We start from the raw sequence: 230,686 nt of genomic DNA, 5'->3' as shown, positions 1-230,686 counted from the left end.
GTTCCGGTGAGGTTCACAGACAGCATCAGGTACGAGTGCACGACCATCGACCCCCTCGAAGTCCTCATGTCTCAGGACCTCACTTCAGTCAGGGAAATGATGAGGACGGGATCGGGCAAGATTCTGGCCAACCTCAGGGAAGTACCGATGGCGGCCAAAGACGACGTCGACCGCACCATCAACCGCCTGCTGACCGCCGGATTCTACGGCATCCTCGAAGTCGGCGAGCCAAACTCCCCGGTGCTGGGCGCAGATGTCAGCAGAGACCACATGGGTATTATCATCACTGGCGGCACCAACCCGATGTGCGCCGCCCAGGAAGCGGGCATCCCCATTATCACAAAAGCCATCAAGGGCGTGCTGGACTTCCACGAGATGAAAAAACTGGCCTGAGAGGATAAACAGGCGACCTTATGCCGCAACAGGCGGCCATATGCCGCCTCAGCCTTCATCCCGAAAACTAATTTTCCGGGCGTAATTCCGCCTGTGAAGGCCTCTTCTGGAACATAACCAGAAAACAGGCGTACGTCGCCCATTAAAAAGTTTTATATTCTAAAACAAGTTTTCTATTTGAAAGAGGATAGCGAAGTGGCAAAGAGTAAATTCCTACAGAAAGAGACAGTTCCAGTCAAGGTCACAGAGAAGACCATCGCAGGCCTGACTGACGCTATGGCCATGACCGGCTTCCAGGGCAGGAAGCTGGGCGAGTCCGTCAACACCTGGGCAGACATGCTCAGGCAGAACAACCTGACCATCATGATGGGATACACGGGAGCCATGTCCCCCGCGGGCATGCGCAAGATCATCTCATACATGATCCAGAACCGCATGATCGACTGCCTGGTATCTACCGGCGCCAACATGTTCCACGACATCTTCGAGTCCATGGGCGGGCACCACTACGTGGGCAGCCATGTGGCCAACGACGAGGCGCTCTTCAAGGAAGGAGTAGACAGGATCTACGACGTCTTCGCAGTTGAGCAGGAGTTCAGAGGCGCAGACTACATGGTCATGGAGTTCGCCAAAGAACACCTCGAGGCGGGCAAATCGTACTCCTCCAGAGAGTTCCTCTATCTACTAGGCAAGCACATGACCGAGAAAGGCTGCGACCCGGACGGCATAGTCGCCAGCGCATACAGGTACAATGTGCCCATCTTCGTGCCCGCGCTCTGCGACAGCTCAATAGGCATCGCCCTCATGGTCGCCAGGCGGGAAGGCCACGCGATCAACATCGACCAGATGAAGGACGTCGATGAGATCACCCAGATCGTGGAGAACACAAAGAAGACTGGCGTCGTATACATCGGCGGAGGCGTGCCCAAGAACTTCATCCAGCAGACCGAAGTCATCATGTCCATGCTCGAGCTGCCCATCGAAGGCCACAGCTACGCCATCCAGTACACCGCAGACGCACCCCACTGGGGCGGCCTGTCCGGCTGCACCTTCGAAGAGGCTGTCAGCTGGGGCAAGATCGCCGCGGTAGCACCCAAGGTGCAGGTCTTCGTGGACGCCACCATCGCCTTACCCGTAGTGTCCCACGCCCTTGCTGAGAAGACGAAGGACTACATCGGAAAGAGAAAGGCTCCGCAGTACGACTGGTCCGGCAAGAAGCTGAAGGTCAGGTTCGAGGTGACGAAGGCTCCGGCCGTAAAGGCTCCTGCAGCAAAGGCACCAGCATCGAAGAAAGCGCCGGCTAACAAGACGGCGGCTAAGAAGCCGGTGGCTAAAAAGGCGACGGCAAAAAAACCTAAGAAGTAAGTGATCCCCTATGAGCCGGCCATCCAAAGACGAGTATTTCATGGAGATCGCGCAGGTAGTCTCGAAGAGGTCTACCTGCCTTCGCCTCCATGTAGGCGCAGTCATCGTGAAAAACGGCCAGATCATCTCTACGGGATATAACGGCGCACCCCACGGCTTCGATCACTGCCTGGACATCGGGTGCATCAGGGAAAACCAGAACATCGCCCACGGCACCAGGCACGAGCTGTGCCGGGCCGTGCACGCCGAGCAGAACGCCATCATTCAGGCGGCCATCCACGGCGCCTCCATCGAAGGCGCCGCAGTCTACTGCACCCATCAGCCCTGCATACTCTGCACCAAGATGATCATCAATGGCAAGATTAAGAGGGTCGTGTACCTGAACGAGTACCCGGACACGTCCTCGCTGGACTTCCTGAAACAGGCTGGCGTCGAGGTCGTACGTATGCCCGGCGGCAAAAACGAGCTGCAGCCCGAGCAGGTTCCCCTGGAGCAAAAGCAGTCCAGCGTCTAAAAACCATTTTTTTATTTTTCCCGGGGCTCAGGCGGAATGGCTTCGGGCGGCCGGGTCAGGAGATCGTAGAGATTTTTCCCCCAGCCGACAGCATCGTCCCGGTTGGTGAAATTGACCTCCTTCAGCCGATAGCCCTTCAGAAAATACCTGATGCGCAGCGAGATCCGGTCCAGCTCAGTCATTTCCTTCAGGTCGATCTTCCCCAGAAAAGCCCTGGAAGCGATGATTGTGCCTTTTACATGATCTACCAGCCGCTTCAGTTCCTTTTGCCCCGCATATCTTTTGGCCCGCTCCGGCGTCATATCGTAAGGCACACTCACGGTAAACAGAGCCACCTTCCGGTTCAGGAGCACATCCCGGTACTTATCCATAAAGTCCACAATTCTCGGCGAGGGCATATCATTGTAGATGGGCGTTCCGACGACGACCAGATCGTAGTCCAGACCCTCGACATCATCCACATGCCGGATGTCGGCGTCGTTGATCCCCTCCGCAATCCAGTTAGCTATCTGCTCCGTAGCACCATACTTCGTATCGTATACAACAAGCGCTCTCTTGCCAGCCATGGCTACTCCCTCGCATCAGTCCATTTACTATCGGACCTGCGGAATGATGTATTGTCTCGCCATTTTGGGCGGCATAAAGGCGGCAGTAATGCAAAAGCTTTATATTCAATAAATTGTAAATAAGTTATTTACACTGAAGTGTATATAACCTTTCGAGGCCTGTAAAATGCCCCTACACCCCATAACAAAAGACGACTTCGGCGTAGAAAACGCCGTCTATGGCATACTAATGATCGCTATCGTAGTCATGGTAGCGCTATTGATAGGATCGCTCGTGCTGTCCCAGGGCGGGCAGGTACAGGTGCTGGCAAGCTCACCTAAAGCCAGCCTCACCGGCGTCATGTACGGCGGTACTACCCCCACCATGATGATCAACCACGAGTCGGGAGACCCCCTGCAGGTGAGCCAGATCATGCTGAACGTCTACGACGATGATGGCGTGCTGATCGGATCCACACAGGTATCGAACATTTCGCCTGCCGTCACCCCGGAGCAGCTAAGCCCGGGCATGCAGACATCTGCGATACCGCTCTCCCTCAACACTGGTAAGACGATCGACACCGGATCGAGATACACAGTCAAAGTAGTGAGCAGCCAGTCCAAACAACAGATAGGCAGCGTCGTGCTGGTGGCACGGTAGCCGGTGGTCGGCGATGGACGACCGGGGTATATCCGACGCGTTCTTCACCGTGATGTCTATCGGCATCGTGGTGCTGGCAGGCATCCTGATCGCAAGCACAGTGCTCGCCTTTGCCAGCAGCCACGGAAAAACCGCCGCAGACCAGCTGAAAGAGCTGCAAGAACCAGGGCTGAAGAAAGGAGTCAGCGCCTTCTACTACACTATCGACCCGGCAACATCAGACCTGGCCTCTGCAGACCCGAACAAGATCCTGCCGGACAGCTATGCCACACGCCGGACGGAGAACGCCATTTCGGCAGACGCGTCGACGCTCCCCGAGGAGGCCCCGGATCAAAACGGGATGATCATCTGGACAGGATATGTCGCTATCCCTGCCGAAGGGACATACACATTCACCCTCGACAGCGCCGGCGGCTCATGGTTATGGATCGACGGCAGACAGATAGTCGCGAACCCAGGCAACCATCCCAGGGCATCGGTGAGCAGCCTGCCTGTGCAGCTTTCCGCAGGACTGCACAGGATCAAGGCAAGGTACTACTATACAAGCGAAGCTTTCTGCAAAGTCACGTGCAGCCACGAAGGCCATGCCCAGGAACTCCGGCATTACCATTAAATACTGGGGTGAGGGCTTCCGATGCATTTAAATGCTTTTAGCGGATGATATGATTAGAACTGGTGTTCGCATGAGTAATGTCCAACTGTCACCCCTGGCAGAGATATTCGGCAGCAACTCTTCCGCAGAGCTGATCGTATTTCTGGTGTACAACCACGGGAGCGACTTCACAATCAAGGATATGGCAGACCGGACTAAGATCACCAAAGCCAAAATTTCCCGGATGAAGGAAGGCCTGCTAAAGTACAGCGTGATCCAGGAGACCCGCAAGGTGGGCAAGAACAGCTACTACAAGTTCGACCGTAACAGCAAGTTCGGCAAACTCCTGTACGATTTCGTCTTCGCGGCCGGAGCACCGGAGAGGGCAGCGGCCCAGGCAGCCGCCTCCGCGACCCCGTTGCCCAGGAACAAGGGCAAGGACGATGGGATGGGCAAAATCATCATCGCATAACTATTTTTGTAAATGAGCCACTCCAGCCTATAGATAGAAAATATATATCCCACCATTCCCACTATCTATAAGCTATAAACTGGTGTCAGCATGGAAGGTAATAAGCCCAGGCTCTTTAACCCTGTCACAGGTGTCTTCATTTTACTGATCGTCGTCATGGGAATTGTCCTCACGGCGGAATCTATATTCATCATCGCTCAGGCGGGCATGTTTTCAGACATATTCTCGGACATAACCCCCGTCTCACCAAGTAAGGTAGCCGTTATCTACGTGGAGGGCGAGCTGATCACCGACAATATCCCGGACGGCCTGGGCTATGCGAGCTCTAACTCTATCGTCAAGCACCTCAGGAAGGCAGAGGAAGACAAGAGTATAAAGGCCATCGTGCTCAGGATCAACTCGCCTGGCGGCACGCCTGTCGCAGCCCAGGAGATTTACCGGCAGATCAACAAGACCAGCCAGGTAAAGCCGATCGTCGTCTCGATGGGAGACATCGCAACGTCAGCAGCATACTATATCTCTGCCCCATGCACGAAGATAGTTGCCAACCCCGACACATTTACGGGCAGCATCGGCGTGATCTGGACCTTCGAGAACAAGAGCGGCCTTTACGAAAAGGAAGGCATCCAGTACTACGTCGCCAAATCCGGCCCCTACAAGGACGTCGGCGCCGACTGGAGAGGCCTGAACGAAAACGAAAAGGCTTACGTCAACAACATCATCAACCAGTCATACAGCCGGTTCGTGGACGCCGTCGCCAGCGGCCGCCACATGGACAGGGAAGAAGTCCAGCGCCTCGCCGACGGCAGGGTCTACACAGGCTACGAAGCCCGGGACCTCGGCCTGGTAGACGACCTCGGCGGCATGTACGAGGCCATCGACATCGCCGCAGAACTCGGCAACATCTCCGGCAAGCCCGAAGTCACCTACGTCAACGATCCGTCGCTCTACGAACTACTGTTCGGCAGCGAGGCCATGAACAACGTGAGCATGAGAGAAGGGTACTACCAGCCCTACTACTCACCATACGGGCGTATCTATGCCTGATTTTTTACAAAAGTACTGGTGGCCCGCCTCGTTTCACTACAGAGAACGGTCACCACAGAGACACAGAGACACACAGAGAACGGCTCACCACAGAGATACACAGAGATTTTTCGGTAAATAACTGGATAGTAACCACTTAATTTATCAGCCTCTGTGCGTCTCTGTGCCTCTGTGGTAACCAGTTCTCTATGAACCTCTGTGCGTCTCTGTGCCTCCGTGGTAAAACAGTCGAGGTGAATCTCAGTGGTTAAAAGGCTGGCAACTGAAAAATTTATGCTCGTTTTGGCGACCACGAACCTGTCAGCCTGCCACCCAGAGCTAGTTTCCCGAGCAACCGGTCTATTTCTGGATCGACGGACGCCGGCGTAGTGCCTGCGAGCTCGGTGCCCGGCAGCGGTAAGAAGTAATGTGCCCGGATTTTGCCGCCTTCCCTGATGATGGCCCGGATGTTTTCGAGGGTCGCCGTCTGGTCTTCCTTGTTTTCCCCGGGGAGCCCGAAGATGAAGTCGACGACAGGTGTCAGGCCGGCGTCTTTGATGGTGCGGGCGGCTGTGACAACCTGTTCGGCGGTGTGGCCTCTGTGGATGGCTTTTAAGACTCGATCACTGCCGGACTGGCCGCCGAGGTGGAGCTCTTTGTTGGCGCAGTATGTGGTGACCAGGCTGACCATATCAGGGGTGACGAACTCCGGCCGGACTTCGGAGGGGAAGGTTCCGAAGTAGATGTTGCCGGAAAGATTTTTCAGCAGCTTTTCCACGGCCGCCGGGTTCGGCGTGATGCCGTCTGAGCCGTAGGCAAACGCGTTGGGGGACACCAGTCGCTTATCCTCGTAGTACTTGTCGTATTTGCAGATCGACTCTACGCTGCGGTGCCGCATGCGGTGGCCGAAAAGCCTGGGGGTCTGGCAGTAGGCGCAGTTCCACGGGCAGCCCCGGGAGATTTCGATCGGGCCGTACAGGGGCGGCTTGAACGGCGGATATGCGTCGAGGTCGACGTCTTCTCTTTTGCCGGTGTAGCAGTAGTGCCCGTCCTGCAGGTAAGCGATTCCCCGGACCTTCGAAACGTCACCGCCGGCGCGTATTGTGCTGAGCAGTTCGGGCAGCGTAGCCTCGCCTTCCCCGACCACCACGTAGTCGAAGTGCTCCAGCGCCTCTTCCGGGCAGCCGCTGGGGTGAGGCCCGCCCGCGATGAAAACAGAGTTAGTCGTGGCAGAGTCGACCTCGCGGTAGATCTCCGGAGCCTGCAGAGAAGCAAAGCTATAGAGCATGATACCGTCTTCAGGCCTTTTGACCAGGCGGTACTCCCCGATGACCGGGGCGAGCGCTGCTATGCTGTAGCGGTTCTTCGGGCTCCAGCGGAAGTTGATCTGCATCGCAGGCCTGTTCGTGCTGATATAATTAAACTTTATGGGAGGAGGAGAGCCGGAAGAGTGGCAACAGGGACAACGAAAGTATCATAAATGAAAACAATATATTACTCTTAGGTTAGGTTGTCGTTATGGATATAGCTGCGTTGCTGATCTACTTTGTGATACTTGTGCAAGTAGTACTCGTTGTCACAACTTTTTATCTATACATGGGCAACCGTCTTCGTTTGTTCCTGTACCTAGGCCTGGGCTTCCTCGCCTTGCTGATCATTAGTATACTGCAGGTCCTGCTTCCCGGCACCGACAGCGGACTCTACACGAACCTGCTCACTGCCGGCGCCGGGCTGTTCTTCCTGTCGGGCATCCTGTCAGCGGTCTGAGGGAGATAGCATGCTGGTACCGTTCGTGAAAGTGGTGTTCGAAGGCCCCTCGGGTGAATACTATGCCCGGCTGAAAAGCGTGGTCTCGTCCAGGATGACGGGCTGCGCCAGGCTGGTTTTCTCGGATTTCGAGGGCACGATCTTTTACCGTGAAGGAGTTGCAGTCACTGCGCTCCAGGAAAGCGGCATGTGGATGGCGCTGGGCCCCGAGATGATAGCCCCGCTGGAGAACAAGGCAATAGCCACCACCGGAACGATGGCGATCTACGAGCTGACTCCGGCGATGTTAAGCCTGTTCGAGGGCAGGAAGATTGGCACCACAATCGATACCGAACTGGGCGATCTGGTGAACCCGGGCATGCTCCTCGACAACCTGCGCAATGCGGCCAGCACCTGCATCCTGAAGTTCAGGGGCCAGGCATGGACCGGCTACGCCTTTCTCGCTTCAGGCAAGATCGCCGGAGCATCTTACATTTCGGAGAACGACCGCCATTACGGGGATAAGGCGATCGACTCAATAAAGAAGGCGACAGGAAAAGCATCCGCTGCGATATACTTCCTCGAAGGAGGGGCGCCGATCGCTGAAGCCCTGCCTCCGGAGCCAGCAAGGCCTGTAAAGGAAAAGCCCATAGAGGTACAGGCACCCGCGCCTGCACCCACACCAGTTCCTGCACCTGTGCCCGCAGCTCCGGCAGAAGCCCGGGAAGCTCCCCGCCAGACAGAACTGAAGGTGGCCACTGGCAGCACTGCGAATCTGCTGCACGAGTCCAGGATCGCCACCCTAGAAACGCTGGAGACCCGTAAGATCGCCTGGATGGACGCTGCAACACTCGCCGCGCTAAAGCTGAAAGAAGGTGGCTCTGCCACGCTGGTTCTGCCGGGAGGGGAGACGGAGAAAGTGACCGTCGGCCTGGCAGAGGTACTGCCCGGCACGCCTGCCGGCATACTCATTCTACCGAAAAAGCTCCGCAGGCGACTCTCGATCGAGCCGGGCAGCACCGTAGTAGTAAGGCCTTAACTACCGGCCGCTATCAGCTAAATCGCCAGTCGCATAAAGGTAAACGTTATAAACTAGCACTATTATTAGTAATACCAACCAAGCTACTAAAAAAGCAAGTACCACCGTTCAAACATGAGACGCTTACGCGGCTTATGCGGGCTTTTCCCGTCAGTATTTATTCCAGCCCGGATTTGCATGGTGGTCGATGGTCTGTATGTATCAATCCGTATAACACAGGAGGAAAAGCCTACATGGATTATTATACTCTACTGGCGCCAGTTGCCGGCATCATTGCGCTGGCATTCGCAGGCTACCTCACCTGGTCGGTACTCAAGGAAAGCCCCGGTACCGAGAAGATGAGGAAGATTTCCGGAGCCGTGCAGGAAGGCGCTATGGCGTACCTGAACAAGCAGTATACTGTGATCGCCATCTTCGCGGTTGTCATTGCTGTCATCCTTGCAGCCGTCATTGACCCGAAGCCATGGGTAGCAGTCGGGTTCCTCATCGGAGCCGTACTGTCTGCAGCTGCCGGCTACATCGGCATGAACATCTCGGTCAGAGCGAACGTCAGGACCGCGGAAGCGGCCAAGTCCGGCATGGCCAAAGCCTTATCCGTAGCCTTCAAGGGCGGCTCCGTCACCGGCTTCGCAGTAGTGGGCCTCGCCCTGCTGGGTATCAGCGGCCTCTACCTGGTCGCGATCAGCCTGAACTTACCCGCTGAGAAAGTCCTGATGCCGGTCGTCGGCCTGGGCTTCGGTGCCAGCCTTATCAGCCTGTTCGCCAGAGTTGGCGGCGGTATCTTCACCAAGGCAGCCGACGTAGGCGCAGACCTGGTGGGCAAAGTCGAGGCAGGCATCCCCGAGGACGACCCGAGGAACCCCGCCGTCATCGCCGACAACGTAGGCGACAACGTAGGCGACTGCGCCGGCATGGGTGCAGACCTGTTCGAGACCTACATCGTCACGGCGCTCGCAGCCATGCTGCTGGGCAACATCCCGTCGATCAGGGACCCCCTCATCGCCAGCCTCGGCCTCTCGGCCATCGCAGCCAGCAACCTGGTCATCTTCCCGCTCGTGCTGGGCGCAATGGCCATCTTCGCATCGATCATCGCCACATTCTTCGTCCGCCTGGGCAAAGACCAGACCAAGATCATGTGGGCCCTGTACAAGGGAGTCATTGCAGCCACTGTTGTATCAGCAGTGCTCTTCTACATCGCTAACTACCTCCTGATGGACGGTAACATCAAGATGTATCTCGCCTCGCTGATCGGCCTCGGCGTCATGAGCGCGATGGTCATCATCACCGAGTACTACACCGCGACCAACTACCGCCCGGTCAGGGAAGTCGCCAAGGCATCCCAGACTGGCGCAGGCACCAACATCATCCAGGGCCTCGCAATGGGCCTTGAGGCTACCGCACTGCCGGTCCTTGTGATCGTCATCGGCATCTTCCTCGCCTACCAGGTAGCCGGCGTATACGGCATCGCCATCGCAGCCGTCGCCATGCTGTCGGTCACCGGCATCATCGTAGCAGTAGACTCCTACGGCCCGATCACGGACAACGCAGGCGGCATTGCCGAAATGGCAGACCTGCCCGAAGAGGTCCGCAAGATCACCGACGCATTAGATGCAGTGGGCAACACCACCAAGGCGGTCACTAAAGGTTATGCCATAGGTTCAGCGGCCCTCGCTGCCCTGGCGCTGTTCGCGGCGTTCAAGGCAGAGATCCCCGGCGGCGAAGCCCTGAACCTCTCCATCGACCAGCCCATCGTCCTGATCGGCCTGTTCATCGGCGGCGCCCTGCCGTTCCTGTTCAGCGCCTTCTGCATGCTGGCCGTCGGCCGTGCTGCTTTCAGCATCGTCAACGAAGTCCGCAGGCAGTTCAAAGAGATCAAGGGCATCATGGAAGGCACCGGCAAGCCGGAGTACGGCAAGTGCGTAGCCATCGTCACTGAGGCCGCACTCAAGCAGATGGCCCTCCCGGCTATCCTCGCAGTCATAGCCCCACTCATCGTCGGCTTCCTGCTCGGCCCCGCCGCCCTCAGCGGCATGCTCCTCGGTGTTATCATCACCGGCCTGCTCCTGGCCATCCACATGACCTCGGGCGGCGCCGCATGGGACAACGCCAAGAAGTACATCGAGCTGGGCAACTACGGCGGCAAGAAGAGCGATGCTCACAAGGCCGCAGTAGTGGGCGACACCGTCGGCGACCCGTACAAGGACACCGCAGGCCCCGCCCTGAACGCGCTGATTAAGGTCATGAACACGATCTCCCTGATCTTCATTGGCCTCATTGGTACGTACTACCTGCTGAGATAAGCGTACAGGAACGTGAATGACCTGGCATTATGCCAGGTCTTCCATACTTTTTTAAACATAACAAATCATTGTAATAATTATAATGCAATCGCTAATGAAAAGCGTGTTTTCAAGTAGAGGAATTGAAAAATAGAAAAAGCTCGGCCCCGGGAGGCCTCGGTTTTAAATCGCAAAGACGCAAGGGCGCAAGGGCGCAAAGGTTTTTCAGAGATCCCTTTGCGTCGTTGCGCCCCTGCGTCGACGCGACCGAAGGGTCGAATCCTTGCATATTGCGAACTAAGTACAAGGCGGTCAGGCGCCGACAATATCCACATTTTTCACAGGACTATATTTCGACTAAAAAGTACGGGCGCTCATAAAATAAAATTCTTTGAAGAGCTATCAGGATCTAAAACCCGAAATACTCAGCGACTTCCTTCATCTTCTCAGGTACTGCTACTCCCTGCGGACACTTCTCCACACACTCCCCGCAGCCAGTGCACTTCGATGCGTACTCGGTATCCCCAAGGAAGAACTCATAGCTCTTCTTAGCCTTCCGAGGCTTATCGAACATGAAGGCACTGTTGTAGAACGAGAAGCACTCTGGTATAGCTACACCATTCGGGCACGGCATGCAGTACCGGCAGCCAGTGCAGTTGACCTTCATCTGCGCCTGCAGGAGATCTCTGACTTTCTCGATTGCCGACCGCTCTTTAGCTGTCAGCGACGACGGGAGACCTTTTCTTGCCGAGCGAAGGTTTTGCTTTAGCTGGCTCATCCGGCTCATGCCGCTGAGGACTACGGTGACTTCGGGGTGATCCCAGACCCAGCGCAGGCCCCATTCTGCCGGAGTGCCTTTGCCGGCTTCGGCCCACAGGGGTTCTGCCGCTGGTGTTTTTAACGCCATAGCCCCGCCGCGGAGGGGCTCCATGACTGCCACGCCCAGGTTCTTCTTCGCCGCATAGCGGAGGCCTTCGGTGCCGGCCTGTAGTTGCTCGTCCAGATAGTTATATTGAATGAGAGTCATCGTCCAGTCGTACCCGTCGACTACGGACTTGAAGGTGTCCAGCTCGCCGTGGAAGGAGAAGCCGGGATACGTAATTCTGCCGTCTTCGATAGCCGAGTCCAGGAACCGGTCGAAGCCCAGCTCCTGCATTTTCGCCCAGCTGTCCCGATCTAAAGTATGGATGAGGTAAAAGTCGATGTGGTCGGTCTGGAGCCTCTTCAGCTGCTCATCCAGGTAATAATCCATGTCCTCCCGGGACTTGATCAGCCAGGTGGGCAGCTTGGTGGCCAGGTTTACCTTTTCACGATAGCCGTCCTGCAATGCTTTCCCCAGCACGGTTTCGCTCTCGCCGTCATGGTATGGCCAGGCGGTGTCGAGGTAGTTGACGCCGTGGTCGATGGCGTAGCGCACCATCTCGATCGCTTTCGCTTCGTCGACGTGGCCTTCTTTTGTCATGGGGAAGCGCATGCAGCCGAACCCGAGGATAGAGAGGTCACGGTCGCACCTGGGCATTTTTCTATAGAGCATGATTAACTGTCCGGATATCTTATTGCCCGAACAGCTCTTTAACTTTTTTCAGGTTCTCCCGGATAGGCAGCGACTGGGGGCACTTCTCCTCGCAGCGCTTCATCTTTCGGTAGAGCACCGTATCACCGGCTGTAAAAGGCGTGGCCTTAATGCTGCATCTTAGACAGCTGGGCCCCGCCCACGCCGAAGTTGTCCGCGGGCGGCTCGTGGATGACGACGATGATCGTCGAGGCCGGGAGACCGGTCACTTCACTGGCAACTTTGGTAAAGCCTGTGATCAGCTGCTCTTTCTGCTCTCCGGTAAGCGGAGTTGTTTCGATAGTGATGACTGGCATACAGGTTAATCCTCCATAGTACATTCGTCATCCCCGTTTCATCAATGTTTTCCCGGCACTAAACGCTCTGGCGGCCTGTTGGCCGTCAGAGTATAGCAAATGAACTGTATGTATTCAGTGAAGACCTGTCTTCAACATGACAAAGGCTGCCAGAAAACCAATCACAGTAATCAGCCCTATGAAAGCGGAAGCCCGATGAAATGCTTCGGGTATCATCGTCTCTGTCAGCATCGCCAATAACCCGCCAGCGGCGAACGCGGACATCAATGCGATCGTATCTGCCGGAAATCCCCCTAAAACGCCATATCCTAATACTGCCGCGATGCCAGAGGCAAGCGCCAGCCCTCCCCAGACGCCGAGAACGTAGCGGGAAGATCGTCCGGCATCTTTCATGCCCGAGGAGCTGGAAAGTCCCTGGGGAACGTTTGCCAGGAAAAACCCTGCGATAGTAGTGAAGTGGATCACGCCGCCCCCGATCAGGCTCAACCCGATGACCAGCGACTCCGGGATGCCATCTACCAGGGCACCTAAAAACAACGATAGCCCGCTGCCGGGATGTTCCTCCTCGCCGGGCTGCTGCACACATTCTCCGCAGCGCTTGCGGTGTTGTGCCCCGATCTTTGCAAGCAGCCAGTTGGCCGTGCTAAAGACAATGCCACCGGCTAAAAACCCGATGGCAGCGATTTCAAATCCCGCCTGCACGTATGCCTTCTCCACAAGATCGAAAGACAGGATCGAGATCAGGACACCGCCACCGAAGCCCATGATCGTGGCAATCTCGCGGTGACGCAGCTTCATGTAATAGCCGGCCAGTGCACCCAGGAAAAGACCGAGACCAGCGACAAGGCCCCAGAATCCTGCATCTAAGATTGTTGTCAAGGTCAATCAAGCTCCTGCATGGTCATGTTTACAAGGGTTTAACAGGGCCGTCCCTCGTAACGATGATATCGCTGCTGGTTATAAGTCGACTCAGAGATCATCGTCTTCATCCCCATAGAGAACGTAAATATGATGTCTATTGTGCAATGGCATCTTAGTATCACGCCTTTTTAGCGGCGGATTAGAAAAACGGCTTATTCTACCAGGCTATAGTGCTCTATACGCTCGATCTGGAATAGAGAGCTGAAACAGTGCGATGGTAAAAGATAAGATTACAGCGACAGCATAAATACAGAAGAGTCTAAAATACAATTAAATGCACTTAAAAAGAATAATAGTTATCACGTTCTCTTTACTAGGTATAGCTGCTCTATTAAATAACGTAGCAGCGATGAACAATACTTTTTCAATATATGGGACGGTCACAGAGCAAAATGGCACGCCCATCCCGGGAACGAACATCCGGCTAATTGAATCGAGCGGCGGCCCGATATCCTTTGACGACCCGGGATTTCAATCAACTGTTACAGATGACCAGGGCAGATTTTCATTTGTGAACGTCTCGACAGAAGCAGACAGTTGCTGGATTACCATCCATTATCCAGATCATAAGCAATATTTTCCGCCCGGGAAATCTCTGATGTCGGTACCGGCATCAGGGGAGCAGTACGTAAACATCACAAGAATTGCGGTTGAAAGCGATGCGCCGCCAGGATATAATGCTGCACCCGGTTTTGAGGCAATGGTGGCAATGATATGCATGATATTTATTTGTATATTTAGGAATAAAAAGTAATATTTAATAACGGGTGTTAGGGGGACTTTTTACAAAAAGTCCCCCTCGTCACCCCCTCAAAAACATCGCTTTTAATGCGCCCTTACAGGGCATGATCGGGCGTCGAGAGTCAGGGGAGCCTTTTTGGAAAAGGCTCCCCGACAGCCCCTGCCAAAACTATGCGTGATAGTGCTCTCCGCCCATCCGCCTCTGTGCCGGCGAGATGGACTTCTCCTGTCCCGGAACACCGCACGCATCGGCCCGGCATTGCTTGCACAGCCGGAACTGTGGCAGGTACTTCTCTGCGACAGCCCTGGCCTGCTCAAGGTCCGAGCACTCCGGCGCTCTCAGGTTGGCGAACTTGTAGAGCGGGATCATCGGGATGATGTTCATGAGCACGGCGCCCTTTTCGGCGGCCATCTTCGCGATGGGCTCGATCTGGTCCGCGTTGATTTCAGGCACCAGGACGGTGTTCACCTTGACGATCAGGCCGGCCTTGGCCGCCATCTCTACGCCCTTGAACTGGTTCTCGACCAGGAGCTTTGCGCCTTCTTCGCCCCGGTAGGTCTTGTTATGGTAGCGGACCCAGGAGTAGATCTGGGCGCCTACTTTGGGGTCAAAGGCGTTGATGGTGACGGTGACGCTGTGCACGCCAGCATCAAGGATCTCGGGGAGCTTCTCCGGCAGCAATAAGCCGTTAGTGGCGATGCACTTGATGAGTTCGGGGTGCCTCTGGTGGACGAGCTTGAGCGCCTTTAAAGTCTCGTCGTTCGCCAGTGCCTCTCCCGGGCCTGCCACGCCGACGACCTTGAGGTTGTCGATCTCGGTCAGGACTTTGTCGACTTTGTCGGCGGCCTCCTCGGCGGTCATGACGCCCGACGAGACGCCCGGGCGGTGCTCGCACTTGTCGATCTTGCGGTTGCAGAAATTACACTGGATGTTACACTTGGGCGCTACCGGCAGGTGAATCCTCGCGGTGGAGAAATGCGCCTTCTCGTTGAAGCATGGGTGCGCCGAGGTCATGTGAGAGAACTTTGACCTGGTGCCTTCGTACATTTTCAGCTGATCCATAAGAATAACTCGCTCCGGGGCTGCCCGGGGCCGCATAGCTATACAACATGCGACCCGCGAACAAATATAATAATCACAAACTTCCCGTTCTTCGTTATATACTTTTTGAGAGGGGTTGCCGACCTATTAATATCGATTACTTCTAAGTACGGCCATCCCTTTTTATTTTTAGTAGTGAGATAGAGACCAGAACTAGAAAACCAGCCCATGCAGGAACAGCGCTGGCTTGCGCCGGAGATACCGGTTTTTCGGTATCACTTTCGGCCGGCAGGATTCTGGCTTCTACAACAGTGAAGTAGGCTAACGCATAGGGTCTTGTATCACCCTCACGGTTCAACTGGCAGTGAATATTGACCGGCGCCGTGCCGTTCACCCAGTTATCGTTGGCTGCCAGTACCCAGCTAAAATGGGCCGGGCCAGACTCGTTGCACCTTCTGGTGAGGGTATCCCACATGGGGTCGCCAGAGATGCTCCCGTATGCGTTAGTGTACCCGGGCTCCATCAGTGTGGCGTAGGCGAAGCTATCGCCGTCCGGGGTCATGTAGAGGTCAACGGTGAAAGGCTCCCCGACCTGCAGCGATACGTTTTCGACTGTGGCTTCCTGGCAGTTGAAATAAGCCTTGATGCTCCGGGCGTCCACATCGGAAGATGACAGCGAGATTACTGCCAGAAGCAGCAGAAAAGTGTAGAGCAGGCTTCTGATCATGGCCACGTAGGTGCCTCCTCGAAGCCCTCGCTCTTCTCGTCCCATTCTCCCGATTTATCTCCAACACCCTGCGGTCCAGGGGGAACAAGAATGAAGGTGGAAGTCTTGACGCAGAACCGTATGGGCTCGTTGCGGCCGAGCAGAGTCCCGTCCGGGCCTGTCACGGTCTGCCACCTGCGGGTATAGCAGGGCGCCTCATGCCCGAAAATGGGATTGGGGACCGCCTCGTTGTCTGCATCATACACGGTGAGGTAAGGGATGTCGCCCTGGACTTCGATGTACCATACGTTCATCGTGGCCCACCAGCCATAGGGTGGAAGCAGTGGTATTCCGCTCGGAATTTTAGACATCGCCTGCCCTATGGCTGCTTCGGTGCCCGCCTGGACTACCTTTTCGGCGGCGGCCTGGGTGAAGTCATTGATCACGCCTTTGACCTGGCCCTTGACGCTGTCTACGACAGCTCTGATGGCTTCCCGTTCGGCGTTCTGGACCTGTTCCCGGATCCTCCGGGAAACATAGTCGGTATACTCGTCCGCGTAGCCATCGGCCTTCTCCTGCGCTTTTTTCTTGACAACTTCCGCGCTGGCGTCGATCAGGTCGTCAGCCACTTCCCGGCCGATCTGCCCGTTCTTCAGGTCTTCAACAATAAGAGTAGTATTGTTTCCCCGGCGGGCGTAGGCGTCGTCTACTGCCCGATCTATGTCTGCCTGCGAGATACTGTCTCCGGCCTCCGGGTCTGCATTGATCTTTTGAGCTATCTGCTTTTTCAGCTCTACTTTGGTGCCGGCGGAGATCTGGTCTATGAGAGCGCCTGTTTCTGCTACGAGCGTCTCGTTACCGGTCTCTATGGCGGAGTTTGCCATGGCGTCCACGCAGTCCAGTAACGGGCCGGCCATCGCCTCGCTGAGCTCTTCTGTATCCAAGAAGCCGGCAGGCAGGGAGAAGAGGCAGATGTTGCGTAGCTTCAGAGGCCTGGTGGTATAGCCGGTTTCCGGGTCTGTGTACCGATCGGTATACAGGTAGTGGGGAGACTGGTCGATCGCAAGCGTCACTGATTCTTTCCAGGGGTAGCCCCCAGCTGCTTCGGGGCTGCTGTTGAGCGTCATGGGCAGGCCAAACTGTATGTAAAAGTTGTTGTCGAGGTAGTTTCTGGACTGTGCGGCACCCGTCGTTATATCCGAGGAGTTGAGGCCTGTGCCGCTGAGGCTGCTATCGAGGGTGCGGTTGATCTGATCGCCGGACAGCCCGGCTGCCCGGTCCAGCTGGGCCCGGACATCTTCCAGCAGCGCCCGGCGCACGTAAAAGATGGCTTTGCTTCCGCAGGACCGGTATAACAGCTGTTTACTACCGTTCATCCCGGCGATCTCCGTCGCGTAAGCAGGCTGGTCGAGATATGAAGGGTACTTCTCCTCGAACTGCCTGAGCATTTCTGCGTAAGCGGCGGAGGACATGGCCGCGGGGGAGCCGCCGTACTCTTCCGGGTCGAGAGTGACGTGTATGTCCTGGCGCAGGTTCTGGCACAGGTCCTTGAGTTCGTAGTCGGCCTCGATCTCCATCCACACCGGCCGGTTGTTGCCCGGGCCGCAGATGAAGGAGTACCCGGGGTTAGTGTACCCGTATGGCAGCAGGGTGTTGACGTCCCCTCTGCGCCTCATCGCTGCAAGGAGGTTTTCCTCAAATCTGCCCTCCGGGCCGTCGAAAGAGCCTTCATATTGCCGGATCAGGTCTTTCAGGTTGTTGTCCGTAAACGCCTTGCGCCCGAAGCTCAGGTCTTTCTGGTACTGGAGGGGAGTACAGGGGTCCTGTATATCGTTGAAGGCAGGCTGGAGCAGCGGATCGTCGAGGCGCTCTGCGGAGTCCATGTATTTGCCGGCGCCGTAGAACTCTATGGAGGAGTACCGGCTCAGGACGTAGTTTACCGTCACCCTGTCCGCATACGGTATGCTGTTTGCGTCATGGCCGTAGACCCGGAAGGTCCGGGTGAGCGGCACCTGGTAGCCCTTACAGAATGGCTCGACCTGGCGGATGATTGCAGGCTCTTCCACGATCCCGGTACGATTGCCTTCTGCAGTATAGTAGTCCCTCTCCCGGGTTGCGTCGAGGAACATGTATACCCGGTATGCGCCGGAATAGCAGGACTCTGCATATCCGCCGAAGGTGACATTGTGGTAAGCCCGATCGACGATGTCGTCGATGGTAAAGTTGTACTGGCGGGGCGGGGCGGATGAAGCATTCCCGGGTAAGTCCTTTTTACTGGTATTGAGGACACTGTAGTTGGTGACTGACGAGGGATGTGCTTCCGCACCTGAGCAGTAATACACCAGGCTTGCGAGGCTCAGCGGGTCCACGGAGTTGAAGGTGTAGCCCTGCTCCAGCAGGTTTGCCCCGTTGGCCATCAGTGCCATGTCGCCGTTGTCCACGATGTTCAGGGGCATGCCCAGAAAGTACTGAGAGTATCCCCTCGCCCAGGTGTAGGCGTAGGATGCGGCGGTCAGGTCGGCAAACATAGCCGTGTCGTTCAGGCGTTCTGCGTATTCCTCCGTCATGCCCTGCAGCAGCGGGTACCGGGAGGTGATAAGCGCTCTGACTATTTTTGTCTCTGTATACGTGAAGTCGCTGTCTTTCTTACTTACGGTGAGGCGTACGGGCACCGTGAGGATGTAGTAGGCGGTATAGTCCCGTTGACATGGAAGGACGGGGTGGTCAAGATTCCTTGTCAGCGTCATGTTACAGGGAATAATTTGTATTGAACTCTGGTCTCCGTCGATCCGGGCGGTGACACTGTAGTCCCCGTACTGGAAGTTGCCACGGTAGTTGGACTCAAGGTATGCGGCGAGTTGCCGGTAGGTGAGGCTGCGTATCCTGTCCTCGTTGATCTTTTCGGGGCTCTCCCCCGGCCGGCTGCCCGGGCTGGCGTTGATCACCGGAGTCATGCCCACTTCTGATTCTGCGTACATGCCGGCATAGTTGAGGGCGCTGCCGATGTCCGAAAGGGCGAGCGTCAGGGCAGGGCTGAGGTCCCGCTCCGCATCCTCGGCGGTGCCCGCCGAAGCGATCCTGGCTTCGGTGCTCAGCAAGAATACTGTTACTACAGAAGATATCAGCAACATGAGCACCCCGATGGCTACGAAAGGCACTCTGGCCCGGTCATCGTCGATCCACTGCTTCATCCGCCCACCCACACTGACATTGTTACCCTAGCCCGGGAAGGCTCATACCGGGTGAGCAGCCAGGAGAGGATTTTTTGCTCGATGGCCGGATAATCCGACCCATTCTGCACAATTTCAGCCGCGCAGCTTGCGGCCAGGGCATTGAGGGAGTCCCGGTTCTGGAAGACGACTGCCTGTACAATCGCATCTTCTCCCATGCTCCTGACATCGAGCGCATGTGTGTCTGCCGAAGTCGGGTTTGTGGAGAAGGCTTCGAGTGCGCTCGCCGGATCGATGCGGCGGTCTTCAGCCCGGGGAGAGCCAAGGGTGTTGCCCCAGATTTCCTGCACCTCGGCCCGAGTAGAGTTGGCGAGGCACCGCTGAAGCGATTCATGGATGCCTGCCTGTAATTTCGCTGAGTCGTTATCTGATCTGTACGCTACGATGCTCTCGTTTATGGATGCGAGGTCAGGCTCGTTCAGGTTCCGCAGGCCGGCCATCGTGATCTTTGTCGTATAGGGCATGGTCACGAAGGTCTGTATAGACATGGCTCCCGGGGGATGAGGCCGGCCTGCGGTGACGCTGCCCTCGAGAGGCACTCCGGCGAAGGGCATCCAGCGTAGCGTGAACTCGTAGCCGAAGCGTTGATCTACCCTCGATCGGACGGCTTTATCAACAAGCAGCCTGATCTGCTGATCATACTCGGTGGTCAGCGGGTTGAGACGGAGGGTGTCATTGCCATAGCGCATTACAAACTGGCATGCGGCATCTTCGGCTGCCAGGTCCATGACTGTGCGGTGCCGGCTGCCCCTCCCGAGGACTGACCTGGTAATTTCTTTGTACAGGAAGTCGTTAGTGGCATTGATGCCGCCGTATGTCGCGATCTGATCGGCCACGTCGCCCAGGATGCGGTATTCGAAGTAGTCCACCTTTTCCGTCTCCATGGTAACTATAGCGGCCGTTGCCAGTTCCCGAAGGTTCCTGTCGGTCGATGCGCGCTCCATGCTATGACCCATGATAACAGGGCTGAGGATGACAGCGCAGGCGGATACCATGACCAGGAATAGCAGCGCATCCACGGTGGTGGAATATGCTCGATCGTCTTTCATGAGCCCTCCCGGCATACGACTGTGAGGAATCCGGAGACAGTGCTGGCATCGTTCAGGATGACGCAGATGGGGATACGATACCGTGCTGAAGGGCCGGAGCCTGTATCTTCAGTGCTCCAGCTATGTCCTCCCGCGGCGATCTCGACGGATACGGCAGTTCCCGGATGTCCGTACCGCCGGGCCATTTCGGCCATCGCCCGGGCATTGTCCAGCTTTCTCGCGTCCAGGAGGCCCTGATAACCGTCGGCTGCTATGGCGGGGTCGCCCGCCATGGAAAGGGCAATAGTGCGCAGATCATCCATTTCCTGAGCGTAGTATGCGGACGATGCGTATGACTGGTATGCGGAGGTCATCAGGTAGCCGAAGAGCAGGATTCCTATGGAGACCAGCCCGATCGCAGATAAGTCTGTGTAAGGCTCGGTCACGCCCCGATCATCGCTGGTAAACAAATACACAGGGAATACACTCCGTTCCCGGGCTGGAGTTAGCCCGGACATAGATCAGCTCTTTCTCGACGATCAGCGGCCTCGCAGGATCCACAGGAACTGGATTGACAGCCATGTCGGTACAGGCGGCAGTCAGCAGATCGGTGATCGTAGACGCATTGCAGGCGTTGACGGGCGACTGTTCAGTACCGTATGCTCCGCAGGTGAGGTTCAGACATTCCCGGAACCCCCCGGTGCCGTTCCACGAGATGCTGCCGCACGAGTACCTGCCGGGGCATACCCGGACAGGAAGGGGCCTTGCAAATGTCCCTCCGGACCGGTCTTCTGCAATGACATAATCCGTAGAAATCGAGATGTTAATTCCATCATACCTGTACTGCCTGGCGTGGATGTACGGGACCGAGGAAGTCGCTACGGTGGCAATGTCTCCGCTGACTTCGGAGGCGCAGTATTGCAGGACTACCGACCGATCTGCGGGCAGGGTGGTCCTGAAGAGCGAGAAGACGATCAGCAGCAGGACTGCAGATGCCAGCAGGGCTCCGAGCCCCATGAGCAGCTCTTCCGCACCGAGTTCGTCCTTTGACCTCATGCTGCCTCCGCCCGTATGCAGGCTTTATAGCTTCCGTTTAGGCTGGCAGGGCTGACTGTTAGGTAATATTTCCCGGGGTAGAGAAGCAAGGGAACGTCAGCAGGCCCGTCCGGCTGATCGCAGGCGAAAGGTATGTCCGACACGTACGTGTCCGATCGGCCGTTGGAGTACTCGATGAAGTAGGACCGGTCAGCGCGGACTGTAGTGCCGTTTACCGGGATTGCCCCGAAAGCGATCATGCGGACAGTTGACGGTACCGACACATCGAGGGATCGGCCGGCGCTCTGGCCAGGGCAGTCGCCAGCGTAGGACAGCCTCGCTAGCTCGTAGATCCGATCGGCCTCGGCCCTGGCCTGGTACTCAGAGTGAGCGCCAGCCAGGTCAGCCATCCCAGAGGCCGTGAGGACTATCAGGAGCGCAGCCACGATCACCATGACCATTAGCTTTGCCGGCAGGAAGTCGGCTCCGGAGTCATCATCGAACATACTTATTTACAATCACACGCAAATTACTTATAGTTTACCACTTAAGTTCAAAATGTTGAGAACATGTCTAAAGCCGCAGACAAAGATCAGCCAGTGTCGGACCTGGATGGGAGGCTGATGTCCCTCGAGCAGAACATACGTGGGCTGAACGCCCGGATGAGGGCCATCGAGAGAAGCTTTCCGGGAGATAAGGAGCAGCTACGAGCAGTGACCTGTGTGCAGGAGCCCCCATATGCTCACGAGGAGCAAGAGGCGTACGACTTTGTGCCTGCGGCAGCGACCGCAGAATCGTGCGGATATGCAGACTTAGAGGTAGGCCGGGATCACTTCGATAGCATACCCTCAGGCCCTGCCTGTGTACCTGACAGAAAAGAAAAGCCGGGACTATTAAGTCAGCCCTTCGACCTAACCGGCCTGATCGCGGGCCTGATCATGATTCTGATCAGCGCTCTGCTTTTTACGGGCAACGTAGAGATGCTTAAAAATCCAGCTATACCGTTTGCCTTCGGCGCGCTGCTGATCGGGTGGGTATGCCTGAGCAGGTATTTAGGCAGGAGTCCGTAAATTTTAGACTAGAACTTATGTTCTCATGCAGTCTTCGCTGCCGCACTGCGGACATCGGATAGGAAAGACGTCTGGATTTTCCTGAAACGTAAACCCGCAAGTTTTACATATGAAAAATACCTTGTCCTGATCAATACCGTCCATAATAGTCAAATAAAACATGATAGCTCAAATATTATTCGGTTCCTCAGGCTTGCAGGGGATCGTGCATACCCCGGCAGAGCAGGTATCAAAGGTTTTATAGGCGGACACGAAATTATAAAATTGGTGTGCATAGCATGGACAGGACGCTCGAATTCGGTGGTAAGCAAATTGAGCCCGACGTGAGAAGGCTCAGTGACATGCGTGAAGTGATCTACGACATCGACTGGCTGAAGAGCGCGCCGGACGAGATACTGTATTACATGTACCGGGATCTGGCCATGAGCCGCCAGGATCGGTCGATTATACTGGACCATGGCCTGCGCTACGACATAACCGTTATTCCGCCCGGCAGGCTCGGCTCCGAATACGTCAAGACGGCGGGGCACTACCACCCGGAGATCGGGAACACAGGCATGACTTACCCCGAGGTCTATGAAGTGCTCCATGGCACCGCCCACTACCTGCTCCAGCGCTGCGACGAGGGCAGGATCGTAGACGTTGTCCTGATCGAAGCCCACGAGGGCGACAAGGTGATCATTCCACCGAACTACGGCCACGTGACCATCAACCCGTCTAACAAAGAGCTGAAGATGGCCAACTGGGTTTCCCGCAACTTTTCCTCCATTTACGAGCCGTACAAGAAGTGCGGCGGCGCAGCATACTTCGAACTGGCAGGGGGCAAGATGGTGCGCAACGGCAGGTGCGACCACCAGCCGGACCTGCGGTACCTGAAGCCTTCCAACATAGGCAAAGTCGGTTTCGCGAAGGGCAGGGAAATGTACGGCCTCGTCAGGGACATCGAAAAGCTCGGCTACCTGAACAGCCCCGGAGAGTACCAGTGGCTCTGGGACGAAGTGCTGAGCGATAAGAACCGGGTAAACGCCCCGATACTCTGAACCGGAAATGACGCTGAGAAAAAGCGATGGCACGGTCATCGCCACCAGAGTCGAGCACGCCGGGACTCCGGTCAGACAGATGATCGGCCTCATGTTCCGCCGCTCGATACCGGAGGAGTACGCACTCATTTTGGACATGCACTGGGAGCAGTACATAGGTATCCACATGCTTTTCGTGCCCTTTCCGATCGATCTTTTGTACCTTGATAGTAACAGGCAGATAGTAGACCTCCGGCACATGCGGGCCTGGACCGGTATCGCCACCTCGAAGAAACCCGCGCGCTATGCTATCGAGATGCCTGCGGGGAATATTGAGCGCAAGAGCTTGAAAATCGGGGACGCGCTCGAATGGTGAATATACCGCTTATTATATTTGGGTGTTATACAATTTATCATATTAAATTGTAGAAGTAGAAAAGTTTGAGTATATAGGGATAGGTTAATATACTAAAAATCCATTCTGTATTATTTGGGGGGACTGGGTGGCCATGAAAAATGGAACGGTCCTGCACTGACAATAACGGCCAGATAAGCCTCGACTACCTTATAGGTGTCACTATCTTCTTACTCACGTTTATCTTCGTCTTCGCCTTCATCCCGGGCATGTTCTCTCCTTTCCACTCCAACTCGGACGAGATCACCATGGCAGCCGACAGAACTGCCGCAGTGCTCGTCGAGAACGTGCTGGCGGCGGGAGGCGCGGGCGATAAGCAGCCTTGCATTCTGGATGCGGCAGCCATAAGCCAGTTTACCTCTGACTTATCCAGCCCTGTTTCTTCCGTTCAGCTCAGGCAGAGCCTCGGGCTGAACACCAGTAGCACCACCCAGTACAACCTTGAAGTAGTCATCGAGGAGCAGGGGAAACCGGCCAGAGTGATCAACAACGGTCAGGTACCGGGCACCACCAACGTGGGGCAGAGTAAACGGTACGCCCTCATAAGAGACCCCTCAGGGTCAGGCATCGACGCCTATCCGGGCAGGGCCGCCATTATTACAGTCAGGGTATGGTGATCAACGTGCGAGACGACAGAGGACAACTTCACACGATCGAAGGCCTGGCGGCAGCGTTCATTATCATCATCGTACTATCCATCGTAGTTCAGACTACCTCTGTGACACCGCTCTCTACCTCGTTCACCAACCAGCACGTGAAGCTGGAGCTGCAAAACATGGGCAACGACATCCTGTCCACGCTGGACCAGACCAAGCTGGTGAACAACAGCGATCCGAACGTGCCCTCGCAGCTGAAGAAGAGCATCATCGACTGGAGCGTGTATTCCTATTACGACATCTACACCTGGAACAACACGACTTACGTCAGCGCCACAAACGCCAGCTATGCGCCTTTGAATACGCCGCTGTCCAGCGCGCTGACATACGCGTTCGCCAACAATGGCGTAGCCTTCAACGTAGAGGTTAGCTTCCCTGACAAGAACGGGCATGTGCGCCTGTCCAAGATGATCTGGAACGGCGACCCTTCGGAGAACTCGGTGACGGTTTCAAGGCTGGTGGTCCTGCACGACGGCGATAACGAGATCCCCGTCGGCGACAGGTATGACAACTTTATGGTACTGCCCGACATCAGCCCGGGCACGACCTTGCACAATACAGCATACGTAAAGCTGACTATGTGGGTGATGTAGATGGGGAACGACGATACGAGAGGCCAGGTCATGCTTACCTGCGCCTTCCTCTTTGCCATTATTCTGGTCATTATCACGCTGATGCTGAACAACGTGATCTACTCCAATAATATGGCTTATCTCGGCTTTATGGGCCAGTCCGGATACGAGCAGCGGGCGATTAAAGAGGCCACAATCGATGAAGCTCAGCTTGCATACGAGCAGACGGGCGGCGACCCGATCAAGTTCAGGCAGTACATGAACGATTACGCCAGGGCAGTAAATTCGATGACTGTGGCTGAGGGCATCTATATCACAGTCTCGCCCTCGGCCGCGCCGAAGCCCGTCGGCGGCCCCAGCACAACATACCAGGCTACCGATACCCGCCTGGACATCTTTGAGAAGAACTTCAACTACACTTACAGGATCACGACAAACTATCACTACAACCCGGGCGGAGCGACTCCCACCCCCACCCCGTCGGCCACCCCGACGCCGGGGGTAACGAAGCCGTTGATAGTCATGGGCACCAATAAGACAACCATAGAGCCGGACGGGAACGACTTCTCGCTCATATACGTCCAGGTGACAGACCAGGATACGAACCTGCCCCTGGAAAACATCCGGGTAAGCCTGCACGCCACTGCGGGAGAGTTCCAGGACATGCTGAGCGGCAGCCCGATTACGGCTGCGGTGACGGATGCCAACGGCAAAGCCACCTTCAGGTACCTCAGTCTGGTCCCGGGCATGCAAAGTCTGCATGCCACCAACGGTACAGTGTCGTCTAACACGGTGATCATCGACTGCCAGCCGGTCATACCTCCGGGCACTTCTGCCCACCCGCCATCGGTAGGAGCCCCGACGGCATCCCATGAGAGCAAGAAGAAAGGCCAGGTGATATTTGAATACATCACCGTCAAAGTGCCGGTCACGGTAGATCCCGGCACTTACGATTTCGACGACTTCACAGTCAAAGTCAGCATAGCCGGGGCAACTAATCTAGAGCTCCTCTCCTCCGGAGACATCAGCGGCATTTACGAGAAACATGGCATAGACGGCCCTGAAGGGTACAGTAAAACGGTCTCTGCCAGGCTGCACTGGATCGACCCGGCGACGCCTTACAGCGTGACCCTTAACATCGAAATCACGGCCATCGACAAGATCGCCAACGTAGCGTATAGCTATACGACCACACGAACATACAGCGGGCCCCCGCCGTCATAGGCAGAAGCAGAGACGGGAGTAGCAATGACCTTAAAAACTTACGTAAAGGACGACGATTCCGGAGTGAGCGTGCTGGTGGAGTACATATTCCTGATGACCATCACGGCCGTGCTGTTCTCCGTCTTCGTCATGGTGATCTACACCACGTTCCTCAGCGTCGACAGGGTAGTGATCGGTAACGAGCTGGGGATCGTCTCGAACGACGTGGCGAGCCGCATATCCGGTTTCTCCAACGAGGTGTACACCGGCCAGTACAGCAGCCCTGAATATGCCAGCAGCGTCAGAGGGTCGGCGGAGTACATCGAACTGCCGGGCCTGGTCAACGGCCAGCAGTACCAGGTAAACGTCACCTACGATCCCGCGACTAAATCGGGCTTCGTAAACATAAACTACCAGTCCGAGATCACGCTCTCCAGGACGGCCGGCTTCCACTCGGAGATCAGCGTCAGGCCAGTCAGCCTGTACAGCCCGAGCCAGAGCATCTACATGTACTACGATAGCGTGGGCAACCAGATCATCATGGAGGGCGTTTGATGATGCCCCGGCTTTTTAACTCTGACGCAGTATCGGAATCTCTGAGCTTTATCCTGCTCACGGCGATCATGCTGATAGCGTTTTTCGTCGTCTACTCGGCGGGCCTTCCGGCCTACAGCACTTACCTCGATCAGAGCCACATGACCAACGTCGAGCAGAGCTTCAGTATCATCGCCTACAACGGCAACACCGTAGCCATGCACAAATCCCCCTTCTCCTCCTCTGAGCTGAAGATTTTCGGAGGCACGCTTGCCACCAGGGATGCCGGCTACATGGACATATCTTATTACGGTGACACCGGAGGAACAAGCCTGATCGGCAGCAACAATACCACCCTGAAGGTCCTGGAGTACACCAAGGGAACCGACAGGGTAGCCTACATCGACGGAGGCGTATGCCGGTACTACCCCACAGGCTCGGTCATGCTCACCGATCCCCCGATCCACACCACCCCGGATTCGCTGATCGTGCCGACGATCACGGTATACAACAGCGACGTGAGTGTGGCTGGCAACGGGCTGACCAGAATACTGTTCCTCACCCCGTACTACAGCAAGATGTCGCAGACCATTTCTCTGCCCACGGCGGCCTCGTTCGACGTGAAGCGGATCGACATCAGGATGAAGAGCGAATATGCGGATGCCTTCGGGAGGTATTTCGCGGAGACTCTGGGTTTCACCCAGTCCGAGGGACCTGACGGTGAAGTCATAGTCAGCAAATCGTACCCGTCCGGGATTCGGCTGCAGCTAATCCAGTCTTACCTGACGATAGAGGCGAACTAGCGGATGAGAGCCGTAGACCAAAAGAAAGACTTGAACGGACTTGATCGTATGCGGTGCAGCAAAATCTACGACAGCACAGCTGTCTCTGAAACCATGGGAGTCATTCTGCTCCTCGGGCTGGTGACGGTAGGGATCACCATCGTCCTTACCCTGGGCATGCAGACTATCACGAACGCCAAAACCGACGCCAACTACAACGGCGTCGAGCAGGCTTTTACCGTTGCCGAATCTAAGCTGAGCAAGGCACGGTTCAGCACATCCATTTACCAGGAAGCCCCGTTCGAGCTCAGGGATAGTACGGTAACCATCAACGATTCCTGGGATAACAGCCACATCATCGTCTACAACATAGACGGCGTAACAGAGATCTACAACGGCAGCATGGGCACCATCTCGTGTCAGGTCGGCGATCGGGAAATCGCTTACCAGGACGGTGGCATCTGGACCCTCTACCCCGACGGGGGAAGCGTCATGATATCTCCGCCGGTCTTCGACTACAACGGCGTCACGCTGACCCTGCCCGTGACAAAGATAAAGGGTGACGAGGCCCTGGCAGCCTCGGGCAACAGCCAGGTAGTCATCAACGTCAACTCCAGCTCGCCGGCCCTGGTCTATCCGAAGGAAGGCGTGGGCGGCAACCCGGTCCCCCAGGGATTTGCCATCAACCTGTCCATCAAGTCCGACTATTACAGGGCGTGGGCGGACTACATCAACGAGCGTACCCGGGCCCAGGCTATGATAGACCACAAGAACAAGACGGTCAACGTCTCCCTGAAGTCGGGCGTACCAGTGCAGTCTGGCCTGGTCAGTTCGGGGTTCACCACCAAGTCGATGGAGACGGGCGTGAGCGCGCCGGTCAAGACTTTCAAGCTCAACCTGGTCCTGCGGAACACCGGCAACGACTACACGATCACCTACGGCGTGCCCTCCCCGAACAAGAATAATGTGCCGGACCCCGATCTCCTCATGACGGTCAGCCGCACCAAGGGAGGCGGCAACAAGGAATACGCCTACATCGAGTACAAGTACGTAAACGGCGATATTACAGAGCTGTTCAGCACGGCTATCCCGTTTGAGAGAAAGAACGACGGCTCCCTCGATGTCGACTTACTCAACCATAGCATAGAGATGACCTACGAAGGCGACCCATCTGTAACGTGGGGCGACGACATGAGCGTCCATGACAGCAGCATCATGAAGATCGACTACGACGACACCACCTACTCCGACGTCGTCGAAGGGGACGCCAAGACGCTGCACGACATAACCCAGCACTACCTGTGGGTCATGGCGAAACAAGACCAGCAGAACAACGACGTATACAATGGGCCGTTCTACGAGGTCATCGGCAAGGACAAGTACGACGGAAGCGCGTCCACCTTCCAGCTCTCGTACGTCTCCAGCGAGGATATCAAGTACCTGTATATTACAGAGGGTATACTGTACACCAGGCTGAGCCTGCAGAGCATATAAGTCGGACGCCGGCAGCGGCAGCAAGATCAGTGCCAGCTGCCGGACCCGTTTTTCATTTTTAAGCGTATAAAAGATATTAATTTGATTATTTGACGATAGCTTCTTATAAAATAAAGTAATTATTACTTTGTAATCGCTTCGGGGGTCTAAGACGGGGGTCACGGACGAAATGTATGAAGCGACTGATAGGTAGCAGCGATGGTCAGATTAGTCTAGACTATCTCGTGGGAATAACGGTATTCCTGATGGCATTTATCTTCGTATTTGCCTTCATACCGGGCATGTTCACGCCTTTCCACTCAAACTCCGACGAGCTGACAATGACGGCCGACAGAGTGGCAGCTACCCTTATCCAGGATACTCTTGCAGTTAACAATTCGACTACGAAGTTGCCAGGCGTGCTGGATGCAAGAGAGATCGCTAATTTTAACGCCGTAATGAACAGCCCCGACAATAAAACTCTCAGGGAGAACCTGGGGCTAAACAGCAGCGGTAATGCGCTTTTACTGTACAACCTCCAGGTCACGATCCAGGCGGATAACCAGCCCACTATAAATATAAACCACGGACAGCTTCCCGGGAATGGCAACGTCGGGCAGAGTAAGCGGTTTGTCATGATCAGGGACGCGAATGCGCTACCCGATGGGTACAATGGTTACATGCACGCAACGTGGAACTTTTTTAACGAAGATTTCCGGGACCGCTACCCGGGCAGAATGGCAATCGTGACCGTGAGGGTGTGGTAAAAAGTGAAGAAGCAGAGGGGCGAAGTCGGGCAGATGTACACAATCGAAGCTATAGCCTCGGCATTTATCATGATCATAGTGCTGGTCATAGTGGTGCAGACCACGTCGCTGACGCCTCTCTCTTCGTCTTTCACTAACCAGCACATCAAGCTGGAGCTCCAGAACCTGGGCAACGACATACTGGTCACGTTAGACGAGACGCCCGCGATGAGTAACACTACAGGGATCAACGAGACTAGTATGGCAGTGCCCTCCCTGCTGAAGCGCAGCGTCATTGACTGGGCAGTATTCTCGTACTACGACACATATACGTGGAACGGTACGGCATTTATCAGCCAGTACAACGGCAGTGTCAAAGAGTTAAACACTCCCTTGACCAGCGCCTTAAAATTCGCCCTCACAAACAACAGCATCGCCTACAACGTGGAGATCGGCTACCCTGATCCTGGCGGCTATAACCGGGTATCCAAGATGATCTGGAACGGCGACCCTTCGGAGAACTCTGTGACCGTATCCCGGTTCATTGTACTGCACAACAACAGAACTGAAATCCCTCCGGGCGACAGGTTCGACGGCTCGGCGACCATGCCGGTGCTGATCCTGCCGGACATCGGAGGAGGAGCCTATGATTTCCATACGGTGATCGAGGTCAGGCTGACCCTGTGGGTGATGTGAATGGCATTAATGGTGAAATGCGAACTGGGCCAGGTGATGCTGACTAGCGCGTTCCTGCTCGCGATAGTGATCATTATAGTCACTATCATGCTGAACAACCTGATCTACTCAAATAATGTCGCTTACCTCGGCTTATCAGATCAATCGCAGTACGACGACTTGTCGATCATGAAAATGACCGTAGACGAAATGAACTACGCGCTCAACGTCGCGAACGGAGACCAGTCCATGTTTGCCAAGAATTTTACTGCCTTCATCAGCGCGACCAACAACATGACCCTCACCAAAGGCACCCACGTACAAAACTCTTCGCCGGTCTTTACCTCGGGCGATGTCACTCAACAGCTGTACGTAAGCGATAAAGACTCGAGTAAAACGTACGTCATAAAGTCGAAAAGCCAGGCAGCGCTGACTCCTGGGACTTACCATGGGGGCAGGGACCCGGGAAACGTCATCGTCAGGCTGGGGGCTAACGATACCACGCTTCGGCTGGGAGAGCACGTGCTGTTGATCGTCGAAGTGGTGAACAGCACTACGTACATGCCAGAGCCAAACGTTACAGTCAACTTCACGGTGCCGGCCGGAGCCCTGATGGCTAACGGAAACGAGCACCTGGCCGACGCCAGTGGTAACATAAAAGGCAAGCACGCCGACCTGCACACCGACGATAACGGCTATCTGTTCGTCGATTACTACCTCACCTCACTGGTGTATACAGTCAGGATCAACGCTAGCGTTGGCCCGAATCCTGACAGGGCTCACGGCAACCTGTCCAACGACGTGACGATGATCCTGCTGAACACTAACGAGCCGACACCGACACCGACACCGACGGCCACGCCGGAGCCGACACCGACACCGACACCGAACCCCACGCCGGTATTCGACCATCTGACGATCACAGTAACTGACCCGTGGCAAGCCTCGAGTGACACGATCACAGTAACCGCAATCGACCAGTTTGGCAACCAGTACGATAAATACACCGGCAAAGTATACTTCAGTTCGAGCATCAATGGAGACAGCTTTACATACGATAAATGGAACAAAGCATACGCCTTCACAGCTTCAGATAGCGGAAGGCATGTGTTTGTCGATTGCGCTACTCTGAAACCGGGTAATAAGGAAGAGAAAATGATACACACGATCTGGGTGATTGATTTGGACGGTAACCAGGCTGAAGATACCACCCGGTATTGAGCGAGGGTGAAAGACATGCGTGGAGATCGGATAAAAGACGATAGCGGCACGAGTATCTTGATAGAATATATTCTCTCGCTGACCATCACTGCCATTCTATTCACCATCCTGCTCCTGCTGCTGGGCAACGTGATCTCGACGACGGAGCGAGTGATCTTGGACGAGCAGTTAGGCATCATAGCTGGCGACATTGCGAACCGCCTGGCGCTGGCCTCCACAAACGTGTACAACAACCAGTATAACGACAACTACTACGGCAACCTGATTGCCGATTACACGGTCATACTGGACCTGCCGCCGGCAGTGCGAGGGGATCATTACCTGATCCAGATCAACTACAGCGATGCCAGCAAAACCGGAACGGTCAAGGTCGCGTGGGGCTCGAACGTCGACGTAAACAGGACTGCCACTTTCCACTCGGACACAGGCGTGGCAAACACGACCTTATTCTACAACACGGGGAACAAGGGGAAAATCTTCTACCCGGACAGCAACTCGAAAATAGCGTTGATGGTGTTCTGATGAAAGGATCGACGAGGACTTCAGATGCAGGCGTATCCGAATCGATAGGCTATATCATGATATCGGGCATACTCATCACTTCCTTTATCCTGATTTCCACGGTAGGATACCCGATATTTAACGCCTACATCGACGAAGGGCACATGAAAAACGTCCAGGAAAGCTTCGACATCCTGGCGTACAACGGTAACAATGTTGCAATGCACAACTTACCCTACGCATCTTCAGAAATCAAGATGTATGGAGGCACCCTAGCAACCCGGGATACGGGCTACATCAACATATCCTACTATAGTGATAACGCCGGCACTATGCCCAACATCCTCGGCTTCGACAACAGGACCCTGACTGTGCTAGAGTACACTAAGAACACGAACAGGGTAGCTTACGTGGACGGAGGAGTATACGCCCTCTGGAACGACGGCTCCACCATGATCCGGGAGCCGGAGATATACAGCAACGGGGAGACCTTTGTGTACAACGAAGTACCGCTGATGTACAGCTACGTCTTCATCTCCGGAAATGGGCCGGTTCAGCTCACATTCAGCACCCCGTACTATTCCAAAATGTCCCAGTCAGTCTACTCTGTCGGTGCGAAATCGATCACCGGGGTTCACCATATCAGGATAACCATTTCCGGAGACTACGCAGAAGCTATTGGTAACTATATGCAACAACAGTTCGGCTTCGCGAAACACCAGGGGAGTGACGGGGAATTAATCCTCAGCAAAGCCTTCCCCGGTGGCATAAAACTTTGCATCGTTCCAGATTATCTGGTTATAGAGAATAAATAGGCTAAGAGGTATGGCTAACATGTCCATCTTGAAAGCTACAGGAGAAATAAATCGGAGGCGAGAACTCGCCGTATCAGAGATATACGGCGCGGTTTTGCTGCTGGGAATAATCACCACGGCGATTGTCTTGATCGTCCTGCTCGGAAGCTCCATAGTCGGCGATGCGCAGGCAGCGTCGAAATACAGCGGTACGGAGCAGGCCTTCACCGTCGCAGACTCCAAGATAAGCAAAGCCAGGTTTAGCACATCGATCTACCAGGAAGCTCCCTTCGAGTTGCGAGACGGCACCGTATACATCAACGGATCCTGGGACGACAGCCACATCATGATCTACGACTACAACAACACTACCAAAACTAACAAGCTGATATATAACGGCACTCTCGGCACCATCAGATGCGTGATGGACCATGGTGAAGTAGGTTACCAGGCCGGAGGCATATGGGAGTATGTGGATAATGGCAGCCTAATGATTTCACCCCCGGACTTCGACTATAATGGTGTCACGCTCACCTTGCCGATCATGAGAATTTCGGGCGACGAGTCGATCTCGGCCACTGGCAACAGAAAAGTCCTGATCAACGTAAACTCGACCAACACGACGCTGATATACCCCAATGACACCTTTGCCAACCCGATCACCTCCGACCACGCCATCAATATCACCATCAAGTCGAAGTACTACAAGGCGTGGGCCGACTACATCAACCTCCGGACGAGGGCGGATGCGATCGTAGACGATAAGAACAGCAGTGTCAACGTATCCCTGAGAACCGGATCGCCGATACAGTCCGGACCTGCTGGCAGCGGCTTCAACACTATCGGTCTAGATACGTCCTACGATGCTCCGATCGACCTGTTCAACCTACACCTGATGCCCGAGAACAAGGGGAACGACTATAGGGGTAGCTTCGACGCCAAGATCCCCTCGGGCCAAGAATTCCGCATATACGTAGACCGGACGACAGGTAACAATAACAAAGAGTATGCCAGTATAACACTCGTGTACAATGATCCGGTAAACGGCGTGACAGAGATCTGGTACACGGTTTACCCACACTACCGTAAGGAGATGGATCCGATCGACCTGAACATGCTCAATCACGAACTGTACTTAAATTACGTCAGTGAATCTCCTGATAAACAGGTAAGCGACTACCCTCATTCGTCGATACCTTCCGCCTCCTGGGGCCGCAACATGAGCTCGCCCTGGAACCCGTGGAATTCCCCTGGCAGCATCGATACGGACCCGTCTAAGACAGAGTATGACGATCCAACATACAGGGACGTAGACATCGGTGAACAGAAGACGCTGCACGACCTCATTCAGCACTACCTATGGCTGATGAGTTACCAGGCCCAGCTGCAAGACACAAACCCTGTGTTCACTACTGATGTCGACAATAAACCCAAATGGAAATACGACGACAAGACGTCGTGGCTCAACATCAGCTTCAAGTCCAGCAACGATATCAAGTACCTTTACCTGACAGAGGGGACCTTAGAGGCCAGCTTCGCAGCTCAGGGATAAAAGCGGTGGCAGAGGGTCGGAGATAAAATAGATATCTATTTTATCTCCGACGCACTGTATCCCACTTTCCGCTGGTAAATTTTGGGTTTTTGATTTACTGCCCTGAGTGGGTCGCTTTTGCAGTGTAATGGCTTGCTGTTCTTGCTTCTTGTTTTTATGCTGTCTTCTCGTATCACTGGTTAATGAAAAACGTTGATACGAGGATGCTTGATCATCTGGGATTGGTTGCCGGCTGTTATGATGAGTATGGGGTAGCTGGCATTATCGATGAGGTGCTTCCTAAAAAACGGGTGCATCGGATTGGTCATGGTGTCACGGTTAAAGCGATGATCCTGAATGGGCTGGGATTCGTTGATCGGCCATTATACATGACTCCTGAGTTTTTCAGTAAAGTGCCATGTGAGCGGCTTCTTGGAGGGGGCGTAAGTCCTGAGTATTTGAATGATGATGCTTTGGGGAAGACGTTGGATTGTATCAGCGAGTACGGGCCGACCGAGTTGTTCAACGAAATCATTCTTAATGGCGTGATGAAGAAACTGGGCTTACGTACACATCTTTTGCATTTGGATACGACTAGTTTCAGCTTGTATGGCGAGTACCCGGAAGAGGGGGAGGCGGACATCAAGATCAATCTTGGGTTGCCTAAGGATGGGCGTTGGGACTTGAAACGGTTCGTGGTGGGGTTAGCTTGTAACCATCATGGTATGCCATTGTTTATGAAGGCGTTCAGTGGGAATCATAGTGATCGTAAGAGCCTCATGGAGATGGTTGAATCTTTGAAACGTGGCCTCAGTTCAAAGGATAAGGTGTATCATGTTGCTGATAGTGCCTTTTATACGAAGGAGAATTTGCAGGGTGTTGGCGTCAGTACTTTTTGGATTAGCCGTGTTCCGAACACGATCAAGGAGGCGGCTCAGCTTCTGGGAAGTGACGTGGAGCTGAAACCCTGTAAGGACCAGCGTTACTCGTATTATGAGACCCTGTCTGATTATGCTGGAGTCCCTCAGAAGTGGATCCTGGTCAATTCGAAGGAGATGCAGAAAACGATGACTGGCACCTTCGAACGGAAACTATCGGTGGAGTTAGATGCTACAGAGAAAAGTTTCGTGCACCTGCGTAACCAAGAGTTCTTTTGCGGAGAAGATGCTTTGAAAGCCGCCCACAAATGGATCCTGGATCACCCATTGGTAAAATTCGAAGCGGTTTCCACGGAGGCCTTCCGGAAGAAGAATGGCAGAGGCAGACCCAGGAAGAACGAACCGGTTCAAGAGTTTTACAGGATTAAGGCAACGATCAAGACCAACCAGGAAGAAGTGACTCGGAGACGGGAGCGGCTGGGTAGATTCATCATTGCCACCAACGACGTTGAAAGAGACGGGGAATCACTACTCACCGATTACAAGGATCAGGGCATCGTCGAACGGGGATTCAGATTCCTGAAAGATGACACGTTCCGAGTATCGAACGTGTACCTGAAAAAACCAGAGCGGATCGAGGCCCTGGCAATGATCATGGTCTTGTGCCTTCTCATCTACAGCATACTTGAATGGAAGCTTCGAGAGAAGCTGAAATCGTCAGGGAAGACTGTTCGGAGCCAGACTAAAAAACGAATCCAAAACCCTACAATGAAATGGGTATTCTACCTGTTCTTAGGGGTGGCTGAAGTGCATGTAAACATAGAAAATCACAGTCTGACCGAGATCACTCATATCACAGACGATCTGCGAACAATCCTTGACCTGTTAGGCGAACCGTACAAAAAATACTATGACTAAAAATTACCAGCGGAATGTGGGTGTATTATTTTCCTACAGTCTTTATAATCAGGTATCAAAATATTTTGAGCAGATTTTATTGTCGCGAGAATACTTCGCTCAGCCCCACCACAGGCGGCATGCTCCGCTTATGCTCGCTGTTCTTCACCCGCTCCATGACCATCTTAATAGTCGCATCGCTGGCACCAGTGGCATTCTCCACATCTTCCAGCGACATCCCGAGGTCGAACACGGCGTAGAGAATTGAGTCGATCTCCTCGTAGGTAGCGCCCATCTCAGCCTCGTCCGTCTGGCCGGCCCACAAGCCTGCGGAAGGCGGCTTTTCGATGATGGCTGCAGGTACTTCCAGGTGCTTTGCCATCTGCCTCACCTGGGTCTTGTACAGGTCGCCGATAGGCAGTATGTCCACGCCGCCGTCGCCGTACTTGGTGAAGTAGCCCATGAGCAGCTCGGTCTTGTTGCCCGTGCCCAGGACGACGCGGCCGTCAAGGTTGGCGGCAAAGTAGTTCACGATCATCCGCATCCGGGGCTTGACGTTGGCGTAGGCGAGCCGGCACTCCGCAGGGCCTATCCTGGGCCTCCTGTCATAGACAGCCTGCACCAGATCCCCGATCTCAATCACCTCGCAGTCAATGCCCAGCTCTTTCGCCAGCAACTCCGCGTCCCTCATGTCCTCCGGCGTCGTCGAGGCGCTGTCCGGCAGGAGCAGCCCGTACACATCCACAACCCGGGAAGCCAGCGTCGCCACCAGCGCCGAATCAATGCCTCCGCTCAGCGCGATAGTCGCCCCGCTGGAGTTGCTGAGCTCCACGATCTTCACGATCGAATCCATGATCAGATTCTCGCACTGCACAAGGCTCTCTACGGGTAACTCAAGACCTTTCATAACCATAACGGCACCGACGTTCAAACTCATACTATGCGCCTGCGGATTTATAATTTATTGCGGGTGAAAGAGAGATAAGAGATAGAAAGAGTGTTAATCGTCAGTGCGTTCACTTGCACTGAAACAACACTCTATTATTTCGCGGCCTCAGCCGCCTCCATAAGAGGCTTGAGCTGATCGTAGGTCCGGTATCCCCTGATCATCGACTTAGCACGGTCACTGCTCGTCTTGCCTGCAGGGTCAATGTACACGTAGCTGCCGTCAGCGTTTTTCTTAACGATCAGGTACATCGCCGGGATGCCTTGCACGTAAAAATCGTCTGCCAGACGGGGGCTTTCGTCGGCGTTGGCGCTGTAGAAGGCGATGTCCGGGTACTCGGCCGAGAGGTCCTCCAGCACCGGCTTTTCCAGTTCACACCAGAAACACCAGGGGGCGCCGAACTCGATGAAGACAGGCCTGCTTTCGAGCGCCGTGTCCACAGGGGACATATCAGAGATCTCAGGTATTCCGGCATCTGCAGGCGAGCCGGGCACCGGGGTGCCCGTCGGGGCAGGAGTAGCCCGGGGCAGGGTGCATCCCGACGCCAGGAGCGATATCGACAGGATCCCTGTGATGAGCAGGTACAACAGAGCCTTCAGGCGCATAAATAGCGGTAGGTTCCACCCGGTTAGATATTTTGCGGTAATTACAGGATACTTTATTCACGCTTCCGACGCAAATATAGCGGAGGGAGAGATGATGGATCGGCAGCAGATTTACCCCGTGTTTCTGGCCGTCGGCGGGGCGGCGCTGTTCGGGGCCAGCGCGCCGCTGGCGAAAGCATTACTGGGTAGCGTCGACCCTATCGTCCTTGCCGCGCTACTTTATTTAGGCTGTGGGGCAGGGTTGCTGCTGGCAAAGATCACCACCAGGCTGCGAACCGTAAAACGTGAAGCAGGCCTGGCTAAAACTGACCTCCCCTGGCTGGCAGCCTCCGCCATCTCCGGCGGCGTCATAGCCCCGATCCTGCTGATGCTCGGCCTCCAGGCCACGCCCGCGGCTACCGCATCGTTGCTGCTCAACTTCGAGTGCGTCGCCACGACGAGCATTGCCGTTCTGGCCTTCAGGGAAGCCGTCGGGCGGAGAGTGTGGGTTGCCATTGGCCTGATCACGGTAGCGGCTGCCGTGTTGACCCTCGACCTCTCAGGCGCTTTCGGAATTTCCGCCGGCGCTCTCGCAGTCGTGGGAGCATGCATATTCTGGGGCATCGACAACAACGTGACCTGCCGGATATCGGCCAAAGACCCGGTCACCATAGGGCTGATCAAAGGCCTGGCCGCAGGAACCTTCTCACTCATCCTGGCCGCCGCCCTGAGCCGGCAGATGCCCGCCGGCATTACTCCCGTAGTCATCGTATTGATCGTAGGCGCCCTGTGCTACGGGCTCAGCATCGTCATGTTCATCAGGGCCACCAGAGGCATGGGAGCAGCCAGGACCAGCGCATGGTTCGGCATCGCACCCTTTGCCGGCACAGCCCTGTCCCTCGTACTCTTCACCGACGCCCCGGGCCTGCAGCTCCTCCTCTCGCTGCCCCTGATGATCGCCGGAGCCGCCCTCCTGTTCGGCGAGCACCACGACCACGTCCACGTCCACACCGCCGTCTACCACGAACACTATTATGAGCCCGACACCCACCACCCGTTCAAAACACCGGGATCGGGTATGCACCACCATGAGGAGGTCCGGCACACCCACGCCCACCGCCCTGACATCCACCACAGGCATGAACATGAAGAGGAGAAGAAAGAGTGAAAAGTCCTACTATTCACCACAGAGGCACAGAGAAACACAGAGAAACACAGAGAACGGCTCACCACAGAGACACAGAGAAACACAGAGATACTTTAAGCGAATAATTTAATGGTAATCATTTTATAGACGTAACTCTGTGCACCTCTGTGCCTCTGTGGTTACCAGTTCTCTGTGCACCTCTGTGCCTCTGTGGTTACCAGTTCTCTGTGCACCTCTGTGCCTCTGTGGTTACCAGTTCTCTGTGCACCTCTGTGCCTCTGTGGTAAAACAGTAATTCTGTGCCTCTATGGTTGCTATTTAGTCGTACACTTCCGCGGTGAAATGACCCCGGAAAAAGTGATGATAATAATAAGGCGAGGGGCGTTCTCGCTTATAGCTTGAAAGCACCAGACTGGACGTCTTTGGTCACTTTCTCCAGGTCTTTGTGGGTGCCTACGTCGCTCCAGTATATTCCAGTAGAGTCGTAGCCGCACAGCTTCCCCTCTGCTGCTATCTTCGGGAAGACGTCGGTCTCAATGGAACCCACTGCGGGCATCATGTCGACGACGTCGGCTTCGATAACGTATAGCCCTGCGTTCATCTTGAAGGGCAGGACGGGCTTCTCACGGAACTGGGTGATGTGATCGCCGTTCAGGTCGATGATGCCGAAGGGCGAGGGCATGTTGATCATGTTGATGGTGCCTAGGCACTTCTTTTTTGTGTGGAACGCGACGATCTCACTTATGTTGGTGTTGGAGATGATGTCGCCGTTCATGACTATGATGGCGCCGTCTACCTTGTCCTTCGCCGCCTTGATCGGCCCGGCGGTGCCCAGACGGTTGTTCGGGTCTTCGTAGGAGTACTCGGCCCGGATGCCGAACTTGCTGCCGTCGCCGAAATAGGCCTCTATCGCCTCGCCGTACCAGCCGACGAGGAACACGATGTCCCGGACGCCATGCTTCTTCAAGAGATCGACCTGGTATTCCAGGATAGGCTTGCCAGCTACGGGTACCATCGGCTTCGGGATCTTATCGGTGATCGGCTTGAGCCTCTCGCCCCGGCCGCCGCAGAGGATGAACGCTTTCACGGGATTACCTCACGTTATAGTAGTCCGTCAGGCGGACGGTGTCCTCCAGGAACGGAGTGCTGACTTCGTGCAGCACGGTGTTCTCGGTGGCCACGATAGTGTGCGGGACGTCCGGCTCGATCCTTATCGTATCGTGCTTCTGGAAGAACTCCTTGTGGTCCTCGAACTCGATGTAGCCGACGCCGCTCATGATGTACATGGTCTCGTCCTTCCGGGGGTGCTTGTGGAAAGAGGTCTGGTAGCCGGCACGAATGAACAGTTCCTTGGTGAGGTACTTGTCCGTACTAATGAGAACTTTCTCGTAGCCCCATGGCTTGTCAGTCTTGTTCCGGTACTCCTTGCGGATATCTTCTAAGTCACGGACAGTGCTGGCCTGGCTCCAGAACACGTCGTCTTCCCTGTAGTAGCCGAGCCGGTTGCTCTCCGCGATCAGGGGGAACAAAGTCTGCTCGACCGCCCCGCCCTCGAACTGGTCGAAGGGCAGGTCACGGTTCAGGCAGTACACGCCTCCGTTGATGTAGTACTCTAAAACGGGCTTTTCCCGGAACGACTTCACCCGGTCATCCCCTAATTCTACGATGCCGAACGGGCTGCGCATCCTCGTCACGAACATGGTAGCCCCGTTGGTGCCGTGCTCATGCCTCTGAATCATCCTGCGGATGTTGACATCGGACACGATATGGCCGTTCCTGACGAGGAACGTGTCACTCTTCACCATCTCCATGCCAGCCCGGATAGCCTTAAGAGTGCCTTCAGGCTTCTCTTCGTAGTGGTACAATAAGCGGACACCCTTGAACTCCTTCCCGTACCGGGCCTCGATCATGTCACCTTTGTACCCGGTAAGCAATACTGCCTCGGTAATGCCAGCCGCCGCGAAATCGAACAGCTGCTTGTCCAGGATCGTGTACTGCTCCTTAATTTCGATAAGCGGAGCCGGAGTAGAATCAGTGTAAGGCTTCAGCCTGCTCCCCATGCCACCGCAGAGAATCATTCCAATCATGAGATCATCCGCAAGAGATTTTTTGATTATATGCTTGCTCACCACATAATAAAACTTTTGTCCTTCGGACAGGAGAGCGTCAGAGATTTTTTGAGCAGGCGCTAGCGCCTGGGCTTACTCATACGGCTGCCCAAACAAAGGAGAGGGCACCATAAAATAAAAAGTGAGTGGGTCAGAGCTAAGCTATTTGTCATTAACCGTCCTTCTAATGACCATGACCGTCTATTTCACCCCCTGGGATACAGGATACAATCTCATGGACGAAGCTTCGGTGCTGTACGAAGAAGCCGGCACATTCGACTGCGTTGGCGAAGGTGATCTGGTCGCCATCAAGCTCCACGTGGGCGAGCTGGGCAACCCGTACTACATCCCGCCCTTCTTCGTCCGCCAGATTATAGGCGCTGTGAAAAGTAAAGGCGGCAAGCCGTTCCTGACTGACTCGTCAACTTACTATCAGGCTCACCGCAGCAACGCGGTCGACCACTGGGAGAACGCTGAGCTCAACGGTTATGGCGGGGCGCCGTTTATACCGGCAGACGGGCTACGCAGCGAGAGCTTCAGGACTGTGAAGACTAAAGGCATTCTCGACGAGATCGAGGTATCCGGCGCCATTGCGGAGGCTGATGCCATGATTGTGGTCTCGCACTGTAAAGGCCACGCGCTCACCGGCTTCGGCGGTGCGATCAAGAACCTGGCCATGGGCTGTACGCCATGCACCGGCAAGCTCCGGCAGCACCGCACGGTCGGGCTGGAGATCGACGGCGGCAGGTGCGTCGGCTGCGGCGCATGCAGGAATGCCTGTGCCCTGCAGTTGCCGGAGATCGTCAACAGAAAAGCAGTCAACACGTCAGAGCTATGCATGCGCTGCCCCGCCTGCAGAGACGCCTGCCCGACTGGAGCTATCCAGCTCGTCAACATGCCCGCCCTGAGCATGGCGCTGGCCTCCGCTGCATATGGGGTCCTGTCCACCTTTAAGAAGGACAAAGTCTCGTATGTCAGCTTCGCAAAAGACATCGTCCAGTTCTGCGACTGCCTCCCGAATCCCGGCCACAGAGTCATGGACGACATTGGCATTTACGCCTCCGACTCCGCCGTATCCATCGACGCCGCCTTCCTCAACATGGCCGACTACAAAAAGTTCAACGACGCCTACGGCGTGGACTGCATGCTGCAGGTCAAAGAGGCGAAGAAGATCGGCGTGCGCGGAGAGCTTAAGCCAAAGGTGGAAGAAATATAGCTATAACAATAAACACCTTTTATTTTCACCACAGAGACACAGAGAAACACAGAGAACGGCTCACCACAGAGACACAGAGAAACACAGAGATTTTTCGATAAATAACTGGATAGTAACCACTTAATAAATCAGTCTCTGTGAACCTCTGTGAGCCTCTGTGCCTCTGTGGTAAACAGTTTCTCTGTGAGCCTCTGTGCCTCTGTGGTAGAAAAAATCGCTGTGCTGATAGGGCTATCTTTAAAAACTACTATTTCTTGCACAGCGCGCTGGCCATGCAGATAGCATGCTCATACCCGCTGCCGGCCCGCGACGTATCGACGTACACGATGTCTGTACCGACTAAAGGAGCGCCGTAGCCGTCGCCGCCGCCGACTAAACATAGAGATCGGAAGATTAAGTTGCCGCTGATGCCGTCGGGACCGAGGACATAATTATGGTCGTTGACGGCGTCCTCGATGAGGATCTGGGCGTGCTTCGCCTTGATACCCTTTTCCATGAGCAGCCGGGCCACTTCTTCCGCGTCGTCCATGGACTTGTCGACTCTCGGGGATCGGCCCCGGTCGCCGAGCCGGCCGCCGGAGAGGACGCCGATGTCGGGCTCGATGCCGAACCGGCGCATGAGGTCTGCGCCGAGGACGCCCAGCTCGACTCTGTCTTCGACGGTCCAGCCTTCGTCCACGCCGACGGGGGCGAAGAAGAAAAACCGGCCGGCAGGCGTCTTGAGCAAGGATACCCGCATTATTTTTTGGAGGCCCATTTCTGATTTTAAATTTTTAAGCGTGGCGCTGGCGCTGAGGGAGCCTCTGACTACGCCATCGACCTTGCCTTCCTTGAGCAGGCGGATCAGCGCCGCCTCAGGGTCTGAGGATACGTACTGGGGGAGCCCGGTTTCGATGCGCCTGCCGGTGACCAGGGTCACCTCGGCAAACCTCGAGGCGTCCGCATGTTCGGCGCAGGTGACGGTTTTGTCGACGTACTCGGGGCCGATGCCTACCGCTATCCTGGCCCGGTTTCGCTTTGCGCCTGCGACGATGGTATCCCAGACCATTTCACGCTCACCTTCGGATGAGGGGCAGCGCTTTGTCCTCGTGGAGGGCTGCTACTTCTGCCCTTTCCTCCGAGAGCGCCACTGCTGCCAGCGCCCCGATTCTGCCCGCCTTCGGGCCCATGAGGTCGATGAACTCGACGCCGAACTCCTGCGCTTTAGTGTTCACGTCCGCCATGCTTACCAGCTGTCTCTTGGTCGCCCAGCCGAACTCTTTCAGGCCCGCGGGAATGCCGATGCCCCGGTACACGGCGATACCGGGCTCTTCGGACTTGTTTTCCGCTTTAACTGTGTCCACGACGCTGTTGATCAGCGTGTCGTAAGCGTCGGGCCTGACTGCGAAGGTGATCGCTGAGGAGACGCAGTTGGTCGTCTTGTTCGGCGACTTCGGGCACAGCTGGATGAGCCTGAGGTTCAGGGCCTGCACGCCCGGCAGGGTGGCGGCGATCTTGCTCGCCTTCAGGGCTGTCACCCACGTGGCGCCGCCGTCCTTGTTGTCCGTGTCGTCCACGCCGATGGTCACTTTCTCGTACAGCGGCGTAACGATCTCCACCCGGTTCGTGTGGGAGCCGCCTACTTTCAGGTCGGCTTCACTGGGGTAGATAGAATAGAGTACCCCGGGCGCCTGGGTGAGGCACGCCGCAACACCCAGGCCGGCGCCACCGGTGCCCGCCCACTGGGTCCTGACCGTGTCGCCGTCGAGGGTGACGCCTTCCAGGGCCTGGCCACCCATCTCGCTGTCGGCCGGGCCGAAGTTCGCCTTCTGCACCCCGAGCCTCGCCCTCATCGTCATGGTGGTACCCTCTACTTCGCACCACTCGATGATGCCGCCCGCCCGGCACCGGTTGACCGCGTCCCACTCGATAGTGCCCCGGACGGCGCATGTCTCGATGATCTCCGCGACGCCCCGGGAGTCATCCACCATGGTCAGCAGCCGCTGGGAAAACAGCGGCCCGAACTTTTCTTTTACCTGCGATGGTTCAAGCTTCATGAGTAACACCGGTTTGTAAACGATAATTTCGGTAGCGAGAGTATTTGCGGAGACTATACATATATCTTTTTAGCCGGCGGGCAGAGTCACCACTCTACAAGGTGCGGGGAAACGAGCTACCTGTACGATACCCGGGGCACGTATATTTAAATTTGTAGATAAAAATAACATGTTTTTGAGCAAATCAAATAAAAATGTTTCGTATTTAGAGCCTTCTAAAAAAGTATTTATAATTGTTTAAGCAATCATTCTATTATCGGGGGAGCGGTTGCTATATGACCAGGCTCTGCAGGCACACTGTATTAGCTATGGCTATCGCCATAATCACATGTATCGTTGCTGGAAGCACGCTAACATACGCAGGAGAAGTCGGTTCGCCGACGTTGATCGTCACTACTCCTGCGAAGATGACTGCCGGGACGACAGCCATTGCAGACGTTTACCTGGTCGATAGCAACAAACCGGTTGCGGGAGCTGTTATCACTCTGACGTATGCTGGAGCAGGTATCTCCGGCCCGACATCTGTGACGACTGATCCGACGGGTCACGCCAGGGTACAGATTACAGCGGGACCCGGAGCAGGAACTGCATCGCTAACTGCGACTTATTCGACGTATTCGGCGACAAAGGAGATCTCGGTCGCCGGGCTGCCTGCGTCGTTATTAATTTTGCCGAAGTCCACGCTCCTCAACGCAGACGGTACCCGGTCGTACAAACTGGAAGTCCTGGTGAAAGATGCCTCCGGCACCCCGTGCAATGCTACGCCTGTCGGCGTGACAATAGATGGTACGAAAGTAACATTGTATACCGGTGAGGACGGCATTGCCAGAAAAGAGATCGGCCCTCGCACCGACTCTCACATTTACAGCATTACGGCAGAGGCTAACGGCCTGTCAGAGTCGGCTCAGGTCAGGTTTATCGCATTAAACTTAGAATTTCCGGACTTTTCACCCGAGATGACGGTTGGCAGCGAAGTACCATTTACGGTGATTCTTCTGGACGGGACAACACCGGTCGCAGGTGTCCCCCTGACATTTGTAGTCCAGTCACCAGAAAACCTGGCCACGCCCTCTGCGTACTCGGCAGTAACTGACGACGATGGCATGGTCGTATTCAACTTCAGGCTCAGCACTAAAGTAGGTAACAACAGGGTAGTGATTAGCAATCCGGAGCTGGGCTATCCCGGCTCGGGGGTCATCACCTACAAGGCCATCAAGGGTAACGGCGGAAGCCTTAGCAAGATAGAACTAGAGGCGGTACCGATGCCGGGGACTCCCGTGCTGGCAAATAACAGTGACTACTACAAGATAAAGGTCTGGGCAAAGGACGCGAACAACAACACGGTCTGCAACGTGGTCCTTGACGTTGACAAGGACGGCGAAGAGACGCCCTATTCGGTCACAACCAACTCAAACGGCTACGCGGAGTTCATCCTGCCACCTTCGCTGTATATGGGAAGCGTGCTCCTGGAAGTCAAGTCTACAGACGGGTCCGTCACCGAGCACATCACGCTAACATACGACTGCGGCCGGCCGGAAAAAATCGTGCTCAAAGCCCAGCCCAACGTGATAGCCAGCGCGGAGGTTATGACACCGGCAGGCATGGAAGATGTCCACGCTACATCCGTGATAGCGCAGGTGACTGATAAGTGGGGCCACCCCATCGAAGGGGAGACGGTCACATTCGAGTCGATGAATACTCTGCTGGGCACGATCACAGGCCCTGAGACGGTCGTTACCGATGCCAACGGCGAAGCTGAGTCGACCTTCCTCCTGAGCGCTGATGCGAAAGGCAAAGGCGAGGTTAAGATCAAGGCTACGAGCGGCTCACTTCCCCCGGCGTATTTCACGATTGTATACACAAATGCCACTTTCATCAGTATTGACACGGAATTGACAACGAGCGGAACTGCCGGGGTCGTAGAGCTGGAAAAGAACCCGTACATCACGGTGGATATCACGCTGAAAGGGCTCGGCTGGCAAAACCGGGCCAAGCCTTCGGATGTAATGCTGGTCATGGACAGGTCCGGGAGCATGGCCTGGAATGCCGGGATGGTCTTCCCCGACCCGGCTTCCGGAAGCCCGCAAAAAGGCGTTCTGGCCAGGAACAGCAGGAGTACATTCAACAGCGAAGTTGACGCGTACAACAATGCAAACAAGTTCTGGGACGGGATCGTGGGAAGCAGCAAGTGGAAACTGCTCTATACCTACAGCAATAGCCAGAGTACGCCGCTGACCATAGAGCTCAACTCGCCCAGCAACAGGTACTATGGCATAAATGGCAACTACTATTTCCTTATGGTAATAGACCCTGATGGGAAAACCTATGTGGCCGGGAAAAACTACGATGGGGTTAGTAGCAGCCACAAAACGTACCAGAATACACTGACAATCAACAGCCCGAAGAATGGTAACTACAGGATTTATGGCTTGCTTATCAAGGGTTATACAGGCAGTGGCTCGACGACGACGTACAGCCTGAAGATCAGGTCCCAGACGATCACGAACAGCGGGTCCCAGCCATCTTCCTATTACTCCAGTTATCAAAGCGCATACAATTATGCTGATTCGATGTACGATGACAACTGGGGCATATACAACAACACCCGCTGGGAACATATTGCGACATACCACAACAGCGATGAAAGAAACATCCAGATCATGCTCTCATCGCCGTATACGAACTACGATAACGGCGAATACTATAATTTGATGGTGATCGCACCAGACGGCAGAGCTTACGTTTCAAATCCGAAAAAGGGCTACTCGGGAAGCGTATCCTCTTCGCAGAGCAGCAACGAGAATTACGTCTGGTTTACTGACGAGATGGCGATAGATGGCAAATACGAGATTTACGGAATCCAGTTTGCTACTGGCACAGATGAGGATGCAACGTATAGCCTGATGGTCCTGAAGCCGCCTCTCAGGCTTGGCTCGAAACTCACGACAGATAGTGTTGCCAAGACGTCGGCCGTAAGTTTCGTGGAGAGCAGAGGAGATGGAGACCAGGTGGGCGTCGTATCCTTCTACACTTCGGCCAGCCTGAATTCGGCGCTGAAACAGATGAACTCAGGAACTAACAAAACGACGGTTAAAAATGCAATTAACAGTTTAAGCGCCAGCGGTGGCACGGACATCTCCTCTGGTATCAAGAAAGCGATCGCAGAACTGGACGCTCACAAGAGAAGTACTGCCAAGCAGTACATCATCGTCCTGACGGACGGCTACTCCCAGTACCCTGAGTTCGACCTCATCGAGGCTGACAAAGCCAAGGCTAAAGGCTATACCATCTTCACGATAGGCATGGGCATGGCCGATGAGGATACGCTCAAGAAGATAGCCAGCAAGCCCGAATACTACTACAGGGTGCTGAGCCCGGAGCAGCTGGAAGCCGCTTACTACGATATCGGCCAGGAGATCGGCGGCGTCATCGCTGCCGATTCGACGATGGAGATCATATCGGACAGAAGCGAAGTGAACGGCGTGATCGTCAACAACACCGAATACGTCATGGATAGCGCGATTGTCACCCACACCAACGGAATTCTCGAGCGGCCAGTCAATCCGCTAATCAGGACCATCGGCGATAAATATCACCTTACGTGGAACCCCGGCATCATCAAGCTCAATGAGGTATGGAAGGTACACTATACGCTCAAGATTAATGCCAACGGTACAGTTGCGCCCATTACCCCGGAAAGTTACGTGGAGTTTATCCGGGAAGATTCTAACGAGTCTGAAAGAGCGTGGTTCGTCGGCGATACGATTTACTCGATTGGTACGATCAGCGGTAACCTCACCAACGCTACGCTACCCCTGTACGTGGAAATAGATGATACGGTCATCAAGAACAATGACACGATTTCCAGGCAAAAGCAACCGATCAAGTGGACGGTGAACTATTCAAACGCAGGCTTCTACACCCAGAGGATCACGATCGAAGGTAACGGAGAAAAGATCGTCATCGCCCTGCCGGATTCGATGTATAGGGGCGACATTAACAGCACTGGCAGCTACGTGTACCTGTGGGATGCCGGACTGCTGCAGGACGCCGCTTACACGGTGACAGTCGAGGCTAAGGAAAACAATGGAAACGTCCATTCAGATTCTGTAACGGTGTTTGTTGACCGCAGAATGGGCAGTATCAGGATTGCAGATTTCAGGTGAAACGGTGGGAAGATGATGAGAAAGACGGATGATTCCGGCCAGTGGCTGCTGCTCATGGGGATCGTGGCAGGAGTCGGCATGGCTGTACTGCTGGTCTTCGTTAACCAGTCGGTGATGGCAGGCAGCGCCTCGTCGAGCTCGATCGTCGACTTCCCAAAAAATGACATACGGGAAATCCGGTCAGAAGTCGTCAACGAAGCTTACGCGCTCGGTATTGCGGCTAACAAGGAAGGTAGCGATTACAATGGCAGAAGCCAGGCGTTCAAAGATAGCTTTGACCTGTACTTTAAGGCAGACCTGGAACACATGTACGCCATGAAGGGTGTTGACCTGGACGTCGATGCTCAGCCGCACCAGACTGGTGACATGATAGGCGAAGTCGCTTTAGAGATTTACTACAGCGATGGTGGCACTACGTATACGGAAAAAACTGTCGTCTACTTGCTATGAGGGTTAGACTCAGCGAAAGATCCATGGTGGGGATGTGAGGGCACGAACGAGAAACACGATAAACCAGGTATAACGTTATGGCAGCAATATCGAAAGGCCGGGGAAGATCAGAGCAGGGATGAGGCTGGCGTATCGGCAGTTCTGGAGTATATGATTACGTTCATCACTGCGTTCATACTCTTCACGATCTTGCTGGTGATGTTCAACGGATTGTTTGTCAACTCCCCGACTCAGTCAGTCTGTTCCGTCCAGTACACGGACGTAGGAAACGAGGTGGCGGCAAAGCTTCTCGATACGTACCTCGTGGCTCCGGCAGATGGCACTATTTACACCAGTTTTGAGATACCCCGGGATGTGGCTGGCAAGAGCTATACGGTTAAGATCGAGCCGATCGGAAGCGACGCAGAGGTAGAAGTATACTCCCGCGAGAGCGGCGTCAGCCGGAAGATCACTGTGAACGGGGTGCACTCCACTATCAACCTGAACGGTACGACGACGAGCCTCAGCGATACACACTGGATATCCTATGAATCGACCCCCCGGTGATCTGGACTCAGGAGAAGAGAAGTCTGGAGCTGTTCGGCAGATTGTAAACCGATTGATAGAGAAAGGGTCGAGAAAAAGACGTAAAAGGACTATTACAAAACCGGATGTATCCCGGACAAACAGGAGGATTCACAACACATGGCAGGTAAGGGGCGAGGAGTAAGGGACGATAAGGGAGTATCGGAAACATTAGGGTCCATACTGGTATTTGGAATCATAGTCTCTGGCATCGCAATGATACTACTGTTCGGGACGAACATCCTTAACAATAGTAAAGAGATCAGCAACTTCCAGAACGTCGAGCAGGGCTTCAAGCTGGTCCAGAGCGACATTAAGCGTGTGGCCTTCGAGGAGATGCCGGTCAAGCTGACCCGGATACACATCGACAGCGGCACTATCAGTAAAGACCCTGCAAAAAGGGTCACTATCACCTATGCGGGGAAAGATATTGAGAACCATACTTATGTTTGTGATTATGACGCCCAAGTGGGAGAGATCACTTATCAGCCTGCCGGCCTGCAGAGCAGCATATCGATCGAGAACGGCGGCCTGTGGAAGATGGAGGGCGGTTATGACTCCATGATCACTGCCCCGAGAATCTTCATGAGCCCTGACGGTGTCCTTGTAATAAATGTGATCAGGCTGGACTGCGAGGCTGAAAAGTTCTCGGGCGCCGGCACTATCAACCTGTATATGAAACATTTGAACAGCCAGGTGCAAGCGTATGATAATCCGCCGGCTGGTAACGATGAGGTCAAGCTAGAGATACAAACAAACTACCCGAGCGCGTGGTCGGCCGCATTTAAGGACAACCCCGTAGACACCACGGTTTCCGATACGTCTGACGGAGTAGAGATTACGTTTAAGGACGTCAAAAAGCTCATCATAAGCGAGCATACCGTCCGGATCGACCCGATGTCGATCTCATCTTAGAGGCACAGGAGCACACGCAGATGTTACAGTTAAAAAATCGCCGCGGACAGTCCAATATCGACTTCCTGATCGGGATGGGTGTTTTTCTCCTCGGTTTCCTCTACGTGCTGACGTTCGTGCCCACCCTGTTCACCCCGTACCAGCCGGGAGCGGTGGACCTGAGCGCAGTGGCATATAAGACATGCGCTGTGCTAGTTGAAGACCCGGGCTGGTATAACTATACAGAAAACGATGGTTATACTTCGTGGGAGCTACAAAAAATAACCTACAGCGATGAGTATCCTTTTACTAATTTCCAGCGTTTCGGGCTGGCAAGAGATAAGCAGTCGCCTAACGTGCTGTCCCTTGATAAAGTGGAGAAGTTACAGAGTATTTATGATAAGGGCAAATATGACGAGATCAGGCAGAGGATCGGGCTTGCCGGCACTGTCACGTATGATTTCAACATGGACCTGGTAATGACAAACATGAAAGGTGAAGACATCACCCTGCTGAACATAGACTCATCAGAGCCCGGCGACAACATGGAAAAGATGCAGAGGTACGTGCAGGTCGACACGGGAAAACAGCTGTTCATAGACTGCCAGAACCCCCTTGATACCAGTGCCAAAAGTAAGGTGCTCCGGGTAAATCTGGCCGGCCGCCCCTCGTCAGACGAGCACGACGTCATAATACGCCTGTACAACGCAGAAGAGGACTGGACGATCAGCGCGATCCGGGGGGACGAGACCAGCTTCCCGATGAACGATCTATTCTATCAGATGGACTACGTCATCATGGTAAACGGAGATGAGCTGCCATACGGCCCCATGCCCGGCACCCCGATCGCGATAGGAAAGGGCGATACGGTGGAAGTTAAGTTCTTCCACGAAACGATATCAGCTAACGATATCAGCTATCTCCTGATAAGCCAGTCGGGCGCTGATCCTGAGTCGGTATTACCCGGTAATGAGGTAGGCTTCATCAATGACCCACTATATATAAGACAAAGCGTCTGTTACCCGGGAACGTTTACTCTGGAGGTGTGGTCCGATGACCTCTGGTGACCGGGGCCAGATATATACACTTGAAGGACTGATCGCTGCAGGCATACTGATAGGGCTGCTGATCTTCATCCTGCAGTCGGTATCAGTCGTCACTCCCCAGACAGAGATGACGCTGGACATGAAGCTTCAGCAGAAATCAAGCGATATCCTGATTTGCATTGATCGGCTTGACGAGAAGAACACGAGTGAGCTAAAGAACTGCGTCCTGGAATGGGAAGGCGGCCAAACTCGATACCTGGCAAACCCCCTGCCCGCAAACCTGTCCGGTGAAGATGACCCGGGTATCGCACGCCTGAACGAGTCTATCGATGGCTACCTGCCCTCGGATGTTGCATATAATGTAGACTTCTACTTCTATGACAACTACAATAATCCAAAAGGCTACAGGACTATGAACATCATCAAGCACGGCGATCCGGGCGACAACAGCGTCAAGGTCAGAAAGCTGGTGACCATCAACAAAGATGACGACATACCGGGGAACAGTTTCTGGAGCGATTCGAGAAATAACCGCTACCCGGAGATCGTCGAGGTTCAGCTCACAGCGTGGTACCTGTAAAGAGTTTTATATCAAAGACTACCCGGTTGCCGGAAGATTCGTTAGTAAAAAGAGAAAAAGAAGAGTTCAGATTACTGTTTTATGAACTCTTCCAGCAGCTCTTTAGCCCGGTCAGCCCGGACCTTCTTCTCCTTGACCATCGCCTCTGCAACCCGGTCGATCAGGTCTCCCGTGGCGCCGGCCTGGATGGCGACGTTCCTGGAGTGCAGCTGCATGTGGCCGCGCTGGATACCCTCTGTCGCCAGCGCCCGGAGCGCCGCGAAATTCTGCGCCAGGCCTACTGCGGCCATGACCTCTCCCAGTTCGGTGGCCGTCTTGACGCCCAGGATTTTCACGTTCGCCTTCGCAGTCGGATGCGACGCGGTCGCGCCGCCGACTAAGCCGACGGCCAGAGGCAGCTCGATGGTCGCCACGAGGTCGCCGTCAGCGTTCTTCTCGTATGTGGTCAGGGGCCTGTAGGTGCCGGTGATCGCGGCATAAGCGTGGGCGCCTGCCTCGATGGCCCGGGTGTCGTTGCCCGTCGCGAGAGTTACGGCAGAGATGCCATTCATGATGCCCTTGTTATGAGTGGCTGCCCTGTACGGGTCCGCCAGCGCGAACTCGTACGCCTTAATCACCGCGTCAACCACGTTCTCGCCGCCGATGGCTTCCTTGCCAAATACGGCCTTCGCCCTCATCAGGCGCCTGTCTGCGAGGTTGGAGATGATCCTTAGGTATACTTTGCCGCCGGTGATCTTTTCGATGTGCGGGCCGACGGTCTCGGTCATGGTGTTGACTGCGTTGGCGCCCATGGCGTCCCGGCAGTCGACGATCAGGTGGACGATCAGCATGGTGTGGCCGGGCTTGTTCGGTACTTCCCGGACGTAAGCCTCGACATCTTTGCACCCGCCGCCGAACTTGACGAGGATCGGGTCCACAGCGTTGGCCAGCTCCATGATCTTGTCCTTGGCTGCCAGCACTTCGAGCCGGGCGCTGAACGGGTCCTTGACCTCGGTCACCTGGATGAGGCCGCGCATGACAGGCCCGGTGCTGCTGGTCTTGAAGCCGCCCTTTTCCCGGGCCATCTTGGCCGCGTTGGATGCCGCCGCAATGACCGAGGGCTCCTCGATGGCCATCGGCACGAGATAGTCCTTGTCGTTGACCCTAAAGTTCACTGCCACGCCCAGCGGTACTGGAATGACGCCGATGACGTTCTCCACCATGCGGTCGACCTGTTCCCACTTTAACGCGCCCGTAGCGCCGATGACTGCCGCTTCCTCGTCGGTCAGGCCGGCGAGTTCCTTCACCTTAGCCAGCCGCTCCTGCGGAGGAAGCTTGTAAAAGCCTGAGATCTGAGAGCTCTTCTCCATTGAGATCACCTGTTATGCAAGCATGTATTATCATGATATATAACTTACCGGTGCGCCCTGAGGGCGCCCGGAAAGTTAGGGCCGGGATATGCGGGCAAAGCCCGTAATGCTGGCGCACTATCCCCAACAAATCAGCAAAGATTAAATGCATACCAAAAACGATCTAATGGTAATGAAGATCTACTCACCCACCGCAGTCAACGCGTTTATTCTAGAAAAGCAGATGCTCGCCAATCGTAAAGCTTCCAGCCTGGAAGAGGCGGTGAAAGATCTTCTGGTCATAGACTCCGGTAGCTTGCCCAATACATGCTACAGCCTCAGCCTGCGTGTGAAAAATTTCAACCCTGCTGCCTTCCAGCAATCGCTCTCTGGCGGAAGGCTGGCCAGGGTGAGAGGCTTAAAGGGTAATTTACAGGTGATGCACACGGATCTGATGCCCGCTGTTTTTGCTGCCTCGGCGGAGTCCCGGGAGGCGCGGGCGAAGTCGCTGCTGCAGGGGTGGGGCATCGGGGAGGACGAGTACCGGCGGACCAGTGCAGCGATTATCGAAGCGCTGGGCACGAAAGAGAAGACGCTGCCTCAGCTCAAGAACGGGCTCAAGCCGGGCGTGTCCAGGGACCTGGTCAAGACTAAGGGTAAGAAAAAGGAGCGGTCGACGAACGTCGCTGTCGTGGCCACGGCTATGTGGGAGCGGTGGGAACTCCTGAGGGGCGGAACGGGCAGGGCACCGTGCGAGGACCCGGGGAGATATTCGCTATTCTCTCGCAGGTTTGGCAGGATGAAGCTTGACATGGACCGGAAGGAAGCGGTCAGAAAGCTGGCAGGGCAGTACGTTGCTGCTTATGGCCCGGTGAGCGTAGATGACATCGCCTGGTGGCTGGGTATTTCAGTGAAAGAAGCGCAGGCAACTCTGGATCGAAAGGCGCTTGAGCAGGTGGAGATAGAGGGCTGCGCCGGAGAATATTTCACCGCGGCAGGGCAGGACATCGGGGATAAGGAGCCCGGCACTGCTATCGCCATACTGGCCGCCGATGACCCGTATGTGAAAGCGTATGCCAGGCGGGAGCGCTTTGTGCCAGGCCTTTATTTAGACAGGATGATCACCCGGTTCGGGGAGTCGGTCAGCACGGCGGTGATCGGCGGTGCAGTCACTGGTATCTGGCACATCGACCGGGAAATGGAAGGCGACCTGGTCGACGTAGAGCTGTTCGGCCCGGTGGCGGAAGGCCTGGATCCGGTTGTCGAGTGTGCCGCAGAGGCTGCGGGGCGGTTCTTCACCGGAGACCACGTGCCCGTGCGGATCTCGATTTATAAAAAATGAGTGCCGGGCTTATGCAGCCTTTTTGAAGAAGTCGTTCGAGTCGTTCCGCAGGCGGCCTGTCTGGTTCAGGTAGTACAGGTTCTCGGAGTCGAAGCCGGGGTTCTTTCCCTTGTAGACCAGTGCATACGTATTGGTATCCGTCTTACTCCATGTCCCGGAATGCGTCTCTACTACGGAGCCCTCCTTGTAGGTCCGGGTAAAGGTGCCGTCGGCGGCAAAAGTGTACGAGGCTTCTATGCCAGCACTGCCGCCGGGGCTCATCCAGTTCCAGGTGCCGATGACAGGATCTCCTGAATAGTTGACAGAGTTGATGGGGCCGCAACATCCGGCGAGTGTAACAGCCATCAGAATCAATTGGAGTAATAGCAGGCCTGAAATGGGCTTCATATGACCACAATAACTTCTTAGTCACACGTATATTTAAAGTACTGTCCTTTGTTTTCGCCTTCAGATACAATTATATCGGCAGTACTGCCGCAGAGGTCCGGACAATAAACTTTATGTATAGCAGGCATCATTTTAGTACGGTGCATATGAACTTGAATGCGTGGGATTGCTTTATTGGCCGCCATGGCCCCGTTTTGTAACCCGATCCCCGTTCTGCACATGCAAAAATTTTCACACTACATCTCATTTAGTGTATACGATTTCGCGAGGAATTGAAGTGATACAGGAAGAGAAAGAGCAGTACAGTAGCAAGAGTCTGGAGGCCGGAGTCGATGAGCTCTGGCGGGCCAGCGATGCGTACGCCCTGACCCGCAAAAAGAGGCTGGGCAGCAAGAGATTTTTCTTCGTGGACGGTCCGCCGTATACGACCGGCCGCATTCACCTGGGCACTGCCTGGAATAAGATCATCAAGGACTCGGTATTGAGATACCGTAGCATGAACGGCTACGACCTCATAGACAGGCCCGGCTGGGACATGCACGGGCTGCCGATCGAAGTTAAGGTCGAGAGCATTCTCGGGTTCAAGACCAAGAAGGACATCGAGGAGTTCGGCGTAGCCCGCTTTACGGAAGAGTGCAAGAAGTTCGCCATCGGCAACATGCACGAGATGACCTCGCAGTTCAAGAAGCTCGGCGTCTGGATGAACTGGGACGATCCGTACATGACCCTGAAAAACGAGTACATCGAGGCCGCCTGGTGGACCATCAAGCAGGCGCACGAAAAGCACCTCCTCGAGAGAGGCCTGCGCAACGTCAACTGGTGCCCCCGGTGCGAGACTGCGATCGCGGATTCGGAAGTCGAGTACGCCGACCGGAAGGACGATTCAATCTACGTCAAGTTCCCGCTGAAAAACGAAGAGGGCTTTTTGGTAATATGGACCACCACCCCGTGGACCATACCGGCCAACATGGCGGTCGCCGCCAACAAGGACTTCACCTACGCGATGGTGTACGCCCTTCCTGCGGCAGTGCTGGAAGAAGCCGCCATGCAGGCAGGCCTTGACCACACCACGCTGGTAGAGCATCACTCTGACGGCCGGCCCAAGCCGATGCGCTACTCGGACAAGGTAGCGAAGATGAAGGAGGCCATAGGCGAGGAGAAAGTCAAGGAACTATATGAGAAGCACGGCGAGAAGCTGATCATAGCCAGAGACCTTGTGGACGGAGTCCTCAAGATGGGCCGGTACGCAGACTACCAGGTGCTCAAGACTATGACCGGCGAAGAGCTAAAGGGCACAGAGTATGTGCACCCCCTCGCAGACCTTATCCCCTGCCAGAAGGAGACAGAGCATAAGGTTTACCTTGCAGACTTCGTGGTCGGCGAGAACACCGGCATGGTCCACATCGCCCCCGGCCACGGTTTCGACGACTTCGAGCTCGGCCTCAAGGAAGGCATCAGGGCTTACTGCCCTGTGAAGGCGAACGGCCACTACGACGACTCGGTGGGGGCTTACGCGGGCATGGAAATACGCGAAGCCAACCCGAAGATCATGGAAGACCTGAGGCAGCGGAACCTGCTGCTCGGCGCCACGACCATCGAGCACAGGTACGGCCACTGCTGGCGGTGCAAGACTCCGATCATCTTCCTCACAACTGACCAGTGGTTCATCGCGGTCAGCAAGATGAAGGAAGACATGCTCGCCGAGGTCAAGCGGGTCAACTGGTATCCCGACTGGGCCGGCTCCGCCCGGTTCTACGACTGGGTGAACGGCGCCAGGGACTGGTGCGTATCCAGGCAGCGGTACTGGGGCATACCTATACCCATATGGAAGTGCGAGAAATGCGGCAGCCTGGACGTGATCGGCACAAAGGAAGAGCTGGAGCGGAAAGTCGGCAGGGAAGTCCCCGACCTGCACCGGCCCTTCGTGGACGAAGTCAGGCTGGAGTGCGAGTGCGGCGGCTCGATGCGCCGCGTCGAGGACATCTTCGACGTGTGGTTCGACTCCGCAGTGGCGTCGTGGGCGACCCTGCACTTCCCGGGAAGGAAAGACCTGATGGACTGGTGGCCGGCCGACTTCATCGTGGAAGGCCACGACCAGACAAGAGGCTGGTTCTACTCGCAGCTGGGAGCTGGCATGGTGGGCTTCGGCAAGGCGCCGTACAACGGCGTATGCATGCACGGCTTCACGTTAGACGAGACGGGCAAAAAGATGTCGAAGAGCCTGGGCAACGTAGTCGCCCCGGAGGACGTGGTGGAGAAGCTGGGCGCAGACACGCTGCGCCTGTATGTGTTATCGCAGAACGCCCCGTGGGAAGACCTGAGCTTCTCGTGGGAGGAATGCGGCAACATCAACAGGGCCATTAACATCTTCTGGAACGTCTACAGGTTCCCGCTGCCCTACATGGTGCTCGACAAGTTCGACCCGGCAAAGGTCACCTTAGAATCTGTTAAGGGCAGCCTCCGCGTGGAAGACCGGTGGATCCTGTCGAAGCTCCAGGCCGTCATCAAGGACGTGGACACCTACATGGCCACCTATGAATTGCACCGGGCCACACGCTCGATCATAAGCTTCATCCTCGAAGACCTGTCCAGGTGGTACGTCCAGCTGGCCAGAGAGAGGACATGGGTAGAGGCGGACGACCCGGACAAGCTGGCGGCATACAGGGTTTTATATGACACGCTGGTGACTACCGTCAAGCTGATAGCGCCGTTTACTCCGTACATAGCGGAGCGCATGTACCAGAACCTCGTCAGAAACGTCAGCGCAGAGGCGCCAGTTTCTGTACATATGTGTGACTGGCCTGTCGTTGACAGCAGCCTGCTCGACGAGCAGCTGAACAGGGACATGGACATCGCCCGGAAGATCGTGGAAGCCTCCTCCAACGCCCGGCAGAAGGCGAAGAGGAAGCTCAGGTGGCCGGTCCAGAAGATCGTGGTCGCAGCGGAGAACCCGGACGTGGTGACCGCAGTCAAAGACCTGTCGGGAGTCATCGGGGAGCAGACCAACTCCAAGGAAGTCGTCGTGCTGGCCCCCGGAGAGGCGAACACCGAGCTCGGAGTAGAAGTCGTGCCCAACCCGAAGCTGATCGGCCCCATATTTAAGGCTGTGGCCGGAAAAGTGACCGCAGCCCTCAAAGAGGCCGATGGCAGGGCTGTGAAAAAGGCGATCGAGGAGGAGAAGAAGTATATCGTCGAGATACCCGAAGGCTCGTTCGACATCCTGTTGGACATGGTCAGCTTCCGGGACGTCATCCCCGAGAGCCTCGCCATGGCCGACTTCCCGGGCGGCAAGGTCTACGTCGACGTAACCCTCTCGAAAGAGCTGGAAGCGGAGGGCTACACCAGAGAGCTGATCCGCCGCATCCAGGACATGCGGAAGGAGATGAACCTCAACGTGGAGGACCGGATCAAGGTGGAAGTCTACGTGGGCGACGAGAAGGTGCTCGACCTGGTGAAGAGCATGAAGGACTACGCTGCCGGTGAAGTCAGGGCTGATACGCTGGACCTCAAAACTGAGAAGCCGGCCGCCGGCTTCGTCAAGGACTGGGATGTAGAAGGCATTCCCATGACCATCGGGCTGGAAAAGATATGAAGTACGAAGAGTGGGAGCCCTACTATAAGGCCATCCTGGCCGATTTCGGGTGGACGCCTGAAGGGGATGAGGCAGCTGCACGGCTGCTCTCCTCCCTCCTCCCGGCCGCTTCTCCCTGGCTCGGAAAAGTCGAAGATCTAATTCGGGGCCGTGACGTGATCGTGTGCGGCAAAGCGCCCACGCTCGAGAAGGACATGGCAAAGATCGACTGGTGGTACAGGTACACGGTCATCGCGGCGGATGGCTCCGTCTCCACTCTGCTCAGGCAGGGTATCGTACCCGACATCGTCGTCTCCGACCTCGACGGGTCGCACGAGGATTTGCTAAAAGCGGACGCAAACGGCGCGATCATACTGGCCCATGCCCATGCTGATAACGTAGAGAGCGTGAAGTCGCTGGTGCCGCAGCTGAAGCACGTCGTGGGGACTACACAGGCACGCCCGCTGGAAAACGTATTTAATTTCGGCGGTTTCTCCGACGGCGACCGGTGCGTGTTCCTGGCTAAAGAATTCGGGGCTAAAAGCATCAAGATCATCGGGTTCGACTTAGATGACACGAACGTGACGCCGAAGAAGCTGAAGAAGCTCAAGTGGGCGAAGAAATTACTGAAGCTCATGGATATAGAGCTTTAGGCTTTTTAATTTTCATACGAGTGCCCGTACCATTTACACGAAGTACCCGAAGTACTCAAAGTTCAATAAAAGGGCTGACTGAAGGCTGATCTTCTAGTAAAACTTCGCCTACTACGCGTAAATGGTACCCGACACCTTAAAAGTTAAAGGAACGACTCGTGGATGGAGAGGGGTATTTTAAATTAGGGGAAAAATTGATAGTTGTCCCTGTGTGAGTCGAAAATACCGCCAGGCACGCCAAGAGGCCAAGAGCGCCAAGATTTTTTACGGTATCTTCTGATCCTGTCAGGAAGTCCTTGGCGAGCCTGGCCTCCTGGCGTTACATGAAAAATTAGCTCTTGGCGAGCTTGGCACCTTGGCGTGCCTGGCGGTATTTTCTACCTATTCAGGGCCAGCTTTCGATTTATCATAGCCTCTACATGAAAAATCCCATTTTTCAGACGAGCATATAAGGCTGACCAGTTAAGCCTGGCCAGTATGCTGAGAAATTTTACACTTTCTTTAGTATCACGAAGAAACCCGTATAGCAGATTCCAGCTACGATAGCGACAAGCGCGATGACTGGAACCCATAGCAGGATATTGAAGATACTATCGGGGGAAAACTGGCTGAACATCGTGACGTAGCCGGTCTGAGGCATCGTATACAGTCTTATGACGACGTTACTGACTACCAGGGCAGCGGCTGCCATTGCCCCAGTGATGAGGCCTGATACCGCAGATAAGCAGGCAACCTGGATAAGAGAGCCAGTACATTGAGCCTTTCTTAAGCCAGTGATGCCGCTTGCCATAAATACGACTATTAACAGGAAAAAGACGATTGCCGCGAGGATTTCTCCCGTGTTCACTATCGAGATCAGGCTTCTTTCTACGCTAATGCTAAGATCTATCTGCCTGATCAAAGAGTAAACGGATAAACTGGCAAGCGTGAACAATAGATCGACTGCGATCACTATGGCGGCAATCCTGCCCCACCGTATGCCTGACTCAACTGCCGGAGAGTAGTCGAGCTTGCAGAGATACTCGAGCTTTTGCCCTGTCATCTATAATCACCAACATATCTAACTTATTTTCATTATAATGCACATTAGTTATTTATAGCTTGCGTCAGAGAACCCTGAAAGTAATAAGCAGAGTATGAGGAGTGCGCTATTTTCTGGACTGGGCTGAATATATGGCGCCCCCAATCGCGCCGAAGACAGTGCTGAAGCCAGCCCAGAAGAGGAATTTGAGGATAGTTATGCCGAGGGCCAGCGCTGCACCGGCGGCTCCGGCCAGCCCTGCGGTGAACAGCGGATTATTGTCGCCGGCAATGGCGTAGCCTGCAATTGCCGCGGCGATGCCGGCGATCGGGATCAACAGGAATCCGATGATCAGGCCGATGCTCTGGTATACCACGCCAGTGATCAGGCCAGCCATGGCGGAGAGTGCTATGGCATCTCTTTTTGTGGCCCAGGTATAGTTAGCAGTATACCAGCCCACGCCTGCTAGAAACGCCGCTATTAGAAGCCATTCGATGCAGCCGAGGGCGCATCCGAATAACGGCACGAAAAAGCCGCCAGCAACACCTGTGATGACGAAGATCAGGTGAGAGACGATTAAGATCATGCCGGCGACGACTCCGATCATTACGGCTTGAGAGTACCCGTGCCTCATGAGTTAAAGGTTCACTTCTGACAGGTAATTACTATCGGTCGGATCGGGCGGACTGTGCAGCAGAAATGTAGGAGATAGTGAGAAAAGGGCTCAGGCGGCGTCCCGCAGCCACCGGGTATGCACCTTGATCACTTCCTGATCTTCACGTAGAGCAGTCCGCCGAGCGCGCCCATGGCAATGCCGGCGACGACGAAAGTCGGCAGACAGCAAACGATAGTGGAGAGGCCGGAGAAGAAAGTAAAGATGCTGGTGCCTGCGATCACTGATTCGGGATCTTCGGTGCTGAAGAAAGAGAGGGTGCCGAACAGCAGGTTCATGATCAAGCCCATGATAGCATACAGGATTCCGCCCCCGAGCCCGCCGATAAAGCCCGCGAGCCCGCCGGTGACCAGTGCGTCGTCCCGGGTCATGATCGAAACTGCAGACAGGTGCACCGCAAGGGCACCCGCAGCGATCAGCAGGGCGAGGTCAACCGGCCAGCAGCAGCAGCCGAGAAACTGCATGCCTCCGATGAAGACGGAGACAGCGATACCAGCGATAAGCGTGTTGAGGTAATTAACGTTCATGTTATGCCTTCTTACAGGACTTCGCAGCAGACGCTACTGGCGACAGCACAATATCAGCGACAGCGACTGTTACGATAGCCCGGGCTTATGAGATAATATTGGGATAGAAGCGATAAATAGGTAACTCTTAAAGACCTAAACTAAATCGAACAGGCAAGCCTCGCTGACAAGTACAGTCCGCAAGACATCCTGCAACAGTATAGCAAAATCTACATGATCGAACTGGATGAAGGCAGCCTGGTATCAGACATACCGAAAAAGATCGAGCCTCTGAACTACGCACTACAAATAGACATATTCCCTAAAACCAAGAGTTAAGGTTTAAAAATAATAGATGGCTATTATTTCATAGGGTAAATACATATACCAGTTCATCAGTTACCCTCTGACATTATTTGACAATTATCTTAAATAAAATCGATCGTCAAAACTTTGATATGGTATTAGAATGAGTTCGTTAATAAATAAAGCTATATATATTGTTGTAATCCTTATCGCCTTGACAATATTATTTTCCTTAATGGTAGTTATATTTCAGAGTGAGAGCAATAATACTATGGGTAAACCGCCATCGACGGAATTGGGATTTTCAAAAGACAACCCAGCTTCCATAGGTGATATAGTATTATTTAAGGATGATCACATTAAGGGCAGCAAGTTGTCTATAGTGTGTATTGAGTCATATCATGGTATCGAAGCATATAATCGTATGTTAGTAAATTCAAAAGATGCTTTTATTATACAACCAAATGGCAATTATGAATATCTAATTATTAAGTTTAATATATCATTTGTAAATAGTAATGAAAAAAATAGATATTTTTATGCATCGAATGGCCATTTTTATTTGTATCAATCCTCAAACAGTTCAGGTAAACCGGAATGGTTGCAAGCATCCTCAATGAAACCGCTAATTGAATCGAAGTTACTTAAAAACGATTCGATAGAAGGGTGGGTTACTTTTAAAATTAATAAAAATACCGACTATGTATATATTTCATACGTTAATAATAACATATGGTTCAAAATAAATATAAAATAAAATTAAAAGGGCAATATGGACGTTAAAATTGCTATAGCAGCCGGTGAGACACTTGAATAATCAGAACATGCATTACACATAGCCCACATTATAAAGCAGCTAAATGCAACCGCCAGAAGAACTACAATAGCAGCAATTATTAAAATCACAAGGATTCCAATTACACCTGCGGATAATACCATTAATAATGCTGAATTTAAAAATTTAAAAGCATTTGATAAAAAACTTTTTTCCTCTATAACATCACATCCATAAATTGAAATCTTAATTAGCAATGTTTTAATCCATGATAAATTTTACTTTTCCAAATAATGAAAAGATGGTTCTTCTCCCTGTTTGGGATCGGGGTTAGAGGCCGCATATTTTTATTATTTTTAGCATGAAGTATTCGATGTCCCGGAAACCGTATGCTCTACGTTTGATGAGCCCGATCTTATTGTTGAACCCCTCGCTGGCGGCATTCGTCACTCCGTGTTTGAAGTAGTTGTGGATGCCGTACAGGTAATTGTTAATGGTCTTCACCACTTTGTCGTATTCTTGTATGCCGGACTCCTGAACATTGGCCTTCCAGGTTTCCAATCGTCGTATGGCGACATCGTAGCATTTTTCGTCCAGGATGCTGAGGAGTTGCTCTTTTAGCACATATGCACTGTACAGGGTCTGATTCTTCTCCAGGAGACTGTTGAGGGTTTCTCGTCGGTCAGGTGGCACATTCTCGTTTCTCAGGAGGATCAGGAAACGTTTTTTCTTGAACTCCTTCTGCTCATCCTTACCAGCATTCCTGAACTCGTGTCGGCGTATCGAATCCAACGCTTCGTTCACCTTTTTAGCGACATGGAACTTGTCGAAGACGATGTCCGCCCTCGTGTACTCTTTCACACTAGCGATAAAGGGATCCCACATATCCATAACTGCCACCTTGATCAACTGACATTTCTCAGGTCCAAGCTCCTGGAAGAAGGCGTTCAGAGTCTCCTTCTTACGGTCCAGGCCAACCCAGAGGACATAACCATGGTCCACGTCACGGACGACCGTGAGATATTTATGCCCTTTCTGATAAGCGATCTCATCAACACCAATCCTGACAGGATGCACCTCGGACAAACCCTTCAGGGCTGACCGAATAGATTCTTTATCGATGTTCTTAACCGTCTTCCAGTCCAACCCTACAAAGCTCGCCGCTTCTTTCACACTCATATGATCACAGAGACGGCCCACATACGCTTCATACGCCCTTGTACAATTACTGTAATCCCTTACGAAACCCACATCCTCATACCCACGGTACCCACATTTACAATGCAATTTGTACTCCTCAAAGTACAGGTAGCATTCGAACCCCGAGAAGTCCAGGTGACGGACAAGCCGGCCATACGAGCCTTCAAAACGTTTCACCACACGGTTACAGCAAGGACACCGGACCTTATGCTTCGATCGTCCGAGCTGGATGACCACCATGCCAACCAGCATGGTCATCACGCTCAGACCAACAATCTTAAAGCCTGGAAAATTATACACGGTACTGAATACCATCGAGTATTTGCATCGTTTACTCATGATTGTTTGCCAAAACTAAAAGAGCAAACGATGCCTTACTACTTACCGATCAGCCAACAGGACTCAATCCCAACCTTGGAGAAGAGCCGAAAAGATTAAATACAGATTAACATTTAACATGGTTAAAAATAAGGGGTGTAATAATTGAATCTATTTAAAGTATCTACCTTTGTTTTACTGCTATTAGTAACAGTAGTTCTTTGCGGATGCTGCTGTTTTACTGGAAATACCTCCTCGGATAGCGGATCTACGGTAAATCCCACTGCATCTACATCAACGTACTCATCTCAATCGCAAACAAAAGTGACTCCAACTCCAGTACCTACTGGGTTTGCAAAAGCAAATCCCGCTCCTATTGGAACAACTGTGCAGTTTAAGGCTGGAAGTATCCCAGAGAGTAAAATCCAAATAACTTGTATAGATGCAAAGAGAGGTGCAGAAGCATATAATTTAATAAATGACAATGATGGATATACCTATATGAAACCGGCTGAACCTGATGCTGGTGAAGAATATTTAATAGTAAAATACAAAGTTGAATTCATTGATTATAAAGTCGGAGACACTCCAAAAAGCTACTACATATCAGGTAGTGATTTTACAGCATATTCTCCGGATAATACTAGAGAGTATGACCATGAATGGTTTACAACTATGGAACCTGAATTAAGTAAGGAATTGTTCAAGGGTGACAGTACTATCGGTTGGGTAACGTTCTGTGTCAAGGAAGGATATGATCATTATCTTATCGGCTTCAACAATGATAAAATTTGGTTTACTGTTTAGCTAACCTGATGCCAAATAGAATTTGGCAACCATATTTTTTTCTCATTAACTGAGACTTTTGCATAAGTCATCCGATGGTTGTGGTCAGGGGGCTTGCTCCATGTCTAACCTGGTAGAGTACATGTATCTGTCGTGCTATCAGGGTGAGTCCTGTCTTCGCTCTGACTCGAAGGATTCTGGTAGTTTTTACTCGTTTTAGGTATAGAGGCTCTTTCAATAGGTAGTTCGTCACTCGCAATGCATCCTGTTTTTATATAATTTGCTCAGGATGATATCGTGGAAGGAGATGTACTCCTGTATCTGGTACCTGAGAAGCTCCTTCTTCGTGTTCCGCCTATTAATCCTGTTGATCATGCGTAAGCATATCGGGTATATGAGTTCTACGTGCTCTTTAGTGCCGTAGGCAATAACGCCGAACAAACCCATAACCAGGAGGATACGACTGCACATTTTCCTCTGCAATTGTATGAGTTGTGTGGTGTCATGCATGTTGGCAGAGTAACAACATTGCAGATCGGCGCCTGTGTAATCAGATCGTACAGTAAGTGGATCTTGTACCCGTAATACATTTCCTCGTTGATATGATCGTACCCCGCGAGGCATCCGGATCATGTCGGCTGAACGCAGGGAGGCTGGTACTGTCCGCACCAACCGTGGTCATGAAGTCCTCTTTTGCCCCCAGATTATTTGCTAGCCCCATGTAGAGAAGTGCCCGTAGCATAGCGATCCGACTGTACTGGGGAGTCCTGCCCATCTTATTATTCTTCTATGGGTACCTGAAACACTGCCAGTCAACCGCTTCTATCATTAAGAGGCATACGTTGGAAAATATATTATGATAGTTATCAGGGCAAGAAGAGGGCGCCTGCTCGTCTGTACTAAGGTTTTTGCCCATAAGAAAAATAATGCAGTAAAAATCCACCAACAACTTGTTATTGGATTATGCCGAACCCCTAATATATGCCCCACGTTAGGTGGGGCAAATCCATTTTTACTTACCCAAAGGTGCACCACAACTTGGACAAAATGTAGCCGTGTTTTCAATATAAGTGCCACAGTATTTGCATGGGATTTTTACGATTTCCTTGATAACTTCTTTCTGTATTGGTTGATTTAAGGGAATATTTAGTTGTTTTATTACTATTGCAGATATATCTCTTACATTCTGGCTAGAATCTTGTAACCCCCTTCTAATGGGATCATATGACCTGATATCATCTAATGCAGCAAGCAGTAATATCGTACCGTATCGAATTTCCGCATGAGGATTATCGTATTGTTTTATTAAAGGCTCGACTAGTGATACACCCCAGGATTTAACCACATATTGACCCTGTTCAACGATTTCAGCACTACCTGTATACATGAGATTGGTAAGCTCAAGTAATCCTGCATCAACAGATTCACAAGAGTGATAAATGTATATTTGAGCACCATTTAGTGCCGATTTCCACCGTCTCTCATTATTGAGGATCGCAGATTTCATTGCGTTATTAGATATGCTCTGACCAATTTCATACCCGATAACCCAGCTGGCACTGCCATATGGAGATAACCTTATTTGATTATTATAATTGTTAATACTATTTTGATATTTATTATACTCTACAACACACGCATGCAGAATATTTTGAAGGAGGGGTTGGTTTACATCTTTTAATAAGTATGCAGCGTTTACTTTTGCCTGCTGTTCACCGTAAATAAGTTGTCTAAGTAAGTTATTTACATTGTAAACAGGCTTTTTAGGCTGATTAATTGGTTTTGCATCAGATTTGGCGTTTGCTTTTTCTATCACGACTGAATTATTTATAGGCTTAGAAGTCAACATCTTGAATACAAACACACCAATGACATAAACAACCAGGATAAACCCGATTAAAAATAGCGATATAATAAGATAAACTATTGCATCCACTATTCCTAAAAAGACTGGGCTCGCGCTACTATCGCCCATGCCTGATGTGCCAATAGAAAAGCCATTTATGATACTGAAGAGTATAATAGCTCCAGTCCAAATTAATACGCCATTTCTTTTTCTCAATTTATTATCGACATCTTTTAAGAAAAATGTTCCATATTTAGGCTGTATTAAAGTTATAATTAACATAATGAATAGTACTGGTATGATTATACAAGTACCGCACCGGAATATTTGAGATATAAATGATAAATCAACCATACCTAACCTCATAAAAAAATACAACTATTACTATTTAGTATTTTTCAATCCGAGACTTTTGCATAATTTATCCGATGATTGTGGTCCGGGGGTTTGCTCCTTTAACTAGCTGGTAGAGTACTTGGATTTGTCGTGCTATCAGTGTGAGTCCGGTCTTTATAGTAACTCGAAGGATTCTGGTAGTTTTTACTCGTGTTAGGGTGAGGTGTTCTTTTAAAAGGTAGTTGGTGTACTCGCAATGCATCCGGTTTTTATATAATTTGTTCAGGGTGATATCGTGGAAGGGGATGAACTCCTGTATCCGGTACCTGGGAAGCTCTTTCTTAGTGTTTCTACGGTTAGTCCTGTTAATCATAGGTATGCCCAACGGGTAAAGACGTTCGATATGCTCTCTGGAATCGTAGGCAATATCAGCAAACAGCCCGTTCATCAATAGGCTGTGCGAGCCCATTTTCTCTAGTAGCGGCAAGACCTGTGTGGTGTCATGAATATTGGCTGGAGTCACTACACTGCAGATGGGCGCTAACGTGGGAAGATCGTACAGCAGGTGTATTTTGTACCCGTAATACATTTCGTCGGCGATATGATCGTAGCCCCACGCAGCGTCCGGATCTGTCTTGTTAAACGCCGGAAGGCTCGTGCTGTCCACTCCGACCATGCACATGAAATCCGGGTCTTTGTCCCGTATCATGCTCCTCAGAATCCGCATGATCCTGTCAATCTCAATGCTTTCTTTGAACCTGCTGAACGTGCTTTCGCTCGGCAATTGATTAAAGCCAAGGATCTCTAATTTATATAAATCACCGGCCAGTATTCTTACCAATTTACTAACGCTCGGAATACCGGCCAACTCCATGTAGACGAGGGCTTTGAGTAAAGCGATTTTACTGTAAATCGATGGCCTGCCACGCTTATTATTCTTCTCAACGAAGCTGAAACGCTGCCAGTCAACCGCTTCTATCATCTCAAGGTACGTGTCAGAAAGTATTTTGCATTGGCAGTCGAAGCAAGAAACGGGCATCTGCCAGCCCGTACAATCGTTTTTACTGAGCATAAAACCGATACGGCTAAGATGCCCATATACTTTTTACCGATTTATGCAAAAGTCTCTTTCAATCCTACAAAACATCATATGATATTATGTAACATAATTGCTGTCTGAATGTTTGTAAAAAATATAAAATGAATAAACAGACGATTCACAAAGCCATAATATAGGTTATTGCTTTTGTGAATAATAACTGATTTTGTACAGATATTTGATAATATTTATGTTCTACAATGAACAAATAAAAAATATTGGCACATATAAAATATGGCAGGTATCTGTACCTGCCACCCCTTATGCCTGAATCTTTAGTACTAAGAAAGTGTATAAGGCTCCGCCGATAGCACCGAGTATTGCTGCAACGACGATGATCGCCACTGCGGCAACGCTGCCACATACGCCAGAAAATACCACGCCGATTGCGGATCCCACGATATCGCTCGTAGAGCTGCTTAGTAGCGCACTCAGAATGTTGAAGATAATCTGGGCAACAGCAGATATTAAACCTGCAACAGCTCCGGCGACCGCTCCCAGGATGATACCATCCACAAGAGTCTTAACATGTTGGGAAGCGAGTTTGACTCCGTATGCTCCGATACCTACCGAAACCAGTAAGATAACGGGCCATAGCAGACATGCAAGTACAGCTACCAAGAAGTTTACTACGGGTATATATCCAAGTATAAATTGCAACAGGTAGTATAGTGCGAGAGTCACTCCGCCGATAATACCTGCTTTAATAGCATTATTGTATTTTTCTTCCATTTAACCACCTTAACTGGATAGATGGCTTTGAAGGTATTAAATTGTTACGTAGCCGATTGCTAACTAATATAGCTGCCTGCTAGCCAGGGTCATGCTTCCGGGCATCATTTTTATACAGTAGCCCGCCTTCAGTGTATTGATGCCTGATATCAGCCGCACCGTCATTCTCGACGGCTACGTGGACGAGCCGGCCTGCCTCGGGGTACCTCCGTATATGGCGCCTTATCCGAGGTACGTAGCGGGAGCGCTGCCGGGAGAAGTGCTTTATTACACGATTGATCAGCTTCGGAAAGACCGGTCAATTCTGCAGACCATGAGCAGCGCAGACCTCGTCGTCATCATCTCAGGCGTGACTGTGCCCGGCAAGTACCTCGGCGGGACTCCGGCCACCCTGCAGGAACTGGAGCGGTTCATGGCGGGGATCGACACCGTGAAAATCCTCGGAGGCCCGGTCTCCATGTTTGGGGCCGGCACCGAAGGCGGCAGGTCAGCGAAGCGGATGAAGGCGAGCGGGGTCTTCGACATCGTGGCCGCCGGAGACATCGAAGCGGTGGTCGCCGGCTACGTGCAGGAGGGAATGGCTGTCGACCCCGACGTACGTCGAACTGCCAGAGATATCGCACAGTGGTCTGTAAAGGGAGCGAGAATCGTCCCGCAACACCCGGATTTCCCGCATACGATGCTGGAGCTGGAGACTTACCGGGGCTGCTTCAGGGGTAACTGCTCCTTCTGCACGGAAAAGTTCTACGGTCGGCCGGACTTCAGGCCGGTAACCGACATAGCGGCAGAAGTCTCAGCACTGTACGATATGGGGGCCCGGTACTTCAGGCTTGGCAGACAGCCGGATATCCTGACTTACATGGCGGACGGCGACGAGGAGTTTCCCCGGCCTAACCCGGAGGCGATCGAGCGGCTCTACTCCAGTATAAGGAAGGTAGCGCCGCAACTCAAGGTGCTACATATGGACAACGCCAACCCTGGCACTATTGCCAGGTATCCGGACGAGAGCAGGGCGGTGCTCAAGTCTATAGTCAGGCACCACACGTCGGGCGACGTGGCGGCGTTCGGCATGGAGAGCGCCGACCCCCACGTGATCAGGCTTAACAACCTCAAGGCGCAGCCGGAAGAGGTCAAGGATGCAATCCGCATAGTCAACGAGATCGGGGGAGCCAGAGGCGCCTCGGGATTACCAGAGCTGCTGCCCGGCCTCAACTTTGTCCACGGCCTCATGGGAGAGACGAAGCAGACCTTCCGGCTGAACTATGAGTTCCTGGAATCGCTGCTCGCCGAAAACCTGCTGGTGAGGAGGATTAACGTCCGCCAGGTCATGCCGTTCGAGGGCACGTGCATGGCTGACGTGGGAGAGAAGATCGCCAACAAGCACAAAGGTGTCTTCCACGCCTACAAGGAAAAGATACGGGAGCACATCGACCTGGAGATGCTCAAGAGGGTGGTGCCAGTCGGCACTGTGCTGAGAGGGGTGCGAATGGAGTTGAAGGAAGGAAGCGTCGCGTTCGGGAGGCAGATAGCCTCTTACCCGCTGCTGGTCGGCATACCGGCAGACCTGGAGGCCGGGGCTGTCCTGGATGCAAAGGTAGTCAGCCACGGCTACAGGTCGATCACAGCGGTGCCATACCCCCTGGACATCAACCACGCTTCCCTGAAAACCCTGGAGAGCCTGCCCCGGGTCGGAAAAAGCAGGGCGACCAGGCTGGCCGCAGGCAGGCCGTACATGACTCCGGAAGAAGTTCGCGGTGCTCTGGATGACCCGGAGATAGCCCGGAGTTTACTGGAATACTTCGAGTACAAATAGCATTACAAATAACGTGGTCCCATAACAGTGCCGGCACCGATTTCCCGGGCAGAATTTTTCTTGCAGAGCGCTCATCTCAGGCATGGTGTCAGATATGAGGAGATTGTGGATACTATTACTCGCGATCACGATCGTGGCTTTGCTGGCCCCGGCAAGCGCCCATGCAGCGACTACAATGGTCGATATCAAGAACAACATGTTTACGCCCCAGGAGATCACTATCAAGGCGGGAGATACGGTCACCTGGACGAACCAGGACCCGGCCACCCACAACGTCGACTTCGACGACGATGACGACTATGACGACTATGACGACATGGATATCGAGTCGCCGATGCTGAAGCAGGGTGAGACATTTTCCCACACGTTCAACATGCCGGGCACATATAGCTACGACTGCGACGTGCACCCGTTCATGAAAGGCAAGGTGATTGTCCAGTAAACCGTTGCATCATCGGCCAACTTTTTTTAATTCAGCCGATTAATATAAATTGTGATTCGGTCTTGTCCAAAACCAATCTAGTCCTCGTTCTACTCCTGATAGCGGTTTCAGCAGCATGTGCAGGTTGCGCTGGACCGGCGGCAACAGCGGAGCCGACAGCTCAACAGACATCTCAGCCCACAGCCCAACCCACGGCCGAGCCCACCGCTCAGCCAACAATAGAGCCCACGTCGCCGACACCAGCCGCTAACGTGACCATCTCTGGCTCGGCGTTCAGCCCCGATACTGTCACGATTCCGGTCCACGGTAGCGTGACATGGACGAACGAGGAAAGCTTAGTCCATACCGTAGAGTTTGACGGGCAGCAGTCAGGCACGATGGGCAGAGGGGAACAATACACCAGAACCTTTGACACTCCCGGCACCTACGAGTACGTTTGCGGGATCCACCCGTTCATGAAAGGTAAGGTGATTGTCCAGTGAGCGCGCTAACAGACATTGCGTTAACTGATATCGCAGGCATCCCACTGATGGCGTGGCTCGGCCTGGCCACTCTGATCATGATGATTGCGACGGCAACCTATGGGTACCTGCTCTTCAAAGGAAAGATCAAGGGCTCGATCTTCTTCCACAGAAACCTGGCGATCGTTACGATCAGCATAGCTCTGGCGCACACCATCCTGGCCGCCTCCCTGTTCATGTAACCGTCTATATGCCCAACGCGGAGCCGGATCCGGCAATAGAGAGAAAAATGCGAGATTTAGCCGCACGCTGGCTCCATCGAGCTTATCTTTTTTGCTGCTGAGACTCCTTTTCGTGTGCACCACCAACGGAGTTGTCATAGCATTCATCGCCTTTACAATGGTACTGTTGATCACCCTCACGGTACAGGCCATGACACCTTTTCCCCGGGGAGACCTGACATATTCCTTCGCAGTGGTGGAAATCAGAAACAATACCCTTGTGCCGGACAGTATCGGGGTCTATAAAAACGCGACCGTCGTCTGGGTTAACCGGGATCTGGAGGACCGGTACCTCTTCATCGAAGACAGAAGACTCCCGGTGTTAAAGTACGGTGATACTTACACCAAAAACTTCCACGAGTTCGGAACGTACGATTGTTATTGCGGCGATAACCCCACAAGCCGGGGGATAGTGATCGTAAGATAAATAAATTCGTAATAAAATAGTTTTTTATATGTTGAGCCGTCAGGAATTTTTCACACAGGCCCGAAACGGCCCTTACGCGCAATGTTCTACGGAGCAACTCTATTATGCATACGAGGTATACCAGATCTGTCCCCTATCCCGGGACCCTGTGCATATTTCCCATGTATATTGTGGCCGGTGCGGCAACTGCTGCCGCCGCCAGTGGCGCATCGAGGTGTCCCTCGAAGACGTACAGCGATGGATAGACGAGTGCCGCTTCGACATCATTGAATCGCTCGAACGCCAGCCACAGAAACAGGTTCCTTCTGAGCCCGGCAGGAGTATCTACGCTGATGAAGACATGGCCACACTGGAGAATGGAGCCACACATGCAGATGCACACGCAGATGCACAGGTAGCAAAGGCTATGGCCATCGTCCGGGACATCGCCTCGGGCAGGGCGAGCTACGTCATACCCAAAACAAGGGGCTGTAAATACCTGATCGATGGCGAGATCACGATGTGCAGCATCTACGATACCCGCCCGGAAGTCTGCCGTAACTTCCCTTCGGTGGAATCGGCTTGAATACTATGAGCGGCTGATAATCGATCTCGATCGCTCGCTCAGCGGAACGCTTCCCGGCACTCCCTGATTAGCACTTCGTTACCCGGGCTGCCTCCCGGCAGGTTCAGACGATGTATGTGCCTGATGATGCCGCTGGGGTCCACGATGAGTATCCTCGGGTCATCTATGTGAGTGATGATCTCGAAGCAGACGTGCGACTGCACCTCGCTGCACTGGGCGACCCGGTAGATGTGGGCCACGCTATGGTCCGAGTCGCACAGCAGCGGAAACGGCAGGCCCAGCTGGTCTTTTATTTTCGAGCCCTCCTCAGCAGTCATGATGCTGATCGGAAAGATGACCGCCCCCGCGTCCCTGAACTGCTGGTAGTCCTTTCCGATCGCCGACAGGCGGGTCAGGCACCGCTCGTCCTCGTGGTTGAAAAAGAACAGCACGACAGCCTTTTTATTCTTGCAGTCGTACAGCCTCACCTTCTTCCCGTCCGTCCTCCCCAGCGTAAAATCAGGCGCCATCTCGCCTTCCTCGATCCGGTAGTCCATCCTGTACATATGCGCTCAAGAAGGTTTTCGGCCGCGGGGATAAAAGCCCGTGCCGACGAAAATGCAGGTATGCCAGGCCTATGTTTACCTGGCTCAGCCAGATATGGCACCCGGGTGCCGGCAAAAAGAGTAGCTGCCGTCTGCAGATCTGCGAACGTATTTCGAGCCCTCGCTATCGTGAACCACAATGTACTGGCCACCGCTCCTCATACCCTGCTCGAAAGGCTCGAACTGCTCCAGCAGCGCTATGCTCTCCTCCAGCTCCCTGATGAGCCGGGCTTTTAGCGCCTCTGCCAGGGATAGCAGGTCATCAGTACTGGTGCTGCATGCGCCCAGTCCCTCGCAGTCATACGATTCAATCGCCCCGGAGTCCAGCCTGAACGGGTACGTCCGGCATATGTGCGGCCTGGCCTCGTAGATAGTACAGCGGCCGCCTTCGAGGAAAATACAGTCGCCCCCGGGAGTGCGTCGCAGCACCCACTCAAAAGCATGGCGATTACCCTGGGCGTCGAAATCGTCGCTTTCCGGAGGCACCGCCACCTCGAACCAGGCTTTTCCGGAAGCGGCCATGATCTCCCGGACCTCTCCGGGAAACACTGCAACGGTATTATCGCCAAATGCTCCCCGGCAGCATTTCGCGCATCTGGTACAGGAGAAGCAGGATTCCTTAAGCTTGCCGGCCAGCGTCTGCACATCAGTCGCACGGGCCTCTGCCAGCTCTGCACGTAAAAAACGAAGCTCTTCTTTCAGGCTCATTTGCGCTGCCTGCACACCTCTATAAAGTTCTGGAGCAGCAGAGTGCCCTTCTCGGTGTGAGAAACCTCGGGGTGCCACTGTACTCCAAATAAGGGCTTAGTCTTATGCCTCATGGCCTCGATGTCGCATATGTTCGATTTTGCGAGGAGGACAAAGTCGGGAGGCAGCTTCGCCACCTCGTCCTGGTGAGATGCCCAGACCACGGTCTTCGGCCCGATACCCCTGAGGATATCGTCCTCTTCTACGATGTCGATGTCTACCCGTGCGAACCCGCCGTACTGGCCGGTCCGGATTTCCCCGCCGTACGCCTTCGCCATGAGCTGGTGACCCAGGCAGATGCCCAGTATAGGCAGATCGATCTTGATGAGGTTTTCCCCGTTGCCCGCCCGCTCCATCGTCGGGCCGCCGCTGAACACCAGCCCGTCAGGGCTCTGCTTTAAGATATCCTCCACAGTAGAGGTGTTCGAAACGAGCTTCGCGTCCATGCCCAGATCCCTCAGAGACCTGTGGATGAGATGGCACGTCTGCCCGTAGTTGTTGATGACCAGCAGCTTCAGCTTATCCATGTTTGAGTCATAATGTGAGTTAATATATAAGATTTTTCTGGAAACCTGGAAAAGATCATGACGGTGGCCGAAGGCCCTGGCAGGTGAAATATATTTATATTCTCTGGCCCCAATAAGCCCCCTAATGAGCCTGAAGAACCAGCCGGGCAATCCTAAAGTGCAGGCGGTAATCGATCTTCTCCGCAAGGAACACCCTTCAGCGTCCATAGAGACTGTGAGCTACGACGGGGACACTTACGAGCTGATCATAGAACATGAAACCATCGTCTACTTCGTGGGGATCAAGCTGACCCGGGCCAACATGCAGACGGCGGCCAAGCTGAGCCTGTACGCCAAGACGATCGGCCAGCGGTTCCAGGGCAAAAAGGTGGCTATCAAGCTCTTCGCCCCCGCCATTACGACCGATGCCAAAGCTGCTCTCATCAAGGCCGGGTGGACGTTCCAGAAGCTGCCGACAGGCAAGCCCCGTGGCGCTCCGTCAGACGCGGTGAAGATCACCTCTCCGGGGTCCTGGAAGGTGGTATGCTACTTTTTAAGGAATGAAGAGGCCACCATGAACAAGGCTTCGGTCGACACCGGCGTCTCTTATCCATGGGCGAGAGCCGTCATCAAAAAGCTCGTAGAGATCGGCGCTTTTAAGGAAGAGGGCCGGAAAGTCAGCCTTGCCAGCCTGGACAGGCTGTTCGAGTACGTGGTGTGGGAGCGGCCGATCAACAGCCTGCGCAGTCTCGAATTCTGTAGCGCCTACGAGGACGAGCAGGAGGCGCTGCACGAGCTGTACAGTAATGTCTCCGGAATCATTCCCAGCTCGGCCTGCGCACTTTTTACGGCTTCCGACCTCTATCTCGAAGGCGTCGCCTCGGGCGGGTGCATCCAGCTTTACGCAGACGAGAATGCCGCCCTGGTGGTAAAAAGCCTGCTCGGCGAAGGCTGCGGAGTGAGCTTCCAGATCTACAGCCCCGACCGGGAAATGGAAGACATCCACCTCATCAACGATATCAGGGTAGTATCCCCCGAGCAGACCATCCTCGACCTCGCCGGCCTCGGCCCTTACGGCGCTGCATCGGCGAAAGTGATCGTGGACTACTATCGAAAAATTTCCCGGCAAAACTGATAGCGAGCGAATCGGCCCGGCGCCAGAGCGCCAGGATATTAGAGGCTTAACACCATTTCCTTATTTTTCCCGGCGTCCTGGCACCGCACAGCCTATCCACAGTACACGCCTGCCAGACTACAATAAAGCCCACCTGAACGGAGATTCTGTCCCCCAGGCCGGGAATTTCAGGCTGCTCAGTCCCTCTCCATATCCGGCAGGTCCGATCGATGGCCGGCCCACGGTCGCTAAGCCCGACAGGGAGCCCATATCCATAGTCTGCGTGGGCACTTTCGGCAGATCCATAGCCCTTACATCAAGGTATGGAAACCTGGCGTGGAACAGCACCACCGCATCGCCCTGGCTAAGCTCTTCCGGAATCGCCGTAGCCGGCCCGTTACTCTCCGCGGGACCACTGCTGGCCGCCAGAATATGCGGAGACGTGTCGTCCGGCGGCGCCTGTCCCTCAAGGTAGATGGCGCCGGCTTGCGCTGCGATCATAGGCAGTACCAGAAGCACTATGCACAGTATTTTAAGAATATTTAACCTCACCTCAAACCCTCCTGATTGAATACTTATGGCTCAAATATAATTATATGATTATTATAAAATAAGCTTTATTATAGATACGAATGGGATTGAAGTTATGGCATTGAACCGGGCCATTAATAGAGTGTCGATAACTTAGGCGGTTGTCATTCTTGTCACTTATTTATGGTAGCCGTAAAATAGCACTAGCCAGAGCCGAAGGCTCATTCAATACAATCCAGAATACTTTCACCGCGCTTCGAACTGGCTTATATACTATCCTGCTCTACTCACTATTGTCTCCCGACTACCAAAATGGAGACTTGAGGAAAATTATGGTAAAGGACATCGCAAAGGAACTGAGAGAGAAGTTCTCTCAGATGGGCGCGGAAGTGCCCCTGAAGGAGATCGAGCAGAAGCTGGACTTACTGATCAACCAGTACAAAGTGCCCGAGGACGAGGCTAAGCGGACGGTCATGAACCAGTACGTCCGGGACCTGAAGCTGCAGCGCCCTCAGACAGGAGGCGGCGGAGAAGCCCAGCTAGTGAAGATCAAGGACATCATCAAGGACGGCATGTGGGTATCGCTTAAGGCGAAAGTCCTGCAGGTCTGGGAGAACGACAAGCCGAGCATTTCTCAGATCGGAGTCCTGGGCGATGAGACAGGTACCATCAAGTTCGTCGCTTTTGCCAAGTCAGACCTCCCCAAGCTGGAGGAAGGCAAGAGCTATTATCTGACCAACATGGTCACCGACTCGTGGCAGAGCCGCTTCTCGGTGAAGCTCAACAAGACCACCACCATCGTGCCCACGGAAGACGTGGAAGTGGCCGACCGGGACACCGTCATGACCGGGGCCATTGTAGACGTGCAGCAGGGCAGCGGCCTGATCAAGCGGTGCCCCGAGTGCAACCGACCCCTGACCAAGGGAGCCTGCGCCGACCACGGTAAGCAGGAAGGCGAGTACGATCTCAGGGTCAAGGCAGTGCTGGACGACGGTAAAGTGGCGCAGGACATCATCCTGAACCAGGAGATGACCTACAGAGTCACCGGCATCAACGTCGACATGGCCAAGAAGATGGCGATGGACGCAGTCGACCCGGGCGTCGTGCTCGACGAGATCAAGAGGATCATGCTGGGCAAGTACTTCACCGTGAAAGGCCCGATCATGAGTGGCCGGTACCTGCTGGCCAAAGAGATGGAGCGGACGGTAAAGGACATCACGCTGGACGAAGTGCTCAAGAAAGTGGGGGCTGTCTAAATGCCCAGAGAAGTAGCAAAGCGGCTTTTCGCAAAAGAGTTTCAGGCAGCTAACCTGACGTACAAGGACGGGGAGGACCAGTTCGCCCCGACGTACCTGCTGACGCCGACCGGCGCCAAGTGCAACAGAGTCTTCATCGTGGGCACTCTGACAGAGAAGACCAACATCGGCTCCGACTCGGAGTTCTGGAAGGGCCGGGTCAGCGACCCGACAGGGGCGTTTGTGATCTACGCCAGCCAGTACCAGCCCGAGGCCGCGCAAGCGTTAGCCGACATCGAAGTCCCCTCGTTCGTGGCCGTCATCGGCAAGCCGAACAGCTTCAAAGGCCAGGACGGCACCCTGATCTTCAGCGTCAGGCCGGAGATCATCGTACCCGTGGACGGCGACACCCGGGATATGTGGGTCAAAGATACGATCTACAACACCGCCGACCGCCTGGTGGCAATGAAGGCCGGCACCGATCCGGATGCGGTCAAGGCCAAAGAGCACTACCAGACCGACGTCGAGGAGTACAAGACCATGCTCCTCAACGCTGCGAGGTCTCTGAAGCAGATGGAAGTCGTTGTTACAGACGCAAAGTAACTGACTTCCATACTTTTCTTTTTTAGAGTAGCACTACAGACCTCCAGGACCTCTGGTCCCTCACTGTCCTCCTCTCTGACCTCCAGACCTCTCTGACCTCTCCCTGAGATCGTTCTCTCTAATCTCCAGTGCCTCCTAAACCTCCCTTTTGTCCTGCTTGCGCATACGTACCCGGCAAAATGTGAGGAGGGGGAGTGCCGGGAGGTCTGGGAGACTTTTTTCAAACTGGGAGGTCAGGGAGGTCAGGAGGTCTGAGAGGAGGAAAGTGAGTGCCCGGAGGATTGGAGAGGATAAACCGGCTGTCGGGAATCGCCTGTTGAACGCCTGCCATGGCAGGCGTTCTTAAGGCGAATATCCTGGCAAAGGAACTGTCCAAAATGTTTTGGGAAAGAGTATACTTCGTCAACCTTGTGTATTGTCATTCTTGGAACTTTTAGGACAGTCAGGTATCGTTTACGCGAAGTACGCAAGGTACGCGAAGTTTTACTGTAAGATCATTTTCCAGCATGCCGTTTTTACCGTACTTTGAGTACTTCGTGTACTTCGGGTACTTCGTGTAAATGGTACGGGCACTCGTACAAAACGTTTCAGTAATGACTCGTGGATGAAAAGGATATTTTCAAGTAGGGGTATGAAAAATTGAAAGTTGGCCCTATGTGCGTCGAAAATACCGCCAAGCTCGCCAAAGGGCCAAGCACGCCAAGATTTTAGCGATATCTCTGATCCTGATCACAAAGTCCTTGGCGGGCCTGACCCCTTGGCGTTCCATGAAAAATTGGCTCTTGGCGAGCTTGGCCCCTTGGCGATCTTGGCGGTATTTTCGACCTATACAGGGCCAACTACTGATTTTTCATAGCCTCTACCTGAATATCCCATTTTTCATAAGGCGAGTGCTTGGCGGCCCTGTAACCATAGCCGATATAACATATTGTTCACAGGCGTCCGATCGATGAGTGACAGTACGCTCAAGTTTGAACAATGAAAAGTTTTTCATGCGACTATAAAAGCGACGTTTTGAGGAGGTACTGATCTGTCGTTACTGCCCCCGGATCATCCTCTCGACATACGGCAGGTACTCTTCCCTGACCCGGTAGCCAGGCCCGCTTTCTCTCTCAAGCTCCCGGCCCACGATCTGCCTTTCTGACAGCAGGTTCAGGTGCCGATAAACAGCCGTGGTCGACACGCCCAGCGCTTTTGACAGCTCGGTTCCGGTCATCCCCGGGTTTTTCGAGAGAGTTTCAAGGATCTTTCTGACAGGCTCCCTGCGCGCCAGCGATAGTAGCATAAGCTCTTCTCGTGTGTAGGTCCCGGCATTCTTAAAGTACCGCACGTACTTGTCACCATCCTGATGGGAGGTGATCTTGTGGTTCATCGAGAGGATGAGAAGGTGGTACCGGAGCGTGCCCATGTTCATAGGAAGGCCTTTGGTTATCTCCCTCGCGGTAGAACCCGGGTTAGCTTCGATGTACTCCATGAGAGCATTCCGGTTCTCGTTGACGTGCAGCACGGCCCTCGCCCGGGAGACGGCCCCTACGGCGACAAAACGCAGGACCAGGTACAGTGAGGCAATAATGGCGATGCCGCCGGCGATGCTCGCTCCTCCGCCCATCTGGCCGTCCCAGGTGCTATAGTATAGAGTATCGTTGCTCACGACGGCCTGCTTGATGGAACCTATGGGCTCTTTCCATAGCAGCCGGCCACTATTATCAAGGGCGTATAGCGCCCGGACGTACATGCCCCTGGACTGGTTGAGAACTATAGGGTCTTCATGGATGGTATATTCGTAGGTGACGTAGGTGACGTTCTGGCCGGGGTAGACGTAGATGACCCTGTTCTGCGTGATACTGGTGTATGCACCGGCATTATCCGGCCTTATATCCAGCCCTAAGCCTTGAATGTGTATTAACTCATAGTTGTCCGGCGTGAGGAGTAGAGCATGCGTGTCCTCCGCAGGGATGGTAAACGTCCAGAGGGTACGGTTCTTCGCCAGATCGTATGCAGTGACGTGGCCAGGGTCGAAATAGCCCGCTCGGTAGGTCTCGTTGAACTGATCGGGGCTCATGTACGTCGTGCTACCAGTACCGTAAACGATCCCGTCATGTCCTTCGAGGAAGACCGGTGTCTGCGAGCCTGGCTCGGCTTCTCCGCTCCAGAAGTTGAATACCCAGGGGCTTACCTGCGCCTGGCCGTTGGGTCTGATGACACAAATTTGCGCTATGGAGCGATCCTGCCGGAAGTAAACGTTGCCCTCTGGATCAACAGGCATCGGCTCAAACAGTGTATACGAGCCATCGTTTAAGTGGCGCACCCAGAGCACTCTGCCATCGGTGCTTACTGCCACAATGCCGTTCTGCACTGGCACATATAGCGTCTGGTTCGCGAAAAGCAGCCGGCTCAGGCCATCTGTATAACCACCGGTACCGACGGAGATCGGAGCAGCGCTTTCGCCGAGGTCCAGGCTCCATGCCTGCGTACCGTCCGGCCTGAAAGCGGCGATTATGCTTGAAGGGGTCACGTTCACGTAATACGCCCCTGCATCGATCGATGAAGTGGCAGACTGCTTCGAAATCGGCGTAGCGAGCACTGCGTAAACATAGCCGCGTTCATCGACTACCGGCTCGCTGGAGAGACCGTACAATTTGTATGCCAGAGTCCCGTTTGCATCATAAACGTCTTCCTGACCATCGTGAAAGATGTATAGTCTATCGCCGGACACTATGGGGCCTGAGATAATTGGATACCAGAAATAGGCGGGCCCGTCGGGGTAAAATGGTCCCTCGACAACCTGGAGGTAGCCTGATACCGGAAAAGTTTCATTAATGGCTCGTTTCCATTCGATCTCGCCCTGGGGAGACAGGGCTATCAGATCCATGGGGAAGTCCATAATGGTTATATTGTTTATAACGACTTTTTTAGCCTCTTCGACGCAGGGTTTCTCCGCAAGCAGGTAGAGGTGGCCAGCGTATTCTGCGGCCAGCGGGACAGACTGGTAGTATCGGACCAGCGATCCGCCAGCGCCGACTCCGTAGCCTCTTCCCCCTTTCCAGATGTCCTGCTCTGCGTCGAACTTCCATGCCACCTGGCCATTGCTGTCGATTGCCGTCACGTTGTTCCCGGCGAAAGCGTATAGCCTGCCATCGCTCCCGGGGAGGATGTAGTCGGGCGTGCTGTTGATCGATGCTTCCCAGCCACTATTTAAAGACGGCCTGGATGTCAGAATTAGGTATAGCAGACATGCCATAATTACGATGAGCAGTACGATCGTCAGCTCGAACGTGTGCGCCTTCTTCATGCTTACTACCTGATCATTAGTAAGGCGTGGCTTAAATAAGGGTTCTGTCAACAAACGTTGAAAGAATAATGACTTGTTCTCCAGAAGCCTCCGGATTCTGAATCTCTAAGCCCGTTCCATCTCTTAAGTATTCACCTACGCATAGGTCTGGCTATCAGGAAAAGCACAATAAAGCTCGTAGCCAGTATTACTACGGTGAAGCCCGGCGTCTCTGCCGCTGCATTCTCCGTTTCGATCTTCTGCGTCATGACAGTATAGTTGTCCCCTGCGACAACATTATCCCAGAGAACTCCCTTGCCGGCTACGTTAGCAGTCCTGTTCTCCCCGAACGTGTAGTTGTTACCGTCGAGCCACACGATGCGCTGGTCACGGAAGTCAGCCACATACACCCGGCCGTTCTTATCAGCGGCCACACCGGAGGGGTAGATGAAGGCATCCGGGCCGCATCCGGCCCACTTTGCGACGAAAGTGCCGTTGGGGTACAGCTTCTGGACCCGGTGGTTGCCATACTCCGTCACGTACAGGTAGCCATCCTCGCCGAACGTCACGCTGGTGATCATGTTAAAGGTGCCGTTCTCCAATCCAGGCTTGCCCATGGTACTCATGTTGCCGTCGGGAGTGAGCAGGTAAATACGGTTGTCCAGATCGGTACCATAGACAGTCCCGTAAAAACCTATGGTCAGCATCAGCGGGTTGTTCATCGGGAACGGAGGCGATCCCCCGTAGATTTTGACAACGTCGCCGCTGGAATTCAGCTTTAGAATCCGGCTATCGGTGAGGTTGGCCATTTGGTTATGCCCGGTGGAATTATTGAAGTCCGGCGCGTACTCGGTCACGTAGATATTTCCCGCGTCATCCGCAGCGATACTGCCACAGTAGTAAGCGCTGGATCGGTTACTCTCCCAGAAGAGGCTTCTCTGGCCATCCTTGCTCACCTTAGTGATCGTTTTGTTGGCGGAATCGAGCAAGTACACGCTATCCTGACGATCGACTGCGAAGTCGCCGCCGGTACCTTTCTCGATCAGGCGAATTTCCCTGCCTTCGGGAGTGTATACGTGGATGTAGCTCTGCATGCTGAGGTTGCCCCCGAAGCTGGCGTAGACGTTGCCGTAGCCGCCCAGTGCGATTTTATCGGGGCTGAACGGCTCGTACGCGTTTGCGGCAGGAACAGTCAGCAGGAGAATAGAGAGTAACGCTATCAGAAGTGAAATTCGGGAAGTAAGCCTCATGGTACCAGTGGTTCAGGTAATATGCAGTCGGGCAGATATTTAATATTTGGGTTCTTCTGCCTATATAGGATTATGATTCCGGGTATAAGTTGCCATTGTTAAATGGTAGTCAGACCAATAATTCAATCCTAATCCGCCTCACGTTCAGCCTCTACCGGCATTATACAGTCCTCCCCATCCTCCGTACCTCCCCGACCTCCCTTCTTTTAAGTCCCTCCTTTAACCTCGGCGACCTCCCCGACCGCCTCCTTTCCTCGAATACCTCCATTTACTCGGGAATTGCCATGGATCGCATGAACCGGCAAAGTGTTGAGGAAACGGAGGTACCGGAGGTCTGGAGGCAGGTCAAGGAGGTACATGGAGGTCGGGGAGGACTTTAAAATGGGAGGTCAGGGAGGTACAGAGGTCAGGGAGCGATTGACTAAGCCGGCCTCACGCTGCCCGAGCGGATGGTCCGCAAGCCCAAGCGCTGGGACCGGATCACCGAGCTCGCCGCCGAGCAGAACTTCCTGTTGCCGGAGAAGCCTGACGCACAGGCTCTGACGCAATTCCTGTCCGCCGCCAGGATTGCCGATCCCGTGAGGTTTCCTGATCTGTCGCTCAGCATCATCAAGCTGCTGGGCTCCGGGGAATACGTCCTCCAGCTTCCGGGAGAGGACACCGCCGGCCACTTCGGACTCGCCGTCAAGGAATACGCCCACTCCACCGCCCCGAACCGCCGGTACCCGGACCTGATCACCCAGCGGCTGCTCAAAGCTGCCTTTGCAGGGAAACCTTCGCCCTATGAGAAGGATGAGCTGGAAGCGCTCGCGAACCACTGTACTGAGGCGGAGGACGCCGCGAAGAAAGTCGAGCGCCAGGTGAAAAAATCTGCGGCCGCCATGCTTCTCGAGCCTATGATAGGAGAGCGCTTCGACGCCCTCGTCACCGGCGTCACCGAGCATGGGACCTGGGTCCGCATCCTGAGCCCGCCCGTAGAGGGCAAGCTGGAGCGGGGCTACGAAGGCGTGGACGTGGGCCAGATGCTCCGGGTGCAGCTGATTGGCACAGACGTGGAGCGAGGGTTTATAGACTTTAAGAGGGTGGGGTAGGGGTGACGGCTTAAGCGCTGAGTCTCTCACCAAGTATTGATCGGAGTATTCGATAATGAGAATTACTTCTCCGATGTGCGGGTAACGAATGGCACGTACTCGGCCTTGATGGTGTATCCTACACCCCGTTCTACGCCAGCTCCCTTGATGACGATGCCTTTTTCAACCAGGAGGTTCACGTGCCTGTATGCCGCTGTATCAGATACCCCCAGCTCCCGGGATAGCTCGCTGCCGGAGATGCCGGGCTTTTCCGCGAGTATTTGCAGCGTCCTTCTCACGGGCTCCCTGCGCATCAGCGAGTGCAGGGACTGCTCTTCTGCCGTAAAAGTGCCTGAGTTCTTGAAGTAGCGTACGTACTTATCTCCGTCCGGGTGCGATACTATACGGTGGTTCAGCGAGAGGATGAGCAGGTGATACCTGATCGTGCCGAGGTTCATGCCCAGCCCCCGGCAGATCTCATTAGCGGTGCTGCCAGGGCGAGCGGTGACATAGTTCAGGACCTGATTCCTGTTCTCGTTACGGTCGAGCTGGCTCTTCGCCCGGGATACCGCGCCTATCATGAAGAAGCGTAAAATAAGATAGGCTATAGCAGCAAGTGCCATCCCGGCAGCTATGTTCACAGTCCCTTTACCGACAGTGCCGTCGCTGGTCCGGTAGTAGATAGTGCTGTTGTTTACGGCCGTACCGGTCACGAAGCCGTCGATCGGCTGCTTCCAGAGCAGCTTGCCGTGGTCATCGAGCGCGTACAGGCCTTTGGCGTAGACGCACCGAGACACGTTGAGGATGTAGGGTGCTTCAGACACCGAAAAGTAGTAATTTACGTAAATGGTGTCGGTACCGCGCAGTATCGCTATGTTATTCAAGTAAAAACACTTTAAAGTATACCGCTCGGTCACGCGATCACCGAAAACATAGCTGCTCCCGTTGAGCTCCCCTATAGCCCAGGAATTTTGCTCGATAATAGTGGGGATGTTTTCCCGGTTCAGCGTCAGGGCATGGACATCGGCCAGGGGTACGGTGAAATGCCAGAGTGCCGTGCCATTCTTTACGTCATAAGCCGTTATCGTATCAGCCGGATAACTTTTCGTCGCATATATTTCGTTGAAAACTCCACTTTCAATCAGGTTCAGGCCGAAGCTCTTGCTCGCGCCGGTCGCATATACTATCCCATCGTATCCGCTGATCACCAGAGGCGCCTCTATCAAGTCATCGACAGGGTCGCTCTGGTAAAAGGGCCAGCGATCTGCACTGGCTTTCCCGTCAGGTCCGACGATGGTCAGGCAGGAGAGTTTTAAGAAGGCGGCATTGGTTTTGGCGGGATAGGCCTTTCTCAGGTAAATGTTGCCTTTGCTATCAAGCGGCATGACCTCGTACAGGAGGTATTCGCCAGCTGGCTCTGTATAGCTCCACAGGACCTTACCCTCCGGGCTCACTGCGGTGACACCGTTGTCGATCGGTACGTAAATAGTGCCATTAGTGTATAGCGGCAAGGAATAGTACTTCTCCCAGACATCGTACCTGAACACCGGACAGATGGCGGGTTCGCCGATGTCTGTGCTCCAGAGGAACTTTCCTTCTGCGTCCCAGGCTTGCAGCGTACCTGTGGGGAGGAGCGAAGCAGGATCGGAAGCAAACTTCCAGGCGTACCAGTCTTCGTTTTCTGCCTCCAGCGGCTGGCCGTTAGCTGCCACAACGGCGTTATCCACGACCTCCAGCCGGGTACCTTGAACAGCGTAGATGCGTCCTGTATTGTCGATGACTCCGGGGCTTGAGAGGTTCCTGATGCTGAATAGCAGCCGGCCGTCCGGGTCCAGCACATCTTCGGTGTTATCGTGGAAGAAGTAGATTTTGCCCGCTCGCTCGGTGATCTTTACAGGATGTTCGAAGTAATAGTAGCGGGGGTCGCTCAGGCCACAGATACGATTTTTTGACAGAGTCATGTTAAACTGATACTCCCACTCGACGCGGCCTTCGCTCGAGATCTTGAGGACCTTGCCAGGCTGGCTCAGGTAATGGTCGGCCGGCACGGAAAAGATGTTTGTTGTGTTATCGTAGACGATCGTGAGCGTTGTTGTGTTTCCGTATTCCGAGTTGATCTCCTGCCAGGTGAGCCGTTTGAAGGCAAACAGGTAAAGCGAACCGTCGCTTTCGGCCATGACAGGGTAGCTGTTCAGGAAGTAACCATAGCCTTCAGGGGTATTTCCGGGCAAATTGTAGTTGTTTAGCACACTCCACTCAGAGGGAACATCCAGGGACCATAAAAAGTTACCATCGCTGCTGATCGCCCTGATCTCGTTACCCTTGAACTCGTAGAGGGTATCGTTGCTGCCGACTGTCATGTAGTCAGGGCTCCAGCCAGTGTTGTTGCTCCAGCCGATGACGACTGGTTCCGGCGGGACCGTAAGCACGTACAGCAGGCAGGCGAGCACAAAAATTGCCAGCACCAGGGATAGCTCGAAGATATGCCCTCTTTTCATACCTTTCACAGAAGAGTAGTAGGGGATAGCTTAAATAAGGGTTCTGTCACAAAAGGTTGGGACTCCGGAAGGAGGCAGGACCTGACTGCCGGGAGAGTCAGAGCAATTCTGCTACCCTGCTGATAGTGGTCTGGCACATATCGGTAAGCTGGTAAGCACTACCGCTCCCCGGCTTCTCCACGATACCCTTCTCCAGCAACTCTTTCAGGTACCGGCTGATCAGGCTGTCGGGCAGGTCCAGTTCCCGGGCGATCTCAGCGTTGGTGATGCCGGGTACATCCGCGGAATCGATCGTTATCTCTGCTATCGGTCTTAATCTGCAGAATCTGTGAGGATTGGCATGGCACAGTGCAGCGATCGTGTTGCTGTCACACGTTAGCAAAAAAGTAAAAAGGGTTATAGCCTTTCGATCATCCGGAGCACATACTCTTTGTACTCATCCTTGATAGCGTAGGCGAACCCGCGGTCGTCCATCGGAGTCTTAGTAACGATCCCCTTCTGGAACAGCTCGGTCATGTGCCTGCTGGCGGCGCCGGTGGAGATGTTCATCTCCCTCGAAATTTCTACGTTGGACATTCCCGGCTTCTCGGCCAGCGCTGACAGCACCCGCCACATGGGCTCTCTCTTCATGAGGGAGATGATGGTGCGCTCTGCCATGCTGTAGCTGTTGGAGTTGGTGAAGTACCGGAGGTACTTGTCATCCTTATGCTCCACGATCTTGTGGTTGATCGTCAGAATCAATAAATGGTAGCGTATCGTGCCCACGTTGAGGCCCATGTCTTTGCCGATGTCTACTGCGGTGCAGCCGGGGTTGCGGACGATGTACTGCAGGACAGCATTCCGGTTGTCGTTCTTGTCCAGCCGGTTTCTGGCCCGGGCGACGGTGCCGAAGCCGAGGAACTTGAAGAGGACCGCTCCGATGGCGAGCAGGGCTATGCCGCCTACTACGGTGTTGACGGTGGTGCCGAAGATCCTGCCGTCTCCGGTGGCATAGTAGATTGTGCTGTTGTTGGCGGTTGCTGAGGTCACCGGTGCGCTCAGCGCCTTATCCCAGACCAGTTTGCCATCATTATCTAAAGCGTAGATGCCGCTGGAGAAGACTGCCCGGGACTTGTTGAGCACGATCGGCCCTTCATAGTTGGTGCTGCGGAAGTTGATGTAGACCACGTCGTTGCCCGGGTAGATGCTGATCTCGGGCCAGCCGGCGGGCTTGAGAGCCTTACCAGTGGTGCCTGCTGCTGCCGGGTTCGAATACGCGGCGGGATAGCTGGCGTACATGCCCTTCATGATGTCGTTGACGTTGCTGCTGTTGAGCAGCACTTCCGTCCTGTACTGCAGGGGCAGCACATAGTGCCAGAGGGAGGTGCTGTTTTTCACATCGTAGGCGGTGACCATCAGGGTCTGCAGGTCATGCAGGCTCCTGACCTGGTTGAACGAGGTCCGGTCGATGTTGTAGACGATGCCGTTCTTTGCTGCGGTGTGTCTGAGGCTGTCGTACTGGTCGACGTACAGCGAGGGCGCGTAGTGCGACCATCCGTCCGGCCCGATGACGAACAGGTAGGAACTCGACGAGGTCGCGGGGTTGACGCTCCTCATGTACACGTTCCCTTCGTCGTCCACGGGCATCAGCTCGAACATCACGTACGGGCCGCCGGGGAGGTATTTCCACCACAGGGTCCGGCCCATGCTGTCGAGGGCTACGATGCCGTTGTCGAGCGGTACGTAGAGAGTGTGATTCTTGTAGAGCGGCAGAGAGTTGAATTCCTGCCAGATGTCCTCTGCCAGGTACTGCGGGATCACGTTTTCGTGTACGTCCCGGGTCCATATGTGCTGGCCGCTCTGATCGTACCCCTCGACGATGCCCGAGGGTATCATGTAGCCGGGGTCATTAGCCCGGGGAGTCGAAGGCTCCTGGGCACGGACGATGAAGATGTGGCCCTCTTCATCCACTGAGGCCGGGGCGGCCACGCCGGTCAGCTCGAAGAGCACCTGGCCGGCTGTGTCGACTACCGTTTCCGTGTAGTCGTGGAACACGTACACCCGGTCTCCCGAGGCCTGAATGGCCACGGGCCGGGTCAGGACTAACTGGTTGAGGTCAGCGATGCTCAGCACGTCGGCCGAGGGCACCATGAGAGTGATCGGCAGCTCCCACTGGAGCGTGCCTTTTTCGGAGATCGAGAGTACCGCGGAGTCGAGCGCTATGTAGGGGGACCTGTTCTGGTAGTACTGGAGCTTGAGGCTCTCTGCAGTTACGTTAGGGAGGGCGAGCACATAGAGGTTGCCTGCTTCCGTGTCGGACACCGGGTAGGACTCGATGGTCGAGCCAGACCTCGGAGTGCCGGCCGTGCCGGCAGCAGACCGGTCCCATGTGTTCAAGATTTTCCACTGTGGAGGAACGTGGTAGTCCCAGACGAGGTCGCCGTCGCGATCTATGGCGTAGATGCCGTCGCTCCTGAAGGCATAGAGCGTATCGTTCTCCCCGACGGTCATGTACTGTACCCGGTCCGTGCCCTGGAATGACCATCCGGTCACGTTCTCGGGAGTAGTCGCGATCAACAGGTACATGGCCCCGAGCAGAACGACGAGGAGCACTAACAATAGCGCCTCAAATAGATAGGGTTTCCTCATCGATCTCATCTATGACAATAGTGACTTGGTGTTTAAATATAGTTTCTCTAACGAAAGGTCAACAGTCACTTATAAAAGCAATTATTCGGCAGGCTCGGCGCCCATGTCCTTGCCTTTTACCGCGTACCGGACGTGGACTGCGGTGCCTCTCTTAAAGGCCTTGATCTCCGCCGCAGAGAGCAGCGCCTGGCCGGTGGCGAGGAAGTTGTCGTCCTTGTCCACGAGCAGTATCTCTTCCATCGCCCTTATCTCGGGGTCGCAGTCGAGGACGAATTTGCAGAAGGCAGTCTTGCCTTTCGCCACGAAGGGCGCGGCATCGTCGTTCATGATGACCCGCTTCTGCGGGAACGGGAGCACTGGCTTGAGCCTCTCCCCGCCGTAGGCGCTCAGGATCAGGAACCCGTCGTTAGCCCGGACTGTGGCGATGCGCCGGTTACCCAGAACAATCTGGCGCACCCTGCCCGTCCGGGACAAGATAAATTTCACCCCTTCGGGGAAAAGAGCTTCACCTGCCCCTTTACCAAACTGATAATCCGCGATGGTCCTGAGTCTCTCGAGCATGGTTCCTCAATATAAGCTCTGGGTTAATATTTCTTTGCTTTGCACGTCATGCTTTCTTCTCCTGCGACGCAAAAGCCCGAGCCGAAGGCTCGAAAACGACACACCTGCACTCTCTGGCCGCCGAAGGCGGTCAGCGCCGCCATGGGTCTTCTTTCCCTTCCTCATATATCTCGAACGCTTTCTGGAGGCCCCGGAGGACTTCGGCGCTGGTTTCGTACATAGCCCTGGCCCTGGGGTCGTCCACGATTTTGACGTCCTTGCGGAGATGGTCGATCATGTCCCCGAACATGTTCCTGATCCGGGCCGTGTGGTACCTCGGGTCTTTTTCGTCGTACTTCGGCAGTCTGGGCGGCTCCATCATGGTGAAACACCAGTTTCCGGTCTTCCGGGGGCGTGATATAGCTAATGACCGGAAGTTTCAGGGCGCTGGAGCAGGTCGATGGCGGAGAGCGCCAGGAGGATTAGGCCGAGGGCGATTCCGGCGTACCAGAAGGCCGTGTGTGCGGTCTCCCGGAATGCGGCGAGGCTCATGATCGCCGAGGCCAGGCCTGTGGCGATGAAGAAAGCCGCGTATTTCAGCCACGAGAACCTGACGGGGAAGTTCAGCGAGGGAAGCCGGACCCTGCGGGAGCGTTTCAGGCTCAGGTAGAGCAGCCCGAACAGCAGGAAGTAAGTGCCGAGGATGATCAGCTGCGGGACAGTGCCGGGCAGGGCTTCCCGTCTTACCGCTATCCCGTAGATCGCGTACATAGAGAGCAGCAGCACAATCAGTATGATGAACTCTTTCGGCGTGGGGAGCAGCTTCCGGATGTCGTACATGTGGAGACCCATGCGGCGGTAGACGAAAATGAGGATGCCGAGCACGGTGCCTGCGGCGACTGTCGAGGCGATCGAATAGAGAGGTGACGGTACGAGAGTACCCTGGTATAGCCCGCATAGCAGCGCTGCCCCGAAGATGACCAGATAGGTTCTGGACGGTGTCGCAAAGAGGCCCCAGAACATCTGGGGCAGGCCGGACAGGATTTCCCGGGACCGGGACAGGAGGCTCTCTGAGGTGAACAGCGCCAGTATGAAAGACAGGAGCGGATGCCAGAACAGCACCAGTACCATCGCTTCCACCACCGCGACCCCCTGGAAGAGCCAGATCGCCTCGCCCCAGGGCGGGTTCCATATGATCTTGGTAATGTAGGCCTCATATAGCCCGAAGATGGCCCCGGCGAGAAAGAGGGTGTAGAGCCTCGGCTTTCCGAACCGGTATACCACATAAGCCAGCACTAAGGTATGCGATGCATAGACGGGCAGGACGATAAAGAGGCCTCTGAACGTAAAGTAAGGGAACAGGTAGGACCCGGATACGATCTCTGCGAAGAAAACCGACAGGCAGCCCGATATCAGCCAGAAGAGGTAGCGGGCCCAGTCGGGCGGGGATTCGTCCATGATCTCATATTTTACAGGTATTGTCTTATGGTTTTTCGAAAGATACGCTTGAAAAAGTTAATGCACAGAGGGTTCAGGACGCCGCACCTGCGCCTGTATCGGACCTGCAATCAGCCTTAATTGTAGCAGTCTGAAGTGATTCCGCCAGCGGGGACACAGTAAAAGATATAATCATTGTATGGGTAACATAACAGTTACATGGGGCTGGACGCGTTTTTTACCAGAGGCGGGGGCAAAGATGATCGCGACAGAGACCAGCTACTTGCAGAGATCGAGGAGCTAAAAAAACAGATCAAAAGCTTGAAGGATGCTGAGGAGAGCAGGAAAAAAGCCGATGCAGAAATATTCAACCTGGCATCATTTCCTGAACAATACCCCAACCCCATTATAGAGATATCTTTGTCGGGGGAGCTCAGGTACCTTAACCCTGCGGCGAAAAAGGTGTTCCCGGACCTGACGAAGAAGGGTATAAAGCACCATGCCCTGCGAGACCTCGACAATGTGATCGCCGATTTAGAAAAGAGCGGCGAGCGGTCATATATAAGAGAGTGAGATCGGCGGTCTCATCTACAAGGAAACAATCTACTATCTGCCCGAAAACCGGGCGATGCGCATTTTCATCAAGGACATCACCGAGCAGAGAAAGCTGGAGGCCGCCTTTAAAGAGAGCGAAAAGCGGCTCCGCATGATCACCGACAGCATGATGGACGTGGTCAGCGTCACGGACATCGCCGCCAGGTACCAGTACATCAGCCCCTCTGCGGAAAGGGTCCTGGGGTACAAGCCTGAGGAGATGATCGGAAAGCCAGCGCTGTTCTACATGCACCCCCTGGATGCCCCTAGAGTGGCGGCGGTGATTCAGGAACACCTGTCCAAAGGGCTGCCCGGCAGGATCGTGCTCCGGTTCAGGCACGCTGACGGCCATTACGTCTGGCTGGAAGCGGCAGGGGATCTGCTGTACGACGACGAAGGCAGACTGACGGGGGCTATACTGTCCAGCCGTGACATATCGGACCGGAAAGCTGCCGAGGAACAGCTTAACAATTCGCTGAAAGAGAAGGAAGTCCTCCTCAAAGAGATCCACCACAGGGTAAAAAACAACCTGCAGATCATCTCCAGCCTCCTCAACCTCCAGTCCGCATACATTAAGGATGACCGGGACCTGCACATTTTTAAGGACTGCCAGAACCGGGTCCGGTCGATGGCGCTGGTGCACGAAAAGCTCTACAGGTCCGAGTCCCTGTCCAAGATCGACTTCGGCGAATACGTCCGCAGCCTCGCAGGCACGCTGTACAACTCGTACGGGGCCACCCAGGAACAGATCCGCTTCGACCTCGACATCAAAGACATCTTCCTCGACGTCGACGCTGCCATCCACTGCGGGCTGCTGGTCAACGAGATCATCTCCAACTCGTTCAAGCACGCCTTTCCGGGGGGCAGAAAAGGCAGAGTGTGGGTGAATATGAAAGAGGATGCCAGAGGGATCGACATGGTCATCGGGGACGATGGAGTAGGCCTGCCTGAAGACATGGACATCTATAACACGGGCACACTGGGCATCCAGCTGGTCACATCACTGGCAGCCCAGATAGGGGGAGACCTGACACTCGACCGGAGCAATGGAACAGTGTACCGGATCAGGTTCAACCCGCAAAAGTAAGCGACCCCTGTAAAACCAGGCAAGGGCTATTTTTCCTCGGGCTCAACCATTCCCGTACCCAAATATTATATCATACCAGCGCGTTTTGTGGTGCGATGAGCCAACTAGTTTTCGAGCTTTCGGGGGAGCACGACACGCTGCCGAAGAGCGAGGTCATCGCGTGCATTGAGGCACACGGCTGGCAGTACACAGTAAAGGGCAGCTATGACCAGGCGCTCATCCTGGAGACCGATGCTGACCCGGGCGTTCTCGCCCGCAGGCTGGCGCTCACCCACAGCATCCTCGAGCTGATCTTCGTAGCTCCGTCAGAGCCCGAAGAAATCCTGAAGATGGCAGAAACTGCCGATCTGAAGCTGAAATACGGGCAGAGCTTCGTCGTCAGGGTGAGCAGGGTGAAAAACTACGGCGGCATTTCTGCCACATTCGAAAGAAAGCTCGGCGCAGCTATCTGGCGCCGCGGCTACCCTGTCAGCCTCGAAAATCCCGACGTCATGTTCCGGGCGATCGTGACAGAAGGCGTGTGTATCTTCGGGCGACGGCTGGCAGAGACAGACCGGCGGGGGTTCGACGAAAGGGCGCCGCTGAAGAAGCCGTTTTTCCTTCCCGGCGTGCTGATGCCCCGCATCTCCCGGGCAGTCGTAAACCTCACCCGGATCAGCGAAGGCTGGATACTCGACCCGTTCTCCGGCACCGGGGGCACGCTGGTTGAGGCCGGCCTCATCAGCCCGGACATCCACGTGGTGGGCTGCGATATCCAGAAGAAGATGGTCTATGGCACCCGCAAGAACCTGCGCCACTATGGTACGAACTACGACGTGATCTGGGAGGATTCCCTACGAATGGGCATCAAAGACGACTCAGTCGACGCCATGGTCACCGATTTCCCCTATGGACAGTCCACCCCCATCGCCGCCGCTTCAATAGATGCATTCTACACCGGAGCGCTCAGAGAGATGTTCCGGGTGCTGAAACCCGGTTGCCGGGCGGTCGTCGTCTCGAAAGCGCCGATGGAAAAACTCTTAACCGATGCTGGCTTTACTGTCATTGAAACGCACAGGCAGCGCATTCACAAAAGCCTGACGAGAAATTTCGCAGTCATCACTAAATCCTGAGAGGTTCGCACATGCAAAAATCCACTAAAGAGAGAGCCGTTATCACCGTCACAGGTATCGACCACCCCGGCATCATCGCCGCGATCACCAGGGCGCTTGCAGATCTCAACATCAACATCGAAGACCTGAGCCAGACGATCGTACAGGGCCTGTTCACGATGATCCTCATTGCAGACATCACCGACCACGACCTGGGGAAGCTGCAGGAAACCATGCAGAAGCTGGGAAAAGAGCAGGGCGTCCAGATTACGGTGCAGCACGAAAACATCTTCAAGTTCATGCACAGGGTGTAACCCATGATATACTCCATTGAGGAGATCCTCGAGACCGTCGACATGATCCAGGCCCAGCACCTGGACATCCGCACGGTCACCATGGGGATCAATCTCCGGGGGTGCATATCCCCCGACATCGACACGATGCGGGATAACGTCTACGAGACTATTACGACGAGGGCGAAAAGCCTGGTCAGCGAAGCCAGAGCCGTAGAGGCTAAGTTCGGCATTCCCATCGTCAACAAGCGCATAGCAGTCACCCCGATTGCCAATATCTTAGATGCCGCAGTGGCCGGCCTGAGCGAGGACGAGGCGGTCGACGCCGCAGTCACCATCGCCAGAACTCTCGACAGGGCGGCCAAACAGCTCGAAATCGACTTCATCGGCGGGTACGGCGCCCTCGTCCACAAAGGCTTCACAGTAGGCGACTCGGCCCTCATCAACTCGATCCCGAAGGCACTTACTTCGACGGACAGAGTATGCAGCTCGATCAACGTTGCCACCACGAAGAGCGGCATCAACATGGACGCCATCCTGCTGATGGGCCACGTGATCAAGAAGACTGCAGCCATCGACCCGATAGGCTGTGCCAAGCTGGTCGTCTTCGCCAACGCCCCCACGGACAACCCGTTCATGGCCGGTGCCTTCCACGGGGACGGCGAGCCCGAGACCGTCATCAATGTCGGCATCTCGGGCCCCGGAGTGGTCAGGGCAGTGCTGGCGAAGATGCCGGACGCAGATCTGGGGCAGCTATCCGAAACCATCAAGCGGACATCCTTCAAGATCACCCGCATGGGCGAACTGGTCGGCAGGGAAATGGCCGAGCGGCTCAACGTGCCCTTCGGCATCGTAGACCTCTCCCTCGCCCCCACCCCGGCGGAGGGCGACTCGGTAGCGAACATCCTCGAAGTCATGGGCCTGGAGCGGTGCGGCACCCACGGCACCACCGCAGCTCTCGCGTTGCTGACCGACGCCGTCAAGAAAGGCGGCGCCATGGCTACCTCGTACACCGGCGGCCTCTCCGGCGCATTCATCCCGGTCAGCGAGGACGCGGGCATGGTGGAAGCCCTCAAGGCAGGCGCCATCGGCATCGACAAGCTCGAAGCCATGACCAGCGTCTGCTCCGTCGGCCTCGACATGATTGTAGTACCTGGAGATACCGAGCCGGAGACGCTTTCCGCCATTATAGCCGACGAGTGCGCGATAGGCATGGTCAACAACAAGACCACCGGCGTCCGCATCATACCGGCCGGCAAAGAAGGAGAGTACGTCGAGTTCGGCGGCCTGCTCGGCGGCAGCCCCGTCATGGCTCTGAACAGGCACTCCTCGGCGGGCTTCGTCCGCAGAGGGGGCAGAATACCTGCTCCGATCCAGAGCTTTAGAAACTAAGTTTAGAGAAGGTCTTACAATAAGACCCTCTCCCATTCTACTATTTTTCCCAGAACTGGTGGGTCACTAACGATATGGACCACGGTCCGGCCTGATCGTTGACGTACTCCGGATCGTTGCCCCAGCAGACGTTGGCGCTAAAGGTCATGGCACGGAGATACTCGTATCTGGGCAAGGAGACGAACACGTCGGTCTGGCCGCCCGCAGGGATGGCGCCTACGGACACCGAGCCCGATCTTAGTAATTCGTCTGCTACGGGGTCCTTCGCGATATAGTTGAAGCGGACACTAGTGAGATCGGTGCTTCCCGTGTTCGTGAGAGTCAGGACCAGGTTTTCCAGCTGTTGGCCGTCAGACGTCTGGTTAGAGGTGACATCTTTGAGAATCACGCCGACCTGAGAGTCAGGTATCTGTGGCCTGGGCGTGGCCGTATCGGAAACGGTGGGAAGCGCAGCCGTAGATGTGGGCGACGCAGGCATCGCCCCGAACTCGATGCAGCCGGAGACGGTGACGATTGCAGCCGCCAGTATAAAAATTACAAGCACCCGGTGAACACGCATGATAATACTACCCATAATCACACGCAACCAAAAGCATATATTTGTTGCTTTCTCCTGAGCTATGAGCGCCCGGGATACTTGCCGGAAGTCCGGCGAGTTCTGCTACCATAGAGCTGCAGCTGGCGCAAAGACGCAGTACTTTGATGTATAATGTCGACCCCGGCACTTTAAACACATCAATGAAAAATTTGCATAAATTTATTGCCTCAGGGCAGCCGGGCCTTGCCGCTGATCTCCTCGACCATGATCTCGACGACACAGGTCTCATCTATCGCCTCGTCCGACATTTCCCCGCGTTTCCGTCCCCAGGCATACTTGTCCATGAGGACCTGCAGGATATGCCTCTTCCGGGCGGGATCGTCGACTATTGCAGCCTGCCCGTTTGCGATGACGCTGCGGTAATACGTACCGCTCGCGCAGGGCTTCTCAGAGACGATTTGAACGTCAAGGACTTCGTCGGCCTCGAAGCATACGGCCGGATTCCTGCGCAGGTTGTCCAGCTTTTTACCCTCAAGAGCGCAGTGCACGTATATTCGATCGTCTTCGAAGGCGAAGTGGAGCGGAAGCACGTACGGTGTGCCGTCCGGGTTAATCGTCGCCATCCGCCCTACTGGTGCACTGTTCAAAAAATCGGTGATGGCGTCCAGGGACATGCCCCGGCGCTTGCGGTCGCTGGATACAAGTTTCATACTGGCCGGCCTGTTGGCCGGCAGAAAAGATAAAAATATCGATGCTCTGTCAGGGCAGGCCGACGAGCGTGAAGGGCTTCTTGTAAGTGCTGTTGAACTCGGCGTGCTCGCCCCAGTAGACTTTGATGTCAGCAGTCACGCTGTAGGCTTCCCGGTGCTCGGGGGTGGTGAACTGGTACGAGACCTGACTGTTGGGGGGAATGGTGCCTACGAGGTACACGTCGCTGAAAAATTCGATGCCGCTGCGCAGGTCTTTCTCTTGTATGTTCACCGCAAATTGTCAAAGATATAAAAACGCCTTAATTAAATGACTGATCTATGTACTGCAGCAGCCAATTCAAGGAAATAACCCACAATTAACTATTATGAGATACTTCGCAGCGGCAGTATTTTGATAGAACTATGGTATACATTTTAGATCAACCGATTGTGACAGAATCTTTAAATATATTATCATATAATAGGCAAATATACTTATATATCAATATCATAAGGCACAGCGCCCTGGAAAAGCACACCGTGCCTTATGGCCATTGAGGCATGAGGTAGTATTCATATAGGCTATATAAATATTCCTTTCATGCCTCAATCATCGAATTGAGGTGAGAAATGTGAAAAGCATACTTACGAAGTGTATAATATTTGTTCTAATGGGAACACTTTGTTTTGCATCGATCGCACAAGCACAAACCGATAATCCTGTTCAGAAAAAAAAATGAACAGGAACTGATGAACGAGCAAATTAAACTGAATGAGCAGCAAAAACTTCCTGTTTCAGATGACCAGTTGAAAATAAAAAATCAAACTGAACAAGATGCCATGGCAAAAGCCATCGAGGATTACGTTGCTGGAAGGGCTAAAACACTTCCTAATTATATCGAATATAAAGACTCTCCTTATTATAAGATAAATGACAAGGAGATCACGAAAATCGTCTACGAGGAGAAGCCACGGCCAACTACTACAACACCACCTAATCAACTAGCATCAACCAAGACACTGGGCATAGTTACCGATTCCCTCCCCGCTCGGAACCCCGTTTACGTACCGGATGATCATTGGTCCAATACGTACTTATCATATGGATATAAAGAATACTCGATATATTCTGCAACCATAAGCGGGACGATCCCAGGTTTGACACACTTGCAGGATAGCAGTACAGGACCCTTTGATGAACTGGTATTCCACCTCATGGGAGACAGAACGGATGGTAAAGGGGCGGAAAACTGCGTACAAATCATAAGGAGCGGTAACAATGCGATTTTTAATTTCTACGACGCTAACTATAATGATCCGTTAACGGGCCATGTAAGAGACCATGCGACCTTCCCGATCGGCGATACATTCTCCGTTTACGTAAAAGCCTGGACCTCTGGATCAAGGGACTACAATTACGTTGAGTACGGTGTAACCGATTTAAACACCGGAGTGAGCTTAGATAGGATCTATCAGTTACCGGTAACCCAGATTTGCGGTGATGCCGATATAGCACTTGAAAAGTACTATCAATCCGGCGAATCCCGCACTGCAACCGTGAACTGGAACACAGTGAACAATGTCCATGTTTCAGATGTTGCCGGGAATTATGAAAACATGGCTGACACATTCCACCTATTCGAATATGTCACGACCGGAGTGTCAAACGCGAACTACACTGACTACTCACTCTACGCTATTCCCCCGTACTTCAGCGTTACCAACGGTACTGCAAATGTATATCTAACCAGATATTCAGGAAGCACGTATCCATCACACCCTTGAAACACCCCCTTATGGGGTGTTTATTTTATTATATACTATAAAAAACCATAACAAATCGAACAAGGATGAAGATTATGAAACAGTGGCAAGTTTTCATGATACTACCCATAGTTATTATTATCTGCACAGGCTGCGTTAACAACGCCGCCGGAAATGACCTGTTGCCCACAGACAGATATGTGGCCATCCACGAAACCTGCTACAACAACGGCAATGTAATCGAAGGCAACTACACATTTCCACCGCTAGAATTAGCCCCGCTTAGATTCGATCCCAACAGCCCCTCAGAATATACCACTGTGAATGAAAGCCTTAAACTATTATACGGATACACATACAGGTATTCACGCCCATGGACCATCGACCAAAATACAACAGCAGTGGGGATCTACACATATAACTATAATTTACAGTCCGGCGCAATCGTAACCGGAGTTAGTAAAAACGGTACAATAAACCTGTTATTTGATAATCAGTCGATCGATTTAAAAACAGGAGAGCACTGGGACTCGCCAGTCGTTACGACCAGCACCGCAAACGAAAGCTACAGTAATGTTACCATACCTATAAAATCACAGATCAAATGGTCAATCCTCAATATGGGTATATATAACAAAACAAAATAAGGTCACTGGCTATGAGATAAAACTGAGTGATGATACTGTAAGATAAGTCATTGTGTTACGATTCATTATTGCAATGCGTTTTTAAAAAATACCGGAGACTCATAAGTAAAAAATGCCATGATATCTCCGACATGCTTCCGACCACCTATTTATTTCACTATGCGCCAGGTGTGACGCGCATCTCCTTGACCCTTACAGTCGGCGATATGATGGCGCCGGTCAGCCGGTCGTCTTTGCCCATGCCGTCGATCTTCTTCAACAGATCGAAGACGTTGCCGCTAAGCATGAGGGACTTGACGGGCTTTACCATGACCCCATTCTCCACTACGAAGGCGTTGCGGCATTCGACGGAGAAGTCGCCGGTGATGGGGTTGGCGGTGTGGGCGCCGATCACGGAGTTGACGTAGATACCTTTCTTAGTCTCCTTGATCACGTCGCTTCTCGGGAACTCGAACAGGACGTTGCGGGCGCCGATTTTAGGCGGGGTGCTGTACGATCCTCTGACGGCGTTGCCGGTCGACTCTCTGCCCTCCTTGCCTGCCGTATAAGAGTCGTACAGGAAGGATGTGAGCGTTCCGTCGGTCACGATTTCGGTGCGCTGCGACGGCACGCCTTCGTCGTCGGACTTCGACGTTCCCAGCCCCCCTGTCAGCAGGCCGTCGTCCACTATGGTCAGTTCCGGCACGGCGATCTTTTCCCCGACCCTGCCCGCGAGGCCGGAGCGCCCTTTCTGGACGTTCTCCGCGCTGACCGACGATAGCAGCGTGGACTCGAGCAGGTCGCCGAAGGCGAAGGGGCCGAGCAGTACGTCACTAGTCTGTTCGCTCACGTGTGACGAGCCCAGCGAGTCCCGGGCGAGCTTTGAGGCCCTGGTGCCGACCGAGCCGAGGTCGAGGCTCAGTGATCGTGCTACGTCGTACTCGAAGCCGGTGGAGACCTGGCCGTCTTCCTTGATGATGACGTCCACGTAGCCCATGACCACGGTTTCCCGGTCTTCGACTAAGACCCCGTTCGAGTTGGCGATGACTGTGTCGCTCACCACGCTGGAGAACTTGGCGGCAGTGACTGATGTGCCCTTATCCTCTTTTGCCGCCCTGATCATGCCGGCGGCGAGGTCTACGCACTGGTCGAGGCTGATGTCGGCCACCCTTTGATCGTAAATGCCAGATACGCCCGGATACGCCTGAGGCTTGAGAGGCAAACCTTTCAGCGCCGGGTCCTTCGGCCTTGCCTTTGCACAGACGATGGCAGCTTTGACTGCGTCCTCGAACCTGAACGGGTCGTTGGAGGAAGAATAGCCCTCCGCCCCGTCGACGATCACCCGGATACCCGCCCCTTCGGAAATGCTCTCTTCCGCGTGCCCTAATTCGCCGTGCTCAGTCTCTACAGTGATGATCTTTCCTGAGGCCGCGTAGACTTCGGCGTCGCTCGCTCCCAGCCTGATCGCCAGGTCGACTAACTTGTTGGCGTCTATCATTACGAAGACCCCCCTACGACGGCGTCCTTGATGAGAATATGCGGCGAGCCGTCCCCGACGGGCACGCCCTGGCCGGCTTTGCCGCACCGGCCCGAGTGGAAGTCTAGATCGTTGCCCACCCGGACGATGTTGTTCAGCGTCTTCAGCGTATTCCCAGACAGGGAGACGTCACGGATGCAGTCGCCGATCTTGCCGTCTTTCAGAAGATATCCCATGACCGCGTTGAACTGGAACACCCCTTCCCCGGTGTTCACCTGGCCGCCCCGGGAGCCTTTCAGGTAGATGCCGTTCACGCCCTCGAATACCTCGTCTTTACTGAGCTCGCCGTTGTCGATGAAAGTGTTGCTCATCCGCACCACCGGCCTCGCCAGCCCGCCGGCCCGGGCATTGCCGGGGGCGCCCCCGAGCTTCGCCGCGGTCTCCCGGGAGTTCAGGTAAGCCTTCATGACGCCGTTTTCGATGAGCGTCTTCGAGTGAGAGGGCACGCCCTCGCTGTCGTAAGGATAGTAGCCGTACTTAAGCAGCGTCGGATCGTCCTTCACCGTCACCAGTTCACTGCCGATCTGCTGCCCTATCCGGCCCTCGAGACAGGAGTCCCCGTCAAGAACCGTGTCCGCCTCCGACGCGTGGCCCACTGCCTCGTGGATGAACACCCCCGCCAGTTCTGGGTCACAGATGACGTCGAACTTCCCGGACGGAGCGGGCTTCGCGGACAGCAGAGCGTAAACCTCGTCGACCGCTTCCCGGGCCAGCTCGACAGGGTCGCACTGGTCGAATATCTCGAATCCCCCCACGTTGAAGTAGCTCCGCCGCCCGACCTGCAGAGCGCTGCCTTCCCCGGCTACCGCAGAACAGCTGAACCCTGTCCGGTACATGTCATACTCAATACGCTCGCCTGAGGAAGTGTAGTGGATGTTATGAGAGAAAGCCTCAGAATAGTTGAGGCGGGTGCTCTTGATCAGGCCGTTCTTGTCCCTCTCCCGCATGGCGTCTTCGATAGACTTGAGCAGGTCCTGCTTCTGAGACATAGAAACGTCGCCCGGGTTCTTCTTCACCCGGTAGACTTCCTTGCCACCTTTTGGAATAGGAGCCATCTCGATCTTCTTCCGGGGGTTGATCCGGTCCAGCCGCTTCGCGAGCTGAATGGCGGTCTCGATCGCCTCTTTCGCCTTCGAAGGGTCGTCAGCCGTAGTGAAGCCGTACGAGCCCCCTACGATAGCCCGGGCTGCCGCACCCGAAACGAAGTGAGTGGAGATCTCATCGATCTCCCCGTTGTCGTACACTATGGCAGTAGTGTAGCCGTACATCTCCCGGACGTCAAAAAAATCGGACATGTGATCACCGAAAATCAACTATAGCTATACGGTTTAAGGTTCTAGCTGGTGCATTTATATGCGTTTCTACTTAAATGAATGAAAAGTAGTAAAGTGGGTTATGGTACATATGCTTGCTGATTAAGTGCAGTCAAGCTTGCAGGTAAGAGTTTATAGGCTCAAAACACCGAGGTACCCAAACGGGTTCAAGGGCCCGGTCGTGACAGTCAGACTCACGTTCGTGGCAGATGCGCCCGGATTCGCGATAGTATACCGGGCATATAACGGGCTCCCTATGCCCGTTATACCACCGGTGATGCCATATGAATACTCGCCCCCGAACAGATTCCGGATTTCGGTCTCAACCGGCAGGTCTGTCCGGAGGAGGCGGACGGTCACCATTCCCGGAGGCATGCTGAAGGTTTTCACTTCGCCAGGAGCCAGAGTAATAGTCTCGTTGTAGATGGTCCTTTCGCCGACAGAAGTCAAAAACATAAAGACGATGCTGATGACCAGTAGTAGAAGTATCGTGTAGAGCGTATAAGTGTATAGCGATGCCCATCGGACCATTATCATGAGATAAGTTGTATAATGCTATATATTATCGCTTGATCTGTCACCGGATAGCAGAATATCAGTTTGAACTTATCAGATAAGAAGCCAGTTTTTGGTGCTGGCATATCGAATCCGACTATGGTCAGGTATGCTGCGTTATGATGGGAGTGGTGGTAGAGAATTGAAAACTTGAATGTTAAAAAAAGATTATTGCCCGCCTCACGCTTAGTCAGGCGGTGCGGGCTTTATTAGGGCTAGTACGGGAAAATCCTGGGCATGATGGCCCAGGACACATCCGCACGTTAGTGCGGCAACGCCTTATCGAAGATCCCAATGCCCATCTTATCGACGCTGAAGTTCCGGATCTTATCTATGAAGCTCTCCTTCTTCTTGCCGGTGAGGGCATGCTCCAGGACTTCGCTGATGTTGGTGACCGGGATGATCTTGACCCGGTCCTTGTACATGTCCTCGATGAGGACGTCGCCGAGGTTCGACTTCGGGATGAGCACGGTGGAGATGCCTGCGAGGGCTGCCGCCTCGATCTTGTAGGTGACGCCGCCGATCGGCAGCACGTCGCCTCTGACGGACAGCGAGCCGGTCATGGCCACGCTCTGGTCTACCGGGATCTGCGAGATGGCGGATATAACAGCCGTAGCTATGGATACGGAGGCGCTGTCGCCTTCCACGCCTTCATAGGTGCCCACGAACTGGATGTGGACGTCCATGCCGGTGATGTCCTGGCCGGTGAACTTCTTGATGATGGCGCTCACGTTCTGGACCGCTTCTTTGGCGATCTCCTGCAACTTGCCCGTGGCATATACGTGGCCTTCCGACTTGGACATGGCGGGGGTCACTTCTGCCACGATGGGGAGCACGACGCCTGCGTCGCCGCCCATGACTGCGAGGCCGTTGACTCTGCCGACTTCTTCGCCTGCCGCCTGGAAGAGGCGGTAGTCCTTCCTTCTGTCGAGGTAGTTGTCGGTCAGCTGCTGTTCGACGGACCTGGAGATCCGCTTGGCCTTGAGCACGTGGTCTGCCGTCGTCAGTGCGGCGCCTTCGGACCGGGCGATGTCGCCGGATACTCTGACCAGTCCGCCGAGGTCTCTCAGCTTGAGGGTCAGGTGGCCCTTGCGGCCTGCCCGGCGCATGGATTCTCTCATGATCTCTTCCACTGCGGAGTGGTCGAAGTGGGGGATCTTGCCGTCTCTCATGACTTCCTGGGCGACGAACCGGACGACCTTCCTGCGGTTCTCCATGGTGTCTTCCATCGAGTCGGTCATGAACAGCTCGTAGCCGTAGCCCTTGATTCTGGACCGGAGTGCCGGGTGCATGCCTTCCATGGCGTCGAGGTTGCCCGCGAGCACCATGATGAAGTCACAGGGCACCGCGTCAGTCTTGACCATGGCGCCGGATGATCTCTCCGACTGGCCAGTGATGGCGAACTTGCCTTCCTGGACGGCGGTCAGCAGGTGCTGCTGGCTCTCCATCCGGAGGGTGTTGATTTCGTCGATGAAGAGGACGCCTTTGTGGGCCTTGTGGATGGCTCCTGCCTCCACGCGGTCGTGCGATGGCGTTTCGAGGCCACCCGACTGGAAGGGGTCGTGCCTGACGTCGCCGAGCAGCGCGCCTGCGTGGGCGCCGGTGGCGTCTACGAATGGTGCTGTCGTCTTGCCCTGGTTGGACACGAGCAGCTTGGGGGTGATGATAGTCTCCTTAGGAGTGACGTATCTCAGTATGAGCAGTAACAGTAGTACAGCGATAATTGCCCACATGAACGTCTCGCGCGGCAGGTAGAACCATGCGAAGCCGAGGATTGCCAGCATGGCCACAACGATGATCAGGTTGCGGAGCTGTGCGTTCTTCTGTGCTTCCATCTTGTGTGCGTTCACTATTTGCTTGCCTTTGCCCGCCGGGACGACCCTCACCTTAGGGTTGTTCGAGTCCTCGGGGTTGTGGTAGATCAGTACGTCCTGCAGCTCTTCCTTCGGCAACAGTTCTGCCATTGCCTTGGCGAGCATGGACTTGCCAGTGCCTGGCGTGCCGATCATCATTACGTGGCGGCGCTGGCTGGCCGCTTTCTTGATGACCTCCACAGCATGCTCCTGGCCGATCACCTGATCGATGAGCCGGGTGGGGACCTCTATGTCCGCCGTGGACTTGAATTCCAGGCCACCGCAGAGATCGTCCTGCCGGGGTTCCATTTTTGTCTCGTCACTCACTATGATCACCGGTTTATTGGTTTGATTTGCATAATCTGTTACATAGGATAAATACTTTTAGAGATTTTATTTTATGCGCGGCATAATATTATCATTCGGCCGCTTTCGGCATATTTGCGGGCGCGAACCCGCTACCCTGAGCGTTCACAGGGGTGACAGCCAGCCGCCTTAAAAATTTTCAATGGTGTCTTAGTACATTCTATATTAATATAGTTTAAGCTTTAAACCTTTTCGTAAATTGATCGGGATATTTTTATTAGTTTATTTTCAGGAACGTATGTAAAACGTGTACAAATTTATACTCTGCTGTCGATATAAGCCTCGATGCTGTGCGATCCGCAGGCTGCCGCAGGCAGGCGATTGCCCGGCAATAGAACAGGCTGTCATGCCGCGTTTTTACCAGAATCCTTAAAGTCGGCGGCGAAGTACCGGGCGTTTGTCGGACAGGCCAGATATAGCATCAATCTGTTACTTTACATTTGATTCTTCTCCCGAAGACTCTTCACCGCCCGCCTGCTCCTGAGGGCCTTTCTTTTTCTTCAGCCACCTGTACACCGCATAGAGTATGCCTGCGATCAGCAGGATGATCAGGCCCGTGACGAGGAGCCAGTTCTCCAGGATCGTCTCCCAGAGTGTCGGTGGGGGGTCCACAGTGATGGCCTTGCGGATAATCTTGGTGACATGGGGTTCGTCCTGGCTGTCGTAGTACTTGACTTCGAGGGTGACGTAATAAGTGCCGGGTACCGCGTCGGGCTTCACCTTGATCCCGAACTGGGTGCTTACGTTCTCCCCGGGTTCCACGTCCCCCAGGTACATGGTGTCGTAGCTGACGGTGAACGGGTCCAGCGCGTTCATGCGGACGATGGAGTCCCGGGCTATCATGGTGCCGTTGTTGACCAGGGTGAGGTGGGCAATAATCGAGCGGCCGCATTTGATCTTTATGGGCTCGCCGTCTACGGTGAACCTCATCCTGGGCTCGACGTGGATGCCGAAGGTCTCGACGTTCGAGGACTTTTCGGTGCCCCACTTATCCTGGTAGGAGACGACGGCGCTGATCGGGAAGTCCCCGTCTTCGGCATCGTCAGCCACGCTGAGCTTGAACTTGACCACCCGCTCTTCGCCGGGCTCCATGTGGCCCAGGTACTGGGAGTTCTGGACGGGGACCAGCATGTTTTGGTCCAGCTGGATCGGCTGTTGCAGAGGGGTAGTCTGGTAGGTGGCAAGCTCGTAGTTGACCGGGTAATAGAAGGAAGACTGACAGGGGCCGATAGTCGGGGTGGTGAGGTAGACGATCGCATGATCCACTGCCGTCAGCCCGGTGTTGGTGACCCGGACGGACACGATGCCATTGGTGCCCGGCACCATGTCTATGGCAGTGATGTCCGTAACGACCAGGTCGTAGATGCCCATGATCACTATGTCGAGGTAGATGAGGCACGACTCTTCTACGTAGTTGCTGTAGCCGTACATCTGGCCGAAGAAGGAGGTGTACTGGTAGTCTTCGGCCAGCCGCTTGTAGGTGATCAGCAGCGGGAGTTTGTAGTGCCCGGGCTGGGCGTCCCGGCTCACCCTGACAAGATAGGGGATGGGCGCTGTGGTGGTGCCTGCGGGCAGGGAGCCCAGTACCATGCGGTTGTCCGACATGATCTCGATAGGCAGGTCACCGGGAAGAAGCTCGCAGGTGATGCCGAGGGCGGTGGTCACCCCTGCGGCAACGCCGGGGGCGCTGTTGATCTGCAGGTTTCCGAACGCCCCGATCTGGGAGAACTGGTATGATGAGGTGCTGGTGCTCTGGGAGAGCGAGGTACTGGTCGAGCTTGCAGACCCGCTCAGGCTGCCTATGCCAGTTCCTGTGCTCCCGACTGCGCCGTTAAGGCCGGCGGCTGCGATCTTGTACTCGGATGAATCGTAGAGCGTTTTAGACGACGCGCCGTTGACGATCGCCGAATATGAGGCGCCCCCGGTTGACTGGAGCCACGCGTCCGGGGTGTCGTAGCCAGCGATTGCGGTGATGAAACCGCTGTTCTGGACGAGCAACTGCAAGGTCACTATCTGTCCGGGATACAATTCTTTACTGCCGTATATGCACGCGTCGATCATAGGCCCGCCTATGATCTGAGCCTCTGCGGAAGGGGCCGCGAGCGGGCATAGCAGGGAAATTAGGCAGATGGACAGCATGAAACAGGCAGATAGTCGGACTATACTTTAACCCCCCTGACTTTTGACCACCAGGTATCCAGGGTGACCAGGAGAGGTGGCATGATGACGAAGGCGCTGCATAGCGCCAGGATGAAGTCTATAATGGTCACGAGCCCGAAGTTGCTCAGGATGGAGAAGTTGGACATGACGAGGGCTCCGAAGCCTGCGATGACGGTGCTGGCGCTGGAGAAGATGGCGTTGCCGATCTTGGCGGTGGCGATCCGCATGGCTTCCAGCGGCGGGAAGCCTTTGGCTTTCTCCTCGTAGTACCGCTCCATGTGCAGGATGGAGAAGTCTATGCCGATGCCGATGGTCAGCGCGCCCAGCGTTACCGACAGCGGGGTGTATTTCATGTGGAGGATGATCATGACGATGCAGGACAGGCCTGTCACTATGACGACGGCGATCACTGGCACGACTGACCTCACCCAGTCTCCCCTGTAGACGATGAGCAGGCCGATCAGGACCAGCAGGCCGCTGGCCAGTGTCATCTGCAGCCTGTCGCTCGTCAGGGATCCGAGCGTCGTCAGCATGACTCTGGACTGGCCGCTCAGCGTAGCGCTGATGCCTGCGGGGGGACTGAGGAAGGACAGGTCCCGCTCGACCCTGCGCAACATGCTCATCTGCTGATCTGTGGGCAGATCGTTGATGGTCATGGTGATGATGGAGGTGGTCCGGTAGTCGTCGATGTACCGGCGCTGCTCCTCCCACGGGATCCGGTCCAGAACCGCCTGTATCTCCGGGCCGGTATCGGGGACGACTCCGTCGTTATAGGAGGCCATGAGTGTGTTGAGGCTGCTGACAGCCAGCACGTCCGGATTGTTGCTCTTCTCGTACAGGGAAAAGTTCTGCATCCAGCGTACGGTGTCGGGAGCGGTGACGTCGTGGGCTTTGACCTGGACGATCATGTCGGTGGTCTTGACGTCCATGATGTTGGTCAGGCTGCGGAACAGCACGACCGAGGGCAGGTCCTGCGGGGCGAAGCTGGACTGGTCGATCTCCACGCCGATAGTCGGGTCGAGGGCATATCCTGCGATCATTGCCACCAGCGCAAAAATGACGATCACCGGGTGCCGGGTCGTCGTCTCCGCCACTCGCTCGATCACCTTTTCGATGACGCCCCGCTGTTCCACCTTATGCTGGATGCGGCCGGCTTTCGAGGAGAGGAGCACGAGGACGGATAGCAGCAGGAATAGCGCTGACAGGAAACAGACTGCCACGCCGATCATGCACATGAGGCCGAAGTCGTAGATCATCGGCACCGGCGACGCCAGGATGGAGAGAAAGCCTAGCAGGCAGGTCATGACTGAGTAGGCTACCGGGGGCCCTATGTTCTTCACTGTAGCCACGACTGCGTCGCCCGGAGCCTTGCCATCGGCAAGCTCTTCCATCATGCGGTTCTGGAACTGGATGGCGTACTCCACTCCGAGGCCGATCAGGATGGGGAACACTGCCATGGAGACCATAGTGAGTGGTACCCCTGTAATGCCCATGATGCCCCCGGTAAAGATCACTCCCACGAGGACGATCGGCAACGGCAGGAGCCGCCATTTAGAGTGGGAGAAGGTGAACCACAGGGCGATGATCATCATGATCACCGCCGACGCCAGCATGATGCTCATGCTGCGCATCATCTCATCCTGTATTTCCAGCATCATGGCGGTCTCGCCGGTGACCCTTGCCGAACTGCCTGCAGGCATGGGCACCCAGCGGATGGCGCTTTTAACATCCTCCAGTATTGCCGGCTTCTCGGCCTCCTCGAGGTCGCCCCGCAGCAGCACGCTCATGATGGTGTGATGCTTGCCGGGCACCAGAAACCTGGTCGCTTCCCCGGGTAGCAGTGAAATAATCCTCTCTGCCTGTGCAGAGTTTACAATCCCGCCGGAGGAGTACCTGTCGAGGATAGTGTATAGCCCGGTCACATTCTGGACTTTAGGATTGACCCGTATCTGACTGTCGAGCAGCCTCATGGCCTCGAGCACGTCAGGGCTGAAGACGTCGTCCGTAGTGATGAGGATCAGAAAGTTGGTAGCCTGGAAATTTTCCGTGTAGTATTCGATGTCCTTGTAGATCTGGGAATCCTTGAAGACGAAGGTCTCTATGCCTGTGGCCATGTAGATCTTCTGGGCGGAGACCATGGCTAAAATGAGCAGCAGCACTGCCATGACGATGATAAAAACATAGTGGTTCTTGATGAACCTGCCAATGGTTTCTCCCGGGTCGACCGTCCGCACCACCATCCATACCTGACGCAGGCTCTGCAACACGGCATTAATTGCTGCTTTGCGGCACCTGCACTGGCCGGGTACGGATAGTTTGTGGACGCCTAAAGATAAATATTGTTAATATATTATAGGTAATTATGCCATATCTATCGCAATAATGGCAAATAAATAGATTGCTTGGTGACAGGAGTATTGATGAAATAGCTATAGCCAAAAACTGGTTCGACAGAATAGCAGTAAAAGTGCTGGAAAGATTGATAGTAGAATAAAGAGTTAAATGGTATGTTCAAGAGGTATTTCTTATGAAGAAGTATGCTATTGGCTTTATTGCCTTAGTTCTGATGGCGGTAATGCTCAGCGGATGCACCACTACGGGCACTCCGCAGCCAGTAACCGCCACCCCGACGGCAGGCACTCAGCCGACCCCCACAGGAACGACCACCCCGGAAGTACCGGCAGGCGTGACCACGGAAGACGGAGTCACGACCATCACCGGCTCGGGCGACCAGACAGTACAGGTACAGTCGAAAGAAGGCGGATACCTGCTCAGGTACAGGTTCATGAATGATCTGAAGATCGATCACAAGTCCTCGGCAGGCATGTCGGTGCCACTGTTCCAGTCTGCGGGCGCAGCGATGGATTCCGACGGGTACTACACGATGTCTAGAATCGAGCACTGGTACAGCGACGACACCGAAACCATAGAGATCACGGCCAACGGCCCGTACATCGTCGAAATGATCCAGCTGCCCCACGGCGAGGCCGCATCGGTCCCCCAGACATACACTGGCGCGGGATGGCGTGCAATAGGGCCCTTTAACCTGAACGCAGGCACGGCGACCATTGACATCAGCATCCCCGACCTCGGCACCGCCTACGCCGCATCGATCACGTTAGACGATGGCACCACCGGCAACTACGTAAGCAGGCTGGAGATCGGCACGAACACGGTAGACATCCCGGAGACCGGAGCGTACTACGTAGAAGTGAACACTAACAAGGCTGTGGAGTGGACCGTCACAGTCACCCAGTAAACATTTGAGAGGTTGTCTCGACAACCTCTTCTTTTATCTCGCCGGCGGCTGAAGCCTGCCTTTTTCAGTGAGAATCTTTTTCACCCTTTCGAGCAGTTCGGCCCGGCCGAAAGGCTTGGTGATATAATCGTCAACCTGCACCACGTGGAGGCCGATCATTTTGTCGATAGACTGGGACTTGGCCGTGAGCATGGCAACCGGAATATCCCGGGTCTTCGTGTTCGATTTGATGTGGTTGTACACTTCCCAGCCGTCCATCTGCGGCATCATGATGTCGAGCAGGACAAGATCAGGCATTTCGTTGCCGATCTTTTCCAGCGCTTCCTTACCGCTGGTAGCCGTGACTACTTCGTAGCCCTCGCTCTTCAGCACGATCTTCACGAGGTCTACTACGTCCGGCTCATCGTCGACAATCATGATTTTGTTAGCCATGCATGCTCCCATACTATTTTCTCACGCGTTTTGATAAAGCTTGGGCGCATTTTCAGGCGGGGCATTGCCGAATGAGCAGGATTAGGGCTGGCCAGCAGACCGAAGAGTTGCCTGACGGGAAGAAAAAAGAGCTGATGCCGGAGTATCCGGCATATCTCAGCGGTCGGAGAGCTTCTTGACCTCAGTGAAGAGCGATTTGAGGATGGCATCCCTGACCTGGTTGACCTCGGCGTCGGTGCGCTTTCTGGGCCTGGGTAGCTTGATGTCGACGATTTCCTTAATCTGCCCGGGCCTGGCGGTCATGATGACCACTTTGTCTGCCAGGAAGACAGCTTCGTCGACGCTGTGGGTGACAAAGATCACCTTGATCTTCTCCTTCTGCCAGATCTCTAATAATTGTTCCTGGAGAATATTCCTCGTCTGGGCATCCAGCGCCCCGAAGGGCTCGTCCATCAGCAGGATTTCCGGGCCTACGGCAAGTGTCCGGGCGATGGCGCACCGCTGCTTCATGCCGCCTGACAGCTGGTGGGGGTAGGAGTCCCTGAAGCCGGACAGGCCAACCATATCGATGTACTTCTCCGCTATCTTCTCCCGCTCCGCGGGGGGCACGTTCTTGATCTCCAGGCCGAATTCCACGTTCTTCTGAACGGTGCGCCACGGGAACAGGGTGTACTCCTGGAACACGAAGCCCACTTTGGGCGAGGTGCCCTGGACGGGCTTGCCGTCGATGATGACTTCGCCTTTGCTGATCGGCTCCAGCCCCGAAATCATGCGGAGCAAGGTCGACTTGCCGCAGCCCGAAGGGCCGACGAGACAGATGAACTGGTGGTCGGTGATGTCCATCGAGATGTTGTCGATGGCCAGCATAGACCCGCCTTTAGCCGGGTACTCCTTGCTTACGCCCTGAATCTTGATGTCGCCTGCCATCGCTTACTCACTCTCCCTTCCCTATGCCTTTCTGCCACGCGAAGATCCGGTCCCCAACAATCTGGAAGGCCACGTTGATGAGCAGCCCGAGGATGCCGATCATGATCATGCCTACGAGGACTTTGTCGGTCTGCAGGAAGTTGGAGGCTTCGAGGATCAGGTTGCCCAGCCCGAACTTCACCGCGACCATCTCTGCTGCCACCACGCACATCCAGCCTATGCCCATGCCCACCCGCATGCCCGTATAAATGGTAGGCAACGCCGCCGGCATGACGACTTTCCGCAGGATCTCGAAGTCGGTGGCGCCGAAGGTGTAGGCGACCTCGATGAGCTTCCGGTCCACGTTGCGCACGCCAGACACAGTATTCAGGAGAATCGGGAACACGGCGCCGATGAAGACGAGGAAAACAGCCGATGTCAGGCCGATGTTGAACCAGAGAAGGGCCAGGCCGATCCAAGCGATGGGCGGAATGGGCCGGAGGACCTCGATGACCGGGTCGACGACGTAGGAGATCTCCCTCACCCAGCCCATGGCGATGCCGAGGGGCACTGCGACGACGACCGCTGCGAGGAAGCCGAGAATGACACGGAGAAGGCTGTAGCCCGCGTGCATGAAGAGCTCGCCGTCCATGACCATGTCTATCGTGGTGAGCAACACGTCGGAGGGCGGGGGAAGAATCACAGGCTTGACCAGCCCGAGGACGCCGGTGGCGACCTGCCAGACTACGATCAGGATCAGTATTCCCGAAAGCTGCATTAAAATTTTGCTGACGCGGGACATGTGAACCTTAATGGACGCTACTCAAAAATAAATTTGTTGGACAGGGCATCTGCCCTGTCAGGATTAAGCCCGGGTGCCGCCGCCGAGGCTGTTGACGGCGTTCAGGTCGAAGATGTCGGCCCGGGTGTGGTCGTTCTTCAAAATGCCGAGGTCCTTCATCTTGCGGGCGAAGGTCTCTGTGCCTGCGAGGAAGGTCTCGTCCGGCTTTGTCATGAAGGTCATGTGCTTCAGCGCTTCCAGCTCGACCTCCTTGCCGGAGTTGAGCCACTCGCTGCCGCCGACGATCTCCGCGGCCTCGTCGAAGTTGGACTTGATGAAGTCCACGCCGTCCTGGTGGGCCTGCAGGAACGCCTTGAGCGATTCGGGATAGTTCTCGATGAACCCGGTGGTCGTGGTTATAGTGTCGCACGGGTGGCCGGGCATCATGTCCTCCGACCAGAGCAGGACTTCAGCTGCCCCCTGCTGCACGGCCATGGTGGCGAACGGCTCCCACATGATGGCCGCGGAGATGCCGCCTTCGGTTTCGAGGGACTTGATCATGTCACCGCCGGGCATTGGGGCCTTGATGGAGACATCCTTAGTATAGTCGAGGCCGGCCTTCTGCAGCTGCTCACGGAGCATGATATCCTGGATCGAGCCCACGCTGGGCACTGCGATCTCCATGCCCTTCAGGTCAGCCACGGATTTGATGCCCAGGCCTTTCCGGAAGAACAGCGCGCTGCCGTTATTGTGTACTGCGCCCACGATCTTGACGGTCGAGTCTTTGTCCAGCGCCGCCAGGACCGGGGGCACTCCGGCCATGCCGATGTCGATGTTGCCCGCTACAACCTGCTGCATAATCTGGGGGCCTGCGGTGAACTTGACGAACTCTACGTTGATGTTACGGTTCTCGAAGAACTTCTTCGTGCTGGCGATGAATGCCGGGGCGTGGTGGTCGGTGGGCATCCAGCCGATCTTCACTAGGTCTTTCACCCCGGGGGTACCTGTCGGGGTCGGGGTGGTGCACCCGGCCAGCGAGGCGCCGCCGATTACGGCGATACCGGCGCCGATACCCATCTTGAGCACGTTTCTCCGGGAGGTCTTCTCTTCCTGTACCTTGTCGAATAGTTCGTCGAGAGCCATAATAAGCCATCCGCTTGTGATTACTGGCTACACTATCGTGTATTACTATAAATTTTTTCCTTTTTCAGCCGGCCGTTAACCCAAAAGTACAAGTAATCCGAGGTAAATTATACATTAGGGTACAGATTTATGACACTTGCAGACGACATCGCAGTCGCAGCCTTCCAGTCCGACGAGGAATTCCGCAGGGTACTCGACAAGGTGATCCGCAAGGATTTAGGCCTGAGCATCGCCGAGTTCGGGGAGCGCTCCAGAATATCGCCCAGCACCTTATATAAGATCATGAGCGGGGACAGGGATCCCAACCTGAACACCCTCCGGGATGTGGTCAACTCGGTCAGGGAAATCGAGGGCCTGAGCCGGGAAAAGTTCATCGCCGTCATCGCCGCCAGGCCAGTGCTCGACAGGATTCACGAGCGGGAGATGTTCGTGGATGAGCGGCGGGTTGTCGTCCGGGAGTACGCGGCAGCGACTATGGAAGACGCGATAGTAGCAGCGATAAGAGCGGAAAGGGACGGAGCCCAGGCGCTGGTCTGTGCGCCTATTGTAAGTTATACGATCGAGAAGATTGTACGGGTGCCTGTTGCGACCATAATGCCGACGAACAGTGTGACGGTAGCGATAGAAACTGCGTCGAGAAAGATAAGATCACAGCAAGCGCTGCCGCCGAGATAAAAAGGAAGCAACTGCCTGATCAATAATGTCGTGATCAGGCATCAGTCAGCTTATTTTGGAAGTACGCTACCGATCCACATCATTACAGTATTGTACCCGTTGCTGAGCCCGCTTTGCAATAATCCCACGGGGTCGTTGAGCCCGAAGAAGTAGGCCAGTACGAAGATGCCGACGAAGGTGCCGAGGGTGCTGCCGATGTTGGCCATGGCCGCGACGAGGATGGCCTTGAAGAGCCTGTTGCGGAACATGTTCTGGAAGGTCTTGACGAAGCTGTCCTCTTCGTTACCCAGGATGGTGTTCAGATCGTTCATGGTCGGGGGGCGCTGGGTCGCCTCTACCACGCCGGCGAGCCAGCCGATGGCCAGGAGAGGGTTGAGGAACCCGCACCAGGCGAGGCCGAAGGCCGTCGCTATCGATTTCCAGTGTCCGCCTACGATGGCGACGAATAAGGCCGAGAGGACGCCCTGGACGATGAAGAGCACGATCATCGCCTGGCCGACCTCTATCAGGGATTTGCCGGACAGGAGCAGCAGCCCGAGGACTGCCACGACGGATAAGACTATCAGGGCACTTATGATCTTGACTAGGGGAAATTTCCGCTTCTTCGGAATCTCCACCAGCGTGTGAATGGGGGGCACTTTCTCGGGGTGCTCGATGTATTTACGGATGCCCTCACGGTGGCCTGCGCCGACCACACCCAGGACTCTTTTGGTCTTGCCGATCTCGATCAGGTTGTGGGCGAGATAGGCGTCTCTCTCGTCGACCAGCACGACGGCTGCGGTGGGAGTGAAATCTCTTAGCTCTTCAAGCAGGTCGGAGACCACGTCCTCTTTGGTGATCTCTTCCAGGTCGATCTTGTCGGTGCCGTAGCCGAGCATCGCCAGCACCAGGGAGTAGAACATGCGGAACTTTTCCCTCAGCGTCATCTTGGCCCAGAACCTCGCGAGGGTGACCCCGATGTCCCGGTCGATGCGCGCCACGGGTATGCCTTTCTTCTGCGCGGCCGCCACTGCCGCCATCATTTCCGCGCCCGGCTTGACGCCGACGTCGGAGCCGACTTTCCGCTGGACGTAGGCCAGCATGTACTGGAGCAGAAAGATCATCAGGTTGTTGCCCTTAAGCAGCTCTTTGATCTCGATGTTCTTCTTCTCGTCTTCCGGCTGCTGCAGCGCCTTAAAGCGCCGGTCGTCCAGCTCCACGGCCACCACGTCGGGGGCGTAGTGCTCTATGGCTTCCTCTACTTCCCGGATGCTCTTCTCCGACACGTGGGCCGTGCCCACCAGGAAAATGTTGTCCCGGGGGTTGGGCGAGACAGGCTGCCCCAGAGGAACCGTAAAGCTCAGAGATGCCTTAGCATCTGTGGAAAGGTTGCCTGCAGGCTGCTGCTTGTTATCGTCAGTCAATGTTCTCACTACCTACCTACGTTTTACTGCTTGCTCAACGCGCCTTGTAGCTCGATCGCCCGGACGATGTCGGTACGGGAGATGATGCCGGCCAGCCGATCGCCTTCCATGACCACGACGCGGCCCACCCGGCGCTGCGAAATTTTCTGAAGTGCATCCGCTGCGTCATCATCGGGTTTCAGCGTTATAACGTTTCTGGTCATGACATCCCGGACAAAAGTGCTGTCGCGTGCCGTTTCGGGCACCTTCGAGACATCGCTGAGCGTCACGATGCCGGCCAGCCGCCCGTTCTCTAGGACCGGGTAGCCCAGGTGCTTCTTCTGGAACATCGTCTGCAGGCACGAGGAGAGGCTGGCCCCGGAGTCGATAGTATCGACGGCCTTCGTCATGATGTCCCGGACCTTCACCCCGTCCAGCATGACGGAGGTGATGGTCGAGCGCTCTTCCTCACCCGCCGCCACGTAGATGAAGAACGCTATGATGATGAACCAGATCCCCGAGAGTCCCATGAACAGGCCCACGATGCCCAGCAGGTAGGCGAACATCTTGCCGGTGAAGACCGCCCACCTGGTCGCCGCGATGTAGGGCATGCGCATGGCCAGCAAAGCCCGTAGCACCCGGCCCCCGTCCATCGGGAAGGCGGGGAGGATGTTGAAGATGCCCAGCAGGATGTTCAGGTAGGTCATCAGAAAGATCATGATGCCCAGCGGAGTGGTGGTCGGAATTCCGGTGACCAGCAGTAAAGCTCCGCAGGCGATCCCGATCGCGATGCTGGTGAGCGGCCCGACGACGGCTATCCGCGCCTCTACCCCCGGGTTCCGGGGGACCTCTTCCATGGAGGAGACGCCGCCGAAGAGGTACAGGGTGATGTCGCTGATTTTTATCCGGTTCCTGATAGCCACATAGGAGTGGGCGACCTCGTGGACGAGCACGCAGGCGAAGAGCAGTATGCCCGCAATCGTGCCCAGCGCGTAGCGCATGATCGGGTCTGAGATTGCCGAAAAGCCGAAGGGGGACGGCCCTGCGGCGAACGAAAAGGCGATCAGCGGCAGAATGAGCAGGAAAGTGATGTGCAGGCGGATGGGTATTCCCAGCACGCTGCCGATTTTCAGCGAACTTTTCATGCTTTGAAATTTATCAAGCAAAGTATATATCAGTATAGCACAATAGTTAGGGGAGAGGATTCCTGATGGTTACTGACGTAGCGTCATTGTTCGATTTAACAGTTTACACGGACAAAGGGTATTACATCGGAAAGGTGTACGATGTGGAGATCGACGCTTCCGAGAGGAGGATCCATACCCTGGTAGTCGAGAATTACAACAGAGACATCATCAACGAGGACACCGGGTTCAACGTTGCCGAGAGCAGCAAGGCCAAGATCCCGTACAGGTGGGTTACGGCGGCCGCTGACATCGTCATCATCAGACACCCGGCCAGAAAGAGCGCAGCCTCAATGGCGAGCGACGCAGACGGCCTGGGCCTGTAAATCCAGCTATTTTTTTTCCTTTCTTTTAGTCAGTATAACCATTCTAACCGAATTAACACCGTATATATCGATCACCCTGGCAATTAGGTGATCTTTCGGCCATAAGGTCCAGGAGATACTTGGAGGTCGTTGAGAATTAAGTTAATAAATATCCTCTCAGACCTTTCCACACTCCAGAACCTCCTCTCTAACCTCCCCACCCTCCCAGACCTCCCAGCCTGAAAATCCTTCCCCACCTCCCGGGAACTCCCCGACTTCAGAGGATTTTTCCATTCGGGGTTCTGGTATAACCCTACTCCGGCAGCGCCACAGTATTTTTCTCGGGCGGCACTATCTTCTTCAGGTACAGGAATCCTGCCGCGCACAGTAGTCCTGCCGTCGCCACGACGAGCCACATGGCCCACGGGCTGCCGGCGAAGACGCTCAGGAGCATGCCGCCGATAAGTGGGCCTACTGCCGAGCCCATGTTGGTCGTGAGGCCGGAGAAGCCCAGGTACCTGCCTCTTGTTTCGCTGGTGGACAGGTTGGTTGCCAGCGTGATCTGGGCGGGTATGAACCAGAGCTCTCCAATAGTGATCAGGAAGAGGCAAATCGCCAGCATGGCGAAGCCCTGGGACACCGAGACCAGCGCGAACCCTGCGGCGTAGAAGAGGATGCCGACGGTCATGGAGAACGTCATCCGGAACCTGTCCGCTACCCTTGTCACGAAGTATTGCAGGGTTACTACCATGATGCCGTTGATCGCCAGCAGCACACCGATCTCCGGCTCGCTCAGGCCGGCATAGCCCTTCGAGTACATGGACAGCGGCGTGTACATCTGGGAGTAGACGACGAAGACCAGGAAGGACAGCAGGGAAAACACCATGAAGGTCCTGTCTGCCAGAATCGTGCCCATGCCACCCCTGGCCCTGGCCTTTTCAGGCCGGCACCTCCGGGTATCCCCGATGAAGGCGAGCACCAGGGCAAGGTACAGCGTGCTTGTGACCGCGGTCAGGTAGAACATGCTGGAGTACGATACGATCGCCATCAGCCCGCCTATGATCGGCCCGGTGGCGAAGCCGAGGTTGTGCGCCACCCGGAGCAGCGCGAACGCTTCGGTGCGCTTCTCAGCCGGAACGATGTCTGCAGCGATCACGTTGGGGATGGGGCGGAACAGCCCGGTGGCGACCCGGGTCAGGGATAGCAGCACCAGGTAATAGATGTAAGGAGCCTGGACGCTCACCGCCCAGCCGAGCATCAGGAAGCTCCCGATGAGCAGAATCAGGCCGATGATCAGCACGGTCCTCCGGCCCAGCCGGTCGCACGCCTCGCCTCCGACGAACTGGAAGATCGCGCCTGCGAAGGCGGAGAAGAACATCGCGAAGCCGACGAGAGCAGGAGACTCCCCCTGGTACACGAACAGGTAAATGGCGATGAAAGGCATGACTATGGACATGCCAAACTGGTTCAGCGCCATTCCCGCGAACAGCACCCAGACGCGCCTGTCAAACTGCGGTAACTTCATGCGACCGGCCTCCCAGTCGGAAAATTAGTAATATGCGTTACCCATAAATAAGCTTTGAGAAGCCGATGAAGCGAAAGGAGATATTCAGCGCCATCCGGGCGGCACCCCCGGTCATCGTCCGCCTGGACGGGAGGAATTTCAAAGAGTCCCTGAGCAGGCTCGGGTTTGCTAAGCCCTACGATCTCAGGTTTCAGCAGGGCATGGTGGCCGCCGCCCGCATGCTGGTGGAGCAAAGCAGCCTGGCGCCGGAATGGGCTTTCACGTTCTCGGACGAGGTCAGCCTCCTTTTTAAAAAGCTGCCCTTCGACGGCCGGCTCGAAAAGCTGGACTCTGTCATCCCCTCGTACATGGCCAGCGCCCTGACCATTGCGCTAAAGGTCGAAACCCCGCTGGCCTTCGACTCCCGGGTGATACCTGTACACCCTGAGGAAATCCCCGAATATCTGGCCGGCAGGCAGGCCGAGACCTGGCGCAACCACATGCAGTCCTACGGCTTTTACACCCTCGTCTCCGAAGGCATGGGTGAAAAGGAAGCGGCCGCGAAGATGAAGGGCATGAAGTTCGAGGACATTCACGAGCTAATGTGGCAGCGGGGAGTCAACCTGAACGAGACCCCGGGCTGGCAGCGCAAGGGCGTGTTCATCTACCGCAAGAAGACTACAAGGGAAGGCTACAATCCACTCAAAGGCGAGAAAGTCAGCGTCGAGCGCCGGGAAGTCGTAGAAGACTGGGATCCGTCGCTCTTCACTTCGGACGAAGGGAAAGCGTACCTGAAGCAGGCGCTTGGATAAGGGGCCATAAAAAAATTTATAGGTTAGCGTATCGAATCTGCTCTGATGTCCCAGACGAGGCGGTTACGTACTGAAGGAAAAAGAAAGGTCGGATCGAAGCCCGATGCTGACGTGCAGTCGAGAAACCGGCTCAGGCTGAGCCCGGGCGCAGAAAAGATACTGGTGCTGTTGCTGGTCGCTGCCACGCTGGCAGGCCTGTACTTTGACTTCTCGCTGGCGCTCATGTACCCGTTGACAAGCGACATGGCCAATGCCGGCCTGTTCCCGATGGAGGTCATGCAGGGCAACTTCGAGTACGTGCTGCCGGCTAACAACCCGTACATTTTCACGGACTATATCATTCATATGGTGATCCAGCCGCTCACAGGCTATAGCCATGTTGCGCTGGCGCTGACCGGCTATGGAATATTCGTCATGATCGTGCTCTCGGGCGCGGCGCTGGTGTGGCGCCTCGCCGGACGGGTGGAGGCCGCGGCAGCAGCGGCGATGATCGCCAACATGCCGTTCATGGGACTCATTTACGTCCTCTATCCGCTCTACCACAACGGCACTATCCTCTTTATCCTGCTCTCCCTCCTCGTCTATTATTCGGACAGACCTCCCTTACGGCTGAGCTTCAGGTCGAGAGTGCTGATTATAGGGGTACTGCAGTTCCTGGGCGTATTCTCGGACACCCTGATGCTTCCGCTGTTTACGGCGCCTCTCATGGCCTATGCAGCATACCGCATCCTGAAGCAGAGAATGGCGAAAGAAACGGAAAAGGGCGACGGCGAAAAGGAAGACAGTCCAGTCCTCCTGCTGGCCTCCGCAGTGCCTGCGTTAATCATTTACGTAGTCAAGTCGCGAATAGGCCAGCTATGGCCGGGAGGCCCGATTCTGGCAGCGTCCGGCGCAGATCTGGGATCGCCGGGAAACCTGTTCCAGCACACTGAAATGCTGTACTATTACTTCGCGGGCCTGATCAACAATGCAGGGGGAATATTTATCGCCATCATCCTCCTGTTCCTCGTTGTGGCTACGATCCTGGACAGGAGGGACCGTTTCCTGCATGCGGTGTTAGTACTTGGAGGGCTGTTCATGATCATCGGGTTCATGTCGATGGACATTGCAGGCGATCCGGCCAGGTATCTCACCCCGATCAGCATCATGGCCCTCATAGTAGCTGCTACCTGGACGATGCGGCGGGATGTAGGCTACCTGCCGCTGGTGGCGGTCACCATCATCGTCCTGGCAGGCGCCTGGCCGAATGGTAGTGTGATCTTTGAGGATACTGACCCCGACTTCATCAGGAACCAGCAGGCGTTCGTTACATTACTGGAGAGCGAAAACATCACTCACGCCTATGCCGACTACTGGACGGCAAATGTCTACACCTACCTTTCGGGCGGTAAAATCATGATCGAGCCGGTTAACGTAGAGGATGACAAGCTCAGGTTCCAGATGATGAACTCCGCGCCCCGCTGGGCGAACATATGGCCTGACGGCACCGACACCCGGCCGGTAGTCATCGCTTTAGCTGACAGCGACCTGGATGCCTGGGCTAAGAAGGTCAACGAAAACCATCCGCCCGAAGAGATACACGAGTTCGAAGGCGGCTGGATTTACGTCTATAACGGCACGCTTCCGGCCTGGCCGGCCGGAGAATAAATGCAGAGCAGCGCCAGCCCAGGACATGAAGGAGTCCCGGGTGCCTGCGCCTGCCCGATTATTTTGTATATGGCTCTTGCCCATTCTCCCGTGAATGAACGCCGACGAATTGCTACGCTGCACTGGCATTACAGCACAGTAGTGTAAGTTCACGAGATAAAGTATTGTCAGCTATTTGGGTGTCAGGCTCTCTGGCCTGAAAAATATCATCGAGAACAGGTAAGCGCTGATGCCGGCAACTACTGCGGCGAAGAGGATGAAGAGGGGCATGCCGCAGACGAGCCTGACGGCCCCGTTGCCGAGAGCGGCGAGAAGGGGATGGGCGCCGGCGGAAGCGGCCGGGAACAGCAGGATGATCGCAAGGTTTACGGGTATGGCCACCACGCTGCGGACCAGCTCGGCGGCAGCGCCTGTGATGGCGCCCGTCAGGGCGATGTCGAGGGACTTGACTGGCAGCTGAGTCAGCCGCTTGGCAGTCATCATGCCACAGGTGAAGTAGACGGCGATAAGCAGGAACAGGAAAGCGAGGTAGACTGTTGCGATCGGCACAAGCTGATCGATCGACCGCATCTCCAGGTAATCTTCGATGAAGGGCAGCAGTATGTACACCACGATGCCGAAGCACAGCTCGCAGAAGGCGAGCGCAACTCCCCAGGACAGGCCTGACCTTATCGCTATGGCACGATTTTCCTGCATATATACCCCTCTCTGTCTGTTTAACGATCACTTGAGGCGGGGAAGGGATATAAGGCTTGTCATTCCCCGATTTTAATCCACATACTCGTACAGAGTATTCCTCTCTCTGGGCACTCTCCCGATGGCCCTGATGACCTGGCGGATCTCGTCTTTGGTCATGTTGTCGCCGTGCTTTGAGCCCGCCGCTACCGTGATCAGGTCTTCCATCATGGTGCCGCCGAAGTCGTTGGCGCCGCAGTTCAGCGCCACCTGGGATAATTTGACGCCCATCTTGGTCCAGGATACCTGAATGTTGGGGATGTCCCGGCCGAAGAGAATCCGTGCAATGGCGTGGAGTAAGAGATCTTCCATGCCGCTGGCGCCGGTCGAAACACCCGACAGGCGGTTGTTCTCGTGCATGAAGGTGAGGGGGATGAACTCGGTAAAGCCGTGCGTTTTGCGCTGGATGTCTCTGAGGAGCAGCATGTGGTCGATCCGGTCCTCCCACGTTTCCACAGTGCCGTGCAAGATACTGGAAGTCGTGGGGATGCCGATCTCGTGGGCTTCCGTCACTATCCGGACCCAGTCCTCTACAGAAACCTTTCTGGGGCAGATCTTCGCCCTCACGGCCTCGACCAGAATTTCGGCGGACGCTCCGGTCATCGTGTCCATGCCTGCTTCTTTAAACGCCCTGAGCGCTTCTGCGGTGCTGACGCCCGAGGATTTGGCTGCATAGTACACTTCCATCGGGGAAAGCGCGTGGATCATAATGTCATAATTAGCTTTGATCGCCCTGAATAACTCAGTATAGTACTCGACGTTCAGCTTAGGCAGCACGCCGGCTATCAGGCATACTTCAGTGGCGCCGACCGCTTTTGCCTCGCCGATGCTCTCCAGGATCTGCTCTCTCGTCATCTCGTAGCCGATGCTGTTCCGGAAGGAGCAGAACTCGCAGCCGATAATACAACGGTCGGTGATGTCGATGAGCCGGTTGGCCACGAACGTGACGGTGTCGCCTACGAGTTCTTTTCTGAGCCGGTCGGCGGTGTCGAAGACTTCGAAGGGATTTTCTTTGAGGAGAGCCAGGGCGTCATCTCTGGTGACAGTGCCCGCCAGCGACTTTTCGTAGACGTCTTGAAGCATGCTGATCGCCTAATTAGTGGCCTTGATCAGTAATAAACCTGTTTGAGAAAACAAGATCCAGTATGGAAACAAGACTTTACAAGTCTGCTTCGACGACCATCTGTACAATCTGTATCATCCGTATAAGCTGTGTCCAGGGCACAGCGCAGCGTTCGTCATCTGATCGCCCGCATCGGGCGCCTGCAATTGCAGGCGTCCCCGGATGGTTAAGGGCTACCCGAGCAGCTTGTAGAGCGTGTTCCGCTGCCTGGGTATGCGTCCTGCAGCTTTGATCATTGCTTGCAGGTCGTCGGGTGACAGGTATTCTCCGGACTTCGACCCCGCGGACTTAGAGATGTTCTCCTCCATCAGGGTGCCGCCGACGTCGTTGGCGCCGCAGTTGAGCGCGACCTGGGCCAGCTTCGTGCCCAGCTTCACCCATGATGCCTGCACGTTGGGGATGTCCCGGCCGAAGATGATTCTCGCAAGGGCATACATGCGCAGGTCATCCATGCCGCTGGCGCCCATGGACTTGCCGCTGAGCGAATTGTTCTCGTGCATGAAGGTGAGGGGCACGAACTCGGTGATGCCGTGCGTCTGTCTCTGCACGTCCCGGACGATGAACAGGTGCTTGAGCCGGTGCTCCCATGTCTCGATGTGCCCGTACATGATGGTCGCCGTGGTAGGAATGCCGACACGGTGAGCCGTCGAGACAACGTCCACCCATTCACTCGTGCTGAGCTTGCCGGGGCAGATGACTGACCGGATTTCGTCGTCGAGAATTTCGGCGGCGGTGCCGGGCATCGAGTTGAGGCCGGCGACCTTCAGGGTTTTCAGCGACTCCTCCACAGTGACGCCGGACATCCGGCTCATGTGGTAGACTTCCATGGGGGAGAAAGCGTGAGTGTGAATGTCATATTTGCTCTTGATCGCCCGGATCATGCCCGCGTAGTCCTCGAGGTACATGTCCTCGGTCAGGCCTCCCTGAATGCAGACCTCAGTCGAGCCCGTCTCCTTCGCCGCTCCGACCCTCTGCAGGATCTCGTCGAGCGTCAGCCTGAAGCCTTTGTTGTTTTTGAAAGAGCAGAACTTGCAGGTGCCGACGCAAAAGTCGGTGAAGTTGATGTTCCGGTTCACGATATAGGTGACGTTATCCCCCACGATCTCTTTTCGCAGTTGATCGGCGGTGTCGAACAGCTCGAACGGGTTCGCTTCGAGCAGTTTCCTAGCGTCCTCGATGGTAATCTCGCCTGACAGCGAGCGTTCGTAGATGTCTTTAAGCACAGTACCCCTCCTCATCAGCATATCTCTCGACCAGCGGCTTCACCTTAGCCCCATACCAGCCTTTCCGGACGTACTTAGGGTATACGGGCAGCCGCTCCCGTAACTTTAGCCCCCGGGCTTTCAGCGCATCGATCGACGGCCACGCACACTCAGGGTTGATGTAGTCGAGCGTAACAGGTGAGATGCCTCCGACGTCCTCGACGCCGGCCTGCAGGAACTGGTCCAGGTGAGAGGTCAGGTTCGGCGGCGCCTGCAGCGAAACATCTGAGGGCAGAATTTCCCGGGCGAGGCGGAGGACCTCCACCATCTCTTCCGGGGTGGGCGGCACCACGTTCGCCATGCGGATGTACGGCTTGGGCACGAAGTTCTGCACGATGACCTCCTGGATGTGGTCATACTTCAGGTGCAGGTCCCGGATGGCCTCGAGCGAAGCCCTCCGGTCGGCCCATGTTTCCCCGATGCCGACGAGGATGCCCGTCGTGAAAGGAATCCCCATGCGCCCGGCCTCCGCTATGAACTCCAGCCTCACCTCAGGGTCTTTCAGCGGGCTCAGCTGATGGGCGGGCAGCTTTGCGGTCGTCTCCAGCATCAGGCCCATGCTCGCGTTGACAGGCCAGAGCTTCTTCAGGTCCGGCAGGGGAAGCACTCCCCCGTTAGTGTGGGGAAGGATGCCGAGGTCGATGGCCCGGAGGCTGAGATCGTAAACGTAGTCGGTCAGCGTGGCGTAGCCTAGCTGCTCCAGCCCCTTTGTAAAGCGGGGATCCTGAGGGGCGTCGCCGTAGGTGAAAAGCGCCTCCTTGCACTCAAATGCCGCCGCCTTCTCCAGCGTGGCCAGCACTTCTCCCGGGGGCATGATCCTGGCCTCAGGGGAGCCGACTTCCCGCCGGAAACCGCAGTAGGCGCAATTGTTCCGGCACATGTTGGTGACGGGAATAAAGACATTCCTGGTAAACGTGATGAAATCTGAGGCCATTGCCGCACAACCTAACCGTGTCACGTATAGACACGCTTCATATATTTACATTCCCCATCCCACATACATTATAGCCTTTCCGGGGCCGGGACGACAGGGGTGAAAAACGGGAAGATACAGTGATAGTAACCTCGCCTTCTTACTTTTCAGTAACAGGAACTTTTTATACTTTTCCTGACTAGCTCTTTCACATATGCGCCTGTCTTCGACGCTGATTGCCGGATTACTGCTCGTAGCGCTGGCCATGGTGCTGGCAGTGCCCGGCTATGCTGCCATAGAGATCCTGACGCCGGTGGGCGAATACCAGAACGCTTCAGTCTTCGTAAATACTAACGGAGAGAACCTGACCCGGGTAGGCTCGTTCGACAACACCTCAATATACAGGTCCGGAGGAGCGAACGTGACGCTCACGGATCGAGGGGTCCGGCTGGACATGGGCAGCGCCCCCGAGATGGGCTACAGAGATGTGTACCTGTTCATCAGGATGCCCGCGACAGAGCGGTTCCACAACGTGACTTTCGATTACGACATCACCACAGGCGAAAAGTCCAATGTCCTCTTAATCGACTTCAACGACAGCCTCCCCCGGATCGGCGTCCGCAAGGGCGACGTCAAGGATAGCGCCATCCTGGGCCTCGGCACCTGGTCTGCCAGGTATGGGGAGATCGGCGGCCTGAAAGACTTCCCCCAGGGAGCACACCACGTCGAGATCCAGTCGACCCCCGCCGGCGAACTGGTCCTGAGGATCGACGACAGGGGCATCGCTGTAGCGCCTTATAAACAGCAGGCGTACATGGTCATCCACCTCATGACCGGAGACGGTGAAAGCTATTTGAGAGGAACCATCTCCAACCTCACGTACAACGGCCCTCCACAGGGACCGCTGACTGCGACACCGACACCGACTCCACTGCCGCCATTCAACCTGTCAGCCACGCCTGAGGCTTCTGGAGTGACAGCCACCCCCGTGAAACCTATCGTATTGCCCGGCACCGATACTGACGACGATGAGAAAGCCAGCGCCTCCCCGAAGACCCCCCTGCTCTCCGACATCAACATCGGCTTCGCCCTCGCCGCCACCCTCGGGTTGTTCATAGGGTGGGCTTACGTGTACCTGAAGTACATGAGGAAATAAAAGGCCCGGGAGATACCCGGAGGTCAGGGAGGATTAATCTGATAATAGTTATTATCCTCTCTAACCTTTCCACACTCCCCGACCTCCTCTCAGACCTCGCCACCCTCTCGAAACTCCCAGCTTGAAATTCCTCTCTATCCTCCAGGTACCTCCGAGACCTGCCCATTTCCGGCAAGGCTGACGCACAGTGCTACGGAAATTCTCCGATATCACAGACGCTTACGGAAGAAGAGCCTCCGGCTTTCAGCCAAAGTATATAAATTTTCAATGCACCTTTAATAATTCAATGAAGGCTATTGTCCCCTTTAAGGTTGTCAACGTCAAGTCCCGGCTGGCGTCGCTGCTCACCCCGGAGGAGCGCAGCGAACTGGCAAAGCTGATGCTGCGGGACATCACTTCCACCCTCGCCGCAGCGGGCGTGGAGGTCGAGCTGCTGACGACGCAGCCCTTCGAGTGGGACGGGGCCACAGTGATCGTGAGCGAGAAGGAGCTCAACCCCGCGCTGAACGACTACCTGCTGGCGAACGACAGCCCGGTCATGATCGTCATGGCCGACATACCCCTGATTACGGAGAAGAACGTCAGGGACATGCTCGCCAGTCCCGCCGATATTGTAATATGCCCCGGCAGAGGCGGCGGCACCAACGTCCAGCTCATCCGCAGGCCCGACAAGTACCACGTCGACTACTACGGCGCCAGCTTCATGGATCACATGCGGATCGCTCAGGAGAACGGGCTGACTACTGAAGTGTTCGACTCGTTCAACGTGTCCAGCGACATCGACGAGGCCGGCGACCTGATAGAATTATATATCCACGGCAAGGGCGACGCCGCAAAATACCTGCGCTCCATCACCGTTTTAGACGACAGCAAGGGCAGGGTGCGCGTCGTGAAAGAGGAGAGCAACCTCCGTGCTGTCCGGATTCCGGGCAAGATGACGGGCTAAGACTTTTTTTGAGTTCTTAAAGATAACACCTGATACGCCCACAGAGCCCATGCCTGAGAAAGTGGAAGAGCGGGAGTAGCGACAATCGCATCTCTCAGGTAAGGGAGGTACTGAGAGGTAAGCGAGGAGGTCTGGAGGTACACGGAGGTCAGGGAGACTTTCAAAGTGGGAGATCAGGGAGGAAAGGGAGGTTCGAGAGAGGTTATGTGAGGCACCCGGAGGCCGGAGAGGATTAATTATATTAAAAATCATCCTCTCAGACCTTTCCACACTCCCGAACCTCCTCTCAGAACTCGCAACCCTCCCGAGCCTCCCAGCTTAAAAATCCTCCCCGGCCTCCCGGGAACTCCCAGACCTCAGAGGGATTTACCTGTCTTCCCCGGCGTCGAACAGCGGCAACATGGCGATTGCAAGCCTTCGGTCCAGCCTTTTCTCCCGGTCCCCGGAGAGGTCGAGGGTGTACTTGTCCCCGAACGAGAAACGCCGGGTGAGGTTGCCGATGCGCCTGCCCTGGTAGTCGATCTCGAAGTCCAGCTTCCAGTTCATCACGAACCGCCGGACTACGGCCATGAGGCCGCTTTCCTGGGCGCTGCCGACGACGTTGCCGGCTGCATCCATGATCACCCACTTGTTCTGGAACAGGCTGTGGAGGCCCTCCCGCTTCAGCGAGCCGACCAGTTCCCGGGTTTTGGCGTCCACCACGTCGTAGGTGGCGTTGAAGTCGAGGATGTTCCTCGGGGCGATGGTCAGCACCTCGTCCCGCTGGGTGTCGTCGGAATAAATGTTGATTTTGGGCTTCAGCTTGAACTTCTCCATCCGGGCGAAGAACAGGTCATGCCCGCTGCCGTCTTTGATGTAGTACCTCTTGCCGATGGAGATCATCTTCTGCGTCATCATGTACTGGTCCAGACCGAACTTTGGGTTATCCATAGCAACACCGCGATAATTACTGTATGTACGGTTGCCCGGATATTAAAAATTGTGTAAAAAGAGTACTGGGGAGGTGGGACGGCAATACCAACGCTGCACTGTGCCGGCCACTATTACAAGGATACTCGTAAACAGTTGGCTCTGTGTGGGTGAACGTACACGAACGCTGCGCTGTGCCAATCCACACAGATGCCACAGATTACGACAGAATCCACAGATTTTTTCGGATTGCACAGATGACGATCGATTCCACAGATATCATAATAAGTTATAGACTACGATTCTCGTGCTTGCCCGATCAGTAAGGAATGGATCTGTGGTATCCCTTCTCAATCTGTGAAATCAGTCGTAATCTGTGGATTCTGTTTCAATCTGTGGCATCTGTGAGGTTTTGCACAGCGCAGCGATCGTGTTGCGAGTCGCCGAGCCCGAGCATCAGGAAGTCGAGGCGTTCTATACTTATTTCAGCCGAATGTAGCTCTGGCTCGGCCCTTTAAGCCTGGATCTTTCGACATCGTACAGGTTCGTGGCTTTGACCAGCAGCTGAAGCTGGCTGAAGCCATACTCGCGGGAGTCGAAGCTGGGCTCGATCTTGTATAAATTATTGGCGAGCGTGGAGAGGTCGACCCATTCGCCTTCTTTGCTGACGCCCATTTCATACGCCCTTTTGAGCAGGTTGATCGCGAACTTGTCGAGTTTCTTGTGGGTCCGGGCCCTGGAGGGTGTTTTGTGGCTGTTGCTGGCCTTTTCGGGGGTCTCTTCTTCGTCCGGGGAGAGGTTTTCTACAAAAGTGAAGATGACACAGGCTTTCACGAAGCTCTGGGGGGTGTCCTTGCGGCCGATGCCCATGACGAATAAGCCGGATTCCCTGAGCCGGGTGGCTAATTTCGTGTAGTCGCTGTCGCTGGAGACGATGCAGAACCCGTCGACGTGGCCGGCGTATAAAATGTCCATGGCGTCGATGATCATGGCGCTGTCAGTAGCGTTCTTGCCCTTGGTGTACCGGAACTGCTGGATCGGCTGGAAGGCGTGCTTGTGGAGGTAGTCTTTCCAGCTGTTCATGCTGGACATGGTCCAGTCGCCGTAGATCCGCCTTACCGTGACGTTCCCGTATTTACCCGCTTCGGACAGCATCTCCTCTATGAGGGAGGGCTGCGCGTTGTCGCCATCGATGAGCATGGCGATGTTCTTGTTACTCGAGTTGTTTTCGCTGGCTTCCTGCAAACCGGGTGACCCCCGTTGATCACGCCCTCGTTTGGACGTGCTATATGATAATCTTTCTAACCTCATACCTCGAACCCTGCGGCGGCCGGCCTTCGGCCGGCAAAGTGCCTCTACAGACCTGAATACCCAGCTTGCGCTAAGCGACTTAATGTCAGCCCCATCACGCCGGAGCCGTCATGCGCCAATTACCAGGTTGATCGACTGTCGTTCATCAGGATATAAGGGCCTGATGCGTGCCAATGTATAATATATAACTCTAATGACGGTTAAACGTTTTTATTGCGAGGGCTATATGGAATATTCCCGGTAGCATTTTGCGTTCAGAGAATGATGGGATAAACTATCGCGGCTAACGCTATGGCAATAAAACAACTGGTCTGCGAGTTCTACTTTTCGAACGTAGCGTAGCCTAGCTTAGGCGCGACGCACTGAAGATCTTTAAAAATAAAAGTGGGCGGAGGGAGCCGAAGGCTCAGAATTTCAATTTCTTGAATTCTTCGATGTCATCCGCCAGCTTGGTCAGCTCTTCGTCAGTGACTTCCACACGGTTTTTCAGCACTCTCAACTCGGCTACCAGTTGCCTGATCCTCGCGTACATCACGTACATGATGAGGAAGCAGGCGAACAAGCCGACGATGAGCATTGCGATGATTAGTTCCAGGTACAGTTCGTCCACGTTTTAAACCCCCTTGAACAGTGATCTTGCCAGCCTGTCGATGAAACCTTCGCGTTTCTGTCCGGAGGCTTGCAGCGGTTCCACGGTCTTCGATCCTGCGATCTTGCCGGCGAGGCGCCTGTAGGCGATGGCAGCGGAGCTGTCCGGGTACTTCACGACTACGGGAGTCTTGAAGGCTGCAGCTCTTCTGACGCTTGGGTCCTCGGGGATGACCTCGAGCACCTTGACGCCCATGATGTCTCCTATCTTCTGGGCGGTCAGCTCGGTTTTCTCCGCGGACGCCCTGTTGAGGATGATGCCGCCGATGGCGCCGCCCACCATCTCGGTGAGCACCTTGGTCTTGACCGCGTCTGCCATGGAGGACAGCTCGGGGTTGACCACGAGTAAAACTTCGTCGGCTATGGCCAGCGGTATCACGCCGTCCTTGCTGATGCCCGCGGGGGCATCTATGAGGATATAATCGGCGTCCGCGACCAGCTTGCTCATCACGAACTGCAGCCGGTCCGGGTCTGCGTTCTGGAAGCCCTGCAGCGATATGCCGCTGGGGACGACCTTCAGGCCGGTGGGCAGCTCGTAGACGGCCTGGGAAATGTCGGCCTTGCCCGCGAGCACCTCGTGCAGCGTGATCTTGCTTTTTTCCAGCCCCAGGACCAGGCCGAGGTTGGCCATGCCGATGTCGGCGTCCAGCACGATGGTGCGCTTGCCGAGCATGGCCAGGGACGTGCCGAGGTTCACCGTCGTCATCGTCTTGCCTGTACCGCCTTTTCCCGAAGCGATTGTGTATACTTTTGTCATTTCAGTCACTCACCCGTTACCTCCGCCCGCCTCTCTAAAGCGGACGTCATTCATTCGATCGATTGATGATTATCACATTTATCCGCGGCGAAGCTGCTCGTACCGGATCATGCGCAGCACTTCCTGTCGGTCGCTGGCGATGCACAGATCCTTGAGCCCTTCCACGAACGAGGAAAGTTCGGAGTCGTTCGGAGCAGGATTTTTCGATATAAATCCGGCAATCCTTTGTTCAAGGACGATTCTCTCCTCTTTCCTCCTCTGCTCTATTTTTTCGTATACTTTCTCTAGTACTATATTCTCCTGGAAGCTATATTCTTTGCTCTTCAGGTACCTTGTGAAGTCCAGGATGTCCAGGCTGGTGAAGGAGTTCCGGCCGTAGACGAACCCGGCGATCTCCCTCTCTATAGGATCGACGGTGTCTATTTTCAGGCCTTCGTGGCCGTAGTCCACCAGCTCTTTGCCCATCGCTTCCCGGACCCGGCGGGCCTCGATGATCAGGCCTTTGACTTCGCCGGACGGGGTGTTGAAGTACCGGACAAACACGTCTTCCCCGGTTTCGTCGTCGCTGGTGGACATGCTGCGCAGCCTCCTGCCGAAGTCGCCCGCGATGACTGACGCTTTCTCCGGAGGGAAGACGTTGAGCAGCGCGGAGGTCAGGCCGTGCAGGTCGGGCGTGCCGTCGTCCCGGGCGAAGGTGCTTTCCCCGTACCCCGCGGCGCAGAACTGATCGTAGCCCTCGTGGCTGCAGGCGAAGGTGATTGATTCTCTGAGAATGGTGCTGATGCTGGACATTGCGGCTCTCCCCTAATTCCTCCGGTACTTGCGCAGGTGGCCGAGGTCCAGCTTTTCCAGCAGCTCGTCCGCGTGCTGGGCGAAGTCCTGCTCGACCTTCCGTACCATGGCGATGTCGTCGTCCATGGACCTGCTGAGCTCGTCCACTGTCCGGCTGATGTCGTCCTCAACAGCAGGCGCTGCCTCGGCGGGATGCCTGGTCTTCTCAAGGATGGCTTTCGCCGGTATTCCGATAGCTGGCTGCCGGTTCGGAGCTGGAACAGGCGGGGCTGCCGCGAGGGGCTTTTTGGGCACGGCGGAGGCTATCGAATGGCTCGCTGCCTGGTGCTTTTGGGCGGCAGTGTCCTGTACGCTCTTGAGGGACCGTACCAGCACGGAGGTTAGCACGCCTGGCTCTACAGCGTAGAATTCGGCGATGCCCGGGACGCCGTCCAGCCAGTCCGGCACTCCCGGGACGATGCCTCGATCGTCGTATACGGCTTCGATGCGGCCGGCTGCGATGATGGCGTGGTGTTCCTCTTTCGTGTCGTCGGCGATGAAGAGAAGGTGGCCGGTGTCATCCGGGTAGCGCTGGCAGTATTCACGGAGGTCATCGAGCCTTTCGGACCGGACGAACCGGCCTCTGATCTCTGGCTTGACGAAGCGGGCTGCTGCAGGGCTGGTGGCTGCCGGGGCGATCGGGGCAGGCCGGGGCGGGGCCTGCGGAGGTGCCGGTGGGGCTGCCTGGTTCTGCCGGGGAGGAAGAGGCTCTCCACAGGCGAAATCACCGTATAGTTCCTGTATAAGGGCTACCTGGTTTATGCCCAGCTTACAAATCTCGATTAAACAGTCGGGCTGCTGAATAGATTCCTTAATCCTTGCCATGCCGGGGTCAGGCAGGTCGTCGCCCGCAGCCGATGTGAAGGACATGACTGGCTTGCCGGACAGGTAGACGGCCACGCATTCGCTGACGTTGTCCGAGAGGATGGATACCCGCAGGTATCCTGTCAGGCTATCTTTAGCGATGCCCTCCGCGACGGAGGCCAGGGTGCCCGGGCCCCGGAAGCTTTTCTCAAGTGTCCCTCGTGGCAGCTGCATGTCAATCGTCCCTGATGCGCTGGGCGTTCCTGATGTTCAGCCGGATCAGGCCGAGATTTGTGTCGGCCCTCGCGAGCACGCACAGGAACATGTCGCTTACCGGCGCTATGATGACCTTGTAGTCCGGCGTTTCGAGGATGATCTGCCCGGTCTCTCCCAGCTGCAGTTCTCCCGCGATGCGGGTGCCTGCCCGGACCATGTCCTCGGTGGCGGCGGCGACGTGCTCGAAGTCGACGTCGTTTCCCTGCTGGTATACGGGGAAGCCTTCGGCGACGAGCGCGGAGCCGATGACTCCCGGGATGGCGGCGAAGGCCGAGACCAGTTGTTCGTAGCTTGCAGGGCCGCTGGCTTCCTGTGCCTCCGGTGTAGCGGGGCCTGTGGCGGTTCCCTGTGCCGGGGCTGTCGCCGGAGCTCCGTTTTCTGGCGAGACGATGGCCGCGTGCTGGTTCTCAGCCACGATTTTACGGATCTCTTCATCGGTGAGGCTGACGATCTCGGAGCGCACCCCGGGCAGTGCCATCATGCGCTCGATGGCGCTGAACTGGTACAGGGTGATGCGCAGCATCGAGTAGGCTGCGGCCAGCACTGTGCCGTTGTCCATCAGGATGAAGCCGTCGCCGCCGAGGCCGTGGCTCGCGCTGTGCACGTTGATCGAGCCTTTGAAGTTCAGGCCGTACTGCTTGAGCAGGTCAGCTACGCTTGCCTCTGATTCTGCCAGGCGGGCGCCTGTCGGTAGCTTCAATGCCTGTTCACCGCTTCAGTTAGAGTGCAGCTGCAATTCTGTCCTTGTTTTTCTTGACCTCGTACCGAATGCGGCCGAGGTTGGAGCCCGGCTCTGCGACGATGGCCAGGATCTCGTTGCCCGTGACCAGGGAGAGCATGATGGGCCCCTTTTCCAGCTCGACGAGCACCTGCTCGAAGTTGCCTTTGCTCAGCTCTATGCCCATGGCTTCCGAAGTACCGACGCTGGTCGACGCCATGGCGCCCAGCGCGTCGACGTCCATCTGTATGTTGGAGACGTGCTCGATGATGAACCCGTCTCTGCCTACTATAGCTGCTGCCGACACTCCCTCAACTTTTACCAGATCGCTTAATATCCGCTTTAGCATCGCTTAACCTCACGTATAACGTTACCCTCGCTATCGAATAAGCTCAGGATGATAGGCATTCGCCCGATGGCATGGGTGGCGCAGGAGACACACGGGTCGTAGGCGCGGACGAGCATCTCTATCTTGTTCAGAGTGGCCTCGTCGGCGTCGCCGTGGATGTACTTCTTCGCCGTTTCGAAGACGCCCCTGTCGATGGCCCGGTTGTTGTGGCCGGTCGCCACGATCAGGTTGGCGCTGGTGATGAATCCCTTGTCGTTTACGGTGTAGTCGTGGATGAGCGTGCCTCTGGTCGCTTCCACGATGCCCACGCCCCGGGTGTTTTTGATGCCGGCGACAGGGTTGCGCACGTTCTTGTCCGTGATCGCCCTGTCCTGCAGCAGTGCGAGCGCGCGCTCGCTGGCTGCGGCGACCTCGATGATCCGGGCAAGGTTGTACAGGGCAGGCTGCTGTGGCGCCCTCCCGTACTTCGCCCGGAACTCGGCCAGCATTTTGTCGGCCTCCGGGTAGCCCATGGAGTCGGCCACGTTGACACGGGCCAGCGGGCCGACACGGTAGAAGCCGCTGCCGGACTTGAGTTTGGTGAATTTCATGTAAGAGTACGGCTCAGCGTACTCCTCTATGTGGGAGGAGTAGTCCTTCGCCTGGAACTCGCCCAGGCTGCCGCCGTTCGCGTCCATCATGCGGATGGGGCCGTCGTAGGTCTCGAACTTGCCGCCCGAAGTCATGCCGATGAAGTCCGTCTGCACCACGCCCAGCGTCTTGACGAAGTCCGCTTTCCTGTCGAACTCTCCGTTGACCAGGTTCCAGGCAGCCACGGCGATCTCGAGGGAGCGCTTAGCGTATGCCTCAAGTTCGGCCCGTTTCTGCTCTGTCAGCGAGAAGGACATGCCGCCGGGTATGGCCGATACCGGGTGTATGGGCTTGCCTCCCGCCTCTTCGGTGATGCGCTGGCCGATCTTGCGGGCCTCGATAGCCATGCGGGCGAGGTCCGGATTGGCCTTGGCCAGGCCGGCGACGTTCCTCGTCGCGGGGGTCGCCCCTTCCAGCAGGTAGTCGGGCATGCTAAGCATGAACAGGTGTAAGTAGTGCGAACTGATAAGCTGGCCCGCGATGAGAAGCTCCCTCATCTTGTAAGCCGCTTCCGGGATCGTGGCGCCGAAGACCTCGTCTACTGCCTTGGCGGCGGCGAGGTGGTGCACTGTGGGGCAGATGCCGCAAATCCGGGGGGTGATCCTGGGCGCTTCCTCGATGGCCGCGCCCTCCAGGAACTTTTCGAAGCCCCTGAGCTCGGTCGCGTGGAAGTGGGCGTCCGCCACCTCGCCTTTGTCGTCGAGCTGGACCGTTACGCTGGCATGGCCCTCTATTCTGGTGATGGGGTGAATGGTGATCTTCTTCATAGGTGTCTCTCCTTGATGATGTCGGGAATCTTAGAGACAGATTTGTTCTCCATGATCTTGCTGCCCATGACGAAGGGGTATACGGTATGAGGAATGTCGTACAGTTCCTTCTCGATCTCCTGCTGGGGTAATTCCGTCAGGTGCTGGATGCGCATGACCAGCGTGTTGTAGATGTCCCTGCACGGCTCTCTGAGCACGTCCAGCGACGGTCCGCCGCATCCGTGGCAGGGGATACCGTGATGGGTGCAGAGAGCGTGGCACCGGCCGAAGGTCACCGAGCCCAGGCAGATGTAGCCCTGGCCCAGCAGGCAGGTCTTTTCCTCGGGCACGCCCTCGTACCTGCGCTTGATCTTCCAGTCTTTGACCAGGACCATTTCCCGGTCGCACTCGGAGCAGACCGACTTCTTCTGCAGGTCAGGTATTCTGCCCTCTATGAGGGGAAGCAGGATCTGGCGCAGGAAGAACTCCTTGGGCGGGCAGCCGGTGATGTAGTAGTCGACTTTGATGACGTCGCCGACGGCGTAGCCGCGGTATAAGAGGTCGGGGATGTCCTGGTTCGGGATGACGTTGGTGGTCGTGCCCTGCCGGTTCGTGTAGACGCCGTTCAGGATCTCGTCCCTGCTGTGCAGGATGGACAGGCCGGAGACGCCGCCGTAGCAGGCGCAGGTGCCGAAAGCGATGACGGTTTTGGCGCGCTGCCGCAGCTTCTTGACCCTCTCCATGTTTTCCTTGTTGCGGATGGCTCCGCCGATGATGGCGATGTCGATGTCCTCGGGGGGCTCCTTGACGTCCATCAGGATGGGCGAGTAGACGATCTCTACTTTGTTGAGCAGCTCGAGCAGGTCCTCGTGGAGGTCGAGCAGCGACATGTGGCAGCCGGCGCAGGAGGCCAGCGGCTCGGTAGCAAGCTTGATCACTCGATCACCTCAGAATCAGCTTTTTCAGGCAGGTGTTGGGACCTACGTGGACGATTTCCAGCTTGCCGCGCTTGCCCGTGATCTCCTCGACCGCGCCCACCATGTAGCCATAGAGGCTCTGGCATAGCGGTCCCTTCTGGGCCATGCCTTCCCGGCGCAGCGTCTGCCTGACGAGGCAGTCCCGGAACACGAGGTAGATGAAGGTCTCGCCGTTCTCGGTGATGATATAGCTGTCCTTGTCCTTGGGCTTCCACAGCTCGAAGTTGTACTGCCTGCCGAGGATGTCGGAGAGCTCCTTCAGCGCCTTCTCCACGTTATCGGTCTTGGGGAAGTACTTCGCGGTCTCGTGGCCCATCTTCATGCCGGCCCGGTATACCACGGCGTTAGCGCCGCCTCTGGCGATCTCTTCGAGCGACCGAATGATAGTCGCGTTCAGTACCATCAGCCCGTGCAGGGCTTCTTCGTAGTCGGTAATATTGCCTTCACACTGGAGAGGCAGCTCCTCCGGCTTGACTATCGCAACCTGAGACATCAGTTAAACCTCCTTCGGAGGTGAATGCAAATGTTGAGATCATCAAATGAACCTCCGCAGGAGGTGAATGCAGATGTCAACATCATTAAATGAACCTCCGCAGCATAGAACATACCTCGAGATCGACGTACAGTCTCCTGGATAAGTAGATGTCCTGGTGCTCGATGGCATTGGAAGGACATACCTCATGACATGACAGGCACTGCATGCAGTCATCCTGATTTACGACGACTGATCGCCCGTCTTTGATCGCGTAGACCTTCATGGGGCAATCGTGCGCGCACAGGCCACACCCGATACATACGTTGTTATCTACAAGTATCTTAACCATCTTAGTTGACCCTCGCCCATTTAATACTATATACCCCTGTGTTATAGTTAGAAGGACTAGTTACTACTAATTGTTTATAAACATTACCTCCTGCGGAAAAATTATTACGATTAGGCAAGCCGATCGTGAAAAATCCGGTTATTTTGGCCTGCGGGCGCCGGGGGAACTGGCATGCCCATGGGTTAACGCCGTTAATTCCGCCTGCGGAACAGGCCCATGAGAAAATATATGATACCAGCGGTGAAAATAAGATGTTAAGAAGCCACCCCGGGAAGCTTATGACTGATATAATCCTCCACGATCCCGCGTTGTGTACGGGCTGCAGACAGTGCATGACGGCGTGTTCTTTTAAAAAATACAGGACGTACAACTATAATCTATCGATGTGCAAGGTCCTGGAAGACCCCAGCGGGGGTTTTGTCAGGGTGCACTGTCACCACTGCAGGGACCCTATGTGCGTGGCCGCCTGCCCCACCGGGGCGTGCAAGAAGAACGGGCAGACGGGGTTCGTAACCATCGACCAGATGCTCTGCGTCGGCTGCAAGTCCTGCATGTACGCGTGCCCGATCTCCATCCCGCATATCGGCAGAGGGCTGAAGATCATGGTCAAGTGCGACATGTGCCAGGGCGATCCTGAATGTATCAAGGTCTGCTCGCCCAAGGCGATTAAGATGATGTCCCGGGAAGAAGCTGCCGCCAGGATGGCGGAAGCCATACAGGCGGACCAGAATAACAAGGAGTCAGAGAACAGATGACCGAGCTATACCCGTGGCGGAAAGCAGTGAAAATTCCGCTGCCGCCGACTGTCAAACCCCAGCTTATCAGGCACTTCTCAGTAGGCCTGCTCTACCCGGTGACGGACGAGCTCAAGGAGGCCAGGGAGAAGGCGGGACTGGACCCGATACCTCCGACCGCCCACAGGTACACCGAGGCAGTGGAGGACATCCGGAAGATCGTCAAGGCCATGGGTGTGGACAGGGCGGTAGGCCTGGATCTCGACCGCATGGAGTACAGGTACAAATGACCGCGAAATACTCGCATTTCCTCGGCTGCGTGATGCCTGCCAAGATGCCCTGGGCTGAGGCGGCCATCATGAAAAGCCTGCCCCGCATGGGCGTCGACGTTGTCTACCTGGAGAAGTCGACGTGCTGCCCCAGAGCCGGCGTCTGGATCTCGGTGGACAGGAGAGTCTGGCTGACGCTGGCCTCCTATAATCTGCTGCAGGCTGAGCAGCAGGGCAGAGACGTGATGGTCTCCTGTAACGGGTGCTATGTGACCCTCTACGAGGCTAACAAGGTCCTCCACGAGGAGCCGAAAGCCCTCGAAGAGGTCAACAGCTACCTGGCAGCGGCGGGCAAATCGTATCACGGCAACTTGAGGATCAGGCACTTCCTGGAGGTCCTGTACGAGGACGTGGGCGTGGAGAGGATCAGGCGGGAAGGCAAAAAGCTTAACCTCCGTGTCGCCATCCATCCTGGCTGCCACATGCGCATCTTCCCGGACGGCAGGCTGGTCCGGTACTTCACCGAAATACTAGAGGCGATGGGAGTCACGATCGTCCCCTACGGGCTGGAACAGATGTGCTGCGGCCTGCAGTCGAACCTGGCGGACAAAGACTTCGCCACCTACGACCGGGCCAAGAAGAAGATGGACCGCATCCTGCAGACCGACGTGGACGCGCTGGTCCTGGTCTGCGCAGGGTGCTACGATCAGTTCGAGCGGGTGATCTCTACGCTCCGCAAGAAGGACGGCTACGACTTCAACGTGCCAGTGATCCATCTCGGGGAGCTGATCGCGATCTCGTTCGGCCTGAAGCCCGACGATTTCGGCATGCGCTACATGCGGACCGCCCCGGTGGACAGGCTCGTGGAAAAACTGGAGAACAGTCAGCAATGAAACCTTACTTCAAGATCGCACTCGTCATCTTATCGCTGAGCGTCATAGGAGCGCTCTTTATCGGCACAGACCTGGCGCTGCTGTTCCTGTTCGCCGAGCTGGCATCGCTGGTGTCCTTCTACATGTTCTTCTCAGTGCTCATCCCGTCGCTCTTTCCGGAGCACCACAGGGTGGAGGAGAACTTCAACTGCGGGGCCAGCGAGATGTACCTGAACTCGGAAGAGGCTTACGCGCCGAACGCGCCTTTCGGGGGTGTGAAAGATAAATAGCCTGGCAAACGGCCTTCAAGTCCGGGAGATCACCCCGGACGACCTGAGGTCCTCGGCTAAGGGCCTGCTGGACAAAGGCGGCAGGCTGATGTATGCCACCGGCGTCGACAAGGGCGTCGCCGGCATCCGGGTAGACTACTACTTCGGTTTCGACCACCTGGAGCCCGGGTGCCACACGATCCTCCGCACCTTCCTGGACAGGGAAAACCCGGTGCTGAAGTCTGTCACCACGCTTACCCCGCAGGCCGACTGGTCCGAGCGGGAGATGATCGAGTTCCTGGGCGTGAGGGCGGAGGAGCACCCCGATCCCCGCCACCTCTGGCTGCCCCTGAACTGGGAGCAGATGCACACCGATGAGGCAGCCCCAGAGAAGAAGCCGCAGTCCATCCAGGCCAGCGACCACATCACCACGATGCCGGTCTCCACGATCCCGTACGGCCCGTACCATCCGGCCTTCATCGAGAGCAACTACTTCAAGATGGCGGTGGAGGACGAGGTGGTCAAGAAAGCAGACCTGAAGCTGGGCTTCAACCACCGCAGCATCATCAAGCTCATGGAGCGGCGGGACTACTACAAGGATATTTACCTCGCCGAGAGAGTGTGCGGCCTGTGCAACGCTCACCACGCGCTGTCTTTCTGCCTTGCGGTCGAAAACATCGGCCAGGTCACCGTGCCGAAGCGTGCGGACATCATACGGACGATGATCTGCGAGATGGAGCGGATCCAGAGCCACCTGATGGCGATCGGCATCCTCGGGGACCTTGTGGGCTACAAGACCATGCTCATGCAGTTCCTGCGGATCAGGGAAGACATCCAGGACAGCCTCGAGCTCGTGTCCGGCCAGCGGGTCACTCACGGCCTGATTACGCTGGGCGGTGTCAGGAGAGACATCACTCCGGCCCAGTCGAACTTCGTGAAGAGGAAGCTCGCATCCCTGAAAAAGGGAGTGCAGACCCTGTACGACGAGATGCTCTCGAACAACGTGCTGATCGGCCGCCTCAAAAACGTGGGCGTCCTGCCCCCGGAGGAGGCGGTACGGCTCGGCGCCGTCGGGCCGACAGCCAGGGGCTCCGGCCAGAGGCTGGACGTGCGGAAGAACACGCCTTATGCTTATTACGAGAACCTGGACTGGGACATCGTCACCGATAACGGGTGCGACTCCCTGGCCAGAGTGGAGGTCAAGATGAGGGAAGCGCTGGTCTCGATCAGCATCGTAGAGCAGTGCCTCGAAAAGCTCAGCACGGTGCCCCCGGAGATCATCACTAAGCTGGAAGAGCTGCCGTGCGCCGAAGCGCTGGGCAAGACCGAGCCGCCCAGGGGCGAGTTGCTCTACCACGTGGCATCCAACGGCACCAACACGCCCGAGTTCGTCCGCATCCGGGTGCCCACCTTCATGACCGCCTACATCATGCTCAAGCTGCTGCACGGCTCCTACGTGGCTGACGTGCCGGCGATCATGGGCAGCATCGACCCGTGCTACTCGTGCACGGACAGAGTCACCGTCCACAAGGACGCGAAGATCGTCGTCCGCAGCAGGGAGGAGAAATGATCGACCTGTCGTGGATCAACCCCTTCATCGCCTTCGGGGTCGGCATACTCTTAGCATTCAACATGCGCAAGGTGTTCGCCCGGATCCAGTCCCGGCGGGGCCCGCTGGTGTGGATGCCCGGCGCGTGGCACGACATCAACCGGACCAAGGTATTGCAGCCGCTCTACGACATCCTGAAGCTGCTGAGCAAGAAAACCATCCTGCCCGCTACAGCCACGCCGTTCTTCACGATAGGGCCTATCATCGCGCTGGTCTTCGCGCTGGCGCTCACGCTGTTCGTGCCGGTGGCAGGCCTGGCTTTCGACTACTCCTTCAGCCTCGTCATCATCTTCTACCTGCTCATAGGCGTCACCATGTGCATCATCATCGGAGGCACCGCCAGCGCGTCCCTCTTCGCCGCCATCGGCGGGGTGAGGGAGATCGAGCTGATGCTGGCCAACGAGATACCCTTCATCCTGGGCACCTTCGCACTCGCGATAACTTATGATACTCTATCCGTGCAGGGCATGATGGGCCCTAACCTGCTGCTCAATCCGTTCGCCGCGGCGGCGTTCTTCATTGCGATGCTGGTGAAGCTTCACGTCCGGCCGTTCGACATAGCCGAGGCCGACTCGGAGATCGTGGGCGGGCTGACGACGGAGTACAGCGGCAAGCTGCTGGGCGTGCTGGAGATCACCAAGGTACTGATGCTGTTCTCGCTGTCCGCCCTGTTCGTAGACCTGTTCCTGTGGGTCCCCAAGGGGTGGACGCTCCCGGGCGTGGCCTCGTGGGCCCTGTTCCTGGCCGGAGCGTTCGTGGTCAGCGTCGCCATCGGCATCGTGAACGCACTGTTCGCCCGGTTCCGCATAGACCAGGCCACGAAGTGGCTGTTCACCGCTTCGACCGCGCTCGGCATCATCGCCATTGCCTGGGCTGTGGCATGGAGGTTCATACTATGATGAAGGGAAAGTTCGGGGCATTTACAGGGCTGATCGCCAACCTGTTTAAAAAGCCGGTCACGGTCGACGTCGACTACGGGTTCCTGGCAGAGACCTACCGGGCCATGCCCCGGAGGGACGACGAGAAGTGCACAGGCTGCGGCGCCTGCTTCGAGCGGTGCTCCAGCGGAGCCACGAAGATCACTGACAAGGACGGGCAGCGCACCGTCACGGTCGACGGCAACAACTGCATCTTCTGCGGCCGGTGCGCGGATGCGTGCCCCGAGCACGCGCTGAGCCTGACCTTCGAGCCGCAGACGCCAGAGGAAAAAGCCGCCAGAGAAGAAGCCTTGAGGAATGCAGGCAAGGCAGACGATGTCCGGGCGCAGGTAGAGGCCGGCATGCCGGGGTCCATGGACAGGGTGAACCTCGCCCACTACGGAGGAGAGCCCGCCCCGACCACGGATACCTCCCTGAAGCTGCAGAGGTGCAGCGTCTGCGGGGAAGTGATGCCTGCGACCGAAAAGTTCCTGCAGGTCGTCCGTGACCGTACGCTGACCAACCTGCAGCCGGACACGGCTAAAGTCATCGAGAAGGACATGGAGAAATACCTGACCGCCTGCGTCGACTGCAGGCAGAAATACAGCCTGATATGGGGCACCCACCCCAGGAAGTGGATTTAGATGAACATGATCAAGCGTTCACCCTGGGTATACCACGCTCATGCCGGAGGCTGCGTGGGCTGCGATATCGAGCTTGTAGCCAGCATGGGGCCGAGGTACGACCTGGAAAGGTTAGGCGTCAGGCTGGTGCCCTCGCCGAGGTACGCTGACGTGCTGCTGGTCACAGGCCCGGTGCCGCTGCACACGAAGCCGTTCCTGGAAAGGGTGTACGCCCAGACTCCCGAGCCCAAGAGAGTGATTGCGATAGGCGCGTGCGGCTGCTCCTGCGGCGTCTTCATCGACGACGAGAACTACTCGATCGCCGGTCCGGTAGACAAAATCATCCCCGTCGACGTCAAAATTCCGGGATGCCCGCCCAAGCCCGAGGCCATCATGGAGGGCATCATCAAAGTGCTCAGGATGAAATAGAGCAAGAACGCCGGGCGGTCATGGTCTCTGGCTACACGGCCTCCGGCCGCATATTTCCTTGTTTTCTTTTATAGACATAGCATCCAATATGTTCATATCCGGAGTTCTTTAGACTTTGACTCCCGGAGGGCAGGCTCGTTTACCGCATGTCGACCCGAGGAAATCCGGCTGGCGCAGACATCCGGCCGGTATGGGCTCTGATGGCCCAGTACCGCCAGTACCTGATCGTGGCGCTTATCCTGGTATGTATAGCAATAGCCCTGCACTTTAACTTAGTCTACGGCATCGAGACCGTTTACACCCACTTCTTCTACCTGCCGATCATTCTCGCGGCGATCTGGTATTACCGGAAGGCGGTGTTCCTGGCCTTATTTTTAGCCGGGCTGCACATCTACCTGGGCATCGAAGCCACGGGATCCATTGTGCCGAGCACCATCATCAGGGCGATCATGTTCGTGGCCGTAGCCGCCGTCATAGGGACGCTGTCTGGAGCCAGGGAAGAGCTGTTCGAGAGTGTCAGGAAGTCCGAAGAAAGGCTGCGAAGCATATTCAACGGCGTGTCCGATGCCATCTTTATCCACAGGCTTGACGGCAGCATCATCGAAGTCAACGACCGGATGCTCCAGATGTACGGGGTGACTGAAGGCGAAGCCCGCCGGCTGTCGATCAAGCAGGACTACTCCAGCCCGGCCAATCCTCTGGACGAGTTAGACCGGGTATGGAAAAGAGTCATCTCTGGCGATGACCAGATCTTCGAGTGGCTTGCCAGGAGGCCGCATGACGGCTTCACCTTCCCGGTCGAGGTCTACCTCCGCAAGATCAGGCTCGGGGAGAATGACGTGATCCTGGCGACGGTCAGGGACATCTCCATTCGAAAGCGGGCTGAAGAAGAGCGCAACAGGCTGGCAGAAAACCTCCGGCTGCTGCTGGAGTCCACCGACGAGGGTATCTATGGGATCGACACCATGGGGCGGATCACCTTTATTAACAGGTCGGCGGCAGAGATGCTGGGATACGGGGCAGAAGAGCTGATCGGGCTGGACGCCCACGGGCTCGCGCACAGCAAGTACCCTGACGGCTCGCCGTTTCCAGCGGAGGCCTGCCCGATACAAAAATCGGTAAAGACAGGGGAGGGCGTCCGGGTCAGCGACGAGGTCTACTGGCGCCATGACGGGACCTGCTTCCCCGTCGAATATTCGTCTACTCCGATACGAGAGGAAGACAAAATTACCGGGGCAGTGGTCATCTTCTACGACATCACCGCCCGGAAAAGGACGGAGAGAGAGCTGCATGATGCCAAAACCAGGGCAGAGCTGTACGTCGACCTGCTGGGGCACGACATCAACAACCTGAACCAGCAGGGGATCGGGTACCTCGAAGTCGCGATGGATACCCTGGATCTGGACGAGGATAGCAGCAACACACTGCGCCGGGCTCTGGACGCGATGAAGAACAGCTCCGCCCTCATCCAGAACGTGCGAAAAATACAGCAGATAGAGGCAGAGAAGCACCTGCACGAGATCATAGACCTCGGCCAGCTACTTTCCACTGTGGCCGCAACTTTTACCGACGTGCCGGGCAGGAAGGTGACTATCAACTACCAGCCTGTCACCGCCTGCTGCGTCAATGCCAGCGTGCTGATCAAAGAAGCCTTCTATAACCTGGTGAGCAACGCAGTCAGGCACTCTACAGGCCCGGTGACGATCTGGATCAAGGTCTCGGAGACGGAAGATAGGGGTAAGCGGTTCTACAGAGTCGACGTGGAAGACACAGGCCCCGGCATACCTGACGAGCTGAAGAAAAAGCTGTTCAGCCGCAAAGTAAGGGGCACTTCAAGGACCGCGGGCACCGGCCTGGGCCTGTTCCTCGTGAAGTCGCTGGTAGACGACGCGGGAGGCAGCGTCTGGGTAGAGGACCGCATCCCCGGAAACCACACCCATGGCAGCCGGTTCGTCGTAATGCTGCCGAAGCACGGGGACCAGCGATCACACGCCTGATACGTCCCAGCGGCTGCCATACCTCATTATATATACTACAGGCGCTTATATACTAATTATTGTCACAGCCAGCCGCTCCCGGAATAAAAACAGGCTGACATTGACCATAGTGAGGTAGCGAATGTTAGAGTACCGCAAGTACCTTATAGGCTTGCTGGTAACGGCAAGCACCTTAGTTGCGCTCTACGTAAACCTGTTCCTCGGCACAGACACGGTGTACACCCACCTGTTCTACGTGCCCGTCGTGCTGACGGGGATCTGGTACTACTGGAAAGCCGTCTACCTCTCATTGTTTTTGGGAGCCCTGCACATATGCATGGGACTATATCTTACTGGCTCCATAGTGCCCGGAACCCTGGCCAGAGCGTTCACGCTGCTGGTAGTAGCCCTGGTCGTAGCCGCGCTCTCCGAAACCAGCGGCCGGCTCTACAGTCAGGTACGCAAGACCTCGGAGGAGGACCTGCGGGGCATTTTCAACAGCATCGACCAGGCGATCTTCATTTGCGGCCTGAATGGCGAAATAATGGACGTCAACGATCGCGCCGCAGAGATCTACGGAATGCCGAAGGACATGGCAACAAAGCTATCGCTGGCCGACTACTTCATCACTCCTGAAGCCCCGGAGGGGCTCTTCAGGCAGGCGTGGGATAAGGCCATGGCGGGAGAGGAACAGCTTTTCGAGTGGACTTCGAAGAAGCCCGCCGACGGCTCGACCTTCCCCGCAGAGGTCAGCCTCCACCGGATCAAGCTAAGGGATCAAAACGTGATCATCGCCTCCGCCAGGGACATCACCCCCCGCAGGCAGGCGGAGGAAGAGCTGACCGAAGCCCGCCGACGGGCTGAGCTGTACGTCGACCTTATGGGGCATGACATCAACAACCTCAACCAGGTCGGCATCGGCTACCTCGAGATAGCCCTCGATACGATGGAGGCCGACGACGAGTGGAAAGCCCTGCTCCGGCAGCCCCTCGAATCGATGCAGAACAGCTCGAAGCTGATCGACAACGTGCGGAAGCTGCAGAGCATCCAGACAGGAGGGAGCAGGCGGGAAATAGCGAACATAGGCAGCCTGCTGGGGGAAGTGCAGAAAGAATACGCCCGGACGCCTGACAGGGAGATCACGATAGACTACCAGCCCCCGGAAGACTGCTATGCCATGGCCAGCCCGCTCTTAAAAGAAGCGTTCAGAAACGTGGTCGACAACGCCATCAGGCATTCCGCCGGGCAGGTATCGGTCAGGATCACGGTAGAGAAGAAGGCCGAGAACGGGAAACATTACCACCTGATCAACATAGAAGACGACGGCCCCGGCATACCCGACGAGACGAAGGAAAAGCTCTTCGACAGGTCCATCAGCGGAAGGCCCCGCACCAGAGGCAGCGGCCTGGGACTCTTCATCGCCCGTATGCTGATCGAGGACGCCAAAGGCAGCATCAGAGTCGAAGACCGCGTCGCCGGGGACTATACGAAGGGCAGCCGGTTCGTTATTACATTACCAGCGTGCGGGGGAGGTAGAGATGAGCTGGCGCCATATATCGTCACTTGACGTATACACCAATCGTATTGCTCATCAGGTGAAAATATGCGCCAATTCTTGCATTTTATCGGACTTCGGCCACAGCAAACCTGTAAGCCGCTTCTGACAAATTTTATATACACAATAATATATACTCTAAGTATGTGGCAGACACTTCTAAAAGTGTCGATTGTTTCACAAGGCTTATTTAGGAAAACCACTATTCTACATGTAAAATCATTAACAAATGCGCAATGGAGGACGTAGGTTGAAAGAAATTAGAATTCACGGGCGGGGAGGACAGGGCTCGGTCACAGCGGCTGAGCTGATCGCTGTCGCCGCGTTCGAGGACGGGAAGTGGAGCCAGGCGTTCCCGTACTTTGGCACTGAGCGTCGGGGCGCGCCGGTCACGGCGTTCGCTCGCATAGCAGACAGGCAGATACGCGTCAGGAGCCAGATTTACGAGCCGGACTACGTTATCGTCCAGGACCCCTCTCTGATCAGCGCCGTAGACGTGGCCGGCGGAGTGAGGGAAAACGGACTGCTGCTCATCAACTCGGAGAAGAAGCCTTCCGAGCTCAAGATCAACACTAAGGCACGGGTAAGGACCTTCGACGCTACTAAGCTGGCGCTCGAAGTCATCGGACTGCCCATCGTCAACACTGCCCTGCTGGGCGCCTTCGCCGGCGCGACCGGGGAGATCCGGCTGGAGTCGGTCAACAAGGCCATCCGGGGCAGGTTCGCCGGCAAAGTAGCCGACAAGAACATCGCCGCCGTCAAGAAGGCGTACGAACTCATGGGTGAATGACATGGCGGAATTCAAGCAGAGACTCACCACAGGCCTGGTTGCCATGCCGGGCACCTCAATGCAGTACCACACCGGCGGATGGAGGACCTACAAGGCCGTCATCAGCCAGGAAAAGTGCATCGGCTGCAAGCGGTGTGCCGACTCCTGCCCCGACGGGGCGCCGTTCGAGTGTGCCCACGACGGCAAGAAGAAAAAGTTCTGCATCAACTACGACTACTGCAAGGGCTGCGGCGTCTGCGCCTACGAGTGCCCTGTGGACGCTATAGAGATGGTCGTGGAGGAGAAATAGATGGCAAAGATGGCAGTCATGGAAGGCTCTCACGCGATAGCGGAGGCCGCAAAAGTTTGCAGGCCGGCAGTCGTGTCGGCGTACCCGATCACCCCCCAGACCCACATCGTCGAGGACATCTCCCAGATGATCGCCAACGGCGACCTGACCAACTGCGAGTACGTCAGGACCGAAAGCGAGTTCTCGGCGGCCTCCGTCATCCAGGGCGCCCAGGCAGCAGGGGCGAGGACTTTCAGCGCCACGGCATCCCAGGGCGCATTACTCATGTACGAGGTGCTGTTCAGCATCGCCGGCATGAGGCTCCCCTGCGTGTTGGCGATGGCCAACAGGGCAGTCTCATCCCCCATCAACATCTGGAACGACCACCAGGATGCAATTAGTGCAAGAGACAGCGGGTGGATCCAGATCTGGGCAGAGGACAACCAGGAAGCGGCGGACATGATCATCCAGGCGTACAAGATCGGCGAAGACCCGAGGGTCATGCTCCCCGTCATGGTCAACATGGACGGCTTCCTTATCACTCACCTGTACGAGCCGGTGGAGACGTACGACCAGAAGATGGTGGACGAGTTCCTGCCGCCGTACAACCCGCAGTACAAGCTCGACCCGAAGCAGCCGGTCACAATGGGCGCGCTGGCCCAGCCCGAATACTATACTGAGGCCAGGTACATGGTACACAACGCCCAGATCAGGGCCAAGGAAGTCATCGAAGAGGTCGCGGCCGAGTTCGGCAAGAAGTTCGGCAGGTACAAAGGCGGCTTAATTGACACCTACAAGATGGAAGGCGCGAAGATCGCTTTAGTGGCGATGGGCTCCATCATCGGCACCATGAAGGACGCGGTGGACGAAATGCGGGAAGCGGGAGTCCCGGTCGGCATCGTCAAGATCAGGAGCTACAGGCCCTTCCCGGTGGAGGCGCTGCGGGCTGCCCTGAAGGAAGCGGAGATCGTCTGCGTGCTCGACCGCAACATTTCCCTGGGCGGAGAAGGCGCAGTCTTCACCGACCTCAAGGGCGCGCTATACAACGCTAGCCACTCCCCGACTATGTTAGGCTTCATCATCGGCCTCGGCGGCAGAGACACGACTGTGGAGGACATCAAGAACATCGTGAAGAAGGCGCAGGCCAAGCTCGGCGGCGAGCGGGTGTCTGAGCTGGAATGGTATAAACTGGACGTGGAGATACTCCCGGAGGGGATATAAATGGCGGCACTTGAAGACCTGTTCGCATCGGGCCACAGGGCCTGCGCCGGCTGCGGCTGCGCTCTGTTCCTGAAAACTCTGCTGAGGGTGACCGGCCCCGACGTGATCATCACCAACGCGACCGGCTGCATGGAAGTCGTCTCGACTCCATACCCTGAGTCCGCGTGGAAAGTACCCTGGATCCACTCGCTGTTCGAGAACTCCGGACCTGTAGCGGCCGGCATCGAAGCGGCGCTCAAGGCCACGGGAAGAAAAGGCAACACTAAAGTGATTGCGCTCGGCGGCGACGGCGGCACCATCGACATCGGGTTCGGCAATCTGTCGGGTGTCATGGAACGCGGCCACGACATCCTGTACATCTGCTACGACAACGAGGCGTACATGAACACGGGCATCCAGCGCAGCGGCTCCACCCCGTACGATGCCAACACGACCACCACCCCGTCAGGCAAGATCTCCTTCGGCAACCAGCGGCCCAAGAAGAACGCCCCGGCTATCATGGCCGCCCACGGCATTCCCTACGTGGCCACCACTTCGATAGGATATCCGGCGGACTTCACTAAAAAGATACGCAAGGCGTTAACTATAGAGGGCCCGAAGTACATCCAGGTCCACGCGACCTGTACGCCGGGCTGGGGCATCGACAGCGCGCTGTCCATCGAAATCCTCCGCCTGGCAGTCGAGACCGGACTGTACCCGTTATACGAGTACGAGAACGGCCAGATCACCAGCGTCAAGAAAATCAAGGACCGGAAGCCCGTAAAAGAGTACCTCGACAAGCAGAAGCGGTTCTCCCACCTGTTCAAGATGCCTGGCGGCGACAAGGAAATTGAAAAGATCCAGCACATCGCCGACCTCAACGCGAAGCACTTCGGGCTCGACATAGAGCCGTCAAAGCCCGCAGCTGCCGCTCCGAAGAAGGTGGAATAAGGTGTACGTCGGCCGGTTTGTCACCATAGGAAAAACGAACGGCAGGCTCTGGGCAGGATACCGGGTATCCTCCCGGTCCTTCCCCAACCGCTACGCCGTAAAGCTGGGCGACGACAAGGTAGCCATCATGCCCAAGGACGTCAAAGACCTCGAGAAGAGCCCGTACATCTCCTACAACTGTATTAGGGTGCTCCCCAGCGTGGCAGTCGTCACCAACGGCTCCCACACCGACGCAATTGTGGAAAAGATCGAGATGGGCTACCCGATCCGGGATGCGCTGGCGTTAAGTCTCTTAGCCATGGACTACGAGAAAGATTCTCTCGATACGCCGAGGATCGCCGCTGTAGTGTCGAGACATGTCGCCTACCTGGGCATCGTGACCAAGGACGGCCTCAACGTGAGCACTTTCCCGATGGGTGATAACGAGTGCCTGATGGTGGCGACGTATGAGAAGACCATGTTCTCCCGCCTTACAGTAGATGCGTCCTCCGCGGAAGAAGTGGCCAGGAAAATGTATGATTTAACGTTTGAGAAGCCGGTCTGCGCAGCCGGCGCCTACCAGGTCGATGATCACTTCGAGCTGGGAGTATATAACGGGCCGCAGTGATAGCAGGCCCGTTCTTCTTTTTAGCGGAAGTATTATAAAGAGAGATAACTACTATTGTCTATATTATCCTGATTATAACTTCCTTAATCGCCCGGCAGCCTTCCGACCTTTAGGTGCCGCGAACTGCCGGCGGTTACACTGGTACTACTTTTATTAGTCTTTCCTCCTGCAGATGCTTGTGATTAAGCCAGTGACGATGAACAGGCAGCCGAGCAGAGCAATGATGCCAAAGTCAAAACCCGGGCTGATTACTTTTGACTGGTCTCCAGTCACGTTAGTCGGGGATTGTGGTAGTTTGATCGGGGTTGGTAAACTTGCTTCTGGCGCGCTGCCGCCGCTCTTGTTAAACGAAATTTTTACAGGGAGGGTCTTATCCGTTCCGCCCCCGTCGCCGAGCTGGTTGACCTCGTCTCCTCCCCATCCCCAGAGATCACCGTTTTCGCCGATTGCGAAAGTCTGGAACTGGCCGGAGAATACTGCTTTGACTGGCGGAACATTAACCTTGTATGGCGCTGTTCTGTAGGTAATAGTGCCGTCGCCGATCTGGCCGTGATCGTTTTTACCCCAAGTATATACACTTCCATCCTTTTCTAACGCTACCATATGGTATCCCGAATTTATAGTGGCGATATCCCGTAAACCCTTTATTTCATCTGGAGTCGGCGTTTTATTGGACGCGTAGTCTTTCTTCCAGACTTTGCCGTTCTCCGTTACTATGCATAACTGCACATCGTTCGCCGTAATAGCTACTATGCCGGGCTGTTTGATCACTTGCACCGGAACCGTGGTATACAGTTTGTTACCCAAGCCATTCCAGCTAACCATTGCAGGATGGCTCTTGCCCCATGCCCAGACTGTGCCGTTGTTATCGACCACGAACATCGTGGCGGCATTACAAGCGATCATTTTGATGCCAGAAAGGCCGGGTACCTGCACCGGTGTCGTATAGTATATCCGTGACGCCTTCGTTCCGTCACCCATATGGCCATATTCATTATTGCCCCATGCCCAGACTGTGCCGTCGTCTTTCAAAGCCAGACTGCACCACTGGCCGCAGGCGATCTGCTTAACTCCTGTCAGGCCAGGTACCTGTACCGGGACGTACAATTCCGTGCTATCGTTTTTAAAGTTACTGCTGCTGCCGCCCCACATCCAGACTGTGCCGTCGCCAAGTAGAGCCATCGAATCTGTAAAATAGCAAGCAACCTGGGTCACGTTCGACAGTCCCTCTACCCGGACAGGCTCCGGCACCCTCTCATCGACGCTGTATACGCCACAAGCCCCGTCACCATTACTGCCCCACGCCCACAGCGATCCGTCTTCGCCGATAGCCAGGGTATGGAACCCGCTACTCTGAAGCGAAACAAACCTCGACATATCGGTCGTATCATCAGCTACTGAGATATTCACGGTCGCGATGATTAATGCTGCCAGGACAACCGAGAACGCTCCTGCCTTCAATACTCTGTTAAGAATCACCAGATCTACCCCTTATCCTCAAGCATCATACCTGCTGAATAACAAGCTGTTAATCTGAAATATGACCACAATCAACAGCACCGACCACACCATCCAGGGTAACGCCGCAGAAAGCCACGCGTCAAACGGTCTGAGCAAATTAAACATTGACGTGTCATCCACGAATAGTATTTTAAATAAGATTGTTCTAGGGCTAAAATATCCTAAAATGTTGATCTTATCAATTATGACAAATATGCTTGATGCTTTTAACTGTGCCCAGTAGAAAAGTCCGGATATGCCTATGGCTATGTAAACGTTATTAAATATCTGTCCTATCAACATGGAAATGGCCAGGAACAGCATGAGATGTACATATAATACGAGAGTGTAAGATGGTATTCTGAGTATAAGCTCTGATGATGATTCAGGTCCTCCGTAGAAGATCAGAAGTGAAGCGGTGAACAGTGATACAAAGATCACTGTGAGGAGTAGCATCAACAGTGAGATGCCCAAAAATTTACCGGCTATTATATCTTTCCTGTATAATGGCTTGGTCATCATGACTCTCATTACTCCGGTTGATTTTTCATCAATCACCGTAAGGATGCCGATAAACATGGCCACGGCCGATAAATAAGTAGACGTAGGCGATATGATGTTTTGTACGCCGAATTCGAAAAACGGATCGTAATCAGGAACAGCACTGGCAGTATATCCTTTGATCAGCGCTGCGTGCCCCCAACCGTGCAGTATTGCCAGAATCAGTAATATGATAAAGACAGCTATGATTACTGGCTGTCTCAGGGTTACAGAAATATCGTTCTTTGCGATCTTTAAGATGATACTCATGGGATATCCCTCCGTATGAACGAGATGTAGCAAGAGAACAGCAGAATCACTGGGTAGATAAACAAAAGTAAAAACCTGAAGTCATGAATAGACCCAGATCCAGCAAACAGAGACGAAAGATCCGGAATACCAATGGCGTATAGGTTATACATAATGACGTCAGGCATCATATCCGTAATGGTCTGGTATACCAGACCTTCGTAAGCAGGATTGAGTAAATAGAAAATTTTTGATACAGTACCAGCGATATGTACACCAGGAAGCGATTCAGTTAATAAGATTAACATAAGTATACAGGCCATGAATGCCATACTTCTACTGTTTACCAGGATGCAGATTAGCATAGATAATAGCAGAAATATCGAAGAATATAGCAAGGATAATAAGAAGAGTACAGATATCTGGTCAAAAGAGCTTAACAACGTTTGGCTTGCCGTTTCTCCAAACAGTGCGATCATCAGCGATACCATAAATAGGAAAGATACGACGTTTATGCAAAGAATACTGCATATGCAGGCGATCATCTTGCCATTGATTATTGTGTCCCTGTATAGTGGCTTGGTGATCAGTGTATTCAGCGTGCCACCGTATTCCGAGGCGATCGAGGCAAAACCAATAAAGACTGGAACAATACAGCCAAAACCAACATAAAGGCTATACATTCTATGAAATATCATTCGTCTTGCTATTTCATCCTGATAATTATAATCGATGTATATATACGATAATATTAATATTACGTACGATAGAATGGCTACGATTACTGCAGGATTTTTGATGATGTCAGCAAACTCCTTTCTCGCTACTATCAAGACGTTATTCATGGTACCACCAAAAAACGTAAAAGGTTGGGCAACTTAATAGAGATCCTGCATAACGTACGATGTTTCTGCACACCGGGAATCGCTCCAGTAGTAGTGATCCCTGTAGATATCGTACATATACTGGGAGGAAGTAGTGGTCGTGAATGCACTGCTAGACGTCCAGGTCGAGCCACCGTTTATATTGTATGCATAAGTGTGACCATTTACCATCCCCATGCTACCGAATTTATAATTGCTCATTGCGTTTATTGTTTCGCCCATCTCATTTTTATACTGTACATTCCAGCTAAGGGCATCGCCCAGGTTAATGTTCGTGGATCCAATATCGCCTGTCCACTGGACAGCCGCGTTACTGTAGATCCTGCTCTTGCCATCAGGTATCGATACCGTAGCTGCACTTGCAAAGCTGCTGGCGAACACAGCGAGCACTGTCGCGGCGAGCAGCAGAGTCATAATTCTGTTCTTCTTTACCATTTGATCAAACTTCCTTAACCGCCCGACAGCCAGCCTTTACAGCCGGCCACTATTCAAGCGATTACAACGGAAAATAGTAACTTAAAATATTTATAATTGTGGTGGTATTACCACCACTAGCTTTAGATAGGAAATATAGTTAACAATTGATGATGCTAATTTTATACCATATAGAAGTATTCAAGACGAATGCCTGCCACGATGGCATGGTACTGCTCGTATCTGATCGGACAATAGTGCCTCAATTGTCTCTCTGGACAGTATCCTGCCATTCTACTATATAGTCCGGCATCATTTACACATATGGAACGGTAGTTGCCAGAATTATTAAAAGGAGGAGGAACTGGGCCCGACGAGTTTTCCCTTAGCCATGGATTTCACGCGCTCGGGCCAAATATTCGGCGAACAGCTCAGCACCCCACTTGGTAGCCGATTCATCGAAGGTTATGATACTGTTCATGATGTTCAAAGTGCCGCCTTTATTGTATAGGTACATCGATAAAAAGTCGTTCGTCACAACCAGGGCCAGTTTTGCATCTTCCACTGCGTACATCTTTGCATTATGGTAGCTCAGGTACGATTTCAGGAAATCCGGGTACTCATCTTCGATTCTATTAAAAACCTTTTCCGTAACAACGAGTGAAACCGGTATTCCACGCATTGCCTGAGCGAGATATATCTTCGGGTATACCTGAGTAAGTACAGGAGAGATACCCACAATATGTTTTGAATTCGGTAACCGATTGTAGATCTGGCCATGGGTGGCCGTTATGTTCTCCATTTCGTTGCTGATTACACTGCAATCCCCCAGCTCGTCGATCCTTTCCACCAGCTTATCCGGAATGGGGGATAAGTCGTGCCCGTTCAGGAACTGATCGCCCTTCACGAGGATTTGCGCCAGACTATCCATACTCCGGAGCCTTTTGGCCAGGATCAGCCCCGTAGTAGTCAGGCAGTATTTACCGTCTTCCTTGACGACCAGGTTCAGTTCCGCCAGGTCTTTTAGACGCGGTATTGCATTGGCAGACGTAATGTTGAAGTGCTCTTTTATTTCGGCAAGGGATACGGGCCCTTCAGCTGTCTTCAATACTCGTAAAAACCAGCACGGGAGAACTCATATTCCCCGTGCCTGCGCGGTAAGAGTCGATACGGCGTTTTGCTGCCTAAATTTAGATGATAGCTGTCAGCAGCATCACAAAATTCGGCACCGTCAGCGCCGTGATCATCCTGCCCTTGAGCTTCACCCCCTCTTTAACAGGGTCGCCCAGCAGGACTGTGATACACCTGATTGCCGCCCACAGGTAGACGACGATCGCCAGCACAAGGAAATGGTACTGCAAGGCCAGATACATCAGAGGAACGATCGGCAGCAGCGCCAATACACAGCAGACTCTGGCAGCCCGGCCCGTGCCCAGCAGGAGGGGCAGAGAGCTGACATCCCCGGCCACGTCTTTGAAGTCTTTCATGAAGGTGAGGCAGAAGGTCAGGATGAAGACGTAAGCGGCGACCAGCAGGGCAGTACTATCCACCGGGGCATATAGACTCCATATGCCTATCGACTCCAGCGAGAAGCAGACGGCCATGTCCAGCATAGCAACGCCGGGCAGGTCTTTGAACCTGAACAGGGGGTGAGAGTACATGACGCCCCCGACCACGATGCCGGCCAAGAAGCAGGCAAACAGGACGGGGCTCAGCCAGAGCGATATGGCGAGCGCCGCCGCGAAGAGCAAGCCCATGTAGACCCATGCAATCTTCACCGGGATCTGGCCCGAGACGATCATGCCTTTCGGCTTGCAGATCTTGTCTATCTCGACGTCGTAGATGTCGTTCATGATGTCGCAGGCGCCGTGGATCATGACGCCCGCGAGGGTGGCAATCGCTACCCGGTAGTCCCACGTGCCCAGAATGGCACATGTAGCGGCTATGACAGCCAGGTCTACCAGGCTGCTTTTCAGTTTAAGTACAGTTATGTATGGTTTAAAGTTCAGAATACTGATACCTCCGAATTAAAAATGCATATATAATAACCGGTTTTTTAACAACCGGTTAATTTTAAAATAGAGGTATTACAATCAGAAAATTAATATTTTTTGGTTTATAATGAAATTCCAATATAACAATAGTTAGTAAAAATGATCATAAAATTGTAAATATTGCCGGATAGCAGCCGTGAAATTTATATAGTAACCTCCTGAAATCACTGGTAAGTTATGGTTTGGTGAGTGCTGGTGAAGTCGGATGGCCTGTTAAAGTCCACTATGTTATCAGATATACGGAAAGGGATACTGTACATACTGGCTGAAAGGCCGATGTCCCTGGCTGAGATAAGGACCCATTTTGACGTTACCTCCGCCAGCATCATTCCCCGCATCAAGGACCTGGTCAAGGCCGACCTGATCTCGAAGGACGACGGCAAGTATGTCCTGACAACAACGGGCACTATTCTGGTAAAAAAGCTCGAGGCCATGGACGATCTGGAGAAGGTCATCGTGAACACCGGAGAATTCCTGAACACCCACGACTTGAGCCCCATACCGGCCAGGCTGATCGACAGGATCGACGAGCTGGGGGACTGCAAAGTCATAAGGAACACCATGGAGCACATCACGGCCGCCCACGACCAGATCTACGATAACCTGCCGAAGGCTAAGAAGATCATGGGCATTGCGCCGGTGCTTGACCCCCAGTATCCCAAAATTTACGTGGGCCTTGCCAGTATGAAAATACCTGTATCGATCATTATTCCTGAAAACATCTATAAAAAAGTCGAAAAAGAATATTCTGTATTCCTCCACGAATTCCTGAGCCGGGAGAACACCAAAATGTACGTGATCGACAGCGTCAGGCTGGTACTCGTGACCACTGACAATTTCACTTCGATATACCTGTACAATAAGAATGGCACGTTCGACTCGATGAGCAGCCTTTTCAGTTCCGACCTTTCGGCGACTAAGTGGGGAGCGGAGCTTTTCGATAGCTACCTGCAGAAGGCAAGGGAAATAAAAATTAAATAATTTCCCGGCGATACTATTTTTACTCGCCTGCAGCATAATTTTACATAATTTATAGTATAGACCATATAGCCATTATTACTATAAAGCCGACGTTAAGCGAAATGTATAATTAAACGACCCGTTTAATTTTTGGCAAAAATTAGATCACTTTACTAATATATACCAGCAAGCCAATTAACAATTGGCAAGCGTCTGGGCCGGGAAGCAAAATTTACTGCACGACGGTAAATTTACCACCAGCAGATAATTCCGGCTTGTCCTCGGGAAAGATTCCCACAACTTCCACCATAGCATCACAAGTCACGATTAGAAATCAAATCCACCTCTGTCCTCGCCGATCAGACTGCCACTGTCCCACAAGGGATGGGAACAGAATGGTCGGCGGGGAGGAGACACCTTTTCTAAGGATTTTTACTAAAATATAATTCGTTATCTCATTTCCCATCTAAGATTTTCAGGTCAGGGAGGTACTGAGAGGTAAGCGAGGAGGTCTGGATGTACCTGGAGGTCGGGGAGACTTTCAAAGTGGGAGGTCAGGGAGGAAAGGGAGGTCTGAGAGAGGTTATGTGAGGCACCCGGAGGCCGGAGAGGATTAATTATATTAAAAATCATCCTCTCAGACCTTTCCACACTCCCGGACCTCCTCTCAAACCTCGCTACCCTCCCGAACCTCCCAGCCTGAAAATCCTCCCCAACCTCCCGGGAACTCTCAGACCTCCGAGGGCTTATCGTGAGATTCACCGTAAAACAACTTCCATGGCTGAGTCGCCATTATTTAGATGACGCCGGCCTTACTGGCTCTTCTTCGCGCGTGCCACTTTCAGCGCCAGCATCTCTGCCGCGTAGGTCAGCGGATCTATCAGCGGCGACACCGGGGGCGCGTAGCATGTCTCGGCCCCGGCCAGGTCTGCCGGGCTCATGCCTTTGCCTATGGCGAGGGATAGCACATTGATTCGGCCGCCGACGCCTTCTTCGCCGATGATCTGGCCACCGACGAGCCTGTCGCCGTCGGATAAGAGCTTGATGTCGACCGTTTTGCCGCCGGGGTAGTACCGGGCTCTGGTGGCGCCTCTGGCGCTGAATGTCAAAGGCGTGATGCCGGCCTGCTCGCAGGCGTGAGTGGTGAGGCCGACGTTGCCCACGTGGAGGTCGCCGATCACGCAGACGGCGGGGCACAGAACCGGTGGATAAGGAGTCTTTTTGCCCAGCAGGTTGTCGGCCACATATTTTGCCTGCCGGTTGGCCACGCTGCCCACGGCGTAGATGACGGGCTTGCCGGTGATCAGTCCTGTGACTTCAGCGCAGTCTCCGGCCGCGAGGACGTCGTCCAGCACTTTGCCGTTTCGCCTTACCCGGAAGTACTCGTCGACCACGATGCCGCCGGTCACGCCGAGGTCGATGCTGGCTTGCTTTGCGAGATCGGTGTTGGGGCGGATGCCCGCGGATAACAGCACTAAGTCGGCCGGGATGACTTCGCCGGCGCAGGTGACGGACTCTACCCGGGCTGTGCCGTTGATGGAGTCGACGCCCCTGCCGGTGATGACTCTGGCGCCCTTTTGTTCGAGGTGGGCCTGCACGATGGCGGCCATCTCCGGGTCCAGCGCCGAGGGCATGAGCTGCGGCACTCTTTCGATGATCGTCAGCTTTGCGCCAGCATCGAGGAACGCCGGGGCCGTCTCCAGGCCGATGGGGCCGCCGCCGATGATGACGACGTTCAAGGCGTCCTTCAGCCGCTCGTAGAGCGCCTTGCCATCCTCCAGCGTGAGAAGGGTATGCACTCCCGGGAGGTGTACGCCGGGCACCGGGGGCACGAAGGGTCTGGACCCGGTGGCGATGACCAGCCTGTCGTACTCGACGCGCTCTCCTTTTTCAGTGGTGACGGCCCTGCCGTCGAGGTCGATCTCCTCTATAGCGGTAGAAGTGCGGACGTCCAGCCCTAAATCTTTGAAGACGGGGGGCTGGTAGATGACGAGCTTGTTAAAGTCCAGTATCTTGCGGTCGAGGACAAAAGGCATGCCGCACTGGCTGTAGGCTACTACGGGATCTTTAGAAAAGACGGTGATCTGCGCGTCAGGCGCTCTTCTGGCGAGGGTGAAAGCTGCGGTCAGCCCTGCGCCACCTGCCCCGACGAACACGATCCTCCGGCCGTTCATTTCATTTCACTGCCGAGCTTTTTGACTTCCTCGTACTTCTGGCCGAGGCGGGCGATGCGCTCGTCCAGGCCGTCGATGAACTTCTTCGTCTTTTCAGTCGTGACCGCCCCGTGCATCGAGGGGCCGATGAGCCCTTCGTGCTCCAGTACCCTGAGCGAATACCTGACTTTATGTTTCGGAAGGCGGGTCACTTCCGAAAGCTTCATGATGCCGATGGGCTCCTGCTCGATCACGAACTTTAAAATCAGCAGGTGGCGTTCCAGCATCTCCATCTCCATCTCGAGTTTGCTGATAAGCATAAATACACCAATTTCCGCCTACGATACGAATGCTTGCCTCTTCAGACTATTTAAGCTGTAATTATTAATAAGACTTTGTCTGCCCCCGCTTCGCGGGAAGAGTGTATGGGCTCGTGGAGGAAAACGAACGCTGCGCTGTGCTAATCTTCACAGATTCCCAGTATCCCCGTGTATAGTCAACTAGTGCTTGCTCTGGGATGAGTCAATATATTGAAACTGGAAAACTGCCAGCAAGACTCAGTTTCAAAAACGCCAAATACGCCAATGGAAGGTTTGGTAACCCAAAAAACGCCAAAACGCCAAATACGCCAGATACGCCAAACGATACTATATTTAATTCAATTCAGTGTATGGCGTTCCTATGAAAAACATGTTGTTTCGGCTATGGTTGCAAGACCGCCAAGCACGCCAAGGGGCCAAGGGCGCCAAGATTTATTTGATCGTAATCGCACAAATCACCCGTATTTAGCTTGGCGTTCCATGAAAAATTAGCACTTGGCGAGCTTGGCTCCTTGGCGTGCTTGGCGGTATTTTCGACCTATGCCGGGCTATCTTTCAGTTTTTCTTAAGGCGAGTGCTTGGCGGTGATATATGCGCAGATCAGGGAAACTGCCGATTTTTCACCTCTTATACCTGATCAAGGCACCGTTCATCACCCGACTTTTGGCGTTTTTGGCGGTCTGGCGTTTTTGGAGTACCAGCTTTTCCAGTGGCGTTTCCCTCAACGATAGAATCTGCACAATAGATCGGAGAGGAAACACAGGAATACTGGATTCCACCGATTGCCACGGATAGATTCGGCTATAAGAACCGGTTTTTCAAGTCTTGAATAAGAAAAATGGGCTTGGCTGGCCGCAGTGACCTCGAGTCTAAATCGTAATCCGCATGGGTCTATCATTCGGTTTCATTGACGCAAGGGTACAAAGCCGCAGAGGACTTAGGGGGAAGAGTCGCAGAGACGCTAAGGCGCTACGATCTTGGGGGAAGAGATCAAAGACACCAGGCCGCAAAGGCTTATCAGAAGTAATACTTACCATACAATTTACGATAGTCTTAGCGGCTTAGCGGCTTTGATCTCTTCCCCCTACGTTCTCTGCGCCTCTTCAACTTTGCGCCATCGAACAGCAGCGATTGTATTGCTGAGTCGCCGTAACTTAGCCGGCCACGCTGATCTTCAGCTCTTCCCCAGCAAACCGGGAGTAGGTATTCCCCGAGAAGGCCCCGACCCAGAGGAAAGCCGGTATTACGGCGATCAGGTCGGCGATCCCGATATCTATCGATACGAGCCGGAGGATCAGTGCTATCATACACAAGGTCATCCCCATGATGCCGATCAGGAGTGTGGGCCAGCCATAGTAGAGGTGCCCAAGGAAGGCAGCGGTGATAAAGAGGAGGGCGATGGCGGTGGTGCCGAGGAACACCGTGGTCCACAGGTAGTGCTCGGAGCCGTATAGGGCTGGTCTGAGGCCGGCCATGAGGAGGGCTGCGCCTGATGTGATGCCGGATAGCTGGCCGATGGCAAGCAGGGCTTTCTGGACTGTGTGGTCGCTGTGCCAGCGGATCAGGCCGAGGTAAAAGAGTACGAGCAGCAGTCCGGAGAGGATGCAGGCGGAGTTGAAGTAGCTGGCACCATAAGGATTGAGGTTTGTGTTGCCAGGGTCATCGAGCCAGAGAGTGTCGAGAAAGGCGGAGCTGCCCGGGTATTGAAGGGCCGAGGCTATTCCCAGCGCGGAAAAGATGATGATCGCAGCTATGCCTGCCATGCTGGCGACAGGTATGCGTAATGGATTGATCTCCATTGACTCCGTTTACCCCCGAGAAGTCTTTGGCTGCCGATCGGATAAAGGTTACTATGCCTGCATCGATACTGCAGGTTTTACTGTGTCTTTCTCTCTGCTCAGCGTGAAAGAGTCCCGGGCGGTGAGCCCGATCCATGTCAGCAGGGCGAAGCCCGTGAACCATTCGGCGATGATGGGCTCGATGTCGAGCAGGTACGAAAAGGCCAGCACCAGTGTCAGCGCCAGGGTCGTCACGCCTATGCAGAGTGTTGCTTCACCGTATAGTGGCAGACCGGCCAGGGCGAGGCAGATGAACATGATGGCGAAGAAGGATAAGGCGAAGTACAGCACCGAGAGTTGCAGGTGCAGAGGCTGCTCGTGCGTCGATACGTACCCCGCGAGGAACATCAGAATGCCTGAGATGCCGCCTGTCAAAATGCCCGCGCCCAGGGAAAAGTTCCGGATCCGGCTATCGGTCCGCCACTCGGACAGCCCAAGGTAGAACAGGGCGAGCAGTATGCCGGTGATCATTGATCCGGTATTGTAGAATACGTAGCCTGCAGGATTCTCAGTATCGTCGCCGAAGTCTCCGATCCACATGTCGAAAGGTGAGAACCGGTCCCACATGAAGTATACGGATAGCAGGCTGAAGAGACAGAATATGATGATGCTCAGGTATCCTGCCACCCCGCTGACTGACTTTAAATTTATTCTACCGATCGTCGTACCACAAGCTGAAAAAGATAGGATACCAGCATGATTAAGTTTTCTGTTACCCGTGGCCGGAGGAAATGGGCCTGTCTTAATGCCAGTCAATCGTGGCATCTGCCCCGGGCTCTGCGATAGGAGTCCCTTGAAGTCAGCCCAATCCATGAGATCAACGCAAAGAGGGCACACCATTCGGCTACAATAGGTTCTATGCTGGCCAAAGCCTGGGTGACTCCGAGGAGCACGATCAGCGCTACCGATGCCAGGCCCATGCATGCCGTAGCCTCGCTATAGAAAGGCCGGGATCTGAACGCCATGTGCAAAAATATGATGGCCAGGAATGTGAGCGCGAAGAACGCGTAGGATGCGATCAAGTTGCCGGGCATGACTGCCGGGGTGAGGTACCCTGCGATAAACAGCGATATGCCAGAGAATACCCCTGCGGCCTGGCCCGCAGTCCGGAGGGAAGTGCGGGCAGGGCTTGCGACACTATGCTGGTACAGTCCTGTGTAGAACACGATGAGCAGCAGCCCGGTAAGCATTGAGCCCAGGTTGTAGTAGGCGGCCCCCGCAGGGTTTATATCCGGAAAGCCATAGTCGCCCAGCCACATGTCTATCGGGGTGAAGCCGCCAGGGTAGCTGGCGATCGAGATGCCTGAGAAAAGGCAGAAGACTAATATCGCCGCTATACCGCTCAAACCGGTGATCGGTACTTTGCTCAGATCAGGAAGGACCAGTGGCATTGCACACTAAGATATTGTCATGGGGGAAATAGGTTACCGTGCAGGTGCAGGATACTGGCAAAAAGTGGGTGTTCCGGGGCGATCGGGGTGCGGGGCCCCAAATGGTAAAGGTAAATAAAATTATATACGATGTATTTTCCATTTACAATCTGATGATCGCGAGGATTTCGAAGTCCGACGTCTGGGGCAGCGTGGATGCTCCGCCGTCGAAGAGCTACACCCACCGTGCCATCGCCATCGGCAGCATGGGGCACTATGCTAAGATCACAGGTCCGCTACTCTCTGCCGACACGCTGGCCACCGTCTCCGCGTGCAGGGCTTTCGGGGCGGACATCAGGATCTCCGGGGACACCGTGGAGATCGCAGGCGTCATAGGCAAGCCCAGGGTCCCGGAGGACGTGATCGATGCGAAGAACAGCGGTACTACGCTGAGGCTGTGCTCGTCCATCGCAGCGCTGGCGGAAGGCGCCACTGTGTTCACAGGTGACAGCTCTCTGCGCAAGCGGCCGAACGGCCCGTTGATTAAGGCGCTGAACGACCTCGGGGCGGTCTGCTATTCTACCCGGGGCACAGGCACCGCGCCGCTGATCATCCACGGCGTCATGAAAGGCGGCCGGATCTCCATTAACGGCAGCATCAGCTCCCAGTTCATATCCTCGCTGCTGATCTCCTGTCCCTTCGCAAAGAATGACACTACAATCCTGATAGAGGGAGAACTGAAATCGAAGCCCTACGTAGAAGTTACTCTGGAGATGCTGGAGAAGGCCGGCTGCAGGATAGAGACCAACTTCGAGGAGTTCCGCATCCAGTGCTGCCAGGACTACAACCTCGGCGAATACAGGGTGCCAGGGGACTTTTCTTCCGCCTCGTACCCGCTGGCTGCGGCGGCGGTCACCGGCTCGAGGGTGACTGTGGGTAACCTGTTCCCGTCAAAGCAGGGAGACGCTGCCATTCTCGAACACCTGCTGGACATGGGTGCCAACGTCTTCTGGGATGAGGAAATGGGCACGGTTACGGTAGAAGGCGGCCGCCTGCACGGCATCGACATCGACGCCGGGCAGACGCCTGACCTGGTGCCCACGCTGGCAGTGCTGGCCGCGTGCGCCGAGGGCACCACCCATATCAACAACGCTGAGCACGTACGATATAAGGAGACAGACAGGCTTCGGGCTATGGCCACGGAGTTGCGGAAGATGGGCGTGCAGATCGAGGAGAGGCAGGACGGGCTCGACATCGAGGGCGGCAGGCTCACCGGAGCTACTGTAGACGGCCATGATGATCACAGGATTGTCATGGCACTGGCAGTGGCAGGTCTCGCAGCCGACGGCCAGACGACGATCAGCACCGCAGAATCAGTGGACATATCCTACCCGGCGTTTTTCGCCGATCTCGGGAAGCTCGGGGCGAAGGTAGAAGTATGACCGGGAACACCTTTGGAAACGCTTTCAGGATCACCACGTTTGGGGAGAGCCACGGCCCAGGGCTGGGCGTCGTTATTGACGGATGCCCTGCAGGGCTGCCCCTGACTGAGGCGGACGTCCAGGCTGAGCTAGACAAACGAAAACCGGGCCAGAGCGAAGTCACCACCCAGCGCAAAGAGGCAGACATGGTGGAAATACTGTCGGGCGTATTCGAAGGGCTGACGACCGGCACTCCGATCGCCATGCTCGTCCGCAACGCGGACGCCAGATCTGCAGCGTATGAGAATATCAGGAATATTGCGAGGCCCGGCCATGCCGATTTCGGGTACATGGAAAAGTATGGCATGCGGGACTACCGCGGAGGAGGCCGCTCTTCGGGCAGGGAGACACTGTCAAGGGTCGCCGGCGGCGCCGTGGCTAAAAAGCTGTTATCGCTCTACGGCGTAGAAGTCCACGCTCACACAGTCGCGATCGGCAACGTCAGGGCGAAACCTGCCACTATTGAGGAGATCAAGGCCAACGTTTGGAAGAACCCGGTAAGATGTGCCGATCTTTCAGCGGCAGACGCCATGCTCCGCGAAGTCTCGGCCGCCCGGGAGGCGTCGGACAGCGTCGGGGGCATCGTCGAGATCGTGGCCACTGGCGTCCCTGCAGGGGTAGGAACTCCGGCCTTTGACAAGCTCGACGCCTGTCTCGCTTACGCACTGATGGGCATCGGCGGGGTAAAGGCTGTGGAGATAGGCGCCGGAATCGCATCTGCCGGAATGCGGGGCAGCGAGATGAACGATGAGTTCTGTACTGAGGATGGCAAGGTCAGGACTAAGACCAACAGGTGCGGCGGCATTCTCGGGGGCATCAGCACGGGCATGCCGATCGTCTGCCGGGCTGCCATCAAGCCTACTCCGTCAATATCCCGGCCCCAGCGCACGGTTAACCTGGAGACAGGAGCCGAGACGATCATAGAGATCACAGGCCGCCACGACCCGTCGATCGTGCCCAGGGCGGTGCCGGTCGCCGAAGCTATGGTCGCCCTCGTGATAGTGGATCAGATGATCTCGGGCGGACTGATCAATCCCGTGAGCGCAGGAGCCGTCGACGCCAGCCGAAATCGCTGAAACCGGCCGCAAACCTCAACCCCGGACGGACGTATTTCCGTACAGGGTAGGTATAGTGCCGTCGAGACGTTTTCTTGAGCTTTTGCTGAGCAGCAGCGGCGCCCAGCACAGCAGGACCGACGGGCTGGCCGACGACGTGCTGCAGTTAATCCTTCTCCGGTCAGCCGGGGAAAGTTTCGGCGGGATTCTGAATGAGGAGCAGATCGAGGCGATGGTCTCACTTATAGCCACCCATGACACCCTGCGGGCAGATTCCGGTGAGGAAGGGACTGTTACATATTCAAGGTACGTGTACGAGATGCTTAGCCGGAGGCCAGGCATGTTGCCGGATGCAGGCACGTTTGACTCCGGCTTCGCCAGGTTCCTGCAGGCGCTGGACCGGCGAATCGAAGATGCCATTGCTCCAAAGCTGGTCAGGCTGCCCAGGAGGAAGTTCGGCGAGCCCGGCATTGGCGAACTGGCAGGTTTGCAGCCGCCAGAAGCGCTGGCCGATTACATGTCATGGCTAATCTGGGAGTTCAGAAACCGAGGCTTACTCTCAGGGCAGGAAGCCAGCCGCCTGAGAGGCACGATAGATAAGCTATCCAGCGCTCCCGGTTACCTGCGATACCTTGATACGGACAGGAGGGACAGAGAAGCAGCATGGCTGCAGAAAATGATCCGCAGGCTAAAAACTGCCTGCACGCTGAACGATCCCTGCGAGCGTGACCTGATCGTAAGCCTGGGCATCATTCTGTTCAACCTCAGCCCTTCGCAGCAGACAGCTGCCATGCTCTCCGACACAACCCCGGCCGGGGCCTGCCGGGCGCTACAATACCTGTACAATGCGATCATGGCGCTGAACTATGTGCGCGCGGGCAGGCCGGGCATTGCCGAAGCGTATGCTATCGCCGCCCTGAAGAGCGCCGCCAGCCCGGAAGAGAGAGCTCATATAGGTATGGTCAAGGGGTGTATAGCCACAATGGATGGCGACTACGACCTCGCCGCCAGAGCCCTGAGAGAAAGCGCCGAAGTGCCCGGGATTTCAGCGAGGCTCAAAGGTATGGCCGAGTATTACGCGGGAGTGGTGCTGTACGAGAAAGGCGAGTACGTCAACGCCATGGCCAGCTTCGAGAAGGCAGTCAGTTACGTAAGCGATCCCGGGGATCTGGCCACCATCCACAACAGCATCGGCTCGTGCGCCATGCAGATAGGTGACGAAGCCAGAGCTGATCAGGAGTTCCAGACCGTTGAGGAACTCGCGGTCAGTCTGAGGGGAGCACGTACCAGTCAGTGTATGCTGCTTGTCAGCAGCTACCGCAGCGCCATCCGGGGGCCTGGCAATGATCCCGGCAAAGCTGTCGAGTACTACAGGAGAGCGCTGAACACTGCTTCCGAGCGCGGCGACTACAGATCCGTGGCAGATCTGCTCGGCAACCTCGGGCTCGCCCAGGCCAGAGCAGGCGACTACGCCCACGCACTACATACCCTTCGCGCCTGCATGACCAGTTCGGAAAACGCAGAATACTGGGCCGGCATCCGGTTCGCCTACTGGCACATCAACAGGATCCTCAGCAAAACAGATTGCGCCGAGGCGAAGCGCTTCCGCGAAACCTATACGGAGAAATATCCCGAGCTCAGGGAGATGTAGTTCCTAGTGGTGCTATGCTTAACATAGAGAACGCAGAGAACTATTAACCACAGAGGCACAGAGTAACACAGAGGTTCACAGAGTACTGTTTACCACAGAGGCACAGAGAAACACAGAGACTCACAGAGAAGTATATAGATCTGTGGATAGTACATCATATATAATCAGTTAGAGTATAACCCTCTCTGCGTCTCTGTGCCTCTGTGGTAAACCAAATCTCTGTGAACCTCTGTGCGTCTCTGTGCCTCTGTGGTAAAACAGTACCCGGTGAACCTATATGGCATAAGGTAATACGCCCTGAAGTTCCCTGTTTACGGGCTTGCTGGCCCGGGCAGGGCGGCGAAGCGTCTGGCGAGGCAGGTTTCGAGCTCGGCGACGGAGGCCATGACGTCGTCGGCGTCTTTGAGGTAAGACGCGTCGAGGGAGGTGGTCACGGCGATCACGTATTCGGCGCCGGCGGCTTTTGCGGACTGAATGCCGAGCGGGGCGTTCTCCACCACGACGCAGTTGATCCGGCTGATGCCCAGTCTGCGCATGGCGGTCAGGTACGGATCTGGGCTCGGCTTGCCTGTTTTCGTATCGTCGCCAGTGATGATGAGGTCAAATAGGTCCTCTATCCCCGCTTTGTGCAGGACCGCCTTCACAGACTGGGCGCGGCTGCCTGTGACGAGGGCTGTTTTTATGCCATTGTTGCGGATCATGCGCAAAATGCCGGGCACGCCCTCGAACACTTTGACGTGCGCCGATACCTCCCTGTCAAAAAAGGCTGACTTGGCCGCCACGATCTTTTCGAGCTCTTCGGCGGTCAGGGACTTTTGCTTTTCGCCCGCTATGCTTTCGGCCATAGTCTTAGACGTCATGCCTTCCCTTAAGTACACGTCCATCTTCTCCACGGTCACGCCGTAAGGCTTGAACGCTTCCTGCCAGGCTTTCAGGTGGACAGGCATCGTGTCCGTGATCACCCCGTCCATGTCGAACAAGACTGCCCGAAACCTCGAAATATTGATGATGCAATGCTCCGCCATCAAAATATCATGGGCAGGGCTGGCTTTATAGCTGATCATGAATCTGCGCAGAACTGGATGTGGTAAGCCATCGAAGCGTGAAATGCGGGCCTTATGATGATTGCTTGGGCAGTGAGATGAAGAAGGTGCTGCCTTTGCCCGGTTCGCTATCCGCCCAGATTTTGCCCCCGTGGCTCTCGACTATCTTCCGGGAGATGGCGAGGCCGAGGCCTGCCCCTTTATACTCGTAGGAGAGTTTGTAGCCGGAGTGGTAGAAGCCGGAGAAAATGTTCTCGATATCCTCCTTAGGGATGCCTATGCCCGTATCTCGTACGGCTATCAGTAAGTGGTCGCACTCGTCTCTTACTGAGATGCTGATCTGGCCGCCGTCAGGCGTGTACTTGATCGCGTTGTTGAGGACGTTGAGCAGCACCTGCTGAATCCGGCTGCGATCTGCACTGATCATGGGGAGCGTTAAGGGCACGTCCAGAGTGATCTTCAGCTTTTTCAGGTCTGCCAGAAAATCGATCCCCCGGACAACTTCCTCGATAAGCTCGTTCAGCGATACCGGGATCTTTTCGCCCGCGTACTGTCTGGATGCCACGCCGGACAGGTCAGACAGGCTCTCGACTATGCCGGTAAGACGGTCTACGCTTGCATCGATCCTGCTGAGCCGGTCGCGCTGCTCATCGTTGACGGGGCCCAGCGTACCATCCTTCAGCAGCTCAGCATAGCCCTTGATAGTGGTGAGCGGGGTGCGCAGCTCGTGGGAGATCAGGGTGAAAAACTCCATCTTCATCCGGTCCAGGCTTTTCAGCCTCTCGTAGGATATCTCGAGCTCACTCTTGGCCTGGGAGAGCTCATCGAAAAGCATGGCGTTATCGACGGCAGTGGCCACCTGGTTGGACAGGGCGTTCGCCCGTGAAATATCGTCAGCGCTATACCTTCTGGGCTTTTTCGTGTTATACAGCCACATCACGCCGATGACCTTCCCCCGGGCAGCGAGAGGCAGGATAAGGCCGGTGGTGGGCGCGAGCAGATCGACCATCTTGCTTGACAGTCTCTTGTACTGGGCTACGTCCTCGACCACGATGGGCTGAGATTTGTCCACCGCCTCTTTAGTGGCGATCAGATCTTCCATCCTGATCCGCATTCCGCGGAGCCGGTTCCTGATGCCTTCGGTAGTCTTGATCTCGACGATCTCCCCGTCCTCTATCATGAAGATGATGCAGTTTTCCAGCCCCACCATTCTGGGGACGTTTTTGACCACAGCGTCCAGGGTCTCGTCGATATTCATAGACCGGGTGATCTGGCTCTGGACATAGTTAGTCAGCTTCAGCAGCTCGTTGCACTCAATAATTTTTGCATCCTCGCGCTCTTCACGAGTGGTGGAATAGTTCGAGATCATTACAGCACCCGCTGGCGTGTTCAACAGGTTTAGATAGATCTGCCTGCCAGTTTCCGGCTCTTTGAGGGCGCTTTTAAGCGTTATGCCTCCCGAATCCTCACTTTTGACCGACGGGGATACCTCATCAGTCTGCAGCCCAAGAATAGCATTAACGGTAGAGGGATTTTCATTCTCCTCCAGCAGTTCTCTCGCACGGGCGTTAGCGTACAGGATGGCGCCCGTGGTACTGAAAAACAGGAAGGCTTCAGGCAGGTGCTCTATAGCATTGACAAGGCTGTCTCTGGCGCCGGAAAACTGCAGGGATTCCATTTCATGATAAATTTCATCCTATGCCATAAATAATTTAATATAGAAATACCCGGGACTGGAGTCCGCCTATCCCCGGATAGCATCCATATGCTCGATACGCTTGCGTATAAGGCGTTCTTTGCCGATGTCATGCCGGCAGTGGAACTCGCCCTGCACGTTCGAGAGGCCTTCCTCAGACAGGATTTCGGCGTCGGCGATAGTGTCGGCCACACCCACAATGGCAAGAGAGCGGGACGAAGTGGTATACACTTTACCATCCCTTTCGTTGACGCTCGCGTAGTAGACGAGGTACTCCGGCTTTTCAACTACCGTGAGAGGAGCGTCTTTCACAGGGTTATCGGGGTATCCGGCAGGTACGACGTACTTACAGACCGTAGCGCTGCGCTCGAACTCGATCTTGAGTTTGTCCAGGCTGCCGTCCACGATTGCCTCGCAAATATCGACAAAATCGGTCTTCAGGAGGGAAAGCACGTTCATCGCCTCAGGGTCGCCGAACCTCGCGTTAAACTCGACTACCTTCATGCCGTCTCTGGTGATCATGAACTGCCCGTAGAGGACGCCTTTATACGGGACTCCGACGTCTTTCTCCATGGCTTTGACCGTCTGCTCCATGATCGCCACGCCTTCATTGTAATCGTCCAAAGTCATGAAGGGCAGCAGATCAATATTGTCGGTGTAAGAGCCCATGCCGCCGGTATTCGGGCCCTGATCGTCCTCGTAGGCTCGCTTGTGATCCTGAACGGTAGGCATCGGGGCGACGTGTTTTCCGTCCACGAAAGCCATGATCGTCACTTCTTCGCCCTTCAGCCGCTCTTCAATGACGACGCGGTCGTGCTCGAGCACTGATTTCACGTATTCCCGGGCCTCTTCGAGGGTGTGCATGTGCTCGCCCATGACCTTGACGCCCTTGCCGCCGGTCAGCCCGGCAGGCTTTACCACGACGTCGGGGTTGTCCTCAAGGTACCTGCAGGCGTCATCATAATCATCGTAAACCTTGAACTTCGGCAGGCCTTTTATATTGTTGCGGGCCATGAACTCCCGGGTCCAGGCCTTGTCGAACTCGATCCTGGCCGCATCTTTCCGGGGGCCTACCACGGGAATGCCATTCAGCTCCAGCTCGTCGGCCAGCCCGGCAGCCAGAGGCGACTCCGGCCCAATGATAGCCATGTCGACGTTACAGTCCTGCGCGTACTGGACGATCGCAGGCACGTTCGTCTCTTTTTCCAGCAGGTAGTCCTCCGCCCGGCGCCTGATGCCAGGGTTGGCATTACCCATTACTGCGTAGATTTTCGGATGGTACTCGCTTCTCGCGAGCGCTTCTACAATAGCGTGTTCCCTGCCGCCCGAGCCAATGACAAGCACTTTCATTAATGATCAGCCAAGTGCATATCGCTGTGATCGGTAATAACTTTATAGGCTTGCAGATATGGGCTTCGATCAGGTAATATGCAGAAAATTGTATAGTTATTCTGATCTTTTCTGCGGTGAGACTGCAAGACGAACGCCGGGATGTGCTATTCTTTATATAGATAACTGTTTTTGCGTATCCGTATAATTGTGCCAACCAGCACAGCGCAGCATTCGGCAAGTGCCACACGCCCAACGGCTTGATCAGATACAGGTTTAAAATGCTCCGGGAGAGGCGATAAAGAGATTATAATATTTATGTAGTTTTGTAAATCTCTCTATGAATAGTAAAATATATATCACAATAAAATGTTTTCGATTAATTGGTGGGAAAGTAAGTACATGAGGGATAGCGATCTTCTCAGTTTGCTTGCCTCTTCGAAGTTGAGGCGAGATATCCTGATTTATCTTGAAAGCGGACCGAAAACGCACTCAGAACTAAGAGACCACTTAGGCGTGGGCCCCTCTCAGCTGTCCACAAGACTCAGAGAGCTGCTGGAGTACGATCTGATTACGGCTGAGAAAAAGACATTCGCCCTGACAATACAGGGATCTATTATACTTAATAACTACTGTCCGCTGGCCAACACAGCCGAAGTGTTCGACCGGCTGGGCAGCTTCTGGAGGTTGCACGATATCGGGTGCATTCCTGAAGAATTCAGGCGGCGGATCGGGGAACTGCATACTGCCGAGTACATTAAGGATGATACTGAGGATATGAACCGAACTACAAAAATGCTGTTGAAGATTATCAGGGAGGCAAATGAGATATCGGGACTGTCATCGATCTACGATGATGAGATTGTTGACACAATCCTTAAGAAAGCTAAAAGCGGGACCCCTGTAGAGATGGTCCTGACAGATCGGGTCGTCGAGAAGATGATGAACGATCATAATAAGATCTTAAAAGAGTTCTATGAGTGTTCCAACTATCATGATTATGTGTTCGACGGCGATATTAAGACACCGTTGATATTGACGGATTCTACCCTGTACTTTTCGACATACTTTATCGATGGCACATTCGATACTCAAAGTAATATAGTCGGCCACGATCCAGCCACGTTAAAGTGGGGCAGAGATCTGGTTGACTATTACAAAGCCGCTGCGAAAAAATACTGAGCCGCAGCCTGTCAGCCCTCAAGTCCATCCCAGCGGCGGCAGAAAGCCAGTGTAGAAGCCAAAGCTGCCGAAGGCCAGCGTCGATACTATGCTGGACAGTGGATTAAACACTGCCAGACAGGGCAGGAACGGTAAAGTCAGAGTCATACTCACATCACACCTCGACAGATCATCTGCCTGTGAAAGTAAAAGGTCTATTTATCAAAAGAGCAAAAAATCATGCAGGTCACGCCGGATATCATACCGTTCGTGACCCGGGTCATCAAAACTGTCAATTCAAGGCTTGTAACCGAGCAGTTCGCTGGACTTGACAAGTGATCGGACTTTGACGCCCTCTTGCTCCAGGCTCTCCCGGCCGCCCTCTTCCCGATCCACGACGCAGACCATCTCGTCGACCGCCAGCCCGGCTTCCCGGAGCGTGTGAATCGCGCCGAGCGCTCCCCTTGCAGTAGTCACCACGTCTTCGACCACGAAGACCTTCTCGCCCTTCTGCCAGACGCCCTCGATCAGCTTGTTAGTCCCGTAGCCCTTGGTAGCCTTCCTGACCACGACGAACGGCATCCCGCTTTTAACGCTGGCCACGGCAGCCAGGGGAATGGAACCGATCTCGATGCCCGCCAGCCGCCGGGTACCTGCGGGTATAAGCTTCGCGATACGATCCCCGATCACCGACAGGCACACAGGGTTAGTCTCAAAGATGTACTTATCCACGTAATAGGTGCTCTTCCTGCCCGACGACAGCGTGAAGTCCCCGAACTTCACCGCTCCAGTCTGCTTCAGCATTTCCACGAGCTCTGTGTCCATAAAAATAACCTCGATTATTTTGAGCGAGAGTAGAAAGCAGTATCCCTGTATATCAAACTTTTGACAGCTTTAGAACTGAGGAATGGACAACGGCGGCAGACACGGCGACTATTGACCACAGAGGCACAGAGACGCACAGAGATTCACAGAGATAGTCACCACAGAGACACAGAGACGCACAGAGGCTTACTTTATAAATGGTCGCTACCAAATTATCTATTGAAAAATCTCTGTGCGTCTCTGTGCACTCCGAGTAAAAATTTTTCTGTATGTCCCTCTCACCAGGGCACGTCTTTCTTCCCGAGTTTATACCCTGCGATGTTGAAAGCTACGTGGAATACAGGGATGATGAGGATGACCGCAATCGCGACCCAGATGGTGAAATTGGCCAGCAGCCACTCAGGGTCCAGGAGGAATGTCAAAACCCAGGCTCCGGCCACGAAGTCGAGCTGGTCTGCGATGGGGAGCATGGCGCCGCGCTCGAAGCCGAGGCGGCGTTTGAAGAAGCTTTTGACGATGTCTCCCAGCAGGGCGCCGAACGGCATCGTGATCAGCGCGATATAAGAGTACCCCACGAGCAGCGAGGGGTCGATAAAGCCGGCCAGGTACGGGGCAATGTGCGGGGCCAGCAATATTTGTAAGAGTCCGATGAGCGTGCCGCAGAGCGATCCGAAGATGAGGCCCCGGTAAGTCTTGCCATCTCCCAGGATCCGCCTGTTATCCTTGAAGTTCTTCCCGAAGTCGATCGGAGTGCCGCCGCCGAACAGCGCGGCAAACGGGTTGGCAAGCCCGGCCGGAATCATCAGCCAGATCGCGAGAATGATGACGTCTATCATTTTTAGCCCCGGGAAATTTGAGTGACAGGAGATTGGTATAATGGTATAATAAGGTTTTTCTAAACGACCACAGAGGTGAAAATAACTGCAAATGCAGAACCGCTGATAGAGCTGATTGAATAACAACCGAGATTACCGCTCAGAGTGTGATAGTAATACGGTCTTTTATTAACCACAGAGGCTCACAGAGTACTGGTTACCGCAGAGACTCACAGAGAACGGTTTACCATAGAGGCACAGAGAACCACAGAGATATTTATATAGATCATCTGATAGCAATCACTTATTAAAAAAGTCTCTGTGCGTCTCTGTGTCTCTGTGGTGAGCCGTCTCTCTGTGAGTCTCTGTGGCACTCTGTGCCTCTGTGGTCAATAAAGAAGAAAAAATTAGAGCCTCAGCAGACCCGTGGTACTGGGTCGCCGAGGGGCGGCTCGATGAAGCGCTGGCCGCCGATCTTGGTGTGCATGATCACGCCGCTGCCTTCTCTGGCCTCGCCTATGATCACCGCGTCTTTGCCGTACTTCGTCTTCCGGATGGCGGCGAGCACTACGTCGGCCATGCCGGCTTCGACGCCGATCACGGCTTTGCCTTCGTTGGCGACTTCCAGCGGGTCGATGCCGAGCATGTCTGCGGCTGCCCTTACATCCCTTCTTACTGGCAGCAGGTCTTCCTGCACGTGGATGGAGACGTGGCTCTTCTTCGCCATTTCATTTAAGACGTTGGCGACGCCTCCCCTGGTCGGGTCTTTCATGGCGGTGATGCCGCCGACTTTCAGGGCTGCCTCTATAGTCTTCCATATGGGGGCGCAGTCCGACTTCAGCTCAGAGCCGAACTTGAAGCCTTCGCGGTGGGCGATCAGGGAGATGCCGTGATCTCCGATGGTGCCAGTTACGATGATCTTGTTGCCGGGGTTGAGGCCGGAGTCCCGGATGGGGCGGTCGGTGATGCCGATGCCCGAAGTGTTGATGATGATGCTGTCGAGCGCCTCTTTGGGGAGCACTTTTGTGTCTCCGGTGACGATGGCGGCGCCTACCTCTGCGAGCGCTTCGTCGACCGATCGGACGATCGTCTTCAGGTCGTCGATGGGGAAGCCTTCCGGTATGACTACTCCGTTCGTCAGCGCTATGGGCTTAGCGCCCATCATAGCGAGGTCGTTGACGGTGCCCGAGATAGAGAGGCGGCCGATGTCGCCGCCCGGGAAGAAGACGGGCTTGATGACGTGGTTGTCAGTGGTTAAAACGATGTACTTGTCGCCGAACGGTATGGCGGCGCCGTCGTCCAGCGCTTCCAGGCCGATGCCTCCGGCGTTGTTGTTCCTGATGCCGGCGAAGACGCTGCCGATGAGGGACTGCATCATTTCGCCGCCAGCCCCATGAATGAGGCTTACTTTCTCTGCTGAGGTCATACCTCGATCTCCATGGTCTTTAAACAGATGTCCCGGCCTTCGACGGCCCTCATGGTGAGGCCGCAGTTCGGGCAGGCACACGTGGTCTTGTCCGGCACGGGGCCTTTGTAGCCGCACTGGCATTCGGCCACCGCCGGCACGTTGATGATGATCAGCTCCGAGCCCTTGAGCAGGTTTTCCTCAGTCAGCACCTGGTACATGAACTGAAGCTGCTCCGGGTTAATCAGCGCCAGCTCGCCGATCTCCACCGTGATGCTGATGACTTCGCGGGCGTTGTTCTGCTTCGCGGTCTCTAACGCAGTGTTGATCAGGTCGGTGGCGATACTTAGCTCGTGCATAATAAGTTCAGGCCGCCTCGTTGATCTCGGCGATCTCGTTCATGATCTTGATCATTTCCAGCGCTTCTTTCTCGTCGATCCGCTGGATGGCGAATCCGGTGTGTACCAGAACCCAGTCGTCGACCTTCGGCTCCTCGATGAGGTCGAGGCGGATCTCCTGGGTCAGGCCGCCGAAATCGGCAACGGCGACGTTTTCCTTAATCTCTTTCAGCTGAGCCACAACAGCAAGACACATAATACCCTCTTTCCGGCTTAGTTGCCGGAGCGTGTTCTTCTGTCATATTAACATGGTCGTTAAAATACATTTCCATCGGCCGGCCGCGATATCGGCAGAGCTGACAGGGTCACCGTTTGCCTGCCTGTGCCCGATTATGTGGTGCTTGCGGCAGATTTCCGCCTTTTTGCACACCAAAAGCCCGCACATTTATATATTTGGTTTTTATATCATACAATGGTTGAAGAGGTTACACTATGAAAAGAAACGCGTTACTTGCCATTGGAATCGGCTTGATACTAATTGGCGCCTCAGTGTTCGCAGCGCTGAATATGCTGGCGCCCTCACAGCAGAGTTCAGGCAACACCACGGGGGTAACCACGTCGGCGCTGCCTACCGCCACACCCCCGCCAGAAAAGACTCCCACTACGACAGACGTGCTGGAAAAGTTCTCCCTGTTGAAAGACAAGGTCCTGGGCACCGGCCACAAGTTCGGCGGCGGGGCCACCCAGATGATCATGGGCGAAGAGACCGCGTTGGTTTATGTATACAAACAGTACGGCCAGAACGACATATCCGACCTGCTGGCCGCCGGCTTTACCTCTGTGCACGAGGTTTTCGACACCAAAGATCCGCTGATGGTGGGCGTCGTAGATACCTCGCAGCTGATCAACGAGCAGACTTTTAAAGTCGACATTTACGCTTTAGAGCGTACTATGGTCGACCAGTACCTCCTTGGAGACATAACGAAGACTGAACTGGCACAAAAAGCCCTGCTGGTCACCCCCGAGACCGAGAGTCTGCACCCGAATAACAGCAGCCTGAAAATCAGTAAGAACATCTACAATGGTGAGGGCCGCAAAGGCAGTTTCACTGAGCCTGCGAGCAGGACTCAGTTCTTCGTCGAGACGCTGAACCAGAGCGGCTACCTGCGCCCGATCAGTCTACAGGAAGGCACCATTGCGGACGAGAGGGTCGTCAGCGTCGTCATGGCCCTCAAACGGAACGCCACAGCCGAGGACATCTACAATGAAATCGAAGCGGCCCTCAGGGCCTGCGCTGGCAGCTACGGTGACTACGACAAGTTCTACATCTCCCTGATACCGCCGGCAGAAGGGTTCAACGACTACTACACCATCGACGCCAGAGCGGCGCCGGTAATGGACTACTTCGACGGCAAGATCAGCCAGTACCAGCTGTACAACAACATCAACCTGACCTACTACACGAAGTAAGTAGGCCTGAGTAACCCGGCAGCCTGTCTCGGGAGGCTGCCTCTTTTTTACATTATTTTCGCCCCGCACGCGCAACTCTTATTGAATAGCCCCGCTTAGGTTTTCCTGTGCAGAAGCAGGTCACGTTTAAGGCTGAGTACAGGGAGGCCGGCAGAGAGTCGCTGTGCGCCAGGTGCAGGGGTTTTATGGGCCTCTGCGGCAAGAAGGTCTGCCCGATCCTGATCAAGGCGAGGACTTTCATGGACCTGAAGTCGCTGGAGAAGAGCGACATAGCGGGGTCTGCCCCGCCGGGCGTGTTCATCGGCAGCTATGGGTATCCCAAGGTGCTGGCTGGCCCGCTGATCCCCCCGGTGTCTGGCGATACCATGCACATGGACTCGGAAGAGTGGCTGGGAGACTCGTTCGACCAGATCCTGAGCAACCGGTTTCAGCTGATCAGGAGTAAGTCGCTCATGAATATCCATAGTGCGGCCGACCCGCGGGGCATGCTGGAGAAGATCCAGGAGATCGTGCTCTCGGACAAGCCCGTCGACACGGAGGCCTCGTTCGAGAAAAAACCCGATACCCGTGTATCGTTCTCGATGAGGGAGGCTCCCAGCGGGCCTTCGGCTGACCTGAAACAGTTCACAGTGATAGACAATCCATCCGTGCCCCGCAAGGTGGATAAGGTAGTCTCAGATACGGACTACAGGGCTGCCCCGGGGATAGCGGAACTTCATGAAGCGGGAATATCCCAGCGTCAGATCACCAGGCTGTTCTCTGTAGGGTTGCTTGGGGTGAAGTCAGACAGAAGGCTGGTCCCCACAGGATGGAGCATCACAGCGGTGGACGATATTATTGGCAAAGCGCTCGTCGATCGTGTCCGATACTACCCGACCATTGACGAGTACATGGTGTTCAGAGCCGAGGCGCTGGCGAACAACGTCGTAGTCCTGCTTACCCCCACGCCGTGGATGTTCGAAGGGCTGGAACTGTGGCACCTCAGCGCTCCGAATTACCGGTGTGACGCCGACTTTGAGCTGTACGACGGGCGGAAGAGCTATGCGTCCAACATCGCCGGCGCCTACTACGCGGCCCGGGCACCGGTGCTGGAGCACCTGGACAGGATCGGCAGGCAGGCCGGCGCTATCGTGTTTATGGAGGTCAAGAACGACTGGATACCCTTAGGCGTGTGGCGATTCAGAGAACTGACAAAAGAGGCGCTGATCACAGTACCCCAGAAGTTCGACACGCTGGAGAAGGCGACCACTGCCATAGCGGGCCTGCTTTACTCCCCGATCAAGGCCTGGACAGGAGCCAGCAATTTGTACAAGTATATGAGGCAGCAGCGGAAGCTGACTGACTATTTCTGAGACATGGGCGAATAGATTATATTTATCACAACATCAATTATTGTCGAATTTTATTCTGTGTATACGAGAACGTATTTATTCTATCATAAACAGGTACACTTCATGAACCGAAAAACGGGGACGGACTCCCATGCCCGAAAGCTTGACCTGGTCAACAGAAAGGTGAGAGAGATCAACGAGCGCAGGCGTGGCATGAAGCTAACCTCCCTCGAAGACGACCTGGACAGGCAGGAGCTGCGCAACTACATGCGGTTCCTCGGAGTCGAGCCTGGCAACATCCGTCTGGAGTCTCTCGAGGAGGAGAGAGCGCCGAAGAACAGGATATTCTACGCTATACTGGCCATCGAGGCACTCATTGAGATCTCGGTTCTGTACTACATCACCTCGCTCATGCTCACGCCGGGGGCTTCCACGAACGAGTGGATCATGTCCGGAATGCTCGGGCTGATCTTCGTATACGTCGCCTACCGCATGTTTAGAGACCTGCGGAAATAGGGCCGAGTTTCAGGCCGGGGAACAGTCAGGCTTCAGCGAACGGTGAAGTCTGGCGATCATTTTATCACTTTTAATACATCTCTTATAATCATGGTCAGCAGAGAAATGTTTCCTGAGCTGGCAGCTCACATCATAGATGCGATTCACGTTTCTGACGGCGAAGCCGTATACATCACAGGCGGCGCCCACCAGCAGGAATTTCTGGAAGAGATCGGGATCCAGGTAGCGAAGAAGGGCGGGCAGCCATTCATCTCGGCGGTATCCAACGACTACCAGAAGCGGCTATTAGAGACTTGTAGCGTGGACCAGTTCAAGCGCACGCCAAAAATACTGAAAGGCGCGCTCGAGGCGATGGACAAGTACATCGTAATAGAGCCATATAGCGACCCGTCCATCAAAACCAGTTTCCGGGAAAAGCTGCAGGCCAGATCAGAGGGCATGTACCCGATTCTGCAGATCATCTACAGCAAGCCCGGCAAACCGTGGATCTACATGGGCTGGGCGACGGAAGGCATGGCAAAAATGTACGACGTGCCCCTGGACGTGCTGGAGCGGCTGGTCATCGGCGGCTGCAACATCGACTATAAGAAGCTGAGAGCGGACTGCGAGCACGTCATGAGCATCCTTGACGGCGCCAGGCGGGTGCATGTTACCGATAAGCACGGCACTGACTTCTGGCTGGACATCGAGGGCCGCAGGCTCAACCCCGACGATGCCACCTGGTCCCCGGAGAAAGAGGCGAGCGGCGATGTCGGAGGAAACCTGCCCGCCGGCGAGGTCTTCGTCGCCCCGGTGGAAACGCATGGCGAGGGTACCATCTACTGCCCGGTCACCATCGACGATCTCACCAGAAGCGTGCTCATCAGAGGCGCCCGGCTGTACTTCAAGGATGGCATGCTGGTGCCCGAAAAATGCACGGCGGAGGAGGGGCAGGAGGTCCTCCGGGACACGCTCTCCAAGTTCGTGGAAGTAGACATGCAGAAGTACGGAGCACCTAACGCCCTCAAAGTCGCCGAGCTCGGCATAGGCCTGAACCCGGTAATAGACAGGTCAATAGGCTACATCCTGACCGACGAGAAGATCGGCGGCTCGGTCCACGTGGCCTTCGGCATGAGCGAGGGGTACGGCGGCGCCATCATGAGCAACATGCACTGGGACTTCGTGACCGCACCTTCAGAGACAGTCGAAGTCGAGTACAGGGACGGGTCGAAAAAGCTGCTCATGAAGGACGGGATATTACAGTAAATAACCGCGTAATAACACTCCATTTTCTTTTTACGGCTCTGCGTTTCACGGATACTAGTATCACGGATATTACTGTATATAATCAATAGTATACGCAAGTAAAATTAAATATTCAGGGCCGTGATATTTTTATCGATATAGCAGGTGTGCCCTTGTCCAGACTTTCGCGAACCGCACTAATTGCAATGTTATGTACTATTGTACTGGCCTTTTCAGCCTTCTCCGGCTGCCTGTCAGGCCTGCCGGTACAGGGAAAGTTCACTGAGCCCAGAGCTTACATATGCCAGGCTGATGCTGGCATCGTCTCTGTGCTGAACCAGACTTCTGGTGCCACCGTCGCGAAAATCGAAATGCCTGCAAGACCGCTCGGTGCCGCCGTAAGCCGCGACGGCGGCCGGGTTTACGTCAGCAATGGCCGTAACGTGTCCATAATCGATGCCAGAACAAATAAGATCACCGGAAGCATCCCCACCAGAGCGCCGACGACCGGGCACCTCGCCGTCAGCCCTGACGATAAGCGCCTGTTTGTCGTCTGCGATGGCGGCCTCTCGATCATAGATCTGGCAAGGGGTAAGGGCAACGAGTCGGCTTTTGTGGAAGGCGTCACCGCCATGGACATAGGAACCAGCAAAGACGGAAAATACGTCTTCACGACTGACTGGGCGAGATGCGCACTTCAGGTGACCAACACGCAGACAGGCAGACTCGAGATGACGATAAACCTGCTGTCCAGAGATCTGCCTCAGGGCAGCACCACGTGGAAAGGTGAGCAGGTAGCCTTGGCAGGGCAGGCGGCAGGCCTCGATGTCAGCCCGGACGGTAAGCAGGCAGCAGTAGGCATACGGGATGGGAGCTTCGTCCCAATCGTCGACCTGCAGAGCCTGTCAGTGAAGGAGACTATCTCCCTGAACGGCACGTCCTACCAGGGCGTGGCTTACAGCCCCGACGGCAGCCGCCTGTACCTGGCGCACTACGACGGAAACCGGATCGTCGCGCTGGACACGCAGACATACGGGCTCGCCGGCTATATCCCCGTAGGGGAAAAGCCCATGATGATCGAGATTACCCCGGATGGCAAGCTCATGTATGTGACACACGAGCACAGTGAGGTCAAAGTGGTCAGCCTCCCTGACGGCACCCTGCTCAAGACGCTCAACATGATAGTCAGTGGAAACGGGAAGACCATAGCGTTCAACCCTGCAGCAGCCGACTGACTATCCGGTGAGCGCCAGATTACAGCTGTCGCCCGGGCCGGTGACGGCAGCTTTTTCTTCTTGTCTCTCCCTTAGTGATACGGGATCATATGCCGAAGCTTGACTATAAGAAAGAGCGCAAGGATTTGTACAATCCGCCGGCGAAGCCGGTGATAGTCGAAGTCCCGGAACTCCAGTATTTGATGATCGACGGGCAGGGCTACCCTGGCACCTCGTAGGAGTACGTAGATGCCATGGAGACGCTGTTCCCGCTCGCCTACACCTTGAAATTCATGATCAAGAAGCGACAGGGCATAGACTATGCAGTCATGCCGCTGGAAGGCCTGTGGTGGGCGGACGACATGGAGCACTTCTACGAGAACAAGGATGCATGGAAGTGGACGTCGATGATGATGCAGCCCGAGTTCGTGACCGAAGCCCTGTTCGCCGAGGCCGTGGCGGAAGTCAGGAAAAAGAAGGCCCCGGCTGCCATCGATAAGGTCCGGCTGGAAAAGTATGCCGAAGGAATGTGCGCCCAGATCATGCACATCGGGCCTTACTCAGAGGAAGGGCCGACCGTAGCGAAGCTCCATGCTTTCATCGACGAGAGCGGCTACGAGAAGACTGGCAAGCACCATGAGATATACCTGAGCGACCCCCGCCGGGCGGCGCCGGAGAAGATGAAGACCGTGATCAGGCAGCCGGTAGCGAAAAGATAGATGCAGAGTATAGTCGCATGAAAAATTTTTCATTGTTCAGACTTGAGCGTACTGCCGCTCACCGATCGGACTACTATGAAAAATGTGTTATATCGGCTATGGTTATAGGGCCGCCAGGCACGCCAGGAAGCCAAGCTCGCCAAGGGCTTTTTCGATCAGAATTAATATGAATAGCTTAGTAAGGCTTGATGATCCTGGCACACTGGCGTTCCATGAAAAAGTTATCTCTTGGCGGGCTTGGCACCTTGGCGAGCCTGGCGGTATTTTCGACCTGCTCAGGGCCAACTTTCAATTTTTCATACCCCTACTTGAAAATACCCTTTTCATCCGCGAGTCATTCCTAAAACATTTTGCACAGTTCCTTTGCCTTGATTTTCGCCTGTTGAACGCCTGCATTCGCAGGCTTTCTCAAGACGATCCCCGACAGCCGGTTTTCCCTCTCCAATCCTCCGGTCCCTCACATTCCTACTCTCAGACCTCTTAGACCTCCCTGACCTCCCAGTTTGAAAAAAGTCTCCCGGACCTCCGGTCACTCCCCAACCTCACATTTTCCATGGTACGTGTGCGCAAGCCGGACAACAGGGAGGTTTCCGAGGCGCCGGAGATCAGAGAGAACGATCTCAGGGAGAGGTCAGAGAGGTCAGGAGGTCAGAGAGGAGAACAGTGAGGAACCGGAGGCTACGGAGGATCTGAATGACTAATGCCCAAAAAGTAACAGTAAAAACTATACTTTCGCCCCGGACACCCCGATACTTTATCTGCGGTAAGCGCCATACGTGCAGGCATGCCTGTGAGGCAGTTCGTAGATCTGGACGGCGTGCGGCTGTCGTACGTCGATTATGGGGGAAAAGGGGAGCCTTTGCTGGCGCTGCATGGCCACTACGGCTGTGCCCGGTCGTTTGCCGGGCTGGCTGAAGCGCTGCATAATAAGTGGCGGGTGATCGCCCTCGATCAGCGGGGCCACGGGTGGAGCGAGCAGCCTGACGATTATTCCAGGGAGGCCTACGTTCGGGATGCTGCCATCTTTTTAAAGAAGCTGAACCTCGGGCCCGCAGTCGTGCTGGGGCATTCGCTGGGCGGCCTGAACGCATATCAGCTCGCAGCATGGCAGCCTGATCTAGTCAAAGCGCTGATCATCGAGGATATCGGCGCTGTCGTCCCCAGGTTTGGCCCGGCCACTCACGGCTGGCCGCTGCGCTTCGACAGCATGCGACATGTACTGGAATGGGCTGAGCAGATGGGCTTCAAGAATGACTCGTACTTCCAGGAGAGCCTTGTCGAGTACCCTGACGGCTGGGGCTTCCGGTTCAACTACGATAAGCTGGCCAGATCAATGGAACTGATCGCCGGCGACTGGTGGCAGGACTGGCTGGCCTCGAAGTGCCCGGCGCTACTGGTACACGGCCACAGGAGCTGGGTGCTCGGAACGGATCATGCCAGAGACATGGCGGCGAAAAGGCCGAACACGAAGCTGGTAGAGTTCCCGGAGTGTGGGCACACGATCCACGACGAGGAGCCGGTTAAATTCCATCGATCAGTAGTACAATTCCTGAGTACAATCGGCTAAGGCATCGAATCAGGATTCGGCTCTTGAAAAAGGGTTTTTTAAGTGAAGCCCCCAAAACCTGGAGGTCGGGGAGTTCCCGGGAGGCCGGGGAGGATTTTCAGGCCGGGAGGTCTGGGAGGGCGGAGAGGTCAGAGAGGAGGTCGGGGAGTGTGGAAAGGTCTGAGAGGTATTATTCCTGAATTTTTTCATGGAGTACTAGAATGGCCCATAGCTCAGCACTACCGGCGAGTAGGTGGAATTGTTTGTCTGCTCCATCTCTGCATAAGAGCAGAATAGGTATTGTGGGGGCTGGCAGCCATCTGGCACAGGCCCCAGGGCTTCGAAGTACATGTCCACGACGATCGACTTGCGCTTTTCAGGTTTCCATATCTTGCCGTTGATAGCTACTGTGGTATTACCAATAGCCCACCCATCTGGATCGCTATAATTAATCCAGTTTTTATAAGCGGGCGCATGCCGGGTAGAGCTTTCATATGCGGTCAGCTCTCTGTCAAACAATGCAGAGTTCTGACTGATTGTCCCGGTATACGGCCCGGGGAAGACGTCTCTGGCTGAACTGGCCGGTATCAGGTTATTAGCATTCTTGGTGTAGCGCACCCCAAAATTGTACAGCGTCTCGTTAGGGCAGGTTATCGAGAGCATCTTGCCGTAATCGGTCATCTTCACCGCGCAGCGCCAGTCTCTGCAGGTATCGTTGAGTTCCTCGTCTGAAAAGACCTGCTGCCCGTTTACATATGGTATAGGAACGAGTATCTCGACCCCGCCGTCGGAGGTACAGCTGTTGAGGTCCTGAATCGTCACTGTGTACGTGTATTTTCCAGGTATTTGATTCGTGGTTCCCCAGTAAACCATCGATACGATCATCAGGCAGTATAATCCGGTAACTACCAGTAAGGCTCCGACTATTATTGTGGCCATCGTCAGGGCACCCTTCTCAAGGCTCGATAGATCGTCCCACTCTGGTAGCTTCATAGACTTAGTGTTAAGATCATGAAACTAATAAGGCTTGTGATATGGCCCTTTAACCTGTCCGACTACTAGTAGGTTACAGACTCCTGTACACTCTTTCCGTCTTCTCAGCCACACTGCCCCAGTTGTATACTCTTTCAATCATCTTCCGCCCCTGGGCGCCCATCCACTGTAGCGCCTTCGGCTTGCCGATCACCTCATTGATGCACCAGGCGAGTGATTCAGGATACAGCCGGGCTTTGATGCCGTTGACGAAGTTGTCGATGAGGGGGACTGCGTCGGTGCCGATGACGGGCTTGCCGGCGTCCCAGGCCTCCAGTACCACGATGCCGAAGGGCTCGTTCCTCGACGGCACCACGAGCAGATCGCAGGCGTTATACAGGTCCTTGAGGTCGTCGTCAGGAACGTAGCCGGGGAACCGGCAGGACTCGGCTATCCCGAGCTCGTGCGCCATTCGCTGGCAGGCTTCCCGGTGGTCGCCCTCGCCTGCGAACAGGAACTTCACGTCCCACCGCCTGCGCAGTACGTGGGGCACCGCCTCCACTAGCAGGTCGGGGCCTTTCTGGTACCTCATCCTGCCCACGAACAGCGCCATGGGCGCGAATGGATGGATCCCGTACTTTCGCTTGATCTCTCCTGCGTCGACAGAGCGGCGGACAGTGCCCGGAGTGATGCCGTTGGGGATCAGGTGCAGCTTTTCTGACGGAATACGATAAAGCGACCGGACTTCCCGCTTCAGGATGGGAGAAGTGACGATTATAGCCTTCGCCTCGTAGCCGGCCAGCCACTCCCGGTGAGAAATTTCTGCGTGCTCGTAGGTGCCAGAATGTCTGTTGCCGTTGCGTCCCCATTCGGTGGAGTGAAACGTGAAGACGAAGTCCCGGCGGGCCTTGCTCTTCAGCCTCGCCAGCGCGGTTACGGGATGCCAGTCGTGGCCGTGCAGTACGTCGAACTTCCCGGCCAGCCGCTCTGTCGCGAGCAACTGCTCTGCCATGTCCCCGCACATCCGGTCCATCTGGCCTACGATCCCGCTGCAAGTGCTGCATGAAACCCTGTGGTACCTCACGTCGTTGACGATATCGTATGGCCCGCAGCCCCCGTCCCGGGTGAACACGTGCACCTCGTGGCCCCGGCCGGCCAGCGCCTCCGCCAGCCCGGTGACGTGAGGGGCGATCCCTCCGACTTTCAGGCCGTAGAGGCTCTCCCAGGAGAACATGGCGATGCGCAGAGATTCCATGGCTGTAGTTGATTGGCCCCATAAATATATAAAATTCATAGGGGATTGTATCCGGATGCTGACGGTATGCCCCGCAGCAATTTACCGTCCGGAAAAGTATTTTTGATCAAACTCCACTCTGACTCCTGATACCATGAAGACGAGTCCACAGTGCGCGCCCTGCCTGCTCAACAGGGTGCTCTACGAGGCGGAGCTTTCGACGAAAGACCCCGAGCTGCGGTTCAAGGCAGTACAGGGAGGCCTCGAGTTCCTGAACGAGAACTTCTACCCCGGCGCTGACGCCATCAAAATTTCCACGGGCATCCACCGGAAAGCCTACAATATCCTGGGCGATAAGGACCCGTACAGGGAGCTGAAGATCCTGAGCAACAAGCTGGCCATGGAGGCCGTGCCTTATGTCAGGCAGCAGATGGACGGGCTGATGCCCGAAGAGAGATTCCGGCTCGCAGTGCTGGCCACCATCATCGGCAACACCTTCGACTTCGGAGTGCAGGGGCATGACGTGGAAACCGGGGACTTCATGGCTTTCTACGAGAGAATGGTGGAGCAGGGCCTTGACATCGACCACACGGCGGAGATCAGGAAGCTCGCCATGAACAGCGACGTTCTCTACATTGTCGACAACTGCGGCGAGATCTACTTCGACGAACTGCTCATCGAGGAGCTGAAGGCTCTCGGCGCAAAGGTCACTTTAGTTGTCAGGGGAGAGTACATACTGACCGACGTCACCATGGAAGACGTGGTCCGCATGGGCCTGGACAAAAAGGTCGACAGGGTGCTGACTACTGGCTCCAACGCCGTGGGAGTCAGCCTCGAGGAAGCCCCGGCCGAGCTGATCGAGGCGCTGGAGACGTATCCGCTCATCATCAGCAAGGGCATGGCCAACTACGAGTCGCTGGGCGAGCGCGGGTTCAAAAACATGGCCTACCTGCTCCGGGCCAAGTGCGAAACGGTTGCGGCGGCCATCGGCGCCAGAAAAGGGTATAACGTCGCTAAATTAGTGCTATAAACTGGCGATCGTTTACGTTCACTGGCATAAGATGCATCGTTACTCCGATTCGGGGAACTCGTAAGGTATTATAGCCGTTCCGCGTACGCCGTTCAAGGCACCCGGCACAAGTTCGAGCACCATGAATGCCTCATCTGGTATCCACTCTGGCGCTTCCAATCCCCTGTCTCTGGCCGGCGTAAAGCCGAACCGGGGATAGTATTCTGGGTGACCGGAGAGTAAAACGATCCGGTGCCCTTTCTCCCTGCATTTTTCCAGCCCCGCCCGCATGAGCGCCGAGCCGATGCCCTGCCGCTGAAGCTCAGGCCTGACGGCGATGGGGCCGAGGTACAGGGCAGGCACTTCGCCGTCCGGGGTCCGGATCACCATCGGGTTGAACAGGATATGGCCGACAATACTGTCGGGGCCGACAATACTGTCGGGGCCGACAATACTGTCGGAGATGACGGATACGAGGGATAGCTCCCTGTCGTATGACGGCGATTTTCGCAGGACGTCGACGATGCAGATGTTGCCGTCATCCCCGAAAGCGAGGAAGCCGACTTCTCGGATAGACGCTTCGTCACCGGCCCGTTCTGCCCTTATCTCGATCTTCATTTCCCCTGTCTCAACCATCATTACTCGTCGTATATATCAACCTTTACCGCTCTTCCTGCCGGGCTTCGCCCGAAAGTTCATGTCTGATTAACCCGAAAGTTGGGGCTAATGCCAGCGAGTAAGGAGTACAAGGAATTCTTAGAGATGGTCAGAGACCTGAGCACGCTTGAGCAGGTTGTCAGCGTTCTCGGGTGGGACGAGCAGACTTACATGCCTTCGGGCGGCGCCCCGGACCGGGCGAGGCAGAAGGCGGCCATTATCGGGATCATTCATGAGCGGCTGACGTCTAAGAAGATGGGCAGCCTGATCAAAGCCCTGAAAAAGCAGGAACTCTCGGCAGATGGCCAGGTGATCCTGCGGGAGACGGAGCGCAAGTGGCAGCGTGCGTCGAGCATGCCTGTGGAGCTCGTCAAGGAGATCGCTCATACCGGCTCCATGTCAGTGGAGGCGTGGGCGAGGGCCCGGAAGGAAAGCGACTTCAAGATCATGGCACCCTGGCTCAAAAAGATGATCGATCTCAAGGTGAAGGAGGCGGAGCACGTGGGTTATGAGGATCGGCCGTACGACGCTCTGCTCGACGAATATGAGCCTTGCATGAGATCGGCGGAGCTGGACGGGCTTTTTTCCCGGCTGAAAGCTAAGCTCGTGCCCGTGGTGGATAAGGTCCTGAACGCTCCAGAGCCGAAGTGTGCCATGCCGTCGGTCCGCTACCCGTGGGACGTGCAGCGCAGGTTCATCACGAACCTGTGCCTCGGGATCGGCTACGACCTGAACTGCGGGCGCATAGATATCTCCGCCCACCCCTTTACCACTGGTTCGGCGAGGGACGTCCGCATCACTGTCAAGTACGAGGAAGAGAATCCAGTCTACGCCATCTTCCCCGCCATCCACGAGACCGGCCACGCGCTGTACGAGCAGGGCTTCAGGGAGAAGTATTATGGCACCCCGCTGGCTGAATCGGTTTCGCTGGGCATCCACGAGTCCCAGTCGAGGCTGTGGGAAAACATCGTGGGCCGCAGCCTGCCGTTCTGGACGTTTTACTATCCACAGATGCAGCTGACCTTCCCGGGCATGAAGAGGCTTTCTCTCAAGGCGTTCCACCGCGGCATCAACAAGGTCAGGCCGTCTCACATCCGGGTGGATGCGGACGAGCTGACTTATAACCTGCACGTCATGCTCCGGTACGAGATCGAGTCCGCTATCTTCGAAGGCAGGCTGAAGGCGGGCGAGATACCTGAGTTCTGGAACGACCGGTTCGAGCAGTACCTCGGTATCGAAGTCCCCGACGATGCCCGGGGCTGCCTGCAGGACGTCCACTGGGCGTGGGGCTCGTTCGGGTACTTCCCCACGTACGCTCTGGGCAACCTGTACGCCGCCCAGCTATGGAACACCGCCAGGCGGAAGATCCCCGGCCTGGAGGACAGGATCGCCTCCGGCGATACGAGAACACTCCTCGACTGGCTCCGGGCCAACGTGCACAGGCACGGTAAACGCTACTGCGCCTCGGACCTGATCGAGAACGCCACTGGCGAAAAGCCTTCCGAGGACCACTTCATTCGCTACGCGAAAGAGAAGTACGGGGAAATCTACGGCATCTCCCTTTGAGGTGATGCCATAGTCTTCCTTTTTACTCCTTTTTGCGATATCACTGGTAGAGTGTTCCGGGCATCCGGGAATATGAGTGCAAGCACTTGAATATGATTTGGTTAAAGCCCATTCGCAAATCAGAGTCAGATTTAACTTCGTAATTCATTTTAAGGCAATTACATAAGGTATTTAACCATTATATGCATTTTTACTGACGTGTCTGGCTTACTGGGGAAGATTTACCGGGCGAAATGGCTTCTGATCGGCATAGCCTTGACGCTGCTGCTGTTCTGGATCATGAGGTCTTTCTTCGATATAGTCGTCTACGGCATCTTCATCTACTATATTTCCCGGCCGATCAAAAACAGGCTGAGCCGGCACATCAGGAACGAGACGCTGCTGGTGACTGCCTGCCTGACTTTGCTGATCCTGCCGCTGATACTCGTCGTGGCCTACACGCTGCTGATCGGCATGTCCCAGCTGCTCGCCGTTGTCGACGACCAGGGGCTGATGTCGGCGATACCGGCAGGGATACTGGCGAACGTCACGGCTTCCTTTTCAAGCATGCACAGCAACCTCTCTGCCGGCCGGCTCACCGAGGTCGATCTCGCTAACCTGACCCCGGAGCAGATGTACCAGGCGCTCTCCGGGTACTCCGGCTGGCTGCCTGAAGTCGAGCAGATCATCATAGCGGCAGGCACGACCTTCGTGGACATACTGTTGAGGCTCTTCCTCGTATTCGTAGTCGCCTATTACCTGCTTAAAGACGACAACCGCCTCAAGGAGTGGTTCTGCAATACTTTCCCCCGGCTGATCGAAGAGCATAACGGTGTTTTCATCAGGTACTGCAAGGCAGTCGATGCTGACCTGCAGGCGATCTTCTTCGGCAACCTGCTCAGCATCGTCATCTTCTCGGTGGTCGCGGCTGTCGTCTTTCAGCTGCTGAGCGTCTTCGCCCCTGTGCCGTCGCTCCAGATCCCCTCCCCAATCCTGCTCGGAATACTGTGCGGCGCCTCTGCACTGCTGCCGGTGATCGGGATGTGGCTGGTAGTTGCGCCGCTGCTGGCCTACCTGGCCATCGGAAGCCTCATGGCCGGCACCCTGATGCCGAACCTTGCGTACTTCCTCGTCATCGTGATCTCAATACTTCTCTTCGTGCAGACGCTGCCCGAACTCCTGATCCGACCATACGTAGGCCACGGGAAACTCCACATAGGCCTCCTCATGTTCGCCTACACCCTCGGGCCCATCGTCTTCGGCATCTCGGGGCTGTTCCTCGGCGCCATCGTCCTCGTCCTCGTCACCCACTACTTCCGCGTAGTGGTCCCCGAGATGGCCAGGGGAGGGCACGAGAAGCATGACTTACACCTGTAAGCCCTGCCAGGGTAGCCCGGACTATTAAGGCTTCTTGAGCAGGTCTTTGGCGCTGACCGGACCCTGCGGGCCCATGGTCTTGCCCACGCATTCTTTGGATTCCCGGGCTTCGTCGATGCACTCTTTAGAGCCGCAGAGGAACCTGCCGAAGTGGGCGCAGGTGGCGTCTTTGCCGCAGATCGAGCATTTCTTGCCTTTAAAAAAGTCGCTCATGGCATCTACATAACTTTTTTAAGGTTTATAAACATTATTATATTCTCGTGGCAGGCTTAATCTCCAAGGTATTCAAGGCCAAATGGCTGCTTCTGGGCATAGCGCTCGTTTTGCTCCTGGTATGGATCCTGCGGCCGTTCCTCGACGTGTTCGTCTACGGCATCTTTGTATACTACATTACCCGGCCAATCAAGCAGTGGCTGAGCCGGTACATAAAGAACGAGGGCATTCTGGTCAGCGTAAGCCTGCTCATGCTGGCGCTGCCCCTGATCATCCTCATCGCCTACACGCTGCTGGTGGGCATGTCCCAGCTGATGGCGGTGGTCAACAGCTACGGGCTGACGGCGGCGCTGCCCTCCGGGCCGCTGACCAACATGACCACGTCGTTTTCCCAGCTGCACAGCAACTTGACCAGCGGCAACTTCACGCTGGAGAGCGTCACGGACATCACCAGGCAGGACTGGTATAAGACGATATCCGGGTACTCCGGTAACCTGCCTCTGCTACAGGCGATCGCTTTTTCCACCGGGAGCACGATCGTAGACATCGCATTCAAGCTGTTCATCATCTTCCTCGTGGGCTTCTACATGCTCAAGGAAGATGCCCACATGCAGCGGTGGTTTGCCGGCACCTTCCCGAAGCTCATGGACGAGCATAACAGGCTGCTGCCCCGGTACGCCAGCGCCGTGGACGCCGACTTGCAGAAGCTGTTCTTCGGCAACCTGCTCAGCATCGTCTTCTTCGCCATCATAGCGGCAGTCGTCTTCGAGGGGCTGAGCATCTTCGCCCCGGTGCCGTCGCTCCAGATCCCCTCCCCCATCCTGCTCGGAATACTGTGCGGCGTTTCTGCGCTCATACCCATCGTGGGCATGTGGCTGGTGGCAGGCCCGCTGTTCTTGTACCTGTTGATCAGCAGCCTGATAGCGGGCACTTTGTTCACCCACTTCGGGTACTTCCTGTTCATGGTCCTCGCCATCTTCGTGTTCGTCCTGACCATCCCGTCTTTCGTGATCCAGCCATTCATGGCTAGAGGCCAGGTACACTCCGGCCTGCTCATGTTCGCGTATGTTCTCGGCCCCCTCGTCTTCGGCATCTCGGGGCTGTTCCTCGGCGCCATCGTCCTCGTCCTCGTCACCCACTACTTCGGCATCGTAGTCCCCGAGATGGCGGCGGAAGGCCAGGAAAGCCACGATTTCGACCTGTGATTGCGATGCCTGCGACTGACATGCCCACAGGCGAGGTGAAAGGATTAAAGATATAAACTATCGCAGACTCTTATTCCGCAGGTGACTTCAGTGGGTATGAAGGCGGAAGATAAGATTGTCGATTTCGTGATGGTATTAGCGAAACACTGGCTGCTAATATTAACAGCGCTTGTCCTGCTCTTCGTCATACCCATCGTAGGCTACCCCTACCTGATGGCCACAGGCAACCCGATTCTACAGTCGATCGCCCACATCATATTCGTCCTATACACGATCACCTGCCACCAGCTGCCCGAAAGGTCACTGTTCTTGTTCGGCTACCAGATGACCGTGTGCTCCAGGTGCTTCGCCATCTACGCCGCGTTCCTCGCCGGCTGCATATCCTTCGCGTTCATTAGAAAGCGGCTCAAGATCTGGAGCTTGAAATATTTCGTCATCCTGTGCATACCCATGGCCATAGACGGCTTCGCCCAGCTGTTCGGCGTACCCCTCCCCAGAGGCATCGGGCCCGGCTTCGAGCTCATCTGGATGGTGGAGAGCACCAGTGAGTGGAGAATTGTCACCGGCGCCATCTTCGGCCTCGCCAGCGCCCTCTACGTACTGCCGTACCTCGAAGAAATATTCAGCAGCGCCCCCTACGTACCCCCGACAAATGCGGGGCAGCAACAACAGCAGCAGCCGGCCGGCCCCGATAACACCGCCAAGTGAAATTTTGAAACCATAGCCCGACACGGCTTTTTTCACCACAGAGGCACAGAGAAACACAGAGAACGGTTCACCACAGAGGCACAGAGAAACACAGAGAGCGATTTTTTATTATAAGGATAAAAGGTCAATCATCTATTAAGTAAATCTCTGTGAGTCTCTGTGAACCTCTGTGCCTCTGTGGTAAACCAGTAGCTCTGTGAACCTCTGTGCCTCTGTGGTAAAATAACCACTTCGTGAACCTCTGCGGTGAGAAAAGGCGAGCAGTACTGTCGTGGTCGGAGGTACCTCTATGGTATTTCATTTAAAGGGCCAGACCATGTTCTTAATGCGCTTGATCACCGAGTCGGTATCCCCGTTGTTTTTGGCCGCCAGGATCAGGTCGATGAGCACGTAGATAAGCGGTAGTGCCCAGACGATGAGGTATGCGTAGCCTAACCCGAATGGGAAGCCGGCGATGAGCCTTAGGAGGTTGGTGCTCTCCCGGAAGCCGAAGAGCTGGGTGAACCCGTCCAGCGCTGTGGGTAAAAACAGCAGGACGAGCAGCACGTAGTTCATCTTGAACTCCTTCGTGCCGTAGCCTTTCAGCCGGAAGAACAGGAGGCCGAGGGCGGTGGCGAGGTATATCGAAGTGTCCCTGGCGCAAACCGGCATCCTGATGTCGTTGAAATAGAGCGTGCGGAAGGGCAGCTGGTGGCACATGTATGAGTAGAACCATCCGAGGAAGTCGCAGATGGCCAGGAAGGTGCCGTTATGTGGTGCTATGGACAGGAGCACCCACGGTAAGAAGATCGATAAGGCTATGATCACGTACGCCCCGACAATGACGTCGAAGATTAGCCGCTTAACGTTGGCCATGCGATAACATAGAGTCGCCTGATCGTATAAATCTATTTAGGGACCGTAAAACCGAAGGCGATATCCAGCATATCAGGCTGGAGTTGCCCTGTTTCTTCGCTTTTATGACGATTACCTTCTTATACTACCGGGTCATACTGTCCTATCGGCTTTTAGTAAAATATAATATCATACGTGTTTAATATATTTGCAAGAGGAGTTTTCATGGCAGACAAGATCAAAGTCGCGCTCAACGGTTATGGTACGATTGGAAAACGTGTTGCAGACGCAGTCATGCGCCAGGATGACATGACACTGGTAGGAATCGCCAAGACTAAGCCGGACTATGAGGCGTACGTCGCCGCTAAGAAGGGCTATGCTATTTACGCCGTAGACCCTGCAAAGGCCGAATCTAAGTTCAAGGCCGCTGGCTTATCCATCGCGGGCTCTAATGAAGAGATGATCAAGAAGGCGGACATCATCGTGGACTGCGCTCCGGAAGGCATCGGCGAGGAGAACAAGAAGCTGTACGAGAAGCTCAACAAGCCCGCCATTTTCCAGGGCGGCGAAGAGCACGAGGTCGCCGGCACGTCCTTCAACGCGGCGGCGAACTACGACCAGGCGATCGGCAAGCAGTTCGTCCGGGTCGTATCTTGCAACACCACCGGCCTCTGCCGTCTCCTGTATGCACTGGACAAGGCCTACGGCATCAAGAAGGTCAGGGCGACCATGATGCGCCGGGGCGGCGACCCGAACGACATCAAGAGAGGGCCTATCAACGCCATCGTGCCCGACCCGATCCACCTCCCGTCCCACCACGGGCCGGACGTGAATACGGTGCTCCCGCACATCAAGATCGACACGGTAGCCGTCAAGCTGCCGACGACTCTGATGCACATGCACTACGTCAACATGAACCTGAACAAGACGCCGTCCAGAGAAGACGTGATCGCCACGCTGAAGCAGTACCCGAGAATCTGGCTCATACCGCCCTGGCTGAACATCAAGTCCACCGCCGACGTCATCGAGTTCGGCCGTGAACTGGGCAGGCCCAGGAACGACATGATGGAGAACGTCATATGGGAAGAGTCAGTCTCTGTGGATAAGGAAGGCGAGCTTAACCTGTTCCAGGCCATCCACCAGGAGTCCGACGTCATTCCGGAGAACATCGACTGCATCAGGGCAATGACCGGCATCGAGAAGGACGGCGCGAAGTCCATGGAGAAGACCAACAAGACGCTTGGCCTCGGCAGCTTCAACCCGTGGAAGCTGAGCCTGTAAGACGCCGGAGATTCCTCCGGCCACTTTTTCTTTCAGGGCGGATATGAAAGCGGTAGACGTGCTGATCTCCGGCCGGGTCCAGAAGGTCGGCTACAGGGCTTTTACCAGAAAGAACGCGCTTTTGCTCGGCATCAAGGGCTACGTCGAAAATATGCCTGACGGTAAGGTGCACGCGGTCCTCGAAGGCGACGATCACCAGATCGACAAGCTGCTGGAACTGCTCCGGCAGGGGCCGGTCGTATCCCAGGTCAGGGACATAAAGGTGACGGAGATAGAGAGAGCGGGGCACCAGGGCTTTGAAGTCAGGTGACTGAACAATCGCCCGGATAGTTTTCAGCCGGGTCTACGCTATCGCATCAAGTATTGTAGTTGCGATCTTTTCTAATGCTTCCCGCATGCCGGGCGATAAGCCTTCCGTGTCCCCGAGGTATCCGGGCTGCACGCCGATTAAGAATACGTCCGCCCCGGTATCCTCTCGCAGATAGTCCATTACGAAGTCCAGCGACAGCGTATGTGAAAACCCTCTCTGGGCGATCTCTTCGCTTTCCACGATGAAGGCGCTGCCGGGCGGGGCGTCCTTGAAAATCAGCGCGTCGATGATGACTATGGCCTTCGGCTTCAGCTTCTTGATCGCTCCCGTGATGTTTTCAGGGGCGCTGCCTGCGTCGATGGCGTGAGGCACCTTTTCAGCCAGCAGATCAATGACCAGCGGCCCGGCGGCGTCGTCGCCCCGGAACCTGTTGCCGACTCCCACAAAGACGATCCGGTCTGCAGGAATGCCTTTAAGGCGGGCTTTCAGGGCTTCGACAAGGTCTTCTGCCATTCATACACCCGTATGCAGCAGCGAGGCGGCCGCCATCTGGATTAAGCCCTCTACGAGTCCGGGGAACAGGCCCAGAATTACGCAGAGCGCCACCATGATCAGGATGGGGAGGAGCATGTACAGGGGAGGGTCGGAGGATTTCTCGAATCCCGGCTTCTCCTTGCCCAGGAAGATCAGGTAGAAGGCCCTGAACAGGTAGGCGAAGGTCACTATGCTGCCCAGTATCTGCAGGTAGGCGAACCACTCGTAGCCCCACCAGAGATGTGCCGCTTCCATCGTCGCCTCTTCTATGGCCCCTTTGCTGACAGCCCCGTTCAGGAAGGGCAGGCCGGCCATGGCGAGTCCTGCGATCGCAAAGCAGATGGCCGTGATAGGCATGCGCTTCCACAAGCCACCCATCTTGTGCAGCTGGCGAGTATTGACGCCGAGGATGAGGGCTCCGGAGATCAGGAACAGGGCGCCTTTGAACAGCATGTGGTTGGTGATGTGGAACAGGGCACCGTAGGCTCCCAGAGTGGTCGCCAGGCCGAGGCCCATGATGATGTAGCCCATCTGGCTGATGCTGGAGTATGCGAGCACCCGTTTCAGGTCTTCCTGGAACAGGGCCATGATCATGCCGACGATCAGGTTGAGGGCGCCGAAGCCCACCACGATGAGCATGAGGGTGTCGAAGCCGGAGGACCCGTAGAACGGGTAGACGGCCCGTATCATGGCGATGACGCTGGCGCTGATGAGGATGCCCGACATGGTGGCGCTGATCGGCGGAGGGGCTTCCGAGTGAGCGGGAGGCAGCCAGATCAGGCCGAGAGGCAGCAGGCCTGCCTTAGTGCCGAACCCGAACAGGAACAGCAGCGCGAGCAGGAACTTGTCACTGTCGGGGATTAGTGACATGCTGGTCAGCACGTCGAAGGAGCCGGTGTGATTGTAGAGGATGAAAGCGCCGTACATGACTAAGAGCACTTCGAAGATGCTGATGGTCAGGTAGACGGTGGCGGCCTGGATCGAGCGTTTGGTTCTCCCGAAGAGGACGAGCACGGCGCTGATGACGGTCGAGGCCTCGAGGAAGATGAGCATGATCACGACATTGCTCGAACAGGCGAGCCCGCTCATGAAGCCCATCATCATCAGGTAGGCGGCAAAGTAGGTGCTGTCATACTGAGGCCTTCGTTTGTAGGCGAAGGAGTAAAACATGACCAGGGTGCCCAGGAAGCAGACGACGGTGCTGATCAGCATGCCTGAGGCGTCCAGCGTTAGCGGCCCGTACGACAGCGGTTTCATGCCCTGGTGTAGCAGGAGCAGGTAGCCCAGGTTGATGGTGAACAGGAAGACGGAGTATACAATAACGAAGGCTTCGAAGGCCTTTTTATAAAACCGGTAGGCTGCGAGCGCGATCAGGGCGCCGATCACCGGCAGGATGACAGGTGCGAGAGCAAGATAGTCGTTCATCGGGCGTTTCCGTCCTCAGCAGATAGTGGTGCCGGCCTTAGCGGTTGGCCAACAGTCAATATATGAGAATCATGGCGTATAAAAGTTCCCCGGAGAAAAGCCCGGAGAAGTGTCCTGCAGGCCGTCAGAAAATATGCCGGATCTCAGTGTGAGAAAGGCTGCTGGCTGAGCATCCGTACCTTCCGAAGGCTCAAAAAAGGTTGTAGGAACGCCTAATAGATGGGCGTTCCGGTAGTCTTCGTAAGCTCTGTGTAAGCCTTCATAAGCTTTCTGGTGATCGGGCCCGGCTTGCCGTCGCCGATGATGCGGCCGTCGATCTTCGTGATGGGGCCGATTTCAGCGGCAGTGCCGGTGACGAAGACCTCGTCTGCGGTATACAGGTCAAAGTAGCCCAGGTTCTGCTCGACAAGCGGAATCCGGTACTTGTCGCAAAGCTCCAGAACGCTGGCCCTGGTGATGCCGTTCAGGTTCTGCTGGATGAAGGGAGTGTAGATTTTCCCGCCCTTGATGACGAAGATGTTGTCGCCCGAGCCCTCGGCCACGTTGCCCCGGACGTCGAAGATGATCGCCTCGTCGCCGCCCTTCTCGTTGGCCTCGATCTTGGCGAGAATGTTGTTCAGGTAGTTCAGCGACTTGATGTTAGTCGGCAGTGCCTCGGAAGCATTGCGCCTGACAGATACGGACACGGCGGTCAGGCCCTTCTCGTACAGGTCGCCGTACATGGCGCCCCAGGTGACCGCGATGATGATGACGCTGGACTTAGCACACTTTCTGGGGTCGAGGCCCAGGTCGCCCATGCCCCGGGTGATGATAGGGCGAATGTATGCGTCCTTAAGTTCGTTCTTTCTCAGCGTTTCCAGGATAGCCTGCTTCATCTCGTCCTTGGAGAGCGTGGGTGTGAGCATGATCGCCTTAGCGCCGTCGTACAGGCGGTCCACGTGCTCATCGAGCTTGAACACCCTGCCGTTGTACGCTCTGATCCCTTCGAAGACACCGTCACCGTATAAAAGGCCATGATCGAAAACCGATATCCTGGCGTTCTCCTTGTCGTAGAACCTGCCGTCGATGTAGATATACTCGGTCATAAAAATACCCTGACAATATTAGCCCCCATCCTTATAACCCTTGTGTAGCCAGAACTATTTTTGTCATAGTCTGAAATAATTCAGGTCTCGCGAACGCCAATGAACACTGTGCTGTCTTTTTGCCTGCAGGACTACGAAAGCCTTTTAACCACCGGGCTGCATACCTTTTATAAAATTTCCGGACGGAAGGTGAAAAATGTCAGCGGAGCCCGCGAACGAACGACAGACGAAGAAAGCCCCGGGTGCAGGGGAGATCCTGAGCAAGGCACTGGAGCTGGTCAGCGCCGGTAAGCTGCAGGACTCTCTGGCGCTGTTCGACAGAGCGATCGAGGCAGACCCGGAGTACGCGGAGTCCCACAACTGCAAAGGCCTCGTGCTCGTGGAGCTGGGGCGGCTCGAGGAGGCTTTCGGGTGCCTGGAGGCTGCGGTCACGCTGTGTCCCGGAAACCCGAAGTACTGGTACAGTAAAAGCCTCCTGTTCAGGAGGCTGGGCATGTACGAGGACGAGGGACAGGCCTGCCTCAAGGCCATTAAAGCCGATCAGAAGTACACGATGGCCTGGTACGGGAGGGCCCGGGCGCTGGCGGCGCTGGGCGAAACCCAGGAGGCCATCGCGTGCCTCGAGAAAAGCATCGAGCTGGAGCCGTTCAACGCGGACATGTGGCAGTACCGGGGCGCCTGCGAGTGCTCCATGGGCGACTTCGACAGGGCGATCCGCTCCTTCGACCGGGCTATCGAGATCAACCCCGACCATGGCAAAGCCTGGTGCGGCAAAGCCGAAGTGCTGGCCAGCATGGGGGACATGACAGGATCGCTGCGGTGCTACGACCGGGCGTCGGCCGTGGCGCCTTCGCTGCCCGACGCGTGGCTGGGGAAAGGCCGCCTGATGCTGCTGTCGGAAAAGTACGAGGAGGCCGCGGGAGCCTTCCGCAAAGCGGCGGAGATAGCGCCCGACCTGTCCGATGCCTGGCTATACCAGGGCTGGGCACAGGAGATGCAGGAGCGGGCCGAAGAAGCGATCGAGGCTTATTCTAAGGCGATAGAGCTCAATCCCGGGAACCATATGGCCTGGTATATGAAAGGCGTACTGCTGGGCAGGATGGAAAAATACGATGCCGCCGTGGAATGCTTTGACGCGGCGATTGAAATATATCCGGATTACGTCGAGGCATGGTACAGGAAAGGGCTGCTGCTGGGCATGGCAGGGCGCCGGGAAGAGGCGGCCGCGTGTATCTCTAAGGCTGTAGAGCTGGACCCGGAGATTTTCGAGAGGATCAGGCAGGAAATGGATAACGAGGCCTGAGCACAGGTATTTTGCTTATTTTGTAGAGGCTCAGGCACATGAGAAATTCAATATTATATCTGCTCGATAGATTTGGCTTACATTTCTGAAATTACGTAATAGTAGTTAGATTTAAATAAGAATAAAACAAATAAACTCTTGCACAGCCAAGGGTTGCTCTCGACACACTTAGATAAGGAAGCCTGGAGCAACGAGGTATCGGATTATTTCCGAATAGAGTATAAATACTGGGGGTATAAAGCTGAAGTTTAGAACACTGGTAGTGGTAGCTGTAGCTATCGCACTATTGGTATCGCTGATGCCGGCCACACTTGCGGCAGACAAGGCAGACAACAAAGCGCCCACTTCCTGGGTCGTAGATGAAGATGAGTATGGGAACAACTGGCATGACAGTACTGTCAGTATTCACATAAAAGCAAAGGATGACAAAAATGTCGATTATATCATGTACAGCATCAATGGAGCGCCGTACATCAAAAAGAAGGGCGATTCGGCCACGTTCGACATAAGCTCAGAAGGCATTAACATCCTGAAATACTACGCGGTAGATAAGGCAGGTAATGTTGAAAGCACTAACACTTTGCAGGTGAGGATCGACCGCTCTGCACCGATCACGACTGCTTCATCATCGGGCACAGGCGGCGTTGACGGCTGGTTCAGAAGCGATGTTGTTATTACACTGACCGCAAATGATGGCGCCGGATCCGGCGTCGATTACATCCGCTATAAGAAGAGCGATGGCAGCTGGAAGAAAGTAAATGGAAACACCGCCAGCTTTTCGGTAACGGGCCAGGGTGTCCACACGATAAAATATTACTCTGTGGACAATGTGGGCAGGGAAGAAGAGGAGAAGACTCTGACAGTCAAGATTGATACCGGCAAGCCGACCATATCGGTCAGCCCGAAACCATCTGCCGGCTGGTACACCAGCAAGCCCACCTTCACTTTCACCTTTGCTGACGACCGCTCCGGCGTTTACCAGCACTCGCCTGCCACTGTAACGCAGGGTGACACCACCGGCACTGAGATCCTGGCATGGGTTACAGACAAGGCAGGCAACAGGGAGGAGAAGAAGTTCACCGTTAAAGTAGATACGACCGCCCCATCCATCTCCGGCGCCCCGGACCGTGCGCCTAACGCTCAGGGCTGGTACAAGGCCCCGGTGACCGTAACCTTCACCGCTTCGGACGCTACCTCTGGCATTGCCACGGTCAATCCGGCAAGCACAACCCTGTCGGGCGAGGGGGCCGGCCAGTCGGCTTCGAGCACCGCTACGGATAAAGTGGGCCACACCGCGACAGCCACAGTTAGAAATATTAATATCGACATGACCGCACCGGTCACCACTCACAGCCTCTCCGGAACCATCGGCAGCGACGGCTGGTACACCAGTGACGTGACCATGACCCTGTCGGCAAGCGACGGGCTCTCAGGCGTCAAGGGTATTGAGTATAGTACCGACGGCACCACCTGGACCGCGTACACTGCGCCTGTGACGTTCTCCGCGGAGGGCGTAACCACGGTGTACTACCGCTCTATCGATAACGCCGATAATCTCGAAGCGAACAAATCGGTGACCTTCAAGTCAGACAAGACTCAGCCTTCGACCACTCTGACGCTGTCCAGGCCCGCTGACAGCAGGAAATGGTACAACGCCCCTGTGGACATATCGTTCACGGCAGAGGACGCAACCTCTGACGTAAAGACCATATACTACCAGCTTGTCGTCAATGGCGTAGCTGGAAGCTGGATGACCTACACCCCGGGCACCTCCGTGAACATAGCTTCGGAAGGCAACACTTCTGTAAAGTACTATTCGGTGGACAATGCGGGTAATGAGGAAGATAAGAAGAGCAAGGTTATCCGGATCGATACCGTAAAGCCGACGATCAGCGTGAGCCCGGCTCCGTCTGCAAGCTGGTACACTGGTTACCCGGCGTTCCATTTCACCTTCGAGGATAGCACCTCGGGCGTCTTCCAGCATTCGGCTTCCGACGTAACCGTGAGCACTGACTCGACCGGGTACGAAGTTGTCGCCACTGCAACTGACAGGGCGGGCAACTCCGAAGAGATGAGGTTCACCGTCAAGGTAGACACGACTGCTCCAACCATCTCCGGCACCCCGGACCGCGCTCCGAACGCTCATGGATGGTACAAAGCCCCGGTAACTGTGACCTTCACCGCTGCCGATGCGACCTCCACGGTTGCCTCGATCAGCCCCGAAAGCAGGACTTTCAGCGACGAGGGAGCAGACCAGTCAGTAACCAGCACTGCGACAGACGTTGCAGGCAACACTGCCACGGCCACTGTCGACAACATCAACATCGACATGACTGCACCCGCAACCGGCTACCGCCTCTCGGGCACCACCGGCAGCGACGGCTGGTACAGGGGCGACGTGACTATGATTCTGTCGGCAAGCGACGGGCTCTCGAGAGTCAAGGGTACTGAGTACAGCACCGACGGCACCACCTGGACGGCATACACCGCGCCGGTAGTATTCTCTGTGGAGGGCGCGACCACGGTATACTACCGCTCTATCGATAATGCTGACAACGTCGAAGAGGCCAGGTCGGTTACCTTTAACATTGACAAGACTGCCCCGGTCTCGAGCGCGTCTCTGGTCGGCATAGTGGGCAACAACGCGTGGTACGTGTCTGACGTGGTAGTGACCTTGTCGGCCATGGATGCCGGCTCCGCCGGTCTAAGGGCTATCGAGTACAGCCTTGACAATGGCGTAACCTGGACAACGTACACCGCCCCTGTGACCGTATCGGCTGACGGCGTGACCACCGTTGAGTACAGATCGGTGGACAACGCGGGTAACGTGGAAACCGCGAAGCAGTTCAGCTTCAAGGTAGACAAGACAGCGCCTGAGCTGTCCGGCAAACTGGACGGCCCCAGGAGCAGCCTCGGCTGGTTCGAAGGGGACGCGGCCCTGACGGTCACCTCCAGTGATCTGACCTCAGGCCTCAGCAGCGTGATGTACAGCATCGACGGGTCTGAGTGGAAGGTCTACACCGGACCGGTGACTGTTCCGTACGGTGGCTCGCACTACGTGTACTATGGCGCCATTGATAACGCGGGTAACACGAAGAACGGCTCCAGCTTCGCCTACTTCCCGCCTGGCACCATCCAGTACGTGTGGAGCATAATCTCCCCGACCGCGACGCCAACTCCTACCCCGACGCCGACGGTAACTCCGACTCCGGAGATTACTCCGACGCCGGAAGTTACCCCGACCCCGGAGATCACTCCGACACCGACGGTTACGGCCACCCCGGAGCCGACGACCACGGCACAGACCCAGCCGGGCGACAACTTGTGGATGTACGCCCTGTTCCTCGCGGTGTTAGTACTGGGCGGCCTGGGAGCCTACTACTTCGGAATAAGGAAGTAAACTAAGTTTGAGATGAGGCACCGTGCCTCATCCCTTTTCTATTTTACCGAAAGCCATTTTAGCTATTGATCGCCTATTCCTGTTCATGGAAAACAGGGACATCGCCAGGCTCATCGATCACACGCTGCTCCGGCCGGACGCCACTCAGGAGGACATTGAAAAGCTGTGCGCTGAAGCAGTCGAGTACGGCTTCGCCTCCGTCTGTACCGCGACCTGCTGGACTTCCTTTGTCCGGGAGTACCTCGACGCGCATAACTCGCCGGTGAAAGTGTGCTCCGTGGTCGGCTTCCCGTTCGGATCTGCGCTGACGGACGCAAAGAGAGAGGAGACCTGGGACGCAGTGGAATACGGCGCGGACGAGATCGACATGGTGATCAACGTCGGGTACCTGCGCTCGGGGATGCTGGACCTGTTCGAGAAGGACATCCGGACAGTCGTCAAAGTGTCGGGCTCGGCCGCAGTCAAGGTAATCATAGAGACATGCTACCTGACCGACGAGCAGAAGGTTCTCGCCGCCAGGACAGCTAAAAAGTGCGGGGCGGCGTTTGTCAAGACCTCCACTGGATATGGCCCCTCAGGTGCCAGGCTGGAGGACGTGCGGCTGATCCGGGAGGCGGTGCCGGACATACTGATCAAGGCGTCAGGGGGAATCCGGACCTACGAGCAGGCAAAAGCATTTACGGAAGCCGGAGCTTCCAGGATTGGCACCAGTTCTGGAATCGCCATCGTGACGGGCGCCCGGGGCGAAAGCAGCTACTAGGTATTAAAGCTTTCCCGATAATCCCCTTGAGACAGTATCGAAAAATTGACAGCGGCTTAAATATCGGCGGTTTTAGAATTTTTCTTGCGCAGGCCATTAAGTGACAGGTCTAAAACCGATATTCTTTTAAACAAGTATGCTTATAACATAATAACTTGAGGTATAATTATGGCAACTTTCGGCATAGAGTTTGTTCCGAACGTTCCCTACACGGAACTAATCAACTATTGTAAGTACGCAGAAGACAACGGCCTTGACTACCTGTGGATCACCGACCACTACAACAACCGTAACGTCTTCGAGATGCTCGCCCTGATCGCGGACAAGACGTCCCGCATCAAGCTGGGTCCCGGCATCACCAACGCCTTCACTGCCAGCCCGGCAGTCACTGCCTCGGCAATCGCGAGCGTTGACGAGATCTCCAACGGCAGGGCAACCCTGGGTATCGGCCCCGGTGACCTGAGCACCCTCCCGAAGATCGGCATGGCCATGGAGACCCCGGTCGCCAGGCTGACCGAAGCTGTCCTCATCTGCAAGAAGATGTGGGCCGGCGAGGCAGTATCCACCCCGGAGAACAAGATCTTCAAGTTTGCAGGCGCTCAGCTCGCTTACAAGCCCAAGCAGAAGAACATCCCCGTGTACATCGGTGCACAGGGTGAGAAGATGCTGGAGACCGCCGGCAAGATCGGTGACGGTGTCCTGATCAACGCATCCAACCCGAAGGACTTCGCCTTCGCAGTGCCCATCATCAAGAAGGCCGCTGGCGAGAAGAAGTTCGACATCGCTGCGTACACATCCTTCTCCATCGACACTGAGAGCAAGAAGGCCAAGAGCGCAGTCAAGCCCGTCGTAGCGTTCATCGCTGCAGGCTCCCCGGTCCCCGTCCTCCAGAGGCACGGCCTGGACCTCGCCGCAGTCGAGACCATCAAGGGCGGCCTCGCCAAGGGCGACTTCAAGACCGCATTCGGCGCAGTCAACGACGCCATGATCGACGCGTTCTCCATCTACGGCACCCCGCAGGAAATGAACGAGAAGATCGCCGGCCTGACCGCAGCTGGCTGCACTCAGATCGTCGCAGGCTCCCCGATCGGCGCAGACAAGAACAGGGCTATCCGCCTCATCGGCAAATACATCGTATAAGTTCGTACTGTACAGGCCGAAAGGCCTGTGCTCTCTCTTTTTTAGCCACAAAAAACATAGTCCCGGCCTTTCATAGGCAAGCCTTATACCTGACTTATACCGGATAATGTAAGGTCGGTATACAGCTCCGGCAGCAGATACAATTGCCATCTTACCATTATCGACTGCCCAGTCTCCGCTTATGCAAAATTATATATGTGAGTCTGACTATCACGACAACCACGAAATGGATTCGGTAATCCTGCGGGATAGAAATCCGATACTGCCTTCGGCAGTAAAAAGCTCATTTTGCTATAGCCCCTCCCCGGGAGTGGTTCAGGCTGGAAGAAAAGTATCCGGCGCCTGGTAAAATGTCTCATTTGTTCGTCAAGAAAAAGGTGTAATTTTCATGAAAGATGTAGGAATCATAGCGGTCGGCGGCTACGAAGAAGTAGGCCGCAACATGACCGCCATAAGAGTGGGGAAAGAGATTGTCATCATGGACATGGGCGTCCGGCTGGACCGGATCCAGATCCACGAAGACACGGAAATGGAGAACATGCACTCCCTGGATCTCATCCAGATGGGGGCCATTCCGGACGACAAGATCCTCAAGAACGTCGACGGCAACGTAGTCGGCATTGTATGTACGCACGGCCACCTCGATCACATCGGAGCGGTGCCCAAGCTGGCCCACCGGTACAAGTGCCCGATTATCGGCACCCCGTTCACGACTGAGCTGATAAGGCAGGAGATCAAGTCCGAGCGGAAGTTTAAGGTCACCAATAAGCTGGTCCCCATGATGTGCGGCGAGATCTACGACCTGTCCAGGAACATATCAGTCGAGCTCATCAGAGTGCAGCACAGCATCATCGACAGTGCTTTCGCCGCTTTGCACACGCCATACGGCATAATTTTGTACGCGTGCGACTTCAAGATCGACAGGACTCCGACGCTGGGCGAGCTGCCCGACTTCAAACGGCTCAAGCAGATAGGCAGGGATGGGGTGTTTGCCATGATCACGGAAGGCCTTGACTCCGACCACTCGGGCAAGACTCCCTCGGAGCAGATCGCTAAAGACCTCGTCTGGGACGCCCTGCTCGGCACGGAGGAGACCGAGAGCGGAGTGCTGGTCACCACGTTCGCTTCCCACATCGCCCGCCTTACAGCCGTCATAGAGGCGGCAGCGAAGATGGACCGTGTCCCTGTGCTCATGGGCAGCAGCATGGAGAGGTACTATGGCACCGCGCTAAGGATGGGCTACGTGAAAAAGCCCGACAACCTGAAGATCTGCGGCAACCGCCGGGCGGTAGATTCGACTGCCAAACAGATCATCAGGGAAGGCAAAAACAAATACCTGCCCATAGTCACCGGCCACCAGGGAGAGCCTGGCGCAGTCCTCGGTCGCATTGCCAGCGGAGAACTTGACTTCCAGATGGAGGCGGGAGACAAGGTGATCTTCTCCGCAAACGTCATACCCAACCAGCTGAACATCGCCAACCGGTACATGTGCGAGACGAAACTAAAGCAGAGAGGCGCGAGAATTTACGACCGCGTTCACGTCTCCGGCCATGCCTACAAGGAGGACCACTGGGAACTCCTGAGGATGGTCAGGCCCGAGCACGTCATACCCACCCACGGCACACTCAACATGCACACCGCTTACGTAGAGATGGCCGAGGACACAGGGTACGAGTTCGGCCAGACCGTACACATCCTGAGAAACGGGCAAGAGCTGACCCTTTAAAAAGCTCATCCGGCGTGCGGGGGAAAGTTATACCTCGCCGCCCATTTTCTATTTTCGGATTGCTCCTGTGTGGTAGACAGCGAGATGAACGCTGCGCTGTGCGCCACCTGATTGCACATGTTCTATCGAGATAGCAGACGAACGCTGCGCTGTGCAAAGCCTCACAGATTTCACGGATTGAAATAGATTCCACAGATTCCTAATGGATAGCACAGATGATGGCGGATTTCACTGATACATAAAAAATATTATGATCGATTGTCTTATGATTGCATCGGTGTTCGAATAGTATTAGCGTATTCCCTCTGTGATATCGTGTAGTAATCTGTGGATTCAGCAGAGAAATCTGTGGAATCAGTCAGAATCTGTGGCATCTGTGAGGACTAGCACAGCGCAGCGTTCGTCTACGTTAATCTACACTGAGATAACAATATGCGAGTATCACTGTAATAGTGGATAGCACAGCGCAGCGTTCGTCTGCTAATCGCCTTCCAGAACGCCTGCATTCGCAGGCGTTCAAATGGCGAACATCCGAGCACAGGAACTATAACTATACTTACCCTTCGACGCTCGGACCAGCCGTCCCTTCTCATCGCAAATTATATATATTCGCCCCGGGTAAACTCTGTCCAGTATGTGCGTGTATCACGGCATTTTCTGTGGCGACAAAGCGGTCATTCTCAATGTAGCCGTCGCTATCGTGGCCGTGAGGCGTGACTAGCGCACCGTTCTATTTCATTTTGAGGCCAGCTTAGCCTGCCCATTTTTTCGCAGCGAGCGGCTCGCATATCGATCAATTAAACTGAACATTGACTGAACAAGAGGATACGTATCATATGTCGTCCGAAGACCAAAGACACAAGTATGAATTTAAGAGGAAGCTCGAAGAGCTTCGGAATAAGCAGGGCCAGGGCACAGAGCTCATTTCGCTCTACATCCCGCACGATAAGAGGATCTCCGATGTAGTCGCCTATCTCAGGGATGAGCACGGTTCGGCAGCCAACATCAAGTCCAAATCCACCCGGGACAACGTGCAGAGCGCGCTGGAGTCGATCATGGCCAAGCTCAAGTATTTCAAGGAGCCTCCCGAGAATGGGATGGTCATCTTTACCGGCGCTGTGTCGCTGGGCGGCAACAAGGAGTCCATGGAGTCCATCGTCGTCGAGCCGCCCCAGCCTATCACCTCGTACTCTTACCGGTGCGGCAGCAACTTCGAGCTGGAGAAGCTCGAGGAAATGCTGGTGGACAAGAAGACCTTCGGCCTGATCGTCATCGACCGCAGGGAGGCCACCATCGGCACCCTGAAGGGCAAGCATATTACTCCGCTGCGGCACCTGACAAGTACTGTGCCGGGCAAGCAGAGGAAGGGTGGCCAGTCGTCTCACCGTTTCCAGCAGCTCCGTCTCATCGCCATCAACGAGTTCAACAAGCGTGTCGGTGACGCGGCCAACGATATTTTCCTCGCCATCGACAGGAAAGATTTCCAGGGCATCCTAATCGGCGGCCCCACTCCGACCAAGGAAGAGTTCGTGAAGGGCGAGTACCTGCACCATGAACTGCAGCCCAAGATCCTCGGCCTGTACGACGTGGCCTACACGGATGAATCCGGGCTGACCGAGCTCATGGACGCCGCCACGGACACGCTCTCCAACCTCGACGTGGTTAAGGAGAAGAAGCTCCTGGAGAAGTTCATGAAGGAACTGATTGCAGAGCGCGGCCTCGCCGCCTACGGTGAGGACTCAGTCAGGACCAACCTTCAGATGGGCGCCGTCGAGGTGCTGCTGCTCTCGGAGGACCTCAGGAAGAGCAGGCTCACGATCAAGTGCCAGAGCGGCAGCTGCGACTACACCACTACCAAGTCGATCAAGTACAGGGTAGGCGAAACTCCGACCGTGGGCGAGAGGTGCCCGAAGTGCCAGTCGTCTCTCACAATATCGGAGAACATCGACATCGTCGAGGAGCTCTCGCTGATCGCCGAGCAGATGAACACTGAGGTAGAGTTCGTCAGCACTGACTTTGAGGAAGGGGAGCAGCTGTACAACGCGTTCGGCGGCATCGCAGCCATACTGCGGTACCACACAGGCTCCTAAAGAGGGTGTTGAGACATGTACCTTAAATTGTTAGAGGAAGCCGGCCGCCTCATGAAGCAGGCGGTCGCCGACGCCGGCTACACGGTGGAAGACATGAGCCTCGTCGAGTCGCAGCACGCCGACGTCAGCTCGTCGCTGCCCTTCCGGCTCGCCAAGGAGCTGAAAAAGAACCCGAAGGAGATCGCAGCCGCCATCGTGGAAAAGATGGGCAAGAGCGAATACATCGACCGGGTGGAAGCTACAGGCGCCTACATCAACTTTTACGCCAGCCAGAAGTACATCACCGATTCACTGAAAGAAATACTGTCCGAGAAGAAGTTCTTCGAGCTGGAGCCCAACGGCATCAAAGTCATTTTAGAGCACACTTCTGCCAATCCCACCGGGCCGCTGCACGTGGGCAGAGGGCGTAACCCGATCATCGGCGACACCCTCGCCCGGCTCCTCCGCGCCGGAGGCTACGACCTGGAAGTCCAGTACTACGTGGACGACATGGGCAAGCAGGAAGCCACCATCGTCTGGGGCTACGACCACCTGGACCGGATCAAGCCGGGGAAGCCCGACACCGACAAGCCAGACCACGAGATCGTCGAGGTCTACAGGGCGGCCACCGACCTGAGAAAGTCCGACGAGGCTGTGGAGAAGGAGATCTCCGAGATCCTGAACGCCTACGAGCACATGGACCCCGCCACGGCGGTCAAGTTCAGGGAAATGGTCGAGCGGTGCCTCGAGGGCCAGAAGATGACGCTCGCCAGGATGAACGTGTTCTACGACAGGTTTGTGTGGGAGTCCGACTTCGTCCGGGACGGCTCGGTCAACAAGGCCGTGAAAAAGCTGGCAGAATCGCAGTACGCCACCACCAAGGATGGCGCTCTCGCCCTGGACCTGTCGAGCTTCGGCATGGACAAGGAATTCGTCCTGACCAGGGCGGATGGCACCTCCCTCTATACGACGAGGGACATCGCCTTCCACGTCTGGAAATTAGCCCGGTGTGACAGGGCGATCAACGTCCTCGGCGAGGACCAGAAGCTCGCCATGCAGCGCCTGAACGCGGCGTTAAGCATTTTGGGCGAGAAGAAGGCCCCAACCATAGTATTCTACTCCTTCGTCTCGCTGCCCGAGGGCCGCATGTCCACCCGCAAAGGAGTCGTTGTGAATTTGGACGACCTTCTGGATGAGGCAGTCGAAAGGGCTTACGTAGAAGTTGACAAGCGCAGGAAGGACATCCCCGAGGAGAAGAAGAGGCAGATCGCAGAAGCCGTCGGCATCGGTGCAGTGCGCTTTGACATCGTGCGCGTGGCGCCCGAGAAGTCGATCACCTTCAAGTGGGAAACGGCGCTGGACTTCGAGAAGCAGGGCGCCCCGTTCATCCAGTACGCCCACGCCAGGTGCTGCAGCATCCTGGAAAAGGCGAAGCCAGGCGAGTACGATGCATCCATGCTGAGGGAGCCCGAAGAGGCGGCGCTGGTAAAGAAGATCGCCATGATGCCCTACGTGATCAAGAACGCCTCCACCGAGCTCAAGCCCCACGTCATCGCCATATACGCCAGAGAACTCGCAGAAGCATTCAACCAGTTCTACCGGGTCTCCCCGGTGCTCATCGCCGAGCCGGAGCTGAAAGAGGCACGGCTGGCGCTGGTCGAGGCGTCGAGAAAGGCGCTGGCGGCATCGCTGGGCATGCTTGGAATAGCGGCCATAGAGGAGATGTAACATCTCCTCTTTCTATTTTTCAAAACAGAAATAGCTCATAAATGTCGGCGACAGGCCGCCCTAGTTTTAATTCGCAAGGGCGCAAAGCCGCAAAGGCGCAACGCAGACTGTCTCATAATTCATTTTGGTTGCCTGTTAAGATAATCTGCTACCCAAACCTACAACTGTATCCTTTTAGGATGTTCGCCTTTTGAACGCCTGCCTTGGCAGGCGTTCTCGAAGGCGATCCGTATATGATCGCTGCGCTCTGCGTTCTCTGATTGTCCGAATTTGGTGAGACAGCAATACGATCGCTGCGCTGTGCTGGGACACAGATTTAACAGATTGTACAGATTGCACAGATGAACACAAAAGATAGAACAGGCAAGGGTCGCTTTTATCAGTCTGATTCGATGATCATCTGTGTCAATCTGTGCTATCTGAGCAATCTGTGTTCAAGCACAGCGCAGCGATCGTCAACACATCGCCCGCATCGGACGCCTGCAATTGCAGGCGTCCTGGCGGGCGAACATCGGGGATAAGATTATACGGTTTCTCTAAAAAGGATACTTATCTCCTTATTGTATAACGAACACGAATTATGGGACAGCCAGAAAGGCGCAAATGATAAACATTACAGTAGACTTCTTAGCGTCTTTGCGACCCTGCGCCCTTGCGAACTAAAATCAACCAGTCTTTGGCTGGCGTTAGGCTTTTAGAGCCTGATAAGCTCTTATCATACCCACAGGCCCGACCATGTAGACATCGTCCAGCGGCGAGGCGAACTTGATCGGCAGCTTCGTCTTGAGCGCCAAATCCCGGCGGGGGCCGGTGGCGATGATGGAAACGGGCTTTACTGGCTCTTTGACGTATGCCCCATGGCCCTCATCCTCGAAGATTTCCTCGTTGGTCAGGGTACCTTCCGCCAGCTTTTCTAAGTATAGCCTCATTTTGGCGGGCGTCAGCGAGGCGGTGTGGTGCTCGAATATTCCCACGATCGTGCCGTCCTCTGCGATGGAGGCGGCGGTGGTGTGGCCGTTGCCCACGTCCATGACGATGGCGGGCAGCTTTTCGCCATATAATCCACCGTAGATGCCGGCGATCTTGGTGTCCATGACGAGGACGTTCTCATAGCCCTGATCTTTTAAAGACTGGATGACTGCGCTTACCCGTGAGAACTTGTTCGTCTTCTTCGTGAAGATGAAGTCCTTGAATGTGGCGCCCTTCCTGACTTTTTTGCCAATGTGCTCGAACCTGAACTCCCGGTCACTCATGCCTTTCGGGGCCACGCCGTGGTCCTGTACAGCCACTGCCACGACGATGTCTTTGGGCAAGGTGTAGTTCAGCATGGCGAGGCCGGCTTCCCAGGCTGTCATGTCGACGTCCATCAGCGTCAGTTTAAGGTAAGAGCCTTTCATGTCCGACTCGTCGCCGATCTCGATGCCCCTTTCTTTGACCTGCTCCAGGTCGTCCCGGACGGTGCGGGCTGCTTCGGGCGTCATGACTACCCGGTGCTTCTCTGTGTGGGCTCTCAGTGCTCCGGTGATGGCTCCTCCGCCCATGACGTAGCCGTCGCAGAAAACGTCTTTTCGGGATTTGCGGATGCGGGAGGCGAAGAGCTGGGTCGGCGCCGGCATCACGAGCTTAACGGCCGGCTTTGACAGGCGATAGTCTGAGATAAGGATGTCCTGAGTACCTGAGCCTACGTCGATGGCGAAAACGTCGCTCAAAGCAGGGTCACTTCTCCGGAGTTGGTGATGTCCACTTCGAAGTCCCGGACTACCATGCGGTTGGATATGGCGTCGCTCTTCTCTTTTTTGATGAGGGTGATCAGCCCGATAGAGTCGGTGCGCACATGGACGCCTGACCTGTCCGCCTCGGCGAACACGATCTCGGGGATGGTCATGACGTCTGTGCCTTTTTTCACGGTGATGCGGACTGGAGAGATGACGCTGTTCCACTCTTTGATCGTCTCTTTGGAGCGCTCGATGTTCTCCTTCGCCCTCTTCTCGATGAGGCTGATATTCGCCCTGGTGGTCTTAATGCGCTTCGCGATCTCTTCCTGGGTGAGGCCTGCCTGTCGCAGGCGAAGCACAGTAAGCTGCCGTTTGGTGAGGAATGATTTATAAGCCATCATGAATTCATATGCTTATACTGACATTAAATCTTTGGGTAGGTGAGAGGCTAATGGAAACGGTCATGGAGTACGCCTCTGTCAAGATTTCGAGAAACGGCAAAGAAGACGCAATTGATCCGGTCATGATCGAGCAGACCATTGACCTCATCATCAACGGCACCAAACTCTCGTCCATAGTGACTACCCCCGATCTCCACAAGGAGCTGGCGGTGGGCTATATGGTCACTGAGGGGGCAGTCAAGGACAGGGGAGACATTGAGGACGTCATGGAGAAAAACGGCCAGGTCTTCCTGAAAGTCAGGTCATTCGAGCACTTCGACCTGTGGTACGAGCTCCGCTCGTCCGGGTGCATCGGCGTCAACTGGGAAAAGCGGGACGAGGACGTACATCTGCCCGTCGATCAGCAGTTCAAGGTTGACGTGCTGCTCGACAGCATGAAGTACCTCTACGACGAGACCCAGGACAGGACTAAGGGTGCCCACAGCGCCAGCCTCGTGGATGCTGAGGGGAGGCTGAAGTATAAGGCGCTGGACATCGGCCGGCACAACGCCATCGACAAGGTCGTGGGCATGGCCACCCTAAACGGTGACGACCTCTCTAAAATGTTCCTCATTTCTTCTGGCAGACAGCCCGCGGGCATGGTCATGAAGGCGGTCAGGGCAGGCATCCCGCTCATAATGTCCAAGGCAGCGCCCATCAGCTCAGGCATCGACAGCGCCCGCCGGACGAACATCACGCTGTGCTGCTTCGCGAATACGGAGAAGCTGAAAGCCTTCTCAGCGCCGGAACGGATCATTATTTAGTTTTAAGGGCGACGGGAGACAGTAAGACGAACGCTGCGCTGTGCCAATCCACACAGATTCCACGGATTACGATTGATTCCACAGATTCCTCTGCTGAATCCACAGATTACTACACGATATCACAGATAGAATACTCTATAATAATCGATCACCGACAGCAATCATAAGACAATCAATCAGAATATTATTAGTTATCTTTGAAATCCATCAGTATCATCAGATTCTGCATCATCTGTGCTATCCATTAGGAATCTGTGGATTCTGTTTCAATCCGTGAAATCTGTGAGGTTTTGCACAGCGCAGCGATCGTCTTACTATCTCACCACACAGGAGCAACCATATACTACCATCGTACTATTTTCTCAACTTTAGCGTAAGCCCTTTTTCTCCGGCCAGCCTTTCGAGGATGGCCCGCATTCTCCGGGCCTTCTCTCCGGCTTTCAGATCGGCAGGGATTTCGCTGCCTGCAGCAAGTGCAGCCTGGATCGCCGCATCGTCCAGGAGGGTGGCCGCTATGCAGAGAAAGCTTCGGGACCTCCCGTCGTCGTAGCCTGCTATCAGTTGTCTTAGCAGTTCGCAGCGCTTTTCCTGTGCCTGCTCGAACGCTTCGAGCCCGTGTTTCTGCTGGTAGGCGATGTTATCCTCCAGGCGGGCGTAACAGACAAAGGAGTCGCGCTCTTTACCTGATTCCCTGTGCTTTTTCCAGCGTTCGCAGTGCTCGCCTTCCTTGCAGTCAACGCAGGCTTCCACGCCTTTCTTGCGGGCGCAGGTGATGAAGGGGCAGCCTGCAGCCGTGCGACTCTCGGATTTGCAGCCTCCGCACCGGCTTTCAGCCGTAGAGTGGTACCGGGGGCAGAGGCGGCAGGACAAGCCGCAAATGCCGGTCGCAGGATATTTGAATTCCAGCGCTTCAGGCGGATATCTGGATTTGGAGTTCAAGGTGACCAGCTCTTAAAAGGTGAATTGGCTGCTGGCATAATAAGAGATTGCCTGCTGCGTTTTGAAACTATTATTTCTCGAACTCTAACAGCGCCGACCGTTCTCTGACCAGTTCAGGTATCCGGTCGCGGCCCACGATCTCGATCTCCGCCGGCGTGATCTCGTAAAGCTTCATCAGCAGAAGGTCTTTATCATGCGAGTAGTCGACGACTTTTTCGTCTACGGCATCCAGCAGTTCCATAGCTGCCGGCAGGGCTTTTTCGGCGTCGTCTCCTATGATAAGGATGGCCACGTTGTTGTCGCCCTGTTTGACGCCCAGGTCGAGCGCTCTTTCGATCTGCCTGCGGCCCCTGAGGTAGAGCATGATTTCCATACCCAGGTCACGGGCCAGGTTTCGCTTCTGCCTGAAAGACTCGATCGCCTTTTTTGTGGCGTACTCCAGGTGCATCCTGCCTGCAATGGCGTCTGCGTTCACGGCCTGCACGGTGACGCCGTAGCTGGCGCCGATGTCGGCTGCGGCTTTGAGAAATGTTTTGACGTCGGCGATGTGTTTCTTTCCGCCGGTGATGATGAGGGGAGCCATCACTGTATAGATGGCCTGGAAACTGATAAAAGTATCCCGGAGAGGAGGGCGGGGAGCTGGAGTCGCAAGAGTTAGAATCGTTTTTAAGGTGTCGTTTTTATAAGCGTTTTTATTCGCGTCTTCGGCGGTCCCGCGCCCATGTTCTTTTCGGGCTGCGTTCGCAAATAGCTTCTCTTGCTGTCCAAGCGCTGGGGACTGCCAGCCACGTTTAAATGGCTGCTACGGATAAGCTTCAGCCGTCGAAACTGAAGAGCGTGCTCTGGCCGGACACCTGGGGCTGCTCCTCCGTCTCCGGGGGGGTATGATCAACTTTTCTGCCCAGCTGGCTCATGATGCTGACGGCGAGCTTGTCCCCGATGCCCGGTATGGCTGCGATAGCGGGGATTTCTGCGGCTTTGAGCTTATCCCTGCTGGTGTAGCCTGCGTCGTAGAGTTTTCTCGCCCTGACGCGGCCTACGCCTTTCAGCGTGATCAGGTCGAGCAGTTCGCGGCTGGCGCCGTTTTCTATCCTGATGGCCAGTTCTCTTGCCGTGCGAGTGGCTGGCGCCCCGAGCAGGGCGGATATTTCTGCGGTGCCGTGCATGAGCCAGGTGCATGTTTCCATGAGGTTCCTGATGTCTCCGGGGCCGATGTTGAAGAAGGTGGTGATGGCTTCCTCGCTCTTCTCGTTGATCCACATTTCGGCCAGCGCGGCGGTTTTCACGCCTGCGAGGAACTGCTCAAACTCCACGTCGTCGCCGTAGCTGTCGGGCACGTCGGAGAGGAAGTCGGACGCGTGCTCGTCGGCATACCGGATGATCCAGGAGTAGTCGCCCCGGCGCAGGTACAGGGATTTGACGTCGGGGGTGGAGCAGATGAGGTGGAGCAGGCCGAATTCTGCCACGTCGGGCCGTTTTTTCGCCTTCTCGAGGCCTTCGGCTATGAGTGCGGCTGAGAGGGGGTCGATGTAGAGTTTGGATACCAGCGAGCCGAGATCGGTGGCTTTTAGGCTGCCGCCTTTGCTTTCGATGATCATGTTCTCTTCGAGGAGGAAGTTCAGCACGTTGTCGATGACGTGGGATAAGTCTCCTCGCTGGTAAGCGAAGAAGGTGGTGTCCATGAACGCCTTCAGGTCCTGGCGGCTGCGGCAGAAGTCTGTCGCCACTGCGGAGAGGGCGTGGGCCCGCATGGCGGGCTCGGTGCCGAGCTTTGAGGTGATGTGTTCGGGGTCGGCGTTGATGTAGTTCTCCATGAGTTCCCCGAACTCGTCGTAGTTTTTGGCGATTAGGACGGCTTCCCCGTAGGGGTCGAGCCTCGGCCTGCCTGCCCGGCCGGCCATCTGCTTGTATTCCAGCACGGGGATGGGGACGCTGCCGTAGTTCACGTCGAACCGTTTGTAGTCTCTTATGATCACTCTTCTCGCCGGGAGGTTGAGGCCTGCGGCCAGCGTGGGTGTGCATGCGATGACTTTGAGGATGTTCTGCCTGAACCCGTCTTCCACTATGCGGCGGTGCTCTCCCTTGAGGCCTGCGTGGTGGAAGGCGACGCCGTTGCCGACGCATTCGGCGAGCTTCTCGCAAGTGTCAGTTTCCGCGTGGCGCAGGACGTCCTGCTTGAGCTTCGCTAATTGCTCCTTCTCTGCGGGCTGGAGCTTTTTCGAGAGGGAGCGGGCGACTTTCTGGGCGATGCTTTCGCTGCTCTTCCTTGTGTTGGCGAAGACGAGGCACTGGCCGCCCTCTTCGAGCGTGTCTGCCACCAGCGAATTCACTTCGTCGGGGCCGGCGTTATTGACGGTGCGCTTTTCTTTTTTGAAGGTGATCGCCCGGCCGTAGAAGACGCCTTCCTTCAGGGTTGTGGGCCGCCATTCGCTCTGGACGAGGGCGGCGTCCATCCACTTCGCCAGTGCCTTAGCGTTGCCTATCGTCGCGGACAGCGCCAGGATCTGCAGGTTCACGTTGATCTTCCTCAGCTTGGCGAGAGTGACCTCCAGGGTAGGCCCGCGGTTTGGCGAGTCTATGAGGTGGACCTCGTCGGCGACGACCACGCTCAGGCCGGACAGCCAGGACGCGCCGTTGCGGAGCAGGGAGTCGGTTTTTTCTGATGTGGCGACTATGATATCCTTCTCTCCGAGGTATTCGTCACGGGAGTCGAAGTCGCCTGTGGCGATGCCGACTTTGACGCCGTCCGGCTTGATCGGCAGCTTAGAAAATTCTAGAAAGCGGTCGTACTTCTCGGAGGCCAGTGCCTTCAGGGGCACGATGTAGATCGCCTTGCCGCCTTCGGCGATGGACTTGAGCATAGCCATCTCCGCCAGCAGCGTTTTCCCGCTGGCCGTCGGGATGGCGGCGAGCAGGTTTTTGCCGTCGAGCAGCCCTTGTCTGATCGCTTCAGCCTGGGGCGGGTAGAGCTCCGGGATGCCGGACCCGGTGTAGAAATCCTTTAGTGCCTGGGGCAGGTTAAGCTCGGCGATCTTCATATGCTGCATGTGATGGTGGTATAGTAAATCATGTTTTTGCTAGGAGGGTGAAAGTTTTCAGAGGCTGGAGCCCGGCTCAGAATCAGGCTGAGGGCGGCTCCTCGAGGCGGGGCCGGGTTTCCTGCCTTCCTGCCGGGTTTCGGGCTCTGCGGCCGTTGCCCTCTTCTGATCTTCGGGGGAGTTGTCCTGCACGAATACTATCGCCTCGTCGCCTCCGCAGGCGACGCAGCTGGCTTTCTGGTACCACGTCTGGCCTGCGGCGTCGAACTGGTATTCGAAGGTCTGGGGCTTTCCGGTCTTTAGCGCCCGGTTGACGTTGAAAATGAGGATCCGGGCCAGGTCGATGGGTAAGACTTCGTAGGCGTTTTTGGCCACGATGTCGTCGGGCTTGGGGAAGAGATGGTTCCCGGCTTCTACTTTGCAGTCGAGGAAGTGGCCGACTTTGTTGACCAGTATGATCGTGCCGGGGGCGGCGCTCATCAGGGCTTTCATCCGGGCTTCGCTCCTGAGCAGCGCGTTTTCAGAGCGTTTCCGTTCCGAGATGTCCCTGCTGACTCCCCTGTAGCCTCTGAAGGTGCCTGCTTTGTCGAAGATTGGCCTGCCGCTGTATTCCAGCGTCGCCAGGGTTCCGCCTTTGCCTATCAGGGTTGTCCGGAGGTAGGTGAACGGCTCGCGGGTGAAGTACAGCAGGTCGATGGCTTTCTTGAACCGCTTGGCTTCGTCGGGGTACATCAGGTCGTAGAGTTTCTTGCCGATCACTTCTTCGGGCTCGTAGCCCAGTATTTCCCTGATTTTCGGGCTGGAGTAGGTGAAGACGGCGTTTTCGTCCGCCTCCCAGATCCAGTCGTTGATGTTTTCGGCTATGCTCCGGAATTTTTCCTGGCTCTCGCCCGCCGCCTGCTCTGCCCGCTTGCGATCGGTGATGTCGAGCATGCCCACGACCGCGGAGACGACCTTTCCCTCGGGGTCGACGATCGGAGTGCTGCTCATGAGCACGGTGACGGTGCTGCCGTCTTTCCGCCTGATGAGGACTTCTTCGTTCCGCACGTTTTCCCCGTGCTGCAGCGACCGGTAAAGGGGCTGCCGTTCATCCGGCAGCACGGATCCGTCTGGCTTGAGGAACTCGTAGGGACGGTTTCTGCCGGGGCTGGCGATTCCCATGACCGGCCCGCTCAGGATTTCCATCGCTTTAGTGGTATAGTAGGAGACCTCGCCGGTTTCCCGCTGGACGACCACTACGCCGATCTGGATGTTTTGCATGATAGCCTCGAGGGTGTTGTGGGCGTGGGTGAGCGCTTCCGTCCGCTCCAGCACCCGGTTTTCCAGTACCTCGTTGGCTTTCACCAGCTCGTCGTTGGCGTGTTTCAGCGCTACTTCCACCATCTTTCGCTCGGTGATGTCCTCCTCTACGTCTACGTAACGGATGATTTCGCCGTCCTTGTTCCTGACAGGGGAGACGGATGCCGAAACCCAGTATAGCTCGCCGTTCTTTTTCCGCTTGGACAGCTCCCCCCGCCAGTAGTTGCCCTGGCGGAGCGCCCGGTTCCGCTCCTGGATCTGCTCTGAGGTCAGGCTGGCGGCGTTGATTTTGTGGGGGTCGTAGCCCTTGATGTCTTCGAGAGTGTACCCCGAGACCTGGGTGTATTTGGGGTTGACGTAGTCGATCTTTCCCCGGGCATCGGTGATGATGACGATGCTGGGACTCTGCTCCACAGCCCTGGACAGCTCTATGAGCTTTTCTTCCGCCAGCTTACGTTCAGTGATATCTCTGAAGGCCCCGACGATTCCGACGGGGTTGCCTGCGGCGTCGCAGATGATGCTCGTGTTGAGCTCTATCAGCATTTTTTTGCCTGACTTCGCATGTATCCATATCTCCACGGACCTGCGCTCGTCCCGGGATACACTTGAGAGGATGCTTGAGACGATTTCCCCGCTCTCTTCGGCCACGAGGTTATTAACGGGCGTGTTCAGGATATCGTCGGGGGCGTAGCCGGTCAGTTCGGTAACGCGGGGATTGAGGTAGGTGCAGGTGCCGGTCAGGTCGGTCGTGAGGATACAGTCGTTGACAGAGGTCGTTATCGCCCGGTAGTTCTCTTCAGATTCCTTCAGCAGTCCATGAACCCTGGTGAGTTCGACGTTCTGCCGGTTGATCTCGGCAGTCTGCTGCTGGAGCAACTCATGCTGTGCAGTCAGGCTCGCGTATTGCTGCTGCAGCTCCGCCTCCATCTTTTTCTGGGCGGTGACGTCCCGGATGGATTCGATGGCCCCGATGACGTTGCCCGAGTCGTCGTATAGCTTGCTCGCGGTGCAGTGGAGGATGACTTTCCGGCCCTTCAGGGTTGCATCGGCGGTCACTGCTTCGAACCTGCCGTTCACGACGGAGATATCGGTGTACCTGTCCCGGAGGTCGTCTGCGGTGAGGTTCACGAGGTTCAGCAGGAAAGACCTGCGATAGCCGTAAAACGGCACCGCATACTCGTTATCGCCCTTCCCGATCATGTCAGCCGCTTTCACCCCGGTCATGTCCTCGATCGCCTTGTTCCAGGCTACGACCCGGCCGTTGTTGTCGATGATCAGCGTGGCGTCAGGGTAGAATTCGATGACGTTGGACAGCTGCCGCAGCGACTCGCTCAGCTTCGCCCGGGACTCAGCCAGGTCATCGTGTAGCTGATCCTTACGCTCTGACAACGTGCCGATCACGTAGGCTATGATAACGAAAATCAACGCTCTGATGACAGGCTCGGGCATTATCGTGTTGTACGCCAGCCAGCCGAGATAGATGTGGAGCAGCCCGAGGAACACTGCTATGAGCACCCCTTTCCGGTGGTACCAGACGCCGGCGAGGATGATGGGCACGTAGAACAGGTGAGTGTACACGATCTCGATGCCAAGGCGGAGGTTGATGTATATGGCGAGGAAAATAGTGATGACCAGCGTCGATCCCAGGATTAGCTCCTTGTATTTACCAGATAACCGAAAGCTTAGCTTATCTGCCACGACATCACCTCTGACAACCCTATAACTGCAATTCCTCATATGTATACCAGCCTAATTACTATTATGGTGGCTACAGGGGCATGATGGATCGAGAGGGATAACTCACTCATGCAGAGCCAATCGGCAGGCTTCTGTTCTATAGCCCCTGCATGGCAATCGAGTTTCGGGCGGATGGTGGATGGTGGATGAGAAGAATCGGCGCGGTTCAAGTGGCACGCTATTATAAACGCAGATCATTGATCACTGTATGTGAGTGACATGATGGAGACGCCGATTTACAAGGGGAAGCCACCAGCCGTGCACAACGTGGACGATTACCGCAGAGGGCTCAGAAACCGGCCCAACGAGTCCACGATAGAGGTGACAGCCCAGCATAAGGTCGATCTCTGGACGATCATGCCCGGGCTGACAATGCCAGAGCACCTGCACCCCGGATCAGAATGCGTGTTGCTGGTCATCGACGGCAGAGGCGACATCACCATCGCCGGCCAGACCTCCGACCTCAAAAAAGGCAGCCTCACCATCATCCCGCCCCATGCCCACCACAGCGTCCGCAACACCGGGCCCGACCCCCTCGTCATTCTCACCACCCAGGGGCCCGGACCCTTCGAGACCAGAGTAGAGGAAAGCCCGGGATCGGAAAAGATATACTGAGAGATGGCTCACAGTGAACGGCTCACCACAGAGACACAGAGAAACACAGAGAACGGCTCACCACAGAGACACAGAGAAACACAGAGACTTACAATATTATTGATTATGCACTTGCCCAATTATCAGAAAATCTCCGTGGTTCTCTGTGCCTCTGTGATAAACCAAATCTCTGTGAGCCTCTGTGCACCTCTGTGCCTCTGTGGTAAAACAGCCACTCCGTGAACCTCGATGGTTAACTATATCCTCGGGTACTCAGTGGTTTAAGCAGAGTTCAGTCAGGCATGAAGTCCTGCTGCACTCGTATAATATCGGCAGAATCGGTAGCTTCGGCGTAAGCTTCCAGCGGCTCGTGGTTTAAAATTAAGAATGTTTCTCCCCACTTGAACTTAGAGGCGACTTCCCTGGCCTGGTCTTTGAACCCCAGGATGTAGAGCGCGGCGACGAAGGCTTCTGCTGAGTTGAGCATGAAGGGGCGGCCGTAGTTGACGGGGTTGGAGGCCAGGAGATATGGTAGAGCCCGGCTTTGCATGTGCTTGCTTTTGAGCAGCGGGAAGACACGTTCCACTTCTTCCCAGGTGCAGTCAAGTACTACGATCCCTTTCCGGGAGAGGTCGCGGTCCGCGGGTGAGAGCGCTTTGCCCGCGTTGGGGTCCATGAGGATGGCGCCTGCCGGAAGGCGTTCGGCGGTCTCGTACATCCTGACCAGGCCGAACTGCTTCATGCGCCGGGCGGAGCACTTTTTGGGGTCGTCCTGCCGGGCGTGGTAGACGTAAAGCGGCACACTGTTACCGTGGCTCATAGCAACCGTTTTATACCATCATCATGCATTAACGTTTGTATGCCGGCCTCGCTGTCGAGAAAGCTCAAAGCCTACTGGGATTTGACCCGCCTGGAGCACGGGCTGATCTACGCGGTCAGTTTCGTTGTCAGCCTGATCATCGCCTACAGAGGATTACCTGACCCGACAGTGGCACTCGCCGGTGCCATAGCGGCCACTGCGGCGGAAATGGGGGCTTTCGCGCTCAACGATTACTTCGACGTGGAGGTCGACAGGAAGAATAACCGCACCGACCGGCCCATCGTCAGAGGGGAGGTCTCGAAGAACGAAGCACTTGGATTGACCATAGCCAGTTTTATCGTAAGCATTGTTGCCGCATACTTCATAGGCAACTGGGGCGCCTTTGCAGTAGTCGTCGCAATGATCGTGTTCGGCATCCTGTACGACTATAAGCTAAAGGAGTACGGCATCGTCGGGAACATATACATCGCTTTCACGATGGCGGCTCCGTTCCTGTTCAGCAGCATGCTGTTCAACAGCTCTCCGATCCTGCTCCTGCTCGCGGCCATGGCATTCTTCCTCGGGCTGGGAAGGGAGATCATGAAGGGCATCATGGACGTGGAAGGCGACGCGCTCAGGGACGTGAAGACGATCGCCCGGGTGTTCGGGGAAAAGACCGCCAAGTATACTGCGGTCGCCCTGTATGTTATCGCCATGCTGCTCGCCCCGATACCGTTCCTCGTCAACCTCGTGCCGGAACACCCGACTTACTATCAGAACTACCTGTACGCAGCCTTCGCAGGCATCTCAATCCTGATCCTGCTGTACGTGACTTACAGCCTGATAGCCAGCCACGAGCGGAAGACCATCAGCAAGGCCAGGAAGACCACCATGATAGCGATGGGACTGGCGCTGATTGCGTTCCTGGTGCCGGCGCTGCTCTGATAGATTTGCGGCGCCAGGCCGCCTTGTTCTTAGTTCGCAAAGGCTCAAGGACGCAAAGACGCTAAATTGTTCTGATGTATCTTTGCGTCTCTGTGCCTTTGCGCCTTTGCGATATAAAACCGAGGCCTCCCGGGGCCGAACAGATTATGGCAGGTGCGATGGCGGAAAAGTTCGGCAAACGGCTATATTTTCGCTATGAGAAACTCTGGCTATAATGTCGCTGCGCAGCTTTCTTGCCCGCATTGAGCCCGAGGCAATACCTTTTCCGTTTTCCAGAGTATATTTAGCTATAAGTAGCTCTAAGATTTTCGAGGATTTCTACAGTGCGGTGGCCAGCCAGGTGGACGAGCACATGAAGGCCGGGCGGGTGCTTGATGTCGGCTCGGGGCCGGGGAGGCTGCCAATAATGCTGGCGGCCAGGAATCCGAGGCTGTATGTGGTGGGCCTGGATCTGTCCGGGGACATGGTGAAGATCGCCTCTGCTACCGCAGCTAAGAAAGGCCTCCACAACGTAGAGTTTCGGCAGGGGAGTGCGGATACGCTACCCTTCGGGGATAGGGAGTTCGACCTGGTGATCAGCACGATGTCGTTCCACCACTGGAAGAAGCCGGATCAGGCGCTGGACGACATATACAGGGTTCTCCGGGAGGGCGGCGAGGCATGGATCTACGACATTCCCCGAAACGTCGATCCGGAAGTGTTCGGACAGTTAAAAAAGAAGTATGGCTTCTTCAGGGCCTGGGCTCTGCGTTTGCACGCTTACATAGAGCCGTTCTATACGGAGACAGAGGTGCTGAAGGTGGCGAAGGAGTCGCGCTTCAAGAGGTGGGAGCTGAAGCATACAAGCCTGGCGTACAGGCTTATGCTATATAAATAAATAGTACCGGCGGCTGTGCGCCGGCATGCCTGGTTATTTCACTATCGTTTCTTTGAGCTTCTCGATGCCGCCCTTCTTGTAAACAGCGTTGCCGACGACGATAGTGTTGGCATACTTAGCCATAGTTTCCGCCTTCTCCCTCGAGTCGATGCCACCGCCGTAGTACAGTACGGTGTTGGTCAGCTTTTCCCGGACTGCCTTGACCAGCTCAGGGTTGCCGTAGGTGCCGCTGTACTCGATGTAGACGACGGGGAACCGGAAGAACCGGTCTGCGAGCTCCGCGTAGGCTGCCGCTTCTCTGGGGCTGATGCCGGTCTGCGCCCGGGTGACGATTGCGACGGCGGAGAGGGGGTTGAGGACGATGTAAGCCTCGGGGATGACCTTGTCGAGTACCTCGTCAGGGTAGTTCTTGACGAAGTCCTTGTGGTAGCCGACGGCGAATTTTGAGTATTTGGTGTTGAAGATGGAGGGGACGAAGATGAAGTCCACGTCGTTCCGGATGATCGCAGAGACCGATGGCTCCAGGACCTTGGGGATGCTGTATTCGGCCAGCATGTCGATCATGTTGCCGACGTTTTCCTTCGTGATGTTCTGGGTGCCCGAGATCATGACTGCGTCTGTGCCCGAGTCTACGATAGCGGCGATGTCCTGCCTGGTGATCTTCTTGTCCGGGTCCAGCTTTGTTACGTGTCTCCATTTCTTCCAGTCAATTGGTGCCATAATCGATAGTCCCCGGTGTTATTTGACGATGGTCTCTTTGAGTTTTTCTATGCCGCCTTTCCTGTAGATTGCGTTGCCGACGACGATGGTGTGGGCGTACTTAGCCATGGTTTCCGCCTTCTCCCTCGAGTCGATGCCACCGCCGTAGTACAGTACGGTGTTGGTCAGCTTTTCCCGGACTGCCCTGACCAGCTCGGGATTGCCATAGGTGCCGCTGTACTCGAGGTACATGATAGGGAACTTGAAGAGCCTGTCTGCCAGCCGGCCGTAGGCTGCTGCGTCTTGCGGGCTGATGCCGGTCTGCGCCCGGGTGACGATTGCGACGGCGGAGAGGGGGTTGAGAACGAGGTAGGCTTCCGGGACGATGTTGTCCCAGCTGGAAACCGGGTGGTCCCTCAGGAAGTCTTTCTGGATGCCGACGAGCCATTTGGAGCTTTTAGTGTTAAATACCGACGGGATGAAGATGAAGTCCACGTCGTCCCGGAGGACGGCGGAAACCGAGGGCTCAAGGACTTTCGGTTTCCTGTACTCGGCCAGCATGGTGACCAGATTGCCAACGTTTTCCTTCGTGATGTTCTGGGTGCCCGAGATCATGATGGCGTCAGTGTCGGTATCCATGATCGCCGCCACGTCCTGCTTGGTGATCTTCTTGTCCGGGTCCAGCTTGGTCACGTGTCTCCATTTTCTCCAATCTATAGCTGTCACAGGAATCCTCTTCTTAGCGTGTATCATTTATCAGGGCATTACAGCCCATAAACTTTTGCGTCTCTGGCGTGGCTGCCGTGTCAGCATATGGATTGCCATCGGGCCTTTCAAGGTCAGGCTTACCTGACGATCCGCTCGATGGGCACGATCAGGATATCCCGGGCCCCGACTTCCTTGAGGTCGTTGATCACCCTGTAGATCTCATTCTCCGGCACCACCGCGTGGACGGCGCACATCGGCGAGTCGGCCTCGACCTTCAGCACTGTCGGGCCGGCGAGCCCGGGCAGCTTCTTCTTGACGGCTTCAAGCGCCCCCTCAGGCACGTTCATCATCAGGTAGCGTTTCCCCCGGGCTTCGATCACGCTCTGCAGGGCGAGTGTGATCTCGCTGATCTTCCTGCCGTCCTGGGCGAGGCTGGCCTTGCTGGCGATGAGCCGCTGGGATGTGCGCAGCACTCTGCCGATGATCTTGAGACGGTTCATGGACAGCGAGGTGCCGGTGGAGGTCAGGTCGACGATGGCGTCGGCCACGCCTATGTGGGGCGTGATCTCGGTGGCGCCGCAAACCTCTACCACGTGTACGGATATGCCTCTGGTGGCGAAGTATTTCTTCGTGATCTCCGGGAACTCGGTGGCGACCTTCTTGCCGGCCAGCTGTTCCGGCCGCTCTATGGCGGATGCTTCGGGCACTGCCAGCACGAGTTCGGCTTTGCCCATGCCCAGGTCGAGCAGGACTTCCACGTCCGCGCCGGCCTCCTGGATGAAGTCCTCGCCGGTGATCCCGAGGTCTGCTGCCCCGTTCTCCACGTACCCCGGGATGTCCCGGGACCGGGCGAACAGCATGGTGATGTTCTCGTCCACCGTTTTCGCGAACAGGCTCCTCTGGGAGTGCTCGATCACGTGCAGGCCCGCACCTTCGAACAGGCTCATGATGGGCTCGTAAACTCTTCCTTTATTGGGCAGCGCTATCCGTACCATATGCTCTCGATGTTAATAATGCCTGGTTGCATATAAGCCTTTATATTAGCCCGCATGGAAGGCCCCGGTGATCAGTTCATGCCGTCGACGGCGACCGGTAATACTTTAGTAGCTCCAGCTTCTCCAGCACCTCGTTCTCCGATTCGACTCCGTAGACCTGATCGTCCGCTACGTCGGGCCTGTGGTGCCGGATGCCCATCGGGTGGTCGGCAACCCTGCCACTCCAGCCTTTCACCCGGTAGGCGATGATCAGTTTGTCCAGTGCCCACGCGTGGGCGAGCTGGGTCAGGGTGCCGGAGCCTCCGCCGATGGCGATGATGGCATCGCTGTGAGGGACGACCACGTCTCCCGACATGCTGTCGGTGAAAGACATGCAGGCCTCATGGAAGTGCGCCGGGTCGCACGGGTGCTGTCCCGGCAGTACGTTGATGACGTCGTCGCTCGAGTACCATGCTGATATGCATGCTCCCCTCGCTGCCGCTTCTGCAACTCCACCTGATCCGCCGGTTATGATCCTGTACCCGTTCGAAGTCAGCGCGTACCCCAGCCAGTAGGCGAGCTCATAGTTATCCGAGCCGTATACTGCCCGCGAGTCACCGATGATTCCGATGAGCGGCTTTCGATTGATCAGACATTCTATACTACCATTGTTTGAACATAGTCCAGGCTGAGCATGGTATGATGTAACCCAGCCTGTCCCTTCCATCCCCAAAGACATAGCTGCCGTAAAAATCGTTAACTTATAAATATATAAGTCGTTTGGTCCCCGTATGAAAAGACTGCCAGTCACCATGTATTCGAATATAAATATTCATATCGGATGAAGGCTGATCTCAGCTTATGGTTTATACGAAGGTTGCAAAGACGGCTGATATACAGCCGGGAACTATTAAGGGCTTCGTGATCGACGGTAAGAAGATCGCTGTGGCGAACGTGGATGGCCAGTTTTTCTCGATCGAGGATAGCTGCCCCCACCAGAAACAGCCTCTGTCACAGGGCATGATGATGGGGAACGTAGTGATGTGCCTGTACCACGGGTACAGGGTCGATCTGACCACCGGGGAGTCGCTGAACACGGCGAACGAAAGGGTGAAGACATATCCAGCCAAAGTAGAAGGGGACGACATACTGATAGATGTCTGAGCCCGACCCTTTTTTATCTTATTATCGAAACAAGTCGATCATGTCCCTATGCAGGGTATGATAACCCATGGGATAGCCTATGGTCCCGCCTCAGAGGAAATAGAGGATGCAGGGCACCATTAGCACTCCCATCAGGCAGGTCTTCCGCACGTTGACCAGGTGGGCGGACAGCCCCACCGCAGCAGCGATTAGAAAGATGGCGAGCCCTGGAATGCCGGTCATCACGATGCACATGATGGCTAGAAATACCATCACGCCCCAGTTGAGGAGCCGGTAGTCCAGCGCGCTAAAGATCCTGGCAGCGCAGGAGCCGGCAACCAGCGTCAGCAGATAAGCGATTACTCCCGCGATGCAGATGGCGAACAGGAATATCACGAAAGCCTCGTAGCCGATGGAGCCTCCGAGCACCTCCTGAGCGGCGGCCACTGCACCGCTGCGGGGGCGCATGATCACGTAAAGCGCAACAAGTGAAAAGATGTCGTTAGAGGTGTTCACGCAGGATACTGATACCAGGTACTTCCGGTCAGTGTCCCCCTCCTTAGTAGAGAACAGGCTCACGATGGAAGTGGCCACGCCAGCGCTGACCGCGGGGAACCATGATACGAGGGCCCCTGCGACTGTCCCTGCTCCTGAAGCGCGAAGGATATCGCCGGCAGACATAGTGATCTTGCTCCGCCGCTGAGCCGGTAGCACAGACTGTATGTTGAGGCTCAATAACAGCGGAGGCATTCCGAACAGGCCTGAGAGAAGCGGCAGCAGCACCGAGGGCATGCCGAGAGAAAGGACTGGCGAAAGGAGGTATTCAGCCTGAAAGGAGGCGATTCCCAGGGCTCCCGCAGTGAGGAAGATGAGGAGCGCCCAGCAGACTTTTCTGATCCTGCTGCTGACAGAGAGGTAACGGCTTCCCTGATAGTTGGTCAGGATCACGAAAGCGGCTATAGCTATCAGTATCAAGGACATGTTAGCCTGCAACACCGGCAGCGCTGTCTTGAAGCCCATGGACAGGGGGACGATCAGCAGCAGGGAGATCACGATCGCCAGCCCGCTGCCTATGGCCGAAAGCCTCACTGCCTCCTCGCCCAGGCCGTCCAGCAGCAGCCTGTGGCCGGGCATGACTGCGAGCACCGTGGACTCGTCCGGGGCGCCGAGGAATACGGCGGGAATGATGTCAAGAAAACTTTGCGAGATAGTGCTCGAGACTATGGTGATCGCAATGTACAGCGGCTCGATACCGGCTGCCAGCATGCCGGGGCTGAGGCCGAGAAGGATAGCGGAAGTGTTGTTGACGTGAACCCCGGGCAGGAGCCCTGCGATCATGCCTATGCAGATGCCCGCGAGGACCGACAGGAGCAGCAAGGCTATGGAGACTTCAAGCACAACTAGTACTTAATTACAAATTATTAAAAATTAGTGGTCGTACGAGGTACTATCGTCCGGATAGAGCATGGATGATTTATGTTCGCCAGTAGCCCCGGAATATGAACATAGGCAATCGATCTTGTAAGGCTTTTTACAGCCATCGCAAAAAAAGGAGAGGTTGCAGGCATACTAGATGCCTGCAGACAAACTTAGTTTACTGGCTGATGGTCGCTTCGCCGTTGGTGTGTGCCCTGAAGGACACGCTGAAGACGTACAGGCCGGCTTCTTCGATCTCGCCGGTCGCATCTCCGGTTTCGCTGACGATCCAGGGACCATCGAGCCTGACGCTTTTACCGGTGTCTACCTTGTGCAGGCCTACCATCGTGGTGCCCTGCTCACTGCTGTCGAAGCCGTGGTGCTTGACGCTGATGGTCACCGGGCCGGGGTTCAGCGATACTGCCTTAGCGACCTGCTCCCCGGGTCCGCCGGTGACGGTCAGAGGTACATTTTCACCGGTAGTCGGCTTCGTATATGTGACAGTGTAGGTTCCGCCATTTGCCACGTTCAGCCTTGCCGGGCCAGGCTTTGCGAAGTACCCTTCCGCTTCAACGACTAAGTAAGATGAGCCGCTGGGGTCCATAAGTGAAACCATGCCGTAGCTGTCTCCCTCAGGCGATTCGAGAGCGGCGGTAAACCAGTCTTCGTAGCCACCCTTGTTAGTCCAGGTGTAGATGTACGTGCCTTCCTCGAGGTTGAAGGTCTCGCTGTACTGATCGTCACTCATACTGGTCTTGGTGCCGGTGATAGTGATCGTGTCCCCGGAAGTGGTGACCGAGGCCAGCGGGTTTTTCCCGCCCGTGCTGGTAGCCGGGGTTGTCGGCGTCGCGGTACCCGGTGTAGTCGGAGTGGTCTGGTTACCACCTAAACATCCGCTCAGGGCGGTGGAGGCCACGAGAATGGCCAGTACGCCCAGAACTAGTAATACCCTCTTATTCATACATATCCTCCATAAGGTGTTAATTTAAAACGATATCGACGGCATGGTAGATAAGCGTTATCTGATCGATGCCAACATAACCTTTTTATCACATGACCGCCACCTACAAGCCTCATCTACATTAAGTCGGGGCAAATACGGATGGACGTGGAAAATGGTGCGGGCAAAACAGGCAAGAGCTGGCTGTGGCTCCTCGCCGGGCTGGTCGTGATCAACGCCTTCTGGGGCGCGTCAGGCGTGGCGATCAAGGAAGCCTACCTTCAGCTCGGCACCATGGAGATCCTGGCCCTGAGGTTCGCCATTGCCACGCCCCTGCTGATCGGCGCCACGCTGCTCTGGAAGGGCAGAAAAGCCTTTAACGTAGAGCTGAAAGACATACCGTACTTCGCCGCCCTCGCCACGATCGGGGTAACACTATCATTCTTCCTGCAGGTGCTGTCGCTTGACTACACCACGGCGACTAACTTTACTCTGATATTCAACCTGTCGACCTTCTTCATCATCTTCCTATCCGCCTGGCTGATGGGCGAGAAGCTGACCAACAACAAGCTGATAGGGGCATTCGTAGCATTCGCCGGGCTTGCCCTGATCGTGACCAACGGCAACTTCAGCCTGTCCCCTAACATCCTGGGCGACGGCATTGCACTCATGGGCACGCTGGCATGGGCAATCTACACCGTGCTGGGCAAGCGGGCTAATGAAAAGTACTCCGCTCTGACAGTGCTGAACTACGTCTTCATCTTCGGCACCCTGGAACTCATACCACTGTACTTCTTATCCCCGCATACGCCGGTAACCGCTTTTACCGGGCTGACCTGGCTATCGATGGGCTTCCTCGCTATCTGCTGCTCATTAATCGCTTTCCTCGTGTACAACTACGGGCTGGAGAAGCTCCCGGCATCCACGATCGCTGTCTTCATCTACATCATGCCCCTCTCCGGCGTCCTGCTGGCGGCCATAGTGCTGGGCGAAGCGATGACAGCCTATACGCTGGCCGGGGCGGCGCTCATCATCTTCGGGATGTTTTTCGCGGAGAAAAAGCATGGAAAAGCCGGGGCTTCAAGTTAACCTATGACCAGAGCCTCAACTATTTACCACAGAGGTTCACAGAGAAACGGTTAACCACAGAGGCACAGAGAAACACAGAGATGCCAGAGTAATTTTCTATTTTGATGATGGAGAGAGTCGAAGTTTTTCGGTAATATCACTCTATAGACTTGACGCACGTATGCCGATCCATAAGTTAAAAGAAAGATACAGACGCGCTCTCTGATTATTAAGTAAGCCTCTGTGAGTCTCTGTGGATCTCTGTGCCTCTGTGGTAACCAGTACTCTGTGAACCTCTGTGCGTCTCTGTGCCTCTGTGGTAAAACAACTACTATGTGAGCCTCTGCGTCTCTATAGTGGCAGCCACTCTGTGCGATGTGTAATGAATATGCAAAAAAGTAGGTAAGAGGAACTGGTTAGTTCCTCCCTTATTCTTTAAATTTACCTGCGGATGACCTTCTTCTCGCCGCTGGCGTAGTTGAAGGTGACCTCGAGCGGCATCTTGCCGGCTACGCTGTGGGTAGCGCAAGAGAAGCACGGGTCGTAGGCCCTGATGACCATTTCCATCCTGTTGAGGATGCCCTCTTCAGGGGTGGGGCTGTTGATGATCTTCTGGGCGGTGTTCTTCAGGCCGAGGTTGATGGCCTTGTTGTTGTGCGCAGTGGCGACGATGATGTTGGCCTTGGTGATCATGCCCTTCTCGTCGGTGTCGTAGTCGTGGATGAGGGTGCCTCTCGGAGCCTCGATCACGCCTACACCAGTGGCTGCCCTTGCCTTTACAGGTACGCGCAGTTCCTTGCCGGTGATAGCCTTGTTGCTCAGCAGCTCGACTGCCTTCTCGGAGGCGTAGAGCAGCTCGATGAGCCTGGCGTAGTGGTACAGCAGGGTCATCTGGGCCGGCCTGCCGAAGGCCTTGCGGAACTCCTGCAGCTCGGCATTGGCGAGCGGGGTGTCGATCTGGTCGCAGACGTTGATCCTGGACAGCGGCGAGACACGGTACATGCCGTTCTCCCAGCCCATTTCCTTCCAGTAGGGGGCCTTCATGTAGGAGTGCGGGTACACGTATTCGCTGATGTACTGCAGGTAGTCCTGGGGCTTGAATTCCTTGATGATGCTGCCATCCTTGCCCTGGAGCCTGAGCATACCGTCGTAGAGCTCGAGGTTGCCGTTCTTGACTAAGCCCATGTGCATGGACTCGGCTTCGCCGAGGAGCTTGATCGCGTCGATGTACTGGTTGAAGATGGGCTTTGCCAGTGCAAGGGCGTTCTGCGCGTAGGTGACAGCCTGCTTGGCCATGGGCAGCAGCCTGTCGA

Annotated in this window: 226 protein-coding genes and 1 pseudogene (2 of these 227 only partly in view); 112 read left to right on the top strand and 115 right to left on the bottom strand. The window is 55.4% G+C overall.

Annotated elements, in window-relative coordinates; all coding sequences use genetic code 11:
- From RCI_RS12095 to RCI_RS12085, 3 genes are all read left to right on the top strand, one after another.
- Positions 1-393 carry the 3' portion of a DUF128 domain-containing protein gene (locus tag RCI_RS12095; RefSeq protein ID WP_012036733.1) on the top strand. Its footprint begins 357 nt before the window's first position, so the window shows 393 of its 750 coding nt (coding positions 358-750); its start codon lies beyond the left edge, outside the window; it ends in the stop codon at positions 391-393.
- A 195-nt stretch (positions 394-588) separates the two neighbouring features.
- Positions 589-1,758, top strand: a complete 1,170-nt coding sequence (locus tag RCI_RS12090; protein WP_012036732.1) for a deoxyhypusine synthase — start codon at positions 589-591, stop codon at positions 1,756-1,758.
- 10 nt (positions 1,759-1,768) lie between these two features.
- On the top strand, positions 1,769-2,272 hold the full coding sequence (locus RCI_RS12085) for a deoxycytidylate deaminase (RefSeq protein ID WP_012036731.1): 504 nt from the start codon (positions 1,769-1,771) through the stop codon (positions 2,270-2,272).
- A gap of 11 nt (positions 2,273-2,283) precedes the next feature.
- On the opposite strand, the gene RCI_RS15925 is transcribed toward RCI_RS12085, so the two are convergent.
- On the bottom strand, positions 2,284-2,838 hold the full coding sequence (locus RCI_RS15925; RefSeq protein ID WP_012036730.1) for a flavodoxin domain-containing protein: 555 nt from the start codon (positions 2,836-2,838) through the stop codon (positions 2,284-2,286).
- Positions 2,839-3,004: 166 nt separating this feature from the next.
- Between RCI_RS15925 and RCI_RS12075 the strand changes: the two genes are divergently transcribed.
- The 4 genes from RCI_RS12075 to sppA all read left to right on the top strand — a co-directional run bounded on the left by RCI_RS12075 (position 3,005) and on the right by sppA (position 5,589).
- Positions 3,005-3,478 (top strand): type IV pilin, encoded by a 474-nt coding sequence (locus RCI_RS12075; RefSeq protein ID WP_012036729.1) that lies wholly within the window; start codon positions 3,005-3,007, stop codon positions 3,476-3,478.
- 13 nt (positions 3,479-3,491) lie between these two features.
- Entirely contained in the window at positions 3,492-4,091 is a 600-nt protein-coding gene (locus RCI_RS12070) for a PA14 domain-containing protein (protein ID WP_012036728.1), read from the top strand.
- 70 nt (positions 4,092-4,161) lie between these two features.
- Complete coding sequence (locus tag RCI_RS12065) at positions 4,162-4,542, top strand: hypothetical protein (protein ID WP_148266617.1); 381 nt, start codon at positions 4,162-4,164, stop codon at positions 4,540-4,542.
- Positions 4,543-4,632: 90 nt separating this feature from the next.
- On the top strand, positions 4,633-5,589 hold the full coding sequence (gene sppA, locus RCI_RS12060) for a signal peptide peptidase SppA (RefSeq protein ID WP_012036726.1): 957 nt from the start codon (positions 4,633-4,635) through the stop codon (positions 5,587-5,589).
- 271 nt (positions 5,590-5,860) lie between these two features.
- On the opposite strand, the gene RCI_RS12055 is transcribed toward sppA, so the two are convergent.
- Entirely contained in the window at positions 5,861-6,961 is a 1,101-nt protein-coding gene (locus tag RCI_RS12055; protein ID WP_012036725.1) for a TIGR04013 family B12-binding domain/radical SAM domain-containing protein, read from the bottom strand.
- A gap of 221 nt (positions 6,962-7,182) precedes the next feature.
- Here RCI_RS12055 and RCI_RS17065 point away from each other — a divergent pair, with 221 nt between their 5' ends.
- The 3 genes from RCI_RS17065 to RCI_RS12040 all read left to right on the top strand — a co-directional run bounded on the left by RCI_RS17065 (position 7,183) and on the right by RCI_RS12040 (position 10,653).
- Positions 7,183-7,335, top strand: a complete 153-nt coding sequence (locus RCI_RS17065) for a hypothetical protein (RefSeq protein WP_158308913.1) — start codon at positions 7,183-7,185, stop codon at positions 7,333-7,335.
- Positions 7,336-7,345: 10 nt separating this feature from the next.
- The gene (locus RCI_RS12045; protein ID WP_012036723.1) at positions 7,346-8,353 is read left to right on the top strand and encodes an AbrB/MazE/SpoVT family DNA-binding domain-containing protein; all 1,008 of its coding nucleotides are present in this window, start codon (positions 7,346-7,348) and stop codon (positions 8,351-8,353) included.
- 233 nt (positions 8,354-8,586) lie between these two features.
- Positions 8,587-10,653 (top strand): sodium-translocating pyrophosphatase, encoded by a 2,067-nt coding sequence (locus RCI_RS12040; protein WP_012036722.1) that lies wholly within the window; start codon positions 8,587-8,589, stop codon positions 10,651-10,653.
- A 388-nt stretch (positions 10,654-11,041) separates the two neighbouring features.
- Here RCI_RS12040 and RCI_RS12035 read toward each other — a convergent pair whose 3' ends face one another.
- The 3 genes from RCI_RS12035 to RCI_RS12025 form a co-directional block, all read right to left on the bottom strand.
- Entirely contained in the window at positions 11,042-12,166 is a 1,125-nt protein-coding gene (locus RCI_RS12035) for an aldo/keto reductase (RefSeq protein WP_012036721.1), read from the bottom strand.
- A gap of 146 nt (positions 12,167-12,312) precedes the next feature.
- Complete coding sequence (gene dmpI / locus RCI_RS12030; RefSeq protein ID WP_012036720.1) at positions 12,313-12,501, bottom strand: 4-oxalocrotonate tautomerase DmpI; 189 nt, start codon at positions 12,499-12,501, stop codon at positions 12,313-12,315.
- A gap of 114 nt (positions 12,502-12,615) precedes the next feature.
- Positions 12,616-13,386 carry a ZIP family metal transporter gene (locus RCI_RS12025; RefSeq protein WP_012036719.1) on the bottom strand — a complete coding sequence of 257 codons (771 nt, stop codon included), beginning with the start codon at positions 13,384-13,386 and terminating at the stop codon, positions 12,616-12,618.
- Positions 13,387-13,696: 310 nt separating this feature from the next.
- On the opposite strand from RCI_RS12025, the gene RCI_RS12020 reads away from it, so the two are divergent.
- Complete coding sequence (locus RCI_RS12020; RefSeq protein ID WP_012036718.1) at positions 13,697-14,176, top strand: carboxypeptidase-like regulatory domain-containing protein; 480 nt, start codon at positions 13,697-13,699, stop codon at positions 14,174-14,176.
- 156 nt (positions 14,177-14,332) lie between these two features.
- On the opposite strand, the gene RCI_RS12015 is transcribed toward RCI_RS12020, so the two are convergent.
- The 7 genes from RCI_RS12015 to RCI_RS11985 form a co-directional block, all read right to left on the bottom strand.
- Entirely contained in the window at positions 14,333-15,226 is an 894-nt protein-coding gene (locus tag RCI_RS12015; protein WP_173363046.1) for a radical SAM protein, read from the bottom strand.
- A gap of 142 nt (positions 15,227-15,368) precedes the next feature.
- Positions 15,369-15,977, bottom strand: coding sequence for a sarcinarray family MAST domain-containing protein (locus RCI_RS12010; RefSeq protein WP_081477341.1), 609 nt, complete (start codon positions 15,975-15,977; stop codon positions 15,369-15,371).
- Positions 15,929-19,102 carry a DUF7286 family protein gene (locus RCI_RS12005; protein WP_012036715.1) on the bottom strand — a complete coding sequence of 1,058 codons (3,174 nt, stop codon included), beginning with the start codon at positions 19,100-19,102 and terminating at the stop codon, positions 15,929-15,931. Before RCI_RS12005 ends, RCI_RS12010 begins: the two co-directional genes overlap by 49 nt.
- Positions 19,099-20,190, bottom strand: a complete 1,092-nt coding sequence (locus RCI_RS12000) for a DUF7284 family protein (RefSeq protein WP_012036714.1) — start codon at positions 20,188-20,190, stop codon at positions 19,099-19,101. The genes RCI_RS12005 and RCI_RS12000 overlap by 4 nt, the downstream gene beginning before the upstream one ends.
- Positions 20,187-20,615, bottom strand: coding sequence for a hypothetical protein (locus tag RCI_RS11995; RefSeq protein WP_012036713.1), 429 nt, complete (start codon positions 20,613-20,615; stop codon positions 20,187-20,189). Before RCI_RS11995 ends, RCI_RS12000 begins: the two co-directional genes overlap by 4 nt.
- A gap of 7 nt (positions 20,616-20,622) precedes the next feature.
- Positions 20,623-21,225: a hypothetical protein gene (locus RCI_RS11990; RefSeq protein WP_012036712.1), complete on the bottom strand. Its 603-nt coding sequence runs from the start codon at positions 21,223-21,225 to the stop codon at positions 20,623-20,625.
- Positions 21,222-21,710, bottom strand: a complete 489-nt coding sequence (locus RCI_RS11985; protein WP_012036711.1) for a hypothetical protein — start codon at positions 21,708-21,710, stop codon at positions 21,222-21,224. Before RCI_RS11985 ends, RCI_RS11990 begins: the two co-directional genes overlap by 4 nt.
- 63 nt (positions 21,711-21,773) lie before the next feature.
- On the opposite strand from RCI_RS11985, the gene RCI_RS11980 reads away from it, so the two are divergent.
- From RCI_RS11980 to RCI_RS11905, 16 genes are all read left to right on the top strand, one after another.
- A complete protein-coding gene (locus tag RCI_RS11980; RefSeq protein WP_012036710.1) occupies positions 21,774-22,274 on the top strand; it encodes a hypothetical protein in 501 nt (166 codons plus the stop codon).
- 278 nt (positions 22,275-22,552) lie between these two features.
- Positions 22,553-23,314 carry a glucose-6-phosphate isomerase family protein gene (locus RCI_RS11975; protein ID WP_012036709.1) on the top strand — a complete coding sequence of 254 codons (762 nt, stop codon included), beginning with the start codon at positions 22,553-22,555 and terminating at the stop codon, positions 23,312-23,314.
- Between the two features lie 7 nt (positions 23,315-23,321).
- The gene (locus RCI_RS11970) at positions 23,322-23,669 is read left to right on the top strand and encodes a DUF192 domain-containing protein (RefSeq protein ID WP_048198554.1); all 348 of its coding nucleotides are present in this window, start codon (positions 23,322-23,324) and stop codon (positions 23,667-23,669) included.
- 140 nt (positions 23,670-23,809) lie between these two features.
- Positions 23,810-24,325, top strand: a complete 516-nt coding sequence (locus RCI_RS15920; RefSeq protein WP_012036707.1) for a DUF7287 family protein — start codon at positions 23,810-23,812, stop codon at positions 24,323-24,325.
- A 5-nt stretch (positions 24,326-24,330) separates the two neighbouring features.
- Complete coding sequence (locus tag RCI_RS11960) at positions 24,331-24,957, top strand: DUF7288 family protein (RefSeq protein ID WP_012036706.1); 627 nt, start codon at positions 24,331-24,333, stop codon at positions 24,955-24,957.
- Positions 24,958-26,160: a hypothetical protein gene (locus RCI_RS11955; RefSeq protein WP_012036705.1), complete on the top strand. Its 1,203-nt coding sequence runs from the start codon at positions 24,958-24,960 to the stop codon at positions 26,158-26,160.
- Between the two features lie 24 nt (positions 26,161-26,184).
- Positions 26,185-26,694 (top strand): hypothetical protein, encoded by a 510-nt coding sequence (locus RCI_RS11950; RefSeq protein ID WP_012036704.1) that lies wholly within the window; start codon positions 26,185-26,187, stop codon positions 26,692-26,694.
- Entirely contained in the window at positions 26,694-27,476 is a 783-nt protein-coding gene (locus RCI_RS11945; RefSeq protein WP_048198552.1) for a DUF7289 family protein, read from the top strand. Before RCI_RS11950 ends, RCI_RS11945 begins: the two co-directional genes overlap by 1 nt.
- A gap of 3 nt (positions 27,477-27,479) precedes the next feature.
- Complete coding sequence (locus RCI_RS11940; protein WP_012036702.1) at positions 27,480-28,949, top strand: DUF7289 family protein; 1,470 nt, start codon at positions 27,480-27,482, stop codon at positions 28,947-28,949.
- 173 nt (positions 28,950-29,122) lie between these two features.
- A complete protein-coding gene (locus RCI_RS15915; RefSeq protein ID WP_012036701.1) occupies positions 29,123-29,695 on the top strand; it encodes a DUF7287 family protein in 573 nt (190 codons plus the stop codon).
- A 3-nt stretch (positions 29,696-29,698) separates the two neighbouring features.
- Positions 29,699-30,370 carry a DUF7288 family protein gene (locus RCI_RS11930; protein WP_012036700.1) on the top strand — a complete coding sequence of 224 codons (672 nt, stop codon included), beginning with the start codon at positions 29,699-29,701 and terminating at the stop codon, positions 30,368-30,370.
- Positions 30,371-31,570 carry a hypothetical protein gene (locus RCI_RS11925; RefSeq protein WP_012036699.1) on the top strand — a complete coding sequence of 400 codons (1,200 nt, stop codon included), beginning with the start codon at positions 30,371-30,373 and terminating at the stop codon, positions 31,568-31,570.
- 15 nt (positions 31,571-31,585) lie between these two features.
- Positions 31,586-32,092 (top strand): DUF7266 family protein, encoded by a 507-nt coding sequence (locus RCI_RS11920; RefSeq protein WP_148266616.1) that lies wholly within the window; start codon positions 31,586-31,588, stop codon positions 32,090-32,092.
- Entirely contained in the window at positions 32,092-32,886 is a 795-nt protein-coding gene (locus RCI_RS11915) for a DUF7289 family protein (RefSeq protein WP_012036697.1), read from the top strand. Before RCI_RS11920 ends, RCI_RS11915 begins: the two co-directional genes overlap by 1 nt.
- Positions 32,887-32,905: 19 nt before the next feature.
- A complete protein-coding gene (locus RCI_RS11910; protein WP_048198550.1) occupies positions 32,906-34,417 on the top strand; it encodes a DUF7289 family protein in 1,512 nt (503 codons plus the stop codon).
- A gap of 182 nt (positions 34,418-34,599) precedes the next feature.
- Entirely contained in the window at positions 34,600-36,192 is a 1,593-nt protein-coding gene (locus RCI_RS11905) for an IS1634 family transposase (protein ID WP_012034696.1), read from the top strand.
- Positions 36,193-36,268: 76 nt separating this feature from the next.
- On the opposite strand, the gene RCI_RS11900 is transcribed toward RCI_RS11905, so the two are convergent.
- Both RCI_RS11900 and RCI_RS11895 read right to left on the bottom strand, forming a co-directional pair.
- Positions 36,269-37,084, bottom strand: coding sequence for an NAD+ synthase (locus RCI_RS11900; RefSeq protein WP_231844841.1), 816 nt, complete (start codon positions 37,082-37,084; stop codon positions 36,269-36,271).
- 128 nt (positions 37,085-37,212) lie between these two features.
- Positions 37,213-37,722: a thioredoxin family protein gene (locus tag RCI_RS11895; protein ID WP_012036694.1), complete on the bottom strand. Its 510-nt coding sequence runs from the start codon at positions 37,720-37,722 to the stop codon at positions 37,213-37,215.
- A gap of 91 nt (positions 37,723-37,813) precedes the next feature.
- Here RCI_RS11895 and RCI_RS11890 point away from each other — a divergent pair, with 91 nt between their 5' ends.
- Positions 37,814-38,869 (top strand): DMT family transporter, encoded by a 1,056-nt coding sequence (locus RCI_RS11890; protein ID WP_012036693.1) that lies wholly within the window; start codon positions 37,814-37,816, stop codon positions 38,867-38,869.
- A gap of 370 nt (positions 38,870-39,239) precedes the next feature.
- On the opposite strand, the gene RCI_RS11885 is transcribed toward RCI_RS11890, so the two are convergent.
- Positions 39,240-39,935 carry a nucleotidyltransferase family protein gene (locus tag RCI_RS11885; RefSeq protein WP_012036692.1) on the bottom strand — a complete coding sequence of 232 codons (696 nt, stop codon included), beginning with the start codon at positions 39,933-39,935 and terminating at the stop codon, positions 39,240-39,242.
- Positions 39,936-39,939: 4 nt separating this feature from the next.
- Entirely contained in the window at positions 39,940-40,935 is a 996-nt protein-coding gene (locus tag RCI_RS11880; protein ID WP_012036691.1) for a sugar phosphate nucleotidyltransferase, read from the bottom strand.
- A gap of 214 nt (positions 40,936-41,149) precedes the next feature.
- Between RCI_RS11880 and RCI_RS11875 the strand changes: the two genes are divergently transcribed.
- Positions 41,150-42,172: a DUF362 domain-containing protein gene (locus RCI_RS11875; protein WP_048199299.1), complete on the top strand. Its 1,023-nt coding sequence runs from the start codon at positions 41,150-41,152 to the stop codon at positions 42,170-42,172.
- A 247-nt stretch (positions 42,173-42,419) separates the two neighbouring features.
- Here RCI_RS11875 and mtxX read toward each other — a convergent pair whose 3' ends face one another.
- Both mtxX and RCI_RS11865 read right to left on the bottom strand, forming a co-directional pair.
- Entirely contained in the window at positions 42,420-43,220 is an 801-nt protein-coding gene (mtxX, locus tag RCI_RS11870; RefSeq protein ID WP_012036689.1) for a methanogenesis marker protein Mmp4/MtxX, read from the bottom strand.
- 7 nt (positions 43,221-43,227) lie between these two features.
- A complete protein-coding gene (locus RCI_RS11865; RefSeq protein ID WP_048198548.1) occupies positions 43,228-44,208 on the bottom strand; it encodes a tRNA(Ile2) 2-agmatinylcytidine synthetase in 981 nt (326 codons plus the stop codon).
- A 275-nt stretch (positions 44,209-44,483) separates the two neighbouring features.
- Between RCI_RS11865 and RCI_RS11860 the strand changes: the two genes are divergently transcribed.
- The 6 genes from RCI_RS11860 (at position 44,484) to RCI_RS15905 (ending at position 51,908) form a co-directional block, all read left to right on the top strand.
- The gene (locus RCI_RS11860; RefSeq protein ID WP_081477340.1) at positions 44,484-48,374 is read left to right on the top strand and encodes a VWA domain-containing protein; all 3,891 of its coding nucleotides are present in this window, start codon (positions 44,484-44,486) and stop codon (positions 48,372-48,374) included.
- Positions 48,375-48,386: 12 nt separating this feature from the next.
- Entirely contained in the window at positions 48,387-48,824 is a 438-nt protein-coding gene (locus RCI_RS15910) for a hypothetical protein (protein ID WP_012036686.1), read from the top strand.
- A 69-nt stretch (positions 48,825-48,893) separates the two neighbouring features.
- Positions 48,894-49,370 (top strand): DUF7266 family protein, encoded by a 477-nt coding sequence (locus RCI_RS11850; protein WP_449288708.1) that lies wholly within the window; start codon positions 48,894-48,896, stop codon positions 49,368-49,370.
- 138 nt (positions 49,371-49,508) lie between these two features.
- Positions 49,509-50,303: a DUF7289 family protein gene (locus tag RCI_RS11845; RefSeq protein ID WP_012036684.1), complete on the top strand. Its 795-nt coding sequence runs from the start codon at positions 49,509-49,511 to the stop codon at positions 50,301-50,303.
- A 20-nt stretch (positions 50,304-50,323) separates the two neighbouring features.
- Positions 50,324-51,349: a DUF7287 family protein gene (locus tag RCI_RS11840; RefSeq protein ID WP_012036683.1), complete on the top strand. Its 1,026-nt coding sequence runs from the start codon at positions 50,324-50,326 to the stop codon at positions 51,347-51,349.
- Positions 51,336-51,908: a DUF7288 family protein gene (locus tag RCI_RS15905; protein ID WP_052309967.1), complete on the top strand. Its 573-nt coding sequence runs from the start codon at positions 51,336-51,338 to the stop codon at positions 51,906-51,908. The genes RCI_RS11840 and RCI_RS15905 overlap by 14 nt, the downstream gene beginning before the upstream one ends.
- 71 nt (positions 51,909-51,979) lie before the next feature.
- Here the strand turns inward: RCI_RS15905 and RCI_RS11830 are convergent, their stop codons facing one another.
- Complete coding sequence (locus RCI_RS11830) at positions 51,980-53,257, bottom strand: hydroxymethylglutaryl-CoA reductase, degradative (protein WP_048198544.1); 1,278 nt, start codon at positions 53,255-53,257, stop codon at positions 51,980-51,982.
- Positions 53,258-53,429: 172 nt separating this feature from the next.
- On the opposite strand from RCI_RS11830, the gene RCI_RS11825 reads away from it, so the two are divergent.
- Complete coding sequence (locus RCI_RS11825; protein WP_012036680.1) at positions 53,430-54,578, top strand: winged helix DNA-binding domain-containing protein; 1,149 nt, start codon at positions 53,430-53,432, stop codon at positions 54,576-54,578.
- A 9-nt stretch (positions 54,579-54,587) separates the two neighbouring features.
- Here RCI_RS11825 and RCI_RS11820 read toward each other — a convergent pair whose 3' ends face one another.
- Entirely contained in the window at positions 54,588-54,965 is a 378-nt protein-coding gene (locus RCI_RS11820) for a hypothetical protein (protein ID WP_012036679.1), read from the bottom strand.
- Positions 54,966-55,242: 277 nt separating this feature from the next.
- Between RCI_RS11820 and ileS the strand changes: the two genes are divergently transcribed.
- On the top strand, positions 55,243-58,557 hold the full coding sequence (gene ileS / locus RCI_RS11815) for an isoleucine--tRNA ligase (RefSeq protein WP_012036678.1): 3,315 nt from the start codon (positions 55,243-55,245) through the stop codon (positions 58,555-58,557).
- The gene (locus RCI_RS11810) at positions 58,554-59,189 is read left to right on the top strand and encodes a 6-hydroxymethylpterin diphosphokinase MptE-like protein (protein WP_012036677.1); all 636 of its coding nucleotides are present in this window, start codon (positions 58,554-58,556) and stop codon (positions 59,187-59,189) included. The genes ileS and RCI_RS11810 overlap by 4 nt, the downstream gene beginning before the upstream one ends.
- 490 nt (positions 59,190-59,679) lie before the next feature.
- On the opposite strand, the gene RCI_RS11805 is transcribed toward RCI_RS11810, so the two are convergent.
- The 3 genes from RCI_RS11805 to RCI_RS11795 form a co-directional block, all read right to left on the bottom strand.
- Positions 59,680-60,231, bottom strand: a complete 552-nt coding sequence (locus tag RCI_RS11805) for a hypothetical protein (RefSeq protein ID WP_012036676.1) — start codon at positions 60,229-60,231, stop codon at positions 59,680-59,682.
- A 106-nt stretch (positions 60,232-60,337) separates the two neighbouring features.
- Complete coding sequence (locus tag RCI_RS11800; RefSeq protein ID WP_048198540.1) at positions 60,338-60,817, bottom strand: hypothetical protein; 480 nt, start codon at positions 60,815-60,817, stop codon at positions 60,338-60,340.
- A 155-nt stretch (positions 60,818-60,972) separates the two neighbouring features.
- Positions 60,973-61,410 carry a hypothetical protein gene (locus RCI_RS11795; protein ID WP_012036674.1) on the bottom strand — a complete coding sequence of 146 codons (438 nt, stop codon included), beginning with the start codon at positions 61,408-61,410 and terminating at the stop codon, positions 60,973-60,975.
- 499 nt (positions 61,411-61,909) lie between these two features.
- Here RCI_RS11795 and RCI_RS11790 point away from each other — a divergent pair, with 499 nt between their 5' ends.
- On the top strand, positions 61,910-62,452 hold the full coding sequence (locus RCI_RS11790; protein ID WP_158308912.1) for a DUF4352 domain-containing protein: 543 nt from the start codon (positions 61,910-61,912) through the stop codon (positions 62,450-62,452).
- A gap of 2 nt (positions 62,453-62,454) precedes the next feature.
- Here the strand turns inward: RCI_RS11790 and RCI_RS16750 are convergent, their stop codons facing one another.
- Both RCI_RS16750 and RCI_RS11785 read right to left on the bottom strand, forming a co-directional pair.
- Positions 62,455-62,727: a hypothetical protein gene (locus tag RCI_RS16750; RefSeq protein WP_148266614.1), complete on the bottom strand. Its 273-nt coding sequence runs from the start codon at positions 62,725-62,727 to the stop codon at positions 62,455-62,457.
- 73 nt (positions 62,728-62,800) lie between these two features.
- Positions 62,801-64,009, bottom strand: a complete 1,209-nt coding sequence (locus tag RCI_RS11785; protein WP_012036672.1) for an ISL3-like element ISArch12 family transposase — start codon at positions 64,007-64,009, stop codon at positions 62,801-62,803.
- A 144-nt stretch (positions 64,010-64,153) separates the two neighbouring features.
- Between RCI_RS11785 and RCI_RS11780 the strand changes: the two genes are divergently transcribed.
- Positions 64,154-64,795 carry a hypothetical protein gene (locus RCI_RS11780; protein ID WP_012036671.1) on the top strand — a complete coding sequence of 214 codons (642 nt, stop codon included), beginning with the start codon at positions 64,154-64,156 and terminating at the stop codon, positions 64,793-64,795.
- Positions 64,796-64,862: 67 nt separating this feature from the next.
- Here RCI_RS11780 and RCI_RS17640 read toward each other — a convergent pair.
- The 4 genes and pseudogenes from RCI_RS17640 to RCI_RS11760 form a co-directional block, all read right to left on the bottom strand.
- Positions 64,863-65,690 (bottom strand): annotated as a pseudogene (locus tag RCI_RS17640) (transposase).
- Between the two features lie 96 nt (positions 65,691-65,786).
- On the bottom strand, positions 65,787-66,974 hold the full coding sequence (locus RCI_RS11770; protein WP_158308911.1) for a zinc ribbon domain-containing protein: 1,188 nt from the start codon (positions 66,972-66,974) through the stop codon (positions 65,787-65,789).
- 67 nt (positions 66,975-67,041) lie between these two features.
- On the bottom strand, positions 67,042-68,028 hold the full coding sequence (locus tag RCI_RS11765) for a transposase (protein ID WP_012035141.1): 987 nt from the start codon (positions 68,026-68,028) through the stop codon (positions 67,042-67,044).
- A 288-nt stretch (positions 68,029-68,316) separates the two neighbouring features.
- Positions 68,317-68,787 carry a hypothetical protein gene (locus RCI_RS11760; protein WP_012036668.1) on the bottom strand — a complete coding sequence of 157 codons (471 nt, stop codon included), beginning with the start codon at positions 68,785-68,787 and terminating at the stop codon, positions 68,317-68,319.
- Positions 68,788-68,926: 139 nt separating this feature from the next.
- On the opposite strand from RCI_RS11760, the gene RCI_RS11755 reads away from it, so the two are divergent.
- The 6 genes from RCI_RS11755 to RCI_RS11730 all read left to right on the top strand — a co-directional run bounded on the left by RCI_RS11755 (position 68,927) and on the right by RCI_RS11730 (position 72,776).
- On the top strand, positions 68,927-70,600 hold the full coding sequence (locus RCI_RS11755; RefSeq protein WP_012036667.1) for a radical SAM protein: 1,674 nt from the start codon (positions 68,927-68,929) through the stop codon (positions 70,598-70,600).
- A 94-nt stretch (positions 70,601-70,694) separates the two neighbouring features.
- Positions 70,695-71,042 (top strand): cupredoxin domain-containing protein, encoded by a 348-nt coding sequence (locus RCI_RS11750; protein ID WP_048198534.1) that lies wholly within the window; start codon positions 70,695-70,697, stop codon positions 71,040-71,042.
- 62 nt (positions 71,043-71,104) lie between these two features.
- Positions 71,105-71,524: a plastocyanin/azurin family copper-binding protein gene (locus tag RCI_RS17530; protein ID WP_012036665.1), complete on the top strand. Its 420-nt coding sequence runs from the start codon at positions 71,105-71,107 to the stop codon at positions 71,522-71,524.
- Positions 71,521-71,745 carry a hypothetical protein gene (locus RCI_RS11740; protein WP_012036664.1) on the top strand — a complete coding sequence of 75 codons (225 nt, stop codon included), beginning with the start codon at positions 71,521-71,523 and terminating at the stop codon, positions 71,743-71,745. The genes RCI_RS17530 and RCI_RS11740 overlap by 4 nt, the downstream gene beginning before the upstream one ends.
- Before the next feature lie 91 nt (positions 71,746-71,836).
- Positions 71,837-72,211, top strand: a complete 375-nt coding sequence (locus RCI_RS11735; RefSeq protein ID WP_048198532.1) for a hypothetical protein — start codon at positions 71,837-71,839, stop codon at positions 72,209-72,211.
- Between the two features lie 28 nt (positions 72,212-72,239).
- The gene (locus RCI_RS11730; RefSeq protein WP_012036662.1) at positions 72,240-72,776 is read left to right on the top strand and encodes a YkgJ family cysteine cluster protein; all 537 of its coding nucleotides are present in this window, start codon (positions 72,240-72,242) and stop codon (positions 72,774-72,776) included.
- Between the two features lie 38 nt (positions 72,777-72,814).
- Here RCI_RS11730 and RCI_RS11725 read toward each other — a convergent pair whose 3' ends face one another.
- The 3 genes from RCI_RS11725 to RCI_RS11715 all read right to left on the bottom strand — a co-directional run bounded on the left by RCI_RS11725 (position 72,815) and on the right by RCI_RS11715 (position 74,634).
- Positions 72,815-73,321, bottom strand: a complete 507-nt coding sequence (locus tag RCI_RS11725; protein WP_231844839.1) for a peroxiredoxin family protein — start codon at positions 73,319-73,321, stop codon at positions 72,815-72,817.
- A gap of 84 nt (positions 73,322-73,405) precedes the next feature.
- Positions 73,406-74,068: a YkgJ family cysteine cluster protein gene (locus tag RCI_RS11720; RefSeq protein WP_012036660.1), complete on the bottom strand. Its 663-nt coding sequence runs from the start codon at positions 74,066-74,068 to the stop codon at positions 73,406-73,408.
- Positions 74,065-74,634 carry a GMP synthase subunit A gene (locus RCI_RS11715; RefSeq protein ID WP_012036659.1) on the bottom strand — a complete coding sequence of 190 codons (570 nt, stop codon included), beginning with the start codon at positions 74,632-74,634 and terminating at the stop codon, positions 74,065-74,067. Before RCI_RS11715 ends, RCI_RS11720 begins: the two co-directional genes overlap by 4 nt.
- A gap of 124 nt (positions 74,635-74,758) precedes the next feature.
- Between RCI_RS11715 and RCI_RS11710 the strand changes: the two genes are divergently transcribed.
- Positions 74,759-75,748, top strand: coding sequence for a hypothetical protein (locus RCI_RS11710; RefSeq protein WP_048198530.1), 990 nt, complete (start codon positions 74,759-74,761; stop codon positions 75,746-75,748).
- 117 nt (positions 75,749-75,865) lie between these two features.
- On the opposite strand, the gene RCI_RS11705 is transcribed toward RCI_RS11710, so the two are convergent.
- Positions 75,866-76,228 (bottom strand): hypothetical protein, encoded by a 363-nt coding sequence (locus tag RCI_RS11705; RefSeq protein ID WP_148266611.1) that lies wholly within the window; start codon positions 76,226-76,228, stop codon positions 75,866-75,868.
- Between the two features lie 362 nt (positions 76,229-76,590).
- On the opposite strand from RCI_RS11705, the gene RCI_RS11700 reads away from it, so the two are divergent.
- Positions 76,591-77,514 carry a replication protein A gene (locus RCI_RS11700; RefSeq protein WP_012036656.1) on the top strand — a complete coding sequence of 308 codons (924 nt, stop codon included), beginning with the start codon at positions 76,591-76,593 and terminating at the stop codon, positions 77,512-77,514.
- A complete protein-coding gene (locus tag RCI_RS11695; RefSeq protein ID WP_012036655.1) occupies positions 77,515-78,096 on the top strand; it encodes an RPA family protein in 582 nt (193 codons plus the stop codon).
- A gap of 1,036 nt (positions 78,097-79,132) precedes the next feature.
- On the opposite strand, the gene RCI_RS11690 is transcribed toward RCI_RS11695, so the two are convergent.
- Positions 79,133-81,388 (bottom strand): winged helix-turn-helix transcriptional regulator, encoded by a 2,256-nt coding sequence (locus RCI_RS11690; protein ID WP_048198528.1) that lies wholly within the window; start codon positions 81,386-81,388, stop codon positions 79,133-79,135.
- 131 nt (positions 81,389-81,519) lie between these two features.
- The gene (locus tag RCI_RS11685) at positions 81,520-82,617 is read right to left on the bottom strand and encodes an NHL repeat-containing protein (RefSeq protein WP_012036652.1); all 1,098 of its coding nucleotides are present in this window, start codon (positions 82,615-82,617) and stop codon (positions 81,520-81,522) included.
- A 449-nt stretch (positions 82,618-83,066) separates the two neighbouring features.
- Between RCI_RS11685 and RCI_RS11680 the strand changes: the two genes are divergently transcribed.
- Entirely contained in the window at positions 83,067-83,708 is a 642-nt protein-coding gene (locus RCI_RS11680; RefSeq protein ID WP_012036650.1) for an RNB domain-containing ribonuclease, read from the top strand.
- A gap of 62 nt (positions 83,709-83,770) precedes the next feature.
- Here RCI_RS11680 and RCI_RS11675 read toward each other — a convergent pair whose 3' ends face one another.
- The 6 genes from RCI_RS11675 to RCI_RS11650 all read right to left on the bottom strand — a co-directional run bounded on the left by RCI_RS11675 (position 83,771) and on the right by RCI_RS11650 (position 90,811).
- Positions 83,771-86,185: a winged helix-turn-helix transcriptional regulator gene (locus RCI_RS11675; RefSeq protein WP_048198527.1), complete on the bottom strand. Its 2,415-nt coding sequence runs from the start codon at positions 86,183-86,185 to the stop codon at positions 83,771-83,773.
- A 97-nt stretch (positions 86,186-86,282) separates the two neighbouring features.
- A complete protein-coding gene (locus tag RCI_RS11670) occupies positions 86,283-86,567 on the bottom strand; it encodes a winged helix-turn-helix domain-containing protein (protein WP_012036648.1) in 285 nt (94 codons plus the stop codon).
- Positions 86,568-86,581: 14 nt separating this feature from the next.
- Positions 86,582-88,822, bottom strand: a complete 2,241-nt coding sequence (locus tag RCI_RS11665) for a winged helix-turn-helix transcriptional regulator (RefSeq protein ID WP_012036647.1) — start codon at positions 88,820-88,822, stop codon at positions 86,582-86,584.
- A gap of 72 nt (positions 88,823-88,894) precedes the next feature.
- Positions 88,895-89,374 (bottom strand): PUA domain-containing protein, encoded by a 480-nt coding sequence (locus tag RCI_RS11660; protein WP_012036646.1) that lies wholly within the window; start codon positions 89,372-89,374, stop codon positions 88,895-88,897.
- A 130-nt stretch (positions 89,375-89,504) separates the two neighbouring features.
- Entirely contained in the window at positions 89,505-89,735 is a 231-nt protein-coding gene (locus RCI_RS11655) for a hypothetical protein (RefSeq protein WP_012036645.1), read from the bottom strand.
- Between the two features lie 41 nt (positions 89,736-89,776).
- Entirely contained in the window at positions 89,777-90,811 is a 1,035-nt protein-coding gene (locus tag RCI_RS11650) for a hypothetical protein (RefSeq protein ID WP_012036644.1), read from the bottom strand.
- Positions 90,812-91,009: 198 nt separating this feature from the next.
- On the opposite strand from RCI_RS11650, the gene RCI_RS11645 reads away from it, so the two are divergent.
- The 5 genes from RCI_RS11645 (at position 91,010) to RCI_RS11625 (ending at position 95,247) form a co-directional block, all read left to right on the top strand.
- Entirely contained in the window at positions 91,010-91,363 is a 354-nt protein-coding gene (locus RCI_RS11645) for a hypothetical protein (protein ID WP_012036643.1), read from the top strand.
- Between the two features lie 55 nt (positions 91,364-91,418).
- Positions 91,419-92,471 (top strand): sensor histidine kinase, encoded by a 1,053-nt coding sequence (locus tag RCI_RS11640; protein WP_012036642.1) that lies wholly within the window; start codon positions 91,419-91,421, stop codon positions 92,469-92,471.
- A gap of 95 nt (positions 92,472-92,566) precedes the next feature.
- A complete protein-coding gene (locus RCI_RS11635; RefSeq protein ID WP_012036641.1) occupies positions 92,567-93,583 on the top strand; it encodes a methyltransferase domain-containing protein in 1,017 nt (338 codons plus the stop codon).
- A gap of 11 nt (positions 93,584-93,594) precedes the next feature.
- Complete coding sequence (locus RCI_RS11630) at positions 93,595-93,876, top strand: ACT domain-containing protein (protein ID WP_012036640.1); 282 nt, start codon at positions 93,595-93,597, stop codon at positions 93,874-93,876.
- A 3-nt stretch (positions 93,877-93,879) separates the two neighbouring features.
- Positions 93,880-95,247: a PFL family protein gene (locus RCI_RS11625; protein WP_012036639.1), complete on the top strand. Its 1,368-nt coding sequence runs from the start codon at positions 93,880-93,882 to the stop codon at positions 95,245-95,247.
- A 40-nt stretch (positions 95,248-95,287) separates the two neighbouring features.
- On the opposite strand, the gene RCI_RS11620 is transcribed toward RCI_RS11625, so the two are convergent.
- From RCI_RS11620 to RCI_RS11610, 3 genes are all read right to left on the bottom strand, one after another.
- Positions 95,288-95,821 (bottom strand): hypothetical protein, encoded by a 534-nt coding sequence (locus tag RCI_RS11620; protein ID WP_148266610.1) that lies wholly within the window; start codon positions 95,819-95,821, stop codon positions 95,288-95,290.
- Between the two features lie 191 nt (positions 95,822-96,012).
- The gene (locus RCI_RS11615) at positions 96,013-96,495 is read right to left on the bottom strand and encodes a pyridoxamine 5'-phosphate oxidase family protein (protein WP_012036637.1); all 483 of its coding nucleotides are present in this window, start codon (positions 96,493-96,495) and stop codon (positions 96,013-96,015) included.
- Positions 96,496-96,544: 49 nt separating this feature from the next.
- Complete coding sequence (locus RCI_RS11610; protein ID WP_012036636.1) at positions 96,545-96,766, bottom strand: hypothetical protein; 222 nt, start codon at positions 96,764-96,766, stop codon at positions 96,545-96,547.
- Positions 96,767-97,224: 458 nt separating this feature from the next.
- Here RCI_RS11610 and RCI_RS11605 point away from each other — a divergent pair, with 458 nt between their 5' ends.
- Both RCI_RS11605 and RCI_RS11600 read left to right on the top strand, forming a co-directional pair.
- On the top strand, positions 97,225-98,259 hold the full coding sequence (locus RCI_RS11605; RefSeq protein ID WP_048198522.1) for a hypothetical protein: 1,035 nt from the start codon (positions 97,225-97,227) through the stop codon (positions 98,257-98,259).
- 65 nt (positions 98,260-98,324) lie between these two features.
- Positions 98,325-98,885: a hypothetical protein gene (locus RCI_RS11600; RefSeq protein WP_148266609.1), complete on the top strand. Its 561-nt coding sequence runs from the start codon at positions 98,325-98,327 to the stop codon at positions 98,883-98,885.
- A gap of 157 nt (positions 98,886-99,042) precedes the next feature.
- On the opposite strand, the gene RCI_RS11595 is transcribed toward RCI_RS11600, so the two are convergent.
- The 6 genes from RCI_RS11595 to RCI_RS11570 form a co-directional block, all read right to left on the bottom strand.
- A complete protein-coding gene (locus RCI_RS11595; RefSeq protein WP_012036633.1) occupies positions 99,043-100,362 on the bottom strand; it encodes a TldD/PmbA family protein in 1,320 nt (439 codons plus the stop codon).
- Positions 100,362-101,696: a TldD/PmbA family protein gene (locus tag RCI_RS11590; protein ID WP_012036632.1), complete on the bottom strand. Its 1,335-nt coding sequence runs from the start codon at positions 101,694-101,696 to the stop codon at positions 100,362-100,364. Before RCI_RS11590 ends, RCI_RS11595 begins: the two co-directional genes overlap by 1 nt.
- Positions 101,697-101,846: 150 nt before the next feature.
- Positions 101,847-102,251 (bottom strand): hypothetical protein, encoded by a 405-nt coding sequence (locus RCI_RS11585; RefSeq protein ID WP_012036631.1) that lies wholly within the window; start codon positions 102,249-102,251, stop codon positions 101,847-101,849.
- Between the two features lie 281 nt (positions 102,252-102,532).
- Entirely contained in the window at positions 102,533-104,431 is a 1,899-nt protein-coding gene (lonB, locus tag RCI_RS11580; protein ID WP_394296436.1) for an ATP-dependent protease LonB, read from the bottom strand.
- A gap of 486 nt (positions 104,432-104,917) precedes the next feature.
- Positions 104,918-106,627 carry a COG1361 S-layer family protein gene (locus RCI_RS11575; RefSeq protein WP_012036629.1) on the bottom strand — a complete coding sequence of 570 codons (1,710 nt, stop codon included), beginning with the start codon at positions 106,625-106,627 and terminating at the stop codon, positions 104,918-104,920.
- 20 nt (positions 106,628-106,647) lie between these two features.
- Positions 106,648-108,888 carry a hydrophobe/amphiphile efflux-3 (HAE3) family transporter gene (locus tag RCI_RS11570; RefSeq protein WP_012036628.1) on the bottom strand — a complete coding sequence of 747 codons (2,241 nt, stop codon included), beginning with the start codon at positions 108,886-108,888 and terminating at the stop codon, positions 106,648-106,650.
- A 287-nt stretch (positions 108,889-109,175) separates the two neighbouring features.
- On the opposite strand from RCI_RS11570, the gene RCI_RS11565 reads away from it, so the two are divergent.
- Positions 109,176-109,907, top strand: a complete 732-nt coding sequence (locus RCI_RS11565; RefSeq protein WP_012036627.1) for a hypothetical protein — start codon at positions 109,176-109,178, stop codon at positions 109,905-109,907.
- Positions 109,908-109,940: 33 nt separating this feature from the next.
- On the opposite strand, the gene RCI_RS11560 is transcribed toward RCI_RS11565, so the two are convergent.
- The 4 genes from RCI_RS11560 to RCI_RS11545 form a co-directional block, all read right to left on the bottom strand.
- Positions 109,941-110,339: a response regulator transcription factor gene (locus RCI_RS11560; RefSeq protein ID WP_012036626.1), complete on the bottom strand. Its 399-nt coding sequence runs from the start codon at positions 110,337-110,339 to the stop codon at positions 109,941-109,943.
- Between the two features lie 156 nt (positions 110,340-110,495).
- The gene (locus tag RCI_RS11555) at positions 110,496-111,266 is read right to left on the bottom strand and encodes an ABC transporter ATP-binding protein (protein WP_012036625.1); all 771 of its coding nucleotides are present in this window, start codon (positions 111,264-111,266) and stop codon (positions 110,496-110,498) included.
- Positions 111,267-111,273: 7 nt separating this feature from the next.
- On the bottom strand, positions 111,274-112,047 hold the full coding sequence (locus tag RCI_RS11550; RefSeq protein ID WP_012036624.1) for an ABC transporter permease: 774 nt from the start codon (positions 112,045-112,047) through the stop codon (positions 111,274-111,276).
- Positions 112,048-112,110: 63 nt separating this feature from the next.
- Positions 112,111-113,169, bottom strand: coding sequence for an ABC transporter substrate-binding protein (locus tag RCI_RS11545; protein WP_012036623.1), 1,059 nt, complete (start codon positions 113,167-113,169; stop codon positions 112,111-112,113).
- Positions 113,170-113,298: 129 nt separating this feature from the next.
- Between RCI_RS11545 and RCI_RS11540 the strand changes: the two genes are divergently transcribed.
- Positions 113,299-113,844, top strand: a complete 546-nt coding sequence (locus RCI_RS11540; protein WP_012036622.1) for a helix-turn-helix domain-containing protein — start codon at positions 113,299-113,301, stop codon at positions 113,842-113,844.
- A gap of 50 nt (positions 113,845-113,894) precedes the next feature.
- Here the strand turns inward: RCI_RS11540 and RCI_RS11535 are convergent, their stop codons facing one another.
- A complete protein-coding gene (locus RCI_RS11535) occupies positions 113,895-115,256 on the bottom strand; it encodes a TraB/GumN family protein (protein ID WP_012036621.1) in 1,362 nt (453 codons plus the stop codon).
- Positions 115,257-115,270: 14 nt separating this feature from the next.
- Positions 115,271-116,371 (bottom strand): CBS domain-containing protein, encoded by a 1,101-nt coding sequence (locus RCI_RS11530; RefSeq protein WP_012036620.1) that lies wholly within the window; start codon positions 116,369-116,371, stop codon positions 115,271-115,273.
- A 65-nt stretch (positions 116,372-116,436) separates the two neighbouring features.
- Here RCI_RS11530 and RCI_RS11525 point away from each other — a divergent pair, with 65 nt between their 5' ends.
- On the top strand, positions 116,437-116,736 hold the full coding sequence (locus RCI_RS11525; protein ID WP_012036619.1) for a PRC-barrel domain-containing protein: 300 nt from the start codon (positions 116,437-116,439) through the stop codon (positions 116,734-116,736).
- A gap of 292 nt (positions 116,737-117,028) precedes the next feature.
- Here the strand turns inward: RCI_RS11525 and RCI_RS11520 are convergent, their stop codons facing one another.
- Positions 117,029-118,240, bottom strand: a complete 1,212-nt coding sequence (locus RCI_RS11520; protein WP_012036618.1) for an MDR family MFS transporter — start codon at positions 118,238-118,240, stop codon at positions 117,029-117,031.
- 65 nt (positions 118,241-118,305) lie between these two features.
- Here RCI_RS11520 and RCI_RS11515 point away from each other — a divergent pair, with 65 nt between their 5' ends.
- Both RCI_RS11515 and RCI_RS11510 read left to right on the top strand, forming a co-directional pair.
- Positions 118,306-119,031 (top strand): tRNA(His) guanylyltransferase Thg1 family protein, encoded by a 726-nt coding sequence (locus tag RCI_RS11515; RefSeq protein ID WP_012036617.1) that lies wholly within the window; start codon positions 118,306-118,308, stop codon positions 119,029-119,031.
- A gap of 45 nt (positions 119,032-119,076) precedes the next feature.
- Positions 119,077-120,678, top strand: coding sequence for a hypothetical protein (locus RCI_RS11510; protein WP_012036616.1), 1,602 nt, complete (start codon positions 119,077-119,079; stop codon positions 120,676-120,678).
- Positions 120,679-120,849: 171 nt separating this feature from the next.
- Here RCI_RS11510 and RCI_RS11505 read toward each other — a convergent pair whose 3' ends face one another.
- From RCI_RS11505 to cofG, 4 genes are all read right to left on the bottom strand, one after another.
- On the bottom strand, positions 120,850-121,374 hold the full coding sequence (locus tag RCI_RS11505; RefSeq protein ID WP_012036615.1) for a hypothetical protein: 525 nt from the start codon (positions 121,372-121,374) through the stop codon (positions 120,850-120,852).
- A gap of 72 nt (positions 121,375-121,446) precedes the next feature.
- A complete protein-coding gene (gene cofH, locus RCI_RS11500; RefSeq protein WP_012036614.1) occupies positions 121,447-122,496 on the bottom strand; it encodes a 5-amino-6-(D-ribitylamino)uracil--L-tyrosine 4-hydroxyphenyl transferase CofH in 1,050 nt (349 codons plus the stop codon).
- Positions 122,497-122,709: 213 nt separating this feature from the next.
- Complete coding sequence (gene cofH / locus RCI_RS11495; RefSeq protein ID WP_012036613.1) at positions 122,710-123,759, bottom strand: 5-amino-6-(D-ribitylamino)uracil--L-tyrosine 4-hydroxyphenyl transferase CofH; 1,050 nt, start codon at positions 123,757-123,759, stop codon at positions 122,710-122,712.
- A complete protein-coding gene (gene cofG, locus RCI_RS11490) occupies positions 123,752-124,732 on the bottom strand; it encodes a 7,8-didemethyl-8-hydroxy-5-deazariboflavin synthase subunit CofG (RefSeq protein WP_048198519.1) in 981 nt (326 codons plus the stop codon). The genes cofH (RCI_RS11495) and cofG overlap by 8 nt, the downstream gene beginning before the upstream one ends.
- A gap of 193 nt (positions 124,733-124,925) precedes the next feature.
- Here cofG and RCI_RS11485 point away from each other — a divergent pair, with 193 nt between their 5' ends.
- Positions 124,926-125,867, top strand: coding sequence for a hypothetical protein (locus RCI_RS11485; protein ID WP_012036611.1), 942 nt, complete (start codon positions 124,926-124,928; stop codon positions 125,865-125,867).
- A 286-nt stretch (positions 125,868-126,153) separates the two neighbouring features.
- Positions 126,154-126,813, top strand: coding sequence for a 2-phospho-L-lactate guanylyltransferase (cofC, locus tag RCI_RS11480; RefSeq protein WP_012036610.1), 660 nt, complete (start codon positions 126,154-126,156; stop codon positions 126,811-126,813).
- A gap of 366 nt (positions 126,814-127,179) precedes the next feature.
- On the opposite strand, the gene RCI_RS11475 is transcribed toward cofC, so the two are convergent.
- From RCI_RS11475 to RCI_RS11420, 12 genes are all read right to left on the bottom strand, one after another.
- Positions 127,180-127,743, bottom strand: coding sequence for a hypothetical protein (locus RCI_RS11475; protein ID WP_012036609.1), 564 nt, complete (start codon positions 127,741-127,743; stop codon positions 127,180-127,182).
- A gap of 459 nt (positions 127,744-128,202) precedes the next feature.
- On the bottom strand, positions 128,203-128,967 hold the full coding sequence (locus RCI_RS11470) for an NYN domain-containing protein (RefSeq protein WP_012036608.1): 765 nt from the start codon (positions 128,965-128,967) through the stop codon (positions 128,203-128,205).
- A gap of 472 nt (positions 128,968-129,439) precedes the next feature.
- Positions 129,440-129,643 carry a hypothetical protein gene (locus tag RCI_RS11465; protein ID WP_012036607.1) on the bottom strand — a complete coding sequence of 68 codons (204 nt, stop codon included), beginning with the start codon at positions 129,641-129,643 and terminating at the stop codon, positions 129,440-129,442.
- Between the two features lie 3 nt (positions 129,644-129,646).
- Positions 129,647-130,438: a cell division ATPase MinD gene (gene minD / locus RCI_RS11460; protein WP_048198516.1), complete on the bottom strand. Its 792-nt coding sequence runs from the start codon at positions 130,436-130,438 to the stop codon at positions 129,647-129,649.
- Positions 130,439-130,516: 78 nt separating this feature from the next.
- Positions 130,517-131,230: a hypothetical protein gene (locus tag RCI_RS11455; protein ID WP_012036605.1), complete on the bottom strand. Its 714-nt coding sequence runs from the start codon at positions 131,228-131,230 to the stop codon at positions 130,517-130,519.
- Between the two features lie 12 nt (positions 131,231-131,242).
- A complete protein-coding gene (locus RCI_RS11450) occupies positions 131,243-132,307 on the bottom strand; it encodes a hypothetical protein (protein WP_012036604.1) in 1,065 nt (354 codons plus the stop codon).
- Between the two features lies 1 nt (position 132,308).
- Positions 132,309-133,049 (bottom strand): roadblock/LC7 domain-containing protein, encoded by a 741-nt coding sequence (locus RCI_RS11445; RefSeq protein ID WP_012036603.1) that lies wholly within the window; start codon positions 133,047-133,049, stop codon positions 132,309-132,311.
- Positions 133,050-133,068: 19 nt separating this feature from the next.
- On the bottom strand, positions 133,069-133,416 hold the full coding sequence (locus tag RCI_RS11440; RefSeq protein ID WP_012036602.1) for a roadblock/LC7 domain-containing protein: 348 nt from the start codon (positions 133,414-133,416) through the stop codon (positions 133,069-133,071).
- On the bottom strand, positions 133,410-134,813 hold the full coding sequence (locus tag RCI_RS11435; protein WP_012036601.1) for a Ni/Fe hydrogenase subunit alpha: 1,404 nt from the start codon (positions 134,811-134,813) through the stop codon (positions 133,410-133,412). The genes RCI_RS11440 and RCI_RS11435 overlap by 7 nt, the downstream gene beginning before the upstream one ends.
- Positions 134,810-135,730 (bottom strand): NADH-quinone oxidoreductase subunit B family protein, encoded by a 921-nt coding sequence (locus RCI_RS11430; RefSeq protein ID WP_012036600.1) that lies wholly within the window; start codon positions 135,728-135,730, stop codon positions 134,810-134,812. The genes RCI_RS11435 and RCI_RS11430 overlap by 4 nt, the downstream gene beginning before the upstream one ends.
- 4 nt (positions 135,731-135,734) lie before the next feature.
- A complete protein-coding gene (locus RCI_RS11425; RefSeq protein WP_012036599.1) occupies positions 135,735-136,262 on the bottom strand; it encodes a hypothetical protein in 528 nt (175 codons plus the stop codon).
- A gap of 85 nt (positions 136,263-136,347) precedes the next feature.
- On the bottom strand, positions 136,348-136,593 hold the full coding sequence (locus tag RCI_RS11420; RefSeq protein WP_012036598.1) for an ATP-binding protein: 246 nt from the start codon (positions 136,591-136,593) through the stop codon (positions 136,348-136,350).
- Between the two features lie 278 nt (positions 136,594-136,871).
- Between RCI_RS11420 and RCI_RS11415 the strand changes: the two genes are divergently transcribed.
- From RCI_RS11415 to RCI_RS11350, 15 genes are all read left to right on the top strand, one after another.
- Complete coding sequence (locus RCI_RS11415) at positions 136,872-137,348, top strand: 4Fe-4S dicluster domain-containing protein (protein ID WP_012036597.1); 477 nt, start codon at positions 136,872-136,874, stop codon at positions 137,346-137,348.
- Positions 137,345-137,617 (top strand): hdrC-like protein, encoded by a 273-nt coding sequence (locus RCI_RS16745; RefSeq protein WP_148266607.1) that lies wholly within the window; start codon positions 137,345-137,347, stop codon positions 137,615-137,617. Before RCI_RS11415 ends, RCI_RS16745 begins: the two co-directional genes overlap by 4 nt.
- Positions 137,614-138,489, top strand: coding sequence for a CoB--CoM heterodisulfide reductase iron-sulfur subunit B family protein (locus RCI_RS11410; RefSeq protein WP_148266606.1), 876 nt, complete (start codon positions 137,614-137,616; stop codon positions 138,487-138,489). The genes RCI_RS16745 and RCI_RS11410 overlap by 4 nt, the downstream gene beginning before the upstream one ends.
- Positions 138,486-138,758, top strand: a complete 273-nt coding sequence (locus RCI_RS11405; RefSeq protein ID WP_048198514.1) for a hypothetical protein — start codon at positions 138,486-138,488, stop codon at positions 138,756-138,758. Before RCI_RS11410 ends, RCI_RS11405 begins: the two co-directional genes overlap by 4 nt.
- Positions 138,751-140,307, top strand: coding sequence for a hydrogenase large subunit (locus tag RCI_RS11400; protein ID WP_331436980.1), 1,557 nt, complete (start codon positions 138,751-138,753; stop codon positions 140,305-140,307). Before RCI_RS11405 ends, RCI_RS11400 begins: the two co-directional genes overlap by 8 nt.
- Positions 140,304-141,245 carry a respiratory chain complex I subunit 1 family protein gene (locus RCI_RS11395; RefSeq protein ID WP_012036594.1) on the top strand — a complete coding sequence of 314 codons (942 nt, stop codon included), beginning with the start codon at positions 140,304-140,306 and terminating at the stop codon, positions 141,243-141,245. The genes RCI_RS11400 and RCI_RS11395 overlap by 4 nt, the downstream gene beginning before the upstream one ends.
- Positions 141,242-141,907, top strand: coding sequence for a 4Fe-4S dicluster domain-containing protein (locus RCI_RS11390; protein WP_012036593.1), 666 nt, complete (start codon positions 141,242-141,244; stop codon positions 141,905-141,907). The genes RCI_RS11395 and RCI_RS11390 overlap by 4 nt, the downstream gene beginning before the upstream one ends.
- On the top strand, positions 141,908-142,315 hold the full coding sequence (locus RCI_RS11385; RefSeq protein ID WP_012036592.1) for an NADH-quinone oxidoreductase subunit B family protein: 408 nt from the start codon (positions 141,908-141,910) through the stop codon (positions 142,313-142,315). It abuts the gene before it with no gap.
- A 146-nt stretch (positions 142,316-142,461) separates the two neighbouring features.
- Positions 142,462-144,312, top strand: a complete 1,851-nt coding sequence (locus RCI_RS15900) for a PAS domain S-box protein (RefSeq protein ID WP_012036591.1) — start codon at positions 142,462-142,464, stop codon at positions 144,310-144,312.
- A gap of 121 nt (positions 144,313-144,433) precedes the next feature.
- A complete protein-coding gene (locus RCI_RS11375; protein ID WP_012036590.1) occupies positions 144,434-145,858 on the top strand; it encodes an ATP-binding protein in 1,425 nt (474 codons plus the stop codon).
- A gap of 238 nt (positions 145,859-146,096) precedes the next feature.
- Entirely contained in the window at positions 146,097-146,636 is a 540-nt protein-coding gene (locus RCI_RS11370) for a pyruvate ferredoxin oxidoreductase subunit gamma (protein ID WP_012036589.1), read from the top strand.
- Between the two features lies 1 nt (position 146,637).
- A complete protein-coding gene (locus RCI_RS11365; protein WP_012036588.1) occupies positions 146,638-146,925 on the top strand; it encodes a 4Fe-4S binding protein in 288 nt (95 codons plus the stop codon).
- A complete protein-coding gene (locus RCI_RS11360; RefSeq protein ID WP_012036587.1) occupies positions 146,926-148,125 on the top strand; it encodes a transketolase C-terminal domain-containing protein in 1,200 nt (399 codons plus the stop codon). It abuts the gene before it with no gap.
- Positions 148,126-149,055 carry a pyruvate synthase subunit PorB gene (gene porB / locus RCI_RS11355; RefSeq protein ID WP_012036586.1) on the top strand — a complete coding sequence of 310 codons (930 nt, stop codon included), beginning with the start codon at positions 148,126-148,128 and terminating at the stop codon, positions 149,053-149,055. It begins immediately after the preceding gene.
- Position 149,056: 1 nt separating this feature from the next.
- Positions 149,057-149,662 carry an IMP cyclohydrolase gene (locus RCI_RS11350; protein WP_012036585.1) on the top strand — a complete coding sequence of 202 codons (606 nt, stop codon included), beginning with the start codon at positions 149,057-149,059 and terminating at the stop codon, positions 149,660-149,662.
- Between the two features lie 153 nt (positions 149,663-149,815).
- On the opposite strand, the gene RCI_RS11345 is transcribed toward RCI_RS11350, so the two are convergent.
- The 6 genes from RCI_RS11345 to RCI_RS11320 form a co-directional block, all read right to left on the bottom strand.
- Positions 149,816-151,141 (bottom strand): RCC1 domain-containing protein, encoded by a 1,326-nt coding sequence (locus tag RCI_RS11345; RefSeq protein ID WP_012036584.1) that lies wholly within the window; start codon positions 151,139-151,141, stop codon positions 149,816-149,818.
- A gap of 18 nt (positions 151,142-151,159) precedes the next feature.
- Positions 151,160-151,972, bottom strand: coding sequence for an ABC transporter permease (locus RCI_RS11340; RefSeq protein WP_012036583.1), 813 nt, complete (start codon positions 151,970-151,972; stop codon positions 151,160-151,162).
- Positions 151,969-152,796, bottom strand: a complete 828-nt coding sequence (locus RCI_RS11335) for an ABC transporter permease (RefSeq protein ID WP_012036582.1) — start codon at positions 152,794-152,796, stop codon at positions 151,969-151,971. The genes RCI_RS11340 and RCI_RS11335 overlap by 4 nt, the downstream gene beginning before the upstream one ends.
- A gap of 33 nt (positions 152,797-152,829) precedes the next feature.
- Positions 152,830-153,270, bottom strand: a complete 441-nt coding sequence (locus RCI_RS11330) for a hypothetical protein (RefSeq protein WP_012036581.1) — start codon at positions 153,268-153,270, stop codon at positions 152,830-152,832.
- 364 nt (positions 153,271-153,634) lie between these two features.
- Entirely contained in the window at positions 153,635-154,357 is a 723-nt protein-coding gene (locus RCI_RS11325) for a helix-turn-helix transcriptional regulator (protein ID WP_012036580.1), read from the bottom strand.
- Positions 154,358-154,439: 82 nt separating this feature from the next.
- Positions 154,440-155,174, bottom strand: a complete 735-nt coding sequence (locus tag RCI_RS11320; RefSeq protein WP_081477336.1) for a UbiA family prenyltransferase — start codon at positions 155,172-155,174, stop codon at positions 154,440-154,442.
- Positions 155,175-155,528: 354 nt separating this feature from the next.
- Here RCI_RS11320 and RCI_RS11315 point away from each other — a divergent pair, with 354 nt between their 5' ends.
- Entirely contained in the window at positions 155,529-156,284 is a 756-nt protein-coding gene (locus tag RCI_RS11315) for a helix-turn-helix transcriptional regulator (protein WP_148266737.1), read from the top strand.
- 791 nt (positions 156,285-157,075) lie between these two features.
- Here RCI_RS11315 and RCI_RS11310 read toward each other — a convergent pair.
- The 5 genes from RCI_RS11310 to RCI_RS11290 form a co-directional block, all read right to left on the bottom strand.
- Entirely contained in the window at positions 157,076-158,437 is a 1,362-nt protein-coding gene (locus tag RCI_RS11310) for an NAD(P)/FAD-dependent oxidoreductase (RefSeq protein WP_012036576.1), read from the bottom strand.
- The gene (locus RCI_RS11305) at positions 158,434-158,736 is read right to left on the bottom strand and encodes a hypothetical protein (protein WP_012036575.1); all 303 of its coding nucleotides are present in this window, start codon (positions 158,734-158,736) and stop codon (positions 158,434-158,436) included. The genes RCI_RS11310 and RCI_RS11305 overlap by 4 nt, the downstream gene beginning before the upstream one ends.
- A gap of 1,154 nt (positions 158,737-159,890) precedes the next feature.
- Positions 159,891-160,535 (bottom strand): hypothetical protein, encoded by a 645-nt coding sequence (locus tag RCI_RS11300; RefSeq protein WP_012036574.1) that lies wholly within the window; start codon positions 160,533-160,535, stop codon positions 159,891-159,893.
- A 51-nt stretch (positions 160,536-160,586) separates the two neighbouring features.
- Positions 160,587-161,201: a DUF998 domain-containing protein gene (locus RCI_RS11295; protein ID WP_048198510.1), complete on the bottom strand. Its 615-nt coding sequence runs from the start codon at positions 161,199-161,201 to the stop codon at positions 160,587-160,589.
- 125 nt (positions 161,202-161,326) lie between these two features.
- On the bottom strand, positions 161,327-161,965 hold the full coding sequence (locus RCI_RS11290) for a hypothetical protein (protein WP_012036572.1): 639 nt from the start codon (positions 161,963-161,965) through the stop codon (positions 161,327-161,329).
- 152 nt (positions 161,966-162,117) lie between these two features.
- Here RCI_RS11290 and aroA point away from each other — a divergent pair, with 152 nt between their 5' ends.
- From aroA to RCI_RS11275, 3 genes are all read left to right on the top strand, one after another.
- Entirely contained in the window at positions 162,118-163,386 is a 1,269-nt protein-coding gene (aroA, locus tag RCI_RS11285; protein ID WP_012036571.1) for a 3-phosphoshikimate 1-carboxyvinyltransferase, read from the top strand.
- Positions 163,383-164,501, top strand: a complete 1,119-nt coding sequence (aroC, locus tag RCI_RS11280; protein ID WP_012036570.1) for a chorismate synthase — start codon at positions 163,383-163,385, stop codon at positions 164,499-164,501. The genes aroA and aroC overlap by 4 nt, the downstream gene beginning before the upstream one ends.
- A gap of 82 nt (positions 164,502-164,583) precedes the next feature.
- Positions 164,584-166,131 (top strand): tetratricopeptide repeat protein, encoded by a 1,548-nt coding sequence (locus RCI_RS11275; RefSeq protein WP_048198508.1) that lies wholly within the window; start codon positions 164,584-164,586, stop codon positions 166,129-166,131.
- A 311-nt stretch (positions 166,132-166,442) separates the two neighbouring features.
- Here the strand turns inward: RCI_RS11275 and RCI_RS11270 are convergent, their stop codons facing one another.
- The 3 genes from RCI_RS11270 to purD form a co-directional block, all read right to left on the bottom strand.
- The gene (locus tag RCI_RS11270) at positions 166,443-167,156 is read right to left on the bottom strand and encodes an HAD family hydrolase (RefSeq protein WP_012036568.1); all 714 of its coding nucleotides are present in this window, start codon (positions 167,154-167,156) and stop codon (positions 166,443-166,445) included.
- Between the two features lie 91 nt (positions 167,157-167,247).
- A complete protein-coding gene (locus RCI_RS15895) occupies positions 167,248-168,852 on the bottom strand; it encodes a GAF domain-containing sensor histidine kinase (RefSeq protein ID WP_012036567.1) in 1,605 nt (534 codons plus the stop codon).
- Between the two features lie 66 nt (positions 168,853-168,918).
- Complete coding sequence (purD, locus tag RCI_RS11260) at positions 168,919-170,220, bottom strand: phosphoribosylamine--glycine ligase (protein ID WP_012036566.1); 1,302 nt, start codon at positions 170,218-170,220, stop codon at positions 168,919-168,921.
- A 381-nt stretch (positions 170,221-170,601) separates the two neighbouring features.
- On the opposite strand from purD, the gene RCI_RS11255 reads away from it, so the two are divergent.
- On the top strand, positions 170,602-171,381 hold the full coding sequence (locus RCI_RS11255) for a helix-turn-helix transcriptional regulator (RefSeq protein ID WP_012036565.1): 780 nt from the start codon (positions 170,602-170,604) through the stop codon (positions 171,379-171,381).
- 18 nt (positions 171,382-171,399) lie between these two features.
- Here the strand turns inward: RCI_RS11255 and RCI_RS17525 are convergent, their stop codons facing one another.
- The 6 genes from RCI_RS17525 to RCI_RS11230 form a co-directional block, all read right to left on the bottom strand.
- Positions 171,400-171,528 (bottom strand): hypothetical protein, encoded by a 129-nt coding sequence (locus tag RCI_RS17525; protein WP_269446474.1) that lies wholly within the window; start codon positions 171,526-171,528, stop codon positions 171,400-171,402.
- A gap of 129 nt (positions 171,529-171,657) precedes the next feature.
- Positions 171,658-172,185, bottom strand: a complete 528-nt coding sequence (pyrE, locus tag RCI_RS11250; RefSeq protein WP_012036564.1) for an orotate phosphoribosyltransferase — start codon at positions 172,183-172,185, stop codon at positions 171,658-171,660.
- A 278-nt stretch (positions 172,186-172,463) separates the two neighbouring features.
- On the bottom strand, positions 172,464-173,021 hold the full coding sequence (locus RCI_RS11245) for a CDP-2,3-bis-(O-geranylgeranyl)-sn-glycerol synthase (RefSeq protein WP_081477334.1): 558 nt from the start codon (positions 173,019-173,021) through the stop codon (positions 172,464-172,466).
- A 394-nt stretch (positions 173,022-173,415) separates the two neighbouring features.
- Positions 173,416-174,426, bottom strand: coding sequence for a hydrogenase expression/formation protein HypE (gene hypE, locus RCI_RS11240; protein WP_012036562.1), 1,011 nt, complete (start codon positions 174,424-174,426; stop codon positions 173,416-173,418).
- Complete coding sequence (gene hypA, locus RCI_RS11235; RefSeq protein ID WP_012036561.1) at positions 174,423-174,764, bottom strand: hydrogenase maturation nickel metallochaperone HypA; 342 nt, start codon at positions 174,762-174,764, stop codon at positions 174,423-174,425. Before hypA ends, hypE begins: the two co-directional genes overlap by 4 nt.
- A 7-nt stretch (positions 174,765-174,771) precedes the next feature.
- Positions 174,772-174,999 (bottom strand): HypC/HybG/HupF family hydrogenase formation chaperone, encoded by a 228-nt coding sequence (locus tag RCI_RS11230; protein WP_012036560.1) that lies wholly within the window; start codon positions 174,997-174,999, stop codon positions 174,772-174,774.
- A gap of 236 nt (positions 175,000-175,235) precedes the next feature.
- Here RCI_RS11230 and RCI_RS11225 point away from each other — a divergent pair, with 236 nt between their 5' ends.
- From RCI_RS11225 to RCI_RS11195, 8 genes are all read left to right on the top strand, one after another.
- The gene (locus tag RCI_RS11225; protein ID WP_012036559.1) at positions 175,236-176,213 is read left to right on the top strand and encodes a hypothetical protein; all 978 of its coding nucleotides are present in this window, start codon (positions 175,236-175,238) and stop codon (positions 176,211-176,213) included.
- Between the two features lie 107 nt (positions 176,214-176,320).
- Positions 176,321-177,565, top strand: coding sequence for an Nre family DNA repair protein (locus tag RCI_RS11220; protein ID WP_012036558.1), 1,245 nt, complete (start codon positions 176,321-176,323; stop codon positions 177,563-177,565).
- 102 nt (positions 177,566-177,667) lie between these two features.
- A complete protein-coding gene (locus tag RCI_RS11215; protein ID WP_012036557.1) occupies positions 177,668-178,060 on the top strand; it encodes a hypothetical protein in 393 nt (130 codons plus the stop codon).
- A gap of 90 nt (positions 178,061-178,150) precedes the next feature.
- Positions 178,151-179,305 carry an aminopeptidase gene (locus RCI_RS11210; protein ID WP_048199276.1) on the top strand — a complete coding sequence of 385 codons (1,155 nt, stop codon included), beginning with the start codon at positions 178,151-178,153 and terminating at the stop codon, positions 179,303-179,305.
- Positions 179,306-179,490: 185 nt separating this feature from the next.
- The gene (locus RCI_RS11205; RefSeq protein ID WP_048198505.1) at positions 179,491-180,519 is read left to right on the top strand and encodes a cytochrome D1 domain-containing protein; all 1,029 of its coding nucleotides are present in this window, start codon (positions 179,491-179,493) and stop codon (positions 180,517-180,519) included.
- Between the two features lie 89 nt (positions 180,520-180,608).
- The gene (locus RCI_RS17520; protein WP_269446473.1) at positions 180,609-180,737 is read left to right on the top strand and encodes a hypothetical protein; all 129 of its coding nucleotides are present in this window, start codon (positions 180,609-180,611) and stop codon (positions 180,735-180,737) included.
- A gap of 15 nt (positions 180,738-180,752) precedes the next feature.
- Entirely contained in the window at positions 180,753-181,217 is a 465-nt protein-coding gene (locus RCI_RS11200) for a GyrI-like domain-containing protein (RefSeq protein ID WP_012036553.1), read from the top strand.
- A gap of 784 nt (positions 181,218-182,001) precedes the next feature.
- Positions 182,002-182,784 carry an alpha/beta fold hydrolase gene (locus tag RCI_RS11195; RefSeq protein WP_012036551.1) on the top strand — a complete coding sequence of 261 codons (783 nt, stop codon included), beginning with the start codon at positions 182,002-182,004 and terminating at the stop codon, positions 182,782-182,784.
- 195 nt (positions 182,785-182,979) lie between these two features.
- Here the strand turns inward: RCI_RS11195 and RCI_RS11190 are convergent, their stop codons facing one another.
- Together RCI_RS11190 and RCI_RS11185 are read right to left on the bottom strand one after the other, a co-directional pair.
- Positions 182,980-183,756, bottom strand: coding sequence for a hypothetical protein (locus tag RCI_RS11190; protein ID WP_012036550.1), 777 nt, complete (start codon positions 183,754-183,756; stop codon positions 182,980-182,982).
- Positions 183,757-183,829: 73 nt separating this feature from the next.
- The gene (locus tag RCI_RS11185) at positions 183,830-184,990 is read right to left on the bottom strand and encodes a glycosyltransferase family 4 protein (RefSeq protein ID WP_048198503.1); all 1,161 of its coding nucleotides are present in this window, start codon (positions 184,988-184,990) and stop codon (positions 183,830-183,832) included.
- Between the two features lie 133 nt (positions 184,991-185,123).
- Between RCI_RS11185 and RCI_RS11180 the strand changes: the two genes are divergently transcribed.
- Positions 185,124-185,999 (top strand): damage-control phosphatase ARMT1 family protein, encoded by an 876-nt coding sequence (locus RCI_RS11180; RefSeq protein WP_012036548.1) that lies wholly within the window; start codon positions 185,124-185,126, stop codon positions 185,997-185,999.
- Between the two features lie 39 nt (positions 186,000-186,038).
- Here RCI_RS11180 and RCI_RS11175 read toward each other — a convergent pair whose 3' ends face one another.
- The gene (locus RCI_RS11175; RefSeq protein WP_197535221.1) at positions 186,039-186,617 is read right to left on the bottom strand and encodes a GNAT family N-acetyltransferase; all 579 of its coding nucleotides are present in this window, start codon (positions 186,615-186,617) and stop codon (positions 186,039-186,041) included.
- An 87-nt stretch (positions 186,618-186,704) separates the two neighbouring features.
- On the opposite strand from RCI_RS11175, the gene RCI_RS11170 reads away from it, so the two are divergent.
- Positions 186,705-188,201 carry a carboxypeptidase M32 gene (locus RCI_RS11170; protein ID WP_012036546.1) on the top strand — a complete coding sequence of 499 codons (1,497 nt, stop codon included), beginning with the start codon at positions 186,705-186,707 and terminating at the stop codon, positions 188,199-188,201.
- Between the two features lie 198 nt (positions 188,202-188,399).
- Complete coding sequence (locus RCI_RS11165) at positions 188,400-189,557, top strand: AI-2E family transporter (RefSeq protein WP_012036545.1); 1,158 nt, start codon at positions 188,400-188,402, stop codon at positions 189,555-189,557.
- Positions 189,558-189,581: 24 nt separating this feature from the next.
- Here the strand turns inward: RCI_RS11165 and RCI_RS11160 are convergent, their stop codons facing one another.
- The gene (locus tag RCI_RS11160) at positions 189,582-189,770 is read right to left on the bottom strand and encodes a hypothetical protein (protein ID WP_048198501.1); all 189 of its coding nucleotides are present in this window, start codon (positions 189,768-189,770) and stop codon (positions 189,582-189,584) included.
- A 47-nt stretch (positions 189,771-189,817) separates the two neighbouring features.
- Here RCI_RS11160 and RCI_RS11155 point away from each other — a divergent pair, with 47 nt between their 5' ends.
- On the top strand, positions 189,818-190,975 hold the full coding sequence (locus RCI_RS11155; RefSeq protein ID WP_012036544.1) for an AI-2E family transporter: 1,158 nt from the start codon (positions 189,818-189,820) through the stop codon (positions 190,973-190,975).
- Positions 190,976-191,071: 96 nt separating this feature from the next.
- Positions 191,072-191,683, top strand: coding sequence for a DUF2085 domain-containing protein (locus tag RCI_RS11150; protein ID WP_148266605.1), 612 nt, complete (start codon positions 191,072-191,074; stop codon positions 191,681-191,683).
- 297 nt (positions 191,684-191,980) lie between these two features.
- Here RCI_RS11150 and RCI_RS11145 read toward each other — a convergent pair whose 3' ends face one another.
- Positions 191,981-192,538 (bottom strand): DUF2085 domain-containing protein, encoded by a 558-nt coding sequence (locus RCI_RS11145; RefSeq protein ID WP_012036542.1) that lies wholly within the window; start codon positions 192,536-192,538, stop codon positions 191,981-191,983.
- 204 nt (positions 192,539-192,742) lie between these two features.
- Between RCI_RS11145 and RCI_RS11140 the strand changes: the two genes are divergently transcribed.
- On the top strand, positions 192,743-193,798 hold the full coding sequence (locus RCI_RS11140; RefSeq protein ID WP_012036541.1) for a type II glyceraldehyde-3-phosphate dehydrogenase: 1,056 nt from the start codon (positions 192,743-192,745) through the stop codon (positions 193,796-193,798).
- 43 nt (positions 193,799-193,841) lie between these two features.
- On the top strand, positions 193,842-194,108 hold the full coding sequence (locus RCI_RS11135) for an acylphosphatase (RefSeq protein WP_012036540.1): 267 nt from the start codon (positions 193,842-193,844) through the stop codon (positions 194,106-194,108).
- A 33-nt stretch (positions 194,109-194,141) separates the two neighbouring features.
- Here RCI_RS11135 and RCI_RS11130 read toward each other — a convergent pair whose 3' ends face one another.
- The 3 genes from RCI_RS11130 to ilvE all read right to left on the bottom strand — a co-directional run bounded on the left by RCI_RS11130 (position 194,142) and on the right by ilvE (position 197,152).
- Positions 194,142-194,621, bottom strand: coding sequence for a hydrogenase 3 maturation endopeptidase HyCI (locus RCI_RS11130; protein WP_012036539.1), 480 nt, complete (start codon positions 194,619-194,621; stop codon positions 194,142-194,144).
- A complete protein-coding gene (locus RCI_RS11125) occupies positions 194,622-196,067 on the bottom strand; it encodes a complex I subunit 5 family protein (RefSeq protein WP_012036538.1) in 1,446 nt (481 codons plus the stop codon).
- A 212-nt stretch (positions 196,068-196,279) separates the two neighbouring features.
- Positions 196,280-197,152 carry a branched-chain-amino-acid transaminase gene (gene ilvE / locus RCI_RS11120; protein WP_012036537.1) on the bottom strand — a complete coding sequence of 291 codons (873 nt, stop codon included), beginning with the start codon at positions 197,150-197,152 and terminating at the stop codon, positions 196,280-196,282.
- A gap of 196 nt (positions 197,153-197,348) precedes the next feature.
- Between ilvE and RCI_RS11115 the strand changes: the two genes are divergently transcribed.
- The 7 genes from RCI_RS11115 (at position 197,349) to argS (ending at position 209,278) form a co-directional block, all read left to right on the top strand.
- Positions 197,349-198,455, top strand: a complete 1,107-nt coding sequence (locus RCI_RS11115; protein ID WP_012036536.1) for a tetratricopeptide repeat protein — start codon at positions 197,349-197,351, stop codon at positions 198,453-198,455.
- Positions 198,456-198,717: 262 nt separating this feature from the next.
- Positions 198,718-201,855, top strand: a complete 3,138-nt coding sequence (locus tag RCI_RS17060) for an OmpL47-type beta-barrel domain-containing protein (RefSeq protein WP_012036535.1) — start codon at positions 198,718-198,720, stop codon at positions 201,853-201,855.
- An 85-nt stretch (positions 201,856-201,940) separates the two neighbouring features.
- A complete protein-coding gene (gene deoC / locus RCI_RS11105; RefSeq protein WP_012036534.1) occupies positions 201,941-202,615 on the top strand; it encodes a deoxyribose-phosphate aldolase in 675 nt (224 codons plus the stop codon).
- 168 nt (positions 202,616-202,783) lie between these two features.
- Positions 202,784-203,755, top strand: a complete 972-nt coding sequence (locus RCI_RS11100; RefSeq protein WP_012036533.1) for a 5,10-methylenetetrahydromethanopterin reductase — start codon at positions 202,784-202,786, stop codon at positions 203,753-203,755.
- A 388-nt stretch (positions 203,756-204,143) separates the two neighbouring features.
- Entirely contained in the window at positions 204,144-205,481 is a 1,338-nt protein-coding gene (locus RCI_RS11095) for an RNase J family beta-CASP ribonuclease (RefSeq protein ID WP_012036532.1), read from the top strand.
- Between the two features lie 836 nt (positions 205,482-206,317).
- Positions 206,318-207,571 (top strand): peptide chain release factor aRF-1, encoded by a 1,254-nt coding sequence (prf1, locus tag RCI_RS11090; protein WP_012036530.1) that lies wholly within the window; start codon positions 206,318-206,320, stop codon positions 207,569-207,571.
- Positions 207,572-207,586: 15 nt separating this feature from the next.
- Positions 207,587-209,278, top strand: a complete 1,692-nt coding sequence (gene argS, locus RCI_RS11085) for an arginine--tRNA ligase (RefSeq protein ID WP_012036529.1) — start codon at positions 207,587-207,589, stop codon at positions 209,276-209,278.
- 686 nt (positions 209,279-209,964) lie between these two features.
- On the opposite strand, the gene RCI_RS11080 is transcribed toward argS, so the two are convergent.
- Together RCI_RS11080 and RCI_RS11075 are read right to left on the bottom strand one after the other, a co-directional pair.
- Positions 209,965-210,987 (bottom strand): DUF1786 domain-containing protein, encoded by a 1,023-nt coding sequence (locus RCI_RS11080; RefSeq protein WP_012036528.1) that lies wholly within the window; start codon positions 210,985-210,987, stop codon positions 209,965-209,967.
- The gene (locus RCI_RS11075; RefSeq protein WP_231844835.1) at positions 210,984-211,394 is read right to left on the bottom strand and encodes a Tfx family DNA-binding protein; all 411 of its coding nucleotides are present in this window, start codon (positions 211,392-211,394) and stop codon (positions 210,984-210,986) included. Before RCI_RS11075 ends, RCI_RS11080 begins: the two co-directional genes overlap by 4 nt.
- 50 nt (positions 211,395-211,444) lie before the next feature.
- Between RCI_RS11075 and fdhD the strand changes: the two genes are divergently transcribed.
- Positions 211,445-212,197, top strand: a complete 753-nt coding sequence (fdhD, locus tag RCI_RS11070) for a formate dehydrogenase accessory sulfurtransferase FdhD (RefSeq protein WP_048198497.1) — start codon at positions 211,445-211,447, stop codon at positions 212,195-212,197.
- 354 nt (positions 212,198-212,551) lie between these two features.
- Here fdhD and RCI_RS11065 read toward each other — a convergent pair whose 3' ends face one another.
- The 4 genes from RCI_RS11065 to RCI_RS11050 form a co-directional block, all read right to left on the bottom strand.
- Positions 212,552-213,136, bottom strand: coding sequence for a DUF3795 domain-containing protein (locus RCI_RS11065; protein WP_012036525.1), 585 nt, complete (start codon positions 213,134-213,136; stop codon positions 212,552-212,554).
- Positions 213,137-213,206: 70 nt separating this feature from the next.
- Entirely contained in the window at positions 213,207-213,719 is a 513-nt protein-coding gene (gene cgi121 / locus RCI_RS11060; protein ID WP_048198496.1) for a KEOPS complex subunit Cgi121, read from the bottom strand.
- A gap of 232 nt (positions 213,720-213,951) precedes the next feature.
- Positions 213,952-216,174 (bottom strand): ATP-dependent DNA helicase, encoded by a 2,223-nt coding sequence (locus tag RCI_RS11055; protein WP_012036523.1) that lies wholly within the window; start codon positions 216,172-216,174, stop codon positions 213,952-213,954.
- Between the two features lie 57 nt (positions 216,175-216,231).
- Positions 216,232-219,171 (bottom strand): PAS domain-containing protein, encoded by a 2,940-nt coding sequence (locus RCI_RS11050; protein WP_048198494.1) that lies wholly within the window; start codon positions 219,169-219,171, stop codon positions 216,232-216,234.
- Positions 219,172-219,429: 258 nt separating this feature from the next.
- On the opposite strand from RCI_RS11050, the gene RCI_RS15890 reads away from it, so the two are divergent.
- Positions 219,430-219,825, top strand: a complete 396-nt coding sequence (locus RCI_RS15890; protein ID WP_052309961.1) for a cupin domain-containing protein — start codon at positions 219,430-219,432, stop codon at positions 219,823-219,825.
- A gap of 271 nt (positions 219,826-220,096) precedes the next feature.
- On the opposite strand, the gene RCI_RS11040 is transcribed toward RCI_RS15890, so the two are convergent.
- Positions 220,097-220,624 (bottom strand): DUF367 family protein, encoded by a 528-nt coding sequence (locus tag RCI_RS11040; RefSeq protein WP_012036520.1) that lies wholly within the window; start codon positions 220,622-220,624, stop codon positions 220,097-220,099.
- 39 nt (positions 220,625-220,663) lie between these two features.
- Between RCI_RS11040 and RCI_RS11035 the strand changes: the two genes are divergently transcribed.
- Positions 220,664-221,548 (top strand): UbiA family prenyltransferase, encoded by an 885-nt coding sequence (locus tag RCI_RS11035; RefSeq protein WP_012036519.1) that lies wholly within the window; start codon positions 220,664-220,666, stop codon positions 221,546-221,548.
- A gap of 214 nt (positions 221,549-221,762) precedes the next feature.
- Entirely contained in the window at positions 221,763-222,425 is a 663-nt protein-coding gene (locus tag RCI_RS11030) for a class I SAM-dependent methyltransferase (RefSeq protein WP_012036518.1), read from the top strand.
- A gap of 33 nt (positions 222,426-222,458) precedes the next feature.
- Here the strand turns inward: RCI_RS11030 and RCI_RS11025 are convergent, their stop codons facing one another.
- The 4 genes from RCI_RS11025 to RCI_RS11010 form a co-directional block, all read right to left on the bottom strand.
- The gene (locus RCI_RS11025; RefSeq protein ID WP_012036517.1) at positions 222,459-223,145 is read right to left on the bottom strand and encodes a phosphoglycerol geranylgeranyltransferase; all 687 of its coding nucleotides are present in this window, start codon (positions 223,143-223,145) and stop codon (positions 222,459-222,461) included.
- Between the two features lie 18 nt (positions 223,146-223,163).
- On the bottom strand, positions 223,164-223,877 hold the full coding sequence (locus tag RCI_RS11020) for a phosphoglycerol geranylgeranyltransferase (protein ID WP_012036516.1): 714 nt from the start codon (positions 223,875-223,877) through the stop codon (positions 223,164-223,166).
- Positions 223,878-223,969: 92 nt separating this feature from the next.
- On the bottom strand, positions 223,970-224,827 hold the full coding sequence (hisG, locus tag RCI_RS11015; protein WP_012036515.1) for an ATP phosphoribosyltransferase: 858 nt from the start codon (positions 224,825-224,827) through the stop codon (positions 223,970-223,972).
- A 76-nt stretch (positions 224,828-224,903) separates the two neighbouring features.
- Positions 224,904-225,545: an SLOG cluster 4 domain-containing protein gene (locus RCI_RS11010; protein ID WP_148266603.1), complete on the bottom strand. Its 642-nt coding sequence runs from the start codon at positions 225,543-225,545 to the stop codon at positions 224,904-224,906.
- A 122-nt stretch (positions 225,546-225,667) separates the two neighbouring features.
- On the opposite strand from RCI_RS11010, the gene RCI_RS11005 reads away from it, so the two are divergent.
- The gene (locus RCI_RS11005) at positions 225,668-225,970 is read left to right on the top strand and encodes a Rieske (2Fe-2S) protein (protein ID WP_012036513.1); all 303 of its coding nucleotides are present in this window, start codon (positions 225,668-225,670) and stop codon (positions 225,968-225,970) included.
- Between the two features lie 90 nt (positions 225,971-226,060).
- Here the strand turns inward: RCI_RS11005 and RCI_RS11000 are convergent, their stop codons facing one another.
- Positions 226,061-227,347 (bottom strand): tripartite tricarboxylate transporter permease, encoded by a 1,287-nt coding sequence (locus RCI_RS11000; RefSeq protein ID WP_012036512.1) that lies wholly within the window; start codon positions 227,345-227,347, stop codon positions 226,061-226,063.
- 196 nt (positions 227,348-227,543) lie between these two features.
- On the bottom strand, positions 227,544-228,326 hold the full coding sequence (locus tag RCI_RS10995; RefSeq protein WP_012036511.1) for a hypothetical protein: 783 nt from the start codon (positions 228,324-228,326) through the stop codon (positions 227,544-227,546).
- Between the two features lie 141 nt (positions 228,327-228,467).
- On the opposite strand from RCI_RS10995, the gene RCI_RS10990 reads away from it, so the two are divergent.
- On the top strand, positions 228,468-229,394 hold the full coding sequence (locus tag RCI_RS10990) for a DMT family transporter (RefSeq protein WP_012036510.1): 927 nt from the start codon (positions 228,468-228,470) through the stop codon (positions 229,392-229,394).
- 420 nt (positions 229,395-229,814) lie between these two features.
- Here the strand turns inward: RCI_RS10990 and RCI_RS10985 are convergent, their stop codons facing one another.
- Positions 229,815-230,686: the 3' portion of a Ni/Fe hydrogenase subunit alpha gene (locus RCI_RS10985; RefSeq protein ID WP_012036509.1), read on the bottom strand. It continues 544 nt past the right edge of the window; the window shows 872 of its 1,416 coding nt (coding positions 545-1,416); its start codon lies beyond the right edge, outside the window — the gene reads right to left on this strand; the stop codon is at positions 229,815-229,817.

The sequence above is a fragment of the Methanocella arvoryzae MRE50 genome (assembly GCF_000063445.1).
GTDB lineage: Archaea > Halobacteriota > Methanocellia > Methanocellales > Methanocellaceae > Methanocella_A > Methanocella_A arvoryzae.
Note: the sequence above shows the minus strand (reverse complement) of the source record. Positions and strands in the feature narration are given on the sequence as shown.

Bases quoted from the DNA above. Each gene is read 5' to 3' on its own strand.
- RCI_RS12085 (WP_012036731.1), top strand. From the start codon at position 1,769: ATGAGCCGGCCATCCAAAGACGAGTATTTCATGGAGATCGCGCAGGTA.
- RCI_RS15925 (WP_012036730.1), bottom strand. From the start codon at position 2,838: ATGGCTGGCAAGAGAGCGCTTGTTGTATACGATACGAAGTATGGTGCT.
- RCI_RS12075 (WP_012036729.1), top strand. From the start codon at position 3,005: ATGCCCCTACACCCCATAACAAAAGACGACTTCGGCGTAGAAAACGCC.
- RCI_RS12070 (WP_012036728.1), top strand. From the start codon at position 3,492: ATGGACGACCGGGGTATATCCGACGCGTTCTTCACCGTGATGTCTATC.
- RCI_RS12065 (WP_148266617.1), top strand. From the start codon at position 4,162: ATGAGTAATGTCCAACTGTCACCCCTGGCAGAGATATTCGGCAGCAAC.
- sppA (WP_012036726.1), top strand. From the start codon at position 4,633: ATGGAAGGTAATAAGCCCAGGCTCTTTAACCCTGTCACAGGTGTCTTC.
- RCI_RS12055 (WP_012036725.1), bottom strand. From the start codon at position 6,961: ATGCAGATCAACTTCCGCTGGAGCCCGAAGAACCGCTACAGCATAGCA.
- RCI_RS12045 (WP_012036723.1), top strand. From the start codon at position 7,346: ATGCTGGTACCGTTCGTGAAAGTGGTGTTCGAAGGCCCCTCGGGTGAA.
- RCI_RS12040 (WP_012036722.1), top strand. From the start codon at position 8,587: ATGGATTATTATACTCTACTGGCGCCAGTTGCCGGCATCATTGCGCTG.
- RCI_RS12035 (WP_012036721.1), bottom strand. From the start codon at position 12,166: ATGCTCTATAGAAAAATGCCCAGGTGCGACCGTGACCTCTCTATCCTC.
- dmpI (WP_012036720.1), bottom strand. From the start codon at position 12,501: ATGCCAGTCATCACTATCGAAACAACTCCGCTTACCGGAGAGCAGAAA.
- RCI_RS12020 (WP_012036718.1), top strand. From the start codon at position 13,697: ATGCACTTAAAAAGAATAATAGTTATCACGTTCTCTTTACTAGGTATA.
- RCI_RS12015 (WP_173363046.1), bottom strand. From the start codon at position 15,226: ATGGATCAGCTGAAAATGTACGAAGGCACCAGGTCAAAGTTCTCTCAC.
- RCI_RS12010 (WP_081477341.1), bottom strand. From the start codon at position 15,977: ATGGGACGAGAAGAGCGAGGGCTTCGAGGAGGCACCTACGTGGCCATG.
- RCI_RS12005 (WP_012036715.1), bottom strand. From the start codon at position 19,102: ATGAAGCAGTGGATCGACGATGACCGGGCCAGAGTGCCTTTCGTAGCC.
- RCI_RS12000 (WP_012036714.1), bottom strand. From the start codon at position 20,190: ATGAAAGACGATCGAGCATATTCCACCACCGTGGATGCGCTGCTATTC.
- RCI_RS11990 (WP_012036712.1), bottom strand. From the start codon at position 21,225: ATGAGGTCAAAGGACGAACTCGGTGCGGAAGAGCTGCTCATGGGGCTC.
- RCI_RS11985 (WP_012036711.1), bottom strand. From the start codon at position 21,710: ATGTTCGATGATGACTCCGGAGCCGACTTCCTGCCGGCAAAGCTAATG.
- RCI_RS11980 (WP_012036710.1), top strand. From the start codon at position 21,774: ATGTCTAAAGCCGCAGACAAAGATCAGCCAGTGTCGGACCTGGATGGG.
- RCI_RS11975 (WP_012036709.1), top strand. From the start codon at position 22,553: ATGGACAGGACGCTCGAATTCGGTGGTAAGCAAATTGAGCCCGACGTG.
- RCI_RS11970 (WP_048198554.1), top strand. From the start codon at position 23,322: ATGACGCTGAGAAAAAGCGATGGCACGGTCATCGCCACCAGAGTCGAG.
- RCI_RS15920 (WP_012036707.1), top strand. From the start codon at position 23,810: ATGGAACGGTCCTGCACTGACAATAACGGCCAGATAAGCCTCGACTAC.
- RCI_RS11955 (WP_012036705.1), top strand. From the start codon at position 24,958: ATGGGGAACGACGATACGAGAGGCCAGGTCATGCTTACCTGCGCCTTC.
- RCI_RS11950 (WP_012036704.1), top strand. From the start codon at position 26,185: ATGACCTTAAAAACTTACGTAAAGGACGACGATTCCGGAGTGAGCGTG.
- RCI_RS11945 (WP_048198552.1), top strand. From the start codon at position 26,694: ATGATGCCCCGGCTTTTTAACTCTGACGCAGTATCGGAATCTCTGAGC.
- RCI_RS11940 (WP_012036702.1), top strand. From the start codon at position 27,480: ATGAGAGCCGTAGACCAAAAGAAAGACTTGAACGGACTTGATCGTATG.
- RCI_RS15915 (WP_012036701.1), top strand. From the start codon at position 29,123: ATGAAGCGACTGATAGGTAGCAGCGATGGTCAGATTAGTCTAGACTAT.
- RCI_RS11925 (WP_012036699.1), top strand. From the start codon at position 30,371: ATGGCATTAATGGTGAAATGCGAACTGGGCCAGGTGATGCTGACTAGC.
- RCI_RS11920 (WP_148266616.1), top strand. From the start codon at position 31,586: ATGCGTGGAGATCGGATAAAAGACGATAGCGGCACGAGTATCTTGATA.
- RCI_RS11915 (WP_012036697.1), top strand. From the start codon at position 32,092: ATGAAAGGATCGACGAGGACTTCAGATGCAGGCGTATCCGAATCGATA.
- RCI_RS11910 (WP_048198550.1), top strand. From the start codon at position 32,906: ATGTCCATCTTGAAAGCTACAGGAGAAATAAATCGGAGGCGAGAACTC.
- RCI_RS11905 (WP_012034696.1), top strand. From the start codon at position 34,600: ATGAAAAACGTTGATACGAGGATGCTTGATCATCTGGGATTGGTTGCC.
- RCI_RS11900 (WP_231844841.1), bottom strand. From the start codon at position 37,084: ATGGTTATGAAAGGTCTTGAGTTACCCGTAGAGAGCCTTGTGCAGTGC.
- RCI_RS11895 (WP_012036694.1), bottom strand. From the start codon at position 37,722: ATGCGCCTGAAGGCTCTGTTGTACCTGCTCATCACAGGGATCCTGTCG.
- RCI_RS11890 (WP_012036693.1), top strand. From the start codon at position 37,814: ATGATGGATCGGCAGCAGATTTACCCCGTGTTTCTGGCCGTCGGCGGG.
- RCI_RS11880 (WP_012036691.1), bottom strand. From the start codon at position 40,935: ATGATTGGAATGATTCTCTGCGGTGGCATGGGGAGCAGGCTGAAGCCT.
- RCI_RS11875 (WP_048199299.1), top strand. From the start codon at position 41,150: ATGACCGTCTATTTCACCCCCTGGGATACAGGATACAATCTCATGGAC.
- mtxX (WP_012036689.1), bottom strand. From the start codon at position 43,220: ATGGTCTGGGATACCATCGTCGCAGGCGCAAAGCGAAACCGGGCCAGG.
- RCI_RS11865 (WP_048198548.1), bottom strand. From the start codon at position 44,208: ATGAAGCTTGAACCATCGCAGGTAAAAGAAAAGTTCGGGCCGCTGTTT.
- RCI_RS11860 (WP_081477340.1), top strand. From the start codon at position 44,484: ATGACCAGGCTCTGCAGGCACACTGTATTAGCTATGGCTATCGCCATA.
- RCI_RS15910 (WP_012036686.1), top strand. From the start codon at position 48,387: ATGATGAGAAAGACGGATGATTCCGGCCAGTGGCTGCTGCTCATGGGG.
- RCI_RS11845 (WP_012036684.1), top strand. From the start codon at position 49,509: ATGGCAGGTAAGGGGCGAGGAGTAAGGGACGATAAGGGAGTATCGGAA.
- RCI_RS11840 (WP_012036683.1), top strand. From the start codon at position 50,324: ATGTTACAGTTAAAAAATCGCCGCGGACAGTCCAATATCGACTTCCTG.
- RCI_RS15905 (WP_052309967.1), top strand. From the start codon at position 51,336: ATGACCTCTGGTGACCGGGGCCAGATATATACACTTGAAGGACTGATC.
- RCI_RS11830 (WP_048198544.1), bottom strand. From the start codon at position 53,257: ATGGAGAAGAGCTCTCAGATCTCAGGCTTTTACAAGCTTCCTCCGCAG.
- RCI_RS11825 (WP_012036680.1), top strand. From the start codon at position 53,430: ATGAAGATCTACTCACCCACCGCAGTCAACGCGTTTATTCTAGAAAAG.
- RCI_RS11820 (WP_012036679.1), bottom strand. From the start codon at position 54,965: ATGAAGCCCATTTCAGGCCTGCTATTACTCCAATTGATTCTGATGGCT.
- RCI_RS11810 (WP_012036677.1), top strand. From the start codon at position 58,554: ATGAAGTACGAAGAGTGGGAGCCCTACTATAAGGCCATCCTGGCCGAT.
- RCI_RS11805 (WP_012036676.1), bottom strand. From the start codon at position 60,231: ATGACAGGGCAAAAGCTCGAGTATCTCTGCAAGCTCGACTACTCTCCG.
- RCI_RS11800 (WP_048198540.1), bottom strand. From the start codon at position 60,817: ATGATCGGAGTCGTCGCCGGCATGATCTTAATCGTCTCTCACCTGATC.
- RCI_RS11795 (WP_012036674.1), bottom strand. From the start codon at position 61,410: ATGAACGTTAATTACCTCAACACGCTTATCGCTGGTATCGCTGTCTCC.
- RCI_RS11785 (WP_012036672.1), bottom strand. From the start codon at position 64,009: ATGAGTAAACGATGCAAATACTCGATGGTATTCAGTACCGTGTATAAT.
- RCI_RS11770 (WP_158308911.1), bottom strand. From the start codon at position 66,974: ATGGTTGATTTATCATTTATATCTCAAATATTCCGGTGCGGTACTTGT.
- RCI_RS11765 (WP_012035141.1), bottom strand. From the start codon at position 68,028: ATGCTCAGTAAAAACGATTGTACGGGCTGGCAGATGCCCGTTTCTTGC.
- RCI_RS11760 (WP_012036668.1), bottom strand. From the start codon at position 68,787: ATGGAAGAAAAATACAATAATGCTATTAAAGCAGGTATTATCGGCGGA.
- RCI_RS11755 (WP_012036667.1), top strand. From the start codon at position 68,927: ATGCCTGATATCAGCCGCACCGTCATTCTCGACGGCTACGTGGACGAG.
- RCI_RS11750 (WP_048198534.1), top strand. From the start codon at position 70,695: ATGAGGAGATTGTGGATACTATTACTCGCGATCACGATCGTGGCTTTG.
- RCI_RS11730 (WP_012036662.1), top strand. From the start codon at position 72,240: ATGTTGAGCCGTCAGGAATTTTTCACACAGGCCCGAAACGGCCCTTAC.
- RCI_RS11725 (WP_231844839.1), bottom strand. From the start codon at position 73,321: ATGTACAGGATGGACTACCGGATCGAGGAAGGCGAGATGGCGCCTGAT.
- RCI_RS11720 (WP_012036660.1), bottom strand. From the start codon at position 74,068: ATGAGCCTGAAAGAAGAGCTTCGTTTTTTACGTGCAGAGCTGGCAGAG.
- RCI_RS11715 (WP_012036659.1), bottom strand. From the start codon at position 74,634: ATGGATAAGCTGAAGCTGCTGGTCATCAACAACTACGGGCAGACGTGC.
- RCI_RS11710 (WP_048198530.1), top strand. From the start codon at position 74,759: ATGAGCCTGAAGAACCAGCCGGGCAATCCTAAAGTGCAGGCGGTAATC.
- RCI_RS11705 (WP_148266611.1), bottom strand. From the start codon at position 76,228: ATGATCGCAGCGCAAGCCGGCGCCATCTACCTTGAGGGACAGGCGCCG.
- RCI_RS11700 (WP_012036656.1), top strand. From the start codon at position 76,591: ATGGTAAAGGACATCGCAAAGGAACTGAGAGAGAAGTTCTCTCAGATG.
- RCI_RS11695 (WP_012036655.1), top strand. From the start codon at position 77,515: ATGCCCAGAGAAGTAGCAAAGCGGCTTTTCGCAAAAGAGTTTCAGGCA.
- RCI_RS11690 (WP_048198528.1), bottom strand. From the start codon at position 81,388: ATGAAGAAGGCGCACACGTTCGAGCTGACGATCGTACTGCTCATCGTA.
- RCI_RS11685 (WP_012036652.1), bottom strand. From the start codon at position 82,617: ATGAGGCTTACTTCCCGAATTTCACTTCTGATAGCGTTACTCTCTATT.
- RCI_RS11680 (WP_012036650.1), top strand. From the start codon at position 83,067: ATGGTCCGCAAGCCCAAGCGCTGGGACCGGATCACCGAGCTCGCCGCC.
- RCI_RS11675 (WP_048198527.1), bottom strand. From the start codon at position 86,185: ATGAAAAGAGGGCATATCTTCGAGCTATCCCTGGTGCTGGCAATTTTT.
- RCI_RS11665 (WP_012036647.1), bottom strand. From the start codon at position 88,822: ATGAGATCGATGAGGAAACCCTATCTATTTGAGGCGCTATTGTTAGTG.
- RCI_RS11660 (WP_012036646.1), bottom strand. From the start codon at position 89,374: ATGCTCGAGAGACTCAGGACCATCGCGGATTATCAGTTTGGTAAAGGG.
- RCI_RS11655 (WP_012036645.1), bottom strand. From the start codon at position 89,735: ATGATGGAGCCGCCCAGACTGCCGAAGTACGACGAAAAAGACCCGAGG.
- RCI_RS11650 (WP_012036644.1), bottom strand. From the start codon at position 90,811: ATGGACGAATCCCCGCCCGACTGGGCCCGCTACCTCTTCTGGCTGATA.
- RCI_RS11645 (WP_012036643.1), top strand. From the start codon at position 91,010: ATGGGGCTGGACGCGTTTTTTACCAGAGGCGGGGGCAAAGATGATCGC.
- RCI_RS11640 (WP_012036642.1), top strand. From the start codon at position 91,419: ATGCGCATTTTCATCAAGGACATCACCGAGCAGAGAAAGCTGGAGGCC.
- RCI_RS11635 (WP_012036641.1), top strand. From the start codon at position 92,567: ATGAGCCAACTAGTTTTCGAGCTTTCGGGGGAGCACGACACGCTGCCG.
- RCI_RS11630 (WP_012036640.1), top strand. From the start codon at position 93,595: ATGCAAAAATCCACTAAAGAGAGAGCCGTTATCACCGTCACAGGTATC.
- RCI_RS11625 (WP_012036639.1), top strand. From the start codon at position 93,880: ATGATATACTCCATTGAGGAGATCCTCGAGACCGTCGACATGATCCAG.
- RCI_RS11620 (WP_148266610.1), bottom strand. From the start codon at position 95,821: ATGGGTAGTATTATCATGCGTGTTCACCGGGTGCTTGTAATTTTTATA.
- RCI_RS11615 (WP_012036637.1), bottom strand. From the start codon at position 96,495: ATGAAACTTGTATCCAGCGACCGCAAGCGCCGGGGCATGTCCCTGGAC.
- RCI_RS11605 (WP_048198522.1), top strand. From the start codon at position 97,225: ATGAACGAGCAAATTAAACTGAATGAGCAGCAAAAACTTCCTGTTTCA.
- RCI_RS11600 (WP_148266609.1), top strand. From the start codon at position 98,325: ATGAAGATTATGAAACAGTGGCAAGTTTTCATGATACTACCCATAGTT.
- RCI_RS11595 (WP_012036633.1), bottom strand. From the start codon at position 100,362: ATGATAGACGCCAACAAGTTAGTCGACCTGGCGATCAGGCTGGGAGCG.
- RCI_RS11590 (WP_012036632.1), bottom strand. From the start codon at position 101,696: ATGTCCGATTTTTTTGACGTCCGGGAGATGTACGGCTACACTACTGCC.
- RCI_RS11585 (WP_012036631.1), bottom strand. From the start codon at position 102,251: ATGATAATGGTCCGATGGGCATCGCTATACACTTATACGCTCTACACG.
- lonB (WP_394296436.1), bottom strand. From the start codon at position 104,431: ATGGAACCCCGGCAGGACGATCTCTGCGGTGGCCTGGAATTCAAGTCC.
- RCI_RS11575 (WP_012036629.1), bottom strand. From the start codon at position 106,627: ATGCTGTCCATCTGCCTAATTTCCCTGCTATGCCCGCTCGCGGCCCCT.
- RCI_RS11570 (WP_012036628.1), bottom strand. From the start codon at position 108,888: ATGGTGGTGCGGACGGTCGACCCGGGAGAAACCATTGGCAGGTTCATC.
- RCI_RS11565 (WP_012036627.1), top strand. From the start codon at position 109,176: ATGAAGAAGTATGCTATTGGCTTTATTGCCTTAGTTCTGATGGCGGTA.
- RCI_RS11560 (WP_012036626.1), bottom strand. From the start codon at position 110,339: ATGGCTAACAAAATCATGATTGTCGACGATGAGCCGGACGTAGTAGAC.
- RCI_RS11555 (WP_012036625.1), bottom strand. From the start codon at position 111,266: ATGGCAGGCGACATCAAGATTCAGGGCGTAAGCAAGGAGTACCCGGCT.
- RCI_RS11550 (WP_012036624.1), bottom strand. From the start codon at position 112,047: ATGTCCCGCGTCAGCAAAATTTTAATGCAGCTTTCGGGAATACTGATC.
- RCI_RS11545 (WP_012036623.1), bottom strand. From the start codon at position 113,169: ATGGCTCTCGACGAACTATTCGACAAGGTACAGGAAGAGAAGACCTCC.
- RCI_RS11540 (WP_012036622.1), top strand. From the start codon at position 113,299: ATGACACTTGCAGACGACATCGCAGTCGCAGCCTTCCAGTCCGACGAG.
- RCI_RS11530 (WP_012036620.1), bottom strand. From the start codon at position 116,371: ATGAAAAGTTCGCTGAAAATCGGCAGCGTGCTGGGAATACCCATCCGC.
- RCI_RS11525 (WP_012036619.1), top strand. From the start codon at position 116,437: ATGGTTACTGACGTAGCGTCATTGTTCGATTTAACAGTTTACACGGAC.
- RCI_RS11520 (WP_012036618.1), bottom strand. From the start codon at position 118,240: ATGAAGTTACCGCAGTTTGACAGGCGCGTCTGGGTGCTGTTCGCGGGA.
- RCI_RS11515 (WP_012036617.1), top strand. From the start codon at position 118,306: ATGAAGCGAAAGGAGATATTCAGCGCCATCCGGGCGGCACCCCCGGTC.
- RCI_RS11510 (WP_012036616.1), top strand. From the start codon at position 119,077: ATGTCCCAGACGAGGCGGTTACGTACTGAAGGAAAAAGAAAGGTCGGA.
- RCI_RS11505 (WP_012036615.1), bottom strand. From the start codon at position 121,374: ATGCAGGAAAATCGTGCCATAGCGATAAGGTCAGGCCTGTCCTGGGGA.
- cofH (WP_012036614.1), bottom strand. From the start codon at position 122,496: ATGCTTCAAGACGTCTACGAAAAGTCGCTGGCGGGCACTGTCACCAGA.
- cofG (WP_048198519.1), bottom strand. From the start codon at position 124,732: ATGGCCTCAGATTTCATCACGTTTACCAGGAATGTCTTTATTCCCGTC.
- RCI_RS11485 (WP_012036611.1), top strand. From the start codon at position 124,926: ATGCGCCTGTCTTCGACGCTGATTGCCGGATTACTGCTCGTAGCGCTG.
- cofC (WP_012036610.1), top strand. From the start codon at position 126,154: ATGAAGGCTATTGTCCCCTTTAAGGTTGTCAACGTCAAGTCCCGGCTG.
- RCI_RS11475 (WP_012036609.1), bottom strand. From the start codon at position 127,743: ATGGATAACCCAAAGTTCGGTCTGGACCAGTACATGATGACGCAGAAG.
- minD (WP_048198516.1), bottom strand. From the start codon at position 130,438: ATGACAAAAGTATACACAATCGCTTCGGGAAAAGGCGGTACAGGCAAG.
- RCI_RS11455 (WP_012036605.1), bottom strand. From the start codon at position 131,230: ATGTCCAGCATCAGCACCATTCTCAGAGAATCAATCACCTTCGCCTGC.
- RCI_RS11450 (WP_012036604.1), bottom strand. From the start codon at position 132,307: ATGCAGCTGCCACGAGGGACACTTGAGAAAAGCTTCCGGGGCCCGGGC.
- RCI_RS11440 (WP_012036602.1), bottom strand. From the start codon at position 133,416: ATGCTAAAGCGGATATTAAGCGATCTGGTAAAAGTTGAGGGAGTGTCG.
- RCI_RS11435 (WP_012036601.1), bottom strand. From the start codon at position 134,813: ATGAAGAAGATCACCATTCACCCCATCACCAGAATAGAGGGCCATGCC.
- RCI_RS11425 (WP_012036599.1), bottom strand. From the start codon at position 136,262: ATGTCTCAGGTTGCGATAGTCAAGCCGGAGGAGCTGCCTCTCCAGTGT.
- RCI_RS11420 (WP_012036598.1), bottom strand. From the start codon at position 136,593: ATGGTTAAGATACTTGTAGATAACAACGTATGTATCGGGTGTGGCCTG.
- RCI_RS11415 (WP_012036597.1), top strand. From the start codon at position 136,872: ATGACTGATATAATCCTCCACGATCCCGCGTTGTGTACGGGCTGCAGA.
- RCI_RS16745 (WP_148266607.1), top strand. From the start codon at position 137,345: ATGACCGAGCTATACCCGTGGCGGAAAGCAGTGAAAATTCCGCTGCCG.
- RCI_RS11410 (WP_148266606.1), top strand. From the start codon at position 137,614: ATGACCGCGAAATACTCGCATTTCCTCGGCTGCGTGATGCCTGCCAAG.
- RCI_RS11405 (WP_048198514.1), top strand. From the start codon at position 138,486: ATGAAACCTTACTTCAAGATCGCACTCGTCATCTTATCGCTGAGCGTC.
- RCI_RS11395 (WP_012036594.1), top strand. From the start codon at position 140,304: ATGATCGACCTGTCGTGGATCAACCCCTTCATCGCCTTCGGGGTCGGC.
- RCI_RS11390 (WP_012036593.1), top strand. From the start codon at position 141,242: ATGATGAAGGGAAAGTTCGGGGCATTTACAGGGCTGATCGCCAACCTG.
- RCI_RS11385 (WP_012036592.1), top strand. From the start codon at position 141,908: ATGAACATGATCAAGCGTTCACCCTGGGTATACCACGCTCATGCCGGA.
- RCI_RS15900 (WP_012036591.1), top strand. From the start codon at position 142,462: ATGTCGACCCGAGGAAATCCGGCTGGCGCAGACATCCGGCCGGTATGG.
- RCI_RS11375 (WP_012036590.1), top strand. From the start codon at position 144,434: ATGTTAGAGTACCGCAAGTACCTTATAGGCTTGCTGGTAACGGCAAGC.
- RCI_RS11365 (WP_012036588.1), top strand. From the start codon at position 146,638: ATGGCGGAATTCAAGCAGAGACTCACCACAGGCCTGGTTGCCATGCCG.
- RCI_RS11360 (WP_012036587.1), top strand. From the start codon at position 146,926: ATGGCAAAGATGGCAGTCATGGAAGGCTCTCACGCGATAGCGGAGGCC.
- porB (WP_012036586.1), top strand. From the start codon at position 148,126: ATGGCGGCACTTGAAGACCTGTTCGCATCGGGCCACAGGGCCTGCGCC.
- RCI_RS11340 (WP_012036583.1), bottom strand. From the start codon at position 151,972: ATGAGTATCATCTTAAAGATCGCAAAGAACGATATTTCTGTAACCCTG.
- RCI_RS11335 (WP_012036582.1), bottom strand. From the start codon at position 152,796: ATGAATAACGTCTTGATAGTAGCGAGAAAGGAGTTTGCTGACATCATC.
- RCI_RS11330 (WP_012036581.1), bottom strand. From the start codon at position 153,270: ATGGTAAAGAAGAACAGAATTATGACTCTGCTGCTCGCCGCGACAGTG.
- RCI_RS11315 (WP_148266737.1), top strand. From the start codon at position 155,529: ATGTTATCAGATATACGGAAAGGGATACTGTACATACTGGCTGAAAGG.
- RCI_RS11310 (WP_012036576.1), bottom strand. From the start codon at position 158,437: ATGAACGGCCGGAGGATCGTGTTCGTCGGGGCAGGTGGCGCAGGGCTG.
- RCI_RS11305 (WP_012036575.1), bottom strand. From the start codon at position 158,736: ATGCTTATCAGCAAACTCGAGATGGAGATGGAGATGCTGGAACGCCAC.
- RCI_RS11300 (WP_012036574.1), bottom strand. From the start codon at position 160,535: ATGGAGATCAATCCATTACGCATACCTGTCGCCAGCATGGCAGGCATA.
- RCI_RS11290 (WP_012036572.1), bottom strand. From the start codon at position 161,965: ATGCCACTGGTCCTTCCTGATCTGAGCAAAGTACCGATCACCGGTTTG.
- aroA (WP_012036571.1), top strand. From the start codon at position 162,118: ATGATCGCGAGGATTTCGAAGTCCGACGTCTGGGGCAGCGTGGATGCT.
- aroC (WP_012036570.1), top strand. From the start codon at position 163,383: ATGACCGGGAACACCTTTGGAAACGCTTTCAGGATCACCACGTTTGGG.
- RCI_RS11270 (WP_012036568.1), bottom strand. From the start codon at position 167,156: ATGGCGGAGCATTGCATCATCAATATTTCGAGGTTTCGGGCAGTCTTG.
- RCI_RS15895 (WP_012036567.1), bottom strand. From the start codon at position 168,852: ATGGAATCCCTGCAGTTTTCCGGCGCCAGAGACAGCCTTGTCAATGCT.
- purD (WP_012036566.1), bottom strand. From the start codon at position 170,220: ATGAAAGTGCTTGTCATTGGCTCGGGCGGCAGGGAACACGCTATTGTA.
- RCI_RS11255 (WP_012036565.1), top strand. From the start codon at position 170,602: ATGAGGGATAGCGATCTTCTCAGTTTGCTTGCCTCTTCGAAGTTGAGG.
- RCI_RS17525 (WP_269446474.1), bottom strand. From the start codon at position 171,528: ATGACTCTGACTTTACCGTTCCTGCCCTGTCTGGCAGTGTTTAATCCA.
- pyrE (WP_012036564.1), bottom strand. From the start codon at position 172,185: ATGGACACAGAGCTCGTGGAAATGCTGAAGCAGACTGGAGCGGTGAAG.
- RCI_RS11245 (WP_081477334.1), bottom strand. From the start codon at position 173,021: ATGATAGACGTCATCATTCTCGCGATCTGGCTGATGATTCCGGCCGGG.
- hypE (WP_012036562.1), bottom strand. From the start codon at position 174,426: ATGACCTCAGCAGAGAAAGTAAGCCTCATTCATGGGGCTGGCGGCGAA.
- hypA (WP_012036561.1), bottom strand. From the start codon at position 174,764: ATGCACGAGCTAAGTATCGCCACCGACCTGATCAACACTGCGTTAGAG.
- RCI_RS11230 (WP_012036560.1), bottom strand. From the start codon at position 174,999: ATGTGTCTTGCTGTTGTGGCTCAGCTGAAAGAGATTAAGGAAAACGTC.
- RCI_RS11225 (WP_012036559.1), top strand. From the start codon at position 175,236: ATGAAAAGAAACGCGTTACTTGCCATTGGAATCGGCTTGATACTAATT.
- RCI_RS11215 (WP_012036557.1), top strand. From the start codon at position 177,668: ATGAACCGAAAAACGGGGACGGACTCCCATGCCCGAAAGCTTGACCTG.
- RCI_RS11210 (WP_048199276.1), top strand. From the start codon at position 178,151: ATGGTCAGCAGAGAAATGTTTCCTGAGCTGGCAGCTCACATCATAGAT.
- RCI_RS11205 (WP_048198505.1), top strand. From the start codon at position 179,491: ATGTTATGTACTATTGTACTGGCCTTTTCAGCCTTCTCCGGCTGCCTG.
- RCI_RS17520 (WP_269446473.1), top strand. From the start codon at position 180,609: ATGCCGAAGCTTGACTATAAGAAAGAGCGCAAGGATTTGTACAATCCG.
- RCI_RS11200 (WP_012036553.1), top strand. From the start codon at position 180,753: ATGGAGACGCTGTTCCCGCTCGCCTACACCTTGAAATTCATGATCAAG.
- RCI_RS11195 (WP_012036551.1), top strand. From the start codon at position 182,002: ATGCCTGTGAGGCAGTTCGTAGATCTGGACGGCGTGCGGCTGTCGTAC.
- RCI_RS11190 (WP_012036550.1), bottom strand. From the start codon at position 183,756: ATGAAGCTACCAGAGTGGGACGATCTATCGAGCCTTGAGAAGGGTGCC.
- RCI_RS11185 (WP_048198503.1), bottom strand. From the start codon at position 184,990: ATGGAATCTCTGCGCATCGCCATGTTCTCCTGGGAGAGCCTCTACGGC.
- RCI_RS11180 (WP_012036548.1), top strand. From the start codon at position 185,124: ATGAAGACGAGTCCACAGTGCGCGCCCTGCCTGCTCAACAGGGTGCTC.
- RCI_RS11175 (WP_197535221.1), bottom strand. From the start codon at position 186,617: ATGATGGTTGAGACAGGGGAAATGAAGATCGAGATAAGGGCAGAACGG.
- RCI_RS11170 (WP_012036546.1), top strand. From the start codon at position 186,705: ATGCCAGCGAGTAAGGAGTACAAGGAATTCTTAGAGATGGTCAGAGAC.
- RCI_RS11160 (WP_048198501.1), bottom strand. From the start codon at position 189,770: ATGAGCGACTTTTTTAAAGGCAAGAAATGCTCGATCTGCGGCAAAGAC.
- RCI_RS11150 (WP_148266605.1), top strand. From the start codon at position 191,072: ATGAAGGCGGAAGATAAGATTGTCGATTTCGTGATGGTATTAGCGAAA.
- RCI_RS11145 (WP_012036542.1), bottom strand. From the start codon at position 192,538: ATGGCCAACGTTAAGCGGCTAATCTTCGACGTCATTGTCGGGGCGTAC.
- RCI_RS11140 (WP_012036541.1), top strand. From the start codon at position 192,743: ATGGCAGACAAGATCAAAGTCGCGCTCAACGGTTATGGTACGATTGGA.
- RCI_RS11135 (WP_012036540.1), top strand. From the start codon at position 193,842: ATGAAAGCGGTAGACGTGCTGATCTCCGGCCGGGTCCAGAAGGTCGGC.
- RCI_RS11130 (WP_012036539.1), bottom strand. From the start codon at position 194,621: ATGGCAGAAGACCTTGTCGAAGCCCTGAAAGCCCGCCTTAAAGGCATT.
- RCI_RS11125 (WP_012036538.1), bottom strand. From the start codon at position 196,067: ATGAACGACTATCTTGCTCTCGCACCTGTCATCCTGCCGGTGATCGGC.
- ilvE (WP_012036537.1), bottom strand. From the start codon at position 197,152: ATGACCGAGTATATCTACATCGACGGCAGGTTCTACGACAAGGAGAAC.
- RCI_RS11115 (WP_012036536.1), top strand. From the start codon at position 197,349: ATGTCAGCGGAGCCCGCGAACGAACGACAGACGAAGAAAGCCCCGGGT.
- deoC (WP_012036534.1), top strand. From the start codon at position 201,941: ATGGAAAACAGGGACATCGCCAGGCTCATCGATCACACGCTGCTCCGG.
- RCI_RS11100 (WP_012036533.1), top strand. From the start codon at position 202,784: ATGGCAACTTTCGGCATAGAGTTTGTTCCGAACGTTCCCTACACGGAA.
- RCI_RS11095 (WP_012036532.1), top strand. From the start codon at position 204,144: ATGAAAGATGTAGGAATCATAGCGGTCGGCGGCTACGAAGAAGTAGGC.
- prf1 (WP_012036530.1), top strand. From the start codon at position 206,318: ATGTCGTCCGAAGACCAAAGACACAAGTATGAATTTAAGAGGAAGCTC.
- argS (WP_012036529.1), top strand. From the start codon at position 207,587: ATGTACCTTAAATTGTTAGAGGAAGCCGGCCGCCTCATGAAGCAGGCG.
- RCI_RS11075 (WP_231844835.1), bottom strand. From the start codon at position 211,394: ATGATGGCTTATAAATCATTCCTCACCAAACGGCAGCTTACTGTGCTT.
- fdhD (WP_048198497.1), top strand. From the start codon at position 211,445: ATGGAAACGGTCATGGAGTACGCCTCTGTCAAGATTTCGAGAAACGGC.
- cgi121 (WP_048198496.1), bottom strand. From the start codon at position 213,719: ATGGCTCCCCTCATCATCACCGGCGGAAAGAAACACATCGCCGACGTC.
- RCI_RS11055 (WP_012036523.1), bottom strand. From the start codon at position 216,174: ATGAAGATCGCCGAGCTTAACCTGCCCCAGGCACTAAAGGATTTCTAC.
- RCI_RS15890 (WP_052309961.1), top strand. From the start codon at position 219,430: ATGATGGAGACGCCGATTTACAAGGGGAAGCCACCAGCCGTGCACAAC.
- RCI_RS11040 (WP_012036520.1), bottom strand. From the start codon at position 220,624: ATGAGCCACGGTAACAGTGTGCCGCTTTACGTCTACCACGCCCGGCAG.
- RCI_RS11035 (WP_012036519.1), top strand. From the start codon at position 220,664: ATGCCGGCCTCGCTGTCGAGAAAGCTCAAAGCCTACTGGGATTTGACC.
- RCI_RS11030 (WP_012036518.1), top strand. From the start codon at position 221,763: ATGTCGCTGCGCAGCTTTCTTGCCCGCATTGAGCCCGAGGCAATACCT.
- RCI_RS11025 (WP_012036517.1), bottom strand. From the start codon at position 223,145: ATGGCACCAATTGACTGGAAGAAATGGAGACACGTAACAAAGCTGGAC.
- RCI_RS11020 (WP_012036516.1), bottom strand. From the start codon at position 223,877: ATGATACACGCTAAGAAGAGGATTCCTGTGACAGCTATAGATTGGAGA.
- hisG (WP_012036515.1), bottom strand. From the start codon at position 224,827: ATGGTACGGATAGCGCTGCCCAATAAAGGAAGAGTTTACGAGCCCATC.
- RCI_RS11010 (WP_148266603.1), bottom strand. From the start codon at position 225,545: ATGTCTTTGGGGATGGAAGGGACAGGCTGGGTTACATCATACCATGCT.
- RCI_RS11005 (WP_012036513.1), top strand. From the start codon at position 225,668: ATGGTTTATACGAAGGTTGCAAAGACGGCTGATATACAGCCGGGAACT.
- RCI_RS10995 (WP_012036511.1), bottom strand. From the start codon at position 228,326: ATGAATAAGAGGGTATTACTAGTTCTGGGCGTACTGGCCATTCTCGTG.
- RCI_RS10990 (WP_012036510.1), top strand. From the start codon at position 228,468: ATGGACGTGGAAAATGGTGCGGGCAAAACAGGCAAGAGCTGGCTGTGG.